This is a genomic window from Stappia sp. ABD4_338 (assembly GCF_056312175.1).
Genome location: NZ_CM149982.1, coordinates 3876069 through 4101348, shown reverse-complemented (window position 1 = coordinate 4101348; position 225280 = coordinate 3876069). Strand labels below are relative to the sequence as shown.

General features: G+C 67.0%; 203 protein-coding genes and 1 tRNA gene (2 of these 204 only partly in view). 86 read left to right on the top strand and 118 right to left on the bottom strand.

Annotated features, from left to right (window positions below):
• From ACYX4S_RS18350 to ACYX4S_RS18325, 6 genes are all read right to left on the bottom strand, one after another.
• Positions 1-1139, bottom strand: the 5' portion of a protein-coding gene (locus tag ACYX4S_RS18350; RefSeq protein ID WP_476361238.1) for a bifunctional DNA primase/polymerase. It extends 1276 nt beyond the left edge of the window; the window shows 1139 of its 2415 coding nt (coding positions 1-1139); it begins with the start codon at positions 1137-1139; the stop codon falls past the left edge of the window.
• Complete coding sequence (locus tag ACYX4S_RS18345; RefSeq protein ID WP_158585165.1) at positions 1132-1296, bottom strand: hypothetical protein; 165 nt, start codon at positions 1294-1296, stop codon at positions 1132-1134. Before ACYX4S_RS18345 ends, ACYX4S_RS18350 begins: the two co-directional genes overlap by 8 nt.
• Before the next feature lie 405 nt (positions 1297-1701).
• Positions 1702-2208, bottom strand: a complete 507-nt coding sequence (locus ACYX4S_RS18340) for a hypothetical protein (RefSeq protein WP_476361237.1) — start codon at positions 2206-2208, stop codon at positions 1702-1704.
• A complete protein-coding gene (locus tag ACYX4S_RS18335; RefSeq protein ID WP_476362889.1) occupies positions 2195-3361 on the bottom strand; it encodes a tyrosine-type recombinase/integrase in 1167 nt (388 codons plus the stop codon). The genes ACYX4S_RS18340 and ACYX4S_RS18335 overlap by 14 nt, the downstream gene beginning before the upstream one ends.
• Before the next feature lie 235 nt (positions 3362-3596).
• Positions 3597-3767 (bottom strand): YegP family protein, encoded by a 171-nt coding sequence (locus tag ACYX4S_RS18330; RefSeq protein ID WP_306026612.1) that lies wholly within the window; start codon positions 3765-3767, stop codon positions 3597-3599.
• 139 nt (positions 3768-3906) lie between these two features.
• Complete coding sequence (locus ACYX4S_RS18325) at positions 3907-4161, bottom strand: hypothetical protein (RefSeq protein WP_476362899.1); 255 nt, start codon at positions 4159-4161, stop codon at positions 3907-3909.
• 160 nt (positions 4162-4321) lie between these two features.
• On the opposite strand from ACYX4S_RS18325, the gene ACYX4S_RS18320 reads away from it, so the two are divergent.
• The 9 genes from ACYX4S_RS18320 to ACYX4S_RS18280 all read left to right on the top strand — a co-directional run bounded on the left by ACYX4S_RS18320 (position 4322) and on the right by ACYX4S_RS18280 (position 15482).
• The gene (locus ACYX4S_RS18320) at positions 4322-4954 is read left to right on the top strand and encodes a restriction endonuclease subunit S domain-containing protein (RefSeq protein WP_476361236.1); all 633 of its coding nucleotides are present in this window, start codon (positions 4322-4324) and stop codon (positions 4952-4954) included.
• A gap of 7 nt (positions 4955-4961) precedes the next feature.
• Positions 4962-6557, top strand: a complete 1596-nt coding sequence (locus ACYX4S_RS18315) for a type I restriction-modification system subunit M (RefSeq protein WP_476361235.1) — start codon at positions 4962-4964, stop codon at positions 6555-6557.
• Complete coding sequence (locus ACYX4S_RS18310) at positions 6547-7788, top strand: restriction endonuclease subunit S (RefSeq protein WP_476361234.1); 1242 nt, start codon at positions 6547-6549, stop codon at positions 7786-7788. Before ACYX4S_RS18315 ends, ACYX4S_RS18310 begins: the two co-directional genes overlap by 11 nt.
• A complete protein-coding gene (locus ACYX4S_RS18305; protein WP_476361233.1) occupies positions 7785-10754 on the top strand; it encodes a type I restriction endonuclease subunit R in 2970 nt (989 codons plus the stop codon). Before ACYX4S_RS18310 ends, ACYX4S_RS18305 begins: the two co-directional genes overlap by 4 nt.
• On the top strand, positions 10751-11491 hold the full coding sequence (locus ACYX4S_RS18300; protein WP_476361232.1) for a M48 family metallopeptidase: 741 nt from the start codon (positions 10751-10753) through the stop codon (positions 11489-11491). The genes ACYX4S_RS18305 and ACYX4S_RS18300 overlap by 4 nt, the downstream gene beginning before the upstream one ends.
• Positions 11492-11498: 7 nt before the next feature.
• Positions 11499-12428, top strand: coding sequence for a DUF5655 domain-containing protein (locus ACYX4S_RS18295; protein WP_476361231.1), 930 nt, complete (start codon positions 11499-11501; stop codon positions 12426-12428).
• Positions 12415-13104 (top strand): TauD/TfdA family dioxygenase, encoded by a 690-nt coding sequence (locus tag ACYX4S_RS18290; RefSeq protein WP_476361230.1) that lies wholly within the window; start codon positions 12415-12417, stop codon positions 13102-13104. The genes ACYX4S_RS18295 and ACYX4S_RS18290 overlap by 14 nt, the downstream gene beginning before the upstream one ends.
• The gene (locus ACYX4S_RS18285; protein ID WP_476361229.1) at positions 13101-14054 is read left to right on the top strand and encodes a hypothetical protein; all 954 of its coding nucleotides are present in this window, start codon (positions 13101-13103) and stop codon (positions 14052-14054) included. Before ACYX4S_RS18290 ends, ACYX4S_RS18285 begins: the two co-directional genes overlap by 4 nt.
• A gap of 495 nt (positions 14055-14549) precedes the next feature.
• Positions 14550-15482 carry a DUF5655 domain-containing protein gene (locus ACYX4S_RS18280; protein WP_476361228.1) on the top strand — a complete coding sequence of 311 codons (933 nt, stop codon included), beginning with the start codon at positions 14550-14552 and terminating at the stop codon, positions 15480-15482.
• Between the two features lie 129 nt (positions 15483-15611).
• Here the strand turns inward: ACYX4S_RS18280 and ACYX4S_RS18275 are convergent, their stop codons facing one another.
• The 12 genes from ACYX4S_RS18275 to ACYX4S_RS18220 all read right to left on the bottom strand — a co-directional run bounded on the left by ACYX4S_RS18275 (position 15612) and on the right by ACYX4S_RS18220 (position 28194).
• Positions 15612-16268: a transglycosylase domain-containing protein gene (locus ACYX4S_RS18275; protein WP_476361227.1), complete on the bottom strand. Its 657-nt coding sequence runs from the start codon at positions 16266-16268 to the stop codon at positions 15612-15614.
• Positions 16269-16370: 102 nt separating this feature from the next.
• Positions 16371-17777, bottom strand: a complete 1407-nt coding sequence (locus ACYX4S_RS18270; protein ID WP_476361226.1) for a pilus assembly protein TadG-related protein — start codon at positions 17775-17777, stop codon at positions 16371-16373.
• Positions 17778-17931: 154 nt separating this feature from the next.
• Positions 17932-18504 (bottom strand): HNH endonuclease, encoded by a 573-nt coding sequence (locus ACYX4S_RS18265; RefSeq protein ID WP_422070179.1) that lies wholly within the window; start codon positions 18502-18504, stop codon positions 17932-17934.
• A gap of 150 nt (positions 18505-18654) precedes the next feature.
• Positions 18655-20067, bottom strand: coding sequence for a 3-isopropylmalate dehydratase large subunit (leuC, locus tag ACYX4S_RS18260; protein WP_476361225.1), 1413 nt, complete (start codon positions 20065-20067; stop codon positions 18655-18657).
• A gap of 97 nt (positions 20068-20164) precedes the next feature.
• Positions 20165-20335, bottom strand: a complete 171-nt coding sequence (locus ACYX4S_RS18255; protein ID WP_476361224.1) for a hypothetical protein — start codon at positions 20333-20335, stop codon at positions 20165-20167.
• Positions 20336-20513: 178 nt separating this feature from the next.
• A complete protein-coding gene (locus ACYX4S_RS18250; protein ID WP_476361223.1) occupies positions 20514-21806 on the bottom strand; it encodes a TRAP transporter large permease in 1293 nt (430 codons plus the stop codon).
• A gap of 119 nt (positions 21807-21925) precedes the next feature.
• Positions 21926-22453 (bottom strand): TRAP transporter small permease, encoded by a 528-nt coding sequence (locus tag ACYX4S_RS18245; protein WP_293720633.1) that lies wholly within the window; start codon positions 22451-22453, stop codon positions 21926-21928.
• On the bottom strand, positions 22450-23463 hold the full coding sequence (locus tag ACYX4S_RS18240) for a TRAP transporter substrate-binding protein (RefSeq protein WP_476361222.1): 1014 nt from the start codon (positions 23461-23463) through the stop codon (positions 22450-22452). The genes ACYX4S_RS18245 and ACYX4S_RS18240 overlap by 4 nt, the downstream gene beginning before the upstream one ends.
• Before the next feature lie 36 nt (positions 23464-23499).
• Complete coding sequence (locus ACYX4S_RS18235; protein ID WP_476361221.1) at positions 23500-25053, bottom strand: class I adenylate-forming enzyme family protein; 1554 nt, start codon at positions 25051-25053, stop codon at positions 23500-23502.
• Positions 25050-26336: an acyl-CoA dehydrogenase family protein gene (locus ACYX4S_RS18230; protein ID WP_293720626.1), complete on the bottom strand. Its 1287-nt coding sequence runs from the start codon at positions 26334-26336 to the stop codon at positions 25050-25052. The genes ACYX4S_RS18235 and ACYX4S_RS18230 overlap by 4 nt, the downstream gene beginning before the upstream one ends.
• Positions 26336-27151, bottom strand: coding sequence for an alpha/beta fold hydrolase (locus ACYX4S_RS18225; protein ID WP_476361220.1), 816 nt, complete (start codon positions 27149-27151; stop codon positions 26336-26338). The genes ACYX4S_RS18230 and ACYX4S_RS18225 overlap by 1 nt, the downstream gene beginning before the upstream one ends.
• A complete protein-coding gene (locus ACYX4S_RS18220) occupies positions 27148-28194 on the bottom strand; it encodes a 2,5-dihydroxypyridine 5,6-dioxygenase NicX family protein (protein ID WP_476361219.1) in 1047 nt (348 codons plus the stop codon). Before ACYX4S_RS18220 ends, ACYX4S_RS18225 begins: the two co-directional genes overlap by 4 nt.
• 265 nt (positions 28195-28459) lie before the next feature.
• Between ACYX4S_RS18220 and ACYX4S_RS18215 the strand changes: the two genes are divergently transcribed.
• The 6 genes from ACYX4S_RS18215 (at position 28460) to ACYX4S_RS18190 (ending at position 34774) form a co-directional block, all read left to right on the top strand.
• Positions 28460-29002 (top strand): flavin reductase family protein, encoded by a 543-nt coding sequence (locus ACYX4S_RS18215; protein WP_476361218.1) that lies wholly within the window; start codon positions 28460-28462, stop codon positions 29000-29002.
• A gap of 1 nt (position 29003) precedes the next feature.
• On the top strand, positions 29004-29465 hold the full coding sequence (locus tag ACYX4S_RS18210) for a MarR family winged helix-turn-helix transcriptional regulator (RefSeq protein ID WP_476361217.1): 462 nt from the start codon (positions 29004-29006) through the stop codon (positions 29463-29465).
• A gap of 410 nt (positions 29466-29875) precedes the next feature.
• Positions 29876-30139, top strand: a complete 264-nt coding sequence (locus ACYX4S_RS18205) for a DUF4212 domain-containing protein (protein WP_293720614.1) — start codon at positions 29876-29878, stop codon at positions 30137-30139.
• 16 nt (positions 30140-30155) lie between these two features.
• Positions 30156-31931, top strand: coding sequence for a sodium:solute symporter family protein (locus ACYX4S_RS18200; protein ID WP_476361216.1), 1776 nt, complete (start codon positions 30156-30158; stop codon positions 31929-31931).
• 236 nt (positions 31932-32167) lie between these two features.
• A complete protein-coding gene (locus ACYX4S_RS18195; RefSeq protein ID WP_476361215.1) occupies positions 32168-34036 on the top strand; it encodes a DUF294 nucleotidyltransferase-like domain-containing protein in 1869 nt (622 codons plus the stop codon).
• 192 nt (positions 34037-34228) lie between these two features.
• The gene (locus ACYX4S_RS18190; protein ID WP_422070168.1) at positions 34229-34774 is read left to right on the top strand and encodes a hypothetical protein; all 546 of its coding nucleotides are present in this window, start codon (positions 34229-34231) and stop codon (positions 34772-34774) included.
• Between the two features lie 242 nt (positions 34775-35016).
• Here the strand turns inward: ACYX4S_RS18190 and acs are convergent, their stop codons facing one another.
• From acs to ACYX4S_RS18160, 6 genes are all read right to left on the bottom strand, one after another.
• Positions 35017-36951 carry an acetate--CoA ligase gene (acs, locus tag ACYX4S_RS18185; RefSeq protein WP_293720607.1) on the bottom strand — a complete coding sequence of 645 codons (1935 nt, stop codon included), beginning with the start codon at positions 36949-36951 and terminating at the stop codon, positions 35017-35019.
• Between the two features lie 211 nt (positions 36952-37162).
• The gene (locus ACYX4S_RS18180) at positions 37163-37561 is read right to left on the bottom strand and encodes a DUF1761 domain-containing protein (protein ID WP_422070167.1); all 399 of its coding nucleotides are present in this window, start codon (positions 37559-37561) and stop codon (positions 37163-37165) included.
• A 60-nt stretch (positions 37562-37621) separates the two neighbouring features.
• On the bottom strand, positions 37622-37972 hold the full coding sequence (locus ACYX4S_RS18175; RefSeq protein ID WP_293720602.1) for a hypothetical protein: 351 nt from the start codon (positions 37970-37972) through the stop codon (positions 37622-37624).
• 87 nt (positions 37973-38059) lie between these two features.
• On the bottom strand, positions 38060-38857 hold the full coding sequence (locus ACYX4S_RS18170) for a lysophospholipid acyltransferase family protein (protein ID WP_422070166.1): 798 nt from the start codon (positions 38855-38857) through the stop codon (positions 38060-38062).
• Positions 38858-38948: 91 nt separating this feature from the next.
• The gene (locus ACYX4S_RS18165) at positions 38949-39698 is read right to left on the bottom strand and encodes a YdcF family protein (protein ID WP_476361214.1); all 750 of its coding nucleotides are present in this window, start codon (positions 39696-39698) and stop codon (positions 38949-38951) included.
• Between the two features lie 191 nt (positions 39699-39889).
• Positions 39890-40756, bottom strand: coding sequence for a phosphatase PAP2 family protein (locus ACYX4S_RS18160; protein WP_476361213.1), 867 nt, complete (start codon positions 40754-40756; stop codon positions 39890-39892).
• Between the two features lie 221 nt (positions 40757-40977).
• On the opposite strand from ACYX4S_RS18160, the gene ACYX4S_RS18155 reads away from it, so the two are divergent.
• The 3 genes from ACYX4S_RS18155 to ACYX4S_RS18145 all read left to right on the top strand — a co-directional run bounded on the left by ACYX4S_RS18155 (position 40978) and on the right by ACYX4S_RS18145 (position 44058).
• Complete coding sequence (locus ACYX4S_RS18155) at positions 40978-41622, top strand: LysE family translocator (RefSeq protein ID WP_476361212.1); 645 nt, start codon at positions 40978-40980, stop codon at positions 41620-41622.
• A 91-nt stretch (positions 41623-41713) separates the two neighbouring features.
• Positions 41714-42541 (top strand): hypothetical protein, encoded by an 828-nt coding sequence (locus ACYX4S_RS18150; protein ID WP_476361211.1) that lies wholly within the window; start codon positions 41714-41716, stop codon positions 42539-42541.
• 41 nt (positions 42542-42582) lie between these two features.
• Positions 42583-44058, top strand: a complete 1476-nt coding sequence (locus tag ACYX4S_RS18145; RefSeq protein ID WP_293720591.1) for a M48 family metalloprotease — start codon at positions 42583-42585, stop codon at positions 44056-44058.
• Between the two features lie 27 nt (positions 44059-44085).
• Here the strand turns inward: ACYX4S_RS18145 and ACYX4S_RS18140 are convergent, their stop codons facing one another.
• Together ACYX4S_RS18140 and ACYX4S_RS18135 are read right to left on the bottom strand one after the other, a co-directional pair.
• Positions 44086-45036 carry a glycosyltransferase family 2 protein gene (locus ACYX4S_RS18140; RefSeq protein ID WP_476361210.1) on the bottom strand — a complete coding sequence of 317 codons (951 nt, stop codon included), beginning with the start codon at positions 45034-45036 and terminating at the stop codon, positions 44086-44088.
• A gap of 95 nt (positions 45037-45131) precedes the next feature.
• Positions 45132-46034: an alpha-1,2-fucosyltransferase gene (locus ACYX4S_RS18135; RefSeq protein ID WP_476361209.1), complete on the bottom strand. Its 903-nt coding sequence runs from the start codon at positions 46032-46034 to the stop codon at positions 45132-45134.
• Between the two features lie 250 nt (positions 46035-46284).
• On the opposite strand from ACYX4S_RS18135, the gene ACYX4S_RS18130 reads away from it, so the two are divergent.
• The gene (locus ACYX4S_RS18130) at positions 46285-47367 is read left to right on the top strand and encodes a YeeE/YedE family protein (RefSeq protein ID WP_476361208.1); all 1083 of its coding nucleotides are present in this window, start codon (positions 46285-46287) and stop codon (positions 47365-47367) included.
• A gap of 26 nt (positions 47368-47393) precedes the next feature.
• On the opposite strand, the gene ACYX4S_RS18125 is transcribed toward ACYX4S_RS18130, so the two are convergent.
• The 3 genes from ACYX4S_RS18125 to ACYX4S_RS18115 all read right to left on the bottom strand — a co-directional run bounded on the left by ACYX4S_RS18125 (position 47394) and on the right by ACYX4S_RS18115 (position 50852).
• Positions 47394-48089 carry an SDR family oxidoreductase gene (locus ACYX4S_RS18125; protein ID WP_476361207.1) on the bottom strand — a complete coding sequence of 232 codons (696 nt, stop codon included), beginning with the start codon at positions 48087-48089 and terminating at the stop codon, positions 47394-47396.
• A 124-nt stretch (positions 48090-48213) separates the two neighbouring features.
• Positions 48214-50397: a 3'-5' exonuclease gene (locus tag ACYX4S_RS18120; protein ID WP_476361206.1), complete on the bottom strand. Its 2184-nt coding sequence runs from the start codon at positions 50395-50397 to the stop codon at positions 48214-48216.
• Positions 50398-50441: 44 nt separating this feature from the next.
• Positions 50442-50852, bottom strand: a complete 411-nt coding sequence (locus ACYX4S_RS18115) for a response regulator transcription factor (RefSeq protein WP_476361205.1) — start codon at positions 50850-50852, stop codon at positions 50442-50444.
• 188 nt (positions 50853-51040) lie between these two features.
• On the opposite strand from ACYX4S_RS18115, the gene ACYX4S_RS18110 reads away from it, so the two are divergent.
• On the top strand, positions 51041-51460 hold the full coding sequence (locus ACYX4S_RS18110) for a hypothetical protein (RefSeq protein ID WP_293720578.1): 420 nt from the start codon (positions 51041-51043) through the stop codon (positions 51458-51460).
• A gap of 13 nt (positions 51461-51473) precedes the next feature.
• Here ACYX4S_RS18110 and ACYX4S_RS18105 read toward each other — a convergent pair whose 3' ends face one another.
• Complete coding sequence (locus ACYX4S_RS18105; protein ID WP_422070157.1) at positions 51474-51962, bottom strand: hypothetical protein; 489 nt, start codon at positions 51960-51962, stop codon at positions 51474-51476.
• 232 nt (positions 51963-52194) lie between these two features.
• Here ACYX4S_RS18105 and ACYX4S_RS18100 point away from each other — a divergent pair, with 232 nt between their 5' ends.
• Complete coding sequence (locus ACYX4S_RS18100) at positions 52195-52806, top strand: GNAT family N-acetyltransferase (protein WP_476361204.1); 612 nt, start codon at positions 52195-52197, stop codon at positions 52804-52806.
• Positions 52803-54020, top strand: coding sequence for an MFS transporter (locus ACYX4S_RS18095; RefSeq protein ID WP_476361203.1), 1218 nt, complete (start codon positions 52803-52805; stop codon positions 54018-54020). The genes ACYX4S_RS18100 and ACYX4S_RS18095 overlap by 4 nt, the downstream gene beginning before the upstream one ends.
• Here ACYX4S_RS18095 and ggt read toward each other — a convergent pair.
• From ggt to ACYX4S_RS18065, 6 genes are all read right to left on the bottom strand, one after another.
• A complete protein-coding gene (ggt, locus tag ACYX4S_RS18090; RefSeq protein WP_476361202.1) occupies positions 54014-55816 on the bottom strand; it encodes a gamma-glutamyltransferase in 1803 nt (600 codons plus the stop codon). The two genes, ACYX4S_RS18095 and ggt, sit on opposite strands and share 7 nt — an antisense overlap.
• 158 nt (positions 55817-55974) lie before the next feature.
• The gene (locus ACYX4S_RS18085; RefSeq protein ID WP_293720570.1) at positions 55975-57009 is read right to left on the bottom strand and encodes an aspartate-semialdehyde dehydrogenase; all 1035 of its coding nucleotides are present in this window, start codon (positions 57007-57009) and stop codon (positions 55975-55977) included.
• 443 nt (positions 57010-57452) lie between these two features.
• Complete coding sequence (locus tag ACYX4S_RS18080; protein ID WP_476361201.1) at positions 57453-58472, bottom strand: esterase-like activity of phytase family protein; 1020 nt, start codon at positions 58470-58472, stop codon at positions 57453-57455.
• Positions 58473-58509: 37 nt separating this feature from the next.
• A complete protein-coding gene (gene cobT / locus ACYX4S_RS18075) occupies positions 58510-60399 on the bottom strand; it encodes a cobaltochelatase subunit CobT (RefSeq protein ID WP_476361200.1) in 1890 nt (629 codons plus the stop codon).
• Positions 60400-60409: 10 nt separating this feature from the next.
• The gene (gene cobS, locus ACYX4S_RS18070; protein WP_293720564.1) at positions 60410-61396 is read right to left on the bottom strand and encodes a cobaltochelatase subunit CobS; all 987 of its coding nucleotides are present in this window, start codon (positions 61394-61396) and stop codon (positions 60410-60412) included.
• 330 nt (positions 61397-61726) lie between these two features.
• The gene (locus ACYX4S_RS18065; RefSeq protein ID WP_476361199.1) at positions 61727-62347 is read right to left on the bottom strand and encodes a J domain-containing protein; all 621 of its coding nucleotides are present in this window, start codon (positions 62345-62347) and stop codon (positions 61727-61729) included.
• A 203-nt stretch (positions 62348-62550) separates the two neighbouring features.
• On the opposite strand from ACYX4S_RS18065, the gene ACYX4S_RS18060 reads away from it, so the two are divergent.
• Positions 62551-62856 (top strand): BolA family protein, encoded by a 306-nt coding sequence (locus ACYX4S_RS18060; protein WP_293720560.1) that lies wholly within the window; start codon positions 62551-62553, stop codon positions 62854-62856.
• Positions 62857-62881: 25 nt separating this feature from the next.
• Here the strand turns inward: ACYX4S_RS18060 and ACYX4S_RS18055 are convergent, their stop codons facing one another.
• Genes ACYX4S_RS18055 through ACYX4S_RS18045 form a run of 3 tightly spaced genes read right to left on the bottom strand, consistent with a single transcriptional unit; the run spans position 62882 to position 66026 of the window.
• The gene (locus ACYX4S_RS18055; RefSeq protein ID WP_422070151.1) at positions 62882-64222 is read right to left on the bottom strand and encodes an HlyC/CorC family transporter; all 1341 of its coding nucleotides are present in this window, start codon (positions 64220-64222) and stop codon (positions 62882-62884) included.
• Between the two features lie 17 nt (positions 64223-64239).
• Positions 64240-65403 carry a 3-dehydroquinate synthase gene (gene aroB, locus ACYX4S_RS18050; RefSeq protein WP_476361198.1) on the bottom strand — a complete coding sequence of 388 codons (1164 nt, stop codon included), beginning with the start codon at positions 65401-65403 and terminating at the stop codon, positions 64240-64242.
• Positions 65400-66026, bottom strand: coding sequence for a shikimate kinase (locus ACYX4S_RS18045; protein WP_293720554.1), 627 nt, complete (start codon positions 66024-66026; stop codon positions 65400-65402). Before ACYX4S_RS18045 ends, aroB begins: the two co-directional genes overlap by 4 nt.
• A 138-nt stretch (positions 66027-66164) precedes the next feature.
• On the opposite strand from ACYX4S_RS18045, the gene ACYX4S_RS18040 reads away from it, so the two are divergent.
• Together ACYX4S_RS18040 and ACYX4S_RS18035 are read left to right on the top strand one after the other, a co-directional pair.
• A complete protein-coding gene (locus ACYX4S_RS18040) occupies positions 66165-66308 on the top strand; it encodes a hypothetical protein (RefSeq protein WP_422070149.1) in 144 nt (47 codons plus the stop codon).
• 37 nt (positions 66309-66345) lie between these two features.
• Positions 66346-67275: a site-specific tyrosine recombinase XerD gene (locus tag ACYX4S_RS18035; RefSeq protein ID WP_476361197.1), complete on the top strand. Its 930-nt coding sequence runs from the start codon at positions 66346-66348 to the stop codon at positions 67273-67275.
• 17 nt (positions 67276-67292) lie between these two features.
• On the opposite strand, the gene ACYX4S_RS18030 is transcribed toward ACYX4S_RS18035, so the two are convergent.
• Positions 67293-67970: a DNA-3-methyladenine glycosylase family protein gene (locus ACYX4S_RS18030; RefSeq protein ID WP_476361196.1), complete on the bottom strand. Its 678-nt coding sequence runs from the start codon at positions 67968-67970 to the stop codon at positions 67293-67295.
• A gap of 120 nt (positions 67971-68090) precedes the next feature.
• Between ACYX4S_RS18030 and gluQRS the strand changes: the two genes are divergently transcribed.
• Positions 68091-68978 carry a tRNA glutamyl-Q(34) synthetase GluQRS gene (gluQRS, locus tag ACYX4S_RS18025; RefSeq protein ID WP_476361195.1) on the top strand — a complete coding sequence of 296 codons (888 nt, stop codon included), beginning with the start codon at positions 68091-68093 and terminating at the stop codon, positions 68976-68978.
• Between the two features lie 8 nt (positions 68979-68986).
• Here gluQRS and ACYX4S_RS18020 read toward each other — a convergent pair whose 3' ends face one another.
• A complete protein-coding gene (locus tag ACYX4S_RS18020; RefSeq protein ID WP_476361194.1) occupies positions 68987-69940 on the bottom strand; it encodes an AEC family transporter in 954 nt (317 codons plus the stop codon).
• A gap of 204 nt (positions 69941-70144) precedes the next feature.
• Between ACYX4S_RS18020 and ACYX4S_RS18015 the strand changes: the two genes are divergently transcribed.
• Entirely contained in the window at positions 70145-71290 is a 1146-nt protein-coding gene (locus ACYX4S_RS18015) for a response regulator (protein ID WP_476361193.1), read from the top strand.
• 24 nt (positions 71291-71314) lie between these two features.
• On the opposite strand, the gene ACYX4S_RS18010 is transcribed toward ACYX4S_RS18015, so the two are convergent.
• From ACYX4S_RS18010 to ccmA, 7 genes are all read right to left on the bottom strand, one after another.
• A complete protein-coding gene (locus tag ACYX4S_RS18010; RefSeq protein WP_422070144.1) occupies positions 71315-72202 on the bottom strand; it encodes a cation diffusion facilitator family transporter in 888 nt (295 codons plus the stop codon).
• 143 nt (positions 72203-72345) lie between these two features.
• Complete coding sequence (locus tag ACYX4S_RS18005; RefSeq protein ID WP_476361192.1) at positions 72346-73065, bottom strand: DUF1223 domain-containing protein; 720 nt, start codon at positions 73063-73065, stop codon at positions 72346-72348.
• Positions 73066-73209: 144 nt separating this feature from the next.
• Positions 73210-73827, bottom strand: coding sequence for a DsbE family thiol:disulfide interchange protein (locus ACYX4S_RS18000; RefSeq protein WP_476361191.1), 618 nt, complete (start codon positions 73825-73827; stop codon positions 73210-73212).
• Positions 73824-74024, bottom strand: a complete 201-nt coding sequence (ccmD, locus tag ACYX4S_RS17995) for a heme exporter protein CcmD (protein WP_476361190.1) — start codon at positions 74022-74024, stop codon at positions 73824-73826. The genes ACYX4S_RS18000 and ccmD overlap by 4 nt, the downstream gene beginning before the upstream one ends.
• Positions 74021-74809: a heme ABC transporter permease gene (locus tag ACYX4S_RS17990; protein WP_293717385.1), complete on the bottom strand. Its 789-nt coding sequence runs from the start codon at positions 74807-74809 to the stop codon at positions 74021-74023. The genes ccmD and ACYX4S_RS17990 overlap by 4 nt, the downstream gene beginning before the upstream one ends.
• A 99-nt stretch (positions 74810-74908) precedes the next feature.
• Complete coding sequence (ccmB, locus tag ACYX4S_RS17985; protein ID WP_293717671.1) at positions 74909-75568, bottom strand: heme exporter protein CcmB; 660 nt, start codon at positions 75566-75568, stop codon at positions 74909-74911.
• A gap of 35 nt (positions 75569-75603) precedes the next feature.
• Entirely contained in the window at positions 75604-76227 is a 624-nt protein-coding gene (gene ccmA, locus ACYX4S_RS17980) for a heme ABC exporter ATP-binding protein CcmA (protein ID WP_293717386.1), read from the bottom strand.
• 383 nt (positions 76228-76610) lie between these two features.
• Here ccmA and acnA point away from each other — a divergent pair, with 383 nt between their 5' ends.
• On the top strand, positions 76611-79355 hold the full coding sequence (gene acnA, locus ACYX4S_RS17975; protein WP_476361189.1) for an aconitate hydratase AcnA: 2745 nt from the start codon (positions 76611-76613) through the stop codon (positions 79353-79355).
• A 126-nt stretch (positions 79356-79481) separates the two neighbouring features.
• Here the strand turns inward: acnA and ACYX4S_RS17970 are convergent, their stop codons facing one another.
• From ACYX4S_RS17970 to ACYX4S_RS17950, 5 genes are all read right to left on the bottom strand, one after another.
• Complete coding sequence (locus tag ACYX4S_RS17970; RefSeq protein ID WP_476361188.1) at positions 79482-80555, bottom strand: ATP-dependent carboxylate-amine ligase; 1074 nt, start codon at positions 80553-80555, stop codon at positions 79482-79484.
• Between the two features lie 16 nt (positions 80556-80571).
• Entirely contained in the window at positions 80572-81228 is a 657-nt protein-coding gene (locus ACYX4S_RS17965) for an outer membrane lipoprotein carrier protein LolA (protein WP_293717389.1), read from the bottom strand.
• Between the two features lie 137 nt (positions 81229-81365).
• Positions 81366-84152, bottom strand: a complete 2787-nt coding sequence (locus ACYX4S_RS17960) for an FtsK/SpoIIIE family DNA translocase (protein WP_476361187.1) — start codon at positions 84150-84152, stop codon at positions 81366-81368.
• A gap of 3 nt (positions 84153-84155) precedes the next feature.
• Complete coding sequence (locus ACYX4S_RS17955) at positions 84156-85388, bottom strand: aminotransferase class I/II-fold pyridoxal phosphate-dependent enzyme (protein ID WP_476361186.1); 1233 nt, start codon at positions 85386-85388, stop codon at positions 84156-84158.
• A 189-nt stretch (positions 85389-85577) separates the two neighbouring features.
• Positions 85578-85853 carry a DUF1674 domain-containing protein gene (locus tag ACYX4S_RS17950; RefSeq protein WP_476361185.1) on the bottom strand — a complete coding sequence of 92 codons (276 nt, stop codon included), beginning with the start codon at positions 85851-85853 and terminating at the stop codon, positions 85578-85580.
• 183 nt (positions 85854-86036) lie between these two features.
• Between ACYX4S_RS17950 and htpX the strand changes: the two genes are divergently transcribed.
• From htpX to ACYX4S_RS17925, 5 genes are all read left to right on the top strand, one after another.
• Positions 86037-87020 carry a zinc metalloprotease HtpX gene (htpX, locus tag ACYX4S_RS17945; RefSeq protein WP_476361184.1) on the top strand — a complete coding sequence of 328 codons (984 nt, stop codon included), beginning with the start codon at positions 86037-86039 and terminating at the stop codon, positions 87018-87020.
• 233 nt (positions 87021-87253) lie between these two features.
• Positions 87254-88759: an RsmB/NOP family class I SAM-dependent RNA methyltransferase gene (locus ACYX4S_RS17940; protein WP_476361183.1), complete on the top strand. Its 1506-nt coding sequence runs from the start codon at positions 87254-87256 to the stop codon at positions 88757-88759.
• A gap of 177 nt (positions 88760-88936) precedes the next feature.
• Positions 88937-90688: a heparinase II/III family protein gene (locus tag ACYX4S_RS17935; RefSeq protein ID WP_293717675.1), complete on the top strand. Its 1752-nt coding sequence runs from the start codon at positions 88937-88939 to the stop codon at positions 90686-90688.
• 89 nt (positions 90689-90777) lie between these two features.
• The gene (purH, locus tag ACYX4S_RS17930; protein WP_476361182.1) at positions 90778-92394 is read left to right on the top strand and encodes a bifunctional phosphoribosylaminoimidazolecarboxamide formyltransferase/IMP cyclohydrolase; all 1617 of its coding nucleotides are present in this window, start codon (positions 90778-90780) and stop codon (positions 92392-92394) included.
• Positions 92395-92605: 211 nt separating this feature from the next.
• Positions 92606-92986, top strand: a complete 381-nt coding sequence (locus ACYX4S_RS17925; protein ID WP_293717395.1) for a YkvA family protein — start codon at positions 92606-92608, stop codon at positions 92984-92986.
• Between the two features lie 59 nt (positions 92987-93045).
• Here ACYX4S_RS17925 and ACYX4S_RS17920 read toward each other — a convergent pair whose 3' ends face one another.
• The 3 genes from ACYX4S_RS17920 to ACYX4S_RS17910 all read right to left on the bottom strand — a co-directional run bounded on the left by ACYX4S_RS17920 (position 93046) and on the right by ACYX4S_RS17910 (position 95551).
• Positions 93046-93528 (bottom strand): translation initiation factor IF-3, encoded by a 483-nt coding sequence (locus ACYX4S_RS17920; RefSeq protein WP_476361181.1) that lies wholly within the window; start codon positions 93526-93528, stop codon positions 93046-93048.
• A gap of 18 nt (positions 93529-93546) precedes the next feature.
• On the bottom strand, positions 93547-94767 hold the full coding sequence (gene rlmN / locus ACYX4S_RS17915) for a dual-specificity RNA methyltransferase RlmN (RefSeq protein ID WP_476361180.1): 1221 nt from the start codon (positions 94765-94767) through the stop codon (positions 93547-93549).
• 274 nt (positions 94768-95041) lie between these two features.
• Positions 95042-95551, bottom strand: coding sequence for an invasion associated locus B family protein (locus tag ACYX4S_RS17910; protein WP_293717398.1), 510 nt, complete (start codon positions 95549-95551; stop codon positions 95042-95044).
• 343 nt (positions 95552-95894) lie between these two features.
• Here ACYX4S_RS17910 and ACYX4S_RS17905 point away from each other — a divergent pair, with 343 nt between their 5' ends.
• The gene (locus ACYX4S_RS17905) at positions 95895-96467 is read left to right on the top strand and encodes a sigma-70 family RNA polymerase sigma factor (RefSeq protein ID WP_476361179.1); all 573 of its coding nucleotides are present in this window, start codon (positions 95895-95897) and stop codon (positions 96465-96467) included.
• Between the two features lie 66 nt (positions 96468-96533).
• Here the strand turns inward: ACYX4S_RS17905 and ACYX4S_RS17900 are convergent, their stop codons facing one another.
• From ACYX4S_RS17900 to mnmE, 5 genes are all read right to left on the bottom strand, one after another.
• Positions 96534-97424 carry a ParB/RepB/Spo0J family partition protein gene (locus ACYX4S_RS17900; RefSeq protein WP_293717400.1) on the bottom strand — a complete coding sequence of 297 codons (891 nt, stop codon included), beginning with the start codon at positions 97422-97424 and terminating at the stop codon, positions 96534-96536.
• Positions 97425-97542: 118 nt separating this feature from the next.
• The gene (locus ACYX4S_RS17895; protein WP_293717401.1) at positions 97543-98370 is read right to left on the bottom strand and encodes a ParA family protein; all 828 of its coding nucleotides are present in this window, start codon (positions 98368-98370) and stop codon (positions 97543-97545) included.
• A 6-nt stretch (positions 98371-98376) separates the two neighbouring features.
• Complete coding sequence (locus ACYX4S_RS17890; protein ID WP_476361178.1) at positions 98377-99066, bottom strand: 16S rRNA (guanine(527)-N(7))-methyltransferase RsmG; 690 nt, start codon at positions 99064-99066, stop codon at positions 98377-98379.
• Complete coding sequence (gene mnmG, locus ACYX4S_RS17885) at positions 99063-101000, bottom strand: tRNA uridine-5-carboxymethylaminomethyl(34) synthesis enzyme MnmG (RefSeq protein ID WP_476361177.1); 1938 nt, start codon at positions 100998-101000, stop codon at positions 99063-99065. Before mnmG ends, ACYX4S_RS17890 begins: the two co-directional genes overlap by 4 nt.
• Before the next feature lie 246 nt (positions 101001-101246).
• Positions 101247-102581, bottom strand: a complete 1335-nt coding sequence (gene mnmE, locus ACYX4S_RS17880; RefSeq protein ID WP_476361176.1) for a tRNA uridine-5-carboxymethylaminomethyl(34) synthesis GTPase MnmE — start codon at positions 102579-102581, stop codon at positions 101247-101249.
• Between the two features lie 120 nt (positions 102582-102701).
• Here mnmE and ACYX4S_RS17875 point away from each other — a divergent pair, with 120 nt between their 5' ends.
• On the top strand, positions 102702-104759 hold the full coding sequence (locus ACYX4S_RS17875; protein WP_476361175.1) for a thioredoxin domain-containing protein: 2058 nt from the start codon (positions 102702-102704) through the stop codon (positions 104757-104759).
• Positions 104760-104764: 5 nt separating this feature from the next.
• Here ACYX4S_RS17875 and ACYX4S_RS17870 read toward each other — a convergent pair whose 3' ends face one another.
• The 4 genes from ACYX4S_RS17870 to hemE form a co-directional block, all read right to left on the bottom strand.
• Positions 104765-105310 carry a GNAT family N-acetyltransferase gene (locus tag ACYX4S_RS17870; protein WP_476361174.1) on the bottom strand — a complete coding sequence of 182 codons (546 nt, stop codon included), beginning with the start codon at positions 105308-105310 and terminating at the stop codon, positions 104765-104767.
• 218 nt (positions 105311-105528) lie between these two features.
• Positions 105529-106797 carry a transcription termination factor Rho gene (gene rho / locus ACYX4S_RS17865; RefSeq protein ID WP_293717407.1) on the bottom strand — a complete coding sequence of 423 codons (1269 nt, stop codon included), beginning with the start codon at positions 106795-106797 and terminating at the stop codon, positions 105529-105531.
• Positions 106798-107112: 315 nt separating this feature from the next.
• The gene (gene hemJ / locus ACYX4S_RS17860) at positions 107113-107538 is read right to left on the bottom strand and encodes a protoporphyrinogen oxidase HemJ (protein WP_476361173.1); all 426 of its coding nucleotides are present in this window, start codon (positions 107536-107538) and stop codon (positions 107113-107115) included.
• Between the two features lie 4 nt (positions 107539-107542).
• Positions 107543-108589, bottom strand: a complete 1047-nt coding sequence (gene hemE, locus ACYX4S_RS17855; protein WP_476361172.1) for a uroporphyrinogen decarboxylase — start codon at positions 108587-108589, stop codon at positions 107543-107545.
• 430 nt (positions 108590-109019) lie between these two features.
• Between hemE and ACYX4S_RS17850 the strand changes: the two genes are divergently transcribed.
• From ACYX4S_RS17850 to dnaQ, 5 genes are all read left to right on the top strand, one after another.
• Complete coding sequence (locus ACYX4S_RS17850; protein ID WP_476361171.1) at positions 109020-109871, top strand: pyruvate, water dikinase regulatory protein; 852 nt, start codon at positions 109020-109022, stop codon at positions 109869-109871.
• 80 nt (positions 109872-109951) lie between these two features.
• Positions 109952-110548 carry a Maf-like protein gene (locus ACYX4S_RS17845; RefSeq protein WP_476361170.1) on the top strand — a complete coding sequence of 199 codons (597 nt, stop codon included), beginning with the start codon at positions 109952-109954 and terminating at the stop codon, positions 110546-110548.
• Positions 110545-111384, top strand: coding sequence for a shikimate dehydrogenase (locus tag ACYX4S_RS17840; protein ID WP_476361169.1), 840 nt, complete (start codon positions 110545-110547; stop codon positions 111382-111384). Before ACYX4S_RS17845 ends, ACYX4S_RS17840 begins: the two co-directional genes overlap by 4 nt.
• Positions 111381-111968, top strand: a complete 588-nt coding sequence (gene coaE / locus ACYX4S_RS17835; RefSeq protein WP_476361168.1) for a dephospho-CoA kinase — start codon at positions 111381-111383, stop codon at positions 111966-111968. Before ACYX4S_RS17840 ends, coaE begins: the two co-directional genes overlap by 4 nt.
• A gap of 146 nt (positions 111969-112114) precedes the next feature.
• Positions 112115-112843: a DNA polymerase III subunit epsilon gene (gene dnaQ, locus ACYX4S_RS17830; RefSeq protein ID WP_476361167.1), complete on the top strand. Its 729-nt coding sequence runs from the start codon at positions 112115-112117 to the stop codon at positions 112841-112843.
• A 131-nt stretch (positions 112844-112974) separates the two neighbouring features.
• Here dnaQ and ACYX4S_RS17825 read toward each other — a convergent pair whose 3' ends face one another.
• Entirely contained in the window at positions 112975-113961 is a 987-nt protein-coding gene (locus tag ACYX4S_RS17825; protein ID WP_476361166.1) for a 2-hydroxyacid dehydrogenase, read from the bottom strand.
• Between the two features lie 375 nt (positions 113962-114336).
• Here ACYX4S_RS17825 and ACYX4S_RS17820 point away from each other — a divergent pair, with 375 nt between their 5' ends.
• Positions 114337-114909, top strand: coding sequence for an SH3 domain-containing protein (locus ACYX4S_RS17820; protein ID WP_293717415.1), 573 nt, complete (start codon positions 114337-114339; stop codon positions 114907-114909).
• Positions 114910-115019: 110 nt separating this feature from the next.
• Here the strand turns inward: ACYX4S_RS17820 and fabI are convergent, their stop codons facing one another.
• From fabI to fabA, 3 genes are all read right to left on the bottom strand, one after another.
• The gene (gene fabI / locus ACYX4S_RS17815; protein ID WP_293717416.1) at positions 115020-115847 is read right to left on the bottom strand and encodes an enoyl-ACP reductase FabI; all 828 of its coding nucleotides are present in this window, start codon (positions 115845-115847) and stop codon (positions 115020-115022) included.
• A 10-nt stretch (positions 115848-115857) separates the two neighbouring features.
• Positions 115858-117081 (bottom strand): beta-ketoacyl-ACP synthase I, encoded by a 1224-nt coding sequence (gene fabB, locus ACYX4S_RS17810; RefSeq protein WP_422070121.1) that lies wholly within the window; start codon positions 117079-117081, stop codon positions 115858-115860.
• Positions 117082-117266: 185 nt separating this feature from the next.
• Positions 117267-117785: a 3-hydroxyacyl-[acyl-carrier-protein] dehydratase FabA gene (gene fabA, locus ACYX4S_RS17805; RefSeq protein WP_293717418.1), complete on the bottom strand. Its 519-nt coding sequence runs from the start codon at positions 117783-117785 to the stop codon at positions 117267-117269.
• 492 nt (positions 117786-118277) lie between these two features.
• On the opposite strand from fabA, the gene irrA reads away from it, so the two are divergent.
• Complete coding sequence (irrA, locus tag ACYX4S_RS17800) at positions 118278-118697, top strand: iron response transcriptional regulator IrrA (RefSeq protein ID WP_366652666.1); 420 nt, start codon at positions 118278-118280, stop codon at positions 118695-118697.
• A gap of 111 nt (positions 118698-118808) precedes the next feature.
• Here the strand turns inward: irrA and nth are convergent, their stop codons facing one another.
• Complete coding sequence (gene nth, locus ACYX4S_RS17795) at positions 118809-119585, bottom strand: endonuclease III (protein WP_476361165.1); 777 nt, start codon at positions 119583-119585, stop codon at positions 118809-118811.
• Positions 119586-119607: 22 nt separating this feature from the next.
• On the opposite strand from nth, the gene ACYX4S_RS17790 reads away from it, so the two are divergent.
• Entirely contained in the window at positions 119608-120135 is a 528-nt protein-coding gene (locus tag ACYX4S_RS17790; protein ID WP_476361164.1) for a DUF2244 domain-containing protein, read from the top strand.
• A 16-nt stretch (positions 120136-120151) separates the two neighbouring features.
• On the opposite strand, the gene ACYX4S_RS17785 is transcribed toward ACYX4S_RS17790, so the two are convergent.
• The 3 genes from ACYX4S_RS17785 to mutS form a co-directional block, all read right to left on the bottom strand.
• Positions 120152-122116 carry a VHL beta domain-containing protein gene (locus ACYX4S_RS17785; protein ID WP_476361163.1) on the bottom strand — a complete coding sequence of 655 codons (1965 nt, stop codon included), beginning with the start codon at positions 122114-122116 and terminating at the stop codon, positions 120152-120154.
• A gap of 516 nt (positions 122117-122632) precedes the next feature.
• Entirely contained in the window at positions 122633-123556 is a 924-nt protein-coding gene (locus tag ACYX4S_RS17780) for a methylated-DNA--[protein]-cysteine S-methyltransferase (protein WP_476361162.1), read from the bottom strand.
• A 552-nt stretch (positions 123557-124108) separates the two neighbouring features.
• Entirely contained in the window at positions 124109-126901 is a 2793-nt protein-coding gene (gene mutS / locus ACYX4S_RS17775; RefSeq protein ID WP_476361161.1) for a DNA mismatch repair protein MutS, read from the bottom strand.
• A gap of 200 nt (positions 126902-127101) precedes the next feature.
• Here mutS and ACYX4S_RS17770 point away from each other — a divergent pair, with 200 nt between their 5' ends.
• The 4 genes from ACYX4S_RS17770 to ACYX4S_RS17755 all read left to right on the top strand — a co-directional run bounded on the left by ACYX4S_RS17770 (position 127102) and on the right by ACYX4S_RS17755 (position 131638).
• Positions 127102-129384 carry an NADP-dependent malic enzyme gene (locus ACYX4S_RS17770; protein WP_293717424.1) on the top strand — a complete coding sequence of 761 codons (2283 nt, stop codon included), beginning with the start codon at positions 127102-127104 and terminating at the stop codon, positions 129382-129384.
• 10 nt (positions 129385-129394) lie between these two features.
• The gene (locus ACYX4S_RS17765; protein ID WP_476361160.1) at positions 129395-130099 is read left to right on the top strand and encodes a phosphoribosylanthranilate isomerase; all 705 of its coding nucleotides are present in this window, start codon (positions 129395-129397) and stop codon (positions 130097-130099) included.
• The gene (trpB, locus tag ACYX4S_RS17760; protein ID WP_293717426.1) at positions 130096-131322 is read left to right on the top strand and encodes a tryptophan synthase subunit beta; all 1227 of its coding nucleotides are present in this window, start codon (positions 130096-130098) and stop codon (positions 131320-131322) included. The genes ACYX4S_RS17765 and trpB overlap by 4 nt, the downstream gene beginning before the upstream one ends.
• Positions 131323-131561: 239 nt before the next feature.
• Positions 131562-131638, top strand: a tRNA-Arg gene (locus tag ACYX4S_RS17755).
• Positions 131639-131789: 151 nt separating this feature from the next.
• Here ACYX4S_RS17755 and yghU read toward each other — a convergent pair.
• The 6 genes from yghU to ACYX4S_RS17725 all read right to left on the bottom strand — a co-directional run bounded on the left by yghU (position 131790) and on the right by ACYX4S_RS17725 (position 136115).
• Positions 131790-132668 carry a glutathione-dependent disulfide-bond oxidoreductase gene (yghU, locus tag ACYX4S_RS17750; protein ID WP_422070104.1) on the bottom strand — a complete coding sequence of 293 codons (879 nt, stop codon included), beginning with the start codon at positions 132666-132668 and terminating at the stop codon, positions 131790-131792.
• 114 nt (positions 132669-132782) lie between these two features.
• The gene (locus ACYX4S_RS17745) at positions 132783-133262 is read right to left on the bottom strand and encodes a MarR family winged helix-turn-helix transcriptional regulator (RefSeq protein WP_476361159.1); all 480 of its coding nucleotides are present in this window, start codon (positions 133260-133262) and stop codon (positions 132783-132785) included.
• 83 nt (positions 133263-133345) lie between these two features.
• The gene (gene arsH, locus ACYX4S_RS17740) at positions 133346-134059 is read right to left on the bottom strand and encodes an arsenical resistance protein ArsH (RefSeq protein ID WP_476361158.1); all 714 of its coding nucleotides are present in this window, start codon (positions 134057-134059) and stop codon (positions 133346-133348) included.
• A complete protein-coding gene (locus ACYX4S_RS17735) occupies positions 134049-134471 on the bottom strand; it encodes an arsenate reductase family protein (protein ID WP_293717430.1) in 423 nt (140 codons plus the stop codon). Before ACYX4S_RS17735 ends, arsH begins: the two co-directional genes overlap by 11 nt.
• 28 nt (positions 134472-134499) lie before the next feature.
• The gene (gene arsB, locus ACYX4S_RS17730; RefSeq protein WP_476362888.1) at positions 134500-135546 is read right to left on the bottom strand and encodes an ACR3 family arsenite efflux transporter; all 1047 of its coding nucleotides are present in this window, start codon (positions 135544-135546) and stop codon (positions 134500-134502) included.
• Between the two features lie 77 nt (positions 135547-135623).
• Positions 135624-136115: an arsenate reductase ArsC gene (locus ACYX4S_RS17725; protein WP_476361157.1), complete on the bottom strand. Its 492-nt coding sequence runs from the start codon at positions 136113-136115 to the stop codon at positions 135624-135626.
• 220 nt (positions 136116-136335) lie between these two features.
• Here ACYX4S_RS17725 and ACYX4S_RS17720 point away from each other — a divergent pair, with 220 nt between their 5' ends.
• The gene (locus tag ACYX4S_RS17720; protein ID WP_476361156.1) at positions 136336-137253 is read left to right on the top strand and encodes an EamA family transporter; all 918 of its coding nucleotides are present in this window, start codon (positions 136336-136338) and stop codon (positions 137251-137253) included.
• Positions 137254-137326: 73 nt separating this feature from the next.
• On the opposite strand, the gene ACYX4S_RS17715 is transcribed toward ACYX4S_RS17720, so the two are convergent.
• Genes ACYX4S_RS17715 through ACYX4S_RS17705 form a run of 3 tightly spaced genes read right to left on the bottom strand, consistent with a single transcriptional unit; the run spans position 137327 to position 141629 of the window.
• The gene (locus tag ACYX4S_RS17715; RefSeq protein ID WP_476361155.1) at positions 137327-139744 is read right to left on the bottom strand and encodes a glycoside hydrolase family 31 protein; all 2418 of its coding nucleotides are present in this window, start codon (positions 139742-139744) and stop codon (positions 137327-137329) included.
• Between the two features lie 33 nt (positions 139745-139777).
• On the bottom strand, positions 139778-141082 hold the full coding sequence (locus ACYX4S_RS17710; protein WP_293717434.1) for a TRAP transporter large permease: 1305 nt from the start codon (positions 141080-141082) through the stop codon (positions 139778-139780).
• 10 nt (positions 141083-141092) lie between these two features.
• On the bottom strand, positions 141093-141629 hold the full coding sequence (locus tag ACYX4S_RS17705) for a TRAP transporter small permease (protein ID WP_293717435.1): 537 nt from the start codon (positions 141627-141629) through the stop codon (positions 141093-141095).
• Between the two features lie 396 nt (positions 141630-142025).
• On the opposite strand from ACYX4S_RS17705, the gene ACYX4S_RS17700 reads away from it, so the two are divergent.
• The 5 genes from ACYX4S_RS17700 to ACYX4S_RS17680 all read left to right on the top strand — a co-directional run bounded on the left by ACYX4S_RS17700 (position 142026) and on the right by ACYX4S_RS17680 (position 147946).
• On the top strand, positions 142026-143009 hold the full coding sequence (locus tag ACYX4S_RS17700) for a TRAP transporter substrate-binding protein (protein WP_293717437.1): 984 nt from the start codon (positions 142026-142028) through the stop codon (positions 143007-143009).
• A 205-nt stretch (positions 143010-143214) separates the two neighbouring features.
• Positions 143215-145056: a glycoside hydrolase family 2 protein gene (locus tag ACYX4S_RS17695; RefSeq protein ID WP_476361154.1), complete on the top strand. Its 1842-nt coding sequence runs from the start codon at positions 143215-143217 to the stop codon at positions 145054-145056.
• Positions 145053-145802, top strand: a complete 750-nt coding sequence (locus tag ACYX4S_RS17690; RefSeq protein WP_293717441.1) for an FCD domain-containing protein — start codon at positions 145053-145055, stop codon at positions 145800-145802. The genes ACYX4S_RS17695 and ACYX4S_RS17690 overlap by 4 nt, the downstream gene beginning before the upstream one ends.
• 67 nt (positions 145803-145869) lie before the next feature.
• Positions 145870-147030, top strand: a complete 1161-nt coding sequence (gene uxuA, locus ACYX4S_RS17685; protein WP_476361153.1) for a mannonate dehydratase — start codon at positions 145870-145872, stop codon at positions 147028-147030.
• Between the two features lie 76 nt (positions 147031-147106).
• Positions 147107-147946 carry a 4'-phosphopantetheinyl transferase family protein gene (locus ACYX4S_RS17680; protein WP_476361152.1) on the top strand — a complete coding sequence of 280 codons (840 nt, stop codon included), beginning with the start codon at positions 147107-147109 and terminating at the stop codon, positions 147944-147946.
• A 26-nt stretch (positions 147947-147972) separates the two neighbouring features.
• On the opposite strand, the gene ACYX4S_RS17675 is transcribed toward ACYX4S_RS17680, so the two are convergent.
• The 6 genes from ACYX4S_RS17675 to hmgA form a co-directional block, all read right to left on the bottom strand.
• Complete coding sequence (locus tag ACYX4S_RS17675) at positions 147973-148527, bottom strand: VOC family protein (RefSeq protein ID WP_293717682.1); 555 nt, start codon at positions 148525-148527, stop codon at positions 147973-147975.
• A 127-nt stretch (positions 148528-148654) separates the two neighbouring features.
• Positions 148655-148873 carry a DUF2783 domain-containing protein gene (locus ACYX4S_RS17670; RefSeq protein WP_476361151.1) on the bottom strand — a complete coding sequence of 73 codons (219 nt, stop codon included), beginning with the start codon at positions 148871-148873 and terminating at the stop codon, positions 148655-148657.
• Between the two features lie 17 nt (positions 148874-148890).
• A complete protein-coding gene (locus ACYX4S_RS17665; protein ID WP_476361150.1) occupies positions 148891-150528 on the bottom strand; it encodes an FAD-dependent oxidoreductase in 1638 nt (545 codons plus the stop codon).
• Between the two features lie 96 nt (positions 150529-150624).
• Entirely contained in the window at positions 150625-151143 is a 519-nt protein-coding gene (locus ACYX4S_RS17660) for a hypothetical protein (RefSeq protein ID WP_476361149.1), read from the bottom strand.
• Positions 151144-151280: 137 nt separating this feature from the next.
• Positions 151281-152297: a fumarylacetoacetate hydrolase family protein gene (locus ACYX4S_RS17655; protein WP_476361148.1), complete on the bottom strand. Its 1017-nt coding sequence runs from the start codon at positions 152295-152297 to the stop codon at positions 151281-151283.
• A 10-nt stretch (positions 152298-152307) separates the two neighbouring features.
• A complete protein-coding gene (gene hmgA / locus ACYX4S_RS17650; protein ID WP_422070090.1) occupies positions 152308-153621 on the bottom strand; it encodes a homogentisate 1,2-dioxygenase in 1314 nt (437 codons plus the stop codon).
• Positions 153622-153744: 123 nt separating this feature from the next.
• Here hmgA and ACYX4S_RS17645 point away from each other — a divergent pair, with 123 nt between their 5' ends.
• Complete coding sequence (locus tag ACYX4S_RS17645) at positions 153745-154299, top strand: MarR family winged helix-turn-helix transcriptional regulator (RefSeq protein ID WP_422070089.1); 555 nt, start codon at positions 153745-153747, stop codon at positions 154297-154299.
• 21 nt (positions 154300-154320) lie between these two features.
• Here ACYX4S_RS17645 and polA read toward each other — a convergent pair whose 3' ends face one another.
• The 3 genes from polA to ACYX4S_RS17630 form a co-directional block, all read right to left on the bottom strand.
• Entirely contained in the window at positions 154321-157347 is a 3027-nt protein-coding gene (gene polA, locus ACYX4S_RS17640; protein WP_476361147.1) for a DNA polymerase I, read from the bottom strand.
• Between the two features lie 60 nt (positions 157348-157407).
• Entirely contained in the window at positions 157408-158454 is a 1047-nt protein-coding gene (locus tag ACYX4S_RS17635) for an acyltransferase family protein (RefSeq protein WP_476361146.1), read from the bottom strand.
• A 73-nt stretch (positions 158455-158527) separates the two neighbouring features.
• A complete protein-coding gene (locus tag ACYX4S_RS17630) occupies positions 158528-159079 on the bottom strand; it encodes an FxsA family protein (protein WP_293717463.1) in 552 nt (183 codons plus the stop codon).
• A 358-nt stretch (positions 159080-159437) separates the two neighbouring features.
• Between ACYX4S_RS17630 and ACYX4S_RS17625 the strand changes: the two genes are divergently transcribed.
• The 10 genes from ACYX4S_RS17625 (at position 159438) to ACYX4S_RS17580 (ending at position 172046) form a co-directional block, all read left to right on the top strand.
• On the top strand, positions 159438-160169 hold the full coding sequence (locus ACYX4S_RS17625; protein WP_476361145.1) for a Tim44/TimA family putative adaptor protein: 732 nt from the start codon (positions 159438-159440) through the stop codon (positions 160167-160169).
• A gap of 7 nt (positions 160170-160176) precedes the next feature.
• Complete coding sequence (gene mltA, locus ACYX4S_RS17620) at positions 160177-161427, top strand: murein transglycosylase A (protein ID WP_476361144.1); 1251 nt, start codon at positions 160177-160179, stop codon at positions 161425-161427.
• Positions 161424-162056 (top strand): Smr/MutS family protein, encoded by a 633-nt coding sequence (locus tag ACYX4S_RS17615; RefSeq protein WP_476361143.1) that lies wholly within the window; start codon positions 161424-161426, stop codon positions 162054-162056. The genes mltA and ACYX4S_RS17615 overlap by 4 nt, the downstream gene beginning before the upstream one ends.
• Complete coding sequence (locus ACYX4S_RS17610) at positions 162053-162424, top strand: helix-turn-helix domain-containing protein (protein WP_293717471.1); 372 nt, start codon at positions 162053-162055, stop codon at positions 162422-162424. The genes ACYX4S_RS17615 and ACYX4S_RS17610 overlap by 4 nt, the downstream gene beginning before the upstream one ends.
• 126 nt (positions 162425-162550) lie before the next feature.
• Positions 162551-165364, top strand: coding sequence for a [protein-PII] uridylyltransferase (locus tag ACYX4S_RS17605; protein ID WP_476361142.1), 2814 nt, complete (start codon positions 162551-162553; stop codon positions 165362-165364).
• 57 nt (positions 165365-165421) lie between these two features.
• The gene (murJ, locus tag ACYX4S_RS17600) at positions 165422-167032 is read left to right on the top strand and encodes a murein biosynthesis integral membrane protein MurJ (RefSeq protein WP_476361141.1); all 1611 of its coding nucleotides are present in this window, start codon (positions 165422-165424) and stop codon (positions 167030-167032) included.
• Between the two features lie 278 nt (positions 167033-167310).
• Complete coding sequence (locus tag ACYX4S_RS17595) at positions 167311-168315, top strand: BMP family protein (protein ID WP_476361140.1); 1005 nt, start codon at positions 167311-167313, stop codon at positions 168313-168315.
• Positions 168316-168478: 163 nt separating this feature from the next.
• On the top strand, positions 168479-170026 hold the full coding sequence (locus tag ACYX4S_RS17590) for an ABC transporter ATP-binding protein (RefSeq protein ID WP_476361139.1): 1548 nt from the start codon (positions 168479-168481) through the stop codon (positions 170024-170026).
• The gene (locus ACYX4S_RS17585; protein ID WP_476361138.1) at positions 170023-171105 is read left to right on the top strand and encodes an ABC transporter permease; all 1083 of its coding nucleotides are present in this window, start codon (positions 170023-170025) and stop codon (positions 171103-171105) included. The genes ACYX4S_RS17590 and ACYX4S_RS17585 overlap by 4 nt, the downstream gene beginning before the upstream one ends.
• The gene (locus tag ACYX4S_RS17580) at positions 171102-172046 is read left to right on the top strand and encodes an ABC transporter permease (protein WP_476361137.1); all 945 of its coding nucleotides are present in this window, start codon (positions 171102-171104) and stop codon (positions 172044-172046) included. The genes ACYX4S_RS17585 and ACYX4S_RS17580 overlap by 4 nt, the downstream gene beginning before the upstream one ends.
• Positions 172047-172057: 11 nt before the next feature.
• Here ACYX4S_RS17580 and ACYX4S_RS17575 read toward each other — a convergent pair whose 3' ends face one another.
• Positions 172058-172960 carry a MurR/RpiR family transcriptional regulator gene (locus ACYX4S_RS17575; RefSeq protein WP_476361136.1) on the bottom strand — a complete coding sequence of 301 codons (903 nt, stop codon included), beginning with the start codon at positions 172958-172960 and terminating at the stop codon, positions 172058-172060.
• Between the two features lie 192 nt (positions 172961-173152).
• On the opposite strand from ACYX4S_RS17575, the gene ACYX4S_RS17570 reads away from it, so the two are divergent.
• From ACYX4S_RS17570 to ACYX4S_RS17525, 10 genes are all read left to right on the top strand, one after another.
• Positions 173153-173947, top strand: a complete 795-nt coding sequence (locus ACYX4S_RS17570) for an N-formylglutamate amidohydrolase (protein ID WP_476361135.1) — start codon at positions 173153-173155, stop codon at positions 173945-173947.
• Positions 173944-174543 carry a TRAP transporter small permease subunit gene (locus ACYX4S_RS17565; protein ID WP_422070077.1) on the top strand — a complete coding sequence of 200 codons (600 nt, stop codon included), beginning with the start codon at positions 173944-173946 and terminating at the stop codon, positions 174541-174543. The genes ACYX4S_RS17570 and ACYX4S_RS17565 overlap by 4 nt, the downstream gene beginning before the upstream one ends.
• Positions 174543-175883, top strand: a complete 1341-nt coding sequence (locus ACYX4S_RS17560) for a TRAP transporter large permease (protein ID WP_476361134.1) — start codon at positions 174543-174545, stop codon at positions 175881-175883. Before ACYX4S_RS17565 ends, ACYX4S_RS17560 begins: the two co-directional genes overlap by 1 nt.
• 136 nt (positions 175884-176019) lie before the next feature.
• A complete protein-coding gene (locus ACYX4S_RS17555; protein WP_476361133.1) occupies positions 176020-177069 on the top strand; it encodes a TRAP transporter substrate-binding protein in 1050 nt (349 codons plus the stop codon).
• Positions 177070-177174: 105 nt separating this feature from the next.
• Positions 177175-178542, top strand: a complete 1368-nt coding sequence (locus ACYX4S_RS17550; RefSeq protein ID WP_293717492.1) for a glutamine synthetase family protein — start codon at positions 177175-177177, stop codon at positions 178540-178542.
• 142 nt (positions 178543-178684) lie between these two features.
• Positions 178685-180073, top strand: a complete 1389-nt coding sequence (locus ACYX4S_RS17545; RefSeq protein ID WP_476361132.1) for an aldehyde dehydrogenase family protein — start codon at positions 178685-178687, stop codon at positions 180071-180073.
• A gap of 90 nt (positions 180074-180163) precedes the next feature.
• Positions 180164-181327 carry an iron-containing alcohol dehydrogenase gene (locus ACYX4S_RS17540; protein WP_476361131.1) on the top strand — a complete coding sequence of 388 codons (1164 nt, stop codon included), beginning with the start codon at positions 180164-180166 and terminating at the stop codon, positions 181325-181327.
• Positions 181328-181524: 197 nt separating this feature from the next.
• Positions 181525-182373: a tryptophan synthase subunit alpha gene (gene trpA / locus ACYX4S_RS17535; RefSeq protein WP_476361130.1), complete on the top strand. Its 849-nt coding sequence runs from the start codon at positions 181525-181527 to the stop codon at positions 182371-182373.
• Positions 182374-182470: 97 nt separating this feature from the next.
• Positions 182471-183445, top strand: a complete 975-nt coding sequence (gene accD / locus ACYX4S_RS17530) for an acetyl-CoA carboxylase, carboxyltransferase subunit beta (protein ID WP_476361129.1) — start codon at positions 182471-182473, stop codon at positions 183443-183445.
• Between the two features lie 129 nt (positions 183446-183574).
• Positions 183575-184876 carry a bifunctional folylpolyglutamate synthase/dihydrofolate synthase gene (locus ACYX4S_RS17525; RefSeq protein WP_476361128.1) on the top strand — a complete coding sequence of 434 codons (1302 nt, stop codon included), beginning with the start codon at positions 183575-183577 and terminating at the stop codon, positions 184874-184876.
• A gap of 33 nt (positions 184877-184909) precedes the next feature.
• Here ACYX4S_RS17525 and coaA read toward each other — a convergent pair whose 3' ends face one another.
• From coaA to hisB, 7 genes are all read right to left on the bottom strand, one after another.
• A complete protein-coding gene (gene coaA / locus ACYX4S_RS17520; RefSeq protein ID WP_293717504.1) occupies positions 184910-185875 on the bottom strand; it encodes a type I pantothenate kinase in 966 nt (321 codons plus the stop codon).
• A gap of 128 nt (positions 185876-186003) precedes the next feature.
• A complete protein-coding gene (locus ACYX4S_RS17515) occupies positions 186004-186333 on the bottom strand; it encodes a phosphoribosyl-ATP diphosphatase (RefSeq protein WP_293717506.1) in 330 nt (109 codons plus the stop codon).
• A gap of 23 nt (positions 186334-186356) precedes the next feature.
• The gene (gene hisF / locus ACYX4S_RS17510) at positions 186357-187133 is read right to left on the bottom strand and encodes an imidazole glycerol phosphate synthase subunit HisF (protein ID WP_293717508.1); all 777 of its coding nucleotides are present in this window, start codon (positions 187131-187133) and stop codon (positions 186357-186359) included.
• Positions 187134-187360: 227 nt separating this feature from the next.
• Entirely contained in the window at positions 187361-188089 is a 729-nt protein-coding gene (gene hisA, locus ACYX4S_RS17505; protein WP_476361127.1) for a 1-(5-phosphoribosyl)-5-[(5-phosphoribosylamino)methylideneamino]imidazole-4-carboxamide isomerase, read from the bottom strand.
• A 29-nt stretch (positions 188090-188118) separates the two neighbouring features.
• Positions 188119-188772 (bottom strand): imidazole glycerol phosphate synthase subunit HisH, encoded by a 654-nt coding sequence (gene hisH / locus ACYX4S_RS17500; protein ID WP_476361126.1) that lies wholly within the window; start codon positions 188770-188772, stop codon positions 188119-188121.
• Positions 188773-188864: 92 nt separating this feature from the next.
• Positions 188865-189443 (bottom strand): DUF2628 domain-containing protein, encoded by a 579-nt coding sequence (locus ACYX4S_RS17495; protein WP_476361125.1) that lies wholly within the window; start codon positions 189441-189443, stop codon positions 188865-188867.
• 22 nt (positions 189444-189465) lie between these two features.
• Positions 189466-190059, bottom strand: coding sequence for an imidazoleglycerol-phosphate dehydratase HisB (hisB, locus tag ACYX4S_RS17490; RefSeq protein ID WP_422070066.1), 594 nt, complete (start codon positions 190057-190059; stop codon positions 189466-189468).
• 243 nt (positions 190060-190302) lie between these two features.
• On the opposite strand from hisB, the gene pyrF reads away from it, so the two are divergent.
• The gene (gene pyrF / locus ACYX4S_RS17485) at positions 190303-191070 is read left to right on the top strand and encodes an orotidine-5'-phosphate decarboxylase (protein ID WP_293717518.1); all 768 of its coding nucleotides are present in this window, start codon (positions 190303-190305) and stop codon (positions 191068-191070) included.
• A 31-nt stretch (positions 191071-191101) separates the two neighbouring features.
• Here pyrF and ACYX4S_RS17480 read toward each other — a convergent pair whose 3' ends face one another.
• The 3 genes from ACYX4S_RS17480 to ACYX4S_RS17470 all read right to left on the bottom strand — a co-directional run bounded on the left by ACYX4S_RS17480 (position 191102) and on the right by ACYX4S_RS17470 (position 194923).
• Positions 191102-192313 (bottom strand): pyridoxal-phosphate-dependent aminotransferase family protein, encoded by a 1212-nt coding sequence (locus ACYX4S_RS17480; RefSeq protein WP_476361124.1) that lies wholly within the window; start codon positions 192311-192313, stop codon positions 191102-191104.
• Between the two features lie 79 nt (positions 192314-192392).
• On the bottom strand, positions 192393-193598 hold the full coding sequence (locus ACYX4S_RS17475) for an NAD(P)/FAD-dependent oxidoreductase (protein WP_476361123.1): 1206 nt from the start codon (positions 193596-193598) through the stop codon (positions 192393-192395).
• Positions 193599-193711: 113 nt separating this feature from the next.
• Positions 193712-194923, bottom strand: coding sequence for an acyl-CoA dehydrogenase (locus ACYX4S_RS17470; RefSeq protein ID WP_422070063.1), 1212 nt, complete (start codon positions 194921-194923; stop codon positions 193712-193714).
• Positions 194924-195081: 158 nt separating this feature from the next.
• Between ACYX4S_RS17470 and ACYX4S_RS17465 the strand changes: the two genes are divergently transcribed.
• Positions 195082-195981: a LysR substrate-binding domain-containing protein gene (locus tag ACYX4S_RS17465; protein ID WP_293717525.1), complete on the top strand. Its 900-nt coding sequence runs from the start codon at positions 195082-195084 to the stop codon at positions 195979-195981.
• Positions 195982-196384: 403 nt separating this feature from the next.
• Here the strand turns inward: ACYX4S_RS17465 and ACYX4S_RS17460 are convergent, their stop codons facing one another.
• Positions 196385-196714, bottom strand: coding sequence for a septal ring lytic transglycosylase RlpA family protein (locus ACYX4S_RS17460; RefSeq protein ID WP_476361122.1), 330 nt, complete (start codon positions 196712-196714; stop codon positions 196385-196387).
• Between the two features lie 273 nt (positions 196715-196987).
• Between ACYX4S_RS17460 and ACYX4S_RS17455 the strand changes: the two genes are divergently transcribed.
• Entirely contained in the window at positions 196988-199069 is a 2082-nt protein-coding gene (locus ACYX4S_RS17455; RefSeq protein WP_476361121.1) for an EAL domain-containing protein, read from the top strand.
• 13 nt (positions 199070-199082) lie between these two features.
• Here the strand turns inward: ACYX4S_RS17455 and ACYX4S_RS17450 are convergent, their stop codons facing one another.
• From ACYX4S_RS17450 to ACYX4S_RS17425, 6 genes are all read right to left on the bottom strand, one after another.
• Positions 199083-200174, bottom strand: a complete 1092-nt coding sequence (locus ACYX4S_RS17450) for a hypothetical protein (protein ID WP_476361120.1) — start codon at positions 200172-200174, stop codon at positions 199083-199085.
• A gap of 13 nt (positions 200175-200187) precedes the next feature.
• Entirely contained in the window at positions 200188-201972 is a 1785-nt protein-coding gene (locus ACYX4S_RS17445; protein ID WP_476361119.1) for a SulP family inorganic anion transporter, read from the bottom strand.
• Between the two features lie 108 nt (positions 201973-202080).
• On the bottom strand, positions 202081-202509 hold the full coding sequence (locus tag ACYX4S_RS17440) for a protein tyrosine phosphatase family protein (protein WP_293717535.1): 429 nt from the start codon (positions 202507-202509) through the stop codon (positions 202081-202083).
• Positions 202510-202519: 10 nt separating this feature from the next.
• On the bottom strand, positions 202520-203413 hold the full coding sequence (locus tag ACYX4S_RS17435; protein ID WP_476361118.1) for an MBL fold metallo-hydrolase: 894 nt from the start codon (positions 203411-203413) through the stop codon (positions 202520-202522).
• Positions 203414-203456: 43 nt separating this feature from the next.
• Complete coding sequence (locus ACYX4S_RS17430) at positions 203457-203933, bottom strand: DUF6691 family protein (protein WP_293717539.1); 477 nt, start codon at positions 203931-203933, stop codon at positions 203457-203459.
• Between the two features lie 4 nt (positions 203934-203937).
• Entirely contained in the window at positions 203938-204381 is a 444-nt protein-coding gene (locus tag ACYX4S_RS17425) for a YeeE/YedE family protein (RefSeq protein WP_476361117.1), read from the bottom strand.
• A 172-nt stretch (positions 204382-204553) separates the two neighbouring features.
• On the opposite strand from ACYX4S_RS17425, the gene ACYX4S_RS17420 reads away from it, so the two are divergent.
• The gene (locus tag ACYX4S_RS17420; protein ID WP_476361116.1) at positions 204554-204886 is read left to right on the top strand and encodes an ArsR/SmtB family transcription factor; all 333 of its coding nucleotides are present in this window, start codon (positions 204554-204556) and stop codon (positions 204884-204886) included.
• Here the strand turns inward: ACYX4S_RS17420 and ACYX4S_RS17415 are convergent.
• Positions 204820-206952: a bifunctional DedA family/phosphatase PAP2 family protein gene (locus ACYX4S_RS17415; RefSeq protein WP_476361115.1), complete on the bottom strand. Its 2133-nt coding sequence runs from the start codon at positions 206950-206952 to the stop codon at positions 204820-204822. The two genes, ACYX4S_RS17420 and ACYX4S_RS17415, sit on opposite strands and share 67 nt — an antisense overlap.
• A gap of 295 nt (positions 206953-207247) precedes the next feature.
• Here ACYX4S_RS17415 and ACYX4S_RS17410 point away from each other — a divergent pair, with 295 nt between their 5' ends.
• The gene (locus ACYX4S_RS17410; protein ID WP_476361114.1) at positions 207248-208855 is read left to right on the top strand and encodes a polyphosphate:AMP phosphotransferase; all 1608 of its coding nucleotides are present in this window, start codon (positions 207248-207250) and stop codon (positions 208853-208855) included.
• Between the two features lie 6 nt (positions 208856-208861).
• On the opposite strand, the gene ACYX4S_RS17405 is transcribed toward ACYX4S_RS17410, so the two are convergent.
• The 3 genes from ACYX4S_RS17405 to ACYX4S_RS17395 all read right to left on the bottom strand — a co-directional run bounded on the left by ACYX4S_RS17405 (position 208862) and on the right by ACYX4S_RS17395 (position 211846).
• A complete protein-coding gene (locus ACYX4S_RS17405) occupies positions 208862-210076 on the bottom strand; it encodes an APC family permease (RefSeq protein WP_476361113.1) in 1215 nt (404 codons plus the stop codon).
• A 121-nt stretch (positions 210077-210197) separates the two neighbouring features.
• On the bottom strand, positions 210198-210857 hold the full coding sequence (locus tag ACYX4S_RS17400) for an FMN-dependent NADH-azoreductase (RefSeq protein WP_476361112.1): 660 nt from the start codon (positions 210855-210857) through the stop codon (positions 210198-210200).
• A gap of 314 nt (positions 210858-211171) precedes the next feature.
• Positions 211172-211846 (bottom strand): FMN-dependent NADH-azoreductase, encoded by a 675-nt coding sequence (locus tag ACYX4S_RS17395; protein ID WP_476361111.1) that lies wholly within the window; start codon positions 211844-211846, stop codon positions 211172-211174.
• Positions 211847-211943: 97 nt separating this feature from the next.
• Here ACYX4S_RS17395 and ACYX4S_RS17390 point away from each other — a divergent pair, with 97 nt between their 5' ends.
• The 3 genes from ACYX4S_RS17390 (at position 211944) to ACYX4S_RS17380 (ending at position 215865) form a co-directional block, all read left to right on the top strand.
• Positions 211944-212840 (top strand): LysR family transcriptional regulator, encoded by an 897-nt coding sequence (locus tag ACYX4S_RS17390; protein ID WP_476361110.1) that lies wholly within the window; start codon positions 211944-211946, stop codon positions 212838-212840.
• 142 nt (positions 212841-212982) lie between these two features.
• A complete protein-coding gene (locus tag ACYX4S_RS17385) occupies positions 212983-214275 on the top strand; it encodes an amidohydrolase family protein (protein ID WP_422070049.1) in 1293 nt (430 codons plus the stop codon).
• Between the two features lie 87 nt (positions 214276-214362).
• Positions 214363-215865: a cytochrome P450 gene (locus tag ACYX4S_RS17380; protein ID WP_476361109.1), complete on the top strand. Its 1503-nt coding sequence runs from the start codon at positions 214363-214365 to the stop codon at positions 215863-215865.
• 189 nt (positions 215866-216054) lie between these two features.
• On the opposite strand, the gene phaZ is transcribed toward ACYX4S_RS17380, so the two are convergent.
• The 4 genes from phaZ to rph form a co-directional block, all read right to left on the bottom strand.
• Positions 216055-217638 carry a polyhydroxyalkanoate depolymerase gene (gene phaZ / locus ACYX4S_RS17375; protein ID WP_476362887.1) on the bottom strand — a complete coding sequence of 528 codons (1584 nt, stop codon included), beginning with the start codon at positions 217636-217638 and terminating at the stop codon, positions 216055-216057.
• A 300-nt stretch (positions 217639-217938) separates the two neighbouring features.
• On the bottom strand, positions 217939-219171 hold the full coding sequence (gene hemW, locus ACYX4S_RS17370) for a radical SAM family heme chaperone HemW (RefSeq protein ID WP_293717562.1): 1233 nt from the start codon (positions 219169-219171) through the stop codon (positions 217939-217941).
• Positions 219168-219830: an RdgB/HAM1 family non-canonical purine NTP pyrophosphatase gene (rdgB, locus tag ACYX4S_RS17365; RefSeq protein WP_476361108.1), complete on the bottom strand. Its 663-nt coding sequence runs from the start codon at positions 219828-219830 to the stop codon at positions 219168-219170. Before rdgB ends, hemW begins: the two co-directional genes overlap by 4 nt.
• A 14-nt stretch (positions 219831-219844) precedes the next feature.
• Complete coding sequence (gene rph / locus ACYX4S_RS17360) at positions 219845-220558, bottom strand: ribonuclease PH (RefSeq protein ID WP_293717566.1); 714 nt, start codon at positions 220556-220558, stop codon at positions 219845-219847.
• Between the two features lie 294 nt (positions 220559-220852).
• Here rph and hrcA point away from each other — a divergent pair, with 294 nt between their 5' ends.
• The 4 genes from hrcA to ACYX4S_RS17340 are packed head-to-tail and all read left to right on the top strand — an operon-like array spanning position 220853 to position 224738.
• A complete protein-coding gene (gene hrcA, locus ACYX4S_RS17355; protein WP_476361107.1) occupies positions 220853-221920 on the top strand; it encodes a heat-inducible transcriptional repressor HrcA in 1068 nt (355 codons plus the stop codon).
• 24 nt (positions 221921-221944) lie between these two features.
• A complete protein-coding gene (gene moeB / locus ACYX4S_RS17350) occupies positions 221945-222748 on the top strand; it encodes a molybdopterin-synthase adenylyltransferase MoeB (RefSeq protein WP_476361106.1) in 804 nt (267 codons plus the stop codon).
• 16 nt (positions 222749-222764) lie between these two features.
• On the top strand, positions 222765-223511 hold the full coding sequence (locus ACYX4S_RS17345) for a M48 family metallopeptidase (RefSeq protein WP_476361105.1): 747 nt from the start codon (positions 222765-222767) through the stop codon (positions 223509-223511).
• A 39-nt stretch (positions 223512-223550) separates the two neighbouring features.
• On the top strand, positions 223551-224738 hold the full coding sequence (locus ACYX4S_RS17340) for a multidrug effflux MFS transporter (protein ID WP_293717574.1): 1188 nt from the start codon (positions 223551-223553) through the stop codon (positions 224736-224738).
• Positions 224739-224752: 14 nt separating this feature from the next.
• Here ACYX4S_RS17340 and ACYX4S_RS17335 read toward each other — a convergent pair whose 3' ends face one another.
• Positions 224753-225280, bottom strand: partial view of a transglycosylase domain-containing protein gene (locus tag ACYX4S_RS17335; protein ID WP_476361104.1) — the 3' portion only. The gene runs 1701 nt beyond the window's last position; the window shows 528 of its 2229 coding nt (coding positions 1702-2229); the start codon falls outside the window, past its right edge; it ends in the stop codon at positions 224753-224755.

Below are 225280 nucleotides of genomic sequence, written 5' to 3'. Positions count from 1 at the left end.
CGCCTGACCGTGTCGTCTTTCTCCTTGAGCCATTTCGACGTGAGCGCGAATTGTTCGCGGAGCCATGCCGCGACGACCGGTTGAAGAATCAGTGCGCCGCTGTCGCGACCCACGCCATCTTCCTGGGCGCTGACGGTCAGACGCACCGGACGAACAAGGCTGTCATAGCGCTGGTATATCGGCACGCCCGCAGCAAGCAGAGCCGCTTCCGCCGCATCGACCGCTTGCGGCAGGAATCCGGGACGGACGAGGATGGCCGCGCCGTCCTCGCCCGGTCCGTCGCCGGAGATGCCAAACCATCCCCGGAGGGTGTCGGCCATCGGCTCGATACCGAGATGCTCGCAGAGCGCCGGTATGCCCCAGACGTCTTCGCCCGCGTCGAGGCGTTCACGTGCCACAGCCGCCTTGCCGCCGCGTTTGGCCGCTTCCTCGTCGCCGGCGAGCGTTGCGACGTGCTCGACCCAGCGGTCAACGTCATCGTCACCCCAACCTGCACGCACGAGAACGCCAGTCAGGGCGAGACAGATATTGTCGCGATTGCCCCGTGTCGGCGGATATTTGGACAGCACCACGGCGAGGGCAGCCGTTACCCCCGCCCGCCGCGATATGTCCTCGGGGTCCGCGTTAGGAACACTGCGCGGGTCATCGTGCCAGCGCACAGTTTCGCCGTTCGGGTGCACCGATGGCGGGACCATGGTCTGCAGCCCATCGCCGCGAAGCTCCAGCACCACAGACCGTTCCGCCTCGAACAGGTGGGTAGCGCTGGGCGGGATTTTGTATTGTCGGTTCTTCGGCAGCTTGCACCGGGCGAGGCGATGGCTCTGGGGTGATGTCGCCCGACCGAAGCTTGGCAAATCCGGTATGACGGCTTCCGCGATCCGCGCCGCTTCGGGCCAGTCGAAGTCGAGATCGACCAGCCCGCCCGACCTGTCGCCCAGCGCGATGCCCACATTATTGGTCGCGCCGAACTTGCGTGACAGTTCTTCGTCGGACAGGCGGGGCAGATCGCCCCACCTGCCCTTCGGCGCTTTCTTGCGCTCGGGGAGCACGAGCGGCTCCCAGCCGAGCCGGTTATAAAAGACCGCCGCGCCGGAGGGCGAGGCGAACTGCTGTTCCGCGGTGAGGCTGAAATCAGTCATGGCTACCAGCCTCCGGATCACAGACATTCCGCTCGACGTAGAGCAAAATGTCCGACCAGCGGTAGCGGATTGCGCCGCCCTTTTCCGAGGTCCCGAAGCGGATGTATTTGGGTCCCCAGCCGTAAACCCGTCCCTTGCACAGCCACGACTCGCTCATGGTGGTGAGGGTCGCGACCTGACCGGTCGTCAGGAGCCGGTCGGGGTGGCGGGGTTGCGCTTGGATTGCGGGAGTAAACGCGCCATCAGTATGGGCGCGAGACAATGCTGCGGTTTGCATAGCTGAGACTTTCGAGGTGAAGCGTGCGAGCACGCATTGGTTGAAGCCAATGCCTGAAATCTCGGCGATCGTTCTCCACCTCGGTCGGGAGTCTCACCCGCAAACGGGGGCCATACTATAGGTCACCCACCGCAACCGGACATGTCCGGCAGATGCTTGTGAAGGCATCTGCGGTTATAATGGCAGACCAGTCTGGTGATTTCAATCTGAAGGGGCGTTCCGCGAAAGCCGGTCCAACGATTAGCTCTTAAGTGATTGATCTCTGTGCGCGATGTGCCGCCTCGATCAGTAGCGCGCAGAAACACCCCATTCCTCTAGTTCCGCCAATATGCGCCCGACGGCTTCTTCTTCCAGCGCTGCGGTGATGGGGTCAGGCTCCATCGGGCGCGTCTGGGCGGACAGGCGGTAGCGCTGAGAGAGAAACCGCGCAACGGCGCGAAGCTCTGCAGGTGTGGAGCAGCCCACGACCTTACGCGCCGCCGCTTCGGCCAGTTGCGCAATTGGTCGGGCTGAGGCCGTAGCAGCCGTTCGGCTGGATGGTATCGCCGCAAGTTCGGCCTCGCAGATGTCCCGCTGCCGCTCCCGAACCATGTAGCGGACCGCCTGTTCAATCTGCCGCTCGCGTTCCGTGACCGGCCCGACAAGCGCTCTCATGGCCGTGCCCAGCCGTTCCTGCTGACGGCCTTCGGTCTCGGGCGTCGTGTGCGCCTTGATGATCGCCAGAAGGACGCGTTCCAGCACGCTTGATCCATCGCCGAACGGCGCAAGATAGGTGGAGTCACTGCCTGACATCGGCCAACTCCAGTATCCGGGCCGCGACCTGTTCCACCGGCCCGCGCAAGCGCTCGGCGTTCACGACGATATAGCCGCCCGTCACGTCGCCATTGGCGCGGTGGTTCAGCAGGCGCTTGAGCGCGTAATAGGGAACGTCGAGGCTTTCGGCGATGGTGATGAAGGTGCGCCGCAGATCGTGAAGCGTGAAGGTCACGCCCGATCCGGCGCTGACGCGGAGCAGGAATTTCTTAGTCTCCTTCAAATGCCCGTCCCGCCCTGGACCGGGAAACACGTAGGGCGTCTCGCCTGCCTGCTTCTTTCGCTCGGTCAGCAGGTCCACAAGGAAGGACGACAAGGGCAGGTGCAGCGGGTCGCCGTTCTTCGTCCTGGGCAGGTGCAGCGTCCGCGCGGTCAGGTCCACATTCTCCCAGCGCAGCGCCATCAATTCGCCCCGGCGCATGCCGGTGAACAGCGCCATGAGCAGAAAGTCGCGGGCATAGCCCGGCTCGGCCATGACCGCCTTCCACCATTGGGGCAAATCTTGCGCCGTTACCAGCGTCTGCCGCCGCTGCTCGCGGTGCCATGCCCGCGCCTGCGTCAGGATGGTAACCGGGTTGGGCGGGAAGTCATCATGCGTCGCGGCGGTGAAATTATAGACCGACCGCAGATGCCGCATGACATTGTTCGCGGTGGTCTTGCCGATTTCCGCCGATAGCTCCTGATGACGCTTGAGCACCATTTGCCGGGTGATTTCACTGACCGGCTTCTTGCGCCACGCCTTGAGATAGATCCGGGATGAGCGCGAATAGTTCAGCACCGTATGCGGCGACAGATGCGGGCGCGCGGCGAAGAAAGCATCGAACGCATCGGCCAGCGTGACGCGGGACATGACCGACTGTTTCTTCTCGGCGTTGGGATTGCGCCCCTCGGCCATCTCGCTCAGCAGGGTGAGCGCCTTCTTGCGGGCAATGTCGGCAGCGAACAGATCGGCCCGGCCGATGGTCACCCGGCAAGAGCGCCGGTCCACCTGACCCTCGGCGAAATAGACCTTGGATTGCCGCCCGACCCGAAGGCCGAAGCCCGGCAAAAGCGTGTCGCGATAAAAGGCTTGTCCGCTCTGGGTGAAGGGCAGTGCGTCAACGGACTGACGCGTCAGACGTAGACTGGGCATGGTGAGACCTCCTTCCGGCCTCACCTCAAACTAACGTCAATAACGTGAAATTACTAGTGATATCAGAGACTTATGATGAAAAAAGACATCCTGTCCATGATCCGGAAGCTACATCCAACACGCGCGCACGCGCGAGGGAGCGAACATCGGAATCGGCAGTGTCAGTCGAGCCAAGGTTACAAAAATGAGCCTCGCAGCGCTGGCCGCGAGGCTCGTTCTTGGTAGCCCGTAGGCGTTAGGTCCGGTCGTGGACCTGTGCGAGAGGCGCGACCTTCTTTGCTGCGTCGACACCCGCCTGAGCGGACTGCTTGGAGGTGTAGACCTCGGAGTGGCACAGGGTTTCGCCGTTGGCGGCTTTCAGGCGCCAGAAGTACCCGCCTGCGTTCGCGCGAAGGATTTCAAACATGTTGATGGCCCTCCTTGGGCCAGAAAATGAGACCCGTCCGAAGCGCCGGGTCATTGATCTTTAAGGAGGGGCCAGCTAGGGTAATGGTCTTCAAGCATGCCTAGCGGGCTTCGGCCCCGGTATTCGGAAATCGGCTGGTTTACGAGGCCAGCCGGTTTTCCGTCCAGTTTGCCTTTGGGGTCAGATACGGCCCTTTAGGCGGCAGTTCGTCGGGGCTCGCCGGCGGAACATCTGGAAACCGCTTTCCATCCTTTACCTCAGCGATCCGGCCCTGATTGAGGCCGAAGAACGCTGCGATATCGTGATGGCGGTCGCCCCGCTCGATCATTCCCCGGATGAGCGCCGCATCGCGCTCGGTGATTGTGAGACCGCTCGGCCTCGCTCGTGATGCCATATATTTCTCCATGGTTTCGTCGCCGGATTCTGGCCCGGCACCTTCAATATGAGGGAGAGTCGGCGCATCGTCAAGACAAAATCTAATTTTAGCATTCTGTAGCGCGCTACGACTTTGATGTGTCTTGACATTGTAACGCGCTACGGACTATAAACCGCCCATGAGAGAGCAAGTCAGTTTTATCAACCCAGCCGCCACCCGAGCGCGCCTGATGGATGTCTCGGACGTCTTTTCCGGCGTTGGGGTATCGCGCGAGGAAACAGTGGTCCGTCCGGGCGAGCGGATGCCAGTTATTGGAGTGCGCGACCTTCAGGACGGCGCAGTCGCTCAACGGGATGCGTTGGACACGGTGGGGTTTTCATCCCCCTCCAAAGCTCTTTCCTATGCGGTCCAAACTGACGACGTGCTCGTCACAGGGCGCGGGACGCTGCTGAAATTCGGCCTTGTGGGGGATGAGACAGCAGGCGCCATCGCCAGCGCGAATATCATCGTTGTTCGCCCCGGCCCTGATGTGATGGGAGGCGCCCTGTTCGCGATCCTGTCCAGCGAGGTGTTTCGCCCGAAAATCGAAGTTTTGCGGCGCGGGGCGACCACGCTTTTGTCCCTGTCGCCAAAGGATCTCGCCAAGCTCGAAATCAATCTGCCGTCACGAGGCGAACAGGAGCGCATCGCCGCCCTCGTTAAAGAGACGCAGATCGCCTATCGCACCGCCCTGGAGGCCGCCGAAATCCGCCGCACGCTTGCGCGGCGTCTGATTGACGCGCGCCTGTTCGGCGGCAACCAGAAAAGTTGAGGGAAATATGGCCAAGCTCACACGCACCGAACTGGAAAACCATCTCTGGAAGTCTGCCGACATCCTGCGCGGTTCCATCGATAGTTCCGACTACAAGATCTACATTTTCGGCTTTCTGTTCCTGAAACGGTTGTCTGACCGGTTTGAGGAAGAGGCCAAGGAGGCGATCCGTCAGGGTCTGCCGGAAGAGGTCGCCTATAGCGATCCTGACGAACATGAGTTCTTTCTGGTTGAACGTGCGCGCTGGTCATCCATCAAGAAGCTGACAACCGGCATTGGCGATCACCTGAACAAGGCGTGCGCCGCGATTGAGGACGCCAATCCTTCCATTGAAGGCGTGCTGGCCAATATCGATTTCAACTCTGAATCGCGGCTGGGCGACGCCAAGAACCGCGAAGGCGTTCTGTCGCGCCTGATCGACCATTTCTCGCGCATCGACCTGTCCAATGCCTCGCTGTCCGAACCGGACATGCTGGGCCGCGCTTATGAATATCTGATCGACAAGTTCGCGGACGATGCAGGCAAAAAGGGGGGCGAGTTCTACACCCCTCACCACGTCGTGCGTCTGATTGTCGAACTGCTGAACCCTCAGCCCGGCATGCGTATCAGCGACCCCACCTGCGGTTCGGGCGGCATGCTGGTTCAGGTCGCCGAGCATGTGGCGAAGCTTGAAGGCAAGCGACTGGGCGAAGCGCTCAACATCACCCTGCATGGGCAGGAAAAGAACCTTGGCACATGGGCCATCGCCAAGATGAACCTGCTGCTGCACGGGCTTCGCGATGCGCGAATTGAAAAGGGCGATACGATCCGCAATCCGCGCCTGCTCGACCAGGACGGCAATCTGTTCCTTTATGATCGTGTGATCGCCAACCCGCCCTTCTCGCTCGACAGTTGGGGGGCGGATGATGTGTCAGGGGACACCGAGAAGAAGGGGCATAACCGCTTCATCTACGGCATTCCGCCGAAAAATATGGGCGATCTGGCTTTCGTTCAGCACATGGTGGCGACGCTCAACGCCAAGGGCGTGTGCGGGGTGGTGATGCCGCATGGCGTGCTGTTCCGAGGCTCGGGCGATGGGCGCATTCGCAAGGCGATGCTGGAGGCGGATCTGTTCGAGGCGATCATCGGCCTGCCCGAAAACCTCTTCGCCGGCACCGGCATCCCGGCGACTGTCTTGATCCTTAACAAGGCAAAGGCGCCCGAGCGCAAGGGCAAGGTCCTGTTCATCCACGGTGCGAAGGAATTCGAGGAGCGGCCCAAGAAGAACATCTTGGGCGAAGGCAATATCACGCGGATCGTTGATGCGTTTGCGGCATGGGGTGACCACGCGGCGTTTTACGAAAAAGCCGCGGACGCCGCTGAGCTTGTCCAGCGCAAAGAGCTTTGCGAGCCCAACGACCGCTTCATGCGCGTGGTGGATCTGACGGAAATCGCCGAGAATGATTTCAACCTGAACATCTCCCGTTACATCGACACGCTGGAGCCGGAAAAGCCAATCAATGTGCAGGCCGAACTCGCCAAACTGTGGGACGCTGAAAAGGCGCGCGACGAAGCGGCAGCCCGCATGAACGCCCTTCTCAAGGAGATGGGTTATGTCGGTTGAGGTGCCTAAAGGCTGGCGGGAGGTGCGTATTGGTCAAATCGCGCGCGAAGTTTCCATCAGAAACCACGGCGGTACAGATATTCCGGTCTTGAGCATGACAAAGCACCGAGGCTTTGTTCGCTCCAACGAATACTTCTCCAAGTCTGTACACAGTACAGACACCGGGCAATACAAGATCGTGAAACGTGGACAGTTCGCCTACGCGACAATTCATCTGGACGAAGGCTCCATTGACTATCTGAAGAGCGAGAACACGGGCTTGATAAGCCCAATGTACACCGTCTTTGAAATCAACCCGGAAGACATCGACCCTGACGTTGCGCTCCGGAAGTTCAAGAGATTTGCGCTAAGTGGCCGCTTCGGCCCCTATAGCAATGGCGGGGTTAATCGCAGAAAGTCGATCCTGTTCAGAGATTTATCAGCATTCAAATTTGCGCTCCCCCCACTCGCCGAACAGCGCGCAATTGCCGAGGTCCTGGGCACGGTGGAGGCGGCTGTCGCCAAGACGGAGGCGCTGATTGCGGCGCTGGCAGAAAGCCGCGTTGAACTGACCCGTGACTTTCAGGGAAGCGAGGAGCAATCGAAATGGCCCGTAAGACCAATCGGCTCTCTCATTCGCCAGTGTCAGTATGGACTTTCGATACCACTGGATGGCGAAGGCACGGTGCCAGTCCTGAGAATGCCGGATATCGGGGATGGGCGTGTCAATCTTGATGTGGGCACCCTTAAATCAACCGATGTATCACCCACTGAGCTTGCTTCATGCGCAATCAAAGAAGGTGACATCCTGTTCAACCGAACGAACAGCCAAGCTCTGGTTGGTAAAACTGGGATTGTCAGGAACACGCCCAGCGCACAGATCGTCTTCGCAAGTTACCTGATCCGCCTTGTTACAAAGAGCGGCGTCAATCCATTCTGGCTGAATGCAGTTCTGAATCTCCCTCGCACTCAAGAGCGATTGAAGACGCTGGCTACACCGGGCGTTTCGCAATGGAATATCAACTCGAAAACGCTCAAGCGCTTTGAAGTTGCTGTACCACCGAAGGCTGATCAGGATCAGTTTGCAGACCTCTACGAGACTATCGAAGCAACACTTGAAGCCGAGCGCACTAAACTGACTGCGATGAATGAGGCGCGCGACGCCCTCGCCCAGGAACTGCTCTCAGGCCGCCTCCGGCTGCCAGACAACCTCATTGCGCGTCATCGCGGCAAAACCGGGCAGGCCGCATGACCCAAGCGAATGACCAGTTCGAGCGCGACTGGGTCGAGGAACCGGCGGCGGAGCTGCTGCGGGTGCTGTTCGACTATAAGTCCTTGTCACCAGACGATGTGCGGCGCCTGCGCGAGGGGCTTTCGACCGAGCCGGTTCTGACAGTCCGTCTTGCCGAATGCCTCAAGCGCCTTAATCCATGGCTGGACGAGGACGGCGTGCGCCGCGCGGTCGCCGCCGTCACGCGCGTTTCCGCTGTCGATGTGATGGAGGCCAATGAGGCCGCCTATACGGCGCTCACCTATGGCGTGACCGCCGCCCATACCGAAGGCGGCAGGCGGCAGGACCGCACTGTCCGGTTCTTCGATTTCGACAATCCATCCGCCAATACGTTCGAGTTCGCCCGGCAGGTCGCGATCAAAGGTCCGCGACAGGAAATCATTCCCGATCTTATCGTTTATGTGAACGGCCTCCCGCTTGCGGTGATCGAGTGCAAGTCGCCATCACTGGCCGATCCGATGGGCGAGGCGATCCGCCAGTTTCGCCGCTATGAAAGCCGGGACGAGTTCTCAGGCCTTGGCGCGCCGCGCCTGTTCGAGACGGCGCAGATTTCCATTGCGCTCGCCCGTGACACAGCGAAATTCGGCACGACGCTGACCCCGGTGCGCCATTGGGCGGAATGGAAGGATCCGTATCCGCTGACGCTCGATGCGCTCTCCGCGCAACTGGGCCGGACGCCAACCGGGCAGGATATCCTGCTCGCCGGGCTTCTCTCTCCGGCCAATCTGCTCGATCTCGTCCGCAACTTCGTGATCTATGAGACCATCGACGGGCGGCGGATCAAGAAGATCGCGCGCTACCAGCAATTCGTTGCCGTCGGTAAGGCGATCGAGCGCATTCGTACCGCAAGCAATCCCCAGCGTCGGGGCGGCGTCATCCATCACACCCAGGGTTCGGGTAAATCGCTGACCATGGTGTTTCTGGCGACCAAGCTCAGACGGCTGCCCGAGGCCGAGAACCCGACCCTCGTCATCGTCACGGACCGCACCGATCTCGATGACCAGATCACTGGGCAATTCCAGCGCTCAGGCTTCGCCAATCCCATTCAGGCGGAAAGCGGGGCGGCGCTGCGCGAGGCTCTGTCGGGCGGGGCGGGGACGACCGTCCTGACGACCGTTCACAAGTTTCACAGCGCCGTGCCGAAAGGCTCATCTGTCATTTCCAAGGCGCGCAACGTCTTCGTCATGGTCGATGAAGCGCACCGGACCCAGTATGGCGCGCTGGCCGCCCGGATGCGCGCGGGCCTGCCCAATGCCTGCATGATCGCTTTCACTGGTACGCCCATCGACAAGAAGGACCGCAACACCCGCGAGGTCTTCGGCGATTACCTGCACCGCTACCTGATCGATCAGGCTGTGAAGGATGGCGCCACTGTCCCGATCTTCTACGAAATGCGCGACGCGCAATTGCGGATCGACGGGCGCGATCTTGAACGGGATATCCGGGCGGCCTTTCCTGAACTGTCTGACGACGAGATTGGGAAGCTGAAACGCGGCATGCGGCTTCAAGAGAAGCTGGCCGGAGCAAAGGTTCGCGTTGAGGCCATCGCCCAAGACATCCTCGCGCACTATCGAAGCACCATCGAACCGAACGGTTTCAAGGCACAGATCGTGACGGTGAGCCGTGACGTCGCCGTGACCTATGTCGAGGCCTTAAGGAAACTTGGCGCGCCCGAATGTGCGCTCATCATGTCCACGTCGAACAATGACAGCGCGCGGCTGCAAGCCCATCACCTGTCCAAGAGCGAGCGCGACACCTTGATCGGCCGCTTCAAGAAGCGTGACGATCCGCTAAAGATCCTCGTGGTGTGCGACATGTTGCTGACCGGTTTTGATGCGCCGGTTGAGCAGGTTCTGTACCTCGATGCGCCGCTACGCGAGCATACGCTGTTGCAGGCGATTGCCCGCGTAAACCGCACCGCTGAGGGTAAGACCTATGGGCTAGTCGTCGATTATTGGGGCGACAACAAGCGCATCGCGGATGCCCTGGATATGTTCTCCGAAGAGGATGGCATCGCGAGCGCGCTCCGCCCGCTGTCCGAGAAAATCCAGCTTCTTGAAAGTCGCCACAGAGCCGCGATCCGGCTTTTCGAAGGGCTTGACCGTCAAGACGATACGGCATGCGTCGACCTGCTGCGCCCCGATGACATCCGCGCCAAGTTCGAACTCGATTTCCTACGCTTCGCCGAAGCCATGGACATGGTCTTGCCGGACCCAAAGGCCTTGGAAGAACCTTATCCGTCCGACCTGAAATGGCTGTCGCGCATTCGCGTCCTAGCTCGCCGCGCCTATCACGAAGAGCCGTTTGATCCCAAGGACTATGGCGCGAAGGTGGGAGAGATAATCACCAGCCATCTGTCCGTGTCGGGTGTCGAACAGTTGTTGGTGAAGTTCGACATTCTCGACCCCGCCTTCCGCCCTCATCTGGACAGCCTGCAGTCAAGCGACGCCAAGGCGGCCGAGATCGAGCACGCCATCCGCCAGGAAATCCACGTCCACCGTGACGAAAACCCTACCGCCTACGCCTCGCTCTGGGAGCAGCTTGAGCGGATCGTCAACGACAGACGGGAATCGCGCGTCTCTGCCGCCAGCGCCTTGTCCCATCTTGAAGCCATGGTCGGGAAAGCTGCAGAGCTTCGTTCTGGCTCAGGAGGCAGAAGCGACGGTCTTACCGGAACGGCTGCTGCCATTCTGCCTTTCATTGATGCTGACATACCAGACGCTGAGCGCTCTCAGAGCGCAGCCGCTATCACCAAAGCGCTTGAAGACTATGCCGAGGTTGTCGACTGGCACCAAAAAGAGGACGTGCAACGTCAGATGCGTCGGTCCATCAAGGAGCAATTGCGCAGCTTGGGACTGGATGCGCACAAGGTCGAGGCTGCAACGGCAAAGATCATGGATGTCGCCCGTGCGAGGTATGCGGGATGACGGACGCGGCGCGGCACTCCATCGTCTTTGGCGGCGAAACCTTCGCATTCCAGATCGAGCGGACCGCGCGCCGGAAAACCGTTGCGATATCGGTTGGCTTCGATGGAGTGCGCGTGCTCGCACCGTCAGACCTCGACGATGATCGCGTCCTTGGCATCGTGCGCAAGAAAGGCGCGTGGCTGCTCCGTAAGCAGGCCGCGTACCGGGAACTAGGGGGGCAGCCGGTCGCCAAGGAATTTGTGAGCGGCGAGACCTTCCACTATCTCGGTCGCCAGTACCGGTTGAAGCTCATTGCCGACGAAACCGCCGTCACCACCCGGATTGCCGCGAGAGGCTCGACCCTTGTCGCTCCGGTCCTGCCGAATGGACATCCCTCGGTCCAACGCGCCACAGTCCGCAGTGGTCTCCGGCACTGGTATCGGGCCCATGCAATTCAGCATTTCCCCGTCCGCGCGCGCATGCTGGCAGAGATGCTTGGCATTCAGACACCGATTGTCAAAGTCGTTGACCAGTCCAAGCGCTGGGGAAGTTGCGACGCCCGAGGGCGCATCCGCCTGAATTGGCGCTTGGTTATGGCGCCAATGCCGCTGGTTGATTACGTTATCGCCCATGAGGTGTGTCACGTTCTTGAACACAATCATTCGCGGCGATTTTGGCGTTCACTGGAAACCATCATGCCGGACTACGAGGAACGCCTGAGAAGACTTGATCGGATGGGGCACCAGTTCATCTGGTGATTGTTATATGAGCGACATCAAACTTTTCCGTACGGATAGCGCATCGGTAACCGAACTTCGCGGCAGTGCGGTTGCACTGGAAAAGTCGCTCCAGACCCTCATTGAACGCAATATGGAAGCCTTTCTTGGCGTCCGGTTTCTTGCCTCTGAGTTCTCCACGAGCAATGGCGGGCGCATGGACTCGCTCGGCATCGACGAGAACGGTTCGCCGGTCATCATCGAGTACAAACGGGCCAGCAACGAGAACGTTATCAACCAAGGCCTGTTCTATCTCGACTGGCTCATGGATCACCGCCGCGATTTCGAGTGGCTCGTTCTGGAGCGCTTCGGCGCTGAAGAGGTCAAAGCAGTAGATTGGACGACCCCCCGGCTTATCTGCATTGCGGGTGATTTCACCAAGTACGACGCTCATGCGGTCAACCAGATGAACCGGAACATTGCGCTTGTTCGTTATCGCCGATTTGGCGACGAGCTATTGCTATTCGAACTGCTGACCTCGACATCAGAACGGCCCGCGCGCGAAATCACAGTCAGCAGCGATGCCCAAGGCGAGCCTGCTGCAACCCGACCACGATCTCGCCAGAAGACCGTCACGCAATATCTCGCAGACGCTGACCAAGAGCTTGTCGATCTGTACGAGGCGACAAAGGCGTACCTTCTAGCGCTGGGCGACGATGTCGAGCTGAAGACCCTCGACAACTATGTCGCCTTCCGCCGCCTGAAGAACTTCGCCTGTGTCGAGGTCAAACCGCAGATCAGGCACCTCAAGGTTTTCGTCAAGGTCGATCCGGACAGCATCAAACTTGAGCCGGGTTTTACCCGCGACGTGCGCAACATCGGCCACTTCGGAACGGGCGACCTTGAAATCATCATCACCGACGTCGCCACGTTGGACAAAGCCAAGCCACTGATGGACCGCAGCTATGACGGGGCATGAGCGTACCCCATCTGCGCTAGCTACAGTTCGTCACGCGGTCGAAGAACGTGGTTACGTCCTTCTCAGGGCCTACCGTGCCAATATCAGTGGTGAGGAAGTCGCGTCCGCACTGGGGAAAGTGCTCACGCTTGGGGAAGGGTCGCCGGTACACCAGTTGAGACCGACACCAAAAGACAAAACTACTCCGAACACGTACAGCGGGATTTATGGGTTTGATGTCTTCCCTTTCCATACGGACATGGCTCATTGGCGGCACCCGCCCCGATACATAATGTTGAGGTGTCTCGTCGGGTTCGAAGAGGTGCCGACGCTCCTTGCCGATGGGGCCGAGATTGTGCGCGAAGCCGATGACAATGTTTTTGCGCGTGCATTGGTTCAACCGCGTCGACCGGTGAAGGGCAGGCTGCCACTGCTGCGCATTTTTCAGCCGAGTGAAGGCTTCGGCCTCATACGTTGGGACGACAAATTCTTCCGACCCGCCTCTCGTGCAGGTGAGCATGGAGTTGAACGCTTTCGCGCTGCGCTTAGCACGGTTTCAAAGCACAGCATTGCCTTGGTCGAGCGAGGCGACACCGTTGTCATCGACAATTGGCGAATGCTGCATGCTCGATCTCCAGTGCCTCCCGCTTGCGAGGGTCGCATCCTAGAGCGTGCCTATTTGGAGCAACTGCATTGAAGAAGACAATCAATCCCGGAAAAACACCCGCTGCATGGGACCCGGAAGCCCTCTTTGCGAAAGCACAGCGTTGTGCAGAGCAGATGATGGAAATGGATGCAGACAGTTGGCAGCATGGCCTAATGACCAGCCTCTCCCTGGAGCTTCTGGCTCGTGCGGCCCTTGCCAACGTAAGCCCGGTCCTTCTCACCGACCCTAATCAAGCGTGGGTTCAGACTTATCACGCCCTAGGCTATCCGGCGCTAGAGGCGCGAGCGCCTTCGTCGATCGCGACGGGAGAAGTGCTGAAAAGACTGGCTGCGATCTTCCCCACGTTCACCAAGGAGGTATCGAGTGCCTGCACCCGTATCACCGGGAATCGGAACGCCGAATTGCATTCCGGCGAAACTCCTTTCGATGACGCGCTGACCAGCACATGGCAGCCTCATTTCTTTGAGGCATGTGCCGTTCTGCTCGCAACAATGGGCTATGAGCTCGACGAACTATTCGGCAAGGAGGAGGCCGAAATTGCGAGCAAGCTGATCGCTGCCGCTGCTGATAAAAGTGCAAAGGCGGTCGCCGGCGACATCGAGGCACACCGAAAGGTATGGGAGGCAAAAGATGACAATGAACGCAAAGCGGAAAGTGAGGCAGCCGCGCTTTGGGCTGTAAGACGAAGCGGCCATCGTGTCGATTGCCCCGCCTGCGGATCGACTGCACTTCTGTTCGGCGACCCAGTTTCCACACCCCAGCTAAAACTCAAGGATGACGAGATAACAGAGACCCAGGAACACCTACCGACGCATTTCGAATGCGTTGCCTGTGGTCTCAAGATTAACGGTCTATCTCGCCTGAATGCCGCAGAACTGGGCGGCAGGTTCAAACGAACCAGCGTGTACGATGCGGCGGAGTATTACGCACCTGAAGAAACGTATCCTGACTTTGAAGACGACAACAATGAGCGATTTTAGGTGAACCACATATCAAGAATCCGGCTGATCCGGGACATCCCGATGCCCACGGACTCCCGCCCCCGCCCGAACTGTGAGCGCCGTTGATGGGGGGAGGTCCGGGGCAGGGGTGCAGATCGCCGATTAGTAGGGCAGATCGGGATTAGTAGTTTTCCAGTAGGGTAGCGGGGTGAACCGGGTGGCAACCGGGTCACACCCTGTGCTACTCCTCAGCTTCCGAAAGCGAAGTCTACCCAACGGCTTGTCCAATAGGGTCCAACAGAATAGTAGTGCATCTAACTCTCTGAAATCATTACAAAATACAATTCGTAATGATGGGGTCGGCGGTTCGAGTCCGTTCACCGGCACCACTTTCTTCTTCTTCCATAACACGCTCCGAAAATCCGGCTGACGCAAAAGCCGTGACCTTCCGTGTCCGGGCGCTTGCCTTGCGCCCACCCACGGTTGCAGACTGGGCGCGCGCGTCGACAGTGACGCCGCACGCCCGGGGGGATCATGAGCGATATCAAGCTTTTCAGTACAGCAGGCGAGACTGTCACGGAGCTACAGGGGACAGCGGTTGCGCTTGAAAAGTCTCTCCAGACACTGATCGAACGCAATATGGAATCCTTCCTTGGCGTCCGGTTTCTGGCGTCCGAGTTCGCGACGACAAATCGTGGTCGAATGGATTCTCTCGGCATCGACGAGAACGGCTCGCCAGTCATTGTCGAATACAAGCGCTCGAGCAACGAGAACGTCATCAATCAGGGGCTGTTCTATCTAGACTGGTTGATGGATCACCGCCGGGATTTTGAATGGCTTGTCCTTGAGAAATACGGAAAAGATGAAGCAAGCAATGTCGACTGGAGCACACCACGCCTGATCTGCATCGCCGGCGACTTCACCCGCTATGACATTCACGCGGTAAATCAGATGGATCGCAACATCGAGTTGGTTCGCTACCGGCGCTTCGGCGACGACCTGCTCCTTCTCGAGTTGCTGACCTCCACTTTTGAACGCACTTCACGGGAAAAAGCGCCTGTGCCCGTTTCGGATGCGGGCAGCACACCAGCGCCTCGTCCACGTGCCAAAGGCAAGACATTCTCGGAATATCTTTCGGATGCCGACACCGATCTGACCGACCTCTATGAGGCGCTCAAGGCACACCTTCTCGCCCTCGGCGACGATGTGCAGACAAAAGTCCTCGACAACTACATTGCTTTTCGGCGGCTAAAGAATTTCGCCTGCGTCGAAATCAAGCCCCAGATCCGTCATCTTAAGGTGTATCTGAAGGTCGACCCTCAAAGCATTGCGCTTGAGCCGAGCTTTACACGGGATGTTCGCAACATCGGTCACTTCGGCACCGGCGACCTGGAAGTCGTCATCACCGACTTCGAGAGCTTCGAAAAAGCCAAACCGCTGATGGAGCGAAGCTATGACGGTGCTTGACGTTGAAAGGTCAAGCCCTGCCCTCAGCCCCCTCCGTCACGCCTCACCGCGACAGATAGGTCGTCTTGATCCGGTTGACGATCTTGGCGAATTCGGCGACCGGCCCCGTCTCGTCTATGGGGCCGCACCCTAGCTGCAGCCGTCCAGCCAGACGTCGGAATTGTCGAGCGGCGCGCATTCGCCGGAAACAAGCCGGCCAACTCTCTCCACCCGATCAGCCAGCGCTTCGTCCCGCGTGCCGAGCCGATAGCGGCCGGGAGCGATCAGCACCGCGAGAAGAGATCGATAGTGCTCGTCCTCGATCTCGCGAGGGGGGGCGCCGTAGACCGCCTCGCTCATGCGATGAAAGCCCGTCACCCAGCCATCCGGTCCACGGCCCATCTCCAGGGTGTCGAGCCAAAGCGCCATGATTTGCGCCTTGCTCAGCTCGCTCTCCAGACCGAGCGCATATCCGGTCTGCCTGATCTTTCCGATACCCGGCGTGAAGTTCTCGAACCCGACGCGTTTTGCCAGCGACTGCGAAATGGTGGTGAGCCCCGCACCCGGCGTCGTCATGTCCACGCCGCCATGTTGCTCGAACCGCGGGTCCTGTACCGCCAGCAGCTGCCGGTAGCGCTCTTCGCCCAAAGAGGCTCCACCAAGGTCGGCGGCAAGAAGGGCGTCGGCGCGCGCTCTCAAATCGTCCGCGTCGGAAAGCGCGTCAAGATAGCCATATGCGCCATAGCCAACACATGCGACAGCCACGAGCGCAACCACACCCGCCACGACCTTGAGGATTCTTTTCATCGACCTGCGACCCTGCTCGAAAACGTTCCGATGAAGGTCATCCGCCTGAATTACGGCCTCACAACGGCGCAGGGAGCGGCGTCCTCCTGCCCCTGATCCCCTTTACCGTGACAGGTAGGTCGTCTTGATCTGGTTGGCGATCTTGGCGAATTCGGCGACCAGGGCCTCGTTGCTGTCAGCGCGGTAGTAATTCTCCGAGCCCGAGGCGCAATGGGCCATCACCTGATCCGCCGCCGAGCCCCTGGAGATCTGGAAGCCGACCGAGATGACGGTGATCCCCTTGGCCTTGATCGCGTCGCAGAGCGCCCTTGCACGTGCGCCGCTTTCCCCTCCCTGACGGGCGATCCAGTCATAGTTTCTCCGGTCGACACGGGCGGAGGAAAACCAGGTGTTGAAATCGCCGTCGGTCATCACGACCAGGTATTTCAGCACCCGCTCGTCGCTCGCCGGGGCCGGTGCGCTCCTGGCGGGCCACAGCGACGACCATGTCGACGACAGCGCGTACCAGCCCCAGGCGATACCCGTCTGGCCCGCCGTGTTGCCGCTCGCCCCCAGCCGCGAAATCTCGTAGAGCAGCGTCCCCGCCTGTGCCGAGGAGCCCGGATCGAGCGTCAGCGGCACCATCTGCGCTGACGGGCAGACGTAGCCCGACGAAGACCCTATCTGGTCGCCAGAGTACCAGTCGGAGTAGAGGTAATAGGCCCGGTTCCAGCCGGCCTGCTGGGCGCCGGGGCCGATGGGCGCGACCGAATAGGAGGCATCCGTATAGGCCTCCGGCCCGTCGCGCTCCGTCACGCAGCCGGGGTAGGAGGTGCGGCTGGCGTTCGCGCCATCGGTCGCGAGAGCCGCCCTGGCCTGGCCGATGTTGACGCCCGCGCTGTAGGGCACCATCGCGATGCGCACCTTCTCGTTGGTGTCGGCGGATCCTGGTGGAATGAGCGTGTTGACGAAGCCGGCGGCGGCCTGCCGCAGGGCCGAGATCTTGGACCCGCCCATGGAGCCGGTCACGTCGACGACGAGCGCCGCCTCGACGCTCTTGGGATAGATCGCCTGTGCCGCGGCACTCACCGACAGCTCCGTGGGCCCCATTCCCGCCAGCCGGATGAAATAGGTGGGAACGTCCGAACGCGCCGAAACGGAGATCCTGCGCGCCTTGGTGTCGATCTGGGGATCCTCGACGACAATGGCGACGCCCGGGATCGCCGAACCTTCCGCGTTGGCGCCGAAATAGGCCTCGTAGTTGTCCTCGAGGAACTGCTTGATCTCGCCGTCGGTCATGTTGCGGGTGGAAAGCTCGCGCGCCACCGCCAGCATGGCCGCGTCGAGCCCGCGCGCGATCGCCTGGCGCTGGTTGACCGCCCGGGCGAAATCGATGCCCGCGCCCGCCACCACGATCAGGAAGACCAGCACCAGCGCCAGCATCGGCAGCACGGCGCCGCGCCGGTCCGCCGAAAACCGCCGGACAACATCGCGAAACCGCCCCTGCAAGGACTTGCGTAACCCGTTCATGCGCTCGCTCTCCCGCGCCGTGAAAGGCGCATCCACTCGCGCGCGACTATCGCATGACGGAGCGTGCGGGCGGGTTAATCCGCCCGCGCGTCGGACGCGGATTTCGGAGGAAGGGTTGATGCGGCGTTAACGCGACCGCCGAAAGGCCGAAGGCTCAGGGCTCCAGCTCGGTGTCCCAGTAGAGGAAGTCGAGCCAGCTTTCGTGCAGATAGTTCGGCGGGAACAGGCGGCCGTTGTTGTGCAGGTCCTGCACGTTGGGCGCGAAGGGCATGTGCATGGGCCACATGCCGATGTCGGAGCAGGACTTGTTGGCCTTGCGCAGGTTGCACGGCGAGCAGGCGGTGATGACGTTGTCCCAGGTGGTCTGGCCGCCCCGGGACCGCGGGATCAGGTGATCGAAGGTCAGCTCCTCGCGGGAGCCGCAATACTGGCACTGGAAACGGTCGCGCAGGAAAACGTTGAAACGGGTAAAGGCAGGGTGCCGGCTGGGCTTGATGTAGCTCTTGAGGGAAACGACGCTGGGAAGCCTGAACTCGCTGCTCGGACTTCGTACGGTAACGTCATACTCGGAGACAATATTGACCCGGTCGAGGAAAACCGCCTTGAGGGCGTCTTGCCACGACCACAGCGACAACGGGTAATAGGCCAGCGGACGGTAGTCCGCATTGAGCACCAGGGCCGGATGCGCCCCTGGAGAGATGGCGACGTTCACACCTTCGCTCCTCATGCCGACGCATCGGAATCACCGAAGGGCGATCCCGGATCGCAGGCATAGTGTAGAGCGAGAGTGACAGTCTTGTGAAGTCCGTATGCGACGCAGCGTCAGCATGGCCCGCGCGCGGAAAAATCCGGCCGCGCGCGGGGATGTCGTTCCGGATCAGCCCTTGGGCCACTCGCGGATGTCGACGAAGTGGCCGGCGATCGCCGCCGCCGCCGCCATGGTCGGCGACACCAGGTGGGTGCGGCCCTTGAAGCCCTGGCGTCCCTCGAAGTTGCGGTTCGAGGTGGAGGCACAGCGCTCGCCCGGCGCCAGCTTGTCGGCGTTCATGGCAAGGCACATGGAACAGCCCGGCTCGCGCCATTCGAAGCCCGCCTCGAGGAACACCTTGTCGAGGCCTTCCGCCTCGGCCTGCGCCTTCACGAGGCCCGAGCCCGGCACGACCATGGCGTTGACGCTCTCGCTCACCTTGCGCCCGCCGATCACGGCGGCCGCCGCGCGCAGGTCCTCGATGCGGCCGTTGGTGCACGAGCCGATGAACACGCGATCGACCGGAATGTCAGTGATCTTCGTACCCGCCGTCAGGCCCATGTATTCAAGCGCGCGGCGCTTGGAGGAGCGGCGGTTCTCGTCGGCGATCTCGTCCGGATCCGGCACCGTTCCGGTCACCGAGACCACGTCCTCCGGGCTGGAGCCCCAGGTGACGATCGGCGGCAGGTTGGCCGCGTCGAGACGGATCTCCTTGTCGAAATGCGCCCCCTCGTCGGTGAACAGCGTCTTCCAGTAGGCGACCGCCTGGTCCCACGCCGCGCCCGTCGGCGCCTTGGGACGGCCCTTGATGTACTCGAAGGTCTTCTCGTCCGGCGCGATGAGGCCGGCGCGCGCGCCCCCCTCGATCGACATGTTGCACACGGTCATGCGCCCTTCCATGGACAGCGCGCGGATCGCCTCGCCGGCGTATTCGATCACGTGGCCGGTGCCGCCGGCGGTGCCGATCTCGCCGATGATCGCCAGCACGATGTCCTTGGCCGTCACGCCCTCGGGCAGCGTGCCCTCGACGAGGACGCGCATGTTCTTCGCCTTGCTCTGGATCAGCGTCTGGGTGGCGAGCACATGCTCCACCTCCGATGTGCCGATGCCGTGGGCAAGCGCGCCGAAGGCGCCATGGGTGGAGGTGTGGCTGTCGCCGCACACGATGGTCATGCCGGGCAGGGTGAAGCCCTGCTCGGGGCCGACGATGTGCACGATGCCCTGCCGGTCGTCGGTCTCGCTGTAGTACTCGACGCCGAACTCGGCCGCGTTCTTCGCCAGCGTGTCCACCTGCAGCGCCGACTCCGGATCGTCGATGCCGTGGCTGCGGTCGGTGGTGGGCACGTTGTGGTCGACGACGGCGAGCGTGCGGCCGGGCTGGCGCACCTGGCGGCCGGTCATGCGCAGGCCCTCGAAGGCCTGCGGGCTGGTCACCTCGTGCACCAGGTGGCGGTCGATGTAGAGGAGCGACGTGCCGTCCTCCTGCGTGTCGACGACATGGTCGTCCCAGATCTTGTCGTAAAGGGTGCGTGACGCGGTCATGGCTGGCTCCTCGAAATGAAGGGCTGATGTCTTTGGCGCGCGCGCAAGGCGCGCCCGGATCGGAAAAAGACGGCGGCGGCCACGCGGATGCGCGGGCCTAGCCGTGGATCTGAAGTCGGGGAAGGGCGCCGGCGTCGAAGGTTGCGCTCAGGCGCGCGTGGAACCGGGCGGGAAGGCGGCGCGCGTCCTGCAGCACGACGCGCACCAGAACGCGCGCGGATCCGCACCGCGCGCGCGCCGTGGCGCCCCGCGCGACGGGTCTTTCCATGCTGCGGTCCGAAACCGTCCGCACTCTCACGCCATCCCTCGAACTCGCGCGCGAAACGTCATCCAGAAGGCCCCGGCCGCGCGACCGTCCGGGAACCCGTGTGCCCATCCCCCTTCAATGGCGCAAAATGGCGAGCCGGGTCAAGGCGCGCGTGGTCCGCGCGCCCGTTGCCCAGGCGTCAGTTCATCATGTCCGGCAGGAACAGGACCAGCGCCGGGATCGAGGCGATCAGTGCCAGGCGCACCACGTCGGCGAGCACGAACGGCACGATACCGCGAAAGATCGTGCCCATGGGCACGTCCGGCATCACCGTCTTCAGCACGAAGACGTTGAGCCCCACCGGCGGGGTGATGAGGCTGATCTCGGTGACCACCACCACCACGATGCCGAACCAGACCAGATCGAAGCCCAGCGCGGCCATGACGGGCGCGAAGATCGGCACGGTCAGAAGCACCATGGACAGGCTTTCCAGAACCATGCCAAGGAACAGGTACACCACCAGCACCAGCGCCAGGATCGCCTGCGGCGGCAGTTCGGAGGCCCGCGCCATGTCGGACAGCGCCGTCGGCAGGCCGGCGATGTTGACGAAGCTGGAGAACACCAGCGCCCCGATGAGCACCATGAACATCATGGTGGTGGTGGCGGCCGTGTCCGCCAGCGTTTCCAGCAGGGTCGACCAGGTCAGCCGCCGCCGCGCCAGCGCGATCAGAAACGCCCCGCTTGCGCCGATCCCGGCGGCTTCCGTCGCGGTGAAGATGCCGGCGTAGATGCCGCCGATCACAAGGGCAAAGAGCGCCAGGATGCCGGTGACGCCCTTCAGCGCGGCAAAGCGCTCGCGGTAGCTCATCCGCTCGGCCGGCGGGCCCGCCTTCGGGTTGAGCCAGCACACGATGCGCACCGCCGCCATGTATCCGAGAATGCCGAGCGCGCCCGGCACCACGCCGGCGATGAAGAGGCGGGCGATGTCCTGCTGCGCCGTGACGCCGTAGAGCACGAGAATGACGCTCGGCGGAATGAGGATGCCGAGCGTCCCGCCCGCGGCGATCACGCCGCTGGCCAGCCCGTCGTCATAGCGGTAGCGGCGCATCTGCGGCAGCGCCACCTTGCCCATGGTGGCGGCGGTGGCGAGCGAGGAGCCGCATACCGCGGAAAAGCCGCCGCAGGCGACCGCGGTCGCCATGGCGAGCCCGCCCCTGCGGTGGCCGAGCCAGGCATGACAGGCGGCATAGAGCTCGTCGGACAGCCCGGCCCGCGTCACCAGGTTGCCCATCAGCACGAAGAGCGGCACCACGGACAGCGAATAGGACAGGCCGGTGTCGAAGGTCGTCTGGCCGATGATCGCCATGGCCGGCATGAAGCCGAGGATCATGGTCAGGCCGAGACCGCCGACCAGCGCCATGGCGAAGGCGATGGGAACGCCGGCGAACATCACGACGACGAGAATGAGGAGACCGGGAAGCCAGGTGTCCATTGGGGGCGGGATCCTTGCTCGGCCGGAAGCCGCCCGTGCCGGGCGCTTCCGCGACAGTCAATCGGGTGAGGGCGGAACGGGCCGGAGGCCCGCGCCGGATCGTTTCGCCGGGGCGGGGTTCAGCCGTCGCGGCCGGGCCTCAGCGCCAGCCAGGCGGCCACGAGTGCCGCCAGCCCGCAGAACACCGCCATGAGTGCCGCGACCGGCCCGAGCGGAATGCCCAGATAGACCGTGGCATCGCCATAGTTGGTGTAGTCGCGCGCGCTCACGCCGAGCCGCCACGTGAAGAGGACCAGCATCACGGCCGTGACGAGGCTCGCCGCCCGGGCGAGCACCGCACGCACCCGGCGCGGCATGCGCGAGGTGAAGAGGTCGACCGTGACGTGCTCGCGCCGCGCCGTGACGATCGGCAGGCCGACGAAGATGACGAGGGCGAGCAGCACCTCGGTCAGTTCGAAGGCGCCGGGCAGGGGCGCGTTGAACAGGTAGCGGCCGATCACGTCGACGAAGGTGACCAGCATCATCACGATCAGCAGCAGGGCGGCGGCAAGCGAGAGCCCCCGCACCGCCCAGCGCGCGGGTGCCGACGCCCCGGCGCCGTGACGCGCCGGGGGTTCGGTGCCCGAGCCCTTGACCGAGGTGCTCATTTGGCGGCGGCGACCTCTGCCTTGAGCATGTCCATCGCGGCCTGGCCGTCGATGCCCGCGGCCTTGGCGGCCTCCATGAAGCCGGCGTTGACGCCTTCGAGCTTCTCGGTGATGGCGGCGGTCATGGAGTCGTCGGCCCTGGAAAGCGTCACGCCCTTGTCGAGCATGGTCTTGGTGCCGGCCGCGTCGGCCGCGTCCCAGGCCTTGCCCGCCATGCGCGCCATCGCCTCGCCGGAGACGGAGTCGATCGCCGCCTTGTCCTCGTCCGACAGCCGGTTCCAGGCATCGCGGTTCATCACCACGAAGAACGAGGTGTTGTAGAGGCCGCCGGGCACGGAGATCCCGTGGCGGACCACTTCGTCGATGCGGAAGAACGGCACGGACTCGGCCGGAAACAGGATGCCGTCGGCCACGCCGTTGGCCAGGATCTCATACACCTGCGGCGAGGGCGCCTGCACGCCGATCATGCCGAGACGCTGGGCGATCTCCGAGACGATGCCTCCGCCGATGCGCATCTTGAGGCCCGCGAGGTCCTCCAGCGACGCCACGTCCTTCTTGGTGGTGTAGATCATGCCCGGGCCGTGGGTGAAGACGGTCAGCAGCTTCACGCCGTCATGCTCGCCGGCCTTGTCGAGCATCGCATTCTGGACTTTCCAGTAGGCGACGGAGAGCGCCTCCGCGCTGTCGGACAGGAACGGTCCCTCGACGAGCGAGGTCAGCTTGAAACGGCCCGGCGTGTAGCCGTGCACGCTGTAGCCGACGTCCGCCACGCCGGAGCGGATCAGGTCGAACTGCGCCGGCGGCTTGCCGATCGGCGAGGCCATGATCTCGACCTTCACGCGTCCGTCCGTCGCCTCGGCCACCTGCTCGCCCCAGGGCGCCAGGATGTCCTTCACGATCGGATGCGACGGCGGCAGCCAGTTGGAGACGCGCAGCGTGGTCTCGGCGTCGGCCGGACCGGCAAGGCCCAGCGCCGCAACGCCGGCAAGCATGGCAAGAAATTTCCGCATTGTGTTCCCCTCTCTCACACAGGACCGCGCTGCGGGTCAGGCCTTCTTTGGGTCCTTGACCGGGTCGCGGCCGGTTGCGTCCCGCGCGCCGAGGGCATCCTCGGCGATTTTGCGGAGCATATCCAGTTTGATCTTGCCGAGCGCGTTGCGCGGCAATTCCTCCACCATAACAACGGATTTTGGGTGTTTGTATCGCGCCAGGCGGCCGTTGAAACCCGCCAGGACGCCCGTTTCGTCCACCGCTTCCCCGGCCTTCGGCACGACGACCGCGACCGGGCTCTCGCCCCAGCGCGGATCGGCGACCCCGACCACCGCCGCCTCGCCGACGATCTCGATCTCGCGCAGGACGCGCTCGAGTTCGGCCGGATAGATGTTCTCGCCGCCGGAGATGATGACGTTCTTGATCCGGTCCTTGAACCAGTAGACGCCGTCCGCGTCCCGCATGGCCAGGTCCCCGGTGCGGAACCAGCCGTCGGCGAAGCTCTCGGCGGTCGCGTCCTCGCGCCCCCAGTAGCCGCGCGTGATGTTGCCGCCCATGAGCTGGATCTCGCCGATCTCGCCCGTGCCGGCCTCCCGGCCGTCCGCCATCAGGCGCACCCGCGTGCGCGGCCCGGCCCGGCCGATGGAGCCGAACTCGGCAGCAGCGTCACCGACCCGCTGATAGATGGAGACCGGTCCCGTCTCGGTCGCGCCATAGACCTGCAGCACGGGAACGCCCCGCTCGATGAAGGGCTTCATCAGCGAATGGGGAACGTCCGAGGAGCCGGTGGCCACCAGCCGCAAGGAGGCGAGATCCGCCCGCGACCAGTCGGGATGCGCGATCACCGCGGCAAGCGTCGCGGGAACGAGAACGGTGAGCGTCGGGCGTTCCCCGCGAAGCGCTGCAAGCGTCGCGGCCGGATGGAACCTGTCGTGCAGGATCACCGTCGCGCCTTCGCGCAATGCCGGGGTCGTCTGGATGTTGAGCCCGCCCACATGGAACATGGGCAGCACCGTCAGCACCCGGTCGGCGGCCGTGATGTCCTGCATGTGGCAGGCATTGTCGGCATTGGCGGCAAGCGCGTCCTGCGTCAGCACCGCGCCCTTCGGCCGCCCGGTCGTGCCCGAGGTGTAGACGATGAGCAGCGGCGCCTCGCCGTGCCCCTCGCCGGAGCCCGGACCAAGCGCGTCGAGACCGGCGGTCTGCGCGATCAGCCCGCCCCGCGCCGGGTCGACGAGCCGCGCCCCGGCGTCCCCGGCGATCACCGCCGCCGTTTCCGCGTATTCCGGGTGATGCAGCAGGAGCCGCGCGCCGCAGTCCGCCACCGCATGGGCGAGTTCCGGCGGCGCCAGCCGCCAGTTGAGCGGCACCAGGATCGCGCCGAGCCGCGCGCAGGCGAACAGCAGCGCCAGCATGTCCGGGGCGTTGGTTCCCAGATACGCGACGCGTTCGCCCGGCCGCACGCCCTCGTTGTCGCGCAGGTGACGGGCGATGCGCCCGACCGCGCCGGCCAGATCGCCATAGGTCAGCGTCTCGCCGGCGAAAACGATGGCGGCCTTGTCGGGCGAGGCCTGCGCGTGGGCCTCGATCCAGGCGTCGATCGACGTCACTCGTCGGTTTCTCCCGGCAGGTACAGGCTTTCACGGCCGATGCGGTCGAGGCAGATCTCGGCCGTCCACGGCAGCATCAGCGAGCCGCAGCGGCTGTCGCGGTACATGCGCTCCAGCGGCAGCGTCTTGAGCATCGACTGGCCGCCGCAGGTGCGGACCGCGAGCTGGCAGATCTCGTTGGCGTTCTCCATCACCGTGTAATGGGCGGCCCAGGCGCGCAACATCTGCTCGCGGGTCGGATCGGGGCGCGCCTCGGAGATCGCCTGGAACCACAGCGCCTTGGTCTGTTCCAGCATGATCTGCATCTGGGCGACGCCGATCTGCTTGGTGGGGAACATGCGCCGCTTCACCGGCGGCAGGCCGGGCCACTCGCCGCGCAGGTATTTCACCGTGAAGTCGTAGGCCGCCTGGGCGATGCCCATGTAGGTCGGCGACAGCGTCATGAACATGTGCGGCCAGCGGTTCGCCGCCTGGTAGTAGACGCCGCGCGGCATGAGCTGGGCGTCGTCGGGCACGAACACGTCCTTGAACAGCAGCGTGCGCGAGACCGTGCCGCGCATGCCGAGCGGATCCCAGTCGCCCACCACGGAAACACCCTCCGCGTCCGCGGGAACCGCGATGTACATCGTGTCGCGACGCGAGGGCTTCTCGCCCTCCTTCATCTCGCCGCAGAGCACGCCGTAATAATCCGCGTGGCCCGAGAGCGAGGCGAAGATCTTCTTGCCGTTGATCAGGAAACCGCCGTCGACGCGCTTCGCCGACGTGGAGAAGGGAGCCGCGCCGGCGGCCGCCGCGCCGCCTTCGGAGAAGGGCTGCGAGTAGATCGCCCCGTCCTTCAGGATCCGGTCGTAGTGCACGGCCCGTCGGGTCCGGTGCAGCTCGCGGTCTTCCGCGCCCATGTCCAGATCGTCGGTCAGCGCTCCGGTCCACAGGCAGGAACACACGTGCATGTTCCACGTCAGCGCCGTTGCGCCGCAATAGCGCCCGATCTCGGCCGCCGTCATCATGTAGGCGCGGAAGGGCGCGCCGTGGCCGCCGTCCTCCTTCGGCACGCAGATGCCGAGCAGCCCGGCCTCGTGCATGTCGCGGTAGTTCTGCGTCGGGAAGGTCGCCTCGCGGTCATAGTCGCCGGCGCGTGGCGCGAATTTCGCCGCCGCGACGTTGCGGGCCAGCGTCGTGAGCTCGCGTTCCTGGTCGGTGAGGCGGAAGGCGTCCGGGTCGAAGATCGGCTTGTCGTCGCAAACCGGAACGGCCTCGCCGCCAATGGTCACGTTGATCGTCATCAGGAGGCTCCCTGCCCGTTGCTTGTCTGAAGGATCGTGTCGAAGAAGAAGCCCTGCAGCAGGTCGGTGTAGGCCTGCGGGCACTCCAGCGGCGCCAGATGGCCGATGCCCTCGAGCTCGGCATAGCGTGCCCCGGCGATCTTCTCCGCCATCTTGCGCATGGTCGGCGCCGGCCCGTTGCGGTCCTCCGACCCCGCCACCACCAGCGTCGGCACGGCGATGGCCGGCAACGCCTCGCGCCGGTCGAAGGTGGCGAGACAGCGGATCGCGGCGCGGTAGGTCGCCTCGGGCACGCGGGACATGGCCTCGGTCGCGAGCGGGATCGCCGAGGGCTCCCCCCTGCTGCCGACCAGATCCGGCACGAAGGCGCGCGCCAGTTCCGGGATCGTGCGTCCCTCGTCCAGCGGCGCCAGCCGTTCGGCGACGAAGCGCGTCTGGAAGGACCCGTCGCGGCTGCCGAAGGAGGCAACCGTCGCGGACAGCACCAGCGCCTTCACCCGCTCGGGATGCCGGGCGATGAAATCCTGCGCCACCATGCCGCCGATGGAATGGCCGACGAGCGTCGCACGGGCGATGCCGAGCCGGTCGAGCAGACCCGCGAGCGCCTCCGACAGGCCCTCGAAGGTCATGGGATCGATCAGCCCGGTGCCGCCGTAGCCCGGCAGGTTCCAGCCGATGGCGTCGAACCCGGCGCCCAGCCCCTCGAGCTGTGGCGCGAACATCTCGGCACCGGCCCCGATCCCGTGCAGGAAGACGACCGGTTCGCCTCCCCTGGTCACGCGGATGTGGTCGGCCTGTCCGGTCGTGGCGGTCATCTCAGGGCCTCGATCACGTCGCCCTCGATCACCACCGGCTCGCCGTCGAGCGTGATCGTGCAGCCGCGCACCGGGATGTCGAAATGCCCCTTGGTGTAGCGGCCGGCGAACTCGTTGGCCCCGGTGGAGAAGAGGAAGTTGCCGGAATAGGCACGCACTTCCGTGCCGTTGGTCTCGCGCTGGTCGTACATGGTCAGCGCCTCGTAGCGCGCCGCCTCGTTCATGCCGAAGCCCACATGCGCGACCGCATAGGCCTCGCGCTCGCCCCAGGCGACGAGATAGCGCCGCGTCAGCTCCGCGTCCGTTCCCTCGCCCTCGATGGCGGTCACATAGTCGTCCTCGATGGTGAGGCGGACCGGCTTTTCCAGATAGCGCTTGAAGGTGAGATTGATGTCGCCGGCGTCGAGCACCAGCGTGCCGTTGACGCTGTGCGCCGCCGGGAAGGACACGACGAGACCCGCCGGCCAGTGGGCGACCGAGCCCGGCCGGTCGCACCAGCCCCAGACGCCGACCGTCGAGGCCCCCTCCATCGCGACCGTCAGGTCGGTGCCGGCGGCGGAGGTGACGCGCATCTCCTTCGCCTCGCGGATGAGCTTCACCGCCCGGCGGACGCGGTCCTTGTCGCGCTCGGCCGGCAGCAGACGCTCCAGCGCCTCGGGATGCTCGTTGGAGATCATCAGCACGCGCGCGCCGTTCGCGATCACTCCGGGCAGTTCGGGCGCGTGCAGCAACCCCTCCACCGTGAGGTCGACGACAAGGCCGCTCGCCGCGAGCGCGGCGATCGCCGCGTCCTGCCCGGTCAGCGCCACCGAGGCACCGGTCGAGCGCACGGGAACGGGCGTGTCCTGGCGCGGCGTCGGCACCACCACGTGGAACACGCGCGCGCCGAGACGCTGCAGCGCGAGCTCCGCGATGTGAACGTTGAGGGCACGCGACTGGGTTTCGGAAAGGATCGCGACGGTCTCGTCGCGGGCGACCTTGCACATGGCGAACACGCGCTCGAACGCGTCGATCCATTTGCCCTCGATGCGGTCGGCAAGCATCGGCAACTCCCCCTCTGGCCGGCGAGGAACCCCGCCTGGCGTCCGGTCATTCGCCTGTCCGCCGGTTCCGGCTGGATGTTGCGCGCGGCCTCCCGATCCGCGCATCAAGCGAAAAGAACTTGGACGAGCCTAGCAACATCGTTATTATATGAAAAGGAATATTTTTAGGCATGAACTTTGTTCCGGCGCCGCTCCGGCGGGCACCCGGAACGGGAGGCACGACCGGCACCGGCCCGCGCCGGAGCCCAGGGAGGAGGGAAACGCCATGCACGAGGACACCGCCAGGGCGCCCGTTTCGGGGCAGCGCACGCTCGAAGCCGATCCGCGCCGGTTCCGCGCAGCGCTCGGACGCTTCGTCACCGGCGTCACCATCGTCACCACGCTGGACGCTTCCGGGCGCCCGGTGGGCCTGACGGCGAACTCCTTCAACTCGGTCTCCCTCGATCCGCCCATGGTGCTGTGGAGCCTGGCGCGGCGTTCGGCCAACCTGCCGCTGTTCGAGGGTGCCTCGCACTACGCGATCAACATTCTCGCCGCCGACCAGCACGCCCTGTCGGACCGCTTCGCCCGTCCCGTCGAGGACCGTTTCGCCGGTGTCGACTGGACGCCCGGCGTATGCGGGATGCCGGTTCTCGCAGGCGTCACGGCGGTCTTCGAATGCGTCAACGACACCCGTGTCGACGGCGGCGACCACGTCGTCTTCCTCGGCCGGGTCGAGGCGTTCGAGGAGCAGGACCGGGTTCCGCTCGTCTTCCATTCCGGCCGCTATGCCCGCCCCCACTACGCGCTTCCCGCGGACCGGGGCTGACATGAGCGACAGCGATTCCGCCCGGCCCGGGAACTTCGTCGACGGCTACCTGCTGTATCTGCTCGCGCGCGCCTCCAGCATCGCCAGCGCGGGCTTCCACGAGGAGCTTCGCGGCCTTGGCGTTCCGGTGCCGGTGTGGCGGGTGCTCGCCTCGCTGAAGGGAACGGACGGGCTGACCGTCGGTGAACTCGCGCGACGCTGCCTAGCCAACCAGCCGGCCATGTCCAAGACAGTGGAGAAGCTCGTCGCGCAAGGGCTCGTCGCCCGTCGCGCCGACACGCAGGACCGCCGCCGCACCTGGGTCCGCCTGACCCCCGCCGGCGAAACGCGCGTGGACGAACTGATCGCGCGCGCAGAAGCGCATCAGGCGCAGCTCGTCTCCACGCTCGGCAAGGACGGGGCGGACGCCCTGCGCACGGCGCTCACCCGGGTGATCGCGTCGGGCAAGGACGATCCCTGCTGACACGAGGAGCGAGGCGGGGCGGCCGTAGCCCCACCTGCGACAGCCCGCCGCAGGCAGGCTCCCTATTGAATTGATTCCGCTACGTCAGATTTGCAGCGTATTACCCGAATGTCTCGGTTCGCCCCCTTCCGGCTTGGCTGTATGGTCAGGGCTGAGACGGCGCGCGCGCACGACCCTGCGTGGCGCTTCGTTGGCCGGAGCCGCAGCTTGCGCGGTGGCCGGCAGCCGGGATGGAGGGGGAGTTGGCCCGAGGCGCAGGAGGAGCGCTGAAGGGCTTTGCGGCACCGGTTGGAGCGGGTGCCGCGCCCGGTCATGCGCCCGCGGATGCGGACATGTCCAGGCGGCCGGCGAGGCCGGACTTTCCCGAAAACGTCCCGTGCACGCGAGAAGTCTTGAGTGGAGGAAATCTCATGAGCACTGGAAATGACTCCGGCAAGGCCTATTGGAGCGCAAATCTCGCTCTGATCAGGATCTGCCTGATTATCTGGTTCGTCGTATCCTTCGGATGCGGCATCCTTCTTCGCCCCCTCCTGTCCGGCATCAAGGTCGGCGGAACCGATCTCGGCTTCTGGTTCGCCCAGCAGGGATCGATCCTCGTCTTCCTTGTCCTGATCTTCTTCTACGCCTGGCGGATGAACACGCTCGACCGCCAGTTCGGCGTCGACGAAGAGTAAGCGGGAGCCTGAACACATGGACCAGACAACCCTCAATTACATCGTCGTGGGGCTTTCCTTTGCGCTCTACTTCGGCATCGCCATCTGGGCCCGCGCCGGCTCCACGGGCGAGTTCTACGCCGCCGGTCGCGGCGTCCACCCGGTTCTGAACGGCATGGCCACGGGCGCCGACTGGATGTCGGCCGCCTCGTTCATCTCCATGGCCGGCCTGATCGCCTTCACCGGCTACGACAACTCGACCTTCCTGATGGGCTGGACCGGCGGCTACGTGCTGCTCGCCATGCTGCTTGCCCCGTATCTGCGCAAGTTCGGCAAGTACACGGTGCCGGAGTTCATCGGTGACCGCTTCTACTCGACCTCCGCGCGCGTGGTGGCCGTGATCTGCCTCATCGTCATCTCGGTGACCTACGTCATCGGCCAGATGACCGGCGTGGGCGTGACCTTCGCCCGCTTCCTCGAGGTGGACGTGACCACCGGCCTGCTCATCGGCTCGGCCGTGGTGTTCGTCTACGCGGTGCTTGGCGGCATGAAGGGCATCACCTACACCCAGGTGGCGCAGTACTGCGTGCTCATCACCGCCTACACGATCCCGGCGATCTTCATCTCCATCGCGCTGACCGGCAACGCCATTCCGCCGCTCGGCCTGTTCGGCGACCACACCGAGAGCGGCCTTCCGCTTCTCACCAAGCTCGACCAGGTGGTGACGGATCTGGGCTTTGCCAGCTACACCGGACACCACTCCAACACCTTCAACATGTTCCTGTTCACCATGTCGCTGATGATCGGCACCGCGGGTCTGCCGCACGTCATCATCCGCTTCTTCACGGTGCCGAAGGTGGCCGATGCGCGCTGGTCCGCGGGCTGGGCGCTGGTCTTCATCGCCCTGCTGTACCTCACCGCCCCGGCGGTCGGTGCCATGGCGCGCCTCAACATCATGGACACGATCCAGACCGGCGAGGTCGGCTCTCCGGAGGGCAACCTGCTCTACGCGGAGCGTCCGCAGTGGATCAAGAACTGGGAGGAGACCGGTCTCCTGTCGTTCGACGACAAGAACGGCGACGGCCGCATCCAGTTCTACAACGACAAGAACGCCGACTTCGCCTCCAAGGCCGAGGAGTTCGGCTGGGCCGGCAACGAGCTGTCGGTGAACCGCGACATCCTCGTGCTGGCCAATCCCGAGATCGCGCAGCTTCCGGGCTGGGTCATCGCGCTCGTCGCCGCCGGCGGTCTCGCCGCCGCTCTGTCGACCGCGGCCGGCCTGCTGCTCGCCATTTCCTCGGCGATCTCGCATGACCTGGTCAAGTCGGTGTTCAACCCGGAAATCTCCGAGAAGGGCGAACTGATGACCGCCCGTATCGCGATGACCGGCGCGATCCTGCTGGCGACCTACCTGGGTCTCAACCCTCCGGGCTTCGCGGCCCAGACCGTGGCCCTCGCCTTCGGTCTCGCCGCGGCGTCGATCTTCCCGGCGCTGATGATGGGCATCTTCTCGAAGCGCATCAACTCCAAGGGTGCCATCGCGGGCATGCTCGTCGGCCTCGTGCTGACGGTCGGCTACGTGTTCACCTACCTCGGCATGTTCTTCATCCCGGGCACCAACATCCTGCCGAACACGCCGGACAACTGGCTCTTCGGCATCTCGCCGGCCTCCTTCGGCACGGTGGGTGCGGTGTTCAACTTCCTCGCCGCCTATGTGGTGTCGATGCAGACCGAGGAGCCGCCGCAGGAGATCCAGGATCTGGTCGAGTCCGTCCGCGTTCCGCGCGGCGCGGGTGGCGCGACCGGGCACTGATCCCGAAAACCGGAGCGAGGGGCCGCAAGCGGCCCCTCGCGCATCCGCCCCTCGCGGGCCGACGAACCCCGCCACCGGCGGGGTTTCCTGCAAGAGGGGCCGGGCACGCCGCCCGCGCCTGATGAAACAGGCTGGCGTGACCTCGTCGGGCCTGTGAAACTGGTCCGGGATCCCGCCGCGCGACCGCCTCTTGCGTGGCGGCACGCCCAGGCGACACCGGGAGGACTTGCCGGACAATGACCGACGACGACCGCATCCCCGAGACCGATCCGGCGCTTGCGCTGGCCTTCTTCCAGCGCCATCACCCCTTCGACCTGCTGCCTCCCGGGGAACAGCACCGCCTCGCCCACGACGCCCGGCTCGAGGAGCACCCCGACGGCGACCGGCTGTTCGGCGTCGGCGACACGGTGCAGGCGCTCTATGTCGTCGAACGCGGCGCCATCGACCTTGCGTCGGAAGAGGGAATGCTGATCTCCAGATGCCTGCCGGGCGAGGTCTGCGGCGCACGCAGTCTCCTGCGCGGCGGCGTGGCCCAGCTCACCGCGACCGTAAGCGAACGGGCGCGCCTGCTGGTGCTTCCCGCCGCCGTGTTCCATGACCTGCGCGGGCGGTTTCCAGCCTTTCTTGCCTATTTCGACAGCCTCCGCGATGCCGGACGGCGCGCGGCCGCCATGCCCGCCGAGGGCTCGATCGGCGAGATCGCCACGGCTCTCAGGGACCTGATGACGCCCGATCCGGTGATCGTGACCGCCGAATTGCCGGTGCGCGAGGCGGCCCGCGTCATGTCGGAGCGCTCCATATCCTGTCTTCTGGTCGGAACACCTGAGCGTCTCGAGGGAATTCTGACGACCGGCGACCTCACGGCACGGGTGCTGGCCGAGGCCCGCGATCCCGCCTCGCCGGTCGGGAGCGTGATGACCCGCGATCCCCGAACCCTGCCGCCCGAGGCCTGTCTCTTCGACGCGCTTCTGGTCATGAGCGGGAGCGCCATCGGGCACCTGCCCATCGTCGAGGACGGCCGCCCCGTCGGCATCGTCACCCGAACAAATCTCGTGCGCCGCCAGTCGCTTACCGCCGCCGCCCTCGTCTCCGACATCGCGCGCCATGACCGCATCGAGGATCTGGCCGCCGTGGTCGCCCGGGTGCCCCGGCTTCTGGCCCAGCTCGTCGGCGTCGGCGTCGAGGCCTGGAAGATCGGTCATCTGGTGACCTCGGTGACCGACGCGCTGACCCGGCGGCTGATCGAGCTCGCGCTGGCGAAACTCGGCCCGGCGCCCGTCCCCTTCCTCTGGCTTGCCTGCGGCTCGCAGGGGCGCCGCGAGCAGACCGGCGTCTCGGACCAGGACAACTGCCTGATCCTGGACGACAGTTTCGATCCCGACCGCCACGACGCGTGGTTCGAGGCCTTCGCCCGCGAGGTTTCGGACGGGCTTGACGCCTGCGGCTACTATTATTGCCCCGGCGACATGATGGCGACCAACCCGCGCTGGCGGCAGAAGGCCTCGGTCTGGCGCGACTATTTCGCCGGCTGGATCGCACGTCCCGATCCCATGGCGCAGATGCTCGCCTCGGTCATGTTCGACCTGCGCCCGATCCACGGCGAAACGGACCTCTTTGCCGGAATGCAGGCGGAAACGCTGGAGGCGGCGCGCAAGAACTCCATCTTCCGCGCCCACATGACCGCCAACTCGCTCAAGCACACGCCGCCGCTCGGCCTGTTCCGCGGCTTCGCCCTGATCCGCAGCGGCGAACACAAGGACACGCTCGATCTCAAGCTGTCCGGCGTGGTTCCGATCGTCGATCTGGCAAGGCTCTACGCGCTCACCGGCGCCCTTTCCCCGGTCAATACCCGCGAGCGGCTGATGGCCGCGCGCGAGGCGAAGGTGCTGAGCGCCTCCGGCGCCGACGACCTTCTCGACGCCTACGACCTCATCTCCAACATCCGGCTCGAGCATCAGGCCCGCCAGGTGCGCGACGGCGGCAAGCCCGACAACTTCATGGCACCAAGCACCCTCTCGGCCCTGGAACGCAACCACCTGAAGGACGCCTTCGGCGTCATCAAGACCCTTCAGTCGGCGATCGGGCACGGCAACCAGATGGTCTAGCCATAGCCTGGATGAATGTCTCCGCACGTCGCGGCCACCACAAAAGGCGAAATCCGGGCCGCCGGGCCTGTTCGCACTTGCCCCGCGCGTCATCCTCTCGCACGCTGTTTCCAGGATGACCCGTCCGCCTCCGACTGCCCCGGCCCGGCACCCGCCCGTGCCGCGCCGGCCAGCCAGAAAGACCGACCGCCCATGTTCTTCCTGCTTTTGAGTACCATCGCTCTCGGTGCCGTCATCGCCGGCATCGTGATGATCGCCAACCGCGCCCTCGGCGGCCGTCTGCCGCGCTGGCTCGCTCCGGCCGCCGCCGGCCTGGGAATGCTCGTCTTCACGATCTGGATGGACTACGGCTGGTTCGACATGACCTCGCGCGGCCTTCCGGACGGCATGATGGTGGTCTCGAGCTACGAAACCTCGAACGCGCTTCAGCCCTGGACGCTGGTCAAGCCCAAGATCAACCGGTTCGCCGCCATCGACCTCGACACCGTGGAGGCGAACCGCATCGAGCCGCGCTACCGCCGCGTCCGGCTCAATCTCTTCACCCGCTATGAGCCGGTGCGCCAGATCACACAGCTCTACGACTGCGAGGGGCGCGGCCGCATCGACCTTCTCCCCGGCGAGACGCTCGACCCGACGAACGTGGCCGACATGGCCTGGGCGCCGGTCGGCGACGACAGCCGCGCCCTTTCCGCGTTCGAGGCGGTGTGCCGCAAGGAGATCGACCCCGCACGGGGATAAGAGCGCATTGGACTGCCGAAGAGGCGCGCGCGGCCGGACCACCGCCGGCGGTCGGGATCCGGCGTCCGCCGGTCAGGTCCGACCCGGCAATCCGAAAAGGAATTCGATCAATTTTGCCGCGATTTTGCGCTCTCCTTGCGCAAAACCGGCTCCTTGAAAAACAACGGGCGACGGTGCGATGGCACCGCCGCCCGTTTCAATTCGTGCCGATCGGGGCGTCTTGTCCCCCCGGCGGTTCTGGCTCAGCGGTTCTGGCGGTTCTCGATCAGGTCGTCGACCACCGCCGGATCGGCCAGCGTCGAGGTGTCGCCCAGGTTCTCGAAGCTGTCCTCGGCGATCTTGCGCAGGATGCGGCGCATGATCTTGCCCGAGCGTGTCTTCGGCAGACCCGGCGCGAACTGTATCAGGTCCGGCGAAGCGATCGGACCGATCTCCTTGCGCACCCAGTCGCGCAGCTCCTTGGCCAGCGCGTCGCTCGGCTCCTCGCCTTCCATCAGCGTCACATAGACGTAGATGCCCTGGCCCTTGAGATCGTGCGGGTAGCCGACCACGGCGGCCTCCGACACCTTCGGATGGGCGACCAGTGCCGATTCCACCTCGGCCGTTCCCATGCGGTGGCCGGACACGTTGATCACGTCATCGACACGGCCCGTGATCCAGTAATAGCCGTCCTCATCGCGACGACATCCATCACCGGTGAAGTACATCCCCTTGTAGGCGGAGAAATACGTCTGAACGAAACGGTCGTGATCTCCGTAGACCGTGCGCATCTGCCCTGGCCAACTGTCTGTGATCACGAGGTTTCCTTCGGTCGCGCCTTCCAGGATCGTGCCTTCCGCATCGACAAGCGCCGGCTGGACACCGAAGAAGGGACGCGTCGCCGATCCCGGCTTGAGCGCGGTGGCGCCGGGAAGCGGCGTGATGAGAATGCCGCCGGTCTCCGTCTGCCACCAGGTGTCGACGATCGGGCAGCGCTTGTCGCCGACGTGATCGTAATACCACTGCCAGGCTTCCGGATTGATCGGCTCGCCCACCGAACCGAGAATCCTGAGCGAGGACCGGTCGGTCTTTTCCACGTGCTCGACGCCGGCACCCATGAGCGAGCGGATAGCGGTCGGCGCCGTGTAGAAGATCGACACCTTGTGCTTGTCGACCACCTCCCAGAAGCGGGCGGGGGACGGGTAGGTCGGAATGCCCTCGAACATTAGCGTGGTCGCGCCGTTCGCGAGCGGACCGTAGACGATGTAGGAATGGCCCGTGACCCAGCCGACGTCGGCCGTGCACCAGTAGATGTCGTCGTCCTTGCAATCAAAGACATACTGATGGGTCATCGAGGCATAAACCAGATAGCCGCCGGACGTGTGCAGCACGCCCTTGGGCTGGCCGGTCGAGCCGGAGGTATAGAGAATGAACAGCGGGTCTTCCGCGTTCACCTCCACCGGCGTGCAGGTGTCCGACACCCGCGCGGCCTCCTCGTGGTACCACACGTCGCGGCCGTCGCTCATGGCCACATCGCCGCCGGTGCGGCGCACCACGACCACCTTGTCCACGTCGAGCTTCTCGACCGCCCTGTCGACATTGGCCTTCAGCGGCACCTTGCGTCCGCCGCGCAGGCCCTCGTCGGCGGTGATGATGACCTTGCTCTCGCAGCCCGAGATGCGCTGCGCCAGGCTGTCGGGCGAGAAGCCGCCGAAGACCACCGAATGCACCGCGCCGACGCGCGCGCAGGCCAGCATGGCGTAGGCCGCTTCCGGAATCATCGGCAGGTAGATGGTGACGCGGTCGCCCTTCTTCACGCCCATCGCGTGAAGCACGTTGGCGAAGCGGTTCACCTCGGCGGCGAGTTCCTTGTAGGTGATGATCTTGTGCTCGGAGGGATCGTCGCCCTCCCAGATGATGGCGGGCTTGTCGCCGCGCTCGGCCAGATGGCGGTCGACGCAGTTGGCGGCGACGTTGAGCGTTCCGTCCTCGAACCACTTGATCGAGACGTTGTGCGGATCGTAGCTGGTGTTCTTCACCTTGGTGAAAGGCTTGATCCAGTCGATCCGCTTGCCGTGCTCGCCCCAGAACGCGGCCGGATCGCTGATCGAGGCCTGGTACATTTCCATGTACTTGTCGTTGTCGACAAGGGCGTCGGCGGCGATCGCCGCCGGAACCGGATAGACGGTATCGGACATTTGGATCCTCCCAGAAACAGTCGCGGCGCTCTCTTGCGCGCAGGCGCCGGAGGCTGCGGGCAGCCCGGGTCAGCGCGCCGGTCGTCGGCCTGCATTATGGTGATGCGGACCGTGGCCGTCCACTTCGCGCGCTTCGTTCTTTCGTCGGTTGCGGAAGAACCCTTACGCGCGCTGCGTCAGCCTCTCCGCCCGGCGCGCGTCATGTCCCCGGTCACGACAGAATGCCGATCGCGAGCCCCTGAACGAGCAGCACCACGAGCCAGTGTCCGCCGTCGATCAGGGTCAGCATGACCGGCCGACGCTCGAACCTGTGATTGACCAGAAGCGTGGTCAGGACGAAGCCCGTCCAAACGAGCCCGGCCGACAGAAGCCCGTTCGCCGGCGTCACCGGGCCGGCATGATAGATCACGCCGGCGAAGACGAAGGCCATCAGGAGTTCCAGCAGGAAGGTCAGGCAGAGAACCACCGGCGACGGCTTTCGCGCCGCACCGGAAAGCCCGGCCGCACGGGCCCAGAGGCCACCCAGCATGCCATACCAGAACGACCCGGCGGCGAAGGAGGCGATGGCCGCGCCGAGCACGGCAAGAAGATTGATCCCGTCGAACATCATCGCGCTGGTTCCCCGTATCGCCCGGCATGGTCCGGATCTTCACGCCCGGACCGTCACATCCTATCCAAGGTCGTCGAGAACCACACGCCGGCCGGCGGCGTCCCCGGCCAGAAGATGTACCAGAACGATGAGGGACTTGCGCGCCCCGCGCGGCAGTGGCGGACCACGGCGCCGGCCGTCGCGGTCGATCTCCCCCAGCCAAACGATACGCTCGGCCTGGGCATCCGCGGCCTCGGGCCGCTCCAGCGCCACGACCGCCCCCGGACACTCCTCCAGACGGTCGAACGAAACGCGCGTGAACAGATAGCGGCGCCCTGAGGCGCCGACCAGGTAACGGTACCGGTCGCCAAGCCCGAGATCCTCGGCGGCACGCGGGGCCGGCCCATCGCCGGCCGGAGGCCGTGCCACCACGCCGCCTTTCGTCATGGCGGCAATATAGAACGTATCAGGAACAGGTGCTACAGCAAAAACACTCCGCGACCGCCCGCGCCCCCTGCGTCAGTCCTTCGACCCTGGCACCGGCAGCCCGCGTTCGGCGAAACGCTCGGCAACCCGGTCCGTGACGGGCGATGCCGGACCTGCCTCGATCGCCTCGCCGATCAGCCGGTCGGACGCGGCCTCGATGGCCCCGACCATCTCCTCGTAGAAGGGCTCGGTCTCCAGCCCCGGCTGGATCGGCGGCAGGAATTCCACCAGCACCGTCCCGGGGTACAGGCACCAGCCACGGCGCGGCCAGAACAGGCCGGAGTTCAGGGCCACCGGCAGCACCGGACAGCCGATCTTGCGATAGAGATGGGCAACACCGTACTTGTAGCGAGGCTCTTCGCCCGCGCCGCGCCTCGTTCCCTCCGGAAAGATCAGGATCTGGCGACCTTCCGCCACCGCTTCGCGCGCCCGCTCGGTCATGGCGGCCAGCGCCGCCGAGCGCTTGCCCCGGTCGACCGGGATCTGGCGGTACTTCATCGTGTACCAGCCGAAGATGGGGATGTACTGGAGCTCGCGCTTGAGAACATAGGTCGGCGAGACGAAATGCGGCAACAGCGCGAAGGTCTCCCAGGCCGACTGGTGTTTCGCCGCAACGATGCAGCCCCCCTCGGGAATGTTCTCCAGTCCGCGAAACTCGACCTTCACGCCCGTGATCACCCTGAGCAGGAAGAGGTTCATCCGCGCCCAGAAGGGCACCACGGGCCAGCCTGTCTTGCGCGGCAGCACGAAAACCGGCAGCGCCAGGATCATGAGGGCCAGGGTCGAGAGATAGAACAGGGCCTGAAAGACGAGCGAGCGAAGAAGGATCATGAACGGAACCGGCCGGCGGATGAGGTCGTGACGAAAGAGCAGGCCGGCCCCGGCGCATGACCCGGACGGCGGCCCGCCGCGCTGGCGCCGCTCATCCCGGCACCTTGCCGGTCGCGGCGGCGATGCGAAGCCAGGTCAGCATATACTTCATGTGCTCGCGCAGAAGAAGCAGCGAGACGGCCGGGTCGAGATACCAGCGGTCGAGTTCCATGCCGTTGGCCTGCACCGCGACCGGAAGCAGGTCGACGTCGCCCGCGACCGAGCGCAGTTCCAGCAGCGCGCGCGGCATATGATATGCGCTGGTGACGATCAGCACGCGGGCGTAGCCGTTGTCGTGCACCCATTTCGCCGTTTCCTCGGCGTTCTGCAACGTGTTGGAGGCGATCCGGTCGAGATCCACGCAGCACGAGAAAAGCGCCATGTCGCTTTCCGTCGTGCTGACAATCTGGCGCGGTGTCGTGTCGGGATGCACGCCGGAAATGAGCAGGCGCTCGGCACGCCCCTCCGCCAGCAGGTCCAGCGCGACCTTGACCCGCTCGCTGCCCCCCGTCAGCACCACGATGGCGTCGGCGCTGGGGGCGGCCGCCGGCGGATCGTCCCGGCTGAGGCTCGCCACCCTGTGCGCGAACTGGACGAAATTTCCAAGCGCAAGACCGATCGCGACGGCAAGGGCGACAAGCAGGAGACCCGGGCGCCAGCGCCGGTGCGGCAGCGCCGCGGGCGGGACCGGGGTCTTGGCATCCGGGCACGACGCGTCGCCGGCCGGCCTTTCGACCGGTCGGGCGGCATCTCGCTCCAGTGTGCCCATGCGGGCCTCGGCCCGTGGATCCGTCTCGCTCATGTCGTCGTCATGATCACGGCATTTGGCTCGAAAATCGAGCCAACCCTGCCGATATTGCCGTCTCGCGCAAGCCCCGCGCCGTTTTCCACAAGCCCGGCCGCCGCGCAAGATGCTCCTTGCCCGCGCGAATGCCACGTCAACACGGCGAAAAAAGGGGCATCACCCGGCATCGACACGAAAATCCGGCGTATTCAGGCGAACCGCGCGAAAAACCTGCGAAACGCGGCCCGGCAGGAGCCGGCAACCCGCGAAATGCCGCGCCGCAGTGCCGCCGCCGCCCGGTCGAAGCCGGCGCGCCAGCGGCGCGCGCGCGCCTCGGCACCGCGCACCTCCCAGAAGAAATGGCGCATGGCCAGGATGACCAGCAGCGTGAGCCCCCAGGCCATCAGCGTATCGGACAGGAAATGACCGCCGAAGGCGACCCGGTTCGCCGACAGGGCAAGGCACAGCGGCGCGATGAGGAGGGCGGAGGTTGCCCGCCAGCGCGCTGGCACCAGAAAGACCAGCGAAAACAGCCAGAAGCTCGCCGACCCTTCGCCCGACACGAAGGAACAGTTGGTTCCGCAATGGTCCGTGATCCGCCACACCGAGACATAGGGCGCATCGCCCCCGAAGGCCTCGACCATCACCGGGCGCGGGCGGCCCCAGTTGTTTTTCAGGATGGCGTTGACGAGAAGTCCCGGCCCCAGCGCCAGCGTCGTGATGAGAAACAGCGGCGGCCGCAACGCGATACGCCGGCCCGCCGCAGGCCAGAACGCGGCGACCAGCACAAGCGCCAGCGAGCAGATGGCGATGAAACGCACCAGGAACGGTCCCAGTTCGCGAAGACGCATCAGGGCCGGCGTGGTTGCGGCCCAGAACCCCTGTTGCGGATCGTGGAACAATCCTGTCGTGGCGAGATCGACCGCCGGGAGAAGCAGAAAGAACACCGAGACAAAGGCAATCCAGGCAAGTCCGGCCAGCATCAGCGCGCCTGTCTCGAACGCGGCGAGCCGCGCCAGGAAGCGACCGGATACGGAAACGGCCCTTTCGGACGCGGGGGACGGATCGGACGGCATCGGGCCTCCTCGGATGCCTCGCATCCCGCCCTTTGCGGGCAGGACGGCACAGGCGTTCGCTTGCCTGCCCGCCTTATAGCCGCGCGCGTTCGGCCCGTCCAACGGGCCCGTCAGCACTGGAGAGCGACCACCAGCCCGCTGGCACGGGATCGCCCGATCAACTAGTGTGTGGCCCCGTAAACGAGGCATGCCCGCGACACTTTCGCGCAGGAGAGGCGACGATGAGTTTCATTCCCGATGCGGCGACCCTTGCCGCGTTCACCGCGGCCGTGCTCGTGCTGGTCATGACCCCGGGACCGGACATGACGCTCTTCGTCAGCCGTGCGCTGACCCAGGGACGTGCATCCGGACTTGTGTCCGTGCTTGGCACCAGCACGGGGAGTGTCGTTCACACACTCCTTGTCGCCTTCGGCCTTTCGGCGCTCCTTGCCGCATCCGCCGAGGCGTTCCTCGTTCTCAAGGTGGTGGGAGCGCTGTATCTGCTCTGGCTCGCCTATCAGGGGCTGCGCCACGGGTCGGCCCTGAGCGTGGCGGCGAGGGCCGACACACCGCGCGTGCCGCTCGGGCGCATCTATCTGACAGGGTTGCTGGTCAATCTGCTCAACCCGAAGATCGTGCTGTTCTTCCTGACCTTCCTGCCCCAGTTCGTTGCCGCGAACGATCCGGACGCGGCGGGAAAGCTCGTCTTCCTGGGTCTTTATCTGGTGGTGCTGTCCGTCCCGTTCTGCGTTGCCATGGTCCTGATGGCGGAAGGGTTCTCAAAGGGCCTGCGCCGCTCGCCGCGACTGATGCGCGCCATCGACTGGCTGTTCGCGGGCGTGATCGGCGGCTTCGCGGTCAAGATCCTGATGACCAGCCGGGGCTGACGGCGAGCCGCGACGTCAAGCTCTTGCCGTCGTTGTGGCCATGCTGCTTCGCGACGTCATCAATACGGACACCCGGAAAACCTTGAAGGCAATGAACATGCATGGATCGGGACGGGACGCGGCGGGCTCGGCAACCGCCGCGCCGAGCGTGCCGTGCCTTGCCGCCGTGCTTTTCCTGCTTGCCGTCCCGGCCGGGGCGGAGGTTGCGAAAACGTCCCTTCCGGCCGCCTGCACCGCCAACCGGGTCGCTCCCTTCGAGGATCGCAGGCTCGCCGGTCCCGACATGCGCGGCGATTTCACAGATGCGCAGGGGCATCTTTTCACCCAGGCGGATCTCGTGCCGCTGGACACAACGGCGCAGCCGACCAAGCCTGCTCGCGACCTGCGGTTTCACGACATTGCCGGACGACCGGACCGCTGGAACCGGCGCACCGGCCTTCTGCTCGATGCAGGCGACGGATCCTGGCTCGCGCTGGACGAAGTGGCAAGCGGCCGCGCGGGCGTCCTGCCCGCAAGGCTTTCGCCCGCCTGCCTGGCCCCGCTTCTCGCGGCGGAGGAAACCGCCAGACGCGCGGGACGTGGCGCGTGGGCGGATCACCGCGTTCCAAAGGCCTCGGAACCGGACACGATCACCCGGCTGACCGGCCGTTTCTCGCTGGTCGAGGGGCGGGTTCTCGGCGTCGGCGAGACCCGCTCGACCCTCTACCTCAACTTCGGATACCGCTGGCGGGACGACTTCACCGTCACCATATCTGCGTCCAGCCGTGAAGAATTCGCGGCCGCCGGGCTTGACGTTGCAGCCCTCGAAGGGGCAGCTATTCGCGTTAGGGGCATCGTCCAGACACGCGACGGCCCCCTCATCAAGGTCTCCCACCCCGCGCAGATCGAGCGGCTCGACAAGGATGGAATGCGCCGGTGACCAGGCGTCTTCTTCGTGACATACGGCGGCCGGAGGGCCTGATGCGCACCGGCGTGCTTCGCGGAGGCCTCGGCACGGCCCTGCGCGCCACAGCCGCCCTGCTGCTTGCGGGCGTGCTCACGGGCTGCCAGTTCTCCGGCTCCTCGCCCATCGACATCGGCTCGGCGAAGCCCGGGACCCTTCGCCCCGGCCTGTCGGCCGATCTGGGCGCGCGCGAGCACCCCCGGGTCGTCGCGACCTATGGCGGCGTCTATGAGGATCGCGGCGCGGAACGTGCCGTCGCGCAGGTGGTCGGCCGACTGGTCGAAGCTTCCGACGATCCGTCGCAGGCCTATCGCATCACCATCCTCAATTCGCCCGCCGTCAATGCCTTCGCGCTGCCGGGCGGCTATCTCTATGTCACGCGCGGGCTGCTTGCGCTTGCCACCGACACCTCGGAGGTGGCTGCCGTTCTCGCCCACGAGATGGCCCATGTCACCGCCAGCCACGCCATCAAGCGCCAGCAGCGCGCCGAGGCGACGGAACTCGCCGGCCGCGTGCTCGGCAATGTCGTGCGCGATCCCGACCAGGCCAAGGCCGCGATCATCTCCTCGCAGCTGTCCTTCGCCCGCTTCTCCCAGATCCAGGAGCTGGAAGCCGATGCGGTCGGCGTGCGAACCCTCGCCCGCGCCAAGTACGACCCCTTCGCCGCCGCCCGTTTCCTCACGGCGATGGGCCGTTTCGCCGCGTTCCAGAGCGCGGCCGGAGCGGGCAAGGGCGCACCGGACTTTCTGTCCTCGCACCCCTCCACGCCGGAGCGGATCCAGACCGCTGTGCGCGCCGCCCGCCAGATCGGCGCCCCGGGCCTCGGCGAACGAGACCGTGACGCCTATCTGACCAAGATCGACGGAATGCTCTATGGCGACGATCCGCTCGAGGGCTTCATTCGCGGGCGGACGTTCCTGCACAAGGCGCTTGGCATCACCTTCACCGCGCCGCCGGGATATGTGCTCGAGAATTCGCCCGAAGCGGTGCTCGCCAGCAATCCCCAGGGAACGGCCCTGCGCTTCGACGGCACGGATCTGACCGACTTCGAGTCGCTGACCGCCTACATGACAAGCGGCTGGATCAACGGGCTGGTGCGCGACAGCGTGCGCGAGCACACGGTGAACGGGCTCGCCGCCGTGACCGCCTCGGCCGTGACCGACGGCTGGTCCTTCCGGATTGCGGTGGTGCGCATCGGGCGCACCGGCTATCGCTTCATCTTCGCCTCGCGCAACGGGGGCAGCACCTTCAACAGCGACTATGAACGCACGCTCGACACCTTCCGCCAACTCACGCCGACCGAGGTCGTGCGCCTGCGTCCGCTCAGGATCAAGGTGATCCGCGCCGATGCCGGCGACACCGCCGAGCGGCTTGCCGTGGGCATGAGTGGGGTCGAGCCCGAGCGCCGCCTCGAGTTGTTCACGATCCTGAACCAGGTGGAGCCGGGCCAGCCCATTCCCGCCGGAACGCCGCTGAAACTGGTGGTCGACTGATCGGCGGGCGAGCCGTGGCCGCAGGCGTCAGTTTCCGTCCACCTTGCGATAGGGCTGGGCCTGAAACCCCGTCAGATACGCCAGCGACCCCAGACCCGAGGCGATCTGTTTCGCCGCCTTGAACGCCTGCCGCTTGCCGCGTGCGGGCGTCACCATCATCACGATCGCGAGCGGTGTCTCGAACAGGAGCCCGCCGAAAAGGCGCCCCAGTCCCTTCACGAGGCTGCGTCGCATGGCAGCGGCGCGCCCCGAGCGCTTCTCGTGCAGGCGCGAGATGTTGCCCGCCACGCGAAAGGTCCGGTTGAGCTGCCAGCCGAGCCGGATCCGGTTTTCCGGCACGAGTTCCTCGACCACCGCCTCGCCGATCCAGATGATCCGTCCGCCCGCATCATGGACACGGGTGAAGAAATCGGTGTCACTGCCGCCGGTGAACCGCATGGAGCCGTCGAAATGCAGCCCCAGCCCGCCCTTGTCCGTGTCCCGGAACACGCGGGTCTCCACAAGCGTGTTATGGCCTTCCGCTTTCGTCAGGACCGTACCGGTCGCGCGCTTGTTGACCTGCTTCGGCAACATCCACGCGGGCGTCTGCGGCGGGAACGTGTAGAGCACGCGCCCGTAGTGCACCTCGGCCGGATGACTGCGCGTCGCCTCCGTCATGGTCTTCAGCCAACCCGCGTGGGCAACCTCGTCGTCATCGACGTAAAGCACCCGGTCGTAGCCGGCTGCTTCGGCGAAAACCCCGCAACGGTCGCGCGCGAAGGGAATGCCGAGCTCGGGCTCGAGAACGTAGTGGATCGTCCAGCCGCTCTCCCGCGACACCTCTTCGCAGACCCCGCGCGACGTCTCACGGTCGTGGTTCTCCACCACGACGACATCGGCACTCACCCACTCCGGAACCTCCTGGGAGACGACCGAGTTCAGACACTCGCGCAGCAGGCGCGGGCGTTCACGGGTACAGATCGCCACGCAGAGCTTCATGCGGCTTGTCCTTGTTGCATCTTCGGTTTCGTGCGGCCCGAAAGGGCATGCGCGTGTTGTTGCGCGGAACGTCGCCCCGTTTGCGGATCCACACCCTAGATCAGGATCCAGCCGCGCGGAAACAGCTCGTCCACATAGACCTTTCGCAACTCGTCCCGCGCGAACCACTGGCGCGGCGCGATCACCTGGCGCTCGGGATTGCGGCCGAGCCACGCTCCCCACCAGCTGAAGCTCGAGTTGGCCGTGACGTGGTGCGCACAGCGGCTCATCAGGAAAAGGTCCTGTTCTCGCGACTGGTCGCGCACCAGCACACGGTTGGGCCAGTGGGCGGTGAGATCGTCCGCCGCCTGCATGTCGTCGGAAAACACGACGAACGTCGCGCCCGGCACAAGCCGCTCCGCCAGCGCCATCGCCCGGTCATAGTGGTCACGCCCCAGAAGCCCGTGCACGCTGGTTGCATTCGGGTTGGTCATGTAGTCGCCGCGACGCACATGCACCGAAACACTCGCCGGATCGTTCGCGGCCGCCAGAAGTGCGGGCTCGATGGTCGGCGCGACGCGCGACAGGTCGAACAGCGCGCGGATCTCGCCCTCGCAATCGGAGAAGAAACGCTCTGACTGGAAATATCCGGCCAGATAGGTGCCGGGACCGATCTCGAAATAACCGTCGGCATGACAAAAGCTGTCCGGCATGAACACCGGACCCGGCCAGAGCCGGTGCCTCTTCTTCGGCTTCACCGAACCGGAGCGAAGCCGGCCAAGGAGGCCGCCCCCCTCGGGCCGCCAGATCTCGGGCTCGATCCCGAAAAGGTCGAGACCCAGGGCCGCATGATCGAGCGGCATCTCCAGCGGGTCGATCAGCAGTCGCGTTCCGAGACGCCGCGCGGCGGCATGACCGGCCGCATACTGGAACATCTGGTTTCCGAGGCCGCCCCAAACTCGCAGGCAGAGGGGAGCCGGTGCCTCGCCGTCCTTTCCCCGCGTCGCATCGCTCGTCATGTCCTGGTCCAAGCCGCAAGTCCCTGCATGATACCCGTGCCGCGTGCCGCGCGCGTGAACACGCCCGGCCGGCGGCCAACGTCTTAGTCGTCCGCGCGCGACGCGACAAGCACCCATGCCGCCGCTGCGTCCGCCAGCCGGGCCGGATTGACCAGGATCAAGGCCGGGGCGGGGGAATCATGCATTCAATCTTGCGAATATCTTGAACGGTGCGCACCCGGTCGCATGAGCGCGGCGGGAGGAGGCGGAAATGGACCTGACCGGCCTCATGGAGACCATCGGGGAGGCGGAAACCTCCGCGCTTGGCGGGCTTCTCATCGGCATCGCCTTCGGAGCCTTCGCCCAGAAGAGCCGCTTCTGCCTGCGCGCCGCCGCCGTCGAGTTCGCCCGTGGCGAGATCGGAAGCCGGGTGGCGATCTGGCTCATCACCTTTTCCAGTGCCGTGTTCCTGACCCAGCTCCTGATCTTCCAGGGTACCCTCGACGTGTCCGAGGCCCGCCAGTTCGCCGCCCGGGGCTCACTCTCCGGCGCGATTCTGGGGGGTGCCATGTTCGGCTGCGGCATGGTGCTCGCGCGCGGCTGCGCCAGCCGTCTGCTCGTGCTGTCGGCGACCGGCAACCTGCGCGCGCTGCTCTCCGGGCTGATCTTTGCCGTCACGGCGGAGGCCTCCATCCACGGCATCCTGTCACCGCTGCGCGACCGGATCGCCGGCATGTGGACCGTCGGCGGTCGCGAAGCGCTCGACCTCCTGGCCATGTTCCGCCTGCCGGAGGGCTCCGGGCTTGCGATCGGCGCGCTCTTCATTGTCGGCACGATCGGCTTTGCCCTGCGCGCCCGTCTGTCGCCGCGCGGCTGGCTGGGCGCGGCCGGCGTCGGTGCCACGGTCGCCGTCGGCTGGTGGTTCACCTACGAACTCGCCACGCAGGCCTTCACGCCCATGAGCGTCAAGAGCATGACCTTCACCGGCCCCTCCGCGGACACGCTGATGGTCGTCCTGACGCCCCCCGGATCCAACATCGACTTCGATGTCGGTCTGGTGCCCGGCGTCTTCATCGGATCGGCGCTGATGGCGCTCTTCTTCCGCGAATGGAAACTGGAGGGCTTCCGCGACGGCCATTCCATGCGCCGCTACATCGTCGGCGCGGTGCTGATGGGCTTCGGGGGAATGCTGGCCGGCGGCTGTGCCGTGGGAGCCGGCGTCACCGGCGGCTCGATCTTCGCGCTGACCGCATGGGCAACCCTGTTTGCCATGTGGGCGGCCGCCGGCCTGACGGATCTCCTGGTCGACCGGATCGCCGACCAGAGGGCGGCCGCCGATCCGCTCGCCCCCTGAGGACTGCCCGGCGGGAGATCCCGGCCTTACCAGTCGTGTTCGCTGCCGTTCCACTGCAGGAAGCGGCCCGTATCGGCGGCTTTCAGCCCGGTGACGACTGAGAAGATCCCGCCGGCGCTTTCCTCCACCGCGATATCGGCTCCCGAGCCGCCCATGTCCGTGCGCACCCAGCCAGGGTGCATGACGACAACGCAGATGTCATCATCGGAAAGATCGAGCGCCAGGCCCTGCATCGCCTTGTTCAAGGCCGCCTTGGTCGAGCGATAGGCATAGGCGCCGCCGCGCGGACGCGCCATGGACCCCATCTGGCTCGAGATCGTCACGATGCGCGGATCGGTACCCTTGCGCAGATTGTCGAGGAGACCCAGCGCCAGCCGCATCGGACCCATCGTGTTGACGCGAAACTCGTGGTCCCAGGCCTCGAAATCGAGATCGTGGAGACTCTGGTGTTTGCCGAGAACACCCGCATTGTTGAGCAGCAGGTCCACCGGCCGCTCACCGATGGCTGCGACGAACGAGGAAACGGAGGCCGGGTCCGCGACATCAAGCGCGTGAACGGCAAGCGCGTCGGGATTTTCCGAAGCAAGCGCGGCCAGTTCCGGCGCGCTGTCGGGATTGCGGCAGCCGGCGACGACCCGCCAGTTGCCAGACGTCACGAACAGGCGGGCAAGGGCGAGGCCGATGCCGCGATTGGCACCGGTGAGAACAACAGTCTGGCGCATGTCGGAGGACTCCGGTCGGGAGAGGAGGGGTGGGCGAACCCTGGCCCGCCGGCCGCGCATCGGTCAAGGGCGGTATCGCTTGTCGCTCTTCCCGCATGAAGGCGTCGACGCGGCAACGGTCGCGTCAATACCCCTTCTGGCGCCGACGCAGGCTCACCTGCCGGTTGGACACCTCGATCGCCTGATCCAGCGTGACGACGCCGCGCGCCTCCAGCAGACCGAAGAGCTTGAGCAGGACCTCGGCGGTCGCCAGCGCATCGCCCAGCGCCGTATGGCGCGCCTCCTGCGGGATGACGATGCCGAACCGCTCCGCAAGCGCGTCGAGCGTCAGGCTCTCGCCCGCGCCGAACAGATGGCCCGCAAGCAGCACCGTGTCGAGCACCGGCTGGTCGAAGGCAACGCCCGACGCCTTGCGGTTCCGGGTCAGGAAGGTCATGTCGAACGCGGCATTGTGAGCAACGAGCACGCTGTCGCCCACGAACCGGTGAAAGAGGGGAAGGACCTCGCCGGCGGCCTGCGCGCCAGCCACCATCTCCTGAGTGATGCCGTGAACGCGGGTCGAGGCGGCCGGAATCGGACGGCCCGGATCGATCAGTGTGTCGAAGGCCTCCGAGCGCAACACCCGTCCGTTGACGATGCGCACCCCGGCGATGGACACCAGTTCATCGCCGCGCGAAGGCTCGAGCCCGGTGGTTTCCGTATCGAACACGACGAAGGAAAGGGTCCGCAGCGGCGCCTCGCCCATGGAGGCGGGCGCGGGACGCGCGAAAAGGTCGAAATCGTAGAACTCCGGCCGTTCCGCCAGAGGCGAAAGCGGCGCCTGTCGCGGAGCCGGCTCCTCGCGTCCCGGTGCCAGCGCAAGCGGGAGGCGCACCCGCGCCGTGCCCGCCTCGTCCCGGTCCGGCCACATCTCGGTCTTGTGCCGGCTCAGCACGTCGTGACCGGTCATGGCTCCGAGACTGTCGTCCAGGGCCTCGTCGAGCCAGGTTTCCAGCAGCGCCACGGACATCGGCGCGCCTTCGTGCAGGATGTCGAGTGAGGCCCCGGACGCCCGGCGGTTCATCACGAGGCGGAAATGCCGCGTGCCGGTCTCCACCGCGATGCGATTGACGATGCGGTCCGCGAGTTCCACCACCGACGCGCTGTCGCAGGACAGCCAGAGCGTGTCGCCACCGCTCTCGAAGGTGAGGGTGCGCCCCTCGGACCGCCGCGCCGCGATACAGTCGAGCAGGGTGGTCGAAAACACCTCCGTCATCGGCCATGCACCGGACAGGAGGTCGCCCGCGACCTGGTCCAGCCGGTCGAGACGCTCGCCAAGGACCCGGGTTTCCTCCGCCACGGTCTCGCGCAGGCCGGCAAGGTCACCGCTTTCGGCCTCGCCTGTCGCCGCCGAACGGCGCAACAGCACCTCGGCCGCCATGGAAAGCGCGGCGACGCGCTGGCGCATGTCGCGTGTCACGTCCTGAAGCAGGCGGTCGCGCCAGATTCCGGCCGCGAGTTCGTCCGTCACCCGGTCGAAGGTGACCACATAGCCGATCGGCCGTGTCCCCTCGGAATCGAGCACCAGCGACATGCGGCCCCGCACGCTCTCGTGCCCGCTGACCGTGGCCGAGATGAAGGGCGCGGCCAGCCCGTCCCGGTGGGTCTCGTGGCGGCGGCTGGCGAACCGGCGGGTGAGCCGCTCGAGCGCATGACGCAGCGGCTGGGCAACGAACAGGTCGGTCAGCGGCCGGCCAAGACCGCAGGAGGCCCCGTTCGCGCTTTCAAGCAGGCTCCGGGCAAAACGGTTGTAGAGCAGGATACGGTGGTCGAGGGTCGAGATCACCACCCCCTGTTCGAGATCGCGCAGCACCGCCTCGAGCCGCCCCTTCTGGCGTTCGGCCTCCCGCGTGGCCGCGCTCACCCGTGCCTCCACGTCGCGGCGCGCCGTCGCAAGCTCCTGCGAGGCCTCCCGCAGGGCCGGCGCGATAAGGCCGAGATAACGGGCCCGGGCATCTTCCGCCGGAACCTCCGCGCCGGCGTGAACGGCCGCGCTCAGTTCCGCCCCCAACCGCTCAAGCGGGCGGGCGACGTGATCGTCGAACTTAAGCCAGACCCAGGTGACCAGGCCGGCGAGCACGAAACACGACACCAGACCGGCAAGCGCCAGACGATCCGCCAGGTCCTCGGCCCCGCCCCGCGCGACATAAAGCCCGGCGCCCAGGAGAACCGCCAGGATCCCCGCGACGATCAGCGCGAAAAACAGAAAAATGCGAAACCTGAGGCTCCAGCGCTCAACCCCTCCTTGCCGTCCCGAAGGGCGCGGCATGTCCCCGCCGGACGAGGAGGGAGCGTCCCGGGACACGGCCCGCGTCACGCGTCGAGCCTGGCCACGGCATCCCGGCCGGTCATGGTGTCCCTGCCGGTCAGGCGCGCCAGTGTCCGGGTCAGGTCCCCGGCCAGGAAAGGCTTGCCGAGAAAGGCGTCGGCCCCGAGCGCCAGCGCCTTCTCGATATCCACGGGCCTCGACACGGCGCTCATGAACACCAGCGGCAGGCGCGCGGTCTCGGAGCGCCCGCGCACGTCCTGGCACAGCGCGTAACCGTTTCCGTCGGGCAATGCCGCATCGACAAGCATCACATCAGGGCGCGCCTCGGCCAGCCGCCGATGCGCCTCCTCGAGCGAAGCGGCGAGATGCACGGCATAGCCGTCCGCCTCGATCACTTCCTTGAGAAAGCCGGCCAGCGCGGCCTCGTCGTCCACGATGAGCACGTTCGCGGTCATGATGAAGTCCTCCCGGGGCCATATAATGGTCCCGGTGACCGCCGGTTTCCAGAACACCCTTCGTCTATACGTGAAGCTGCTCAGGGAGCGGCGTCTGCCGGACAGCCCCACGGGGCATGACAGACCGCGTCCTCTCCGCTACAAGGGCGGCCATCCACCCACAGTCATCGCATGAGGCGAAACGGCACATGACCGGCGAGAGCATTGCCCCCTTTCTCGGCACCTGGGTCCTCGATCTCGACGAGAGCGAGTTCGACCAGAGCGACCTGCCCAAGGCCGCGACCTGCCGCATCGAGGAGGAGTTCGGCCTCGTCACCATCCGCCATCAGGTGGTGACCTCCGAGGGCGAGACCGTGGAGGGCGAGATCACCGGCGTTCCCGGCGGTCCCGGAGAGCGCCTCTCGGAAAGCGGCCTGGCCGACCGGCTGACGCTGACGTTCGAGAACGAGCGGACCCTGACCTCCCAGGCCACGCGCAACGGCCGGGTGCTCATGACCGCCAGGCGGATGCTCTCGGAGGACGGCGCGACGCTGGAGATCGAGCAAACCGTCGTGGTTCCCGGCGAGGGCGAGATCGTCAACACCGGCTTCTACCGCCGCGCTCAGTAAGGCACGCGCGCGCTCAAAGCAGTCCGGGCCACCGCATCACGACGAAGAGCATCGCCAGAAGCGCCAGCGACACGATGCCGGCGGTGCGGAACCGGGAAATGGTTCCGCGTGAGTCCACCTCCGCCAGAAACCTCCAGGCGGGCACGAAGCGCAGAAGCACCGCATTGAGCAGGAACAGGGCGAGAATGACCATCTTGGCCTGGAACGCCTGGTCGGAGGAATGGGCGAAGGGGCGCTGGGAAAAGAGCGCCAGACCGCTCGTCACGCAGATCGCCAGCATCCACCAGGACATGCCGCCGAGCACCCGGCGCAGGTCTTCCAGCGGCACGCGCTGCCACAGACCGATCAGCCTGAGATCGAGCATCACCTGCGCGCCGGCGAAGAGCACCGCCGACAGGAGATGCGTCACCCTCACCGCCTCGCGCAGGTCGGCGGATCCCGCGAGCCAGGCGGCCACGGAGGAGTCGGCGAAATAGTCGAGGAGGGGCGCGAGCTCCTGCATGAACAGAACTTTCGGCGGCGGGCGGGCCGGCGGACTTGTCCCGCACACCCGCAAGGTTGGCATTCCCGCGAACTTAACCGGATTCCCCCGGCGCGAAACCCCGCAACACCGTTTCGCGCCAGAGGGGAAGCCGCCCCACGAATCGCGCGGGGCTGGCATTGATCCCCGCGCTCGGGCAGGATGGCGCGCCGGCACGCCGGCCCGTCCTGAAACAGAAGTTCCCGCACACCCCATGACCGACCGACACGAGCTCCAGATCCTCCCCCGCGTACGCGCCGGCGACGAAGCGGCGGCGACCCGCATCTATTGCGAGGCGCTGGCCCAGAAGCTCGCCCCGTTCTTCGGCACGGCCGCCGGGGCGGCCGAGTTTCTCGCCCCCCACCTGAGGGCCGACCGTGCCGTGACCGCCATTCTCGACGGGCGGATCGCGGGGGTAAGCGGCTATCACCTCGATGGTGCCGGCCTGTTCGCGCCGCGCTTCACCCACTTCAGGGCCCGCTTCGGGCTCGGCGGCGCCACCTGGCGGGTGTTCGGCCTGTCGCTTCTCGAAAAGGAGGAGGCCCCCGACACGCTCGCCATGGACGGGATCGCGGTGGCGGGACACGCGCGCGGACAGGGCATCGGAACCGCCCTTCTGGCGAGCGTGGCGGGCATCGCGCGCGCCGCCGGCAAAAAGCTCGTGCGGCTCGACGTGATCGACACGAACCCGAGGGCCCGCGCGCTCTACGAACGTTTCGGCTTCAAGGCGAGCGGCACGCGGGACCTGGGGCCCTTCCGCCATATCTTCGGCTTTCGCACGGCGACCTCGATGACCCTCGACGTCGAGGGAGGCGGTCACGCGTGAGCCCGGACGACGCAAGCCCCGACGACGCCGTTGATACGGCGCCGCGCCACCTTGACCGGCCGGCGATGGCCGTGGTGCTGCTCATCGTCGCCGTTTTCGGCCTCGCGCAGGGCCTGACCTATCCGTTGCTGTCCTTCATTCTCGAACGCCAGGGCCTTCCGGCCTGGCTGATCGGCGCGAACGCGGCGATGATGGCCTGCGGACTCCTCGTATCCGCTCCGCTCATTCCCGGCCTTGCCGCACGGCACGGCGCGGCACGCCTCGCGCTGGTCGCCGCGCTGTCGCTCGTGGTGCTCTTCGCCGCCGTGGGCCTGTTCCAGTCCGTGTGGATCTGGTTTCCGCTGCGCTTCCTGATGGGGCTTGCGATCAACACGCTCTACATCGCCAGCGAGACCTGGGTGAACCAGCTCAGCCCCGACCGCATCCGCGGCCGGATGCTCGGGCTTTACGCGACCGCGCTCGCCGCCGGCTTCGCGGCCGGTCCCGCCATTCTCGGCATCACCGGAACCCAGTCGCTCGCCCCCTTCGCGCTCTGCGTGGCAATCACGCTGGTATGCGCAACGCTCATCGCGACGATCCGCAACCGCCTGCCGCGCTTCTCGGCGCATGACGGCGGATCGCTGGCCCGCGTTGTTCCGCAGATCATCTTTCTGATGGCGGTCACGGCGACGGCCGCCGCCTTCGATCAGGCGATCCTGACGATCCTGCCGGTCTATGGTCTCGCCCACGGACTGGACGAACGCGCCATCACAACCGCGCTCGCCATCATGGTCGTCGGCAACATCCTTTTCCAGGTCCCCATCGGCGCGGCCGCCGACCGGCACGGCCCCAGGCGGATGATGGTGCTTTTGTGCCTGCTGACGATCCTGGGCGCCGGCCTGCTTCCGGTGCTCATCACCAGCACGCTTGCCCTTTGGGCGATGCTCTTCGTCTGGGGATCCGCCGCCTACGGCATCTACACCATAGCGCTGATGGAACTCGGCCGGCGGTACTCGGGCGCCATGCTGATTTCCGGCAATGCGGCCTTCGCGCTGATGTGGGGCGCGGGCGGCTTTTCCGGACCGGCACTCGCGGGACTTGCCATCGATGCCGTGGGCACCATCGGCCTGCCCATCCTGCTGGCGCTCACCTATGGCGCGCTGCTGGTGGCGACACTCCTGCGCCGGGAACGGCCCCGCCCCGTGGCAGGCGAGGCCGGCGGCACGCCTCAGTAGCCGGTCGCAAGCGATCCCTGCCGGCGGGGATCCGCCGCACCGGCGAGCCCGCCCGGCACCACCATCACCGACTGGGTCGAGCCCATGGTCGCCTTCTCGGCGATCGTGTGGCCCATGCCCTCCAGAAGCTTCAGCGTGTCCGGCGAGAAGCCCTCCTCGATCCGGATCTCGTCGGGCAGCCACTGGTGATGCATGCGCGGCGCCGCACTCGCCTCGGCAATGTTCATGCCGTGGTCGACCACGTTGAGAATGACCTGCAGCGTCGTGGTGATGATCCGGCTGCCCCCGGGAGAGCCGGTCGCGATCACCGGCCGGCCGTCCCGGAAAACCAGCGTCGGGCTCATGGAGGACAGCGGCCGCTTGCGCGGGGCGACCGCATTGGCGTCGCCGCCGATCAGCCCGTAGGCATTGGGAACACCGGGCTTTGCCGAAAAGTCATCGAGCTCGTTGTTGAGCAGGATACCGGTTCCGGGTGCGACCATGCCGACGCCATAGGAGAAGTTCAGCGTGTAGGTGTTGGAGACCGCGTTGCCGTCCTTGTCGATCACCGAGAAGTGGGTCGTCTCGTTGCTCTCGTAGGGGGCGGGGTCCCCGGGGCGGATCTCGCTCGCCGCCGCCGCGCGTTCCGGATCGAAGTCCGCCATCCGCTGCGCCGCATAGTCTTTCGAGGTGAGCCCGCGCACAGGCACATCCACGAAATCCGGATCGCCGAGATATTCCGAGCGGTCCGCATAGGCGCGCTTCATCGCCTCCGCCATCAGGTGCATGGTCTTCGCCGAACCGAACCCGGACGCGGCGACATCATGCGGTTCGAGCATGTTGAGGATCTCGACGATGTGCACGCCGCCCGAGGAGGGCGGCGGCATGGAGGCGATCTCGTAACCCCGGTAGTTTCCGGTCACAGGCGCCCGCCATTTCGCCTCATAGGACGCAAGATCCCCGACCGACATCGACCCGCCGGCCGCCGCGACACGCGCCGCCACCGCCTCGGCCACGGGCCCCGCGTAGAAGCCGGAAACGCCCTCCCGCGCGATCCGTTCCAGCGAAGCGGCAAGCTGCGGCTGCCTAAGGATCTCGCCGGTGCGATAGAAGCCGCCATCCTCCTTGTAGAAGATCGCCGCCGCGTCGGCGTCCTTCGACAGGCGCTCATGCACCCGCTTCAACGACCCCGCGAGATCGTCCGAGACGGGGAAGCCCTCCCTGGCAAGCGCGATCGCCGGCGCGATCAGCTCACCCAGCGTGAAACGGCCGCTGCCGAAGCGCTCATGCGCCGCGGCGAGCCCCGCGACCGTTCCCGGCACGCCGATCGCGAGCCCAGTGTACCGCGACTTGTTGCTGTCGGCATTGCCTTCCTCATCCAGGAACATGTCCCGCGAGGCGCCGGCCGGCGCGAGTTCGCGATAGTCGAGCGCATGGGTTTCACCGGCCGCGCCATCCGCTCCGGCCATGTGGATCATCATGAAACCGCCACCGCCCAAGTTTCCGGCGCGCGGCAGCGTGACGGCAAGCGCGAAGCCGGTCGCCACAGCCGCATCCACCGCGTTGCCTCCGGCCGCCAGAATGTCGCGTCCGACCGTGCTGGCGATAGCCTCCTGCGAGGACACCATGCCGTTTCGCGCAAGCACGGGGTGAAACCGGTCGCTGCCGGACAGGATGGGAGCCGGCGGCGGACCGCCGGCCTCCTGCGCAAGGGCTCCGGCACCTGGAAGGCTCGCGGCAAGCGCGAGGGCGACACCCGCGACGAGTGATGCAAGTCGCGGCCCGGACGGGCGCGCCCGTCGATGAAGATGCGTCATCGGGAAATCCTCCTTGTCGCGCAATGCGCTGCATGGAGGCGAGTTTGAACCCGGCGGCCGTTCCGGGCCAGCCGCAAAAACTGCCAAGCCCGCAAACGAAAACGCGGCCGGATCACTCCGGCCGCGTCGAAAGTCCGTCCGATGAAGGCGCCGTTAGGTCAGGCAGCGGCCTTCTTCGGCGAGATCAGGCCACGGTTCACCAGAACCTCGGCGATCTGAACGGTGTTGAGCGCCGCGCCCTTGCGCAGGTTGTCGGAGACGACCCACAGGTTCAGGCCGTTCTCGACGGTCGCGTCCTCGCGGATGCGGCTGACATAGGTCGCGTCCTCCCCGGTCGCCTCGTAGGGCGTGACGTAGCCACCGTCTTCCTGCTTGTCGACGACGAGAATACCCGGCGCCTCGCGCAGGATGTCGCGGGCCTCGTCCGGCGTGATCGGACGCTCGAACTCGAGATTGACCGACTCCGCGTGACCGATGAAGACCGGCACGCGCACGGCGGTGCAGGTGAGCTTGATCTTGGGATCGAGCATCTTCTTGGTTTCGGCCAGCACCTTCCACTCTTCCTTGGTGTAGCCGTCCTCCATGAAGACGTCGATGTGCGGAATGACGTTGAAGGCGATGCGCTTGGTGAACTTTTCCGGCGTGATCGGGTCGTTCACGAAGACCGAGCGGGTCTGGTTGAACAGCTCGTCCATGGCGTCCTTGCCGCCACCGGAGACGGACTGGTAGGTCGAGACCACGCAACGCTTGATGCCGGCCGCGTCATGCAGCGGCTTCAGCGCCACCACGAGCTGCGCGGTGGAGCAGTTCGGGTTGGCGATGATGTTCTTCTTGGTGAAACCGGTGATCGCGTCGGCGTTCACCTCGGGAACGATCAGCGGCACGTCCGCGTCGTAGCGCCAGGCCGAGGAGTTGTCGATCACGACGCAGCCCTTGGCCGCGATCTTCGGCGCCCACTCCTTGGCGACCGAGCCGCCGGCGGACATCAGGCAGATGTCCACGTCGGAAAAGTCGTAGTTCTCGAGCGCCTGGCAGACGAGCGTCTTGTCGCCATAGGAGACCTCGACACCCTGGGAGCGGCGCGAGGCGACCGGAACGACTTCGCTCGCCGGAAAACCGCGCTCCTCGAGAATGTCGAGCATCTCCCGGCCGACATTGCCGGTGGCACCTACGACTGCAATCTTGTAAGCCATTGACTTGTTTCCCTTCCTGGCGCTCCCCGCTCACCCGCCCGCGACGGCGTCATGCCAGCGGTCCGGGATCCTTCCGGTCCCCCGTCGATCCGGGGGAGCTCGGAACGGGAGGGCCTTCAGAACGTCGTTTTGCGGGTCGTCGTCGTCGTCAGGCCGGCTTTTGCCGAGACAGTCGCGGCAGATGCGCGGGGGTTGCCACCATGCGCGCGCACGGCATCCATGACTGCGAAGGCAGCGCGGAAAACCGGGGCAGCAGGGGCACGACGAGCGGACATGGGATCCTTGATGATCAGGAAATCCGTGCGAATTGTCCGGCCGTTTGCCGCCCGCGGGAGCAGGTCGCGTCAACCGGAACGCCGCTTACATGGCCCCATCCCGGGCGATTGTCAACAGGAAGGCCGGCGCGCCCCCAAGGCCCTGACGCCGGGCCGGAGAGCCACGTCTCAGGGCAGGTCGAGGCGAAACCGCAGCAGCAGCGTGCGTTGAAGGATCGAGCGATTGTCGTCGGAAACCACCGTCAGAACGGTATGCCCCTGCGCATCGCGATGAACGGCGAGGCCTTCCATGTTGTCGATCTGATCGGTGAAGCCACCCTCGAGCAGGACGGTGCCAACCGCGCGCGCGCCGGGAAAGATCTCGGCGGCGGGAATGAGGCGAAGCCGCATGCCGATGCCGTGGCGCAGCGTGAAGCGGCGCTCCAGCAGCAGCGCGTCTCCATTCGGCAGCATGGCCAGGTCGGTCGCATCATAGGAGGCATCGCGTGCCACGGTGAAGGTGCCCGGGCGCGGCCCGCCGATCAGGAAGCCCGGCATGTCCGCCGCGTTGTCACGCCCCCGCTCGGCGATGACGAGCAACGTTCCGGCAAGCGGTCCCTCGCTCACCGAGGCGATCGCCTCCATCCCCTTGTTCGACCGCAGATGGCTGATGCCCTCGGGCAGCGCGATCCGGCGCCCGCGCGCCTCCGGCTCGAATGGCCAGGGGAAGGCGTAGATCTCGTGCACCCGCTCGACGGAAACGAGAAGTTCACCCGCCCGCCGGTCCAGCGTGACCGCTTCGGTGTCGCCCCGGTCCTGGTTGAGAAGGGGAATGCCGTTCGGCCCGATCATCGGTGCGATGCGGACATCGCGCAGGTTGGTGGGACGACCGTCCGCGTTGCTGTCGATGCGCCCGTCGACCCAGAGCGCATTGTCCGTGACGGCAAGCATCCGCGATCCGTCATCGGACACGATCAGGCCAGACAGCCCGCCGAGATTGCGGTTTCCCGAGAGAACCTCGAGACCGCCGAGAAAGGTCAGCGGCCCGTAGCCGTCGGTGTCGCGCCCGATCGAGAAATGCTCGATGCGCTTGACCCGCACCGTGACATCCTGCGCGGGAATGGTGGCCGCACGTGCACCGGCCTCGGGCCAGGAGACGGCAAGCGCGAGCCCGAGCACCACGAGAAGGACCGTGGCGACCCGTCCCAAGAAGTGCGGGAGCCCCGATGCCGCTGCCCGGCGGCACTCAGCGGCCACTGCGTCCCCGCCCGCGACGGCGCACCGGCTGGGTCGTCAGGTCGTCGAACAGATCCGCGAGCTGGTCGGTCATGGCGCCGGCCAGTTCCTCCGCGTCGACGATGGTCACCGCCCGCGAGTAGTAGCGCGTCACGTCATGGCCGATGCCGATGGCGATGAGTTCGACCGGAGAACGGTTCTCGATCTCGTCGATCACATAGCGCAGGTGGCGCTCCAGATAGTTGCCCGGATTGACCGAGAGCGTGCAGTCGTCGACCGGCGCGCCGTCCGAGATCATCATCAGGATCTTGCGCTGTTCGGGACGGCCGAGCAGACGCTTGTGCGCCCAGTCCAGCGCCTCGCCGTCGATGTTCTCCTTCAGCAGCCCCTCGCGCATCATCAGGCCGAGATTGCGTCGCGCACGCCGCCAGGGCGCATCCGCGGACTTGTAGATGATGTGGCGCAGGTCGTTGAGACGGCCCGGCTGGGCGGGCTTGCCGGCCGCAAGCCACGCCTCGCGCGACTGGCCGCCCTTCCACGCCCGGGTCGTGAAGCCAAGGATCTCGACCTTGACGCCGCAACGCTCCAGCGTGCGCGCCAGAATGTCCGCGCATGTGGCGGCCACCGTGATCGGCCGTCCGCGCATGGAGCCGGAATTGTCGAGGACAAGCGTCACCACCGTGTCGCGGAAATTGGTGTCGCTCTCCTGTTTGAAGGCCAGCGGCTGCATGGGATCGATGACCACGCGCATGAGACGCGCGGTGTCGAGCAGGCCCTCTTCAAGGTCGAACATCCAGGAGCGGTTCTGCTGCGCGAGCAGCTTGCGCTGCAGCCGGTTGGCGAGCCGCGCCACCGCGCCCTGCAGGTTGACGAGCTGCTTGTCGAGATGGCCGCGCAGCCGGTCCAGTTCGGCCGTGTCGCAGAGTTCCTCCGCCGTCACCGTCTCGTCGAAGCGGGTGGTGAAGACCTTGTAGTCCGGCCCCGGAGGCTGGTTGGAGAAGGGCATGTCCCGGCGCGGGCTCTCGCCGGGCTCCTCGGCCTGCTCGGCGTTCTCGTCGTCGGTCAGCTCTTCCAGATCGCCATCGAGACCGTCCGTCTCGCCAGCATCCATCTCCTCGCCGGAGGCTTCCGTCTCCTGCGGCGCGCCTTCCTCCTCGCCGGCGTCTTCCTCGCCCTCGGAGGAGGTCTCGCCGCGATCGGTGTTGCCCTCGCCGTCCTCGCCCTCGGCCTCGTCGTCCTCGCCGGCGTCGCCGAACTCGTCGTCCATGTCGAGGGAGGAGAGGACCGAACGCACCTGCCGGGCGAAGTCCTGCTGGCTTTCCATGCTCTCGGCGAGCGAGTCGAGCGCGTCGGCCGCCTTCTCCTCGATCCAGGAGCGCCATTGGCCGATCATCGGCTCGGCCGCCTTCGGTGCCGGACGGCCCGTCAGCCGCTCGCGCACCATATAGGCGACCGCCTCCTCGAGCGGGGCGTCCTCGCGGCTCGCCACGTCGGAATAGGCGGCCTTGCGGCACCGGTCCTCGAGCATCGCCGACAGGTTGTCGGAAACGCCCGGCATCCGGTTGGCGCCGACAGCCTCGCAGCGGGCCTGCTCGACCGCGTCGAAGATCGCCCGGCCCATGTCGCCCTGCGGCACCAGCTTGCGGTGCAGCGCAGGATCATGGCAGGCGAGCTTCAGCGCCATGGAGTCGGCCATGCCGCGGGTAATCGCGATCTCCGCCTCGCTCAGCCGGCGCGCCGGCTCCGGCAGGCGCGCGGTGTGCCCCGAAAGCGACGGCCGGTCGGAGGTGAACAGCACCTCCAGCTCCGGATCGCCGGCGATGGCACGCATCGTCTCCCCGATTGCCCGCTTGAGCGGCTCAGTGGTCGGCTTCGGCTTCTCGGAAGGCGGATTTCGCATTTTCAGTCGCTTAGCTCATCACCACGTTGGCGGCGGACTCCGGCAGTTCCTCGCCGAAGCAGCGCTGGTAGAACTCGGCCACCAGCGTGCGCTCCATCTCGTCGCACTTGTTGAGGAAGGTGACGCGGAACGCGAAGCCGATGTCGCCGAAGATCTCGGCGTTTTCCGACCAGGTGATGACCGTGCGCGGGCTCATCACCGTCGACAGGTCGCCGTTGATGAAGGCGTTGCGGGTCATGTCGGCGAGGCGGACCATGCGCGAGACGGTCTTGCGCCCTTCCTCGCTCTGGTAGTGCTTGGCCTTGGCCAGCACGATCTCGACCTCGTTGTCGTGCGGCAGATAGTTCAGCGTCGTCACGATCGACCAGCGGTCCATCTGGCCCTGGTTGATCTGCTGCGTGCCGTGATAGAGGCCCGAGGTGTCGCCGAGGCCGACCGTGTTGGCCGTGGCGAAGAGGCGGAAGGCCGGATGCGGGCGGATGACGCGGTTCTGGTCGAGCAGCGTCAGGCGGCCGGAGACCTCCAGAACGCGCTGGATCACGAACATCACGTCCGGACGGCCCGCGTCGTATTCGTCGAACACGAGGGCGATGTTGTTCTGCAGCGCCCAGGGCAGGATCCCGTCCCGGAACTCGGTGATCTGCTGTCCGTCCTTGAGGACGATGGCGTCCTTGCCGACAAGGTCGATACGGCTGATGTGGCTGTCCAGGTTGACGCGGATGCAGGGCCAGTTGAGGCGGGCGGCCACCTGCTCGATGTGCGTCGACTTGCCCGTGCCGTGATAGCCGGTGACCATCACGCGGCGGTTGCGCGCGAAGCCGGCCAGGATCGCAAGCGTCGTCTGGCGGTCGAACAGGTAGTCCGGGTCGAGATCCGGCACATGCTCGCCGGGCGTCGAGTAGGCGGGAACGGTCAGGTCGGTATCGATGCCGAACACCTCCCGCACCGAAACGGTGGTGTCGGGCAGGTTCTCGGCGGAAATCGTCGTGTCAGTCATGGATCCTCCGCTGGCCCGCGGGAGAACGGGGCCGGGACAGCTAATCTTGAGTCCGCGTCTGCGGACGGAAACCGGCAGGAACGTCCGTTTCCGGACCGGCGGGCCAGGCCCGTTGCACCCTCGCGCGCGGGGCGGCGGCCGGATCCGGGATCCACACGAATGCCACGCGGGAATCGTGCGTCTGCGAACGTCCTTCTCGAAGCCGACTTGGCGTCCGGGCAGTGCCCCCGGAGCGGACGAAGCACGGCTTGGGGACACTAGCCCCACAGTCCGGCGCGGCCAAGCGAAAATGGTTGCCCGCGCCAGCATCGCCGCAGGCACCGGCATGTGTCAGCAAAGACCCGCCTTCTTGAGCAGGGAATAGGCCTGGATGATCTCGCGAAGACGGTCCTCGAGCGAGCGGTCGCCACCGTTGGCATCCGGATGAAGGCGCTTCACGAGGTCCTTGTAGCGCGACTTGATCTCGGCATCCCGGGCCGTGTGGGGGAGCCCCAGCGTGTCGAGCGCCTTCGCTTCCAGCGGTTTCACCTTGGGTCGGCGCGGGCCGTCCCGGTCGCCACCGCCGCGCGACGAGCTGTCGCGCCTCCGCGCCTCGGCCCGCGCACGTGCCGCCTCCGTCGGATCCATGTCCGACCAGGCCTTGGCGCCCGCGCCCTTGGCGTTGACGCCCATCTTCCAGGTCGGCCGGTGACCGGTGAGCGCATCGCGCTGATAGGCGCGCGTCTCGTCGTCGTCCATGCCGGAGAAGTAGTTGTACGACTTGTTGTACTGACGCACGTGCTCGAGGCAGAAATGATAATAGTCGCCTTCCGCCCCGCGCCCTTTCGGCGCCCTGTGAGCGGCCGGCGCCGCGCATCCTTCCCAGTCGCAGACGCGCTCGTTCGCCCGTGCGCGGACCTCCTCGTCCGTGCGAGGCTTGATGCGTATCCGGTCGAAAATATCGGAAGTCACCGGTCCGTGTCCGTTGTCCGTGGTCTCGATCCGGCCGGCCACAGCAGCCGGGCGGGATCCCGCTGCCGCGCGGGGCTGCGGGAAAGGGAAGGTCCGGCGGGCATCGAGCGGTCCGGCCGGACGCGGAAGCTGCATAGATAGGCGCGGATCGCCCGCTTCGGCAAGATCTTGACTAAGGCAAAATTGGCTGCACATGAATGGGCATGAGCATTCGAGACCATATCGAGCAGAGCCTCGCCGACGCCTTCTCCCCGGAACACCTTGAGGTGATCGACGAATCCGAGCGCCATCGCGGTCATTCCGGCTGGCGCGAGGGCGGGGAAACCCACTTCCGGGTCCGCATCGTCGCGCCGGGTTTCGAGGGCATGACCCGCATCGCCAGGCACCGGGCGGTCAACACCTGCCTTGCCTCCGCCTTCGACCAGGGGATGCACGCCCTGGCGGTCGAGGCACGCGCGCCGGGCGAACCGGACCCGCGCGGCGGCGGCCGGGCCTCGGCACCAGACTGAGAAACGCCCCCGGCCGATCCAAACGTCAGTTGGCGGGAACCGTCGGTGGCGGCATGGCTCCCACGGCGCCCACCTGGCGCACGGACCCGGCGACGCTCTTCGACAGCGGCAGGATCCTGAGCCGGGTGATGCGGTTCTTCTCCCGCTTGAGCACCGTGAAGCGATAGCCGTGGAAGGTGAAGGCCTGCCGCTCCTCGGGGATCATCCGCGCCTCGTGAATCACGAGACCGGCGATGGTCGTCGCCTCGTCGTCGGGCAGGCGCCAGTCCACGGCGCGGTTGAGATCGCGGATCGGCACGCTGCCGTCGACGATGATCGACCCGTCCGGCTGCGGACGCACGCCCGCGAGCTCCACATCATGCTCGTCGGAAATCTCGCCGACGATCTCCTCCAGAATGTCCTCCAGCGTGACAAGGCCCATCACCTCGCCATACTCGTCGACGACGAGCGCGAAATGCGCCTTGCGCTTGAGGAACGCGTTGAGCTGGTCCTGAAGGCTGGTCGTCTCCGGAACAAACCAGGGCGGCGAGGCAAGCTGTTCCAGATCGATCCCGCTGCCGTCGCCTTCCGCCTTTGCAAGGGCGCGAAGCAGATCCTTGGCGTGCAGCACGCCGATGTAGTTGTCCGTCTGCCCGCGCCAGAGCGGCAGGCGCGTGTGCGGGCTTTCCAGGGCGTCGTTGATCAGCGTCAGCGGATCGTCGTCGGCATTCAGGGTGCGCATCTTGGTCCGGTGGACCATGACGTCGGACACCTCGAGATCCGCAAGGTCAAGAAGGCCGCCAATGCGGTCGCGCTCCGCCTTCACGAGGCTGCCCTCGAGATGCTGCAGATCCACCGTGCCGCGCAGTTCCTCATGAGCCGAAAGCGCGTTGGACCCGTCGCCGGCGTTGACGCCGAACAGGCGCAGCAGCGCCCGAACGATCACCTCGACGCCCATCACCACCGGACCAAACAGGATCACCACCGGTCGCACCAGCGGCGAAACGGCAAGCGCGAACCGGTCGGGGTTGGAGATCGCCCATGTCTTCGGCAGAACCTCCGAGAAGATCAGGACCAGCGCCGTCATGACGAGGGTGGCATACACCACGCCCGCATCGCCGAAGAGGTTCAACAGCACGTTGGTCGCCAGCGCGGAGGCGAGGATGTTGACCAGATTGTTGCCAAGGAGCAGCGCGCCAATCAGCCGTTCACGCACCTGGATCAGCGCCGAGACGACGCCGGCGCGTTTGTCGCCGCTCTTTTCATAGTGCAGCATCCTGGCCCGCGACGCGGCCGTCAGAGCGGTCTCGGAGCCCGAAAAGAAGCCCGAGAGCGCCAGAAGCACCACGATCGCGATCACCGACAGCCACAAGCTTGCGTCACTCATCCAAAGGGCTCCCTCGGTCAGCCGGTCTTGCCGCCCGCCAGTTCCTCGGCGAGGAACCCGTGCAGGGTCTCGCGGTCGATACCGCGCTCGACATAGGCCTCTCCAATGCCGCGCGCGAGGATCAGCGTCAAAGCTCCACGGCTGACCTTCTTGTCCTGCGCCATGATGTCGAGAAACGTGTCGGCCGGCGGCATCTGCCCGGGCACATCGGCGATATGGGTGGGAAGGCCGGTCGCCGCAAGATGACGCGCGACCCGTTCCGCGTCCTGCGGCGCGCACAGCCCGAGACGCGCGGACAGCGTGAAGGCGAGCCGCATGCCGATGGCCACGCCCTCGCCATGGACGAGACGCGTGCCGTCATAGGCGACGATGGCCTCCAGCGCGTGACCGAACGTATGGCCGAGATTGAGCAGCGCGCGGTTTCCCGCCTCGAACTCGTCTTCCGCCACCACGCGGGCCTTGGCGGCACACGAGCGCGCGATGGCTTCCTCGCGCGCCTCGCCGCCGGAAAACACCTCGCCGTGGTTCTCCTCCAGCCAGGCGAAAAACGCCGCATCGCCGAGAAGGCCGTATTTGGCCACCTCCGCATAGCCGGCGCGAAACTCCCGCCGGCTCAGCGTGTCGAGCAATCCGGTGTCGGCGAGCACCAGCGCCGGCTGGTGGAAGGCGCCGATCAGGTTCTTGCCATGTCGGGTGTTGATGCCCGTCTTGCCGCCGACCGAACTGTCCACCTGCGCGAGAAGCGTCGTCGGCATCTGAACGAAGGGCATGCCCCTGCGCACGCTCGCGGCAACGAAGCCGGCCAAGTCGCCGACGACGCCCCCGCCCAGCGCCAGGATGGCGTCGCCGCGCTCCAGCCGCGCCTCCAGGACACGATCGCAGACCGTCTCGAAAACCTCGAACCGCTTGCTCGCCTCGCCCGGGGGCAGGAGCACGGCCGTCTGGGCGATACCGGCCCGCGCCAGCGCCTCCTGCAGCGCCTCGAGATGGAGATCCGCCACGGTCTCGTCGCTGATGATCGCCACACGGGCGCCGGGAAGCGTTTCGGCCAGGCGCTCGCCGGCCTCCGCCAGCAGCCCGCGACCGATCAGGATGTCGTAGGACCGCGCGCCCAGGTCCACCGCCACGCGGCGGCGCTCGGAAGTCTCGCGGGGCGCTGCCGCGGAAGGGGAGAGGCTCATCGGGAACTCGCTTGCGGGATGTCGTCCGCCCCGGCCGTGACCGGAGCGAGACCGAGGTGGACTTCGAGCGCCTCGACGATCTCGAGAACGACCGCGTCATGGGGAACGTCGCGGGACCAGACCATGACGTCGGCCTCCGCGTAGACCGGCTCGCGCTCGGCCAGGAGGCGGGCGAGTTCGCCCCTGGGATCCGGATGCTCGAGCAGTGGGCGGGTCGGCCGGCGCCGCACCCGCTCGTAGATGACATCGAGCTCGGCCCGCAGCCAGACCGCGATGCCCGCCTCGGCGATCGCGGCGCGGGTCTCGCCGTTCATGTAGGCACCGCCACCGGTCGCAAGGACCTGGGCACCGTTGCGCAGGAGCCGCGCGATCACCCTTTGCTCTCCCGCCCGGAAATAGGGTTCGCCGTGCTGGGCGAAGATTTCCTTGATCGTGAGATTGGCGGCGAGCTCGATTTCGGTGTCCGCGTCGACGAAGGGCAGCTCCAAAGCACCGGCGAGACGACGTCCGACGCTCGACTTGCCGCATCCCATGATGCCGACAAGAACGATGGCGCGGCCATCGAGCGCGTCGACCAGACGACGCGCGCGCCCTTCCTCGAGGGCTCTCGATTGTGCGGACATGACGCTGGCGACCTCCCGTGTTCGTCCCTCGCTTTGCCCTTGCAGTGGCCGCCTCGTCAAGTCCGCTTGGCGTGACGCGTCTTGCAAAGACGGTCGGGATTGTCCAAAAAACCCGACGGAACTGCCTGCGGAGCACCGATGCCGACCCTGTCACGCCTGATCATTGTCCTCGTGCTTCTGGCGGGTGTCGCCACCGCCTCGGTCTATGCGCTCGGCACCTATGTCGAGCCGACCCCGCACGAGATCACCGTGCGCCTCAAGATGGACGGTTTCGGACGCTGACGGCAAGCCACACGCGCCCCGATGCCGGAGAGCGGGAATGACCAGCGACGCGGTTCTCATCGAAAGCTTCCTGGAAATGATGTCGGCCGAACGCGGCGCGGCCGACAACACGCTGGAAAGCTATCGGCGCGATCTCGACGCCTTTCGCGAACATCTGGGCCGGACCTCCCTGCTCAAGGCATCGGGAACCGATGTCACCGACCACCTCGCCGCGCTCACCGCGCAAGGGTTCGCCGCCTCGACGCAGGCGCGCCACCTCTCGGCGCTGCGCCAGTTCTACCGCCATCTCTACGCCGACGGCCTGCGCGGCGACGATCCCACCCGCACGATCGCGACACCGAAGAAGCGAGCCACCCTGCCGAAGGTCCTGAGCGAGGACGAGGTCGAGCGGCTGCTTGCAGCCGCCCGGGACGCCGCGCAGGCCGCCGTCGGCGACACGGATGCCCGCGCCCAGCGCGCGGCCCGGCTGCACGCGCTTCTCGAGGTCATCTACGCCACGGGCCTGCGCGTGTCGGAACTCGTGGCGCTTCCCGCCTCCGCCGCCCGGCGCGAGGAGCGTCTCATCGCCGTGACCGGGAAGGGCGGCAAGGAGCGTCTCGTGCCGCTCAGCGAAGCCGCCCGGACCGCCATGCGCGGATATCTCGCGCTCCGGCAAGCCGCCGGACGCCCCCCCTCGCGCTGGCTGTTTCCCTCCCATGGAGCAAGCGGCCACCTGACCCGGCAGGCGTTCGCGCGCGACCTGAAGGCCCTCGCGCTCCAGGTCGGGATCGACCCGGACGCGCTTTCGCCCCACGTGCTGCGTCATGCCTTCGCCTCGCACCTTCTGGCCAATGGCGCCGACCTGCGCGTGCTGCAGCAGCTTCTGGGACACGCGGACATCTCCACCACCCAGATCTATACCCATGTGCTCGACGAACGCCTGCGCGCGCTTGTCGAGACCCATCACCCTCTCTCGCGGCGAAGCTGAGCCCCGGCCGGGCCGCGTCAGGGAGAGACGCCCGCGCCGCGCCCCAGCGCCACCCGATAGTGCGCCCACATCAGGCGCGCGGCGGTTGCCCGATGCGGCGCCCAGCGTTCGGCATGACCGGCAAGCACACGGGGCGAGGGGCGTTCCGGCAATTCCAGAACATCCCGCACGGCTTCCTGCAGCGCGACATCTCCCGCCGGAAAGATGTCCGGATGACCGGCGCAGAACAGCAGGAAGATATCCGCCGTCCACGGACCGATGCCGCGCAGCGCGAGCAGGGCGGCCCGCGCCTCCTCAGCGGGCGCGCCGGCGAGATCCGCGAGATCGAGACCGCCTTCCACTGCCTCCGCGACCGCACGCAACGTGGCGATCTTGGCCCGCGACAGGCCAATGCCGTCGAGATCGTCATCACCTGCCCGGGCGAACCCGGCCGCATCCAGCGGATCGAAGCGCGCGAACAGCCGCGCATTGATCGCCGTCGCACTCGCAACAGAGACCTGTTGCCCCACGACAATCCGCGCCAGCCCTGCGAAATCCGCCGCATGTCGCCTGAGCGGCAACGGACCGGCCGCCTCGGCAATGCGGCGAAGCCCGGGCGCAAGCGTCAGCAGCGCGGCAAGTTCGCGCGCCAGATCCCGCTCGTCGTGGATGCCGTGCGGATGGCCGGAAATCCCGGGTCTTTCTCGCGCCGCCATGCTCTTCCCCCGTGTTTACATCCGGTTTTCCCGCGAAGGGCCAGCGCGTCAACCCGCTTTGCGAGGTCTTCTCCGTGCGCGGCAATTGACCATGCGGTTCTTTTCGCCGATTGAGGCTGCATGACGCGTCCGGTCTACCGCTTCGCGCCGTCCCCGAACGGCCTCCTTCATCTGGGTCACGCGCTGTCGGCGCTGCTCAACGATGCCGCCGCGCGCGCGGCACGGGGCAGGCTTCTGCTGCGGATGGAAGACATCGACACGACCCGCTGCACGCCGGCGTTCGAGGCCGCGATCCTCGCCGATCTCGCCTGGCTCGGCATCACGTTCGACGGTCCCGTTCGCCGCCAGTCGGAGCATTTCGACGAATATCACGAAGCCGTTGAACTCCTGCGGAACAGGGGCCTCGTCTACCGGGCCTGGCTGACACGCGGCGAGATCCGCAAGGCGGTCGCCGACCACGAAGCAAGCCGTGGCACGCCCTGGCCGCGCGATCCGGACGGCGCACCGCTGTATCCAGGCGATCTGGCGGTCCTTGGCCAGGCGGAAATCGATCGTCGCGAGGAGGAGGGGGCGCCCTTCGCGCTGCGTCTCGACATGGCGCGCGCCTGCGCCGCCGCCGGCATCTCGACACGGCAGCCGCTCACCTTCACCGAAACGGACGCCGACGGTCGCGAGACCCGGGTAACCTGCGATCCGGCGGCCTGGGGCGATGTCGTGATCGCGCGCAAGGACGTGCCGACGAGCTATCATCTCGCCGTCAGCCTGGACGACGCGCGTCAGGGCGTCACCCATGTGCTGCGCGGACGCGACCTCTTCGCCGCCACCGACGTGCACCGTCTGTTGCAGGTGCTTCTCGGGCTTCCCGAGCCGGTTTACCGCCACCACCGGCTGATCCCGGGCCCCGACGGGCGCAAGCTGTCGAAATCGAACGGGGACACGGCGCTTTCCGCCTTGCGCGAGGCCGGTGCGACACCGGCGGAGATCCGGACGATGGTCGGCCTCGACTAGGGGGGGCCTCACCCGGCGAGGAAGAGCATCCAGAGGCCCGTGGTGACGACGGCGAGCCCGGTCGTCAGCGTGATCGAGTTGGCGGACATGGCGTGGCCGGTGCCGTAGCGGTTCGCGAAAAGGAACGCGTTGATGCCCGTCGGGCAGGCCGCCGTGAGCGTGGCGACCGAGATCCACAGCGGCGGCATGTGCACCACGTAACGGGCCATGATGAAGACGATGGCCGGCATGACCCCGATCTTGAGCGTGCTGAGAACCAGCCCCGGCGCCAGGTTTCCGCGAATGCCGTAGGACACCATGCTCATGCCGAGGGAAAACAGCGCGACGGGAATGGTGGCGCTGGCGATGCGTGACAGCACCTCGGAGAAGACCCCCTCGATGGGAAGTCCGGTAAACCGCCAGGCCACGCCGCAGGCGATGCCGATGACGATCGGATTCGTCGCAAGATTCTTCAGGACACCCATCACGAGCTTCGGAAGCGGCTGGGGCTCCTGGGTGCCGTCGAGCACGGCGGCGCGCTCCATGAGCAGCGCACAGGCAACCGTCATCACCGGAAGATGGATGGAAATGAGGATGAACAGCGGCACGAGGCCCGCCTCGCCGTGAACGGCCGTGACAAGCGGCACGCCGACGAGCGCGGTGTTGGCGAAGGCCGCGTTGATCCCGCCAATGACACCGGCGCGCGCCTCGCGGCGGAACACATGCCCGATCAGAAGCGTTCCCAGCGTCCACGTAATGGCAACGCCGGTGAAATAGGCGAACCAGAACCCCCACGGCGATACGCCGCCCAGATCGCTTGTCGCAAGCGTGCGGAAGATCATCACCGGGATCGCCACCACATAGACGAAACGTCCGAGGCCATCGCCGATCGAGGCTTCGAGAACGCCGGTGCGCGCGGCGGCGTATCCGAGACCGATCAGGATGAACAGCGGCAGGACGATGGTGAGGATCTGCAGGACCATGATCGCTCTTTCGCATGGCGCGCGCGCAACGACAAGCGCAACCGCCTTTTCAGGCGCACCTTGCCCCGAGCGACGCATGTGTCCACTTGATTTGCCCCGCCACGCTGGCAAAGTGCGGCTCAAGGGGTCAGCCCCGTGCCCGGCGTGCGTGCGAACCTTGCCGGCCGGATCCGATCGACCGCTGATCCGAGGGGCCTTTGTCTGATGACGATCACGAACGAAAGCGAGCTGGCACCGGACGAGACGGCGGTGCTGCTGCACGACCTGCGCACGCCGCTCGCCGCGATGCGCACGGCGGCCGAAATCGTTGCCGGCGAGCCTCTTTCACAGCGTCAGGCGGATGCGCTTCACACGCTCGAACTTGCGATCGACTCCCTGCTTGCCATCACCCGCAACGCGCTCGACGGCGCACCGGCACCCGCCCGCGCCACCACCGAAACCTCCGCGCTGGAAACCATCAACGCCGTTGCGGATCTCTTCGACTCCGCGGCGCGGTCGCGCGGTCTCACGCTGACGCGTGACCTCGACGGGGATCTCGCCGCCTACGGCCTGTCGGACCCGCTCACCCTGCGCCGCATCCTCTCCGTCCTTCTGGACAATGCGCTGAAATACACCGGCGAGGGGGGAGTGCGTCTCGCCGCCACCGTGCGTCGCGGCGGCCCGCGCCCGGAACTCGACCTGACGCTGTCCGACACCGGCATCGGCATCGAGGACGACGAGCGCGCGACGCTGTTTCGGCCCATGAGCCGGGGACGACGGGCCAGGGGCCACGCGGCGGGCTCCGGCCTTGGCCTGTGGAGCGCATCGCGCCTCGCGCTGGCCTGCGGCGGCATGCTGGACCTCGTCGACACCTCGCCCGCCGGCAGCACCTTCGCGCTGCGCCTGCCGCTTGTCGCTCCCGCCCAGCGCGAGGCCGGCGACACGACCGCGTCGACACAGGCGGACGGCCATGAAACCGTCAGGCCGGCACCCTGCGTTCTGGTCGTCGACGACAGCGCCACCAACCGGCGCATGATCGAGGTGATGCTGGAGGCGGCGGGTTTTCGCGTGGTCCTGGCAGACGGCGGCGCCGAGGCGCTGGCGTGTCTCGCTCATGCGCCGGGGCCCGATTGCGTGCTTCTGGACCTGACCATGCCGGACATGTCGGGCCTGGAAACGATAGAAGCCATGCGCGCGCTGGAAGCGGGCGCCTGTGTTCCGGTGATCGGCATTACAGCCGCCGTGGTTCCCGACCGCGCCAGACTGTCGCGCGCCGGCTTCACCACCGTGCTGGACAAGCCGGTGGCTCCGGCCCGCCTCATCGACGCCATCGCCCGGGCCATCGACGGGTCGCGGGCCGAAGACGACTGATCGCCTGCCGGCCAAGCAGGATCCTCAGATCACGACGATGCCCGTATGCTTGGCCTTGTGTTCGGGCTCGACATGGATCGTCGTGCGCGAACCCGGAATGTCCCTGGAAATGGCTTCCTCGACCCGGTCGCAGATCTCATGCGCCCGATCGACGGTCATGTCGCCCGGCACCACGAGATGGAAGTCGACGAAGATGACGTGGCCGGCGGAACGGGTGCGCAGGTCATGCGCCTCGATGGCGCCCTCTCCAGCGGAGGAAATCACGTCGCGGATGCGCTCCTGGAGCGAAGGCGCGACAGCCTCGTCCATCAATCCGCCGAGCGACTCCTTCATGAGGCCCCAGCCCGACCAGAGAATGTTGAGCGCGACAAGCCCGGCGAGGATGGAATCGAGTTCGCGGATGCCCGTCAGCATGACGAGCACCACGCCGCCAAGCACGCCGATCGAGGAAACCACGTCCGTGAACAGGTGTTTGCCGTCGGCGACGAGCGCGAGGGACCGGTGGCCGCGCCCGATGCGCACGAGCACCAGTGCCCAGGCGCCATTCAGGACGGTTGCCAGCAGGTTGACCCCGAGCCCCTCGGGCGTGAAGTCGACCGGCCCGGGATCGAGATAGTTCTTCCAGGCCTCATGGGCGATGGACAGGGCCGCGAGCACGATCAGCACGCCGACGAGAACGGCGGCCATGTATTCCGCCTTGTGGTGGCCGTAGGGATGGTTGCTGTCGGCGGGTTTCGCCGCGAACCAGACCGCGAGACAGGCGGCAACGGCGGAGGCCACGTTGACGATGGATTCCAGCGCGTCGGAGTAGAGCGCCACGGATCCGGTCCAGCGATAGGCCAGATACTTCAGCGCCAGAACGGCGAGACCCACGAAGATGCTGGCAAGCGCGACGCGCAGTCGAAGGCTCATGGATGGCCGTCCCCGATCCGATTGCGTCCTCGCAGAACGGATTGTCCTGCGTCGCCGGGACAGGCCTAGCCAATTTTTCTCGCCGTGACAAACCTGTCAGACGCGGCAATCCCCGTGATCCCGTGTCCGCGCACGCAGGGCCTTCACAGTCGCCCGACCCCGAGCACCCGGCCCGGCCGGCCGCCGCGTTCCTCCTGCACGATTGCCGCACAGCCGGTGGCCCCGGTTCTTCGCATCTCGCGCAAGGGAAGACGGAACGTGGCGGACCCGCCCTCCCACATGCCCACGGCGTGCAGTTCGCGCACCACGTTCACGTAAGTAATGCTTCGGCCCCGGTTCTCACCCCGTCCGATCGCCACTTCGACGGGCGGCGCGACGGCGACGAGCGAAACGGAGGCCATGCGCGTCCCTTCGGGAAGCCGGCCCTCGACATGGATCTCGACCAGATCCCCGACCCGCTTCAGCCTGACTGCGGCTGGAAGCGGCGCGGCCCTTTCCAGCGCCGCGCGAAGGGCGGCGCGGTCGCTCCCCACCACATGGTCCTGCCCGTTGACGACGATCTGGGGCGTGTAGACCGCCCGGTCGCCACGGCTTTCCGCGTAGTCGCGCTGACGCTGGCTGTTGGCGCCGCTGGCCAGCGTGTCGCGCCAGCCGAGATAGTCCCAATAGTCGACCGGATAGGTGAGCGCGACGAGGTCCTCGCGCCGGGAGAGTTCCGCCATGAGCCGGTCGGCGGGCGGACACGACGAGCAGCCCTGGCTGGTGAAAAGCTCGACCACGGCACGCGGCGCGTCGCCGGCCACCGCGAGGGACGGTGCAAGCGCCAGGAAAAACACGACGGCGGTACGGGAAACGAAGCGCATTCGGACAGGACCCGGGCAAGGCATCAGGAGGTGCTCGACGGCCACCCGACCGCTTGCCGGACGACCCTGAGCGTCAGACGATAGGCCCGCCCGCGATCAATGGCCATTCACGAGCCCTTGAGACGCCGCCCGGAATACGGCCGGTCAGCCATTCGGCGCGTCGAGAACCTTCTGGAGCTGGGGAAGAAACACGTCCTGGTAGCTCTCGGGCGACAAAGGTCCGATGAACTTGTAACGGATCGTGCCGGCCGCATCGACGATGAAGGTTTCCGGCACGCCATAGACACCCCAGTCGATCGCGGCCCGTCCCTTGTCGTCGGCGCCGACCAGATCGTAGGGGTTACCGAGGGATCCCAGAAAGCGGCGGGCGTTTTCCGGCTTGTCCTTGTAGTTGATCCCGATCATCTGCGCCTTGCCGGAGAGTGCCAGTTCCTCCAGCAGGGGATGTTCCTGCCGGCAGGGGGCGCACCAGGATGCGAAAACGTTGACCACGCTCACCTTGCCCAGGAGGTCGGCCCGAGACACGCCGGGAACGGCCGCGCCATCGCGTGTCAGCTCGGGAACCGGGGGCAGGGTGAACTCCGGCGCGGGCTTGCCGATCAGCGCGGAGGGAACCTCCGAGGTGTCCTTGCCGCTGACAAGCTGGAACAGGAAAAGCACCGCCAGAAGCGAGAACACCACCAGCGGCAGCAGGGCCATGACAGGCAGCCGGCGCGCCGTCGTCTCTTCAACGCTCACGTCCTCGCCCGTATCGCCGCTCATCGCCGTGCCTCGCTGTTTCCGGCCGAGGATGACCGACGCGTGATGCCCTTCGCCTCCAGGGCCGCAATCTCGCGCGTCAGCCGAGCGCGGTCCGCGAACAACCAGACGAAGAGGGCGGCCACCACCAGGGCGGTCACGACATAACAGGCGAGAATGAAGCCCGCATGGGGGCCAAGCGTGTCGAGGAAAGCAGTCATTCGCCGGCCTCCGGTGCCGGATCCGTGGCAGGCTTGTCGCTTGCGCGCGCAACGGCGACTGGACGGCTCGCCGCGCGAAGCTGCATGGTGCGCAACCGCCTGGCCAGGATCCCGTTGCGGATTGCCATCAGGTGCATGACGAGAAACAGCAGCGTGAAGGCGACCGCCATGACGACGAGCGGCCAGAAGATCGACGGATGGATCGCCGGCCCGCCCATGCGCACCACGCTCGCCGGCTGGTGAAGCGTGTTCCACCAGTCGACCGAGAACTTGATCACCGGCAGGTTGATGGCACCCACGAGCGTCAGGACCGCCGCCGCCTTGCCGGCGCGGATCGGATCCTCGATCGTGCGCCACAGCGCGATGAGCCCGAGATACATGATGAAGAGCACCAGGAACGACGTCAGACGTGCGTCCCAGACCCAGTAGGTGCCCCACATCGGCTTTCCCCACAACGCTCCGGTGACCAGGGCGACGAAGGTGAAGGCGGCCCCGATCGGCGCCGCCGCACGCGCCGAGACGTCGGCAAGCGGGTGCTTCCAGATCAGCGTTCCGAGCGACGCCATGGCCATGACGGCATAGCACATCATCGCGAGCCAGGCGGCCGGCACATGCAGGAACATGATCTTGACCGTCGCGCCCTGCTGGTAGTCGTCGGGAGCGACGAAGAAGGTCAGATACAGACCCGCGACGAAGGCGATCGCGGCCAGGCCGGACAGCCAAGGCAGGACACGCCCGGCAAGGGCGAGGAAACGGGTCGGATTGGCGAGGTCGGTGAGGGCCATTGAACGGTTCTAATGTGGGTTGGGCACAGGATCAATCCGGGACGATACGGGCCGGGCGCGACACGGGGTCCCGCAACATGCGCCGCCGCGCCCCACGGCTCAGTCGCTCGAAAAGCGCAGGGCGGCGGCGGCGGCCACCGGTCCCACCACGGCCGAGACGAGGGTGAGGGCGCACAGGAGCAGGAACGGCGTGTGGAACGGGGTGAACCCGTCGGCCACCGCACCGGCCGCGCCCACGCCGAAGATCAGAACCGGCACGCTGAAGGGCACCACCAGAACCGCCAGCAACAGTCCGCCCCGGCGCAGGCTGACAGTCAGCGCGGCCCCCACGGCACCGATCAGGGTCAGGGCCGGCGTTCCCACCAGAAGCGTCAGTGTCGCGGCTCCCACGACGATCGGTTCCAGGTTGAGGAAGATAGACAGCACCGGCGTCGCCACCACCAGCGGCAGCCCGGTTCCCAGCCAATGGGCGAGACACTTGACCAGGACAAGCAGCTCCAGCGGCCTTCCCGACATCAGGAAGAGATCGAGCGAACCGTCCTCCCGGTCCGCCTGGAACAGCCGGTCGAGCCCCAGCAGCGTGGCAAGCAGCGCGCCGATCCACAGCATCGCCGGACCGACAAGGGCCAGAAGCTTGAGATCGGGACCGATACCGAAGGGCACGACCGTCAGCACGGCAAGAAAGAAAAGCACGCCGATGAGCGCCCCGCCGCCGACGCGCACCGACAGGCGCAATTCGCGCGCGAAAAGCGCACCGATCCAGTTGCCCGCGGAGGCGGATCCCTTGCAGGCGCTCATTCGGCGGCCTCCAGGGCAAGATGGCGAAGCGGCGCGAGCGCCAGCGGCTGGTGGGTGGCGGCCACGATCAGGCCGCCCGCCTCCAGGTGGGAGGCCATGATCGCGAGCAGGCCCGCCTCGGAGGCCGCATCGAGCGCGGAGGTCGGCTCGTCCAGCAACCACACGGGCCGCGACACGACCAGAAGCCTGGCCACCGAGAGACGCCGTTTCTGTCCGGCGGAGAGATAGGCCGCCGGAAGGTCCGCCGTATGGACGATCCCCAGCCGGTCGAGCGCCTCGTCGAGGTCCGAAAGCGGCGCGAGCCCGCCGGCGACCGGGGCCATGAAGGCACGCCAGAACGCAAGGTTCTCACGCACGCTCAACGCCGGTTTGAGCGCGTCCAGATGGCCGAAATAGTGGCAATGCTCGCAGACGGAAAGATCATCCTCTCCCCCCTCCAGCGACACCCGTCCCTCGCTGGAGGCGACAAGGCCGGCGATCACGCGAATGAGGGTGGACTTGCCCACGCCGTTCGGACCGGTCACGGCAAGCGCCTCGCCCGCCGCAACCTCAAGGCTCACGTCGCCCAGCACGCGGCGTCCGCCGCGTTCGCAGGCAAGGTTTTCGGCAATGAGACGCACGCGTATCCTCGAACGGGCGTGAGCGGGACTTCGACACCGGCGCCCGGCCGGATCGTCCGTCGAGGGATGGCACGGGCGGGCCTCGCCGATCAAGCCGCAATCGCCCGGATGCGGCGGATCCGCGCGCCCGTCGCCGGCACGGTCCGCGCAAGGCCCCCGGCTCGCCGATAGGATGAGACGGATGGGCCGCTATACGCTGGCCCCACGCGATGAAATTCGCTATACGGGCGCCAAACCGCACTGCGGAACCGCTTTGGTCCGCGCGCGGACGATGCGATGCCGCACCGGACGCCCTTCCCGCGTCCGCCCCGCGGCGGATGCGAAGGGGGCGCCAGGAGGCCAGATCGCCGACCGCGCCCGTCAGGCAGAAGGGACCGCCAGCCGTGACCAAATCACTCGACAGTTTCAAGGCAAGGAAGACCCTCAAGGTCGGCGACAAGACCTATACCTACTTCTCCATCCCCGAGGCGGAGAAGAACGGCCTCGAGGGCGTTTCCAAGCTGCCCTATTCGCTGAAGGTCGTCCTTGAGAACCTCCTGCGCTTCGAGGACGGTCGCACCGTCACCAAGGAAGACATCCTTGCCTGCGCCACCTGGCTGAAGGAGCGCAAGTCCACCCACGAGATCTCCTACCGTCCGGCCCGCGTCCTCATGCAGGACTTCACCGGCGTTCCGGCGGTGGTCGACCTGGCCGCCATGCGCGACGCGGCCGTGAAGCTCGGCGGCGATCCGAAGAAGGTGAACCCGCAGGTTCCCGTCGACCTCGTGATCGATCACTCCGTCATGATCGACTATTTCGGCACCAAGGACGCCTTCCGCCGCAACGTCGAGCTCGAGTATGAGCGCAACGGCGAGCGTTACGAGTTCCTGCGCTGGGGCCAGTCGGCCTTCGACAACTTCCGCGCCGTTCCCCCCGGCACCGGCATCTGTCACCAGGTCAACCTCGAGTATCTCGCCCAGACCGTCTGGACGAAGGACGAGGACGGCGAGACCGTCGCCTATCCGGACACGCTGGTGGGCACCGACAGCCACACGACCATGGTCAACGGCCTGGCCGTTCTCGGCTGGGGCGTGGGCGGCATCGAGGCCGAGGCGGCCATGCTCGGCCAGCCGATCTCCATGCTCATTCCCGAGGTCATCGGCTTCAAGCTGACGGGCAAGCTGAACGACGGCATCACCGCCACCGACCTCGTGCTGCGCGTCGTCGAGATGCTTCGCCAGAAGGGCGTCGTCGGCAAGTTCGTCGAGTTCTACGGCCCGGGTCTCGACAACCTGTCGCTCGAGGACGCGGCGACCATCGCCAACATGGCCCCGGAATACGGCGCGACCTGCGGCTTCTTCCCCGTCGACACGGATACGCTCAAGTATCTGGAGTCCACCGGCCGCGACAAGGATCGCGTCGCGCTCGTCGAGGAATACGCCAAGGCCCAGGGCATGTTCCGCACCGGCGCCGAAGAGCCGGTCTTCACCGACACGCTCGAGCTCGACATTTCGACCGTCGTTCCCTCGCTCGCCGGTCCGAAGCGTCCGCAGGACCGTGTCGCGCTCGACGAAGCCGCCGAGAAGTTCGCCGAGGCCCTGACCGAGATCAAGGGCGGCTCCAAGAACCAGGACGCCATTCCCGCCACCAACGGCGAGTCGCGTTTCGTCGACGAAGGCGCGACGGGCAACCAGGGCACGACCCGGCGCTACACCGTCGAGGGCAAGGACCATGGCCTGGCCGACGGTGACGTGGTCATCGCCGCCATCACCTCCTGCACCAACACCTCGAACCCGTCGGTTCTGATCGGTGCCGGTCTCGTCGCCCGCAAGGCGCTTGAGAAGGGCCTGAAGGTGAAGCCGTGGGTGAAGACCTCGCTGGCTCCGGGCTCCCAGGTCGTGACCGACTACCTCGAGAAGGCCGGTGTCCAGGCCGACCTCGACGCGCTCGGCTTCAACCTGACCGGCTACGGCTGTACCACCTGTATCGGCAACTCCGGCCCGCTGGCCGAGGAGATCTCGAAGACCATCAACGACAACGATCTCGTTGCCTGTTCGGTGCTCTCGGGCAACCGCAACTTCGAGGGCCGCGTCAATCCGGACGTGCGCGCCAACTATCTGGCGTCGCCCCCGCTGGTCGTCGCCTATGCGATCGCCGGCAGCATGAACGTCAATGTCGCCACCGACCCGCTCGGCGAGGACAAGGACGGCAACCCGGTCTACCTCAAGGACATCTGGCCGACCACGCAGGAGATCACCGATCTCATCCGCGCGTCGATCAACGAGGACATGTTCCGCACCCGCTACTCCGACGTCTTCAAGGGCGACGAGCACTGGCAGGCGATCAAGGTCGAGGGCGGCATGACCTACCAGTGGCCGGCCGGTTCGACCTACGTGCAGAACCCGCCCTACTTCGAGGGCATGACCATGGAGCCGAAGCCGCTCGAGGACATCGAGGGCGCGGCGGTGCTCGGCCTGTTCCTGGACAGCATCACGACCGACCACATTTCCCCGGCCGGTTCGATCAAGGCGGAGTCCCCGGCGGGCACCTACCTGCAGGAGCACCAGGTCGCGAAGAAGGACTTCAACTCCTACGGCTCGCGCCGCGGCAACCACGAGGTCATGATGCGTGGCACCTTCGCCAACATCCGCATCAAGAACCAGATGGTCCCGGGCGTCGAGGGCGGCGTCACCATGAAGGACGGGCAGGAGAAGTGGATCTACGACGCGGCGATGGAATACAAGGATGCCGGCTCTCCGCTGGTCATCTTCGCCGGCAAGGAGTACGGCACGGGCTCGTCGCGTGACTGGGCCGCCAAGGGCACCCGTCTTCTCGGCGTGCGCGCGGTCATCGCCCAGTCGTTCGAGCGCATTCACCGCTCCAACCTGGTCGGCATGGGCGTGCTGCCCTTCACCTTCAAGGACGGCGAGAGCTGGCAGTCGCACGGCATCACCGGCACCGAGAAGGTGACGATCAAGGGCGTCACCGACCTGAAGCCGCGCCAGATGGTCGACATCGAGGTCGAGTTCGCCGACGGCGCGAAGAAGACCATCGAGGTCCTGTGCCGCATCGACACCGAGGACGAGCTCGAATACGTCCGCGCCGGCGGCATCCTGCACTACGTGCTGCGCAACCTCGTCACCAACTGAGCGACGACTTGCGCGGCCTGAAACACGGTTGAAACAGGAAAGGGCCGGCGAAATCGCCGGCCCTTTTTTGTGTTGTGCCTGTTTCCGGGCGGGTCGTTCGCCCGTCCCGGTTCCATCAGCGCGTCTTCAGGAAAGAAGCGTGTCCACGAGCCCTTCGTAGATCCGCTCCACGGTCTCTGCCTCGCGCGCGCCAAGGCGGTGGAAGTAGGACAGCCCCGGACCCGCATTTACCTCAAGGACCACCGGCGCGGGATCGTCCGGGCCGGTCGCGATCAGGTCGACACCGGCAAACCGCAGGCCGAGCGAGCGCGCGGCCTGGGACGCCGCGCCGGCGAAGGCCGGGGCAACCGAGGTGGTGACATCGAAGGCCCGCCCGCCGGTCGAAAGGTTCGCGTTCGGGAGCAGCTCCACCTCCTCGCCATCGGCCGGAACGCTTTCCGGCGCCCGTCCGGAGGCGGCCAGATGGCCGAGGATCCGCGGGTCGTCCGCATTGATCCGCGTGCCCTTGCCACCGCCGCCAAGGCCGGCAACGGCGGACGCCACGAGCACCGAAAGCGGACTCTTTCCATCACCGGTCACGCGAAAGGGCTGGCGCCTGAAAACGGCAAGGACACGTCCGTCTAGAACGATGGCACGGAAATCCTCGCCCGCCTCCGCGCGCTGCACCAGAACCCGGTCATGCAACGTGAAGAGCTGGTCCAGCGCGGCATCGAGCGCGGCCGGATCGCCGGCGCGGCTCACGCCCTCTCCCTCGGACCCTTCGTTCGGCTTGACGAAGACCGGATAGCCGACCGCCCGTGCGAAGGTTTCGGCCGCACGGGTGTCGGCAAGGCGCGCGGCAACGCCCGGATTCTTGAGATGAAGCGCGGCACGGCGGCGCGGCGCATGGACCAGAAGGCCGTGCGGGACCCTCAGGCCCGCCGCCGCGAGAAAGCGCGCCGCATAGTCCTTGTCGCGCGCAAGGGCGGCCGCTCCCGCGCCGTTGATGTCGAAGACGGTGCCCTTGAAGAAATGACTGCGCCCGTCGGCCGCCACCAGCCGGCCGGCGTAGCCGTGTTCCGCCTCCACCTCCACGTGACCGCCGTGCGCGTGGGCGAGGCGGACCATGAGCCGCAGCCAGACCGGGAGATGCTCATCCTCCGCGTCATGAGCGACGCGCCGGAGCCCCTGGTCGGGGAAGGGGGGCAAGGGTGTCGCCATGGCCCGCCCCGTCGCCTCAGTTGCCGCGACGCTGCATCATGTTGGCATTGTAGTCGATGGTGAAGAGCTTCGGGTTGGTCGGCCCGTTGACCGTCGTGTTGTAGATCGCCACCGACGTGTCGTACCCCTGCGCGTCGGTCACCGTCCACTGCTTGAGCTCGGTCGACTTGGCATCGAAGATCAGCGTGAGCCGGCCGGACCCGAAGGTTGACGTGTCGGACAGGACCACGGTCACCAGATCGGGTTCGACGGAGACGGAGGCAACGTCGGCGTCCTTCTCCAGATTGATCTTCTCGGCCAGCAGGAACCTCAGCGGCGTTTCACTGAGCGGCCAGATGTCCTGCGTGGCGAGCTTGCGGTCCTTGACCGAGACCGACTTGCCGTCGGCGACGATGTCCACCTTGGACGGCGGATTGTAATAGAAGCGGATCCGCCCGGGCCGGGCGAGATAGAACTTGCCCTCGGCACGTTCCCCGTTCGGCCCGAACTGGATGAAGTCGCCGTGCATCGTCTTGACGCTGTTGAAATAGGCGTTGACCTCCGAAAGCGTCTGCTGCTGCTCGGAAGACAGCGCGGCAGCCTCGGCACGGGTCACGCCCGGGCCGGCAAGCGGCAGGGCCGTGGCGGCGGCGAGGAGCGCGAGCTTCAGGAAAGCGCGGCGGGCGATGGTCATTCGGTCGGGCTCCATCGGTCTTGTGGCACAGGTCCGGCGCCGGACCTCCTGTCCGGACGTTTCGGCCATGCGCGAAATAGCATCGGGCTGTGGCAAAGTTGCGACCTCGATCGCCGTCGCGCAAGTCCGGCCTTGCCTCAGAAATTGTCCTCGACGCCGTTGTCGACAAGGATCTCGCGCTTTCCGGCGTGATTTGCCGGCCCGACGAGCCCTTCGTTCTCCATCCGCTCGATGAGCGTCGCGGCACGGTTGTAGCCGATCGAAAGCCGCCGCTGGATATAGGACGTGGAGGCCTTCTTGTCGCGCAGCACGATCGCGACGGCCTTGTCGTAAAGGTCGTTGCTCTCGCTGTCGCCACCGCCGCCCCCGGAGCCGTCGTAGGGGCTGCCGCCGGCCTCGTCCTCTTCCGTGACCGCCTCGAGGTACTGCGGCGTGCCCTGGCGCTTCAGGTGGCTCACCACGTCCTCCACCTCCTCGTCGGCGACGAAGGGGCCGTGAACGCGCTGGATGCGCCCGCCACCGGCCATGTAGAGCATGTCGCCCTGGCCGAGAAGCTGCTCCGCGCCCTGCTCGCCAAGGATCGTCCGGCTGTCGATCTTGGACGTCACCTGGAACGAGATCCGGGTGGGGAAGTTTGCCTTGATCGTGCCGGTGATGACGTCGACCGACGGCCGCTGGGTGGCCATGATGAGGTGTATGCCGGCGGCACGCGCCATCTGCGCCAGGCGCTGGATGGCCCCTTCGATGTCCTTGCCCGCGACCATCATCAGGTCGGCCATCTCGTCGACGATGACGACGATATAGGGCATCGGCTCGAGGCTCAGTTCCTCTTCCTCGAAGATCGGCTCACCGGTATTGCGATCGAAGCCCGTCTGCACCGTCCGGGTGAAGCTCTCGCCCTTTTCCAGGGCCTGCGAGACGCGGGTGTTGAAGCCGTCGATGTTGCGAACGCCCATCTTCGACATCTTCTTGTAGCGCTCCTCCATCTCGCGGACGGTCCACTTGAGCGCGACGACGGCCTTCTTCGGGTCGGTGACCACGGGCGTCAGAAGATGCGGAATGCCGTCGTAGATCGACAGTTCGAGCATCTTGGGATCGATCATGATGAGCTTGCACTGTTCCGGCGACAGCCGGTACAGCAGCGACAGGATCATCGTGTTGATGGCGACGGACTTGCCCGACCCCGTGGTGCCGGCCACCAGAAGGTGAGGCATGCGGGCAAGATCGGCGATCACCGGCTCGCCGCCGATGGTCTTGCCGAGCGTGAGCGACAGTTTCGCCTTGCTTTTCTCGTAGTCGGACGAGGCCAGAAGCTCCCGCAGGAACACCATCTCGCGACGCTGGTTCGGCAGTTCGATACCGATGGCGTTCTTGCCGGGAATGACCGCCACGCGGGCCGAGATCGCGCTCATGGAGCGGGCGATATCGTCGGCGAGGCCGATCACGCGGCTCGACTTGATGCCCGGCGCGGGCTCCAGTTCGTAGAGCGTGACCACCGGGCCGGGACGCACCTCGATGATTTCGCCGCGCACGCCGAAATCTTCCAGAACGCCTTCCAGAATGCGGGCATTCTGTTCCAGCGCATCGGCGTTCACCGCCTGGCGCGCACCAGCCTTGGCCTCGGCCAGAAGATGAAGCGGCGGCAGCTCGAACGTCTCGGGATTGCGCAGGAAGGAAGGCTGCGCCTCCTCGCTGACGCGGCGGCCCGGCTTGGGACGCCCCGCCGGCGCCACGACACGCCCCGTCGCCTGGGGCTGCGCATCGGGCTGACCCGCGCCGCGCCGCGCCGGCCCCGCGATCGCGCGCGGCAACGGCGTCGAGAACTCGTCCAGCGGGCCGTCCTCGTCGAGATCGGGAAGGTCGTCGATCGTGCCGGTCCGGCTGTCCTCGACGGCCGGCTCGCGGTCGTCGTCAACCTCGCCGCCATCGGGATAGAACGCGTCGAGACCGTCGTCCTCGTCGGGCAGGAGGCGACGGGCGAGACGATTGCGCAGGAGCGAGAAGCCGCCACGCCGGCTCACCGGATCGTCGTCCTCGGACGCCAGATCCGCCTCGTGGGCCGCAAGATCGTCGTCCTCGTCATACTCCGCGTCGGCGTCGAAATAGTCGTCGTCATGAGCACGCCGCCCACGGCTCTTGCCACGCCCGGCGAGACGGCGGGCGGTGGCGCCCGCCAGCAGCGCGAAATGCGTCGCCGCCCCCATGACGGCCGCCATGCGGCCACCGCGCTCGTCCTCGTCGTCCTCGTCCTCCTCCTCGTCGTAGTCCGGCACCGCGCCGACGGAGCGGGCATGGCGCGAGGGATCGGGAAGGGGTTCGAGGAAGGGCTCCGGATCGCGCCCGAGCCAGCCGGCCGCATGGAGCATCAGGAAAACCGCCGGCACGCCGAGACCGAACATCCCGACGATGGTCGCAAGCCCCGTTCCAAGGTCCGCGGTCAGGGCGCCGGGCAGCATGTGAACGAAATCGCCGAGGAAACCGCCGAGCCCGGTGGGCAGCGGCCAGCTCGCCGGAACGGGCAGGGCAGCGAGAGCGCCGGCGGCCAGAAGCGTTCCCGCGCCCCAGAAACCGATACGCCGGGCGGCGATACGCGTCTGACGGGCGGCCAGGAGCCGCCAGCCCCACAGCACCACGGGCACCAGGAACACGGCCGAGGCGAGACCGATCGACTGGATGAAGAGATCCGCGATCACCGCGCCGGGCGTGCCCAGCGCATTGCGCACCGGGGCCGAGGTGGCATGGCTGAAGCTTGGATCGGCGGTGGACCAGGTCGCGAGCGCGGCCGCGAGCGCGGCACACAGCGCGATCAGCGACAGGCCGGCGGCGCCGATCATGTTGCGCTTCAGGAAGCGCTTGAGCGGTCCCTGCGTATCCTCGAGGCCAAGGGCGGCGGCCCGGCCGCTGCGAACGGTTGCGCGTCGCATGGCTTACCCTCCGAGCACGGCGACGACGCGGGCAAGCGCCGTCTCGATGGTGGTCACGTCGTCGACGAGCGCCAGGCGGATATAGGCGTCGCCCGGATTGCCGGTGGGCCCGTCAAGCGCAAGGTAGCTGCCCGGCAGCACCTTCACGCCGGCTTCCGCCCAAAGCCTTCGCGCGACCTCGATGCCGCCGCCGAAGCGTGACACGTCCAGCCACAGGAAGAACCCCGCATCCGGCACCACATCGGAAAACAGCGGCGCCAGAACGCGCTCGGCGGCGGCGAATTTTGCATTGTAGAGCCGCCGGTTGTCCTCCACGTGCCGTTCGTCGTCGAAGGCGGCAACGGCCACCGCCTGAAGCGGCATGGCCACCTGCGGCGCGGCAAGTCCCCGGAATTTCGCCCAGCGCACCATGAATTCCGGGTCGCCGGCGGCAAAGCCGCAGCGCAGGCCGGCGAGGTTCGAGCGCTTCGAAAGCGAATTGATCGAGATGATGTTGGCATAGCCTTCGCCCATCTCGCGGGCGGCCTCCAGAACACCCGGCGGCGGTGTGTCGCGGTAGATCTCCGAGTAACACTCGTCGGCGACGACGAAAAAGTCGTGCCTGCGCGCCAGTCCGATCAGCTTCCGCCACGTCGCCATGTCGGCGACCGCGCCTTCCGGATTGGAGGGAGAGGCATAGTAGATGGCAACCATGCGCTCGAGCACTTCCGGCGACAGGGCATCCAGATCGGGCAGAAAGCCGGTCTCGCGCGTCGCGTCGAGCGGCACGAAGTCGGCACCCGCGACATGGGCCGCCGCCGCATAGCTCTGATAGAACGGATTGGGGATCAGCACGGCGGGTCGCCCGGGACCGAAACGGCGGCCGGCCGCTTCCAGATGGTCGCGCACACCCAGCGCGGCGAAGGTCAGCCCCTCGCGCGAGCCGTTGAGCGGCAACACGCCGCGCGTCGCGTCAAGGGTGCCGCCCAGATTGTACCGCCGGTCGAGCCAGGCTCCGACCGAGGCGCGGAAGGCATCCGTCCCGCGAATATTGGGGTAACGCGAAAAGCCCGCGAGATTGTCCGCGAGCACGTCCCCGACAAAATCCGGGAACGGGTGACGCGGTTCGCCGATCGTCATGATGAGCGGATCGCGACCCGGCTCGATGCCCTCGATCAGCGCGGCAAGGCGCTCGAACGGGTTCGCCGAGGGCAGGGCGGCAGCGGCGGGCGGGGTCTGTTCGGCGAGGGCGGACATGCGCTTCGATGATCTCCAGCAGGCTTTCGAAAGGGGACGCGCCCATCTCCCGCTCGCCCAGGCGCAAACCCTTGCGCGGGCGACCGCTGGAGTCCGGCATGTGTTCCCGTTCCGGTCCGAAGCCTAGCCGCTGCTGGTAAATCGCTCATTAACCAAGCCGGCATGAGCGCATTCCGGCGAGACACGTGTTCAGAAGTCGGAGGTGATGCCCTTGACCTCCCAGTCCTCGTAGCGGGTCGGTTCCAGTCCGCCGCGACCGTCGATCTCCTTCTGGAGCTTCTCCGCCTTCGCATCGATTTCCCGGCGCCGGGTCTCCGCCTCGCGAAGCGCCCGCTGGGCAGCCGGCGGCAGGTCCTCGAACCGCCGGCGGACGGGCTCGTCCGGCGTTTCGATCACGGTTTCGGTGTAGAGCGCGGCCGGCGCCTGATTCGCCTCCTTGCCGGTCTTGCGATCCGGGTCCGTCATGGATACTGCCCCTGTTGCCTCGATGCGTGGTGGTCTTCGCTGGCCGCGTGCTTGCGCGCGTCCGCAAGCGCCGGCTCTTGCAAGCCGGCGGGATGCCCCAACATATAGGTCTGCCCGGGCGCGAGGAAACGGCAAAGTGCCTCATGCCTCGCCCGCGTTTCAACCGCGTCGAGACGGATCACGATGAACTACTTCCGCACTGCTCTTCTCCTGGCCGCGATGACGGCGCTCTTCATGGGGCTCGGCTTCATGATCGGCGGTCAGAGCGGCATGGTGATCGCGCTGGTGATCGCAGGCGCGATGAACGTCTTCAGCTACTGGAACTCGGACAAGATGGTGCTCAGGATGCACCATGCCGTCGAAGCCGACGAGCGCCAGGCGCCCGAGCTCTTCCACATCGTGCGCCAGCTTGCGGCAAACGCCGACCTGCCGATGCCGAAGGTCTACCTGATCGACAATCCCCAGCCCAATGCCTTCGCCACCGGACGCAATCCGCAGAACGCCGCCGTTGCCGCCACCACGGGCCTCTTGAACACGCTGACGCGCGAGGAAGTCGCGGCGGTCATGGCGCATGAGCTCGCCCACGTGAAGCATCACGACACGCTCATCATGACCATCACGGCAACCATCGCCGGTGCGATCTCCATGCTGGCGAATTTCGCCTTCTTCTTCGGCGGCAACCGCGACAACAACAATCCGCTCGGTTTCGTCGGCGTGCTGCTCGCCATGATCGTCGCCCCGCTGGCCGCCATGCTGGTGCAGATGGCGATCAGCCGCACGCGCGAATACGCCGCCGACCGGGAAGGCGCCGCGATCTGCGGAAATCCCGTGTGGCTTGCCTCCGCACTGCAGAAGATCGCCGGCGGCGCGGCGCGGATCCACAACCCGGATGCCGAGCGCAATCCGGCCACCGCGCACATGTTCATCATCAATCCGCTGTCGGGCGAGAAGATGGACAATCTCTTCTCCACCCACCCGAACACGGACAACCGCATCCGCGCGCTCATGGAGCTTGCCGGCCCCGGCGCGAACATGCACGGCACCTCGGGTGGCGGACGGTTCGACGACCGGACGGACAAACCGGCCCGGCGGCCGCGCACCGACCCTCCCGGTCCCTGGGGTCGCCGCACCTCCTCTCCGCAAAGGCCGCGCGGCCCCTGGGGATAAGGCGGCGGGGTCGGTGGTTCGCTGCCCCCAAACCGCGACCGGCGAGGCGATCGGGCGATTTTTCTTGTGAAAGACATGCGGCTGCGTGCATAAGCCGGGGTTCGTCGCACTGAACGCGCTGGATGACGCATCCGGCGGACCGCTGCGCCGGTCACGGCCTTCGACGCTCCGGGCGTTCGCCCCGCGGGCCTGAGCGATCAGGGCAGACATCCCGACATTTTCCCAGACGCCGAGTGAGCCAGACGTTGAGTCCGAACAAGGATCGCCCCACCGACACCCGCAAGTCCGCAAGGCCACACGGGAACCGCCGGCCCACGGCACGCCCGGATGGACGGAAAACGGACCATGGCGACGATGCGCGCGGCGAGGGACGGCGCGAACGCCCCCGCGCCGAGGGTATCGCCGGGCTGGAGGTCCGCCGTCTGGCGGTGGAAATCCTCGGCCGCGTCCTGTCGGGACGGCGGACCCTCGACGAGGAACTGGACGAGACCACGGGCAGCGACGACCTTCGTGCGCTCGATGCCCGCGACCGTGGCCTGCTGCGCGCCATCCTGGCCAGCGCCTTTCGCCATCGCGGACGCATCGAGGCCTGTCTGAAACGGCTGCTCGACAAACCCGTCCCGGAAAAATCCGGCCTTGTCAGCGCCATCCTGCACGTAGGCGCCACTCAGATCCTGCATCTCGAAGTTCCCGACCGGGCCGCCGTGTCACTGGCCGTGACGCTTGCGGAGGCGGACCAGCGTTCCTACCGCTACAAGGGCATGGTCAACGCGGTCCTGCGCCGCATGTCGAAGGAACGCGAGGAACTGCTTGCCGGCACGGCCGAGCCCTGGCGCGACGCGCCCGTGTGGCTTTTCGCCAACTGGCAGCGAGCCTTCGGCGAGGAAGCGGCCAACGCGATCGCCGCGATGCATCGCTTCGAGCCCAACCTGGACATCACCGTCAAGGCGGATGCGGATGGCTGGGCCGAACGCCTCGGCGCACGCCGGCTGGGCCCCTCCACCCTGCGCCTGCCCCATGGCGCGGGACGGGTCGACCAGCTTGCCGGCTATGACGAAGGCGCCTGGTGGATCCAGGACGCCGCCGCCTCCATCCCCGCGCGCCTGCTCGGCGACGTCTGCGGACTGACGGTGGCGGACCTTTGCGCGGCCCCCGGCGGCAAGACCGCCCAGCTCGCCGCCGCCAGCGCGAAGGTAACGGCGATGGACATCTCCGAACGCCGGCTGCGCCGCCTGTCGGAAAATCTCGCCCGCCTCGGCCTCGAAGCAGAGATCGTCACCGGCAACCTGCTGACCTCGTCGCCGGGCAAGCGCTTCGATGCGATCCTTCTCGACGCACCGTGTTCGGCGACCGGCACGATCCGCCGCCACCCGGAGGTCGCCTGGACCCGGACACAGGCGGATGTGGCCGACCTTGCCGCACGGCAAGGCGAACTCCTTGCCCGCGCGGCCGGATGGCTGAAGCCCGGCGGCACCGTCGTCTATTGCACCTGTTCGCTGGAGCCGCAGGAGGGCGAGGCCGTCGTTGCCGCCTTCCTGGCCGAAAACAGCGGTTTCACGCGCCAGCCCATCGAGGCGGGCGAGACGGGGCTCGACGGTCTGGAGGGCGCCATCACGCCGGACGGCGACCTGCGCACGCTTCCCTCGCTGCTTGGCCACGATCCGGCGGAGCAGGGCGGTCTCGACGGTTTCTTCGCCGCGCGCCTGCGCCGCGTCGCAGCCGAGCCCGTCGCATCCTGAACAGACACGCGACCTCATGACTCCACTGGCAGGCAGGAGACCGCTGCGTCGCGGGAGCGAAGCCGTTGAAAGATCGAATTTCGTCATTTTGCGTAACGGATCGCTAACCCTGATGACGGAAACTCTGCGGGCAGTGCTGGTACTGTCCACAACCACTCGGGAGGGGCCTTGACGCAGATGACGCTTTCGTCCTTCGCCGAGCGGGCACGGGTCTGGCGTCTTCTAACGCAAGTGACCTGGCAGTCCTTCCTCAAGTGGTTGCATGGCGGACCGCTGTTTCGCTGGCGTCCGTTCTCCGGTTCTCCGCAACGCCTGCTTATCGCGCCGCAGGATCTTCGCACCTCCGACGGTACGAATGCTGCCGACATCTATTCAGGACGGTTCCTGTTCGCCGGGCAACTCGCGGAAGCGCGCGGCCGCTCGCCGTTCGAGATCGACCCGCCCTCCGCCGACTGGGCGCGGGCACTGCACGGCTTCGGCTGGCTGCGCCATCTCAAGGCGGCCGAGACGGTGGTCGCCCGCCAGAACGCGCGCGCGCTCGTCGATGACTGGATCCGCCATTGCGGATACTGGCACGAGATCGGCTGGGACCAGACCGTGGTCACCCGGCGCGTGCTGGCCTGGCTGTCCCAGTCACCGCTGATCCTCGACGGATGCGACCGCGAGTTCTATCGCCGGTTCCTGCGCTCGCTTGCCCGCCAGGTCCGGTATCTGCGTCGCACCATCAACGAGACCCCGGACGGGGTGCCGCGCCTTGGCGCGGCCATCGCCGTTGCCGCCGCCACCGTGTCCATGTCCGGGCAGGGGCGCTACGTCCGACAGAGCCTGCGCCGTCTCGACCAGGAGCTCGCGCGCCAGATCCTGCCCGATGGAGGCCACGTCTCGCGCAATCCGGGCGCGCTTCTCGACATCCTCGTCGACCTGCTTCCGGTGCGCCAGGCCCTCACCGTACAGGGCCTTCCCTCGTCGCAGACGGTCATGCAGGCCATCGACCGGATGATGCCGATGGTGCGCTTCTTCCGGCACACGGACGGCGCCTTCGCCCATTTCAACGGCATGGGATCGACGCCGGCGGACCTGGTGGCGACCATTCTCGCCTATGACGACGCACGCGGCAGTCCTCCCGGCAACGCGCCCCATTCGGGCTATCAGCGCATTTCCGCCGGCGACAGCGTGGTTCTGTTCGAGACCGGGCGTCCGCCTCCCGTCGATCTCAGCCAGTCCGCCCATGCGGGCTGCCTGTCGTTCGAACTCTCGTCGCGACGCTCGCGCATCATCGTCAACTGCGGCGTGTCCAACACCGAACGCGGTGCATGGCGCACCGTTGCGCGCTCGACCCCGGCCCATTCGACGGCGACCCTCAACGACACGTCCTCGGCACGGTTCCTGGCCGCCACCAGCTACGGCGGCTGGCTGGGTTCGCCGATCCTGGCCGGTCCGACGCATGTGCCCGTCGAGCGCGAGGAAGGCGAGGGGGGACTGCGCGTCGTCGCCAGCCACAACGGCTACCAGGACACGCATCACGTGGTGCACCAGCGCGACCTGACGCTCTCCAGGGACGGGTCCGTGCTCGATGGCATCGACCGTTTCATGCCGACGGGCAAGACACCGCGCAAGGACGCCTTCGCCATTCGCTTTCACCTGCATCCGGCGATCAAGGCCAGCCCCGTGCGCTCCGGGACCGCCATCCTGCTCATGGCGCCCGACGGCGAGGCCTGGGAGTTCGTCGCGCCGGGCTGCGAGACGACCATCGAGGAATCCATCTACCTCTCCGACACTTACGGCCACCGGCGCACGGAGCAGATCGTCATTCACGGCCGCCTTGCGCACCGCCGCGAGGCCGCCTGGCAGCTTCGCCGCACCGCCACCGGAAAGACTGCCCGCCGCCGGGTGAGCGACGGGCCGGCAAGCGAGGATCTGGACCTTTAGCGGAAAGCTGATTGTCCGGCTTCCGGTTCGGCGCGCTTCGTGCTAGGGCGTGGCTCCAACTCCCCGCCGAAAGCCGAAGGATCCGACCCATGGCCGTCGCGTCAAAGCGCATTCCCGTTCCCGATCTCGTTCCCGTCAGGCGCGCTCTCCTGTCCGTATCGGACAAGACCGGCCTGGTCGACTTCGCCAAGGCGCTCGCGGCGCGTGGCGTGACACTCGTCTCCACGGGCGGCACGCGCAAGGCGCTCGCCGATGCGGGCCTTCAGGTCATGGACATCTCCGAGGTCACGGAGTTTCCCGAGATCATGGACGGACGCGTGAAGACGCTGCACCCGGCGGTCCATGGCGGGCTTCTGGCGATCCGTGACGACGAGGAACACCGCGCCGCCATGAGCGAGCACGGCATCGAAGGCATCGATCTCGTCTGCGTCAATCTCTACCCCTTCGAGGAAACCGTGGCCTCCGGCGCCGACTTCGCGCTCGCCATCGAGAATGTCGACATCGGCGGGCCGGCAATGACCCGTGCGGCGGCCAAGAACCACGCCTATGTCACCATGGTCAGCGATCCGGCCGACTACGCGTCCGTTCTCAAGGCTCTGGAAGCCAACGACGGCCAGGTGCCGCTGGAGCTGCGCAAGCGGCTTGCCCAGAAGGCCTTCGCCCGCACGGCCGCCTATGACGCGGCGGTGTCCAACTGGTTCGCCGGTGAGATCGGCGAGACCGCGCCCGCCCATGTCGCTTTCGGCGGCACCCTGGAAAGCGTCATGCGCTACGGCGAGAATCCGCACCAGCAGGCCGCCTTCTACACCACGCCGGAGAAGCGGTTCGGCGTCGCCACGGCCCGCCAGATCCAGGGCAAGGCGCTGTCCTACAACAACATCAACGACACCGACGCCGCCTTCGAGCTGGTCAGCGAGTTCGATCCCGCGACGACCTCCGCCGTGGCGATCATCAAGCACGCCAATCCCTGTGGCGTCGCGACGGGCACGAGCCTCAAGGACGCCTACGAGAAGGCCCTTGCCTGCGATCCCGTCTCCGCCTTCGGCGGCATCGTCGCCCTCAACAAGCCGCTCGACGCCGAAGCCGCGACGGAGATCGTCAAGATCTTCACCGAGGTGATCATCGCGCCGGATGCCAGCGACGAGGCCATCGCCATCGTCGCGGCCAAGAAGAACCTGCGCCTTCTGGTGACCGGCGGACTTGCCGACAGCCGGGCGCCGGGACGCATCGTGAAGTCGGTCGCCGGCGGCCTGCTCGTTCAGGACCGCGACACGGGCAACGTCGACGACCTCGATCTCAAGGTGGTGACGAAGCGCCAGCCGAGCGACCGGGAACTGGCGGACCTCAAGTTCGCCTTCCGCGTCGCCAAGCACGTGAAGTCCAACGCCATCGTCTATGTGAAGGACGGCGCCACCGTGGGCGTCGGCGCCGGACAGATGAGCCGTGTCGACAGCTCGCGCATCGCGGCCCGCAAGGCGCAGGACGCCGCCGAGACGGCAGGTGAGGCCGAGGCGAAGATCATCGGGTCCGTGGTCGCATCCGATGCCTTCTTCCCCTTCGCGGACGGTCTTCTCGCCGCGGCCGAGGCCGGTGCCACGGCCGTGATCCAGCCGGGAGGATCCATGCGCGACCAGGAAGTGATCGACGCCGCCGACGAGGCCGGCCTTGCCATGGTCTTCACCGGAATGCGCCACTTCAGGCACTGACGGGTCGCGGCGGCTTTCCGGTCGCCTGCCCCTTCAGGAAATGACCATATGCGACCGAGCGCCGCGGCCTGTCCGCGGCGTTCTGTCGTTCCGGCTTTGCAATTCCATGCCACACTTCCCACATTATGACGCTGGGGCAGGAGGGCCATCCGCGTCGTGGCGAGACGGCCGGCAACTTCGGTTGACCGGTTGCGCGAAGGGAGGACAGGACATGCAAACCGGTTTCGGCAAGAATTTCGACACCGATTTCCTCGGTCCCGAGGAGGAGCGCGAGGCGAAAGTCAGCGCGCGCATCTTCGACGCCGCACGCCGTGCCGCCGGCCAGATTCCCTTCATGGAAGACGTTATCGCCGGCTATTATTGCGCGCTCGATCCTGCCACCCCGCGCCGGGTTCGCGGGGGCATCCTGGCCGCACTTGCCTATTTCGTCATGCCCATGGACATGATCCCGGACATGCTGGTCGGCATCGGCTTCACCGATGACGCCACGGTGCTCATGGGCGTCATGACGCTCATCCGCACCCATGTGCGCGACGAGCATCTGGACGCGGCACGCCAGGCGCTCCGGGGGCGTTCGGCAAAGGCAGCCTGACACGGGTCAGGCAGGGCCTGTGACCTTCATGCTATTGATATGAAAATGAAATTTGCCGGTTAATGACCCGCGCTGGCATCGCGATCGGTCGCGTCCGATTGCCGCCCGACACGCCAGCATCCCGCCTGACGGCCCGCGAACAGCCAATACATGAACCCGGCGACGAAACCGGCGGCGGCGGCAACACTGGTGCCCGGCGTGAGTGCCGCAGCGCCGGTCTGCGTGGAACCGCCGTCACCGCCGGCGATCCAGACGGCCGCGCCGATCGCTCCGCCCACGGCCAGATGAAACACGATGCCGCGCAACGCGAAGAGCTCCGAAATCGCGACTCCCACCAGCGCCGGCACGAAAGCGATGCCGCCAATCACGCTAGAACTGACGAGCGCGAACCCGGCCGTCGCGCCAACACCCACCGGATCGTTTGCCGGATCGAGTGCCCGGAACAGACCGAACGCGAGAAACAGCCCCGCCGCCACGAAGGCGAACACAAGCGCGAAGACGATCCGTATCGCCTGGCCCAGAAGCCGCCCGCCGTCCACCATCGCGCGCCGGTCTCCTGCTCAGGCCCGGCCGGCGGCCGATGCCTCGAGCGCGGCGCGCTCGCGGGCGCGGAGGCGCTCGGTTTCGGACTTGAGCTGGCCGCAGGCGGCGAAGATATCACGGCCACGCGGCGTACGGATCGGCGATGCATAGCCGGCCCGGTTCACCACCTCGGCGAATGCCTCGATCTGCTCCCAGTCCGAGCACTCGTAAGGCGATCCGGGCCAGGGATTGAACGGGATCAGGTTGATCTTCGCCGGAATGCCCTTGAGCAGGCGCACCAGTTCACGCGCATCCGCAAGGCTGTCGTTCACGTCCTTCAGCATCACGTATTCGAAGGTGATGCGCCGTGCATTGTTGAGGCCCGGATAGTTGCGACAGGCCTCGAGAAGCTCGGCGAGGTTCCACTTCTTGTTGATCGGCACCAGCTCGTCGCGCAGTTCGTCACGCACCGCGTGAAGCGAGATGGCAAGCATGCAGCCGATCTCGGATCCGGTGCGCTCGATCATCGGCACGACGCCGGAGGTCGACAGCGTGATCCGGCGCTTGGACAGCGACAGGCCGTCGCCGTCGGAAGCGATGAGCAGCGCCGTCTTCACGGCGTCGAAATTGTAGAGCGGCTCGCCCATGCCCATCATGACGATGTTGGTGACGAGACGCCCCTCGCTGGGAACAGCCGCGCCGGCGGGTGTCTCGCCCTTGGGGAAGTCGCCCAGGCGATCGCGCGCCACAAGGATCTGCGACAGGATCTCTTCCGCCGTCAGGTTGCGCACAAGGCGCTGCGTGCCCGTGTGACAGAAGGAGCAGGTCAGCGTGCAGCCGACCTGGGAGGAGACGCAGAGCGTCCCGCGCCCTTCCTCGGGAATATAGACGGTTTCGATCTCCACCGGACGTCCGGCGCCACGCGGAGGGAACCGGAAGAGCCACTTGCGGGTCCCGTCCGTCGAGATCATCTCCGAGACCATCTCGGGCCGTGCGATGGTGAAGACCGCGTCGAGCTGGGCGCGCAGGTCCTTGGACACATTGGTCATCTCGGAGAAATCCGAGGCGCCGCGCACATAGAGCCAATGCCAGAGCTGGCCGACCCGCATCCGGATCTGGCGCTCGGGCACGCCGATGCCCGCCAGGGCCTCGCCAAGGGCCTGGCGGTCGAGCCCGATCAGGCTGGGCTTGTCGGGAACCGGAGTGGTCGCCGGCGCGGCGGCGGACGCAGGCGTTGCGTCGAGCAAGGTCACAGTCATGTCGCGATCCAGAAAGCTGCGGTCCCGGGCCCTCTGGCCCGGCCGGGCGTCGCTGATGCCCCGCGCCGTCACCGGCTGGAGACCGGAAACCCGGTCCCGGGTAAACACCAAAAGGCGGCGCGCATGCGCCGCCTGTCTCTCGGCATCAGCTTATAGCCGATCCGGAAGCGTTTGTGAGCCCCCCGCGCGGCGGGAAACGACAGCCCTCGTCAGTCGAAAGTCCATGCGCGCCCCGAACCGGGCCCCGAGGCCCGGCCAGACCACACGCTTGACCTTACTGACAGGCCTTGTCGGCCGCGGTGATGGCCGCTGTCACACCGGACAGCGAGAACGTGTAGGAGGTCTGCGTGCCGCGCGAGGACACGCCGTTCACCGTCATGGACCGCCCGGCCTTCATGGCCGAAACGAGCTGACGCTCCTCGGTCGGGTTCGCCATCCATGCACCGTCGTTCTTGGTGAACATGGTGAAGCCCTTGCCGTCGACGTCGACGGAAACCGAAGACTGTTCCTTGAAGGAATAGCCGACGATCACGCTGGGCTCATTGTTCACATTCTCGCCCGGCCGGTTGGAGACGAAGAAGAAGACGTCGCCATGGTTCCGGTCGGACGGCGCGAGCTTGGTCGGCTTCGACAGGGCGTAACACACCTTGCCCTTGGCGCCGCCGTACGAATACGTCTGCCAATCGTTGTTCTCGCCGATGAGAGTCGGCGTCTGAGCCTGCGCCGACGCGCCCGTGAGGACGACTGCCACAAAGGCCGGGATGAGCGTTCGTGCCTGCATCATTTCCTAAACCGCTACTGCTGACATTCGGATTTGGATCGAATTCGATGCGCTTTCGTCACCTTGCCTTAAGGTTACTGCATCGCAAGTTACGAAAGGGTTGATGAGCGGCAACGAGTCGAAATCGATGCGATGCCGTCAGGAACCCGGGAGGATGATCCATGTGTGCAGGCACGCTGCCGTCAGAAATCTGGCGAGAGTGTGACACCCCCGCCATCGGGCGGGCGGCGCGGTTTCAGGGGCTCGCGAAAGCCGCGTCAGCCTGCTAGACAAGGGGCATTGGTCATTGCTGGACGGGTTCGACAAACGGGATGCCAGACCCGTGTGGCGATCGTGGTGAGGTCACGTGGCGGGTGCTTCCTCGGAACATTTCTCGAACCTCGTCCGGAAGGTCGCGGAAACACGCGACCGTTCCGCTTTCGCCGAGCTTTTCGACCATTTCGCCCCCCGCCTGAAGGCCTATCTGGTACGTCTCGGCTCGGATCCCGCCCAGGCCGAGGAACTGGCCCAGGAGGTCATGATCACCCTGTGGCGCAAGGCGGCGCTCTTCGATGCAAGCCGCGCCTCCGTCGCAACCTGGCTCTTTCGGATCGCCCGCAATCGCCGCATCGATTCCCTGCGCCGCGACAAGTCCGGCGCCCTCGATCCGGAAGATCCCTCGCTTCGCCCCGCCGCAGCCGAGCATCCCGACGAGGGCATGGATGCGCGCACCCGCGAGGATCGGGTGCGCCTGGCCATCGAGAGCCTGCGCGAGGATCAGGCCGACCTGATCCGCCGCGCCTTCTTTTCAGGACTTTCCCACAGCCAGATCGCGGAGGAGACCGGCGTGCCGCTTGGCACCGTCAAGTCGCGCATCCGCCTCGCCTTTTCAAGGCTCAGACGCGCGCTTGAAGAAGACGCCGCTGTCGACCTCGACTGATCGACGGGAGCACACCGGCGCGACCGATTGCCGCGCCCCGCTCCCGTCCAGGCTTCGGGACAGGGTTTAGCCGGAAACGCCCAGCAGGCGGCAGATCTCGTCGAGCTGTTCCACCGAGGCGTATTTGATCTTGAGTTCGCCCGTGCCCTTCTCGGGCTTGTGGGCGATGGCGATCTTCAGCCCCAGACTGTCGGCAAGCCGCTTTTCCAGCGCCCGCGTGTCCGCATCCTTCTCCGGCTTGGGCGCCTTCTGCTTGGCGGAAAAGGCGTTCGGATCCTGCGCGAGCTTTTCGGCCTCGCGCACGTTGAGGCCCTTTTCCACGATCAGCTCGGCAAGCGCGGCGGGATCGTCGGCGGTGATGAGCGCGCGCGCGTGGCCCGCGGTCAGCAGCCCTTCGGCGAGATAATCCTTCACCGAGTTCGGCAGCTTCAGAAGCCGCAGGGTGTTGGCCACATGGCTGCGGCTCTTGCCGATCACCTTCGCCAGTTCGCTCTGGGAGTAGGAGAACTCCTGCACGAGCTGGTCGTAGCCAAGCCCTTCCTCGATGGGATTGAGATCCGCGCGCTGAACGTTCTCGATGATCGCCAGCTCGAGCGCTTCCTGGTCCGTGACCTCGCGCACGACCACCGGCACCATGTGCAGGCCCGCGCGCTGCGCCGCCCGCCAGCGCCGTTCGCCGGCAATGATCTCATAGGCATTGTCGCGGCTGGGCACGGGCCGCACGAGAAGCGGCTGCACGACCCCCTTCTCGCGGATCGAACTCGTCAGGTCGTCCAGATCGGTTTCCGAGAAGCTCTTGCGCGGGTTGCGGGGGTTCGCGGTCAGGAACTCGATCGGAACCTTGCGCGTGTCGCGCGGCGGGCGCGGGTCGGACGGCGGCTCCGTGCCGACTTCACCGATCAGCGCCGCAAGACCCCGACCGAGCCGCTTCTTCTTGCCACCCTCTTCATCTGCCATCTGACCGTCACTCGCTTCCCAAAGGCCGGACGCGGAGAGCTTCCTCCGCATGTCCGGCATGACTCGTTACTTTGGCCGTTGCGCAGCCGAATCGATCAGCCACGCCTTCCCTGCTGCCTCAGGCCGCGACGCCACGCAGGTTGCGTTCGCGCTGGATGATCTCCGAGGCAAGGCGCAGGTAGGCCTGGCTGCCGGAACACTTGAGATCGTAAAGCAACGCGGGCTTTCCGTAGGACGGCGCCTCCGAGACACGCACGTTGCGCGGAATGACCGTCTCGTAGACCGCATCGCCCATCGTCTCGCGCACATCGGCCACGACCTGCGCGGAGAGATTGTTTCGGCTGTCGAACATGGTCAGCACGATACCATGGATGGACAGCTCCGGATTGAGCGCCGCCTTCACCTGCTCGACCGTCGAAAGAAGCTGGCTCAGACCTTCCAGGGCGAAGAACTCGCACTGCAGGGGGACCAGGATCGAATGGGACGCCGACAGCGCGTTGATCGTGAGAAGGTTCAGCGAGGGCGGACAGTCGATCAGCACATAGGTGAAATCGGGCATTCCCTCGGAACGCCCCTGCTCCGCCAGATCCGAGATCGCCCTGCGCATGCGGTGCGCACGGTCGGAGCTCTGTGCGATCTCCAGCTCGACGCCGAGCAGATCCATGGTGGACGGCGCGACCCAGAGGCGCGGCACGTCGGTGTCCCGGATCGTTTCGGAAAGAGAACAGTCGCCGGTCAACACGTCATATGTCGACAGGTCGCGATCACGGCGGTCGATGCCAAGCCCCGTCGAGGCGTTACCCTGCGGATCGAGATCGATCACGAGGACGCGCTCGCCGATGGCGGCCAGCGCCGTGCCGAGATTGATGGCGGTCGTGGTCTTGCCGACCCCGCCCTTCTGATTGGCCAGCGCCAGAACGCGCGGGGACTGCGGGAGATTTCTCATCCGGATCTAGCCTTTCCCTGCCACGCGACGGGGCCGGATCCGCCCGAGAACGAGGATCCGGCTGTCGGGATCGATGAGACTTTCCTTTTCTACCAGATCGAAATCCCATTGGTGAGACGCTTGCGCGACCTCGTCGCGGAAATTTCTTCCCTTGTGGAAAATGCACAAGGCTCCGGTGGCGGAAAACGGCGCCGCATAGGCGCAAAGTTGCTTCAGATCGGCAAGGGCCCGTGCCGAGACCGCCGTCACGGGCCCGTCGTCTCCAGGCGTATCCAGAAGCCGGGCCGTCACCGTCTCGATGCGCTCGGCATGAACGGTGGCGGGACATCCGGTCTCGCGGATCACGGTGCGCAGAAAGGCCGCCTTGCGCTGGTTGCTCTCGACCAGGTGCACATGTCCCCCGCCCCGCTCCATGAGCCGGATTGCCGTCACGAGGCCGGGAAAGCCCGCGCCGCTGCCGAAATCGGCCCACACCCGCGCATCCGGCGCGCAGTCCGAAACCTGGAAGCTGTCGGCCACATGACGTCGCCAGACCTCGCCGAGAGTGGACGGCGCGACCAGGTTCTGGGCCGACTGCCAGCGCAAAAGCAAATTTACATAGATCGTCAAGCGATCGAGTGTTTCACGTGAAACGGACCACATAGCGTGAAGCACTTCGGGTCCGTCTGTGACGGGCAGGACGGCGGGACGGCTCATGCGGCGCTCTCCTTGTCGCGTGCATGTGCGGCGTCCCCGCTCTTACGCACATGCGAGAGCAGCAGGGTCAGGGCCGCCGGCGTCACGCCGTCGATGCGGCCGGCCTGCCCGAGCGTCTCCGGGCGAACGCGCTCGAGCTTCTGGCGCGCCTCGTTGGACAGTCCCCGGATCGCCGCATAGTCCAGATCGCGCGGGATCGCGAGGGCTTCATCCTTGCGCAAGGCCGAAATATCCGCGCTCTGCCGCTTGAGATAGACCGCATAAAGGGCGTCGATTGCAACCTGGCCCGCATGCGCGGGACCGAGCGCCCCGATCTCCAGGGGCCACAGGCGGGCAAGCGCCGCCAGATCGATATCGGGGTAGGACAGCAGGTCATAGGCGGACCGGCGAACACCGTCCTGATTGATCTGAAGCCCTGCCCGGCGCCCTTCCTCCGGCGTGGCGGTGAGACCCTTCAAAACGCCCTCAATGTGCGTCAGCGCCTCTGCCTTGTCCGCAAAGTGCTGCGCCCGCACACTGCCGACGCAGCCGGCTTCCAGCCCGCGCCGTGTCAGTCTCTGGTCCGCATTGTCCGCCCTCAGGGACAGCCGGTACTCGGCGCGCGAGGTAAACATGCGATAGGGCTCAGAAACCCCGCATGTCACCAGATCATCGATCATGACACCGAGATACGCCTCGTCACGGCCGAAGACCACCGGGGAGGACCCGCCCGCCTTTCGTGCCGCGTTGAGCCCCGCGACCAGTCCCTGCCCGGCGGCTTCCTCGTAACCGGTGGTGCCATTGATCTGTCCGGCGAGATAGAGACCCTCGACCCGGCGTGTCTCGAGCGTTCGGTTCAGCTCCCGGGGGTCGATGTGATCATATTCGATGGCATAGCCGATACGCTTCACCTCGACCTTTTCCAGGCCCGGGATGGTCCTCAGGAACGCAAGCTGAACATCCTCGGGCAGCGAGGTGGAAATCCCGTTCGGATAGACCGTGTCGTCGTCGAGACCTTCCGGCTCAAGGAAGATCTGGTGCCCGTCGCGGTCGCCGAAGCGCACCACCTTGTCCTCGATCGAAGGACAGTAGCGCGGCCCCTGACCGCTGATATGGCCCGCATACATGGCCGACCGATGCAGGTTCTCCCGAATGATCTCGTGGGTGCGATCGGTGGTGCGGGTGATCGCGCAGGCGATCTGCGGTGCCGTGATGGCTGAGGTCAGCGTCGAAAATGGTTCCGGATCCGAATCGCCCGGCTGCTGCTGAAGCGCGGCCCAGTCGATGGTGCGGCCATCGAGCCGCGCCGGCGTTCCGGTCTTGAGGCGTCCCAGGTCGAAACCATGGGCAAGCAGGGATTCCGCAAGCCGCACCGCCGGCGCCTCGTCGGCCCGGCCGGCCGGAATGCGTCGGTCACCGATATGGATGACACCGCGCAGGAAGGTCCCCGTGGTCAGGACAACGGCTCTCGCCGACAGCCGTTGCCCGTCGGCGAGCATCACGCCGCTCACAGCGCCCTTGTCCGCGAGAAGCTCGGCGGCCTCCCCTTCGATGACCTCAAGCCCCTCGGTCTCCCGGATCGCCTGTTGCATGGCGGCGCGATAGAGCTTGCGGTCGGCCTGCGCGCGCGGACCGCGCACCGCCGGCCCCTTGCGCCGGTTGAGAAGCCTGAACTGAATGCCGGCTGCATCCGCGACCCGACCCATCAGTCCGTCAAGCGCATCCACCTCGCGAACGAGGTGCCCCTTGCCAAGCCCGCCGATGGCCGGATTGCAGGACATGAGACCGATGGTGTCGAAACGATGCGTGACCAGAGCGGTACGTGCGCCCGTGCGCGCCGCCGCCGCTGCCGCCTCGCAGCCGGCGTGCCCGCCACCGATCACCACAACGTCAAAACCGACATCCTGCGACCGCGACCCGCGCGGCGCGGACGGCTCCGCTTCCGTCCCGACCATTTTCATCCTGTCTGGTTCATCCGGGCGGCCCGCCAAAACCGGGCGCTATCCGCCATCCGTTCCGGTTTCCATACACCAATTGACGCGCGAAGACGAAGCCTATCCTGACCGTAACGGATCCGAGTCGCACGCCGGAAGCCGTGCCAAAGCCCCGAAATCCGGCAATATCGACCATCATTTCGGAGGAGTCTTCATAACGGGAAGGAATCGATCCCGGATTCCTGCTGTTTCACGTGAAACGCTCGTTTACTTTCCGATACAAAACTCGCCGAAAATAACGTCGAGCAAATCCTCGACGTCCGTACGTCCCGCGATCCGTCCGAGCGAATCCGAGGCACGCCTCAGATCTTCCGCCCTGAGCTCCAGCGGACGCGCCTCGTGTCGTGCGTCATCGATGGCGGCCAGCGCCGCCGCCAGATGAACCCGGTGGCGTTCCCGGCTCGCGACAAGATCTCCAACACCCGATGCCGCATCGCGGGCGAACCGGGCAAGATCCGCGACAAGGGCATTCAGGCCCTCGCCGGTGGTCACCGAAACACGGTGCCGGGACGGACGCTCATTGTTCTCCGTCCCCTCGGATCCGAGATCGACCTTCGACAGGACGCGCCAGATCTCGCGGGCAGCCTCCGCTTCCGGGGGAGCCGATGCGGCATCCTGGTCATCGTCCGCCGCCGTCAGCCACAACGCGAGATCGGCGCGCGCCGCCCGTTCAAGGGCACGGCGGATGCCCTCCCGCTCGACCACGCCTTCGGTTTCGCGAAGACCCGCCGTGTCGACAAGGGTGAGCGGCACGCCTTCGAGATCCAGATGCACCTCGATCACGTCTCGCGTGGTGCCGGCTTCCTCGGCGACGATGGCCACATCCCGTCGGGCGAGCGCATTCAGAAGGCTGGACTTGCCTGCGTTGGGCTTGCCAAGCAGAACCACCTGCAGACCTTCCCGCAGCCGCTCCGCCCCACGGGAACGATCGAGATGCCGCTCGATCTCACCCGCAAGCCTCTCCACCTCGGCCCACATGCCCTCGGACACATCGTCCGGCACATCGTCTTCATCGGCGAAGTCGAATGCCGCCTCGATCATCGCACGCGCCCTCGTCAGACGCGCCCGCCAGTCATCGTAGAGATCCCCCAGCGCACCGCCCGCCTGCGACATGGCAAGCCTTCGCTGCGCTTCCGTCTCTGCCGCGATCAGGTCCGCGAGCCCTTCCACTTCGAGAAGGTCGAGACGATCGTTGTCGAACGCCCGCCTTGTGAACTCCCCCGCCTCCGCCGGCCGTACGCCATCGAATGTCGACAGCGTTTCCAGCACGGCGGCAACGACGGCGCGTCCACCATGGCAATGCAGTTCGGCAACATCTTCGCCGGTAAAGCTCGCCGGCGCGGGAAACCAGAGCACCAGGGCCACATCGAGCAGGTCTCCCCCGCCGGGAGCACGAAGCCTGCACAGGGCCGCCTTGCGCGGCGCCGGACAGCGACCCGCAATCGTTTCGAGAACGAATCCAGTCGCGGGCCCGGAAATCCGGATGACCGCGACACCCGCCGGCACCGGCCCGCTCGACAGGGCATAGATCGTATCGCTCATGTCCCGGTCCCCTGATCCTGAAGCATCGCCCCCCCGTTTCGCGAAAGCCCTGGCTTCGCGAACGCGCGAACCTATGTTTTCCTGAAAGACATTCCTCGCGCCCTCATAGCCGGATGCCCCATGACCGACAACCGTCTCGCCAACGCCACCAGTCCGTATCTGCTCCAGCACAAGGACAACCCGGTCGCCTGGCGGGCCTGGGGCACCGAGGCGCTGGAGGAAGCGCGCGCCAGCGACAAGCCGATCCTTCTCTCCGTCGGATATGCCGCCTGTCACTGGTGCCACGTCATGGCGCATGAAAGCTTCGAGGACGAGGGCGTCGCCGCCGTCATGAACGAGCTGTTCGTGAACATCAAGGTCGATCGGGAGGAACGTCCCGACATCGACCAGATCTACATGAGCGCCCTTCACGCGCTCGGCGAACAGGGCGGCTGGCCGCTGACGATGTTCCTCACGAGCGACGCGGAACCGTTCTGGGGCGGCACCTATTTTCCCAAGGAACCCCGCTGGGGCCGGCCGGGCTTCGTCGACGTGCTCAGGGCCGTTGCCGGGGCCTACAGGTCGGACCGGAGCCGAATCGAGGAAAACCGCCAGGGTCTCATGGCCCATCTGGCGCGTCTTCCCCGCTCCGCTCCACACGACACCCGCGTGTCCGGGGAGATCGTCGGCGCGGCCTCGACCCGTCTGGCAGGCCTTCTCGACCCGGTGCACGGTGGCCTTCGCGGCGCGCCCAAGTTCCCCCAGGCTCCGGTCACGGACCTCCTGTGGCGCGCCTCCCGACGGGGTTCCGTCTCCGCCCAGACCCTGGACCACCTTCTGCTCACCCTTGAAACCATGAGCCAGGGCGGGATCTACGATCACATCGGCGGTGGCCTTTCGCGCTATTCGGTGGACGAGCGCTGGCTCGTCCCCCACTTCGAGAAGATGCTCTACGACAACGCGCAGTATCTGCGTGCGCTGCGCCTTGCGATCCCTCTCGCCCCGGCGCGCGAGGCGGAATTGTTTCGCGAACGACTCGAAGAGACGATCGCCTTTCTTCAGCGCGAGATGGAGCTGGAAGGCGGCGGGTTCGCCGCAAGCCTGGATGCCGACAGCGAGGGCGAGGAAGGACGCTATTACGTCTGGACACCCGACGAGATCGTCTCGGTCATCGGCCCCGACGCAGCCATTCACTTCAATCAGGTCTATGACATCACCACGGGCGGCAACTTCGAGGGGCGCAACATTCCCAACAGGCTTTCGGCGGTGGACCACATCGAGGACGCGGTGGAGGAGGAAACCCTGCGCGAATGGCGCGACGACCTCCTCGAGGCACGATCCCAGCGCATCGCGCCCGGCCGCGACGACAAGATGCTTGCCGACTGGAACGGATACCTTGTCACGGCGCTCGCGGAAGCCGCGCTTCTTGTTTCACGTGAATCCTGGCGTGACATCGCCCGTCGCACGTGGGCGGCAATCGAACAGCGCATGGACGGTGAAGACGGTCTTGCCCACGCCTGGCGGGATGGCCGGGCAACACGCCCCGCGTTTGCCAGCGACCACGCCTCGCTGATGCGCGCCGCGCTCGCGCTCGGGGAAACCGCTCCCTCGGACGACGAAGCCGAACGCTGGCTCGGCGTGGCACGTGATCATGCCGACCGGCTGGAGCAGGATTTCGCCCATCCGGACGGCGGCTACCACCTGAGTTCACGACATGCACGCGACGTGATCGTGAGACCCTACACGCCCCTCGACGAAGCCGTGCCGAACCCCAACGGAGTCGCGGCCGAGGCGCTAATTCGCCTATGGCTTCTGACCGGCGATCCCGATTTCAGGGACCGAGCGGAACGGGTCTTCACCGCCTTTGCCGGCGAGATTGCCGCCAACGTCTTCGGCACCGCATCCCTGCTGTCCGCCATCGATACGCGTGACAATGCAGTCCTGGCTCTTGTGATCACGCGCAGCGGCGCCCGCGACCCTGCCTTCGACCAGGCGCTTTATGCGCAGGGCGACCCCGCGATCGTCACATGGACACTTGCCGCGGGGGCGAACCTGCCGGCCACCGATCCGCGTGCCGGCAAGGGCATGATCGGAGGACAGTCCACCCTCTATCTTTGTCGTGAAGGCATATGCAGTGCACCGCTCACCAATACCACCGACATTGCCACGGCGCTCGCGGCTCTTCGCGAAGCCGCCTGATCCCCTCAAGACCTGGCAAGGCGATACAGAACGTGCCGCGACAGGGGGTGGTCCGCATCGATCAGCGGATGATCGAAGTCGTCGGCGGGATTGCGCGTCATGCCCAGTCGCTCCATCACTCGCCGTGATCGATCATTGGCAACGGTGGTGAAAGAGACGATTTCCTGAAGCCCGAGTGTTTCGAAACCGAATCGACACCACGTCCGCGCCGCCTCGCTCGCATATCCCCGCCCCCATGCGGCTTGCGCAAGCCGCCAGCCGGTCTCCACGCAGCCAGGCGCACCGGGAACCTGCCAGGCAGGCCGGCTCAATCCGACAAACCCCAGAAAGCACCCATCCTCCAACCGTTCCACCGGCTGGAAGCAGACGCCGTCGTCTTCCGCACGCACGATTGCCCGGTCGATCAGATCGTTACTCTCTTTACGTGACAGCGGTGCCGGGAAATAGCGCATGACCTCCGGGTCGGCGCACATGATGGCAAAGGGCTCGCGATCGTCGTCGCGCCACGGTCGGACCAAAAGCCGGTCGGTTTCAAGCGTGATCTGCGGCATCTGTCTTTCTCCCTGTCTAGAGGCGCGTATCGGACGCGGATCCCCACGATTTTACGGACCGAACCCGAATCGAACCGGATTCACGTGAAACACGTCGGTGCGGCATACCGCTGCGTTAGTCACCCGAGACAAAAACACCCGCACCGGTCTCCGGTGCGGGTGTTTCACGTGAATCCCGATTGTCCCGCGCAGGCCATTGGCCTTCGCGAGAGTCCTGGTCAGGTGTTCATGCTGTCGAAGAAATCGTCGTTCGACTTGGTCTGGCGCAGCTTGTCGAGCAGGAACTCGATTGCGTCCACCGTCCCCATGGGGTTGAGGATACGCCGCAGCACGAAGGTCTTCTTGAGCTTGACCGGATCGACAAGCAGCTCTTCCTTGCGGGTGCCGGACCTCTGGATATCGATGGCCGGGAACACGCGCTTGTCGGAGATCTTGCGGTCGAGAATGATCTCGGAATTGCCGGTGCCCTTGAATTCCTCGAAGATCACCTCGTCCATGCGGCTGCCGGTATCGATGAGCGCGGTCGCGATGATCGTCAGCGAGCCGCCCTCCTCGATGTTTCGGGCCGCGCCGAAGAAGCGCTTCGGGCGCTGCAGGGCGTTGGCATCGACACCACCGGTCAGCACCTTGCCCGAGGACGGAACCACGGTGTTGTAGGCACGACCCAGGCGCGTGATGGAATCCAGCAGGATGACCACGTCACGGCCGTGCTCGACCAGACGCTTTGCCTTCTCGATCACCATTTCGGCGACCTGCACGTGCCGCACCGCCGGTTCGTCGAACGTCGAGGAAACGACCTCGCCGTTCACCGTGCGCTGCATGTCCGTGACTTCTTCCGGGCGCTCGTCAATCAGCAGGACGATGAGATAGCACTCGGGGTGGTTTTCGGTGATCGACTTCGCGATGTTCTGGAGAAACACCGTCTTACCGGTCCTCGGCGGCGCGGTGATGAGACCGCGCTGACCCTTGCCGAGCGGCGCCACGAGATCGATGACCCGGGCCGAGTAATCCTTGCCGCCTGTCGGCGTTTCGACTTCCATCTTCAGCCGCTCATCGGGATAGAGCGGCGTGAGGTTGTCGAAATGCACCTTGTGACGGGCGTTCTCCGGATCCTCGAAATTGATCTTGTTGACCTTCAGGAGCGCGAAATAACGCTCCCCTTCCTTGGGACTGCGGATCTCGCCTTCGACCGTGTCACCCGTGCGCAGCGAAAAGCGGCGGATCTGGGAGGGCGAGATGTAGATGTCATCCGGACCCGGCAGGTAATTCGCGTCCGGAGACCGCAGGAACCCGAAGCCGTCCTGGAGAACCTCCACGACGCCTTCGCCGATGATGTCGATGTCCTGGGCAGCGAGCTGCTTGAGGATCGCGAACATCAGCTCCTGCTTGCGCATCGTGCTCGCGTTTTCGACCTGGTGCTCTTCGGCAAAGGCAAGAAGCTCGGTCGGGGTCTTGATCTTGAGATCTGAGAGTTTCATTTCCCGCATGGGCAATGGAAGGTCTTCTGTTAGAGGGATGTTTGCGTTGACCGGCCCGGGTGGATCACCAGGCTACGGAATACGGAAGGAAGAAGGGATTGTCTGCGGGGCGGGAACCGGGCCTTTGGTCCGGTCTGGCATCAACTGGCTTCCCAATTTGAAGCCTGACACCATGCCCGCAGTTGCGAGGTTGAGCGAATTTACATTTTTAAGACGGCAAGAGCAAGCGCCAATTGACGCATCCGTCAAAGGTCGTACACGGTTTTCCACGTACAAGCTCTCGAAAACCCTGCGTCACCTGAGATGCGAGACCACGACCTCGCCTCAGAAGGGCTTGAGAACGACCAGAAGCACGATGCCGATCATCAGCACCGTGGGGATCTCATTGACGATCCGGTAGTGCCGATGCCCCTTCGTGTTCGCGTCCGTCGCGAAGGACCTGGTGCATTTCGCCAGGTACCCGTGCACACCGCTCATGACGAGAACGAGCATGAGCTTGGCATGGAACCATCCGTCGGAGAATGCCCCGATCTCGATGGCCAGCCACAGGCCGAACACCCAGCTCGCGATCATGGCCGGCGTCATGATCGCCTTGAGCAGGCGACGTTCCATGACCTTGAAGAGCTCGCTCTGCTCGCTGCCGACGGGCACTTGCGCGTGATAGACGAAAAGGCGCGGCAGATAGAACATGGCTGCCATCCAGGCGATGACGGACATGATGTGAAAGGCCTTCAGCCACAAGTAAAGCATTGCCTCAGCCTTTCGGATCCGGTGTCGCGCGAACCATCTCGATCATCCGCGCAACGTTTTCCGGATCCGCGTCCGGCGTGACGCCATGCCCGAGATTGAACACGAGCGGTCCGTCACCGAGCGTCGCCAGCACATTCGCCACGCCCTCCTTGAGCGCATCGCCGCCCGCAACGAGCCGCATGGGATCGAGATTGCCCTGAACCGGCACGATGTCCTGGATCTCGCGGGCAAGTGACGCGGGCACCGTCCAGTCGAGGCCGATGGCCGTGACGCCGGTGCGGGCGACATAGTCCTTGATCCGTGCCGCGGAGGCTTTCGGAAAGCCGATGATGCAGGCATCGGGTATTTCGGCGCGCACGCCGTCCACGATCGCTTTCGTCGGCGCGATCGACCAGCGCTCGAAGCCGGCATCGTCGAGAACACCTGCCCAGGTGTCGAAAATCTGCACGGCATCGGCACCGGCGCGAAGCTGACGCACCAGATAGCGGATCGAGGCCGTCACAAGCCTGTCGATGAAGGATTGCATCAGGGCCGGATCGCGATAGGCGCCCACCCGCGCGGCGGTCTGATCCTGCGTCGTGTGTCCCGCCACGGAGTAGCATGCGACCGTCCACGGAGCGCCGCAGAAGCCCAGAAGGGTCGTCTCGTGCGGCAGTTCCGCGCGCAGTCTGCGCACGGTTTCGATCACCGGGTCGAGGTGACGTTCCGCCATGTCATCGTCGAGGGCATCGACAAGAGATGCCTTGAGGGGCTCGAGAACCGGACCACGTCCTTCCTCGAAGCGCACGGGATACCCAAGCGCGTCGGGAACGACGAAAATGTCGGAGAACAGGATTGCCGCGTCAAAGCCGAAACGCCGGATCGGCTGCAGCGTGACCTCGACCGCCAGATCGGTGTCGTAGCAGAATTCCAGAAAATTAACCTTACTTAAACGTGTCTGGCGGTACTCAGGAAGGTACCGGCCCGCCTGACGCATCATCCAGACGGGAGGAGGCCAGAGACGCTCTCCAGCGAGTACCCGCATCACGCGACGCTCACTCGTGTCGGTCACGAACAGCCCTCCCAAAAATTAAAAAGAGAATCCTTGAAAAGGATTCTGTTGTTTTTGATTGCCACTGAGTAGCCGGGATTACCGGTTGTCGAAGTTGGTCCACATGACTCATTCGTTTGCGCATTGTCGAGGGCTTTCCCTCAGACGTATTGCCGCACAGCCTTGGACGGTTCTAAATTCGCGTTCCAGGACAGTGCGTTGTGAAAATGTTAACCCTTTGTTAACTTTTAAGGCGGCTTTGCGCTTTCTGGGGACGAGCCAGGAACAACCCGGTTATCCACCTTCATCCGGATGCTTTCGGATCCGTCTCGCGGCACGTTGTGCGGTGTTGATAGATTTTCCGCTTCGGGCATTGTTTTGGGGCGGGTTGCCCGCCGGCCCGGATTTATGAGTCTTTTGAACATCTTCCGTGTGACGAGGGGATAACAGCTTGGGAAAGACCCGTAACTTCTTCCACCTGCATCTGGTTTCGGACTCCACCGGCGAGACGCTGATGACGGTGGCCCGGGCGGCGTCGGCGCAATACGACGACGTGCAATCCATCGAGCATGTCTATCCGCTGGTGCGCAGTTCCCGTCAGCTCGACGACGTGATCGCCGAGATCGAACATGCGCCGGGGATCGTGCTCTATACGCTGGTGGACACGGAGCTAGTAGAACGTCTGGAGCAGGCGGCCCGTCAGCAGGGGGTGCCCTGCGTGAACATTCTCTCGCCGGTGTTCTCCGTCTTTCAGTCCTATCTCAATGTGCGGGTCACCGGCCGTGCCGGCGGCCAGCACCAGCTCGACGCGGAGTATTTCGATCGCATCGAGGCGCTCAATTTCACCATGCTTCATGATGACGGCCAGATCCCGAACGATCTCGACGAGGCCGAGGTCGTGCTCCTGGGCGTGAGCCGTACGTCGAAGACGCCGACCTGCATCTATCTTGCCAATCGCGGCATCAAGGCCGCCAACATCCCCATCGTTCCCGACCTGCCGCTTCCCCCGCAGCTCTTCCGGGTCCGCAAGGCCATGGTCGTGGCGGTGATCGCCTCGGTGGAGCGCATCCAGCAGGTGCGTCAGAACCGCATCCTGTCGCTGAACGCGGGCGGTTTCGGCAACGAGACCTATGTCGACAGGCGCATGATCGCCCGCGAGATTGCGACCACGCGGAAGCTCTGCGCCGAGAACGGCTGGCCGGTGATCGACGTCACCCGCCGTTCCATCGAGGAAACGGCGGCGGAAATCCTCTCGTTCTACCGGGCGCACAAGGCGGCTCTGGTCAAGAGCATTGCGGACTGATACTCCCGCCTGAGGCGGGCGCGTTCCGTCTCCGCCCACATTTCGCCCACGCCTTGTCCACATGTGCCGGGAACCGTTTCATGTCCGAACTCGTCCTTGCCAGCGGAAGCCGCATCCGCGCCGAGCTTCTTGGAAATGCAGGTCTCGCCTTCACCAGGGATCCGTCTTCCATCGACGAGCGTGCGGTCGAGGAACCGCTGCTCAAGGCGGGCGTGTCGCCGGAAGACATCGCCAGGGTGCTTGCGGAGGCAAAGGCATCCGATGTCAGCGCGCGCCGTCCGGGAGATCTGGTGATCGGGGCCGATCAGGTGCTCGAGTTCGAGGGTGAACGGCTGACCAAGCCCGCCGACATGGAAGCGGCGCGCCGCCAGCTTCTCGTCATGTCCGGCAAGCGACACGAGCTGCATTCCGCCGTGACGCTGGCACGTGGTGGCGAGACGCTGTGGACCCATGTGGGCACCGTGCGCCTGACCATGCGCGACTTCGGTCCGGAGTTTGTCGGTCACTACCTGGCGAAGGCCGGCGAGGAGATCCTTTCCAGCGTCGGCGCCTATCAGCTCGAGGGACCGGGCATTCAGCTCTTCGAGCGGATCGAGGGGGACTATTTCACGGTGCTCGGCCTGCCGCTTCTCCCGCTTCTGGCCAAGCTGCGCGAGACGGGAGAGATCGAGGCATGACCAGGCGCGTCGCCATCACCGGCTGTCCCGTTGCCCATTCCCGTTCGCCGGTCATTCACCGGCACTGGCTGGCGCTTCATGGCATCGATGGCACCTATGACCGCGTCGAGGTGAAGCCGGAGGATGCACCCGCCTTTTACCGCGATATCGCGGCCCACGGGCTTTCCGGCTGCAACGTGACCGTGCCCAACAAGGAAGCGGCGGCGGCGGCCTGCGACGAGCTCGACGATGCGGCGCGGGTCATGGGCGCGGTGAACACCATCTCGCTCGATGCGGACGGGCGCGTTCTCGGCTCCAACACGGACGGTCTCGGGTTCCTCGGAAATCTCGATCAGGAGGTGCCGGGCTGGGACGGCGAGGTGCGTCACGCCGTTGTGCTGGGCGCGGGCGGCGCGGCGCGGGCGGTCATCTGGGCGCTCCTGTCCCGGGGTGTGAAGAAGGTAAGTGTCGTCAATCGCACGAAATCCAAGGCCGAAGATCTCTGCGCCCGTTTCGGAGCCGACTCGGTTGCCCGCGACTGGGACGATCTTGGGGAGATCCTGGGGGAAACGGATCTTCTGGTGAACACCACCTCGCTTGGTATGGCTGGACAGCCTGCGCTCGATCTTTCCCTGTCCCGCCTGCCGGAAACCGCCATCGTCAACGACATCGTCTATGTGCCGCTGGAAACGCCGCTTCTGGCGGATGCCAGGGCCAGGGGGCTTCGTGCGGTCGACGGGCTGGGCATGCTGCTGCACCAGGCCGTGCCCGGTTTCGAGCGCTGGTTCGGCGTGCGTCCCAGGGTGACGGACGAGCTTCGTGCCGCCCTGCTCGCGGATCTTGGAGCGGGCTCGTGATCCTTGTCGGTCTCACCGGTTCCATCGGCATGGGAAAGTCGACCACGGCGAAGATGTTCGCCGCGGCGGGTTGTGCCGTCTATGACGCGGACGCCTCCGTTCATGCCCTTTATCGCGCCGAGGCGGTTCCCCTGATCGAGGAGGCCTTTCCCGGAACCACCGCCGAAGGTGCCGTGGACCGCAAGAAGCTTGGCGCGGCCGTGCTTGGCGATGGTGAGGCCATGAAGCGTCTCGAGGCGATCGTGCACCCGCTGGTCAGGGCGCGCGAACAGGCCTTCATCGATCGGGCCCGTGACAGTGACGCGCGCATCGCCGTTCTCGATATTCCGCTGTTGTTCGAAACCGGCGCGCAGGGGCGTGTCGATGCCTGCGTCGTCGTCACCGCGTCTTCTCGGGTCCAGCGCGAGCGCGTCCTGGCGCGGCCGGGCATGGACGAGGCGACCTTCGAGAAGATCCGTGATCGCCAGATGGCGGATGAGGAAAAGCGCAGGCTGGCGCACTTCCTCATCGATACGGGTCATGGACTGGAACATGCCCGCCGGTCCGTGGCGAGCATTCTTCGCGCCCTCGCCGGCCTCGCCTGAGCGGGTAAAGCGGGGAAAACCGGCACCTGAGGGTCACGGCATCCGGGCACTAGCCCGCGCGTGCTTGCCATGCCCTCCCGTGACCCCGACACTGCGCCGCCCGAGGCATTTGAACCCGCCACCACCAGACCCCATGGAGCCTTCCGATGGCCCGCGAGATCGCCTTCGACACCGAGACCACAGGCCTTGATCCGCGAAATGGCGACCGTCTTGTCGAGATCGGCGGCGTCGAACTGATCAACCACGTGCCGACGGGGCGGACTTATCACGTCTACCTGAACCCCGAGCGCGACGTGCCCATCGAGGCGTTCAACGTGCACGGCCTGTCGGAGGAATTCCTGTCCGACAAGCCGAAGTTCGCCGAGGTGGCGCAGGAGTTTCTGGAGTTTGTCGATGACGCGGTGCTGGTGATCCACAACGCCAGCTTCGACATGGGCTTCATCAACATGGAGCTTTCGCGCGTCGGCCTCGGGCCGATCCCGAACGAGCAGGTTCTCGACACGCTTGCCATCGCCCGCAAGAAACACCCGGGCTCACCTGCCTCGCTGGATGCGCTGTGCTCGCGCTACGGCATCGACAACTCGCGGCGCACCAAGCACGGCGCCCTCCTCGACAGCGAGATCCTCGCCGAGGTCTATCTCGAGCTGATCGGCGGAAAGCAGGTCGGCCTCGCCTTCGCGGTCGAGGAGGAAGACGATCCCCTTGAGGCGATGCAGGGCGTGCGTCGCAAGGCCTTGCCGCCACGGCCGGCCCCGCTGCCGCCGCGCATCGACGAGGTGGTTCTGGAGCGTCACCGGGCCTTTGTCGCCGGCATGGGTGAGGCGGCTCTTTGGCAGTCCTACGAGGTCAGCGTCACTGCCGAGGGCGACGACTGAGGCAGGATCGTTCCGCAGCCGAATCCGAGTTCCGATACCTGGGACGAAAACGCCCCGGTCCTTTCCAGGCCGGGGCGTTCATGCATTCGATGATCGGTTTCGCTGCCGAATCGAGGGAAACCGACAGGGTTTCAGAGCATTGACGGCAGGACGCGATCCGGCGGTCGGTGACCGTCCATGAAGGTCTTGATGTTGATGATGACCTTCTCGCCCATGTCCACGCGCCCCTCGACGGTGGCGGATCCCATGTGCGGCAGCAGCACCACCTTGTCGGAGGCGACAAGCTTGGGGTTCACGGCCGGCTCGTGCTCGAAGACGTCCAGTCCGGCGCCGGCCATGTGTCCCTCGTCGAGCTGGCGGATGAGCGCGGCCTCGTCGATGACCTCGCCACGCGCGGTGTTCACCAGATAGGCGTTCGCCTTCATCAGCTTGAGCCGGCGGGCGGAAAGCAGGTGATAGGTCGCCGGCGTGTGCGGGCAGTGGATGGACACGACGTCCATGCGCGCCAGCATCTGGTCGAGGCTGTCCCAGTAGGTGGCCTCGAGCGACTCTTCCACCGTTTCCGGCACCCTGCGCCGGTTGTGATAGTGGATCGACATGCCGAATGCCTTGGCGCGGCGGGCGACCGCCTGGCCGATACGGCCCATGCCGACGATCCCGAGGCGCTTGCCCCAGATCCGGTGGCCGAGCATCCAGGTTGGCGACCAGCCGCCCCAGTCGCCGTTTTCGATGACCTTGATGCCCTCGGCGATGCGGCGGGGCACGCCAAGGATCAGCGCCATGGTCATGTCGGCGGTGTCTTCGGTGAGAACGCCCGGCGTGTTGGTGACCGTGATGCCGCGATTGTTGGCGGTGACGACGTCGATGTTGTCGACGCCATTGCCGAAGTTGGCGATCAGTTTCAGGTTCGGGCCGGCCTGGGAGAGAACGGCGGAGTCGATGCGGTCCGTGACCGTGGGCACCACCACGTCGGCGGTCTTCATCGCCTCGACCAGCTCGGCCTGGCTGAGCGGGCGGTCATTCTCGTTCAGACGGGTCTCGAACAGCTCGCGCATGCGCGTCTCGACCACATCCGGCAGTTTGCGTGTCACGACGACCAGCGGCTTCTTTTTCGACATGCTCCTCGCCTTCCGCACTTCGGCTTGCTTGTGTCAGCCCTTGATGTCTCGCCTGTGGGTATCGGTGCCTTTTGCGAACATCCCCCCCGTCCGCGTTGAGGACCCGTTAACCCTGCCTGATCCAAACTGCGCCGTCTCCAGTCCCGACAACGCTGCGGACCCGTCCTCATTACCAGATGGCCGGGTCAAAACAAGGGATGGGCTGCGATTGTTTCCAACCCTGGCGCCGTCTGCGGCGAATTGCCGAAGCGATTGGCGGGACCACATGAGGGTCCGCCATCAAATCGTGCGATTGTCGCTGTTTGGGTGAACCTGTCGCGGTCGCCTTGCGCCGCCACTGTCTCGAGACCGCTCCAGAAGGAAGGAAGACCAGGAATGTCGCGTCGCCCCGGAGCCAAGGCCACCCGTTTTGCCCGCCGGGTGGCGGTCCTGTCCGCCGCGCTTGCCCTTCTCCTCGCGCTGGCGCCTCTTGCCGGGCCGGGCACGGCGCCGGCTCATGCCCAGGCGACGGTCACCGGCCCCAGCGGTTTTCCCGTTCCCCGTTTCGTGAGCCTGAAGTCCAACCGCATCAATGTGCGTGTCGGACCGAGCCAGGATCACCGTATCGGCTGGACCTTCGTGCGGGCGGGGCTTCCCGTCGAGATCGTACAGGAATATGGCAACTGGCGTCGCATCCGCGACTGGGAAGGCTCGGAGGGCTGGGTGTTGCATTCGCTTCTCACCGGCCAGCGCACGGCGCTGGTGACCCCTTGGGAGAAGGAAGGGACGACGCCCCTGCGCGTCGAGGCGCGCTCGGACGCGCGGGTGACCGCCGAACTGGGACCCAACGTCCTGGCCCGCGTCGAGGAATGCTCCGAGGGCTGGTGCCACGTGTCCGGCAAGGGCTTCGAGGGCTATATCGACCAGACCCGCCTGTTCGGCGTCTACCCGGATGAAACCTTCGACTGATCATGCAGCGCGTGGCGCCGGACCGGTTGCGGCCATGAAAAACCCCCGTCCGGGATCCGGCGGGGGTTTTTTGCGTCATGTCCCCGTGAGGGGAAATGCGGCTGGTCCGCTCAGGCTTCGTCGCCGACGGCGCGGGCCTGTGCTTCCTGGGCCTTCAGGGCCTGCAGGCGCGGCATGGAGACGGTGTTGTAGCCGCTGTCGACGAAGTGGATCTCGCCGGTGACGCCGCTGGACAGCTCCGAAAGCAGATAGAGCGCCGATCCGCCAACCTCGTCGATGGTGACCGTACGGCCCAGCGGCGAGTGCTGCTTCTGGTAGTTGAACATCATCCGGGCATCGGACACGCCGGAACCCGCGAGCGTGCGCACCGGGCCGGCCGAAATCGCGTTCACCCGCACGTTCTGAAGTCCGAAATCCATGGCGAGATAGCGCACGGAGGACTCCAGCGCCGCCTTGGCCACGCCCATCACGTTGTAGTTCGGCATGACGCGGGCGCCGCCGTAGGTGAGTGTCACCATCGAGCCGCCCTCGTTCATGAGGTCCGCGGCGCGCTTGGCGATCTCCGTGAAGGAGAAGCAGGAAATCACCATGGTGCGTATGAAGTTCTCGCGCGTCGTGTCGGCGTAGCGGCCGCGCAGCTCGGACTTGTCCGAGAAGGCGACGGCGTGAACGAGAAAGTCGATCGAGCCCCACTTTTCCTTCAGCGTCGCGAAGACCTGGTCGACCGTGGAGATGTCCTCCACGTCGCAGGGCAGCAGAAGCTCGGCTCCGACACTGTCGGCAAGCGGCTTCACGCGGCGTCCGAAGGCCTCGCCCTGATAGGTGAAGGCAAGCTCGGCACCATGTTCGGCCAGCGTGCGCGCGATCCCCCAGGCGATGGAGTGATCATTCGCGACGCCCATGACGAGGCCGCGTTTGCCTTTCATCAATCCCGACATTCTGGCCCCCTCAGCCGTGATAGCGCGACAGCGCGAGGGAGGCGTTGGTGCCTCCGAAACCGAAACTGTTGGAAAGCACCGTATCGAGCCCGGCATTGTCGATCCGTTGCATCGCGATCTCGTCCGGGCTGAGCGCCGGGTCGAGTTCGGTGATGTTGGCGGATGCCGTGATGAAGTCGTTCTGCAGCATCAGCAGGCAGTAGATCGCCTCATGCACGCCGGTCGCCCCGAGGCTGTGGCCGGTGAGCGACTTCGTCGAGGAGGCAATCGGCTGGTCGTCGCCGAACACGCGACGGATCGCCTCGATTTCGCCGACGTCGCCGACCGGGGTCGAGGTGCCGTGGGTGTTGACGTAGTTGACCTTGCGGTCGCCGAGTGTCTCGATCGCCAGACGCATGCAGCGCTCGCCGCCCTCGCCCGACGGCGCGACCATGTCGTAGCCGTCGGAGTTGGCCGCATAGCCCGTCACTTCGGCGTAGATCTTGGCGCCGCGCGCCTTGGCGTGCTCGAGCTCCTCAAGCACCACCACGCCGCCGCCGCCCGCGATCACGAAGCCGTCGCGGGTCGCGTCATAGGCACGCGAGGCCGTGGTCGGCGTGTCGTTGTACTTGGAGGACATGGCGCCCATCGCGTCGAACAGGCAGGAGAGCGTCCAGTCGAGCTCCTCGCCGCCGCCCGCGAAGACGATGTCCTGCTTGCCCCACTGGATCTGCTCGGTTCCCGACCCGATGCAGTGGGCCGACGTCGAGCAGGCGGAGGTGATGGAATAGTTGATGCCCTTGATCTTGAAGGGCGTTGCCAGGCAGGCCGAGTTCGTCGAACTCATGCCGCGCGTGACCATGAACGGGCCCATCCGCTTCGGGGAGCCCTTTTCGATCACCGTCTTGTGCGCCTGGAAGAGGTTCTTGGTCGACGGTCCGCCGGAGCCCATGACGATGCCCGTGCGCGGGTTGGAGACGTCGCCGTCCTCAAGCCCGCTGTCGGCGATCGCCTGCTGCATGGCGAGATAGTTGTAGGCCGCGCCGTCGCCCATGAAGCGAAGCTGGCGCTTGTCGATTTCGGCCGCCAGGTCGATTTTGGGCATGCCGTGCACCTGACTGCGGAAGCCGTGTTCCACATAGTCGGGGGCCGCGGAAATGCCGGACTTTCCTTCGCGCAGGCTCTCAAGGACTTCCTGCGCCGAATTTCCGATCGACGAAATGATGCCCAGTCCGGTGATTACCACCCGCCTCATCGCGGTCTCCCGTATAGGTTCGCTCGACGCTCTCGGCGCCGTTCGGTGTCAAGATCCCGCGCGGGCGGTGGCCCGCGCCGTCCTGCAAGCTGCGGGACTGTGTCCCATCCACATAGGCACCAACGTTCAGGCGATCAATCGCGATGATCGCGCGCCGGTGCCTTCGGCATTGCCGTCAACCCGTGTCAGGCCTGGAACAGGCCGACCCTCAGGTCCTTCGCCTGGTAGATCTTTTCGCCATCGGCCTTGAGCCAGCCGTCGGCGATGCCAAGCACCAGCCGGCCGCGGCGCAGCTTCTTGATGTCGACGCCGTACTCGACGAGCTTCACGTCCGGCGTCACCATCTTGGAGAACTTGATCTCGCCGGTGGAGATGGCGCGGCCCTTGCCCGGCTCGCCGAGCCAGCCGAGGAAGAAACCGGTCATCTGCCAGAGGGCGTCGAGGCCGAGGCAGCCCGGCATCACCGGGTCGCCGTGGAAGTGGCAGGGGAAGAACCACAGGTCCTTCTTGATGTCGAGCTCGGCCCGCACGCAGCCGAGGCCGTGCTCGCCGCCGTCTTCCGAAATCTCGGTGATCCGGTCGAACATGAGCATGGGCGGAAGCGGAAGCTGGGCATTGCCCGATCCGAAAAGCTCGCCGCGCCCGCAGGCCAGAAGGTCTTCGTAGGAGTAGCTCGATTGACGCACGTGGTTCGTTTCCCGCAAGGTGTGACTGCCCCGGTTCACGTCGGGCCGGAAGGGTCCGCCCGGTGCCGAAGTCTGTTTCCGATGCGCTTACTAACATAGGCACTTTCTCTTCGAAAGCCCGCCTGCTTTTTGGGGGACGGGCTATTTCGTCGCCATGCTGCCGTCGGGTCCGCCTCGACGCGGGGGCGAAAAGTCCTGTTTCGGCAACGCGAAAGATCCCGGGGCGGGCCTCCCGCAGACGATGCGTGGCGGTTGCCGCCGCCGCGAGAGGCGGAGTTTCGGGAGGACGAGACGGTGTTCCGCCGTCTTCGCGAGGGCGGTGGGCGCGGCATAAGGAACTGCCCGGGCTTGCGTGACAGGCCCTGCTTATGGCAGAAATCAGCCGATGTGCAGTTGCGCGCAAACGCCACCGGTGCGTCCCTGCCCCGGTCGGGCGGGAAAGGCGCGCGGTGGCGGTCGGTAGTGGAATGACGAAATCTGGCAACGACCAAACCCGGTAAAGGAGCTGGCGTGACGGAACGGCAGGAACAGCGCAAGGTTCAGGACATGTTGCGGATTGCGGGTCTGCGCCCGACGCGGCAACGCGTCGCGCTGGCCGAGATCCTGTATTCGCGCGGCAACCGGCATGTGTCCGCCGAGCTCCTGCACGAGGAGGCGGAAGCCGCCGACGTCGCCGTGTCGCTGGCCACCGTCTACAACACGCTGCACCAGTTCACCGAGGCCGGCCTCCTGCGTGAGGTCGCGGTCGAGGGCACCAAGACCTATTTCGACACCAACACCGACGACCATCATCACTTCTTCATCGAGGAAGAGAACAAGGTGGTCGATATCCCCGGTTCGGGCGTCTCCATGGCACGCCTGCCCGAGGCCCCCGAGGGCATGGAGATCGTGCGGGTCGATGTGGTGGTGCGCCTGCGCCGCAAGGACTGACGCGCCGCGTGCAGCCTGCCTCGTTCCGGCAGTTTTCAGCGAAAATAGACGTAAAAATGAGTCGATTTCTTGCGAAATTGACGTGACGCGCCCCGCTTGCGGAGCAGCCCGCTAGCCGGTGGAAGCGCGCACGCTCACCCGTGTCCGGTTCTCCGGACTCTTGCAAAGATCGCTGATGAGGCACTTCTCGCATTCCGGCTTGCGGGCCTTGCAGATGTAGCGGCCATGCAGGATCAGCCAGTGGTGGGCATGGCGCAGGAATTCGTCCGGCACGATCCGCTCGAGCGCCAGCTCCACTTCCAGCGGGGTCTTTCCCGGCGCGAGCCCGATCCGGTTGCCGAGGCGGAAAAGATGGGTGTCGACCGCGATGGTCGGCTGGCCGAAGGCGATGTTGAGCACGACGTTGGCGGTCTTGCGTCCGACGCCCGGCAGCGTCTCCAGCGCTTCGCGATCCTGCGGAACCTCGCCGTTGAAACGGTCGATCAGGATCTGCGACAGGGCGATCACGTTCTTCGCCTTGTTGCGGTAGAGGCCGATGGTCTTGATCGCCTCGCGCAGCCGGTCCTCGCCAAGCTCGACCATCTTCTGCGGCGTGTCGACCTCGGCGAACAGCGGCCGGGTCGCCTTGTTGACGCCGACATCGGTCGCCTGCGCGGACAGGGCGACGGCCACGAGCAGCGTATAGGCGTTGACGTGAAAAAGTTCGCCCTTCGGCTCGGGATCGGCGGCGCGGAACCGGGCGAAGATCGCGTGGATTTCGTCACGCGTGTAGCGCGAGCGTCTGCGTGCGGGAGCCGCCTTGCGCGCCCGCTTCGACGCGGTCGCCGACCGCCGTGCCGGCGCGGGTCGTGTGCGTGTTTTTCCCGATTCCGTCTGGTCGTCGCTCATGGGCTCTCTATACTGTGTCCCGATGACGAGCGACAATCCGAAAACCGATCCGGACGCGCCGTTCTTTCAGGCGCTCCTGACTCCCTACCGGTCCCTCGGCCCCGGCGGTTTCCGGGTGCTGATGCTGATCGTCGCGGGGACATGCCTGGTCAACGGTCTCATGTTCCTGTCCATGGGGGCATGGCCGGTCTTCGCGTTTCTCGGCATCGACGTTCTGGTCGTCTGGCTTGCCTTCCGCTGGAACTACATGGCCGCGCGCGCCTTCGAGGAGGTGATCGTCTCGCGCACCCAGGTGCTTGTGCGCCAGGTGAGCGCGCAGGGGCGCGAGCGCCACTACAGCTTCAATCCGTTCTGGGCCCGCCTGCATCTTGCCGAGGAAGAGGACGAGGGCGTGGTGCGCATCACGCTGAGCGCGCGGGGACAGTCGGTGGTCGTCGGCGCCTTTCTCAACCCGGCCGACCGCACGAGCTTCGCCGGTGCCTTCGGAAAGGCGCTCGCGACGGCGCGCGCCGGTGGCCCGCCCTTCGGCGAGCTCAGCCCGACCGGCTGAACCGGCCGCTCCGCCCTCAGAACAGCCGGCAGTAGGTGGCGCGCGCGCCGGGGCGTTCCCAGGTCACGTTGCGCCCGTCGCCGTACAGTCCGTATCCCCGTCCGACATACGAGAAATCCGCGCCGCGCGAGACGTCCGGCAGCGTTACCGGCGCGCGCCCGCTCTCGCTCACGATCGCGACCCGGCGGTCGTTGTCGATGGTCACGTCGAGGGCGCGGCCATTGTCGCAGTCATAGGAGAAATTCACGAAGTCTCCCCCGGCGGGCGGTCCCGGCGGCGGGGCCCAGCCGGGCTCGGGTGCGGGAGCCGCGAGCGCAGGAGGACGTCCGGGCGCCACGCGCACGTTCCGGTCTCCGGCGCGCGCCGTGTAGATCGCCAGGCAGCGCCCGTTCGGCGCGGCGACGAGCCAGGGGTGACCCGCGAGCGTGCGCTGGACCATGCGTCCGCCGGGCGGAACACGGGCCTGGAACTGGCGCAATCCGTCAAAGTCGATCCAGTAGACCATGACCGGACGGTTGCGGTCGTTCTCGAGGATGATCCGGCCGGGCCGGTCGCTGGGCATGGAGGAGATGAACCCCTCGTCACCGCAGGCGGGATCGCCGCGGCCGGGCGCGCGCGACGTCGCACCGGCAACGGGCGCGCGTGCCACCTGCTGCGGCGGGGCGGAGGAGCAGGCATCGCGGAAGCGGCGCACCGGCGCGGCACTTCCCGACAGCGACAGGCGTGCCCGCCATGTTCCCTCGACGGCGATGGAAAGGTCCTGGCCGCGCGCGAGCGCCTCCCAGACGGGGTCGGCCGCGGAGAGTTCGATCACGGGATCGGACTGTCCGGTCTCGCCGCCGGGAGCGGATCCGCGTGCCGTGAAATTCTTGCGCACGTCACGCGCGGCAAGCGTCACCGGGATTGCCTGCCCTTCCGCAAGACCGGCGGCGATGCCGGGAAGCCGCAGGGTGATCGTGTCCGCGCCGGTGCGACAGGCGGCGACGAATGCCTCGTCGTCCGTCTCCGGCACGCCATAGACGAGGCGCCAGCCTTCCGCCCCGTCGGGGGCGGAGGTCCAGCTCTTGTCGTCGATGAGGGCGATGCCGGCGTCCGGCGCAGTCGCGGATTCGGCGGCATTGCCCGCCGCAGCCTGTTCGTTTGCCGGCTCACCGTCGCGCGAGGCGGATCTTTCCGCATCCTCGCGGCTGCCGCGCAGGCCATCGGAGCTTGTGTCGTTTCCCGTCACGTCGGCGGGGCGCACGCCGCCGGAGCGCTGGGGTGCCCTCGGTCCCGATCCGCTCGGGACGGCCTGGCGCACGTTTCGGTTTGCGCCCGCCGCGCGCCGCGCGGTGGCGCTGGCGTCCATGGTCACTTTCCAGTCGCCGCAGATGTCGACCTCGTCCTCCAGGATGCGGCCGTCGGCGAGCACGAGCCGCATGTCGCGGCGGCAATCGATCTGGCCGTCGTTGTCGGCATTGCCCGACACCTCGATGAAGACGCGGGCCTGCGCCCGGCGGCGCACCTGCACCGGCGATCCGTCGATCTCCACGTCCCGGATCGCCGTGTCGTCGCTGGTCTGGATCATGACGAGCTTGCGTTCGATGCGCCCGGAGGAGGACGTTTCGGCGCTTGCCGTCCGCGCGGGCTTCTCCGGTTCCGGCGCACGCGCGGCCTGCGTTTCGACCGTGACCGTGTAGCCGAGCGCGCAAAGGTCGTAGTCGCGTGTCAGCCGGCGCTTGTCGGACAGTGTGATGGTGAGTGTCTGGTCGCAGGCGAAGGGCGCGTCCGCCGTGCCCGCCTCGACGAAGAGGCTGGTGTCGGACTTGCCCACGGCCTTCAGTGCCGCGCCACCCGCGCTGACCGAGGTGATGCCGAGGGTGTCCTTGTCGCTTTTCACCGAGACGATGCGGGTCTCGGCGCGGGCCATGCCGGTGCCCATAAACGCCAGAAGTGCCGCAATGGCGATGCCTGCCCTCCGGTTGCCGCGCCGTCGGATCATGCTCCCTCGTGCTGCCGGTCCTGCATTGGGTGCGTTGATCCCCGCACCCTCGATGTCCCGTGCGACTGCCGCAGCTCTCACCCCAGATCCCCTTGATGGTTCCGCAATGGGAAGGAGAGTGGCGCGGCTTTTTGACCGAAGCAAGACGCGTCTATCGTCCTTGCCGGCGTTGCGGTCCTGTCCCGCCGAGAGGTGGATTGGACCCCGGATCTCCGCTGCGCTGCGTCCGGGGTGACGGTGGTGGGAGGGCGGGCATTGGGTGAGACGTTCAGCGCGTGGGGCGTGCATTCTCCTCCGTCGTCACCCCGGGCAAGGGCCAGGGGCCCGCGACCCGGGGCCTATTGGCAACTTGGACCTGACTTGTTTGGCATCCGGGTGTGCGGCGAGGACCTGCCCGGCGTTGCGGTCCTGTCCCGCCGAGAGGTGGATTGGACCCCGGATCTCCGCTGCGCTACGTCCGGGGTGACGGTGGTGAGAGGGCGGCGACCGGGCAGACCGGCCTCTGCCGCGATTTTCCTATCCCCGCTTCACCGCGGAGAGCACCGGCTCCGAAAGCCCCGCCTCCCAGCCGAGGATCGCGCGCTTGCGCGTCAGTCCCCAATGGTAGCCGCACAGCTTGCCGTTCGACCCCAGCACCCGGTGACAGGGTACGACGAAGGAGATCGGATTGCGCCCCACGGCGCGGCCCACCGCGCGCGCGGCTTTCGGCTTGCCGAGACGGTCGGCAATCGTCGCATAGGTGGTTGCCGCGCCGAGCGGAATGCGCAGGAGCGTTTCCCAGACCCGGATCTCGAAGTCCGTTCCGATCAGCACCACGCGCAGCGGTGTCTCCTCCGACCAGCGCGCGGGATCGAAGATGCGTCCGGCAATCGGGGCGGTTGCCTCCCGGTCCTCCACATAGGAGGCGCGGGGCCAGCGGCCCATCATGTCGTCGAGCGCGGCGCGTTCCTCGCCCGGATCGGCAAAGGCCAGTCCCGCCAGGCCGTGGGGTGTCGCCATGACGAGCGCCTTGCCGAAGGGCGAGGGGTGGAAACCCCATGAGATCGTCACGCCCTCGCCGCCCGCGCGGTAGACGCCCGGTGTCATCGCCTCATGGGTGACGAAGAGATCATGCAGGCGCGCCGGGCCGGACAGGCCGAGCTCGTAGGTGGTGTCGAGCACGGTTGCCGAACGCCGCAAGAGGTCGCGGGCATGATCCAGGGTGATCGCCTGGAGAAACTGCTTGGGCGTGATGCCGGCCCAGCGCGAGAACACGCGCTGAAGCTGGATCGGCTGCACACCCGCCTCGCGCGCCAGATCCTCGAGCGCCGGCTGGTCGCGCCAGCGCTCCGTGATGGCGCGCAGGGTGCGGCGCACGGTCTCGTAGTCGCGCGTGCCCTGCTCGGGATCGCCGGATCCCGTGTCGGGCGCAAGGTCGGGGAGGGTCGTGTCTTCCAGCATGGCTCAAAGGTCCTTGATCGTGACCCGAGCCTACCGCACGCGCGGCGCGCTTCACCACCCGATTTGCGAGAACGGGACACCTCCCGATGCTCGCCCGGTTTCCGGATGGCGAAAGAATATCGATTGGCCATGAAGTTGGGCTCTACCGGCGTGCCCCACCCCCATCGGGGGGTACTGGGTCCCTGCTTTCGCAGGGATGACAGGAGTGTGCGGCGCGCGGCATTCGTCCTCTCCACCGCTCGTGGACCAGGCCACCTATCCCGCCGTCGCACCCGGCCATCGCCTTCCCACAGCCGTCACCCCGGACGCAGCGCAGCGGAGAACCGGGGCCCAATCCACCTCGCCGCACGCCCGGATGTCAAACAAGTCAGGTCCGGGGTGCCAATAGGCCCCGGGTCGCGGGCCCCTGGCCCTTGCCCGGGGTGACGACGGAGAAGAATGCACGCCCCACGCGCTGGACATCTCTCCCAATGCCCGCCCGGTTTTCGCAGGCCACCGCCCTCCCGCCACCGCCCCCGGAGGGACCTAAGCGGTGGTCCGTTTGGAGCGGTCTCAGTCCGCCTCGCGGGAGGCTTGTTTCAGCCGGTAAAGCGCCTCGAGCGCGTCGCGCGGGGTCATGTCGTCCGGATCGATGCCCGCAAGTGCCTCGACAAGCGGGTGCGGACCGGCGGCGGCCGGAGCGTGTCGCGGGGCGGTGGCGGGCTGCAGCGCCGCGAAAAGCGGCAGGTCGTCGATGAGCTGCTCGGCCGGCTTGCGCCGGTCCTGTTCCTCGAGCTGGTCGAGAACTGCCCGGGCCCGCTCGATCACCGCCGGGGGCAGCCCGGCGAGTTTCGCCACCTGGATACCGTAGGAACGGTCGGCCGCGCCCGCCACGATCTCGTGCAGGAAGACGACGTCGCCCTGCCATTCGGTGACGCGCACGGTCGCGTTGGCAAGGCGCGCCAAGCGCGCGGAAAGTGCCGTGAGTTCGTGATAGTGGGTGGCGAAGAGCGCCCGCGAGCGATTGACCTCGTGCAGGTGCTCGATCGCCGCCCAGGCGATGGACAACCCGTCGAAGGTGGAGGTGCCGCGCCCGATCTCGTCCAGGATCACCAGCGAGCGCGGGCCGGCCTGATTGAGGATCGCCGCCGTTTCGACCATCTCCACCATGAAGGTGGAGCGGCCGCGCGCCAGGTCGTCGGCGGCTCCCACGCGGGAAAACAGCCGGTCCACCACGCCGATATGCGCATGTTCGGCCGGCACGAAGGCGCCGGTCTGGGCCAGGATCGCGATGAGTGCGTTCTGGCGCAGGAAGGTCGACTTGCCGGCCATGTTGGGACCGGTGATGAGCCAGATGCGGCCCGCGTCGCCCCCCTCGCCGGACGCCTGCGGTCCGAGGTCGGCGTCATTGGCGACGAAGCCGTCGCCGCCCTCGCGCTTCAGCGCCGCCTCGACGACCGGATGACGCCCGCCCCGGATCTCGAAGGCGAGACTGTCGTCGACCACCGGCCGGGCGTGATTGTCCGCATCTGCCAGATGGGCGAGGCTCGCGGCAACGTCGAGCACGGCAAGCCCGTCGGCGACCGCCTTGATGGCGCCGGACGCCGCTTCCACCTCGCGCGATAGCTCGGCGAAGAGTTCCAGTTCCAGCGCCAGAGCCCGTCCGGCTGCATTGGCGATGCGGCTTTCCAGATCGGCGAGATCCGGCGTGGTGAACCGCATCGCGCCCGCCATGGTCTGGCGGTGGATGAAGCGCCCCGGATCCGCTGACAGCTTGTCCGCATGGGCCGCCGGCACCTCGATGAACCAGCCGAGCACGTTGTTGTGCTTGATCTTCAGCGCGCGCACGCCGAATTCCTCGATGAGCGCGCCCTGCATCCGCGCGATCACCTTGCGGCTGTCGTCGCGCAGGCGGCGCGCCTCGTCGAGATCCGGCAGATAGCCTTCCGCCACGAAGCCGCCGTCGCGCGCGAGAAGCGGCAGGTCCTCGTCAAGCGCCGAGGCGAGCCTGTCGTGCAGGGCCGCCGGCGACGCCGCGATCGCCCGGAGCGCACGGGCAAGCTCGGGCCCCTCCCCGTCCGGGGTCTCGAACAGGCCGGCGATGTCGCGTGCCGCCGAAAGCCCCTCGGCGAGGGCGGCCAGATCGCGCGGACCACCGCGCGCCATGACGAGACGCGACAGCGCGCGGGCCATGTCGGGCAGCGCCTTCAGACGGTCCCGCAGCCGCTCGCGCAGATAGGTGTCGCCATGAAGCCGCTCGACCGCATCGGCGCGCTCCCGGATTTCGTCCACGTCGGTGAGCGGACTGGCCAGCCGGCTCGCGAGAAGACGCGACCCCGCGCCCGACACGGTGCGGTCGATGACGGAGAGAAGCGACCCGGAGCGTTCGCCCGACAGGGTGCGCATGAGCTCCAGGTTGGCCCGGGTCGCCGGATCGATGAGCATCCGCGCGCCCTCGCCCTCGGGGCGCGGCGGGTCGAGCGGCGGGCGGTCGCCATACTGGGTGCGTTCCACATAGGCGAGCGCGCCGGCCGCGGCCGTCAGTTCCGCGCGCGAGAAACTGCCGAAGGCGTCCGCCGTCTGCACGCCGAAATAGCGCGCCAGCCGGTCCGCCGCCGTGGCACCGTCGAAAAGGCTGCGCGGCACGGGCGACAGCGACGCGCCGGTGTCCTCCAGCACCGCGCGAAGGGCCGGTTCCTCGAGCAGCCGGTCCGAGACGACGATCTCGCGCGGGTCGATGCGGGCGATGTCGGCGGCCAGGCGCGCGCTTTCGCTGGACGAGACGCGAAAGGCGCCGGTGGAAATGTCCACGAAGGCGAGCGCGAAGGTCTCCTCGCCCTCCAGCGATCCGCCGCGTGCCCTGTGAAGCGCCAGCAGGTAGTTGTTGCGCGCCGCCTCCAGCAGCCGCTCCTCCGTGAGCGTGCCGGGCGTGACGAGACGCACGACCTCGCGGCGCACGACCGACTTGGAGCCGCGCTTCTTCGCCTCAGCCGGATCTTCCGTCTGCTCGCACACGGCGACCCGGAACCCCAGCGCGATGAGCTTCTGCAGGTAGTCGTCGGCGGCATGGACCGGCACGCCGCACATGGGGATGTCCTCGCCCAGGTGCTTGCCGCGCTTGGTCAGCGTGATGCCCAGCGCCCGCGAGGCGTCTTCCGCGTCCTGGAAGAACAGCTCGTAGAAATCGCCCATGCGGTAGAACAGCAGGCAATCGGGATTGGCCGTCTTGATCTCGATGTATTGCGCCATCATCGGCGTCATGCCGGAGGTGTCCGGCACGGAAGGCACCGCGCCGGAGGGCGTGCGTTCCGCGTTGGCGGGTGCGGCTGCGGGCGCCGTCTCCGGGGTTTCGAGTGTCTCGGCCATGGGGGCTGACCCTAGATCAAATTGGCGTTGCGCGAAATCGGGGGAGGCGGCGGGAGCCGCCCGCTGCGGCCCTTCTATCAAACTTGTGCCCGTCTTTCCGGTGCCCGAGGTCCGGAACCCGGCTTGAGGCCTGAATTTTCCGGGGATAAGGTCTCCCTCCGCCGGCGGTCGGCGGCAAGACCACACGGGAAGGGAGCGACATGCCGGTGACGGACAAATCGGGCAAGAGCAGCGTCAGTTTCACGGAGCAGGAGGCGCTGCAGTTCCATCAGCAGGGACGGCCCGGCAAGCTGGAGATCTCCCCCACCAAGCCCATGGCGACCCAACGTGACCTGTCGCTGGCGTATTCGCCGGGCGTTGCCGTTCCCGTGCGTGCCATCGCCGAGGACCCGACCCTTGCCTTCGATTACACCACGCGCGGCAATCTGGTCGGCGTGATCTCCAACGGCACCGCGATCCTGGGGCTCGGCAATCTCGGCGCGCTCGCCTCCAAGCCGGTGATGGAAGGCAAGGCCGTCCTGTTCAAGCGCTTCGCCGACGTGGATTCCATCGACCTCGAGGTCGACACCGAGGACGTCGACGCCTTCGTCAACTCCGTGCGCTACCTCGGCCCGTCGTTCGGCGGCATCAACCTCGAGGACATCAAGGCGCCGGACTGCTTCATCATCGAGCAGCGCCTGCGCGAGCTGATGGACATCCCCGTCTTCCACGACGACCAGCACGGCACGGCGATTATCGCGGTGGCGGGCTTGATCAACGCGCTGCACCTGACCGGGCGCGACATCAAGGACACCCGCATCGTGTGCAACGGCGCCGGCGCCGCCGGCATCGCCTGCATCGAGCTCGCCAAGGCGCTGGGCGTTCCCCACGACAACGTCATCCTGTGCGACACCAAGGGCGTGATCTACAAGGGCCGCGCCGAGGGCATGAACCAGTGGAAGTCCGCCCACGCGGTGGAGACGGACGCCCGCAGCCTCTATGACGCGCTCAAGGGAGCCGACGTCTTCCTCGGCGTGTCGGTCAAGGGCGCGCTTACCGAGGACATGCTGAAGGTGATGGCGCCGAACCCGGTCATCTTCGCCATGGCCAACCCGGATCCGGAGATCACACCGGAGGAGGCCCACGGCATCCGCGACGACGCCATCGTCGCCACGGGCCGCTCCGACTATCCCAACCAGGTCAACAACGTCCTCGGCTTTCCCTACATCTTCCGTGGCGCGCTCGACGTGCAGGCGACCGAGATCAACGACGCGATGAAGATCGCCTGCGCCCGCGCGCTGGCCGAGCTTGCCCGCGAGGAAGTGCCGGACGAGGTCGCCGCCGCCTATCGCGGATCGCGTCCGAAGTTCGGTCCCGAGTACATCATCCCGGTGCCCTTCGATCCGCGCCTGATCTCCACCATTCCGCCGGCGGTGGCCCAGGCGGCGATGGAAACCGGCGTCGCCCGCCGGCCCATTGTCGACATGGACCGCTACCGCGAGCAGCTGTCCGCCCGCCGCGATCCGGTGGCCGGCACGTTGCAGCGCATCTTCTCCAAGGTGCGCCAGCAGCCCAAGCGCGTGGTCTTCGCGGAAGGCGAGGAGGAGCCGGTGATCCGCGCGGCGGCGAGCTTCGTCAACCAGGGGCTGGGCGAGGCGATCCTGATCGGCCGCGAGGATGAGGTGCGCGAGGTCGCCCATGCCGCCGGCATCGACCTGGAGCGTGGCGGGATCCGCATTCTCAACGCGCGCCTTTCCACCCGCAACGCGGATTATGCCGACTTCCTGTACTCCCGCCTGCAGCGGCGCGGCTATCTCTTCCGCGACTGCCAGCGGCTGGTGAACAACGACCGCAACTACTGGGGCGCGATCATGGTGGCGCGCGGCGATGCCGACGCCATGGTGACCGGCCTGACGCGCAATTATTCCGTCGCCCTCGACACGGTGCGCAACGTGGTCGACACCAAGCCCGGCCACCGGGTCATCGGCGTGTCGCTGGCGCTTTGCCGTGGACGCACCGTGCTTGTCGCCGACACGGCGGTGATCGACATGCCTACCTCGGAGGAGCTTGCCGACATCGCCGAGGAGGCGGCCCATGTGGCGCGGCGGCTTGGCTACGAGCCGCGCGTCGCCATGCTCGCCTATTCCACCTTCGGCCATCCCAGGAGCGAGCGTTCGGAGAAGGTCATCGAGGCGGTGAAGATCCTCGACCGGCGCCGCGTCGACTTCGAGTACGACGGCGAGATGGGCGCGGACGTGGCGCTGAACATGGACAAGATGGCGGCCTATCCGTTCTGCCGCCTGACGGGACCGGCCAATGTGCTGGTCATGCCGGCGTTCCACTCGGCCTCCATCTCCACCAAGATGCTGCAGGAACTGGGCGGCTCGACCGTGATCGGTCCCCTGCTCGTCGGCCTCGACAAGGCGGTGCAGATCCTGCCCATCGGCGCCAAGGACAGCGACATCGTCAACATGGCGGCGATCGCCGCCTACAACGTGACGTGAGGCGGGGCGGATGAACGGTCTGGTCAAGATCTGCGGTCTGTCGGAACCGGAAACGCTGGTGGCCGCGCTCGACGCCGGCGCCGACATGATCGGGCTCGTCTTCTTCGAAAAGAGCCCGCGTCATGTGGATCTGGAGCGGGCCGCCGATCTTGCCGCGCGCATCCGCGCCTTTGGCCCCCCGCGCCCGGAGATCGTCGCGCTGACCGTCAACGCGGACGACGCGACGGTTTCCGCCATCATGGAGCGGGTGCGGCCCGACTGGCTCCAGCTTCACGGGAGCGAGAGCCTGGAGCGTTGCGCCGGGCTGAAGGCGCGCTTCGGAGTGAAGGTGATGAAGGCGCTGGGCATCTCGGAGCCGGAGGACATTGCCCGCGCGACGCCCTATGCGGCCGTGGTCGACCGGCTTCTCTTCGACGCCAGGCCGCCGAAAGGGTCCGACATTCCCGGCGGCAACGGGGTAAGCTTTGACTGGCGGCTGCTCGCGGGCCTTGACCTCGGGGTTCCGCTCATGCTTTCGGGTGGTCTCGACGCGGCGTCCGTCGGGCTTGCGCTGAAAACGAGCGGCCTGCGCGATGTCGACGTCTCCTCCGGAGTCGAGCGTGCGCGGGGCGTCAAGGACGCGGGCCGGATCCGGGAGTTCGTGGCGGCCGCGCGGGCCGCGCAGGACATGGAACATCAGGCGGCAGGGACCGCCCAGAAGGGACGGACAGGATGACGATCGGCAGCACGGCGAAGGCGAACAGCTACCGCACCGGCCCGGACGAGCGCGGTCATTTCGGCATTTTCGGCGGCCGCTACGTTGCCGAGACGCTGATGCCGCTGATCCTGGACCTGGAAAAGGCCTATGAGGACGCCAAGGCGGACCCGGCCTTCCAGGGCGAGATCGACCAGCTCAACGCCCATTACACCGGCCGGCCCTCGCCGCTCTATTTTGCCGAAAGGCTGACCCAGGAGCTCGGCGGCGCCAAGGTCTACTTCAAGCGTGACGAGCTGAACCACACGGGCAGCCACAAGATCAACAACTGCCTCGGCCAGATCCTCCTGGCCATGCGCATGGGCAAGACGCGGATCATTGCCGAGACCGGCGCCGGCCAGCACGGAGTCGCCACGGCGACCGTCTGCGCGCGGTTCGGCCTGCCCTGCGTGGTCTACATGGGCGCGACCGACGTGGAGCGCCAGGCGCCCAATGTCTTCCGCATGAAGCTGCTGGGCGCGGAGGTCGTGCCGGTGACGGCGGGGGCCGGTACGCTCAAGGACGCCATGAACGAGGCGCTGCGCGACTGGGTGACCAATGTCGCCGACACCTATTACCTCATCGGCACGGCGGCGGGCCCGCATCCCTATCCGGAGATGGTGCGCGACTTCCAGTCGGTGATCGGAACGGAGACGCGCGAGCAGATCATGGCGGCCGAGGGACGGCTTCCCGACGCCATCGTCGCCGCGGTGGGCGGCGGGTCCAACGCCATCGGCCTGTTCCATCCCTTCCTGGACGACACGGGGGTGGAGATCTGGGGCGTCGAGGCGGGCGGCCACGGCCTGGAGGGGAATGAGCACTGCGCCTCGCTCAACGCCGGCAAGCCGGGCGTCCTGCATGGCAACCGCACCTATCTGCTGCAGGACGACGATGGCCAGATCCTCGAGGGACACTCGATTTCCGCCGGCCTCGACTATCCCGGCATCGGTCCCGAGCATTCCTGGCTGAAGGAGACGGGACGCGTCAATTACGTGCCGATCACCGACAACGAGGCGCTGGAGGCGTTCAAGCTGCTGACCCGTCTGGAGGGCATCATTCCCGCGCTGGAGCCGGCGCACGCGCTGGCCCAGGTGGTGAAGCTGGCCCCGAAGATGGACAAGGAGCAGATCATCGTCATGAACCTGTGCGGGCGTGGCGACAAGGACGTCTTCACGGTGGGCAAGCTGCTCGGCTTCGAGCTCTGAGCGGCCCCGTCCTCTGCTGAAACCGCAAGGGACGACGAGGATATCGCACCGCTCCTTGCGCCTCCGTCTGGAGGTGGACGTCCGCAGGCGCCGGGCCGAAGCGCTTTCCCCCGGCCGTGCGGAGCGCGGTGTCGTTCGGCCCGCGCGGACGAAAAACCGTTGCCTCGCATGGGCGGATCGGCTATCCGTTCGCCAGATGCCGCGCCATGGCGCGCCGCTCAGGGCCTTATGGCCCCGAAGCACCCGTAGCTCAGCTGGATAGAGCGCTGCCCTCCGAAGGCAGAGGTCACAGGTTCGAATCCTGTCGGGTGCGCCACTGCTTTTCCCGCCGTATCTCCGTTGTCCCGAAGCCACGGTCCCTGGTCGTGAGCTTTGGGCTGCGCATACAAACCGGCGGCAGGGTTGCCCCCGCCGCCGGTCGTGTTGCGTGTCGTTGCGATTGCGTGTGAGGCGCGTGTGGGGCTGCTTCAGGCCTTTGCCGCCTCGATCTTGTCCTGTGTCTTCGTGTCGAAGTCCGACGCGTCGTGGCGCTCGTGAAGCTGCGTCGCGGGATCGCCGCTCGTGCGGTTCACCATGCGACCGCGCTGTACCGCCGGACGGGCCAGGATCTCGTCGGCCCATCGCAGCACGTTGGTGTAGTCCGACACCTGCAGGAACTCCGCCGCCTCGTAGAGCCAGCCCTTCACGAGGCCGCCGTACCACGGCCAGATCGCCATGTCGGCGATGGTGTAGTCGTCGCCGGCGACAAAGCGCGTCTCGGCCAGTCGCTTGTCGAGCACGTCAAGCTGGCGCTTGGTCTCCATGGCGTAGCGGTTGATGGGATACTCGAGCTTCACCGGCGCATAGGCGTAGAAATGGCCGAAGCCGCCGCCCACGAAGGGGGCCGAGCCCATCTGCCAGAACAGCCAGGACAGCATTTCCGCCCGCTTCGCCGGGTCCTGGGGAATGAAGGCGCCGAACTTTTCCGCCAGGTGCATGAGGATCGCGCCGGATTCGAACACGCGCACCGGCTCCGCGCCGCTGCGGTCGACGAGCGCCGGGATCTTGGAGTTGGGATTGGCCTCCACGAAGCCGGAGCCGAACTGGTCGCCGTCGCCGATGCGGATCAGCCAGGCGTCATATTCGGCGCCCGTGTGACCGGCCGCCAGGAGCTCCTCGAGAAGGATGGTCACCTTCTGGCCGTTCGGCGTCCCCAGCGAATACAGCTGCATGGGGTGCTTGCCGACGGGCAGCTCCTTGTCGTGGGTCGCGCCGGACACCGGCCGGTTGATGCTGGCGAAGGCGCCGCCGCTCGGTGCTTCCCACGTCCAGATGCGGGGCGGCACATAGGTATTGTCGTTGCTCATGAAGTTGTCTCCGGAAATTCGGAACAAGGATATGTGGGGCGAATGTGGAGCAACGGGCGAAGGTTGCAACCACACGGCAGGGCACGAAACGGTGAACGCGCCGCGCGTTGCCGTTCACGTCGTCCCGGCGGCCTTTCTCAGCAGGGCCTCGAGAGCCGCGCGGTCGGCGGCGTCGAGCGGGGCGACGAGGCGCGCCTGTGTCGCCACGTGGTCCGTGACGCAGGCGTCGATGCGCGAGAACCCCTCGGGCGTCAGCGACACGAGAAAGCCCCGTCCGTCCTGAGGGTTGGGCCTGCGTTCGACGAGGCCCGCCGCCACGAGGCGGTCGATGCGGTTGGTGATCGTGCCCGAGGTGACCATCGTCGCCTCGATCAGCGCGCCGGGGGACAGTGCGTGTGGAGGTCCGGCCCGCCGCAGCGTGGCCAGCAGGTCGAAGCTTGCGGCATTGAGGCCGTGGCGGGCGAAGGTCGCCTCCATCTCCCGGCTCCAGGCGCGCGCAAGGCGGCCGAGACGGCCGATGAGCGCCATGGGCGCCACATCCAGGTCGGGACGCTCCCGGTTCCACTGCTCGACGATGCGCTCGACATGATCCATGTCCCCATATCGCCGCCGCTGCGTCTTGACGTCAAGACACAATGCCGGCGCCGCCAGCCCGCCCGGGACGTGTCAGCGAGCGGTCAGATCCGGCGCTGGTTGACGCGTGCCGACAGCTCCGCGTGGCTTTCCTTGCGTTCCGAATAACGGTCCACGAGCGCCTCGCGGATGTCGCGGGTCAGCCATGTGAAGCGGACGAGCTCTTCCATCACGTCGACCATGCGGTCGAAGAAGGGCGAGGCGATCATGCGGCCTGCCTCGTCGAACTCGTTGAACGCCTTGGGCACGGACGACTGGTTGGGGATGGTGAGCAGGCGCATCCAGCGCCCCAGGATGCGCAACTGGTTGACGGTGTTGAAACTCTGGCTGCCGCCGCAGACCTGCATCACCGCGAGCGTCTTGCCCTGGGTCGGGCGCACGCCGCCAAGCGACAGGGGGATCCAGTCGATCTGGGCCTTCATCACCGCCGACATGGCGCCGTGGCGCTCCGGCGAGCACCAGACCATACCCTCGCACCAGGTGACGAGCTCGCGCAGTTCCGCCACCTTCGGGTGGGAGGCGTCGTCGCCGTCGGGAAGCGGCAGGCCGGCCGGATCGAAGAACCGCGTCTCGGCGCCGAAACGGGCGAGCACGCGTGCCGCCTCCTGTGCCAGAAGACGCGAATAGCTGCGTTCGCGCAGCGATCCGGTCAGGAGCAGCAGGCGCGGGGGATGGGTGCTTCGGCTGGCGGGAAACAGGCGCGTCGCGTCGAGGGGCGCGAAGGCCGTCTCGTCGAGCTGGGGCAGGTCATCCGACACGGTTGCCCTCCGCGTCCAGGACCAGCGTTCCGTCCTCCTTGGAAAGCGGACCGGGGGGCATCCTGTCGAGCAGGTCGAGCACGGTTTCCGAGGGGCGGCACAGGCGCACGCCGCGCGGGCTGCACACGATGGGCCGGTTGACGAGAACCGGATGCGCCAGCATGGCGTCGAGGATTGTGTCCTCCGCCACCCCCTCCCCGAGCAGGCCGAGATCGGCGGCCGGCGACTTGGTCTCGCGCAGAGCGGTGCGCGGCGTCAGGCCGGCCGCGGCGAAGAGCGCCAGAAGCTGGGGACGCGTCCAGCCGGTGTCCAGATAGGGAATGACGACGGGCTCCTCGCCGGCCGCGCGGATGATCTCCAGCACGTTGCGCGAGGTGCCGCAGTCGGGATTGTGGTGGATCACGATGGTCATGGGGGCCTCGATGGAAAAACGGCCGGGCTCAGCCGGCGTTGCGGGCGGAAACGGCGGGATTGCGCTCGTACCAGCCGCGCGAACGGTTCACCACGGCGACGAGGGCGAGCATCACCGGGACCTCGATGAGCACGCCGACGACGGTGGCGAGCGCCGCGCCCGAGTTGATGCCGAACAGACTGATGGCGGTCGCCACGGCGAGTTCGAAGAAATTGCTGGCGCCGATGAGGGCGGAGGGGCCCGCGATGCAGTGCTCCTCGCCGATCGTCCGGTTGAGGACATAGGCGAAGGCGAAGATGAAGACCGTCTGCAGGAAGATCGGCACCGCGATCAGGCCGATCACCGAGGGCTGCGCGAGGATCTGTCCGCCCTGGAAGGCGAAGAGCAGCACGACGGTGAGCAGCAGGGCGGCGATGGAGAACGGCTGCACAGCGTGGGTGAAATCGGCAAGGCGCGACCCGTCGCCACCGCCCAGCGCCGAGCGCAGCACCTGCGCCACGATCACCGGAACGACGATGAACAGCGCCACGGAGATCAGCAGCGTTTCCCAGGGCACGACGATGGAGGAAACGCCGAGAAGCAGCGCCACGATGGGCGCGAAGGCGATGACCATGATCGCGTCGTTGAGGGCCACCTGGCTGAGCGTGAAGGCGGGGTCGCCGCGCGTCAGGTTGCTCCAGACGAAGACCATGGCCGTGCAGGGTGCGGCGCCGAGCAGGATCAGGCCGGCGATGTAGCTCTCGATCTGGGCCTCGGGCAGCAGCGGGCGAAACAGCCAGCCGAGCGTCAGCCAGCCGAAGATGACCATGGAGAACGGCTTGATCGCCCAGTTGGCGAGCAGGGTGACACCGATGCCGCGCCAGTGGCGGCCCACCTGGAGCATCGCGGTGAAGTCGATCTTCATGAGCATGGGAACGATCATGAGCCAGATCAGGACGGCCACGGGGATGTTGACGCTGGCGACCTCCATGCCGGAGAGCGCGGCGAAGGCACCGGGAAAGGCCTTGCCGAGCAGGATGCCGACGATGATGCAGCCGGTGACCCAGGCGGTCAGCCACTTCTCGAAGAAGCTTATTCCGGGCGCGGGGGATGTGGTCGTATCGCTCATGACTGTCGCGGGCTCTTGTTCGGGAGGAGATGGGGAGGACGGCCTCACGCCTTGCCGATCTCGTCGAGCCGACGCGAAAGCGACAGGCTGTCGAGGGAGGCGATGGGCAGGTTCACGAAGATGGAAATGCGGGTGGACAGCATCCGGTAGGCGTCGGCGAAGGCGAAACGGCGCTCGGCGTCATTGCCGGTGGCGGCGGCCGGATCCGGAACGCCCCAGTGGGCGGTCATGGGCTGGCCGGGCCACACGGGGCACGATTCCGAGGCGGCCTGGTCGCAGACCGTGAAGACGAAGTCCATCCGGGGGGCGTCGGCTGTCGCGAATTCCTCCCAGCTCTTGGAGCGGGCGAAGGCCGTGTCATGTCCCTCGCGGGCAAGGAGGTCGAGGGCGAAGGGGTGCACCTCGCCCTTCGGCTGCGAGCCGGCGGAAAACGCGCGGAACCGTCCTCCTCCCTCCCGCGTCAGGATGGCCTCGGCCATGATCGAGCGGGCGGAGTTGCCCGTGCACAGGAAGAGAACGTTGTGGACCTGGGACATTTCGGCCTCCGATCGCGGCGGGCGGATCGCCGGTGGCGCTGCATTTAATCGATATATCGAGAATATTGGATATATAGCGGTGGCGCAAGAGCCGATTGGGACAATGGCGCCGGCGAGCGAAGTCCATATGTCTTGACGTCAAGATTTATCTCATTATCTTGAGATCAAGATAAAATGCGCGGGCCTCTCCTTAGGGCACCGCGCCAGTGGAGACGTGCCGATGAACCGGACCAAAGACATTGCCCTGACGGCGCTCGCGCCGGCGATCTGGGGCAGTTCCTACTATGTGGCGACGACCTTCCTGCCGGGCTGGCACCCGTTGCTCGTCGCCTTCCTGCGCGCGCTGCCCGCAGGCCTGCTGCTGCTGCTTCTCGTTCGCCAGATGCCTCGGGGGATCTGGTGGTCCAGGGTGTTCCTGCTGGGCGCGCTCAACTTCTCGGTCTTCTGGGCGTTTCTGTTCGTCGCCGCCTACCGGCTGCCCGGTGGCGTGGCGGCAACGGTCGGTGCCGTTCAGCCGCTTCTCGTGCTGATGCTCTCGCGGCCTCTTCTGGGCACGCGCGTCGCGCCGCTCGCCTTCCTGGCCGCACTTGCGGGCATTGGCGGCGTCGCGATGCTCATCCTGACGCCCGGCGCGTCGCTCGACCCGCTCGGCCTTGCCGCGGGTCTTGGCGGTGCGGCCTCCATGGCGCTGGGCACCGTGCTCTCGCGCCGCTGGCAGCCGCCGGCGGGGCCGCTGACCTTCACCGCCTGGCAGCTTGTTGCCGGCGGCGTGCTGCTTCTGCCCGCCGCGTTGGCGTTCGCCCCGCTTCCCGAGGCGGTGACCGCCGCGAACCTTGCGGGCCTTGCCTATCTCGGACTTATCGGGGCGGCCTTCACCTATCTGGTGTGGTTTCGCGGCCTGGCCCGGCTTGAACCGGCCATCGTTTCGCCGCTCGGCTTTCTCAGTCCCGTGACGGCGGTCGCGCTCGGGCTGCTGCTGGCGGGCGAGACCCTGACGGGCCTGCAGGTGGCGGGTATCGCGGTGATCTTCGCGAGCATCATTGCCGGGCAGCGCGCGCAGGCCCGTCGCGCGGGTGTTCCCGTGGCTGCGCCCTCGTCCTCGCCCTCTTCCGCGTCTGCATCCGTTCGCGCGGGGTGAGGCGCGTTTGACACGAAAACGCCCGCCCGTTCGAAAAGGGGCGGGCGTCCTGTCGTTCTCCGGAAGGGACCCCTCAGGCCTCGTGCGGAATGTGAACCGGGGCGTCGGTGTCAACGGTTTCGCCATTGACCACGAGCGAGCGGGTCTCGCCGGCGGGCAGGACGACGCGGGCCGTGTCGAACGCCGGCCGGTAACCGCCCTTGCGCGTGAGCGCCAGTCGCACGACATCCGCGTCGCCGGAAAGCACTGCCCGCGTCAGAGCATGGTTGCCCGCAAGCGCGTCGGCGGCGAAACCGTCATCCGCATATTCGAGACTTTCGTGGGCATCGCCCTGGTCCAGCGCCGCCGGAACCGGGAAGACGAGCCACGTACGCGTCCCGTCCCGTGCGGCATCGGCGCGCGAAAGACCCTCGGCGAGCGGGATCGCCGCGCCGGCCCGCACGAAGAGCGGCATGGAGGCGAGATCCACGTCCAGGGTGAGCTCGCTCCCGCCGGGATGGTGGATGCCGGTATGAAAGTCCCACCAGCCCGTGCCGTTGTCGGGCAGGTGGAGTGAGCGGGTGCGGGCGCCCTCGTCCACGACGCTCGCGACCAGAAGATCGCGGCCGATGAGGAACTCGTCGCACTCAACATGGGTCGCCGGGTCGTGGTCATGGTCGAGAAAGGTCGGCCGGAGCATGGGCTCGGCCTCGACCACCGCCTTGTAGAGCACGGTGTAGAGATAGGGCAGCAGCCGGTAGCGCAGGCGGATGGCCTCGCGCACCAGCGGCGTGACCTCCGGATACATCCAGGGCTCGTTGACCGTACGGTCGTCGTTCCACGAGTGGATTGTGAAGCGCGGGTGGAAGATGCCGTTCTGCACCCAGCGCACGAACAGCTCCGGACCGGGCTTGGGCCCGGCGAACCCACCGACATCGTGGCCGATGTTGTAGAGACCGGACAGCGACATGCCGAGGCCCATGCGGATGTTGTAGCGCAAGCTGTCCCAACTGGTGCGGTTGTCGCCCGACCAGGTCTGCGCGTAGCGCTGCAGGCCCGGCGCGCCGGAGCGCGAAATCAGATAGGGACGCCGGTCCGGGGCATGGGCAAGCTGCGCGTCGCGGCTCGCGCGCGTCATCAGCACCGGCATGAGCGGGCGGATGAGCCCGATCTCGATGTCCCGGCCGAACCCGTTGCAGCGCGCCGAGGCGTCCCAGACCTCGTACTCGTTGTTGTCGTTCCAGGTCGAGCCGATGCCGTTCTCGAGCAGCTTGGAGGTGACGTTCCCCTTCCACCAGTCGACGGTCGCCGGGTTGGTGAAATCGAGGTGCGAGCCTTCGTCGTCCCAGAAGGAGGAGCGTTCGGGTGTGTCGCTCTCGCTGTCGCGAACGAAGAGACCGGCCGCCTGCGCTTCGCCGTAGCGGGGATGATCCTGCAGCAGGCACGGCTTGATGTTGGCCGCCAGATGCAGGCCGGCCTCGGCGAAGACCGCCGACATGGCCTTGGGGTCCGGCACCTTGTCGTGGTTCCAGTTGAACACGTAGCGCTTGGGGCCGATGGACGTGTAGCCGGACGAGAGCTGGAAGCTGTCGCAGGGAATGTCGTGCTCGGCGACGAGGAGCACGAATCCCTCGAGCCGGGCCTGTGCGTCCGGCGCGTCGGTGTAATGCATGGTGGAGCCGGAGTAGCCCAGGCTCCACAGCGGCGGAAACGCCGTGCCGCCGGTCAGCCGCGTGTGCCCCTTTACCAGCCCCAGAAGGTCCGGCGACCAGCTCATGTAGTAGTCGAGGTCGCCGTCCGTCGCGCGGTAGGCGCGATAGGGCTTGTGGTAGTTGTCGAGCTCGTTGCCGAGATCGAACCAGCAGCTCGCCAGATTGTCGTAGAACAGGCCGTAGGCACCGGCATCCGGGGTCACCGTGAAGGTGACGGGCACATGTTTGTAGAGCGGGTCCGTGGAGCGGGCGTCATAGCCCATGGCGTCGAGATTGCGCATCTCGTAACGCCGGCCCGAGCGCTCCAGGTCGCCCGATTTCTCGCCGAGCCCGTAGACCCGCTCGCCCGGATGGCGCAGCAGGAAATGGCCGTGGGCGTTGTCGTTCACGCCCAGCATGACCGCGCCGGTGGGGCGCTCGCTGGCGAAGGTGGCGAAGCTGCCGTCCGCCTGGCGCGCCGACCATGTGAAGGTGAGCGGCTGCGCGATCGTCAGGCGCAGCGTGGCGGTTTCCAGCGTCAGGCTGCCGTCCTCGCCCTCGACGAGGGTGAAGGCGGGGCAGGAAAAGCCGGAGAGGTCCGTGCGCGGGCGCCCCTCGAAGGGAACGTCGTCCCCGCCCCGGTCGAGAGCGGGCGCGACCGACCAGGTGCGGTCCAGCCGCAGCTCGCCGTTTCGCGCCAGCAGAACCCGCCACAGCGCGTCTTCCAGCACCAGCACCTGCATCCGGTGCCGACCGTCCACGAGAAGCTCGATGCCGGCGTCGAGCCGGGCCGTGAGCGTGAAGGATTTGAGCGTTTTCATAGAACCTGTCCGGATTGCGGTGTGCGGCCCGGCTCAGTAGCCGAGCAGGAGACGCGGCAGCGTGAGCGAGATTTCCGGCACATAGGTGACCAGAAGCAGCAGCGCCGCGAGCACCGCATAGAAGGGCATGAGAGGCTTGAGCACCTGGCCGATGGAGACCTTCGCCACCGAACAGCCGACGAAGAGCGCCGAGCCCACCGGCGGCGTGCAGATGCCGATGCACAGGTTGAAGGTCATCACGACGCCGAAATGCACCGGATCCATGCCGAGATCCTTCACCACGGGAAGGAAGATCGGCGTGAAGATCAGCAATGCGGGGGTCATGTCCATGAAGGTGCCGACGACAAGCAGCGCGATGTTGATGACCAGCAGCAGGACGAGCGGATTCTCGGAGATGGCCAGCAGCGCGTCGGAGACGGTGTAGGGGATGTCGGCGAAGGCCATCACCTTGGACATGGCGATGGAACAGCCGATCATCAGCAGCACGATCGAGGTGGTGACGGCGGATTCAAGGATGATGCCGGGAAGGTCGCGCACGCCGATCTCGCGATAGACGACGAGTGCCAGGAACAGCGTGTAGACCACGGCGGCGGCGGACGCCTCGGTCGCGGTGAAGATGCCGCCGATGATGCCGCCCATGACGATGACGATCAGCCCGAGCGGCAGGATGGCATCCGCCGTGCGCTGGGCCACCTCGCGCATGGAGGGGCGCGGGGCGACGGGGTAGCCGCGTTTCTTGGCGATGATGCCGGCCACCGTCATCAGCCCGAGACCCATCAGGATGCCGGGCACGTAACCGGCCACGAACAGGGCGGCGATCGAGGTGCCGTTGGTGATGAGCGAATAGACGATGAAGGTGGTCGACGGCGGAATGAGAAGGCCGGTGGGGCAGGAGGCGATGTTGACGGCGGCCGAATAGGCCGGGTCGTAGCCTTCCTTCTTCTGCAGCGGCGACATGACGCCGCCCACGGCCGCCGCCGAGGCGACGGCCGATCCGGAAATCGAGCCGAACATCATGTTCGCCAGCACGTTGCAGTGGGCGAGCGCGCCGGGCAGGCGGCCGCCGAGCACCTTGGCGAACTCGATGAGCCGCAGCGCGATGCCGCCGCGGTTCATGATGTTGCCGGCAAGGATGAAGAAGGGGATGGCCAGCAGCGTGAAGCTGTCGAGGCCGGAGGCCATCTGCTGTGCGGTGATGTAGACCGACTGGTCGAACGTCATGAACAGCAGGAAGGTGCAAACGGTCGCGATGCCGATGGCGAAGGCGATCGGCACGCCGATCACCATGAGGAAGGCGAAGACGCCGAAAAGGGTCAGGGCGCTCTGCAATTCATCCATGTCGGGGTCCTCAGTCGCGCGAAGCGTCGGTCGCTATTCCGCCGGCGGGCTCCTCGTCGGGGCCCTGGTGGAACGTTTCGCCGCGCGCCAGCGCGACCAGGAAATACAGGCAGTAGAAGACGATCATGGCGCCGGCAAAGGGGATCGCGCCGTAGACCCAGCCCATGGGCAGCCGCAGCGCCGGAGACAACTGGCCGGTGGAGAGCGTGCGCGTCATCAGGTCGGCGCCGCCGTAGATCATGACGACCAGTGCGAAGCCCATGATGAGCAGCATGACGAGCATGTCGAGGTAGCGCGCGCGCTCGGGACCGAGCATCAGCGGCAGGGCGTCGATGGCCAGGTGCCGGCGCTGCCCGAGCGTGTAGGCGGCGCCCACGAGGCCGGTCCACATGAACAGGAACCGGGCCAGTTCGTCGGTCACGGTGCTGGGCGTGCCAAGCACGTAGCGCGACACCACCTGCCAGACCACACAGGCCACGAGCACCGCGAAGACGAGCGAGATAAGCCAGCCGAGCGTCCTGTCGACGCGGGCCTTCAGTCCCACCATGGCGGGGCCTCCATCTGCTGCGGGTCCGCCGGCGGGATCGGCCGGGGCCACGCATTTCCTCCCCATCCGGCAGGTCTCACGACCGCCGGGTTCTCATGTCTTGTTGGCTTCACATTGCCCATTCGACAAAATTGGTCAACCAATTTCCAAAACTGGTTGACATGTCGTCCGGCGTGGCCATCCTTTGCTACGGGTCCGGCGGGTCGATCTCCGTCCGGGCGCGTTTTCACTCCGCGCCGCGCGTCGTTCCTGGCCGTGGCGGGATCAAGAAACCGGTCATCTCGGCACGCTGTCCCGGTCCTCCGGCCGCGGGCGGGGCCGCCGGGAGGCAGGACCCGGCGTGGGGAGGCCCCTCCGGGAACCAACTGGCCGGACCAATTTCGGGAGGTATTCCACATGCGCATGTCCCGTGGCATCGCTGCGCTTGCCGGCGCGGCTCTCATTGCTGCCCTCGCCTCGACCGCCGAGGCCCGCACGCTCAAGCTGAACCACAACAACCCCGAGGACCATCCGCTTCACAAGTCGCTGGAGTTCATGGCCGATCGCGTCAACGAACTGACCGACGGCGACCTCAAGGTCCGCGTCTACGCCAACGCCCAGCTCGGCAACCAGCGCGAGTCCATGGAGCTGATGCAGAACGGCTCGCTCGACATGGCCCGCTCCAACGCCAGCGAGCTCGAGGCGTTCGAGGAGTCCTACGCGGCGCTCAACCTGCCTTTCATCTTCGCCAACGAGGACCACTACTACAAGGTCCTGTCCGGTGAGATCGGCGACGACATCCTCGCCTCCTCGCGCGACAAGGGCTTCATCGGCGTGGCCTTCTACGTCGAGGGCGCGCGCTCCTTCTATGCCAACAAGGAGATCAACTCGCCGGCCGATCTCGAGGGCATGAAGATCCGCGTCCAGCCGAGCCCGTCGGCGATCCGCATGGTCGAACTGCTCGGCGGCAGCCCGACGCCGATCGCCTGGGGCGAGCTTTACAGCGCGCTTCAGCAGGGCGTGGTCGACGGCGCGGAAAACAACCCGCTCGCCCTCACCTCCGCCCGTCACGGTGAAGTTGCCAAGGTCTATTCCAACGACGAACACACGATGATCCCGTCGGTGGTGATGATCTCCACCCAGACCTGGGATTCGCTGTCCGAGGAAGAACGGAAGGCCCTCAAGGAGGCCGCCCGCGAGTCCATGGACTTCCACCGCGACAACTGGAACAAGCAGGTTGCCGAGGGCATCGAGCAGGCCAAGAACGAGCTCGGCGTGAAGTTCATCGAGGTCGACAAGGCGCCGTTCGTCGAGAAGGTCCTGCCGATGCACGAGGAAGCCGCCAAGGCCTCGCCGCGCGTCGCCGACCTGATCGAGCGCATCAAGGCGGCGGCCGAGTAAGGCCGCGCCGAACCCGATCCCCGAAAGGGACAGGGTCCTCCCGGGACCGGACGGCCCGAGGCGCTTGCGCCCGCCGTCCACCCGCATCCGGCCGCGGCGTCACGCCGCGGCCGGTTTCCCGGACACCGCGCCGAGACGCTGAAGGGTCGGCGTCGTCGCGTCGCATCGTGCCGTTTTCCTCGATACAAACACCGGAGACCTTGCCGTGCTCGAACGCTCTCCCCTTGCCGAGAACGCGCTGCAGTGCCTGCATGACGAGGACTACGGGCGGCCCTACGACACCCGCACGCTGAACAGCTCCACCATGATCTTCACCGGTGGCCGAAGCGGGATCAGCCTCGACGGCGACTGGAACTTCTGCGTCGACCTGCTCGACACCGGACTGCGCCAGAAGTGGTTCGCCATGGAACCCATGGCCGCGGAAGAACGCGCCGAGCCCTGGGACTACGATCCTTACGAGGGAGAGACCGTCCCGGTGCCCTCCTGCTGGCAGATGCTGAAGGAGAAGTGGTACTTCTTCGAGGGCTCCGCCTGGTACACCCGCCCGCTCGACGTCGGCACGCCGCAGGACGGCAAGCGCCGCTTCCTGCGCGTCGGTGCCGCCCAGTACGATTGCAAGGTCTTCCTGAACGGTGTGTTCCTGGGCAATCACGTCGGCGGGTCCACGCCCTTCTTCTGCGAATTGACCGACCACCTGCGCGAGGGCCGCAACTGGCTCATGCTGATGGTCAACAACGCGCGCACGCTCGATCGCGTGCCCATGCGCAACACCGACTGGTTCAACTACGGCGGCGTCTACCGCGAGGTGGCGCTCTACGAGACGCCGAAGACGGTGATCCGCGACCTCTTCGTTCATCTGGTGCCCGACGGCAGCGACAGCCGCATCCGCGCCGAGGTCGAGGTGGAGGGCGCGACGAGCGCGCGTCTTGAGATCGCCGGCCTCGGCATCGCCTGCGATATTCCCCTCGACGTCGGGGGGCGGGGCGAGGTCACGCTGGAGGCAGCCCCCGAACTGTGGTCGCCGGAAAATCCGAAGCTCTACGACGTGCGGCTTTCCGCGGGCGGGGACAGTGTCAGCGATCGCGTCGGCTTCCGCCGCATCGAGCGGGTCGGCGACGAGATCAGGCTCAACGGCAAGGCGCTGTTCCTGCGCGGCATTTCCGTGCACGAGGATGACGCGGTCCACGGCAAGGTCACCAGCGAGGAGGACCTGCGCCGGCGCTTCGCCCACGCCCGCGAGCTCAATTGCAACTACCTGCGGCTTGCGCATTATCCCCACCATGAGCGCGCCGCCGAGATCGCCGACGAGATGGGCTTCCTGCTGTGGGAGGAGATCCCGGTCTACTGGGCGATCGCCTTCGACGATCCCGCCACCTACGAGGACGCACGCAACCAGCTTTGCGAGCTGGTGAAGCGCGACCGCAACCGCGCCAGCGTCATTATCTGGTCGGTGGGCAACGAAAACCCGGACACGGATGCGCGGCTGGCCTTCATGAAGGGGCTCGCGGACACCGCGAAGGCGCTCGACCCGACCCGCCTCACCTCCGCCGCCTGCCTGGTCAATCACGCGCGCAACCGCATCGAGGACCGGCTGGCCGAGCACATCGACGTCATCGGCATCAACGAGTATTACGGCTGGTACGAGGAGAACTTCGAGGACCTCGTCGCCATCGGCGCCAATTCCAACCCCGGCAAGCCGGTGGTGATCTCCGAGACCGGCGCGGACGGCGCCATCGGCGAGGGCGCGCCCAGGCGGGGCCTGTTCAGCGAAGCCTATATGACCGAGGTCTACGAGAAGCAGATCGCCACGCTGCGCCCGCTCGACTACGTCAAGGGCATGTCGCCCTGGATCCTGTATGACTTTCGTGTCGAACGCCGGCAAAATATATTCCAGCGTGGATACAACAAGAAGGGCCTGATCGCGGCCGACAAGGCGACGCGGAAGAAGCCTTTCGACGTGCTTGCCGCCTATTACGCCGAGCGTCGCGAGGACGATGCGGTGCGTGACGCGCAGGCCGCGGATGTAGCGCGGGAGGAAACCGCATGAGCGATACACCGGCCAGGCGCCGCTACGAGGAGGTGGCGGACGCCCTGAGGGACGATCTGGCCTCCGGCGCCTATGGCGTTGGCGACCGGCTGAAGACGGAGCGCCAGATCTCCGAGGAGATGGGCGTCAGCCGCTCGCTGGTGCGCGAGGCGGTCATCATGCTGGAGATCGAGGGGCTCGTGGACGTGCGCAAGGGCTCGGGCATCTATGTCGCCCGTCTGCCCTCCGGCGAGGCCCAGGCCGCGCGCGCGGACATCGGTCCTTTCGAACTGCTGCAGGCGCGGCAGGTGCTGGAAAGCTCGATCGCCGCCTTCGCCGCCACCATGGTGACCAAGGCCGACATCCTGCGCATGCGCGAGGCGCTGGAAATGGAGCGCCGCGCCATCGAGGAGAACACGGGCGATTATTCCGGCGACGAACTGTTCCATCACCTCATCGCCGAGGCGACGCAGAACGGCGTGCTCGTCGATATGATCGACGAACTGTGGCGCAAGCGCGAGCAGAGCCCCATGTGGGCCAGGCTTCACGCGCGCATCTTCGACGGCGGTTACCGCAAGAAGTGGCTCGAGGATCACGGCCGTATCCTCGCCGCCCTGCAGACCCGCGATCCCGCCGGCGCGCGGCAGGCCATGTGGCAGCACCTTGAAAACGTGCGCCGCACCCTGCTCGACCTGTCCGACGTGGATGACCCGCATTTCGACGGCTACCTGTTCGACAGCGGTCCGGTCGTGGCGGCCGGGTCCTGAGCGGCACCTTTCCCGGCCGGTCCCGCTGAGCGGACGGCCTTTTCGACAAGACATGGAACACTGAACGATGTTGCACACTTGGCGCTGGTTCGGACCCGCCGACCCGGTTTCCCTGAGCGACGTGCGCCAGGCAGGCGCGAGCGGCGTGGTCTCCGCCCTGCACGATCTTGCGAACGGCGTCGTGTGGACGCCCGAGCGCATCGCGCTTCGCAAGGCCGAGATCGAGGCCGCCGGCCTCACCTGGTCCGTGGTCGAGAGCATTCCCGTGCACGAGGACATCAAGACCGGTGCTCCGGGTTGGGAGGCCCAAGCGGACGCCTGGGCCGAAAGCCTCGCAAATCTCGCCCGCGCCGGCATCACCACCATCTGCTACAACTTCATGCCGGTGCTGGACTGGACGCGCACGGATCTTGCGCACGAGCTTGAAGACGGAGCGCGCTGCCTGCGTTTCGACCAGACGGCACTGGCCGCCTTCGACCTGTTCATCCTGGAGCGCGAGGGGGCGGACGCGGACTATACGGCGGAGCGCCGGGAAGCCGCGAAGCGCTATCATGACGCCCTGTCGGCAGATGCGCGCCAGCGCCTTTGCGACAATGTCATCGCCGGCCTGCCGGGCTCCGAGGAAAGCTATTCGATCGAGGCGTTCCGCGCCCGCCTCGCCGCCTATGACGGGCTGGGCGCCGAAGGGCTGCGCCGCAATCTCGAGGCGTTCCTGAAGCGGGTCGTGCCGGTTGCCGAACGCGAGGGCGCAAGGCTCGCGATCCATCCCGATGATCCGCCCCGCCCGCTCTTCGGCCTGCCCCGCATCGTCTCCACCGCCGCCGACATGGACGCGATCGCGGCCATGGTCGACAGCCCGGCGAACGGCTTCACCTTCTGCACCGGTTCCTACGGCGTGCGCGCCGACAACGATCTCGTTGCCATGTTCCAGGCCCATGCGGAACGGGTCCATTTCGTGCATCTGCGCGCGACGAAGCGCGAGGAGGATCCGGAGAGCTTCCACGAGGCGGCCCATCTCGACGGCGACGTGGACATGGTGGCCATGGTTCGCGCCATCGTCGCGGAGGAGCGCCGCCGCGCGGTCTCGCTGCCCATGCGGCCCGACCACGGTCATCAGATCCTCGACGATCTCCGCAAGGTTTCCACGCCCGGCTATCCGGCGGTCGGACGGCTGCGCGGGCTTGCCGAGTTGCGCGGGATAGAGCGTGCCGTCACCGCGCTGACCTGATCTTCCGTTTCCCCGCAGCCGTTCCCCCGCTACTCTCCGGGTCGGGTGGACACGCGGCGAGGCGACGACGGGTGCGATGACGCAGGATATGATCCTCTGGGTCTGCGAGGACGCCCGGCTCGTGGGAGCCGAGGCGCTCGATCCCCTGCTCGATGCGGGCGAACGCGCGCGCCGGTCCCGGTTCCGCTTCGAGCATCTTGCGCGTCAGTACACGGTCGCGCACGGCCTGTTGCGGCTCGCGCTGACGCGAAAGTGCCCGCACATCGAGCCGGCCGACTGGCGGTTCTCGGCCGGGCCGTACGGCAAGCCGGGCGTTGCTCCCGGGCTTCCCCCGCTGGCCTTTTCTCTCGCCCACACCCGCGGTCTTGTCGCGATCGCCGTCGGCGCGGCGGAAGACGGGCCGCTGGGACTCGATGCGGAGGATGCGGGGCGCAGCGTCGATCTCGCCGTGGCGAACCGCTTCTTCGCCCCCGTCGAGGTGGAGGATCTGTTCCACCTGCCCGATGGCGAGCGCCTGCGCCGGTTCTTCACGCTCTGGTCGCTCAAGGAGAGCTTCCTGAAGGCGACCGGGCTCGGCCTGTCGCTGCCGCTCGACGCCTTCTCCTTCACGTTTCCCGGCGCGGGGCTACTGGCGTTCGCCCGTCACGCCGATCGGGTACCGGAAAGCTGCCGGACAGCACCCGGGGTGGCTGGCCCCGTGGGGCCGGGGCCGCGTGACTACGGTTTCGCGCAGATGCTTCTGGAGGGCACGGAGGCACGTCACGCACTGGCGCTCTGTCTGCCGGTGGATGCGGCCATGCCGGCCTTTCGGCTGGAGGCCGTGGAGGCTGTCCGCCCGCCGCGCGCCGAAAGCGGGAAGTCGCCGGACGTTGCCGCCCGGCGCCTCGAACCCGTCTGGGACTGGCGCACTTCCTGAGACGCGCGCTTGCCCGGTGCCGGCGATCAGGCGTCCGCCGTGTCCTTCTTCAGTTCCTTGGCGTGCAGCCAGGCGGCGTGCTGGGGCGCCCGCTTGGTCTTCGACCATTCCTCGAGCATGTCCCACTTCACCGAGTCGAGCCTGGCGAGCATGTCCTCTTCCTCGGGATCCGGGCAGGCAAGCTCGACCCGGTGGCCGTTGGGATCGAAGAAGTAGATCGAATGGAAGATCGAATGGTCGGTGACACCGAGCACCTCGATGCCGTTGGCCTCGAGCTTTTCCTTGTAGCCGACCAGCGTCTCGCGGTCCTTCACCTTGAAGGCGATGTGCTGGACCCATTCCGGCGTGTTGGGGTCCTTGCCCATCTCCGGCTTGGTGGGAAGCTCGAAGAAGGCGAGAACGTTGCCCTGTCCCGCATCGAGGAAGACGTGCATGTAGGGATCGGGCTCATGGGTCGAGGGCACGCGGTCCTCGGCGATGGCGAGCACGAAGCCCATGTTCAGGTTGTCGACGTACCAGTTCACCGTTTCCTTCGCGTCCTTGCAGCGATAGGCGACGTGGTGGATCCGGTCGATCTTCAGGTTCTGTGCAGCACTCATGTCGGGCTCTCCCGTTTCGTGTCGAAAATGGGAACGCCCCGTCCGCGTTCTGTGCTGGCCGCGCGCGTGGGGCCCCTCAGCCCGTCGCGCGCCGCCGGTCTTGCAGGGGTCAGCCCGTGGGCGTGACCTCTTTCGCCGCGGCAAGGGCCGCGCGGAGGATCTCCCGGTCGCCGACGTGATTGGCCAGCACGAGCACGAGGCGCGCGTTGAGCGCCTCGCTCTCCTCGCGCGAAAGCCCCTCGTGCAGGCCGATGAGCTCGGCGTAGAAACCGTCGGGATCGGGAATGTTGGGCGACAGCGTCAGGCTGTCCGGCGTCTTGTGGCTCATCGTGGGTTCCCTCCTGCTCATTCCGCCCGGTCCGCGCGACCGACCGCGCGCCGGAGCGCACGCTCCACGCAGGCGGTGTCGAACGTGGTCCAGCGGGCCGCGACGTGCTGGTCCGGGCGGATCAGATAGACGCCGGCCCTCGCCTCACCCAGATAACGCCCGGCCAGGGCTCCGGACGGGTCGTCGTCCGCGGCAAGGCTGATGCCCTTCAGCGGAATGCCGTCGATTTCGAGCGTATCCGGCACCTCGATGCCGATGCTGAGCAGGGTGAAGCCGTTGCCGAGCCGGTCGATGAGGAAGCCCCGGGACAGCGGGGCGTCGCTCGCCGGGGCGCCGGGTCTGGTGCGCTCCGGCAGGTCCCGCGTGTCGTCGCCGTTTTCCGGCGTGCCGTTGAGCGGTGAACCGTCGTGGGTCGCCGGCAGCGACAGGCGGCCCGAGTTGACCAGCGGGCGTGCGAAGGCATGTCGCTCGGCGAGTTCCAGCACGGCATCGCGGAAAACCCGGCTGGCGTGGCTTTTGGGCGTGATGAAGTCGGTGGAGCGGGTCGAGTTGAGAATGTTCTCGTCGGCCGCCTGCACGCGCTCGAGGTCGTAGGTGTCGAGCAGGCTCTCGGGGGCCTTGCCGTCGATGACCAGCGCGAGCTTCCAGGCCAGGTTGTCCGTGTCCTGGAACCCGGAGTTGGCCCCGCGCGCGCCGAAGGGCGAGACCTGGTGCGCGGCGTCGCCGGCGAAGATCACGCGCCCGTGGCGGAAGCGTTCCATCCGCCGGCACTGGAAGGTGTAGATCGAGACCCATTCGAGCTCGAACTCGACGTCATCGCCGAGCATGGCCCTGAGTTTCGCGCGCACCCGCTCCGGGTCCTTCTCCGCCTCGCGATCGATGTCCCAGCCGAGCTGGAGATCGATGCGCCACACGTCGTCGGGCTGCTTGTGAAGCAGGGCCGACTGGTCGCGGTTGAACGGCGGATCGAACCAGAACCAGCGCTCGGTGGGAAAGTCCGCCTTCATCACGACGTCGGCAATGAGGAAATTGTCCTCGAACACCCGGCCGCGAAAATCGAGCCCCATCAGGGAGCGCGTCGGCGATCCGGCACCGTCGCAGGCGACCAGCCAGTCCGCTTCGAGCGCATAGGCGCCCTCGGGCGTCTCCACGTCGAGGCGCACGCCCTCCGCAAGCGGCGTCACATTGTTGACCCTGTTGCCGCCGCGCAGCTCGACCAGGCCGGTCTCGTCGGCGAGTTCGAGCAGCCGTTCGACCAGATGCAGTTCCAGGTAATATTGCTGCAGGTTGATGAAGGCGGGGCGCTTGTGCCCCTCCTCCGGCAGAAGGTTGAAGTCGTAGACCTTGCGGTCGCCGAAGAAGACCTTGCCGAGGTTCCACACCACGCCCTTGTCGACCATCTTCTGCCCGCAGCCGAGCCGGTCGAGGATCTCCAGCGGACGCTTGGCGAAGCAGATGGCGCGCGACCCCCAGCTTACCTTGTCGTTTTCATCGAGAACGACGACGGAAACGCCCTGCTGGACGAGGTCGATGGCGGCGGCGAGCCCGACCGGCCCCGCCCCCAGCACGACCACCTTGTGGCGCACGGGCGAGTCCGCGTCCTGGTCGGCCGACCGGCGATAGGGATAAAGCGGTGTCTCGAAGATCTTGGTCATGTGTCCTCCCGAAGGCCGGTCGTCATCGCCGTCCGGCAGCGGGCGCCTCCATCGCCCGCGTCGTCATGTCCTCCGGCAGGTGCCGGAGGCGAATTCTCACTGCTGGCCGGCGATCTCCCGCATCTGCGCGCTCAGCGACAGGCGTTCGCCGTCCATGGTCTGGACGATGTCGTCGATCACGGCCCGGCCGTCCTCCTCCACGACGACGAAGGTCGCCTCGCTGTAGGCCTGATACTCGGGATCGGTGCCGAAACAGGTCATGTTCTGGAACCGGGCGCTGACGAGTGTCGCATCGCCCTCCCGGCCGGATGGGGTCACGCTCAGGTTCTGCAGCGGGCAGCCGTCCTGTGCGTTGACGATCACGTCCCAGTCGAAGGGAGTTCCCGCCTCCCTGGCGAACGGCGTGTCGGAGGCCGCACGATAGAGCGCGACGAAGCCCGCGCTGTAGAGCGTGGCGAGCCTGTCTTGCGAGAAATAGTCCTGGTACTCGCCCGGCTGGTCGGACCAGTTCGCCTCGGCGGCGGCCATGACGGCGCGCACCGGGTCGCCCGCGTCGAGCGCAAGGGCTGGAACGGGCAGCAGAAGCACACCTGCAACAAGCCAAAACGTCTTCATCCGGATCCCCCTCGCAATGAGACCGCTGTCGTCGCGGTCCGGGGCCACGTTTCGTCCGCTCCGCAAGCCTGCACGCGGGGCGCGCGCGTGCGCTCCGGGGCGTGGCGGCGGTGCACCGCGCCCCCGGATGCGGGCCGTCAGCCCTTTTCGTACTTCTCGACGGTCTGCTCGATGGCGCCGAAGATCGAATGACCCTCGCGGTCGAGCATCTCGACGCGAACCGTGTCGCCGAAGCGCATGAAGGGCGTCTTGGGAGCGCCGCTCTCGATGGTCTCGATCATGCGGATCTCGGCGATGCAGGAGTAGCCGACACCGCCCTCGGCGACCGGCTTGCCGGGACCGCCGTCGAGCTTGTTCGACACCGTGCCCGAGCCGACGATGGTGCCCGCCGACAGCGGACGCGTCTTCGCGGCATGGGCGACAAGCGTCGGGAAGTCGAAGGTCATGTCGACGCCGGCTTCCGCGCGGCCGAAGGGCTTGCCGTTCAGGTCGACGTGGAGCGGCAGGGAGACCTTGCCGCCGTCCCACGCGTCGCCCAGTTCCTCCGGCGTCACCGTCACCGGCGAGAAGGCGGAGGACGGCTTGGACTGGAAGAACCCGAAGCCCTTGCCCAGCTCGGCCGGGATCAGGCCGCGCAAGCTGACGTCGTTGACCAGCATGACGAGGCGGATCGCGGCAGCGGCCTCCTCGCGGGTCGCGCCCATCGGCACGTCGCCGGTGATGACGGCGACCTCGCCCTCCATGTCGATGCCATAGGCCTCGTCGGCCATCACGATCGGATCGCGCGGGGCGAGGAAGCTGTCGGAACCGCCCTGGTACATGAGCGGGTCGGTCCAGAAGCTTGCCGGCATCTCCGCGTTGCGGGCCTTGCGCACCAGCTCCACGTGATTGACGTAGGCCGATCCGTCCGCCCACTGGTAGGCACGCGGCAGCGGCGACAGGGCGTCATGCTCATGGAAGCGGAACGAGGGCACCGCGTCGTGCTCGAGGCTTTCGGCGAGCGTGGCGAGCTTCGGCGCCACCTTGTCCCAGGCATCAAGCGCCGCCTGCAGGGTCGGCGCGATGTGTGCCGCGTCGGTGCAGCGGGTCAGCGACCGGTTGACGAGGACGAGCTTGCCGTCCCGGCTGCCGTCGCGAAGGGTTGCGAGTTTCATGTGTGCGCTCTCAGTCCCAGTTGCCTTCGATGGTGCCGTCGAACCGCTTCTTCAGCGGCTCCCAGCAGTCGATGTAGTTGTCCTGCAGGGTTTCGAGCTCCGCCGCGAACCGGGTCAGGTGCTGCGGGAAACGGGTCTCGAACATGAACGCCATCGTGTCGGTCAGCTTCACCGGCTTGAGATCGGCGCGGCTGGCCTTCTCGAAACCGGCCGCGTCCGGACCGTGCGGCAGCATCATGTTGTGCAGGCTCATGCCGCCCGGCACGAAGCCCTCTTCCTTGGCGTCGTACTGGCCGCAGATCAGGCCCATGAATTCGGACATGATGTTGCGATGGTACCACGGCGGACGGAAGGAATGCTCGGCCACCATCCAGCGTTCGGGGAAGATCACGAAGTCGATGTTCGCCGTGCCTTCCTCGCCCGACGGCGCGGTGAGCACGGTGAAGATCGACGGATCTGGATGGTCGAACAGGATCGCCCCAACCGGCGAATAGGTGGTCAGGTCGTACTTGTAGGGTGCGTAGTTGCCGTGCCAGGCCACCACGTCGAGAGGCGAGGCCTGGAGCGTCGTCTCGTGGAACTCGCCGCACCACTTCACGATGAGCCGGCACTCGCCGTCCTTGTCCTCGTACCAGGCCACCGGCGTCTTGAAGTCGCGCGGATTGGCGAGGCAGTTGGCGCCGATCGGACCACGGTCCGGCAGGGTGAACTTGGCGCCGTAGTTCTCGCAGACGTAGCCGCGCGCCTTTCCGTCCGGAAGGCGTACCCGGAAGATCATGCCACGCGGGATCACGCAGATCTCCTTGGGCGACACCTCCATGATGCCGAGCTCGGTGGCGACCTCGAGGCGGCCTTCCTGCGGCACGATCAGAAGCTCGGCGTCGGCGTTGAAGAAGAACTCGTCGACCATGTCGGCGGTCGCCACATAGACGTGGCTGGCCATGCCCACCTGGGTATGCACGTCACCGGCGGTGGTGACGGTGCGCATCCCGGCCAGGAACGTGGTGGGGATCGAGGGATAGGGAACCGGATCCCAGCGCAGCTGGCCGAGCGCGAGCGTGTGCTCCTCCACATGCGGCGCGCTCTTCCACGCGGGAAGCGCGACGCGCTTGTAGCGGCCAGAGTGCTTCACGGACGGGCGGATGCGGTAGAGCCACGAGCGCTCGTTGGTCCCGCGCGGCGCGGTGAAGGGGGAGCCGGAAAGCTGCTCGGCATAGAGGCCGTAAGGCGCGCGCTGGGGCGAATTCTGGCCCTGGGGCAGGGCGCCGGGCAGCGATTCCGTCTCGAAATCGTTGCCGAAGCCCGGCATGTAGGAAAGCGTCATGTCTGATCCCTCCTGATGCAGACGGTTGATAGTTGCATATGTAACTGTTTAGCTTGTAACTATCAACAGGGATTGGCGCGCCCGCCTGCCGACAGGGTGCGGACCGGGCGCGGGAGCATGGCGATGCACCAGAAAGACGAGACGGATCAGGGGGGCTGCGCGGACGACGGGATCGTGGACGGGGCCGAGCGCCTGGTTCTCGAGGCCTTCCTGCCGTACCGGCTGGTGCGCGCGTCGGAACTGGTCAGCCGCCGCTTCGCCGAGGCCTATCGCGCCGCGCATGGCATCACCCGGCAGGAATGGCGCTGCTTTGCCATCCTGGGCGAGGCGGGACAGACCACGGCGACGGAGATCGCGCGCCGCTCGACCATGCACAAGACGAAGGTGAGCCGCGCCGTTGCGGCGCTTCAGGCGCGTGGCTGGCTGTCGCGCAGGGCGGACGAGGCCGACCGGCGCATCGAGCACCTGGAACTCACCGCATCGGGAGAGGCGGTCTACCGCGAGCTTGCCGGGCTTGCCCGCTCCTACCAGAAATCCCTGTGCCGTGAACTCGGACCGGAGGCGCTCCGGGCGCTGGAGGCGGGGCTTTCGGCGGTCGAGGCACGCCTGCTGGACGAGGCCGGCGTCACCGACCTCAGGCGCATCGCGCCCGGCGAGCGCGCGGACGACCTCGACTGAGGTCCCGCGCGGGGCGACGGGTCAGTGCGCCTCGTCCCAGTTGTCGGCCGCGCGGGCGTCCACCTGCAGCGGCACGGAGAGCGTGACGGCCGGTTCGGCGGCGGTCTCCATCACCTCCCGGATGAGCGGGATGGTTTTTTCCACTTCCGCTTCAGGCACCTCGAAGATCAGCTCGTCATGCACCTGCAGCAGCATCTTCGCCGAGAGCGTCGAGGCCGACAGGCGCTCCTCCATGCGCAGCATGGCGCGGCGCAGGATGTCGGCGGCCGAACCCTGGATGGGCGCATTGATCGCCGCGCGCTCGTAGAAGGCGCGCATGTTCGGGTTCTTGGTGTTGACGTCGGGATAGTGGGCATGGCGACCGAAGATGGTCGTCACGTAGCCATGGGCGTGAACGAAGGCCTTGGTCTCGTCCATGTAATCGCGAATGCCCGGGAAGCGCTTGAAGTAGGTGGAGATATACTCCGCCGCCTCGCCGCGCGGAATGCCGAGCTGGGCGGCGAGGCCGAAGGCCGAGATGCCGTAGATGATGCCGAAGTTGATCGCCTTGGCCCGCCGGCGGACCATGGGATCCATGCCCTCGATCGGCACGCCGAACATCTCCGAGGCGGTGAGCGCGTGAATGTCGAGCCCGTCGGCGAAGGCCTGCTTGAGCTGGCCGATGTCGGCCATGTGGGCCAGCACGCGCAGCTCGATCTGGCTGTAGTCGGCCGAGACCAGCTTCATGCCCTCTTCCGCGATGAAGGCCTTGCGGATCTTGCGCCCGGCTTCCGTGCGCACCGGAATGTTCTGCAGGTTCGGCTCGGAAGACGACAGGCGGCCCGTGGTGGTCGCCGCGAGCGCATAGGATGTGTGCACGCGCCCCGTCTCCGGGTTCACGAAGCCCGGCAGCGCGTCGGAATAGGTCGACTTGAGCTTTGAGAGCTGGCGCCAGTCGACGATGCGCGAGGGCAGTTCGTGTCCTTCGGCGGCCAGATCCTCGAGAACGGACGCCGAGGTCGACCAGGCGCCGGTCTTGGTCTTCTTGCCGCCGGGAAGGCCCATCTTGCCGAACAGGATGTCGCCGAGCTGCTTCGGGCTGCCGATGTTGAAGGTCTCGCCCGCCATCTCGTGGATCTCGGACTCCAGAGCGGCCATGCCTTGCGCGAAATCGCCCGAAAGCCTGGAGAGCATCTGCCGGTCGATGGAGATGCCGCGCGCCTCCATGCGCGCCAGGACCGGCACCATCGGCCGTTCCAGCCGCTCGTAGACGGTGGTCATGCCCTCCGCCGCCAGCCGTGGCTTGAGGATCTGCCACAGGCGCAGTGTCACGTCCGCGTCCTCGGCCGCATAGGCGGTCGCGGTGTCGATGGCCACCTTGTCGAAGGTGATCATCGACTTGCCCGAGCCCGCCACGTCCTTGAAGGGGATCGGGGTGTGGCCGAGCCAGCGTTCGGCGAGCGCGTCCATGCCGTTGCCGCCCTTGCCCGCGTCGAGCGTATAGGACAGCAGCATGGTGTCGTCGAATGGGGCGACCTCGATGCCGTGCCGCTTGAGCACGAGCCAGTCGTATTTGAGGTTCTGCGCGATCTTGAGGACGCCGGGATGCTCGAGAAGTTCCTTCAGCGCGTCGAGCGCCTCCCTGATCGGGATCTGTCCCTCGACGAGCCCGCCACCACCCAGCAGGTCGCCTTCCCCGTCCACATGGGCGAGCGGGATGTAGCAGGCCTTGCCCGGCGCGGTGGCCAGCGACACGCCGACGAGGTCGGCCTGCATCGCGTCGAGCGAGGTGGTTTCCGTGTCCACCGCCACGAGGCCGAGCTCGATCGCCTCGGTGATCCAGGCCCTGAGCCGCTTCATGTCGCGAACGCACTCGTAGGCCGAGGTGTCGACGGGCGTGTCCATCGCGGCGGCAGCGGCGGCGTCCGCGCGCGCCTGTGCGCTCCACGGGCCGGTGGTGGAGCCTTGCGAGGTGTCCGGCGTGCCGGCTCCCGTGCCGGAGACGCCGCCTCCGGGCGCCGTGGTGCCTGCGCCGGCGTCCTCGCCGCGTGCCGCCGGTCCCGCCGGGGACAGGCGGCCCTTGCCGTCCGGCTCGTCCCAGCCGCGGATGGCGAAGCTGGCGGGTGTCACCTCGCCGGCCTCGAGACCGGCGGATTCCGCCACGCGGCGTGTGAGCGTGGTGAACTCCATCGCCTTGAGGAAGGCGATCGCCCGCGTGGCGTCAAAGTCGGTGACCTTCAGGCTGCCGACCGGATCCTCCACCGGAACGTCGTCCTTGAGCGTGACGAGTTGTTTTGAGATCCGGGCCTGCTCCGCGAACTCGATCAGGTTCTCGCGCCGCTTCTTCTGCTTGATGGTGTCGGCCTTGCCGAGCAGCGTTTCCAGGTCGCCGAACTCGTTGACGAGAAGGGCCGCCGTCTTCAGGCCGATGCCGGGAACGCCGGGCACGTTGTCGACGCTGTCGCCGGCCAGCGACTGCACCTCGATCACCTTGTCCGGGCCGACGCCGAATTTCTCGAACACGTCCGCCTCGGCGAAGGTCTTGTTCTTCATCGTGTCGATCATGGAGACGCGCGGCCCGATGAGCTGCATCAGGTCCTTGTCGCCGGACACGATCGTGACCCTGGCCCCGGCCGCCGCCGCCTGCCGGGCGTAGGTGGCGATCAGGTCGTCGGCCTCGAAGCCCTCCTGCTCGATGCAGTGGACGCAGAACGCCCGCGTGGCCTCGCGGATGAGACCGAACTGCGGGATCAGGTCCTCCGGCGGCTCCGGGCGCTGGGCCTTGTACTCGGGATAGATCTCGCTGCGGAACGTCTTGGCCGAATGATCGAAGATCACCGCCATGTGCGTGGGCTCGTCGCCCGGCTCCGGCGAAAGCCCCTCCTGCAGCAGCTTCCACAGCATGTTGCAGAAGCCCGAGACCGCGCCCACCGGCAGGCCGTCCGACTTGCGGGTCAGCGGCGGCAGCGCGTGGTAGGCGCGGAAGATGAAGGTGGAGCCATCGACCAGGATCAGATGGTCGTCGGCGGTGAGGGCGGAGGCGGCTTCGTTCGACATGGCGCGGATCATGCCCGCCCGCGCCAGGAAGGGAAAGACCGTATGTCGGTCCCTGCGCTGTTTATGTACGGCCTATTCGGCTGCCTGCGGAGCCCGGGGCCGGGGCGTTTCCGGCTCGAGCCGCGCCCAGGCCGGCCGGCGGAACAGGAACCACCCCTGGCCCGTGCGCCGCACGATCTCGAACAGGATCAGCGGCCCGAGCACGCCGGCCGTGGTCACCAGAAGCGAGATGGTGCCGATGTCCGTGATGATCCCGGTCTTGAGGAGCACGATGCGCGTGACCGCCATGGGCAGGAAGAACGCGAGATAGATGACGATCGAACTCTCGCCGCAGTGCACCAGCGGCCGTGCCAGTCCGCTCTCGGTGAGCAGGGCCGCGGTGACGATGACGGCAAGCGCGCCGGCGGTGCCGAGCGCAAGGCTGACGAGCGGCTGATCCGCGAAGCCGAGGGCGACGAGCGTGCCGTTCACCAGCGCCCATGCGCCGAGGCCGGCGAGGCCGAGCGGCAGATGGGCGCGGGCCCAGGCGGCGAGGGCGAAGGCCCGCGCGGCAAAGACGTAGCCGGAGAAGAAGAACACATAGCGCGAACTGAACTCGTCGATCAGCACGGAGCCGGTGTGGATCGGGGCGAGGTGCAGGACCGCCGCCGCCGCGAGCGTCGCCTGCCACGGCACGCGGGCCTCGCGCAGCGCGCGGGTGATCACGAACATCACCGGCAGCATGTAGATGAACCACAGCGTGCCGAACGGCTGCACATAGGCCAGAAGATATTCGGAAAGCGGCGCGTGCCAGCTTCCCGCCTCGGCGGCCATTCCCGGCGCCTTGAACGCGAACTGGATGGTGAGCCACAGGATGTAGAAATAGAAGAAGTGCACGACCTTGCGGTCGAGATAGCGCCGCCATGGGCGGTCGATGACCTGGGCCAGGAACAATCCGGAGATCATGAAGAAGTCCGGCATACGGAAGGGGCGCGCGAACTCGACCACATGCCCCATCCAGCCGGTCGCGTTGGCGGCCTTCTCGGTCCCCAGGGTCGAGTGCATCATCACCACAAAGATTATGCAGATGCCTTTCGCCGCATCGACCCAGTCGACGCGCTGCGATCCTCCTTCGGCCATCACCGATCCCTTGTTCTGCGTCCGGCCCCCCGCACACGGACCGATATGCTAGGGGCAATGCGTACAGGAAGGGTTAATCCGGCTCGCGGTTCCCGCCCGGGTTGCGGCCGTCCGGGTTGCGACCGTCAGAAATCCAGGGCGACGATCCGCCGGACGAGGGCCCGCGCCGTCCCGCGCCGCCGTCCTTGGTCTCCCAGTCGTCCGCGTCCAGGTCGACGACGCCCGCGCCCCCGCCCCGGCGCTGCGCCTCGGCGCGCACCACGGTGACGCGGGCGTTGCGGATGACCTGACCGGCGATGATCCTGCGCACCGGCGGCACGAAGAGCAGCAGGCCGAACGCGTCGGTCACGAAGCCTGGAATGAGCAGCAGGATGCTGGCGACGACCATCAGCGCGCCTTCCACGAGATCGGCGCCGGGCACCTCGCCGCGATCCATCTCGCCGCGCATTCTCGTCAGGAGAGTCAGCCCCTGGATGCGCAGCATGAGCGATCCCGCGATCGCGGTGGCGACCGTGAGCAGGATGGTCCAGAGCGCGCCGATCTCGGAGCCGACCTGGATGAAGACCGTGATCTCGACGAGCGGAAGGCCGATGAGCAGCAGAAGGATGATAAGACCGATGGGCATGGTTGGCGCGCAGATGTCCCGGTTGCAGGTTGTCGCGGACTCCTACCGGTGACGGTGAGGCCGTTCGGCGGGTCCGTTCCCCACAGGTAGGCGATCATCGCGGGGATTGCGAGCCCGTCGCGCGCGCAAGGCCGCGATGATTGCGCGAACGAGACGGTTCCGGCCATCATCGAGGCTGGATGTTGCCGTGACCGTCCTTATATTGGACTCAGATGACAGGATGTGTCACAGAGCGATCCGCAGCTTGCCCGGTCGAACCGGGTGGTGTTGCCGGACACATGCGCGGATCCGTTGCGGGGGCGGCGCTGCGGGACGGGATCCCGGCAGCGTGTCCCGGGGCGATCCGGCCGAATGCGAAATGGGTCAAATGTTCGACGTCACCACACTGATCTTTCTGGTTCTGGCGGTCGTGATCTTCCTCAGGCTGCGCAATGTGCTCGGCCGGCGGACCGGAACCGAGCGCCCGCCCTTCGATCCGTTCGGCACGCCGGATCGCGAGCGCGACCGTTCCGTCTCGCGCCAGTCCCCGCAGGACGCCGAGGACAATGTGATCTCGCTGCCTGGCCAGGGCGAGCCGCCGGCACCGCAGACGGGCGCGAGCACCGCGACCCTCGACACGGTGGCGCCGCGCGGCAGCGCGCTCAACGACGCGCTGCGCCAGATCCTCTCCGCCGACCGGTCGTTCGATCCCCAGCAGTTCCTGCAGGGTGCGCGCGGCGCCTACGAGATGATCGTCACGGCATTCGCTGCCGGTGACCGCAAGATGCTCAAGGGCCTGCTGTCCAGGGAGGTCTATGACGGGTTCGTCGCCGCCATTTCCGACCGCGAGAGCCGGGGCGAGACCATCGAGTCCACCTTCGTCGGCATCGACCGCGCCGACATCGTCGAAGCGGCGATGAAGGGCAGCACGGCGCAGATCACCGTCAAGTTCCGCAGCGAGCTGATTTCCGCCACCCGTGACAAGGACGGCGCCATCGTGGACGGCGATCCCAACGCGGTGAGCGATGTCACCGACATCTGGACCTTCGCCCGCGACACCAATTCGCGAGACCCGAACTGGCGTCTGGTGGCGACCGAGTCCGTCGAGTAGGCGCGTCATGCGCCGGACCGCGCGGTCACGGGAGGCCGGCGCGCCGGCGCGTTCGACCGCAACCGCCTCGCCGGCCGGACCGTTCGCCACAGCCACGCGTGCCCTCGCCATCGTCATGACGGGGGCTTTCGCGTGTCTGGGAGGCGCGGAAAAAGCCATTGCCGAAACCGGATCAACGCCCGCGCCGCCCGCTGCCATGAGTGTCCGCACCACCGCCTTCTCCGATCTGCCCGGCTGGGATGCCGACGACCACGGCGCGGCGCTGGACGCCTTCCTGCGCCACTGCAGCCCGCGTCCCGATGTCGAGCCGCGCTATTCGCCGGTGCTTTGCGAGGCCGCGCGTGCCGCCGCCGCGAGTCCGCGGAGCGAGCGAGACGAGACGGCGCGCCGGTTCTTCGAGGACTGGTTCCGCCCGGTCCGTATTCGCGAGGCGGGCTTTCTCACCGGATATTTCGAGCCGGAGTTCGACGGCTCGCTGACCCGTGACGCGCGCCACCGGGTGCCCCTGCTCATGCGCCCGCCCGAATTGGTCGCCGTCGACGACGCCTCGCGGCCCGACGACTTTCCGCAAGGCTTTCCCTTTGCCATGCGCGCCGGGGACGGCACGCTGAGCCTTCCTCCCGACCGGGGCGCGATCATGGACGGTGCGCTTGCCGGGCGGGGACTGGAACTCGTCTGGCTCGCCGATCCGGTCGACGCCTTCTATGTTCACGTGCAGGGTTCGGCCCGCATCCGCCTGGCCGGTGGCGGTGTCCTGCGGGTCGGCTACGCCGGCAAGACGGGCCACCCCTATTCGCCCATCGGACGGGTGATGATCGAGCGCGGGCTTGCGGAGCCGGGAACGGTGACCATGCAGGTGCTGCGCGGCTGGCTTGCCGACAACCCGCAGGAGATCGACGCGGTCCTGCGCCGCAACCGCTCCTACATCTTCTTCCGCCGGATCGAGGCGGACGAGAGCGAGGGGCCGATCGGGGCGGCCGGCCTGCCGCTTGTCGCCGGACGCAGCCTTGCCATCGACGCCAGCCGCCATGCCTTCGGCACGCCGGTCTATGTCGCCGCCTCCCTGCCGCTCGGCGAGGCGGGAACCCTGGAGCCCTTCCGCCGGCTCATGATCGCCGACGACACGGGGTCCGCCATCGTCGGGGACGGGCGCGGCGACCTCTTTCTGGGATCGGGCCGCGAAGCCGGCGAGGCGGCCGGGCGCATCCAGCATCGCGGCACGCTCTACGTGCTGGAGCCGCGGGAGAGGGAGCGGTGAGCAGCCGGCGGAAGGGGCGCCATCCCTCGCCCGAGGAGCGCCGGCTGTGGGAGACCGTCACGGCGGACGTGACGCCGATCGAGCCGCCTTCGCGCCTGCGGGCCCGCAAGAAGAAGGCCGCGCCCGCGGAGGATGGCCCGGCGACGCCTCCCGAGGCGCCGGCAACGGATGTCGGTCAGCCGGCGCGGGCAAGGAACGTCGTCAGCCAGGAGGCGTTGCGCGCGGCGCTCGGCCGCAAGACGACGCCGAAGCCCCCGGCGCCTCCGCCGCTTGCCCCGCTTGAGCCGCGCCAGCGCCGGCGGCTGGTGCGCGGCACCCGGGCCATCGACGCGCGCATCGATCTGCACGGCCTCACCCAGGCAGAGGCGCATCAGCGCCTGCGCGGGTTTCTCTCCCGCGCCCAGGCGGAAGGCGCCTCCGTCGTTCTGGTGATCACCGGCAAGGGGGGCGCGGACGGATCGCTCGCCGCCGACGGGCGCGGCATCCTGCGCCGCGTGGTGCCCCAGTGGCTGTCCTTCGCGGAGTTCCGGGGGCTCGTCGTCGGTTTCGAGGAGGCCCATGGCGCCCATGGCGGCGGCGGCGCGCTGTATGTTCGCGTGCGGCGCGCGGGACGGGGAGGTTCACGATGACGCCCTTCGGCGCGAAGATCCGCGAAATCCGCCGCAAGCGCGGGCTGACCCTTTCGGAGATGGCGGCGGCGCTCAATGTCTCGCCCGCCTATCTGTCCGCGCTCGAACACGGCAAGCGTGGCCGGCCGACCTGGTTCATGGTCCAGCGCATCATCACCTATTTCAATGTCATCTGGGACGAGGCGGAGGAACTGCAGCGACTGGCCGAGCTGTCCGATCCGAAGATCTCCATCGACACAGCCGGCCTCGAGCCGGAGGCGACCGAGCTTGCAAATGTGCTCGCCGACAAGATCCCGGGCCTGTCGCGCGAGAGCCTTGCCCATCTCCTGCACCAGCTCAGGGCCGCCGCCGCACGCGACGGTGTCTAGGGGGGCTGCGTCCACCAAATGGCAACCCGTGCCGGTGCATGGTCCGCTTGCCCCTCGACCGGCGCGGCCCGCACGCGTACCCTGCCGCCGCCGAGCGCCCCGACCCTTGAGTCCGAAAGAGCGACCATGACCAAATCGCAGGATCCCTTCGACGGCCTGATCGACGCCGACGCGCTGCGCCATCGCCTCACCGCGCTGACGGCGGAAAGCGACGGCGACGGGTCGGGCACGGCGATCCGCGGCCAGGTGCTCGCCGAACTCAAGACGGTCATGCGCGACGCGCGTGCGCTGGTGGAGGAGCGTCTCTTCGAGGATGGAGGCGGCACCCTTTGTGCCCAGCGGCTGAGTCACGTCCAGGACGAGGTGCTGCGCGTCATCTACGACTTCGCGATCCACCACGTTTACCGGGTGAAAAATCCGTCCGCCGCCGAGCGCATGTCCATCGTCGCGGTGGGCGGCTACGGGCGCGGCACGCTGGCGCCCGGGTCCGACGTCGACCTGCTGTTCCTGCTCCCCTACAAGCAGACGCCCTGGGGCGAGCAGGTGGTGGAATACATCCTCTACATGCTGTGGGACATGGGGCTGAAGGTCGGTCACGCCACGCGCAACATCGAGGAATGCGTGCGCCTGTCCCGCGCCGACATGACCATCCGTACGGCGATCCTCGAGGCCCGCCATGTCTGGGGCGAGCGGACGCTGACCGACGAACTGCTCGAGCGCTTCGACAAGGAGGTCGTGGCCGGATCCGGCCCCGAATTCATCGCCGCCAAGCTGGCCGAGCGCGACCAGCGCCACACCCGCCAGGGCGCCTCGCGCTATCTGGTCGAGCCCAACGTCAAGGAAGGCAAGGGCGGTCTGCGCGACCTCAACACGCTGTTCTGGATCTCGAAGTACTTCTACCGCGTGCGCACCGGCTCCGGGCTGGTCAAGGCCGGGGTCTTCACCCGCGCCGACATCAAGCGGTTCCGCAAGGGCGAGGATTTTCTCTGGGCGGTGCGCTGTCACCTGCATTTCCTCACGGGCCGCGCCGAGGAGCGCCTGTCCTTCGACCTGCAGCGCGACATCGCGGTGCGTCTCGGCTACACCCAGCATCCGGGCATGAAGGATGTCGAGCGCTTCATGAAGCACTATTTCCTCGTGGCAAAGGACGTGGGCGACCTGACCCGCATCTTCTGCGCGGCGCTCGAGGAACAGCACGCCAAGGCACCCCAGCCGCTCTCGCAGCTTATCGGCAGGATCACCCGCCGCTCGGCCCGTCGGCCGGTGTCCGGCGCACCGGATTTCGTCATAGACAACGGTCGTCTCAACGTCGCGAGCCCGGGCGTTTTCGAGAAGGATCCGGTCAACCTGATCCGGCTGTTCGCGGTGTCCGACCGGCTTTCGGCGCTGCTGCACCCGGAAATGCTCAAGCTGGTGCGCCGCTCGCTCAAGCTTGTCACCCCGGCGGTGCGCGAGGATCCCGAGGCGAACCGGCTGTTCCTGCAGGTGCTGACCTCGCGCAACGACCCGGAGACGGTTCTGCGGCGCATGAACGAGACCGGCGTGCTCGGCCGCTTCGTGCCGGACTTTGGCAAGGTCGTCGCCATGATGCAGTTCAACATGTATCACCACTACACGGTGGACGAGCACCTGATCCGCTCCATCGGCGTTCTTGGCGAGATCGAGCGTGGCGAGGCGGGGGAGGATCATCCGCTGTCGACCGATCTCATCAAGACGGTGCAGAGCCGCCGGGTGCTCTTCGTCGCCATGTTCCTGCATGATATCGCCAAGGGGCGGCCGGAGGACCATTCGATCGCCGGCGCCCGCATCGCACGGCGCCTGTGCCCGCGCTTCGGCCTCAGCCCGACGGAAACCGACACGGTGGCCTGGCTGATCGAACACCATCTCGACATGAGCACCACCGCGCAATCGCGCGACCTTGCCGACCGCAAGACGATCGAGGACTTTGCCCGTACCGTGCAGAACCTCGAGCGGCTGAAGCTGCTTCTGGTGCTGACCGTCGCCGACATTCGCGCCGTCGGCCCCAATGTCTTCAACGGCTGGAAGGGCCAGCTCCTGCGCACGCTCTACTATGAGACCGAACCGGTGCTCACCGGCGGTCATTCCGTGTTGCCGCACGAGCAGCGCGTCACGCGGGCGGTGGAAGAGCTGGAGGCGGAACTCGGAGACTGGAGCGCGGAGGAGCTTGCCGCCTATCGCGAACGTCACTATCCGGCTTATTGGCTCCGGGTGCCGGTCGAGCGCAAGGTCGCCGACGCGCGAATGATCCGCGAGGCGGACCTTTCCGGCCGGGGCTTCGCCTCGCGCGTTGCCCCGCACGCCTTCGAGGAGGTGACCGAGATCACCGTTCTCGCGGCCGATCACCCGCGGCTGCTGTCGGTCATCGCGGGCGCCTGTTTCGTCGCCGGGGCCAACATCGTCGACGCGCAGATCGACACGACCACCGACGGCTTCGCGCTCGACACGATCTTCATTTCCCGCGAACTGCCGGGAGACGCAGACGAACTGCGCCGGGGCGAGCGTATCTGCAAGCTCATCGAGAAGGCGTTGCGCGGCGAGGAAAGGCTGCCCGAGAGCGTCGCCAGCAAGGTGGCGAGCCGCACGCGCATGAAGGCGTTCCGCGTCGAGTCCGAAGTTCTGGTCAACAACGCCCTGTCCAACCGCCACACGGTGCTGGAGATCACGGGTCTCGACCGCCCCGGTCTTCTCTACGACCTGACGCGGGCCATTTCGGATCTCAATCTCAACATCAACTCCGCGCATATCGCCACCTTCGGCGAGCGGGTGGTCGATGTTTTCTACGTCACGGATCTCACGGGCCAGAAAATCGCCAACATCGGGCGTCAGGAAGCGATCCGCGACCGCCTGCGCGCGGCGGTCGACGGCGAGGCGGGCGAGGACCAGCCCAGGCGCAGGGCCCGACGGGCGGGAGCCGCCTGAGGTGAGCCGACCGCCGCTGACCGCGCCGTCTTCCCTCCCGCGCCCGGAACCCGCCGTATGAGCCTGCTGCGCAATTTCGCCACCGTCGGCGGCGCCACGATGATGAGCCGCGTGCTTGGTTTCGTGCGCGACGTGATGATCGCCGCCTTCGCCGGAGCCGGCCCGGTGGCCGACGCCTTCTTCGTGGCCTTCCGCCTGCCCAACCTGTTTCGGCGCCTGTTCGCCGAAGGGGCGTTCAATTCCGCCTTCGTGCCGCTCTTCGCCCGCGCCCTGGAGGAAGAGGGCGAAGCCGGCGCGCGGCGCTTCGCCGCCGAGATCCTTGCCGCCCTGTTCTGGACGCTCATGGCGCTTTCCGCGCTCGCCTTCGTCGGCATGAGCGGCCTCGTGCTGGTCCTGGCGCCGGGCTTCGTGGAGGATCCGGGCAAGTTCGATCTCGCGGTGCTTCTGTCGCGGATCACCTTTCCCTACCTGCTGTGCATGTCGCTGGTCGCCTTCCTGTCCGGCATTCTCAACACCTACCAGCGCTTCGCCGCCGCGGCCTTCGCGCCGGTGGTGCTGAACCTGGTGATGATCTCGGTGCTGACCGGCATCTGGATCAGCGGCCTGGAGACGGGGATGACGCTCGGCGTGGTGCTGGCCTGCGGCGTGCTGGTCGCAGGGCTCGCGCAGCTCGCGCTGCTGCTTGGCGCGGTGCGCCGGCTCGGCTTTTCCGTTCCGCTCGGTCGCCCGCGCCTCACGCCGGCCGTGCGCCGGCTGTGGCGCCTCGGCGTTCCCGGCGTAATCGCCGGCGGCATCACCCAGATCAACATCGTGGTCGGAACCATCATCGCCTCCGCCCAGGCCGGCGCGGTGTCCTATCTCTACTATGCCGACCGGATCTATCAGCTTCCGCTCGGCGTCGTGGGCATCGCCATCGGCGTCGTGCTGCTGCCCGATCTCTCCCGCGCACTGCGCTCGGGCGCGGAGACCGCGTCACGCGATGCCAACGACCGGCTCAACCGCGCGCTGGAATTCGCTCTCGCCCTCACGCTGCCGGCGGCGGTCGCGCTGGTGGTGGTGCCGGCGCCGATCGTGTCGGTGCTCTTCGAGCGCGGTGCGTTCGGAGCCGAGGCGGCTGCCGCGACCACGGGCGCGCTGATGGCGTTTGCCATCGGTCTGCCCGCCTTCGTGCTCAACAAGGTGTTCTCTCCCGCCTTCTTCGCCCGGGAGGACACGGTCACGCCCATGTGGTTCGCGGGCGTCGGCATGGTGGTGAACGTGGTCGGCGCGCTCGCGCTTGCGCCCTTTCTCGCGCATGTCGGCATCGCACTGGCGACGAGCATCGCCGGCTGGGTCAACACCGGCCTGCTCATGATCGTGCTGTGGCGGCGCGGACATTTCCGCTTCGATTCCCGGGCCCGCAAGCGCCTGCCGCTGCTGGCGCTTGCCAGCGTGCTCATGGGCGCTGGCCTTTTCGGCGGTGCGGCGGTGCTGGGCCCCTGGCTGAGCGGTGACGGCACGCTGCTGCGCTTCGTCGCGCTGGCCCTGCTCGTCGCTTGCGGTCTGGTGCTGTTCGCGATCTTCGTCCAGGTCACCGGCGCGGTGGATCTCGCCGGCTATCTTCGCCGGCTGCGGAACCGGGGCGGCCGTGCACCCGTGCCCCCCGCACCGGATGACGCCGCGAAATGAGCATCCGTCCGGTCAAAATTTGACCATCTGATCAAATCCTGTCCATTCGAACAGGAAACAGCGTTGGCCGCGCGCGCGTCGCATTGTCGCTTTTGCGGGAATGTGGTCCAATTCGCCAGTCCGCCGGACGGCCCGCGCGATGCGCGCGGACGACGGCACGGCGCGTGCTCCGCCCGCAGGGCGGGCGCCGTCCGGTCCGCGTTCCCGGGGTGCCTGTGGCGACCCCGCACATGGCCGGTGGATCCGCGAGACAGCAACCTGCCAGGGGGTAGCCAACAATGACAATCCGACAAACGACGCTTGCATGGACGCGCCGTGCCTTTCTCGGCCTCGCGCTTGCCGCCACCGCCCTTGCCGGCGCGCCGGCGGAAGCGAAGGACAAGCCGCTGAAGGTGGCCGCGATCTACACCGTTCCCGTCGAGCAGCAGTGGGTGGGCCGCATTCACGAGGCGCTGAAGGCCGCCGAGGAGCGCGGTGACGTCACCTATGTCTACTCCGAGAACGTGGCCAACACCGACTACGAGCGCGTCATGCGCGAATATGCCGAGGGCGGCATGGATCTCGTCATCGGCGAGGCTTTCGCGGTCGAGCGCGCGGCGCGCAACGTGGCCTCGGAATATCCCGGGACAGCCTTCCTGATGGGCTCCTCCTTCGGTCCTGCCAAGCCGAACTTCGCCGTGTTCGACAACTGGATCCACGAGCCGAGCTACCTGACCGGCATGATCGCCGGAAAGGCCACCAAGTCGAACGTCATCGGCATGGTCGGCGGCTATGCGATTCCGGAGGTCAACCGGCTCATGAACGCCTTCATGGAAGGCGCCACGGCGGTGAACCCGGACGTCAAGTTCCTCGTGACCTTCATCAACTCCTGGTACGATCCGCCCAAGGCGAAGGAAGCCGCCTTCGCGATGATCGACAAGGGGGCCGACATCCTCTACGCCGAGCGCTTCGGCGTGTCCGACGCGGCGAAGGAGCGTGGCATCCTCGCCATCGGCAACGTGATCGACACCTCCGCCGACTATCCCGGAACGATTCTCTCCAGCGCCCTGTGGAACATGCAGCCGACCATCGACAAGGTGATCGAGGCGGTCGCCACCGACAGTTTCGAACCCGCCGACTATGGCCAGTATTCCTTCATGAGCTACGGCGGCGGCAGCTTCGTCGTCGACGAGTCGCTCGCCGACGCGGACTCCGTCAAGGCCGCGCGCGAGAAGGAGAAGGAGATCCTGGACGGACTGTTCCGCGTCAACGTCAACGACGCCGAGCCCAAGTCGACCATGTGATCCCCCGGCGGGGGGCGCACGGGTTGCGTTTGCCTCCGCCTTCGGCCATTCGTCTCGCGGCCCGGTCCGGTTCCATCCGGTCCGGGCCGTGTGCCGTCGGCATTTGGCCCCGGAAGACGACACATCCGGAAAGCTGCCAGACGAGATCCATCGAAGAGGTGACATGACCGCCGCCGATCCCCCCGTCGTCCTCCGCCTGCAGGGCATCACCAAGCGCTTCGGCGCCCTGGTCGCCAACGAGGACGTGTCGCTGAGCCTGCGGGCCGGCGAGATCGTCGCGCTGCTGGGCGAGAACGGCGCCGGCAAGACGACGCTGATGAACATTCTCTTCGGCCATTATGTCGCCGACGAGGGCGAGGTGCACATCGCCGCGGCAGACGGCAGCGGCCTGGTTCCGCTCGAGCCGGGCTCCCCCCATGCAGCGCTTGCCGCCGGCATCGGCATGGTGCACCAGCATTTCGCGCTCGCCGAGAACCTCACCGCGCTTGAAAACATCCTGCTCGGCACCGGCTCGCTGTTCTCGCCGCGCAGGGCTCCCGCCGGTGCCCGGGCGGAACTCGAGGCGCTGATGCGGCGCTCCGGACTCGTCGTCGATCTCGACACCCGCGTGTCGCGGCTTTCGGTCGGAGAGAAGCAGCGGGTCGAAATCCTCAAGGCGCTCTATCGCAAGGCGCGTGTCCTGGTGCTCGACGAGCCGACGGCGGTCCTGACGCCGCAGGAATCCGAACAGCTGTTCGCGACCCTCAAGGCGCTTGCCGCGCAGGGGCTCGCCATCATCTTCATTTCCCACAAGCTGGCCGAGGTGCTGTCCGCCTCGGACCGGGTCGCGGTGCTGCGGCACGGGCGCAGCGTCGCCGACCTGCCCACCGGCGCCTGCGACCGCCAGAAGCTCGCGGAGCTCATGGTCGGTCACGCCGTCACCCAGAGCCTGCGCGAGCCGGGAAAGCCGGGTGCGATCCTCCTGTCGCTGGCACGTGTCTCGGCGGGATCGGGGCGTGACGCGATCCGCGAAGTCGATCTGGACCTGCGCGTCGGCGAAATCCTCGGCATCGCCGGGGTGTCGGGCAACGGCCAGGGAACACTGGCGCGTCTGCTGTCCGGGCTGGTCGAGCCGGAGGCCGGGCACCTCGCCCTCGATGGGGCCGCGCTGGAGGCGGGCGACCCGGGAGCGATGATCTTCTCCGGCATTGCCCGCATTCCCGAGGACCGCCACCGGGACGGCATCGTCGGCGCCATGAGCGTGGCCGAGAACCTTGTGATCGAGGAAATCCGCTCGTCGCGCTACCAGCGCTTCGGCTTTCTGGATTTTTCCGCCATCGCGGACCGGGCCAGGGAGGCGATCGCGGCCCACGACATCCGCTGCCCCGGCGGCGACGCGGTGTCGCGGCTGCTGTCGGGCGGCAACATCCAGAAGATCGTGCTGGCCCGCACGCTTGATGCGCATCCCCGTGTGGTGCTCGCCGCCCAGCCCTCGCGCGGGCTCGACATCGGGGCCACCGGCGAGGTGCATCGCCGCCTGCTCGACGCGCGCGGCCGGGGCGCCGGCGTGATCCTGATTTCCGAGGACCTCGACGAGCTGTTCGCCCTGGCGGACCGGATCAGCGTGATCCATCGCGGACGGCTGAGCCAGCCGCTTCCCGCCGAGGTGCTCGACCGTGCCCGCGTCGGACTGATGATGGCCGGTCACGACCACGAGGAGACGGCGGCATGATCCGCTTCGAACCGCGCGAAACCGTCACGCCCCTGCGCCGTGTCGCCGCCCCCGCCATTGCCGCGCTCGCCGCACTTCTGCTGGCATCCATCCCCATCGCCGCCGCCGGTGCGCCGGTGTTTTCCGCCTATGCGCTGATGGCGAAGGGTGCGTTCGGCTCGCTTTTCGCGGTCTCCGAGCTTCTGGCGCGCGCGACGCCCCTGATCCTGACCGGCCTTGCCGCCGCCGTCGCCTTCCGCGCGAAACTGTGGAACATCGGCGGCGAGGGCCAGTTGTATGCCGGGGCGCTCGCGGCTGTCGCCGTCGGCTCCGGAGCGCTGGCGTTGCCGCCCGTCGTCATGGTTCCCTCGGTCATTGTGGCGGGTGCGCTTGCCGGTGGCCTGCTGATGCTGGTGCCGGCGCTTCTCAAGGTGCGCCTGGGCGCGGACGAGGTGGTCACCACGCTGCTGCTCAACTTCGTCGTGCTGCTGTTCGTGCAGATGATGCTCGAGGGGCCGATGAAGGACCCCATGGGGATGGGCTGGCCGCAGTCCGAGCCCATGCTGGAGGCGGCGACACTTCCCAAGCTCATGGCGCGGATGCGCGTTCACGCCGGTCTCTTCGTGGCGCTGGGCTGCGCGCTTCTGGTTCATGTCGTGATGAAGCGCACGGTGTGGGGCTACGAGACCCGCGCCGTGGGCGAAAATCCGGAAGCCGCGCGCCACGCCGGCATTCCCGTTACGGCAACCATGCTGCGTGTCGCGCTGCTGAGCGGTGGGCTCGCCGGTCTCGCGGGCGTGGGCGAGGTCGCGGGCCTGAAGGGCTATCTCACCGCCGACCTTTCGCCCGGCTTCGGCTATGCGGGCATCGTGGTCGCCATGCTTGCCGGCCTGTCGCCGCTCGGTGTGGTGGTTGCCGCCCTCTTCATCGCCGGCGTCTTCGTCGGCGCGGACAGCATGAGCCGCGCCATCGGCGTGTCCAACTATCTGGCCGATCTGGTCGTCGCCACGTCGCTGATCGCCGTTCTCGTCTCGGGCCTCTTCGTGCGCTTCCGCGTGCGTTTCGTGCGCCCCCACGGCCAGGGAGGGCACGGCGCGTGAGCGACATCCTCGACATTCTCGTTTCCGCCAGCTTCTGGGCGGCGGCGCTCAGGATCGCGACGCCGCTGATCTTCGGCGTTCTCGGCGCGCTCCTGTGCGAGCGTGCGGGCGTTCTCAACCTCGGCATCGAGGGCATCTTCACGGCCGGCGCCATGGCCGGCTGGATGGCGGCCTGGCTCGGCGCCGGCCTTTGGGGCGGGGTGCTGGTCGCGGCCATGGCCGGGGCGGCCTTCGGGCTGATCCATGCGATCCTGACCGTGCCGCTCGGCCTGTCGCAGCATGTCTCGGGCATCGGCGTGACGCTGTTCGCGACAAGTCTGAGTTACTACACCTACCGCACCGCCCTGCCGGACGTGTCCTCGCCGCCGCGCATCACCGCGTTCCAGCCGCTCGACATTCCCGTCCTGTCGGACCTGCCCTTCATCGGGCCGGTGCTGTTCCAGCAGACGGCGCTCACCATGCTCGCCCTCGCGCTCGTCGTGGCGGTGTGGGTCGTGCTCAACCGGACGCCCCTTGGCCTTGCCATCCGGGCCGTGGGTGACAATCCGGCCGCGGTCGAGGCGCAGGGACTGTCCGTCGTGGCGCTTCGCATGGGAACGGTGGTCGCGGGCTCGGCGCTCATGGCGCTGGGCGGCGCGTTCCTCACCATGTCGGCGTTTGACGCCTTCTTCTTCGGGATGGTCAACGGGCGCGGCTGGATCTGCATCGCGCTCACGGTCTTCGCATCGTGGCGGCCCGGAAAGGCGCTCGTCGGGGCATTGCTGTTCGGTGCCTTCGACGCCTTCCAGGTGCGTCTCCAGACGGAAGTCGGGGCCTTCGTGCCGGGGCAGCTCTTCCTGATGATGCCCTATCTTCTGTCGATTGCGGCGCTTGTGGTCGCCGCCCGCCGGGCCGACTATCCGCGCGCGCTGCTGAAGCCCTATTTCAAGGGGCAGCGCTAGGGGGTCACTCCCTAGGAGATTGAGGAATCCGCCGGTGGATCGCCGGCATCCCGATAGCCCTCGATCTGTGCCATGCGCCGCTCGCTGCGTCCGGGATCCTGGCGGGTCACTCCCGCGACGAGGGCCTCGGCGATCACCAGAAGGGCGGCGCCCGAGTCCCAGGGGCTGGGCACCGTCACCCGGGCCGGCAACACGTGTGCCGACACGGCGGCGATGGGCGAGAGCCAGCTGTCGGTGACGAGAACCACCGAGACACCGAGCCCGGCGGCCGCGCGGGCCATGCGCGCGAGGTCGTCCTGGTAGCGGCGGATGTCGAACACCACGAGCACGTCGCGCCGCCCCATGTCGAGCAGCGTGTCGCGCCAGTTGCCTTCCTGGCCGGTCAGGTGGGTGACGCCGGGCCGCACGATGCGCAGATGCGCGGCCATGTAGCGCGCCAGCGCGTCGGTGAAGCGTCCGCCGAGAAGGAAGATGCGCCGTCGCTCGTCGGCAAGCAGTCCGACGACGGCTGCAAGCTCCGCCTCGGGCAGGTGACGGAAGGTCTCGTCGATGTTGCGCCCCGCCGCCGCCGCGATGGCCGAGGGCCCCCTGGCGTGCCCGTCCGCGGCATCGCCCTCACCCGCCTTGGCCTTGGCGAGCGGTGAGCGGAGCTGGTCCTCCAGCTCCGTCCTGAGCCGGGTCTGCAACGCGGCGTAGGTGGAAAAGCCCATGCGGGCGGCAAAGCGCAGGATCGTCGGCGAACTGACGCCGGCGGCGGATGCGAACTGGGCCACGGTGCCCAGCCCGAGCATGGGATAATTGGCAAGCAGCGCCAGCGCCGCGCGCCGTTCGGTCGCGGTGCATTCTCCGAGCCTGTGGCGGATTTCCTCCGCCAGCGCCCGGTTCGCCGCGTGCCCGTCTTCCTCCCCCGTCATGATCCGGTCTCGTCTTTTCTGCCGGTTACGGCTTGTCGTGCAATGGCGATTGACAATCCGCCGATCGCTGTATCAAATCATACAGGAAGGCCGGGCTAACGCAATTCTGTAACAAATATAACAGCGCGACCCTGGCCGGTAACGAGTGGACGGGACGGCGCTCGCCTGCGCCGTCGCCCGGGGGAGAGGCGAATGTTGCCGGAAAAGGCACCCGATGGAGCCGTGGCGCCGGACGCCAGCACTGTGATCCGCATCGAGAACGCGGGGGCGCAAGGACCCTTCGTCCTGCTGTGCGACCATGCCTCCAACCGCATCCCTCCGGAGTTCGGCGATCTCGGTCTCGACGAGGAGGCCCGGCGCGCCCATATCGCCTGGGATCCGGGGGCGCTTGGCGTCTCGCGGCATCTTTCCGCCCTTCTCGATGCGCCGCTCGTCTGGCCTGACGTCTCCCGCCTCGTGATCGATTGCAACCGCGATCCCGGTGCCCGCGACCTTGTGCCGGAGGTGAGCGAAACCACCGAGGTTCCCGGCAACAAGGGGCTCGACGAACCGGCGCGCGCCGCGCGCATCGCGTTGTCCCATGCCCCTTTCCATGCGGCGATCGAGGATCTGATGGCCGGCCGTGAGCGGGTCGGGCTGGCGAGCATCGTCGTGTCGATCCACACGTTCACGCCGGTCTACAAGGGTGTGTCCCGGCCGTGGCCCGTCGGAATCCTGTCGAATGTCGACCGCCGCGTCGCCGAGGCGATGCTGGCGGATCTCGCCGGGCAGGGCATTTCCGACCTGGGCGACAACGAGCCCTATGCGCCGCTCGATGGCGTCTACTACACGCTCGACCGGCACGCCGAGAGCCGGGGCCTCCCCTGCGCCATGGTGGAGATCCGCAACGACGAGCTTCGTGACGAGGCCGGGGAGCGGCTGTGGGCCGAACGCCTCGCCCGCGCGATGGAGGCGGCGCGGCGCGCGTTGCTGGGAGGCGGGGCATGATGCGCTCCGTCGCCCGCGGCTACGTACGCACCGTCGACCGGTTCAACGCCGGCCTCGGGCGCGTGGTCATGTTCGGCCTGTTCGCGATGATGGGCGTCCTCCTGTGGTCGTCCGCCTCCAAGACCTTCTTCAATCCCTCGCTGTGGACGCTCGAGGTCGCCCAGTTCCTGATGGTCGGCTACTACATCCTCGGCGGCCCCTGGTCGATCCAGCTCGGTTCCAACGTGCGCATGGACCTGTTCTATTCGGCCTGGTCGCCGCGCAGGAAGGCGTGGTTCGACGCCTTCACGGTGTTCGTGCTGATGTTCTACCTCTGCGTCCTGATCTGGGGCGCGCTCAGCTCGACGGCCTATTCGCTCGGTCATTTCGGCACCGAGCCCTTCGTTTTCTTCAAGGACCTGATCGTGGCCTTCGTCACCGGCGGCCCGGATGCCGCCGGCGAGGTCATCGGCTACGTGGAGCGCAGCCCCACGGCCTGGCGTCCCTACCTGTGGCCGGTCAAGTTCGTCATGCTGCTCGGCTTCTTCCTGATGCTGCTCCAGGCGATCTCGGAGCTTGTGAAGGACATCGCCCGCATCAACGGGGAGGAGCTTTGATGTCCTACGAGATGATCGCCCTGCTCATGTTCGCCTCGATGATGCTGATGCTCCTCACGGGGCAACGCGTCTTCGGCGCGATCGGCGGCGTCGCGGCGGTGGCCGCGCTGGCGCTTTGGGGCACCGGCGGTGCGGAAGTGCCGTTTGCCGCCGCCATGAAGCTCATGAAGTGGTATCCGCTTCTCACCCTGCCGATGTTCATCTTCATGGGCTACGTGCTGTCGGAATCCAAGATCGCCGACGATCTCTACCGCATGTTCCATGTCTGGATGGGGCCGGTGCCCGGGGGGCTCGCCATCGGCACCATCGGCCTGATGGTCCTGATCTCCGCCATGAACGGGCTTTCGGTCGCCGGCATGGCCATCGGCGCCACCATCGCCCTGCCGGAGCTGCTCAAGCGCGGCTACAACAAGAAGATGGTGACCGGCGTCATCCAGGCCGGCTCGTCACTCGGCATTCTCGTGCCGCCATCGGTGGTGCTGGTGCTCTATGCCATGATCGCCCGCGCGCCCGTCGGCCAGCTCTGGCTCGCCGGCGTGGTCCCCGGTCTCATGATGGCGACGATGTTCATCGTCTACATCGCGGTGCGCTGCCGGCTGAACCCGGAGCTCGGTCCGGCGCTGCCGGCCGAGGAACGCAACGTGCCGCGGGCGGAGAAGGTTCGCCTTCTCGGCGCCGGCATCCTGCCGATCGCCATCTTCGCGGCCATGATGGTGCCCTTCGTCAACGGCTGGACCAGCCTGGTGGAAAGCTCCGCGATCGGCGCTCTCGCCGCGCTTCTGGCGGCGGTGCTGCGCGGGCGCATGACCTGGAAGGTGTTCGAGACTTCCACGCGCCAGACGCTGGCCATCTCCTGCATGTTCATGTGGATCATCCTCGCGGCGCTGGGCTTCGGCGCGGTGTTCGACGGCCTCGGCGCGGTCAACGCGATCTCCGACCTCTTCACCGAGAAGCTCGGCCTGTCACCCTGGATGATCCTGATCCTGATGCAGCTCTCGTTCCTGGTGATGGGCACCTTCCTGGACGACACGGCGATGCTCGTCATCGTGGCGCCGCTCTACGTGCCGCTCGTGGCGACGCTCGACCTCGGCCTGCCGCGCGACGAGGTGCTGATCTGGTACGGCGTGCTCTACACGGTGACGACGCAGATCGCCTACATGACCCCGCCGTTCGGCTACAACCTGTTCCTGATGCGCGCCATGGCTCCGCCTGAAATCAGCCTGCGCGACATCTACGGCTCCATCCTGCCCTTCGTGACGGTGATGGTTCTGGCGCTGGCGATCCTGATGCTGTTCCCTGAGATCGCCCTGTGGCTGCCGGATCTGGTCTACGGCCGCTGAGCGGCCGGGCATGGCGCGGGACACCGCGCGCGAGTTGCCCGGGAAACCGGGAAAGACGGGCGCAAAGCCCGCGAGACATCCGGGCGGTCGGCGGACCGTCCGGGCAAGCAAATGCGACAGAAGGGGAAAGACAACCATGACCAACAGACGCGATTTTCTGAAGAACGCGGGCCTTGGCACCGTTGCCGCTGCCGGAGCCTCCACGCTCGCCGCCCCGGCGGTTCTGGGCCAAGCGCCGATCAAGTGGCGCCTGCAGACCTACGCCGGTCCGGCGCTGGCGGAACATGTGATCAAGCCGCACATCGATGCCTTCAACAAGGCCGCGAACGGTCAGATGGAGGTCGAGCTCTACTTCGCCGACCAGCTCGTGCCGACCTCGGAGCTGTTCCGTGCGATGCAGCGCGGCACCATCGACGCGGTGCAGTCGGACGACGACTCCATGGCCTCGCCGACGGAAGTCACCGTCTTTGGCGGCTACTTCCCCTTCGCCAGCCGCTATTCGCTGGACGTGCCGGTGCTGTTCAACCAGTACGGCCTGAAGGAGATCTGGGAGGAGGAATACGCCAAGGTCGGCGTGAAGCACATCTCGGCCGGTGCCTGGGATCCGTGCCACTTCGCCACCAAGGATCCGATCCGCAGCCTTGCCGACCTCAAGGGCAAGCGCGTCTTTACCTTCCCGACGGCGGGCCGGTTCCTCGCGCAGTTCGGTGTCGTTCCGGTGACGCTGCCCTGGGAGGACATCGAGGTGGCGCTGCAGACCGGCGAGCTTGACGGCGTGGCGTGGTCGGGCATCACCGAGGACTACACGGTCGGCTGGGCCGATGTGACCAACTACTTCCTGACCAACAACATCTCCGGTGCCTGGGCCGGGTCCTTCTTCGCCAACATGGAGAAGTGGAACGAGCTGCCGGATCACCTGAAGACGATGCTGCAGCTCGCGATGGATGCGTCCCACTACTACCGTCAGTGGTGGTACTGGGGCGGCGAGGCGAGCCTTCGCGTCAACGGCACCAAGATGGAGCTGACCTCGATCCCGGACGCCGAGTGGGCGACCGTGGAGGATGCGGCGGAAGTCTTCTGGGACGAGATCGCGGAACAGTCCGCGGTCAAGGCCAAGGTCGTGGAGATCTTCAAGAAGTACAACGCCGACATGCGCAAGGCCGGCCGGCCCTACCGCTACACCTGATGACGACGGTGCCGGGGGGCGGCATGTCCGCCCTCCGGTCCCTCCCCGCGCCGGCCCGTCCGGCGTTTGACACCGCACGAAAGCCTAACCGGGAACGAACGCCCCATGTCCGGCACCATGACCTTTGAAGCCCTCAAGAGCGCCGCCGCTGACGGCACCATCGACACCGTGCTCGTCTGCCTGGTCGACATGCAGGGCCGGCTGATGGGCAAGCGCTTCCATGTCTCCAATTTCATCGAGCATTCCCACGCCGAGACCCATTGCTGCAATTACCTGCTGGCGACCGACCTGGAGATGTACACCGTCGAGGGCTACCGCTCGACGAGCTGGGCGGCGGGCTACGGCGACTACGTGATGAAGCCCGACCTCTCCACGCTGCGGCCCGTGCCGTGGCTCGAGGGAACGGCGATGGTGCTGTGCGACGTGCTCGACCATCACACGCATGAGCCGGTGCCCCATTCGCCGCGCACCATGCTCAAGACCCAGATCGCGCGGCTGGAGGCCATGGGCCTCACGGCCATGATGGCGACCGAGCTGGAGTTCTTCCTGTTCGAGAAGGGCTTTGACGAGATCCGCAAGTCCGGCTTCCGCGACCTTGCGCCGATCTCGGGCTACAACGAGGACTATTCCATCCTCCAGACCACCCGCGAGGAGGCCGTCATGCGGCCGCTGCGCAATCATCTGGTGGCCGCCGGCATTCCGGTCGAGAACTCCAAGGGCGAGGCGGAAACCGGCCAGGAGGAGCTCAACATCCGCTATGCGGAGGCGCTCGCCACCGCCGATTTCCACACCATCGCCAAGCACGCGACCAAGGAGGTCGCCTGGCAGCAGGGTCACGCGGTGACCTTCATGCCCAAGTGGCACCGCGACAAGGTCGGTTCCGCCACCCATGTGCACCAGTCGCTGTGGACGAAGGACGGCAAGCCCGTCTTCCATGATCCCGACGCCGAGCACGGCATGTCGCGGACCATGCGCCACTACATGGCCGGACTGATCCGCTACGCCTCCGATTACACCGCCTTCCTCGCGCCCTATGTGAACAGCTACAAGCGCTTCCAGGAGGGCACCTTCGCCCCGACGAAGACGGCCTGGTCCATCGACAACCGCACGGCCGGCTTCCGCCTGTGCGGCGAGGGCACGAAGGCGGTGCGCGTCGAGTGCCGCATCGGCGGTTCGGACCTCAATCCCTATCTGGCGCTTGCCGTGCAGCTTGCCGCCGGCATTCGCGGGATGGAGGAGAAGCTGGAGCTGGACGCGCCGGTCACCGGCGATCTCTACCGGTCGCGCCGGCTGAAGGACGTGCCGCGCACGCTCAGGGCCGCAAGCGAGACCCTTCGCAAGTCGAAGATGCTGCGCGAGACCTTCGGCGACGACGTGATCGACCACTACGTCCGCGCGGCGGAGTGGGAGCAGGAAGAGTTCGACCGCGTGGTCACCGACTACGAACTCGCCCGCGGTTTCGAGCGGGCGTGACCTTCCCGCTTCCGGGCAAGGTCAGCGAGACGGAACGCCGCCGCGTCCCCGCCGGGGGTGGCATTGGCGTTCACCGGCCGTGCGGAGCGCACGGCGTCAAGAAACCGGCCCACGACGAGGCCGGAGGATGATTGGGTGTGAAATGAGCGACACGATCAAGCTGATTACCCCCGTCGACGGCTCGGTCTATGCCGAACGCCCGGTGGCGAGCGCCGCCGAGATCGACAAGGCGGTGGCCGAGGCGCGCAGCGCGCAGGCGGCCTGGGCCGCGACGCCGCTCTCCGAGCGCTGCGACGCGGTGCTCGCCGCCGTTGCCGCGCTCGAGGCCATGAACGACGAGATCGTTCCCGAACTCGCCTGGCAGATGGGCCGCCCCGTGCGCTATGGCGGCGAGAAGGGCGGCACCCGCGAGCGCGCCGACTACATGGTGAAGATCGCGGAAGAGGCGCTGGCGCCGCGCCATCACACGGACCGTCCCGGCTTCACCCGCTACGTGAAGCCGGAGCCGCTTGGCGTCGTGCTGATCATCGCGCCGTGGAACTACCCGTTCATGACGGCGATCAACACCATCGTGCCCGCGCTCATCGCCGGCAACACGGTGATCCTCAAGCACGCCGCCCAGACCCTGCTCGTCGGCGAGCGGCTGGCGAAGGCCTTCGAGATCGCCGGCGTGCCGAAGGGCGTGTTCCGCAACATCGTGCTCAACCACGGCCAGACCGAGCAACTGCTCGCGTCCGGGCGGATCGACCACATCAACTTCACCGGTTCCGTCGGTGGCGGACGCGCCATCGAGAAGGCGGCGGCGGGCACTTTCGCCTCGCTCGGTCTCGAGCTGGGCGGCAAGGATCCCTCTTACGTGCGCGAGGACGCGGACGTGGCCTTCGCCATCGAGGGCATGGGCGACGGCGCCTTCTTCAACGCCGGCCAGTGCTGCTGCGGCGTTGAGCGCGTCTATGTGCACGAGAAGCACTACGACCAGGTGGTCGAGGGGCTCGTTGCCTTCGCCTCCAACTACAAGCTCGGCAATCCGCTCGAGGAGGCGACCACCCTCGGCCCGATGGCCCAGGCCCGCTTCGCCGCCCATGTGCGCGAGCAGACCGCCGAGGCGCTGCGCAAGGGCGCGAAGGCGCTGGTCGACCCGAAGCTCGTCCCCGAGGACCGCGAGGGCACGGCCTACCTGATGCCGCAGGTTCTGGTGGACGTGGATCACCAGATGTCGGTCATGCGCGAGGAAAGCTTCGGTCCCGTCGTCGGCGTCATGAAGGTGCGCTCCGACGAGGAGGCGATCGCCCTCATGAACGACAGCCCCTACGGTCTCACGGCCTCGATCTGGACCTCCGACGAGGAGGCGGCGATCTCCATCGGCGACCGGGTCGAGACCGGCACCGTGTTCATGAACCGCTGCGACTACCTCGATCCGGCCCTGGTGTGGACGGGCGTGAAGGAGACCGGCAAGGGCGCGGCCCTGTCCGAGCTCGGCTACCTGTCGCTTACCCGGCCCAAGTCCTACCACCTTCGTACGAAGACCTGACCCGCACACGGGGTCCGGTTTCCACGTTTCCCGGATCCGGCGCACGGTGCGCCGGACCGGTTCCTTCCAATCCCTCAAGGTCGACTGCTCATGAGCACCACGCCCTCCGTCAACTGGTCCTACCCCACCGCCCTGCGTTTTGGCGCCGGTCGCATCAGGGAACTGGCCGCCGCCGCCGAGAGCCTCGGCATGAAGCGCCCGCTGATCGTCACCGATCCCGGGCTTGCCCGCCTGCCGATGATCGGCCAGGCCCTCGATCTGCTGAAGGCCGGCGGCCTCGAGCCGGGCCTTTTCAGCGAGATCAAGCCGAACCCGACCGCCGGGAACGTGGAAGCCGGCGTGGCCGCCTTCCGGTCCGGCGACCATGACGGCGTCATCGCCTATGGCGGCGGCTCCGGCCTCGACGCGGGCAAGGTCATTGCCTTCATGGCCGGCCAGACCCGGCCGATGTGGGACTTCGAGGACATCGGCGACTGGTGGACCCGTGCCGATCCGGACGGCATCGCGCCGATCCTCGCCGTTCCGACCACGGCCGGCACCGGGTCCGAGGTGGGGCGCGCCGGCGTCATCACCAACGAGGAAACCCACACCAAGAAGGTCATCTTCCATCCGAAGATGCTGCCGGGCATCGTCATCTGCGATCCCGAGCTGACGGTGGGGATGCCGCGCTACTTCACGGTCGGCACCGGCATGGATGCGCTGGCGCACTGCCTGGAGGCCTATTCCTCGACCTTCTATCACCCCATGGGCGACGGTATCGCCGTGGAGGGCCTTCGGCTGGTGTTCGAGAACCTGCGCCGGGTCGCCGAGACGCCGGACGATCTCGTCGCGCGCGGCCACATGATGTCGGCCGCCGCCATGGGCGCGGTCGCCTTCCAGAAGGGTCTTGGCGCGATCCATGCGCTCTCGCATCCGGTCGGTGCGCTCTACGACACGCACCACGGCATGACCAATGCGGTCTTCATGCCCTATGTGCTGGCGTTCAACCGGTCCGCCATCGAGGGCAAGATCGAGCGCCTGTCGGGGTATCTCGGCATGTCCGGCGGGTTCGACGGCTTCATGGACGAGATCCTGAAGCTGCGCGCCGACCTGGATGTGCCGGCCACGCTCGAGGGTCTCAAGGTCGACGGATCGAAGGCCGAGACCATCGCCGAGATGGCCGTGGTCGATCCGACCGCCGGCGGCAATCCGATCGAACTGACCAAGGAGGGCGCGCGCGCGATCTTCGACGCGGCCCTGTCCGGCAGGCTGTGACCACGGGGCGCGGACGGACGGTCGCGTCCCTCCGCGCCGCCACGGCATGCCGCCCTTGCGCGCGGTCCGATTGACAGCGGCGCCCTTCCGCTCCTACATGCCCCATTCAGCCGGGGCCGCGCGGGTCGGGTGGCTCCCTTGGAACGGAAACACCTTCAGGCGCGCCTCGCGACACGAGACGGCACAGGACGGGCGAAATGACTGACACGCGGATCGATCGCCGCTTCGCGGCATGTCGGGCGGAAAACCGGCCGGCGCTGGTGACCTTCATCACCGCGGGCGATCCCGACCTCGCCACCTCCCAGGCCATTCTCGATGCGTTGCCGGCCGCCGGCGCCGACGTGATCGAACTGGGAATGCCCTTCTCCGATCCCATGGCCGAGGGCGTGCCGATCCAGCTCGCCACCCAGCGCGCGCTGGCAGGCGGGCAGACCATGAACCGCACCCTCGACATGGTGCGCGCCTTCCGCAAGCACGACCAGGACACGCCGATCGTGCTGATGGGCTATTACAATCCCATCTACGTGCGCGATCCGGTCCGCTTCGTCGCCGAGGCGAAGGACGCCGGCGTCGACGGCTTCATCGTGGTGGACATTCCGCCCGAGGCCGACGACGAACTCTGCCTGCCAGCGCTCGAGGCCGGTCTCAACTTCATTCGCCTGACGACGCCGACCACGGACGATCGCCGCCTTCCCACGGTTCTCGCCAACACGTCGGGTTTCGTCTATTACGTTTCGGTGACCGGCATCACCGGTGCGACGATCTCCAACCGCACGAGTGTCGCGGAGGCGGTTCGGCGCATCAAGGGTCACACGGATCTTCCGGTTGCCGTCGGCTTCGGCGTCAAGACGGCCGAGGATGCCGAGGTGATCGGTCGCGATGCCGATGGCGTCGTCGTCGGGTCGGTGCTGGTCGATGCGGTGCGCAAGAGCCTGGACGCCCAGGGCCGGGCGACGCAGGGCACGCGCGATGCGGTGACCCGGATCGTGCGCGATCTGGCGGCCGGCGCGGCACGTGCGCGCGCCACGGCCGAACAGGCCGGCTGACGCGTCGGCGGGACATGCGTGGCGGCTCTGCCAGGTGGCCGCGAAACGAAGGGCAGGCCCCGCGACGGGACGCCCGAGCAGATACGGACGGTAAGCCTTGAACTGGATCAACAACGTCGTTCGCCCGAAGATCCGCGGTCTCCTGCAGAAGCGGGACGTGCCGGAGAATCTCTGGATCAAGTGTCCCGAGACCGGTGAGATGGTCTTCCACCGGGATCTGGAAGCGAACCAGTTCGTGGTGCCCAATTCCAACCACCACATGCGCGTCTCCGCCAGGAAGCGCCTGGAGCTGTTCTTCGACGGCGGCACCTTCGAGAAGGTGAAGACGCCGGAGGTCGCCGTCGATCCCCTCAAGTTCCGGGACGAGAAGCGCTATACCGACCGACTGCGCGACGCACGCGCCAAGACCGGTCTCGATGACGCGGTTCTGGTTGCAACCGGCAAGCTGAGCGGCATGGACGTCACCGCGGCCGTGCAGGATTTCGCCTTCATGGGCGGTTCGCTCGGCATGGCCGCCGGCGAGGCCGTCCTCACGGGCCTGGAGACTGCGGTCGCGCGCAAGACGCCCTTCGTGCTCTTCGCCGCTTCGGGTGGCGCGCGCATGCAGGAGGGCATCCTGTCGCTGATGCAGATGCCGCGCACCACCATCGGCGTGCAGATGATGCGCGAGGCCGGGCTTCCGTTCATCGTCGTGTTCACCAATCCCACGACCGGTGGCGTCACCGCCTCCTACGCCATGCTTGGCGACGTGCATCTTGCCGAACCTGGCGCGCTGATCGGTTTCGCGGGGCCGCGCGTCATCGAACAGACGATCCGCGAGAAGCTGCCCGAGGGCTTCCAGCGCTCCGAGTATCTGCTCGACCACGGCATGGTCGACATGGTCGTGCACCGTCACCAGATGCCGGAGACCGTCGCCCGCATCTGCCGCATCCTGACCAAGGCCGAAGTGCCGCTTCCCGAGGCCGCCGAGCTCGAGACGCCCGAGCCGGAGACCGAGGGGGAAACGGTCCAGGCGAGCGAGACCGCCGAGCCGGCAACGACCGCCGAGGCGACGGAGAAGGGAGCGGCCTGAGGTCGCGTTCCCCGGCCGCGGCGGCACGGTTCCGCCGGGGCCTCCCGACACGGGGCATCCGGCAGACGCGTGCGGGCGGACTGCGAACGGACCCTCACCAACTGCACCTGACCGCAGCGGGGCGGCGACATGGATCAGGTCACGGCCATTCTCGACAGGCTCCTCGCGCTGCATCCGCGCGAGATCGATCTGTCGCTCGGACGCATGGAGCGCCTGCTGGAGGCGCTCGGGCGGCCGCAGGACAGGCTCCCGCCGGTGGTGCACATCGCCGGAACCAACGGCAAGGGATCGACCACCGCCTTCATGCGGGCGATCCTGGAGGCCGCTGGTCTGCGCGTGCACGTCTACACCTCTCCCCATCTCGTGCGCTTCAACGAGCGCATCCGCCTTGCCGGGCGGCTGGTGGACGACGCCGAGCTTCTCGATGCGCTGGACCGGTGCGAGCAGGTCAATGAAGGCCGCGAGATCACCTTCTTCGAGGTGACGACCGCCGCCGCCTTCCACCTTTTCTCTCAGGTTCCGGCCGATGTGCTCTTGCTCGAGGTGGGGCTGGGCGGACGTCTCGACGCCACGAACGTGGTGGACGCGCCGCTGGCGGCCACGCTGACGCCGGTGTCCATGGACCATGAGCGCTACCTGGGCGAGACCCTTGAGGGCATTGCCTTCGAAAAGGCCGGGATCCTCAAGCACGGCCGTCCGGCTGTCGTCGCGCCGCAGGACGAGGCGGCGCTTGACGTCATTCGCGCCCGCGCCCGCGAGCTTGCCGCGCCCCTCACCGTCTTCGGCGAGGATTTCACCGCCTGGGAAGAGGGGGGGCGTCTCGTCTTCCAGGACGGGGACGGGCTTCTCGACCTGCCCCGTCCGAGGCTGTCCGGCGCGCACCAGATCGTCAATGCCGCCATGGCCGTCGCGACGCTCAAGGCCGCGGGGCTGCTTCCCGCCGCCGAGGCGGTCGAGGGCGGCCTGCAGCGGGTCGACTGGCCGGGGCGGATGCAGCCGATCGGGGCGGGACCGCTTCTCGATCTCTGTCCGCCGGGCACCGAGCTCTGGCTCGACGGGGGGCACAACCCCGGCGCCGGCACGGTCATCGCCGCCGCCATGGCCGACCGGGAGGAGCGCGCGCCGCGTCCGCTGCATCTCGTCGCGGGAATGCTCAAGACCAAGGATCCCGTCGGCTTCTTCGCGCCGTTCGAGGGACTGGCCGCGCATGTGGATTGCGTGGCCTTGCGCACGACGGAGAACGGTCGCGATGCGGAAGACCTTGTCGAGGCCGCGCGCGCGGCCGGGCTTGTCGCGGACGTGGCGCCGTCCGTCGAGGCCGCGCTGCGCCGTCTGCCGCGCGAGGGCGATGTGCCGCCGCGCGTTCTGGTGTGCGGTTCGCTTTACCTGGCGGGCGAGGTTCTTGCCGCCAACGGCATGTCGCCGGACTGAGCGAAGGCCTCCGGCGGGACTGCCGCTGCCGCCTCACAGCTTGCGCAGGCGGACCTCGTCGATGGCGTGATCGCGGTTCTTGTGCAGGATCAGGTCGGCGCGCGGGCGGGTCGGCAGGATGTTTTCCTGCAGGTTGACCAGGTTGATCTCGCGCCACAGGTCCTCGGCGATCTCCAGCGCCTCGTTCTCGCCCACCATCGAATACTTGTTGAAGTAGGAACCGGGGTCGCGGAACGCGGTCTCGCGCAGGCGCATGAAGCGCTTCACGTACCATTCGTGCAGCACGTCCTCGTCGGCATCGATGTAGATCGAGAAGTCGAAGAAGTCGGAGACGAAGGGCACCTCCTTGCCGTCTCGCGGCAGGTTGGAGGTCTGCAGAACGTTCAGCCCCTCGAGGATGAGGATGTCCGGCCGGTCGACGGTGACATACTGGTCCGGCATCACGTCGTAGTAGAAGTGGGAGTAGACCGGCGCGCGCACGTGCCTCCGCCCGGCCTTGAGGTCGGAGAGGAAGGTGAGCAGCGTCGTGCGGTCGTAGCTTTCGGGGAAGCCCTTGCGCCGCATCAGGCCTTCCCGCTCCAGCACCGCGTTGGGATGCAGGAAGCCGTCGGTGGTGACGAGATCGACCTTGGGGCTTGCCGGCCAGCGCGCCAGAAGCGCCTGAAGCAGGCGGGCGGTGGTGGACTTGCCCACCGCGACGGATCCGGCAAGGCCGATGACGAAGGGGTTCTTCACCTCGTTGGAGCCCAGGAAGCGGTTCGTCGCCCGGTGAAGCTGCTGGGTCGCTTCCACGTAGTAGGCCAGGAGCCTGGAGAGCGGCAGCAGGATCGATTCCACCTGGGCGATGGAGACCGGATCGTTGAGGCTTTGCAGGCGCGCGACTTCCGAGGCCGTCAGGGTCATGGGCGTGTCGGCGCGCAGCCGGGCCCACTGGTCCTCGGAGAAGACCCGGTAGGGCGACAGGTCGTCGTCCCGGTATCTGCTGACGGTCTGTTCCATGGCGACGCTCGTCCCGTTCCGGCTGCGGTTGCCCGCGGCGTGCCCATTCCTCCCTGCCCCGAGCCGCGTCGCGACCGGAACGCCCCCCTCACGCCGTCAGGCGTGGGGCCCTTTTGTCGCGCCCCTCTTCACGTATCGGGGCGGGATGCCTTTTCCTCAAGCCCGGTCTGGCCCGTGCGCCGGGCAAGCTCCCGCATCACCTCGTCGAGCGGCACGTCGCCGGCGTGGAGCAGAACCAGGAGGTGGTAGAGCAGGTCCGCCGCCTCGCCGGTAAGTCCTTCCCGGTCGCGCTCCACGGCGGCGATGGCGGCCTCCACGGCCTCTTCGCCCACCTTCTGCGCGATCTTGGAAACGCCCTTGTCCATCAGCTTGCGGGTGTAGGAGCCCGGATCGCCGCTTGCCGCGCGCGTGCGCACGATGGCGTCGAGATCCGAAAGGGTGAAGCGTGTGTCGGTCATCTTCGGGCTCCGGCGGTGCCGTGTCAGGTGTCGAGCCGCATGGCGATGCCGCTTGACGCCATGTGCGTCTTGGCCTCGCGGATCGTGTGCGTGCCGAAATGGAAGATGGAGGCGGCGAGCACCGCCGTCGCATGGCCATCGCGCACGCCCTCGACCAGATGATCGAGCGTGCCCACGCCGCCCGAGGCGATCACCGGAACGCTGACCGCGTCGGCGATGGCGCGGGTCAGCGCCAGGTTGAAGCCCTGCCGCGTGCCGTCCCGGTCCATGGAGGTGACGAGAAGCTCGCCCGCGCCAAGCTCCACGGCCTTCTTCGCGAAGGCGACCGCGTCGATGCCGGTCGGCGTGCGTCCGCCGTGGGTGAAGATCTCGAAGCGCTCCGCCTCGCCCTCGCCGTTCACCTGCTTGGCATCGATGGAGACGACGATGCACTGGGCGCCGAACTTCTCCGAGGCCTCGCGGATGAACTCGGGGTTCTTCACTGCTGCGGTGTTGATGGACACCTTGTCGGCGCCGGAGACGAGCAGCTTGCGGATGTCCTCGACGGTGCGCACTCCGCCGCCGACGGTCAGCGGCATGAAACAGGCTTCCGCCGTGCGGCGCACCACGTCGAAGATCGTGTCGCGACCCTCGTGGCTGGCGGTGATGTCGAGGAAGCAAAGCTCGTCCGCCCCGGCCGCGTCATAGGCCTTCGCGGCCTCGACCGGGTCTCCCGCGTCGACCAGATTGACGAAATTGACGCCCTTGACGACACGGCCGTCTTTTACGTCAAGGCAGGGAATGACTCGTGCTTTCAACATCTTAGGCGGTTATCCAGCGTATTTCGCGGTCGCAGCATACAGCCCCCGCCCCGCTCTGGAAAGGCGCTAGCGGGCGGAATGACCTTTTCGCTTGCGTGCAAGACCGCGCGCGACCTTCTTCAGGGCGGTCCACCATGTGGCATCGCCCGTGAACGGCCGCGTTGCGCGCGAAAAAACGCCGGCGTCAGTCGGATGCCGGCGTCGGGATTCCGGGAGACGGCGGGCACTCAGGCGTCGAGGACCTTCAGCGCCTCGGCCGGATCGAGGCGTCCGTCATAAAGCGCACGGCCCGAAATGGCGCCATCCAGCCGGGCGGCCTCCGGCGAGGCGAGGCGCTTCACGTCCTCGATGGAGGCAAGGCCACCCGAGGCGATGACGGGAATGGAAGTGGCGGCGGCGAGGTCCAGCGTGGAGTCCCAGTTGATGCCGGCCAGGACCCCGTCGCGGTCGATGTCGGTGTAGATGATCGCGGAAACGCCCGCGTCCTCGAACCGTCCGGCAAGCTCGATCGCCGAAAGCTCCGAGGTTTCCGCCCAGCCTTCCACCGCGACCCGGCCGCCGCGCGCGTCGATGCCCACGGCCACATGGCCGGGAAACAGGCGGCAGGCCTCGCGCACCAGCCCCGGATCGCGCACCGCGACGGTGCCCAGGATGACGCGGGAGATGCCCTTGGCGAGCCAGGCCTCCACATGGTCGAGGGTGCGGATGCCCCCGCCAAGCTGCACCGGGTTCTTGGTCGCCTTGAGGATGGCGTCCACCGCGTCGCCGTTGCGGCTTTCGCCGGCGAAGGCGCCGTCGAGGTCGACCACATGCAGCCGCTTGAAGCCCTGGTCCTGGAAGGCGCGCGCCTGCGCGCCCGGATCGTCGCTGAAGACGGTGGCCTGGTCCATGTCGCCGAGCTTCAGGCGCACGCACTGTCCGGCCTTGAGGTCGATGGCGGGGTAGAGATGGGGCATAGTCGGTCCGTGGCTTGGCCGGGCGCGCTTTAAGGCGCCCAGTCGAGGAAGTTCGCGATGAGGGCGAGGCCGAGGCGCTGGCTCTTTTCCGGGTGGAACTGGGTGCCGAACCTGGTGTCCCGGCACACGGCGGCCGTGATCGGGCCGCCATAGTCGGCGGTGGCCAGGACGTCCTCGCCCCGCTCCGCCTTGAGGTGGAACGAGTGCACGAAGTAGGCGTGCAGGCCCTTGTCCCCTGTCTCGATGCCGGCGAACAGCGGGTGGTCCTGGGCGGTCAGCGAGATCGTGTTCCAGCCCATGTGGGGGATCTTGAGCGTGGGATCGTCCGGCGTGATCGCAGTCACGTCGCCCGGCACCCAGCCGAAGCCCTCCACCGTCTCGAACTCGAGGCCGCGCGTGGCCATGAGCTGCATCCCCACGCAGATGCCGAAGAAGGGGCGCCCCTTCGTTTCCACGGCTTCCACGAGCGCTTCCGTCATGCCGTCGACGGCGGCGAGCCCCCGCCGGCAGTCGGCGAAGGCGCCCACGCCCGGCAGGACGATGCGGTCGGCGCTGGCGACCACGTCCGGGTCCGCGGTGACACGGACCTCGGGCGACCTGCCGTGCCCGTGCGCGGCCCGCTCGAAGGCCTTTTCGGCCGAACGCAGGTTGCCGGAACCGTAGTCGATGATGGCGATCAGCATGGGTCTGTCCGTTGGAGCGTGTGGTCGCGGGTCATGAAGGGCGGAACGACGCTTCGGCGTCGCGCGCGGGGTGTCCTAGCCGTTGATCGGGGTCAGTGTCGATGGGTGCCAAGCGTCAGGCCGACAACCTGTTCCCGGCTGGTGCGTGGCGCGGGCGTGCGTCTTGCCGGCCCGCGTGTCGGGTTCGCGGTCTCCGCCGTGCTCTCGCCGGTGCCGTCGCTTGTGTCCGAAGCGCCTGATGCGTCGGCCGCCACCCTTGCGTCCGCATGTGCGGGGACATCCGCCGCATCCTGCGCCAGGCCGGTGAAGAAGCGCCATTCGGCATCGGCGCGTCCCTGTGCCTCGACCACCGCGACGAAGCGCCAGCCGCGCCGTTCCAGGGTCCAGCGGCGCAGGCCGTTGGCTTCCAGCGCGAACAGGAAGGTGACGAGCAGGCTGACGGTGCCCACCCCCGGTCCGTTGCTGTAGCGCGCGCCGAGCTCGAGCGCGATCGTGGCGACGAGGAAGACGCCGAGCACGAGCCAGAGCCGCTGCCACAAGAGCCAGGGGATGGAGAGGAAGAATGCGGGAAAGGAAAAGCCGTCCTTGATGAAAACGCTCCGCTCGAGATCCCGCTCGCGCAGGGCCGTGTGCGTTTTTCCGGGGGGCACGAGCACCATGAAGATCGCCATTGCCGGATCTCCCCTTCGCCGTTCAGCCGCCGAGCTGGCCCTTGGTGGAGGGCACGCGTCCGGCCTGGCGCGGGTCGGGCTCGATCGCCACCCGCAGGCACCGCGCCACGGCCTTGAAGCAGGTCTCGGCGATATGGTGGCAGTTGGTCCCGGTCAGGTTGGCGATGTTGAGGGTGATCCCGGCGTTCATCGCGAAGGCGCGGAAGAACTCCTCGAACAGCTCCGTGTCGAAGTCGCCCACCTTGTCGCGCGGGAAGGTCACGTCCCACACGAGGAACGGCCGGCCCGACACGTCGAGCGCGCAGCGCGTCAGCGCCTCGTCCATGGCCAGGTGGCAGTCGGCATAGCGGGTGATGCCGGTCATGTCGGCCAGCGCCTCGCGCAGGGCCTGTCCGAGCGCGATGCCCACGTCCTCCGCCGTGTGGTGGAAGTCGATGTGCGTGTCGCCCTTGGCGCGCACGGTGATATCGATCAGTGAGTGGCGCGAGAGCTGCTCGAGCATGTGGTCGAGGAAGCCGACCCCGGTCGAGATGTCGAAGGTTCCCGTGCCGTCGAGCGCGACGCTGACGGCGATATCGGTTTCCTTGGTGGCGCGCGTGATCGATGCGGTGCGCATGGGCGATGTCGATCCTCTGTCGAGAGGCTGCCCGCGTCTTGCGCGACGGCGGCCCGAAAAGCAGTCGAAAGGCTTGTATCAGGTGGCAGGGCGCTTTGAAATACCCGGCGCGCGCCGCGCGCTTTCAGCCTTTCGCACATGCGAAGCTGGCAAACCGCGTCCGGCTTGGCTAAGAGGGAAAGAACGCCGTTTTCCGCGCCTCGGCGCGGATCCTGGACCATTCGTCATCGGAGACCCGAAAAGATGCCTGCCGAAAGTGCCGAAACGACCGCCGAGACCGCCGACCCCGAGCCGTCGAGGCGTTACGCGCCCGCCTCAGCCCGCGACCGGCTGATCCTCGGCCTCGACGTTCCCACCGTCGAGGAGGCCCGTGCCATCGTGCGCGAGACGGCAGGCGCGGTGGGCACCTACAAGATCGGAATGCAGCTTCAGTTCGCCGGCGGCCTCGGCCTCGCGCAAGAGCTGGCCCGCGACGGGCATTCCGTCTTTCTCGACGTCAAGCTTCTCGACATCGACAACACGGTCATGAAGGCGGTCGAGAACATCGCCCGCATGGGCGTGCGTTTCGTCACCATCCATGCCTATCCCAAGGCCATGCGGGCCGCCGTCGCGGGGCTCGCGGCGGGCGGCGGAGATCTCTGCCTGCTCGGCGTGACCGTTCTCACCTCCATGGACGAGGACGACCTGCACGATGCCGGCTATGCGGGATCCGTGGGCGATCTGGTCGTCGCCCGCGCGGCCAACGCACGTGCCGCGGGCATGGGCGGCATCGTCTGCTCGCCGCAGGAAGTCGGGTCTCTGCGCCCGGTGCTCGGCCCGCATCCCGTCACCGTCACCCCAGGCATCCGCCCGGCGGGAAGTGCCGCCGGCGACCAGAAGCGCATCATGACGCCCGCCGACGCAATCCGCGAGGGCGCCGACTACCTGGTCGTCGCGCGGCCGATCCTGGAAGCGACCGACCGCCGCGCGGCGGCGGACAGCATCGTGGCGGAGATCGACGCGGCTCTTTGAGGCCGCGCCGACCGGTTCAGGCGTATACGGCTCAGGCGCGGGCGGTTTCCGCCGCCCGCTCACGTGCCACAGCCTCGGCGAGGAAGCCGGTTGCCGCCGTGAGGCCGCCGGATGCGCCCGTCGCTCCCAGAACGGCCAGGCCCGTCTCGATGGCCCCGAGCGCGCCGAACACCGTCGGTGCGTTCACGTGGCCCATGTGTCCGATGCGGATGCCCGTTCCGGCGATCTCGCCGATGGTGCCGCCGAGCGTCACGCCGCAGGTGTCCTCGCAGAAGGCGATGAGGTCCATCGGCGGCAGGCCGGGGGTGAGCACTGTGGTGACGGAGGGCGAGCGCTGGTCCGGATCGGTGACGTTGAACGCCACCGCCCCGCCCTTCGCCCAGTGGGCGACGGCGGCGTGCACCGCGCCCGACAGCAGCGCGTGGCGGCGGAAGGCCGCATCGAGCCCTTCCTCCAGCAGCATGTCGAGCGCCTTGCGGAAGCCGAAGAGCATGTGCTCTGGCGGCGTGCCGCAGTATTTCATGTAGTGCTCTCGGCCCATGCGCGCCGTCCAGTCCCAGTAGCGGGTGCGCAGGTCGGCGTTTTCATGGGCCTTGAACGCGCGCGGGCCGGCGGCGATCACGCCGAGGCCCGGAGGGGTCATGAGCCCCTTCTGCGAGCCGGTCAGCGCCAGGTCGATGCCCCAGGCGTCCATCTCGAAGGGCGTCGTGCCGAGCGAGGCGATCGCGTCGACGAGGAAAAGGGCCGGATGTCCCGCCGCGTCGATGGCCTTTCGCATGGCGGGAATGTCGTTGATGACCGACGAGGCCGTGTCGACCTGCACGGTGAGCACGGCCTTGATCTCATGGCCCGTGTCCTCGGCCAGCCGTGCCTGGAGCGCGTCCGGATCGGCGGCGCGGCGCCAGTCGCCGGGCAGGATCTCCACGTCGAGGCCGAGGCCGGAGGCCATCTCGCCCCATCCGCGCGCGAAGCGGCCGCAGTCGAGCACCAGCACCTTCTCACCGCGCGACATGAGGTTGGACAGCGCGGCCTCCCAGGTGCCGTGGCCGTTCGCGGCGTAGATGAAGGTTTTCGCCTCGCGGGTGCCGAACACGGTCTTCAGATCCGTGAGCAGCGTGTCGGTCAGGTCGACGAGGGGGCCGCGGCGGATGTCGATGGCGGGGCGGTGCATGGCCGAAAGCACCGCGTCGGGCACGGTGGTCGGACCGGGAATCATGAGAACCTCGCGGCCTTTGGCGAGCATGGCGAACCTCTGGAAAAAGCGGGCGGCGGTCGGCGCCGGTGGGAAAGCGGGCGGGGGTGCATCCTCCGTCCGGGACGGATCACACCACGTTCTTTTCCGACACAGGCCGGTCTTGTGCAAGCCTGTCGAAGCCGAGCGCGGAGAGGTCGAGGCTGCGGTAGGCCCCGTGGACGAGAAGCTCGGCGATGCCGCGCCCCACGGCGGGAGCCTGCTGAAGCCCGTGGCCGGAAAAGCCGGTGGCGAGGTAGAAGCCCGGAACGTCGCCGACCTCGCCCAGAAGCGCGTTGTGGTCGTAGAGGTTCATGTCGTAGTGGCCGGCCCAGGCCGCGCCCGGCCGGATCGCCTCGAACGCCGGGATGCGCGCGGCGAGTGTCGGCCACAGGTGGTCCTCGAAGAAGCCGTGCTCGACCTCGAAGTCGTGGCTCTCGAGGTCCGTTGCCGGAGCCGAGCCGCACAGGAAACCGGTCCCTTCAGGGCGCACATAGGTACCGTTCGGGTCGATCAGCAGCGGGCAGCCCTTCACTTCCTCGCGGCAGTCGAAGGTGAAGATCATGCGCTTGCGGCTTTCGAGCGGCAGCGTCACGCTGAGATCGGCGGCGATCTTTCGCGCCCCGCTCGCGCCCGCCGCATCGACCAGCCGGCCGCAGGAGACCGTTTCGCCGTTCGAGAGCGTCAGGCGGAAGCCTTCGCCCTCGCGCGCGGTCTCCAGAACCTCGGCGGCGAGATAGGGCACGCCCAGCGCCCGCGCCTTCTTGCGGAAGGCCTGCATCAGCCCGTAGCCGTCGAACCAGCCCTCGCCCGTGCGGCCGAAGCAGCCGGCGGAAATGTCCTCGACGTTCAGCCAGGGAAAGCGGGCGGCGAGCGCGTCCGGCTCGAGAAAGGCGATGTCGGCGCCGAGCCGGGCCTGAAGGGCGTGGTTCTCCTCCAGGATCGACCGCTTGTCGGGCGTTGCCAGAAACAGGTAACCGCCCTCGTGGAGGTCGATGGCCGGGCGCTCGCCGCCCGCCTCCAGACGGTTGCCGATCTCGCGCAGGAACGCGATGCCGTAGAGCGAGATCTCGATGTTGACGGCGGTGGAGAACTGCTGGCGGATCGAGGCGGCGGACAGCGCCGAGGCGCAGCGCGCGTAGGAGGGATCCTTCTCGACGACCAGCACACTGCCGCGCCAGTCCGGGTCCATGGCCAGGTGGCAGGCGATGGAGGATCCGGTCACCGCGCCGCCGACGATGGCCACGTCCACGGTGTGATCCGCCTGGGCGGGTGCGTTGCTGCCGCGCGCGTTCATCCCCGTATCGCCTCCTCCGCGTGCCTGACAATGCCCGGACCCGTTCGCACGACCGCGAAAGGCCGGCCCGCGTCAACGGGTCCGGCCCTTGCTGTCATGTCAGGGAGCCGGCGTCAAAAGAACGCCTGAAGCCCCGTCTGGGCGCGGCCGAGGATCAGCGCATGGACGTCATGCGTGCCCTCGTAGGTGTTCACCGTCTCCAGGTTCTGGGCGTGGCGCATCACGTGGTATTCTTCCTGGATGCCGTTTCCGCCGTGCATGTCGCGGGCCTGGCGGGCGATGTCCAGCGCCTTGCCGCAATTGTTGCGCTTGACGATGGAGATCATCTCCGGCGCCACCTTGCCCTCGTCGAACAGGCGGCCGACGCGCAGGGAGCCCTGCAGGCCGAGCGAGATCTCGGTCTGCATGTCGGCGAGCTTCTTCTGGAAGAGCTGCGTCTGGGCGAGCGGCTTGTTGAACTGCTTGCGGTCGAGGCCGTACTGGCGCGCGCGGTGCCAGCAATCCTCGGCGGCTCCCAGCGCACCCCAGGAGATGCCGTAGCGGGCGCGGTTGAGACAGCCGAAGGGGCCCTTCAGGCCGGACACGTTGGGAAGCAGCGCGTCCTCGCCCACTTCCACGTTGTCCATGACGATCTCGCCGGTGATCGAGGCGCGCAAGCTGAGCTTGCCGCCGATCTTCGGCGCGGACAGGCCCTTCATGCCCTTCTCGAGCACGAAGCCGCGGATCGCGCCGTCATGGGCGTCGGACTTGGCCCAGACGACGAAGACGTCGGCGATGGGCGAGTTGGAGATCCACATCTTGGATCCCTTGAGGCGGTAGCCGCCGTCGATCTTCTCGGCGCGGGTGCGCATGCCGGCCGGATCGGAGCCGGCGTCCGGCTCGGTCAGGCCGAAGCAGCCGACCCATTCGCCGCTGGCGAGCCTGGGCAGATACTTCTTGCGCTGTTCCTCGGTGCCATAGGCATAGATGGGATACATCACGAGGGAGGACTGCACCGAGTTCATCGAGCGGTAGCCGGAATCGATGCGCTCGATCTCGCGGGCGACGAGGCCGTAGGCCACGTAGGAGGCGCCGGCGCAGCCGTACTCCTCGGGAAGCGTCACGCCGATCAGGCCGAGTTCGCCCATCTCGTTGAAGATCTCGCGGTCGGTCTTCTCGTGTGCATAGGCTTCCAGGACGCGCGGCAGGAGCTTGTCCTGTGCATAGGCGCGCGCCGTCTCCATGATCAGGATCTCGTCCTCGGTGAGCTGGTCGCGCAGCAGGAACGCGTCGTCCCAGGCGAAGCGGCCGCCGCCGGTGGGATCGGACTTGGTCGAATGGCTCATGAATGGTCCTCCGGCTTTTTCGAAAGGCACCCGTCGCGCGCGGGTCTCGCGTCGCCAGGCCTTCTGTCATGTCTTGCAGGCGGGCGGGAGTGTCCGGTCTGTGCAGCCTGCGGCAAAGTGATATGTTGTCGCGGGTTCATGAGGAAATGGAATAGGTTTTGAAACGCGGTTTCGTCCCCCACGCCGACAGCCTGATCGCCTTCGAGTGCGCGGCACGCCACGGCAGTTTCACCCGCGCGGCGGAGGAGCTGCACCTGACGCAGGGTGCGGTGTCCAAGCAGGTGCGCCATCTGGAGACGCGTCTTGGCGTCGAGCTTTTCAAGCGTGTGCGCCAGCGCATCGTGCTGACCGATGCCGGCCGGCTCTATCTGCAGGACGTGCGCGGCGCGATCGAGCATCTCGTCGCCGCCACGCGTCAGGTCATGTCCTTCGCCGGAAACGAGGACGTGCTCAATCTCGCGACATTGCCCTCGTTCGGCACGCGCTGGCTCGCCCCGCGTCTTGCCCGCTTCATCGAGGCCGTGCCGACCGCGAGCTTCAACATCGCGGTGCGCCTGCGCCCCTTCGACTTCGCCAAGGAGCCGTTCGACCTCGCGATCCACTACGGCGATCCGGTCTGGGCCGGGGCGGTCGCCGAGCCGCTGTTTCGCGAGGATGTCATCGCGGTGGCCTCGCCCGGGTTTCTCGAGCGCCACCCGGTCGCGACGCCGGCCGATCTCGCCCCCGTCCTGCGCCTGCACCAGTCCACCCGCCCGCTTGCCTGGCGCCAGTGGTTCGAATGCGCGGGCGTGGAAACCGATCTCGCGTTCCAGGGGCCGCGCTTCGAGCAGTTCGTGCTGATGGCCGAGGCCTCCGCGAACGGACTGGGCGTTGCGCTCGTGCCGCGCTTTTTCGTCGATCGCGACCTCGCCGAAGGGCGATTGGTGAAGCTCTTTGAGACCGAGCTGCGCCTGCCGTCCGCCTATCATCTCGTCTATCCGGAAAACCGCACGCTGCGTCCGGTCGCGGCACGTTTTCGCGACTGGCTGAAGGGGGAAGCGGCAGCCAACGCCCCGTAGGCGCGGTCCCACGGACGGGAGGGGACCGGCTTGTTCGCCGGGCTTGCGCGCAACCTTGCATTTCCCTGTCGTTTGCACGCCGCACATGCCGCGTTTGCGGGGAGACGACCCGGGTGAAACGTAAAAAGGCATTGAAGACGTTACGGCAGATTTCGTACAGGCTTTTATCGATTGCGTTTCCACGTATCGGTTTTTTGTTTGCAGTCTGCGCGAATCCTGTTGGTATCGATCCTGTCTTCAGTCATGGAGATGCGGCGGTCCTGACCGTGAGGCTCCCCCCCTCCCTCCTCGCGGTCAGGACCATTTTTCCTTCTGGTTGAAATCGGGAAGCTCCGGCTTCCACGCCTTCGGGTCTTCCGACAGGGCCTTCCGCAGCGAAGGCCCTTTTTGTTGTCCGCCGATGCTATTTGCAGGTCGGCGCCTTCTTTCCCTCCACATGCACCCTCACCCGTGTGACACCCCTGCGCAGGAACGCAAGATCGCGCGCCGCGCGGCGCGAAACGTCGATCACCCGGCCGCGCACGAAGGGGCCGCGATCGACGATGGTGAGCTTCACCTTGCGGCCATTGGCCAGGTTCTCGACCGTGACGCGCGTTCCGAAGGGAAGCGTGCGGTGGGCGGCCGTCAGGGCTTCCGGGTCGGCGATCACGCCGCTGGCGGTGCGTCCGCGAAGTTCGTACCAGGAGGCCTTTCCGCATTGGGCGAGCGCGGGAGGCACGGCGAAAGCCGCCATGGCGAGGAAAAAACCTGCCCGAAGGGCATGCGGTCGAGCCTTGCGAATCATTTGGCACAATCCATAATTCGAATTTGGATACTGGGGCTTTCGCAGGCCCTTCCGCAGCGTTTGGTCGGTTGCGTGCGTACATGGAGGGGTGCGTCGAGCCGGATGAAGAGTGACCCTGTCAATATTTCATGATTTTCTTGTGGCAGACGGTTTACCCTTCGTCATCCTGGTCTTCGGTGGCCGGGTGGTGGCCCGGGCGGGGCGTCTGGATCGGAAGCGTATATGGTCAAGGTCGAGGGCGGGGGACGTCCGATCAATCGTCAAACGGAAAGCCTGCATGCCTCCATTCTCGAGGCTTGCGGCGATCCTGTCTATTTCTGTACACCCGACCGTATCATTCGCGAGGCGAACGACGCCTACGCCCGACTGAACGGTTTCACCCGCGACCAGGTGCTCGGGCGAACCGTGCGTGAGATCGCGGGCGAGGGCGTCTACGGGCACCGGGCCGAACGGCTGGCGCGTGCCTTTGCCGGAGAGAGCGTCGACTTTCAGGACTGGGTCGAGGTGCCCGGAATCGGACGGCGCTTCTACGACGTGCGGTATCAGCCCGTGCGGGATGCGCGGGGTGAACTGATCGGGGTCGCCGCCTTCGGCCGCGACATCACCGGGATGAAGGAGACGGACGAGGCGCTGCGCCTCTACGGATCGATCGTGTTGCAGATGTCGGACCGCATCTCCGTGTTCGACCGCGAGTTCCGCTTCCTTTTCGTCAACGAGAGCAATGCCCGCTGGTACGGACTTCCGCGTGAAGAGATGGTCGGGCATTACCTGTACGACCTTGTCGGGGTCGAGCGGTTCGAACGCGAGTTGCGTCCGAGCCTCGAACGCTGCTTTTCCGGTGAAACCGTCGACATGGACCTGCTGACGCGCAAGCCGGATGGGCGCGAGGTCATCTGGTCGATCCGCCTGGAGCCGTTCCGGAATGACGCGGGCGCCGTGGATGCGGCCATGGTGATGTCGCGCGATGTCACCGAGACCCGCCGGCTCGCGCATCGCCTCGAACGCCTGACGCTCGAGGACGACCTCACAGGGATCGCCAACCGGCGCGCCTTCGAACAGTGGCTCGGCAACCGGCTTGCCGCGCTTGATCCGCGCACCGTGCTGGACGGGGGCCAGGGCTTTGGTGTCGTGTTCCTTGATCTCGACGGCTTCAAGCTGGTCAACGACACGGCCGGTCACGGGGCGGGAGACCGGTTTCTCGCCGGCGTTGCCGATTGTATTTCCGCCTTTTCCGGCTCTGCGGTGCATGTGGCGCGCATCGGCGGCGACGAGTTCGGCATGATCGTCGATTCCGACGACTCCGTCGCCGTCAAGGTCTTGTGCGAGCGGGTGCTCGCCGACCTGAATGATTTTCACTTCGCCGTCGACGGCATGACCTTCCGAGGCGGGGCCAGTGTCGGTTTTACCATGGTGAGACCCGAGGAGGTGTTTCCCGCCGGCGGGCGCGACATCAGCCGGGTGCTGCAGCTTGCCGACCAGGCCTGCCTTGCCGCCAAGGCCGCCGGCGGGCGGCGCGTCGTGCAGCTGTCGGCCAACGCCGAGATCGCCCAACGCCAGCGCGACGAGTTGCGCCACCTCACGGTCATCGAGAAGGCCCTTTCGGATGGCGCCTTTCATCTCGAGCAGATGCCGGTCGTCGCACTCGATGGGGGCGGCACAGCCTTTCACGAGGTGCTGATGCGCCTGGCGCTGCCCGACGGCACGCTTGCCGGACCGAACATGATTTCCGCCGTTGCCGAACGTCACGGGCGCACCAGCGAACTCGACACCTGGCTCGTGACGGCGGTTCTCGAGCGGCTTTGCGCCAACGGCGATGCGCGGGACTGTGTCTCGATGAACCTTTCGGGAAGCGCCATCTGCGATGAGCGCTTCGGGGCCTTTCTCGGTGACAGGCTCGGCGACAACCGGGATCTTGCCAGCCGGCTGATCATCGAGCTTGGCGAGGCGGATCTCGTGCAGCTCGACAATGCCGCCTGGATCCTGCTGCGGCACCTGCGGCGTCTCGGGGTGCGGGTTGCGCTCGACGGCTTCGGGCGCGGTTTCGGCGTCATGACGCAGGTGCGCGACGGCATCTTCGATTTCATCAAGATCGATCGCCTGCTGGTGGCCGACCTTGCCGATGAGCCGGTCAATCGCGCGGCGGTCACGGGCGTGGTCGCGCTTGCGCGGACGCTGGGCCTGCCGACGGTGGCCGAGCATGTGTCGGACGCGGCCGCCCTTCCCGTCCTGCGTGAACTGGGCGTCCACTATGCGCAGGGCAAGGCTGTCCGCCCCGCCCGGGCATGGCCGCTCGCCGGCGGCTGATCCGCCAATCGGGTCACGCATCGCGACCGGCGACCCGATCCGCCAGCGCGGCGATGTCCGCGTCGTCCGGAAACCGCGCCAGCGCCTCGCGTGCCGTCTCGCCGGCGCCGGACGCGTCTCCCGCCCGGGCAAGGGCCTGGATCAGCTCCCGCCAGAACTGCTTGCGCCAGCGTTTCGGCTGGGTGGCGAGCCCCTTCGCGCTTTCCGTCAGTGTGATCGCCTCCCGCAGGACCCCTGCGGCTTCCGTCGCGCGACCGGCGGCAAGCAGGCATTCGGCAAGCAGAAGTCCGTGGCCCGGGTTGAGCGCGGGAAGGAGGTCGCGGGCGAGGGCGTCCGGATCCGGCGGATCGCCGGTCGCAAGCCGGTGTCCCGCCGTGGCGAAGGCGTCCGCGGTGTCCGCCCCCTCCGGCGAGATCAGCCCCCGCTCGTCGCAAAGCCCTGCGAGATCGCGGTCGAAGCGGGCGATCAGCTTGCGGACGATGTTGAGCGTGTAGAGGTGGTCGTGGCTTGCATGTGGTGACCGCAGTGCCAGAAGCCTCACGGCCGGCGGCAGCGGGACCCGCGCCAGCCGCGCGAAGCCGGACGCGTCGACGGGATCGTGCAGTCCGAAGACCAGCGTCAGCGGATGCGGCGTCCGCGTTTCGGCAAGCGCGCGGACAAGGTCCGGCTCTCCCGGCAGTCCGGGAGCCCTGTAGAGGCCGCTCTGGGTGCCCGGCAGTCCCAGCTCGAACTCCGGCCCGAAGGCATAGGCCGAGCCGTCACGCCGGCGAAGCGCGGTCGACAGCGCGCCGTAGGCGCCCTTGGAGGCGCCGTAGTGGATGATGCGCGAAGGTGCGGCGACGGCGAGGGCCGCGTCGATGGCGGCATCGGTCGCCGCCTCGCATCCCAGGTACCAGGCGCTGTCCGGACAATCTAGAAACAGGCAGGCATGGCGCGTGGTCGCGAAAAGCCGTTCGAGCCCGAAGCGGGGCGGCACGACCCGCGCCTGCGACTGCACCACGACAAGCGTGTCGCTTCCGCCCGAGGGAGCCGCGCGGAAGCGTCGTCGCAGCCCGCTTTGCGGATCAAGTCCGTCCAGCGGATCGTGGGTGCCCGTCGTGACCATGGCCCACCCCTTATCAGATCTGCGGGCCGATCCAGAAGCTTGCCGGTGTCGCGCGCCGGGGGGAGCGCGCCTCGGCGATATGGGCCGTCTCCGGGTCGAGGCTCGCGAAGGCCTCGTACTGGGTGAGGAACACCTGGCCGGTGAGGTGCTGCAGGAAGTCGGTGCGTTCCAGCCGGTCCATCACCGGTCCCTTGACCTCGGACAGGTGGAAGGCGACGCCTGAATCGCCGAGTCGGCGGTTGATTTCCTCCAGGCTTTCCAGCGCCGAGGCGTCGATCTCGTTCACGGCCGTCGCCTGCAGCACCACATGCGCGATGGCCGGACGTTCCGCGACGAGTTCCAGCAGCCGGTCCTCCAGATAGCGTGAATTGGCGAAGAACAGGCTTTCGTCGACGCGCACGCTCAACACGCGCTCGCCGGTGATGACCTTGTGGCGGTTGATGTTGCGGAAGTGCTCGGTGCCGGGAACGATCCCGACGACGGCCATGTGCGGGCGGGCGTTTCGGTGCAGGTAGAGCGCCAGCGAAACGGCGACGCCGGTCACCACACCGGGCTCGACGCCGAAGCCGAGCGTGACGAGGATCGTGCCGGCCATGGCCGCGAAGTCGCTCGTCGAATAGGCCCACACCCGGGCGAGCGCCTTGAGGTCCACGAGCGAGAGCACGGCGACGATGATGGTCGCGGCGAGCGTCGCCTGGGGCAGGTCGGCGATCAGTGGCGTCAGGAACATGGTGGCGAGCGCGATGCCCACGGCGGTGAAGGCGCCGGCGGCCGGCGTGCGCGCGCCGGCATCGAAGTTCACCACCGAGCGGGCGAAGCCGCCGGTCACCGGATAGCCGCCCGACACCGCCGAGGCGATGTTGGCGGTGCCGAGCCCGATCAGCTCCTGGTCGGGCTGGATGCGCTGGCGCCGCTTGGCGGCGAGCGTCTGGGCGACGGAGACCGATTCCACGAAGCCGATCACGGAGATCAGCAGCGCCGGCACGGCAAGGGCCGCCCACAGGTCCGGGTCGAGGATCGGCATGTGCGGGCTCGGCAGGCCGGAGGGAATATGGCCGACGAGGTGCACGCCCTTCGCGCCCAGGTCTAACCAGGAGGCGGCGAGCGTGGTGAGGGCAACGGCGGCCACCGGCCCGGCCTTTATCAGGATGTCGGCCATGCGCGGACCCAGTCCGGCGGCGACGAGCAGGGGCTTGACCCGGCTGCGCACCAGAAACAGGAACAGGGTCGCCGGCACGCCAACGGCGAGTGTCGCCATGTTGGTGTCGCCGATGCCCGCCGCCAGCCCGCCGACGATGTCGACGAGCGTCGCGCCGGAAACCGGAATGCCCAGGATGTGCTTGAGCTGGCTCGCCGCGATCAGGAGCCCGCTTGCCGTGATGAAGCCCGAAATCACCGGGTGGCTCAGGAAATTGGCAAGAAACCCGAGCCGGAACAGGCCCATGGCGATCAGCATGAGGCCCGAGAGGAAGGCCAGCACCACGGCGGCGGTCAGATAGTCGGCCGTGCCCTGGGCGGCGATCTCGCCGACGGCGGAGGCCGTCATCAGCGAGACGACCGCGACCGGCCCGACGGCAAGCGCCCGGCTGGTGCCGAACACCGCATAGGCGACCAGCGGCAGGATGGAGGCGTAGAGACCGATCTCCGGCGGCAGGCCGGCGAGAAGCGCATAGGCGAGCGACTGGGGGATCAGCATGATCGTGACGATCACGGCGGCGATCAGGTCGTCGGTGGCCATGGCGCGGGTGTAGCCGCGTCCCCAGTCGAGGATCGGCAGATAGGCGGCAAGCGGTTTCATGGTCGGGCGGATTCCGGGCGGTCGCTTCGCAAGGGCTTTGGCGTGTGCCGCGCGGCCGGCCGGCCGCGCGGGTCATTGTGTCGGTGCGGACCGCTTGGCCGGCCCGCCTCAGCCGGCCTCGGCCAGCCGGTCCAGGGTGGGCTTCAGCCCCGACAGGTCGTAGCCGGCGTCGGCGGCAAGACGAACCATCTCGCCCGCGTCGCGGCTTCCGGCCTGGGAGAGTGCCCACAGGTTGATGGAGCGCGTGCCGGTGCGGCAGAAGGCGAACACCGGTCCGCCGGCGGCCTCCATGGCCTCGCGGAAACCGGTGAGCGTGTCGGGGCCGATGCCGTCCCGTCCGACCGGCAGGGCGTGATAGGCAAGTCCGGCCGCCTCGGCCGCCTTGCGGATCTCGTCGCCCGCCGGCTGGTCGGGCGCCTCGCCGTCCGGCCGGTTGTTGATGACCGCCTTGAAGCCGGCGGCGCGGATCGCGTCCACGTCGGCAGGGTCGATCTGGTGGGCGACGGTGATCGTGTCGTCGACCTTGGCAGAGTTCATGGATCTGTCCTTACAGGGAATTGATTGGCACTTTCAGGAAGGTCTTGCCGCTCTCGTCGGCGGGCGGCAGCTTTCCGGCGCGCATGTTGACCTGTATGGAGGGAATGATCAATTTCGGCATCCCGAGCGTGGCGTCGCGCGCGGTGCGCATGGCCACGAACTCCTCTTCCGTCACGCCGTCGCGGGCATGGATGTTGTTCGCCCGCTCCTCCGCCACCGTGGTTTCCCAGCGGATGTCGCGGCCGTTGGGCCCGTAGTCGTGGCACATGAACAGGCGGAACGCGTCGGGCAGCGTCAGCACCTTGCGGATCGAGCGGAACAGCTCGCCCGCGTCGCCGCCGGGAAAGTCCGCCCGCGCCGTGCCGCCATCGGGCATGAACAGCGTGTCGCCGACGAAGGCGGCATTGCCCATCACGTGGGTCATGCAGGCCGGCGTATGGCCGGGCGTGTGCATGGCGAAACAGGTCATGCCGCCGACCGTATAGGTGTCCCCATCGGCGAAGAGCCGGTCGAACTGGGAGCCGTCGCGCTGGAACTCGGTGCCCTCGTTGAAGATCTTTCCGAAGGTGTCCTGCACGACGCGGATGTTCTCGCCGATGCCGAGCTTTCCGCCGAGGGCGTTCTGGATGTAGGGCGCCCCCGACAGGTGGTCGGCATGGACATGGGTCTCGATCAGCCATTCGCAGGTGAGGCCCTTGTCGCGGACGAAGGCGATGATCCTGTCGGCGGAATCATGGGTGATGCGCCCCGCCGCGTAGTCGATGTCCATGACGCTGTCGACGATGGCGCAGGCGTTCGAACCCGGGTCCTTGACCACATAGGAGATGGTGTTGGTGGGTTCGTCGAAGAAGGCGGTGACCTCGGGCTTCACGGAGCCGTCGATCGGATAGGCCGGATTGGTCATGGGCGCATGTCCTTGATCCATGGGGTGTTCGGGCGGCTTGCGGTCAGGCCGCCGGTCGTGCGGTCGCGCGGGCGAGCATCGCCCTTGCATGAACGAAGCGCCGCGTGGCGATCATGCCCGCCGCGACGGCGAGACAGAAGAGGAAAGGCTCGATCCGTCCAAGGCCGAGTGCCGGCACCACGCCGCCGGGGCAGAAGCCGGTGATGCCCCAGCCGATGCCGAAGATCGCCGCGCCGCCGACCAGCCGCGCGTCGATGCCATGGCGCGAGGGCAGCGTGAAACCGCCCGAAAGCAGCGGGCGCGGGCGGGACAGCACCAGTCGGTAGCCGATCGCGGTGACGGTCAGTGCCGCGGCCATGACCACGGCCAGGCTCGGATCCCATCCGCCGCCGGGGATGGCGGCAAGGTCGAAGAAATTCAGCACCTTGGCCGGATTCGCCATGCCGGCGAGCAGGATGCCGGTGCCGAAGACGAGGCCGATGGCGAAGGCGGCCGCAAGACGTACTGCCGGGTGGGTCATGGGGTCAGCCTCCGATCAGGTGACGGGTGACGAACACGGTCGCGGCCGTCGTCGCCATGAAGGTGAGCGTGGCGGTGATCGAGCGCATCGACAGCCGCGCCATGCCGCAGACGCCGTGGCCCGACGTGCAGCCGGAGCCGAGGGTGACGCCGATGCCGACCAGCACGCCGCCGCCAAGCAGTGCCAGGCTCGAGGCCGGCACCGCGATCTGCGGCATCTCGCCCGTGAGGGCGAGCAGCCCCATCGGCGCGGCGATCATGCCGGCGAGAAAGGCGATGCGCCAGCCACGTTCGCCGTCGCCGGACTGCAATGCGGCGCCGGGAAGCAGCGAGGCGGCTATGCCGCTGATGCCGGCGATCCGGCCGAACAGCGCCATGAGCACGACGGCGGAGACGCCGATCAGCGTTCCGCCGAGCGCGGCCACATAGGGGGTGAATTCGGTTGTCATGGGAAAGGGCAACTCCTCAAGCGTCGGTGTCGGCCACGGGCCGGCGGTCCTGGCGCCGCCGCGTTGTCGGGGGGCTCTCCGGCGGGAACGGCTCCCGTCCGGCGGATACGCGGTTTATCCGATTGCGAATATATTATTGTTTGCTAAATTAGCAAGCATGAATATTCAGAATATGGAACATAGCGCCGACAGGGCCGCGACGCTTCTTGCCTCCATGGCCAACACGCGCCGGCTCATGGTGCTGTGCCATCTCATGGAGGGCGAGCGGAAGGTCGGCGAGCTTGCCGCCTGTGTCGGGCTCAGCCAGTCGGCGCTGTCACAGCATCTGGGGCGCATGCGCGCCCAGGGACTGGTCGAGGCCCGCCGTGCCGGCCAGGCGGTCTACTACCGGCTCGCGGGCCATGAGGTCGCGCGGGTGCTGGAGGCCCTTCACGGGCTTTACTGCGTCGCCCCCGAGGGCGAGGCGTCGGCCGGAGGGGCCGTGCCGGCGTCGGCTCCCGCCTGAGCGAGCGGGGCTTCCGGAACCTCTACGTCGCTTGCGATGGCAAGCGTCACCTGCGATCCGTCCGCGCGCATCCGGATCGCCACTCCCTTCATTCTCGGCAGCGGGTTTTCCTCCGCCAGCGGCAGGTCCCGGTCCGCGCGTGGCGCCGAGAGTTCGTTGAGCGGACGCAGGATGCGTTCGTGGATCAGCGAGCCGACGTGGATGGGCAGGTCCTCGCCCGAAACGGTGCTCACGCGAAACCGGGTCGGCCACAGGCGCAGCACCCAGCGCCCGCCGTCGCGCGCCTCGTCTTCATCCCGGTTCGCGGAGACAGGATCGCTCTCCTCGTCGCGGCGCACGAGAACGAGCTCCGCGCCGCGCCCGTTCTGGATGCGTGGCAGGGCGGGAAGCTGTTCCGGCGGCGTGCGGCCGGTCAGGAAGCCGGCGAAGGTCGCCACCGACCATTGCGGGGCCTCCACATAGCCGGCCGGGGCGAGCGCCTCGGCAAGGCGTGCCGGATCGCCCGCCCACTGCAGGATCAGCGGCTCGCCCTCCTCGCCGTTGAGTTCGATGCGCTCCGCCGGCAGGTCCTTCCACCCCTGCGCGCGCCAGACGGGCTCCGCGAGCGTCACCGTCGGCGAGACCGGCTGGTACATGGCCAGCGCGCCGTCGAAATTGCGCATGGCGTGAAAGCCGCCGGCAAGCGCCAGGGTCAGCGTGACCATCCCGGCGAGCGCCCAGCGTCCCACCTTCTCGTTGTGAACCGAGCCGAACACGAAGGCGAAGGCGGACACCATGGCGGTTCCGAAGGCGATGCCGCCCAGCACGTCGCTGGCCCAGTGCGCGCCGAGGTAGACGCGCGAGAAGGCGACCGCCCCGATCAGCGACACGGCGACGGAGAAGACGCCGGCCTTGGTCAGTGGCGACCGGTCGTGGGCGACGAGCACGGCGATCAGGCCGTAGAGAACGGTGGTGACCGTCGCGTGGCCGGAGGGGAAGGAGAAGGCGTCGGCGCCGGTGTAGATGTCGATGGGCCGTTCCCGGTTCATGAGCAGCTTGAACAGGGGCACGAAAATCGCCGTTCCGGCCATGGCGATGAGGAAGCCGGTCGCGCGCCGCCACGCCTTGCGGGCGAAGAGATAGGCAACGGTCACGCCGGCGACGATTGAAGCGATGAGTCCGTCGCCGAGCATGGTGATCGCGACCATGATCTCGTCGCCCGTGGGCGTGCGCAGGTCCTGGAACAGGTTGCGGATGGCCGTGTCGGCGCGCTGCAGGCCGGCGTCGGGCGAAATGGCGCTGGCGAGCAGGACGAAGACGGGCACCGTCACGAGCAGCAGCAGCGCGGAGATCAGCATTCCGGCGGACCGCGGATGCGCGGGGTCGAACATCCGTGCCAGCCAGCGCGCCGCGCGGTTGTCGTGGGAGGCGAGCCAGGCGACGAAGCGCAGCCGTGAGCCGGCATAGAACGGCAGCACGATCAGGATCAGCCAGCGCGCCAGCATCACCGCGATGAAGATCAGCACCAGGAACACGCCGAGCATGGTGGCGAGGCGTCCGCTGATCTCGCCGAGCGCGCCGAAGGCGGTGCCGGCAATGAAGCCGGGGCCCAGGTGGATCACGCTCCAGGCGATGGCCGAGGTCACGTTGATGAAGGTGAAGCGGGCCGCGCCCATGCCGACCATGCCGGCGATGCCCGGCACGATGGCCTTCACGCCGGGCACGAAACGCCCGATGAAGACGCTCTTGCCGCCGTGGTTGCGGAAGTAGGCCTCGCCGCGTTCCACCAGCGAGCGATAGCGCGAGAACGGCCAGACCGACTTGATCCGGTCCTTGTAGTAGTAGCCCACCCAGTAGGAAATCGCGTCGCCGGCGATGGCGCCCAGCGTCGTCCAGATGAAGATCGGCCAGGGATCGAGCTTGCCGAGACCCACCAGCGTTCCCGCCCCCACCAGCACCACCGTCGAGGGGACGACCATGCCGATCAGGAACAGCGCCTCGCCCATGGCGATGAAGAACACGACGGCGTTTGCCAGGGTGGGATGCTCGCCGATGAAGGTCACGAGCTGATTGAGGATGTCGGTCACGGCGTCCTGCTCGGGTTTTCTGGCCTTGCGGAGGCGGACGCATCACGCGCCTGCCTCTTCGGCCCGATACATGTACGCGCTCGCCTCCGTTCCGCCAATCCTTCCCGCATCCTTTTGATGTCGCGGGTGAAGATCGCCGGCGTCCCGGCACCGGCGGTGGGGATAACGGGTGCCGGGCGCCGGGGCATGCCGTGCGGGGTTGCAAGGCGCCGCGCATGTTGAAACTCTCGTGTCCGGTCTCCCCGGCGGACCCGGGGGCCTTTGATGCCGCAACGCCAGAAGCAGGACGCGTCCCTTGTTCCAGTCCGCGAGACTTTCCGCCCCCCTGTCCGGCTCGGACTACGACCGGCTCGAACCGGCGGTGCGCACCGCGCTGCTCTCCGCCCAGCGTCAGGTCATCGGGACCGGTGCCATGTCGGTGGTCGTGGTGGTCGCCGGTGTCGACGGCGCCGGAAAGAACGACGCCATCGCCCGCCTGCACGAGTGGATGGACGTGCGCTATCTCGCCTGCAACGCCTACGAGGAGGAGGAGACGGACGTGGAGCGCGCCCGGCCGGCCATGTGGCGCTACTGGCGCGATTTGCCGGCGCGTGGCGAGACCTCCGTCGTGGTCGGCTCCTGGTACAACGAGCCGCTGCGCCGCTTCGTGCTGGGCGAACTGGACGAGGCGGGCTTCGAGCGCGCCCTCGCCCGCGTCAACCGCTTCGAGGAAATGCTGGCGCGCGAGAACGTGCTTTTGCTCAAGGTCTGGTTCTCGCTGCGGCCGAAGGAGCAAAAAGACCGCCTCAAGGCGCTGAAGAAGAAGGCCCGCGCGCGGCGCATCCTGGCCGAGTGGACCGATCTGGAGCATTCCGGCGAGGCGCAGAAGGCATTCGAGCGGGCAGCGCTTGCCACGTCCACCGCCGCCGCGCCCTGGATCGTGATCCCCTCCGAGGATCCCCGCTCCCGCGACATCGCCTTCGGGCGCTGCCTGGAAATGGCGATCAGCCGCCGCCTCGCCCTGCTCCTGCCCGCCCATCCCGAGGCCGCCAGCGTGCCGGGCACGGTGCCGCTCGCCCACGCCATGTCCGAGGCGGTGCCGCCGGAGGCACCGGCGGATGCCGTACCCGGTGACGCCGCACCTGCCGAGGGCGGAACGCCCGTCTTCGACGCAGCGGCGCCGGTCGTGCCCACGGTCGCGCATGTGAAGCCCGTCTCGGCGATCGACGCCATCGATCTTTCCGCCCGCCTGCCCAAGGCGCGCTACAAGGGCGAGCTGGAGCACTGGCAGGCGGAGCTTGCGCATCTTGTCGACAAGCGCGCCTTTCGCGATCTCGGTCTCGTGATCGCCTTCGAGGGCAACGACGCGGCCGGAAAGGGCGGCGCGATCCGCCGGCTCATCCGCCCGCTCGACCCGCGCAGCTACCGGGTGCATCGCATCTCCGCTCCGGGCCGGGAGGAAAAGGCTCGTCCCTATCTCTGGCGTTTCTGGACCCGGGTGCCGCGTCACGGCCACATCGCCGTCTTCGACCGTTCCTGGTACGGCCGGGTGCTGGTCGAGCGGGTCGAGGGCTTCTGCTCGCGTGAGGACTGGATGCGCGCCTATGGCGAGATCAACGCCTTCGAGAGCGAACTGGCAAACGACAATGTCCTGGTGGTGAAGCTGTGGCTGGCGATCAGCAAGGAAGAGCAGCTCGCCCGTTTCAAGGCGCGCGAGGAAACGCCCTACAAGCGCTTCAAGATCACCGACGAGGACTGGCGCAACCGGCTCAAGTGGGACGCCTACGCGCGCGCCGCCGGCGACATGATCGACCGCACGTCGACGGAGGAGGCTCCCTGGGCGCTGATCTCCTCGGAAGACAAGCGGCACGCGCGCGTCGCCGTGCTCAAGCATGTCGTGAGCCGGCTGAAGAGCGTGTTGTGACGCCGGCTATCCTTCCGCCGGCGTTCCGAGCACCGTGACCGCGAGCGCCAGCGCGGCCACCAGCGCGAAGCCCGCCGCCAGGTGCATCCGCCCTTCCCGCCGCGCGCCGAGGGCGGCGATCGCGGCCTGCAGGGCGTAGTAGAGCGCGAAGGCGCGCGAGGCATAGGCGATGATCTCGAAGACGCCGGAGGTCCAGGTGAGCGCCAGGCCGACCGCCACCAGCACGCCATAGGCCTGTCGTTCGCCGAGCCGGCCGCCGCTTTCCTCCTCGACCAGCCCGCCGCAACCCACCGTGTCGGCGACGGCGGCGCTGAACTGGGCGCTGAGAGCCGCAACGACCAGCAGCAGCGGCAGCACGGGCGCGACCTCGCGCATCATGCCGATCACCGCCGTTTCGTGCACGGCCCCCTCCGGGCTCGCCACCGCGTAGCTCACCAGCGCGATGTAGACGAGATAGATGAGCGTGGCGATGATCTGCGCCAGGCGCATGGAGCGGATCCGTGTCGGCGCGTCATAGGTGGCGCCGAGATAGCGCGACGTCTCGAAACCCTGCACGGTGACGATGAGGCCGAAGCCGAGGGTCAGCGCCTGCCATCCGGTCTCGCGCGGCGCGTCCGCGTGCAGGGTTCCAGCCGCGCCCGCCTCGCCGAAATGCACGGCGAGCCCCGCCGCGAGCGCCGCGATCACGGCAAGCTTCACGGTGACGGAAACCTGCTCGAGCCCCTCCAGCGCCTTGAACCCCTTGGTCCAGCCCACGCCCAGGATGACCAGCAGGACCGCGCTGGTCAGGAGACGGCCGTGCAGCGTCTCGTGCAGCGGCGTCAGGCTGACGCCGAAGGAGCCGAACAGGTTGAGATAATAGGTGACGGAAATGACATAGGCGCCCGACAGGGCCCAGGAGGCCATCCTTTCGAGCCGCCGTTCGGCGGAACTGCGGTCGTGACCTTGCGCATCCAGCCGGGCGATGTTGAACCGCACCGCCGCTCCCATGACCCAGGCGGCGGCGCACAGGAGCGCCATCGCGAGCGGCGCGTAGCCGCCATAGGCGTTGTCGAGCAGCGGTCCGAGCACCAGGAAGCCGCTGCCGATGATGGAGGCGAGCGGGGTCACCGTCGCCTGCCACAGCCTGTTGCGTGACACCGCCGGCCGCGCGAGCCACCAGGCGGTTACGAGAAGAACGGCGACAAGCAGGACGTCGAGGGCGGAGAAGCTGGTCGGCATGGCCGTTCTTGTCCGCCGCGCGGCCGCGACGGTCAAGGGGGATGCGCACCGGGAGCGCATCCGGACGGCGGCGCTCGTCCTCGCCGGCCGGATGCGTGTCGTTTGAAGGAGACCGGCCGATCTACTGGAGTTCCGGAACCCGCATGGCCAGCCGCTCGGCCAGCTCCCGTGCGTCGGCCCGCCCCGCCTTGAGGGAGGCACGGTAGCGGCGGTCGCCGAATTCCTGGTACTCGATGCGCACCACATGCATGGTCGCGGCCCCGAGGAACTCGCGCAAGGTCTCCAGGTGGGGCAGCAGGTGGTCCATGCCGTCGCGCGAGCCGCCGGGCTCGAAACCGAACTCGCCGCAGGCGGTCAGCACCACCAGTTCCTTGCCCGCGAGCAGCGGGTCGAGCGGCCAGTCCCCGCGGTCGAGATCGAAGGAAAAGGTCCTGTCCTTGCGCACCACGTTGTCGATCCATGCCTTCAGGGTCGAGGGCAGGCCGTAGTTGTACATGGGCGTCGTCAGTACGATCACGTCGGCCGCCGCCAGCTCCTCGATCATTCTTTCTGACGGGGCAAGAAGCTGCTCCTGTTCCGGGGAGCGGTCCTCGTCGGGGGTGAAGGCGGCGACGATCCAGTCGTCGCATATGTGGGCAGGCGGCTCCTGCGCCAGGTCGCGCCGCTCCCAGGTGTCCTCTGGGCGCAGGCTCTGCCAGCGTTCCTCGAAGCTGTTTCCGAGCGTGCGTGTCAGCGATCGCCTCTGCCGGGCGCTGGCGTCGATGCGGAGTATCCTTTTCATGCTCTGTCCCTCCCGATAGCATAAATTGAATGACCGAAGTCAAACGAGATATATATTGCAAAGTCGAAGCGATCCTCCCGGGTCAAAAGAAATAAAATCTCATGATCCGCTCGTCCGGAGGTTTGAACGACTTCATGATATATATGATATTGTTTTCGGTATTTACATGAGAATGACGAAATTAATATATCTAGAGTTGTTTTGAGTTGTAATAATACATTTTTGGTATTTGGGGTGAGGCCTTGTGCGTCGCCATGTTTGTCCGGTTCCCGGGCGGCGCGTGCCGCCCGGCGGGTGTTTCCCGTTTGCCCGGGTTATCGGGCTTCGCCCTGAAGGGAGGGGCGTGTCCGCGCCGCCAGCCGCTCGGCCAGCGCCCCGGCCTCGTCTCGGGCCGCCTTGAGGGAGGTGCGGTGACGGTCGTCACCGAACTCCTGGTACTCGATGCGCACCACATGCATGGTTTCGGCTCCCAGGTAGTGACGCACCGTGTCCAGGTGGGGCAGCAGATGGTCCATGCCGTCGCGCGAGCCGCCAGGCCCGAAGCCGAACTCGCCGCAGGCGGTCAGCACCACCAGTTCCTTGCCGGAAAGGACCGGCTCCAGCGGCCAGTCGCCCCGCGTCAGGTCGAAGGAGAAGGTCCTGTCCTTGCGCACCACGTTGTCGATCCACGCCTTCAGGGTCGAGGGCGGGCCATAATTGTACATGGGCACGGTGATCACGATCAGGTCGGCCGCCGCCAGTTCCGCAATCATCCGGTCCGATGCGGAAAGCAGGTCCTGCTGGTCCTTCGACCGCCGGTCTTCCGGCGTGAACGCGGCGGCGATCCAGGCGCTGCCCACATGCACCGGCGGGTCGAGAGCCAGGTCGCGCCGCTGCCAGGTGTCCTCGGGGCGCAGGTTCTGCCAGCGATCCTCGAAAATGTCGCCGAGCGCGCGTGTCAGCGAGCGCTCCTGTTGCGCGCTTGTGTCGATGCGAAGTATGTTTCTCATGAGTATGCCTCCATGCGGAATTCCTTTTAAGATATTGGAATAAAATGACTCTTCAAAAGAACATGCGACCTCTTCGGATGAAGAAAGATCATCCGTAATGGCGCGTCCCTCCCTTGCCGCGATGCGTGTCTTCGAGGCGGCCGCCCGGCTTGGCAGCTTCAAGGAGGCGGCCGGGGAACTGGCCATGACGCCGACGGCGGTCTCCCACAGGATCCGCAATCTCGAGGAGGAACTCGGCCAGCCGCTGTTTCGCCGCAGCCACCGCAAGGTGGAGCTGACCCCGGCGGGGGTGGAGCTTTTCGAGGCGGCGCGCGGCGCGGTTGCGCTGCTGGATGCGGCCTTCGAGCGCCTGGACGCGGGAGCCCGGATCGTCTGCGTGTCCGCGACGCCGGCCTTCGCCGCCCTGTGGCTCGCTCCCCGCCTGTCCGCACTCGCGGCCGCTCTGCCCGGTGTCACGCTTCGTCTCGAGGCGTCACACGCGCCGGCCGATCTGGAGCGCGTGCGCGACATCGACCTGGCGGTACGTTACGGCTCACGGTCTCCGACCGGCACGGGTCGTGTTCTGGCCGGCGAGCGCTTTCGCGCCTATGCCGCGCCGCATGTGGCGCAGGGGCCGCCGGAGGCGCTCGACCGGCTGTCGCTTCTCACCTGCCGCTGGCAGGCGCGGGACCTCGCGCCGGTTTCGCTCGAGGTGTTCGAGGCGCATCGCGGGGTCGGCGCGCCGCCGGCGCTTTCCTTCGACGACGAGCATCACGCCGCGCTCGCTGCCGTCTCGGGAAAGGGCATCGTGATCCTCAGCGAGATCCTCGCCGGCCATATGGTCGAGGCGGGCCTTCTGGCCGAACCCTGGCCGGAGGCCTGCGTTGCGGGTCATGCCTACCGGTTGCTTGCGGCGCCGGCGTCAGCCGTCCGGCGTGACGTGCGACGGGTGGCCGCGTGGCTGGAAGCGGAATTTGCCGGAGGCGCTGCCATGAGAGAGCGGGCGCCGCCATGAGTGCGGGGGATGCGTCCTGTCCGCCAACCCGGGCAAAGACCTCTTGAGCCGGAGCCCGTACTCGCCGAAACTCCGCGCCGGTGCCAGGTGATTTGCGCCGCCGCCTCCCCGCGCCCCGCCCGGAATGCCCGAAAGGACAAGGATGACCCTCGATCTTCTCGTCAGGAACGCGATGCTGCCCGACGGTCGCGGCCCGCTCGACATCGCCTGTCGCGACGGGCACATCGTGGCGCTGGAACCCGCGATCGGGGCCGACGCGGAGCAGGTGATCGACGCGGCGGGCCGTCTTGTCTCACCGCCCTTCGTCGACAGTCATTTCCACATGGATGCGACGCTGTCGCTCGGCCTGCCGCGCATGAACGAAAGCGGTACCCTGCTTGAGGGCATCGCGCTGTGGGGAGAGCTGAAGCCGTTGCTCACGGTCGAGGCGGTGGTCGAGCGCGCGCTTCGCTATTGCGATCTGGCCGTCAGCCAGGGCCTGCTCGCCATCCGCACCCATGTGGATGTCTGCGACGACCGGCTGACGGGCGTCGAGGCGCTTCTGCATGTGAAGAAGGTGGTCGCGCCCTGGCTCGACCTGCAGCTTGTCGCCTTTCCCCAGGACGGGCTCTATCGCTCGGCGAACGCGGAGAAGAACCTGCTGCGCGCGCTCGACATGGGCGTCGACGTGGTCGGCGGCATTCCCCATTTCGAGCGCACCATGGACGACGGTGCGCGCTCCGTGCGCCGGTTGTGCGAGATCGCCGCCGAACGGGGACTGATGGTCGACCTCCATTGCGACGAGAGCGACGATCCCCTGTCGCGGCACATCGAGACTCTGGCCGCGGAGACGCAGCGCCTCGGCCTGTCGGGCCGCGTCGCCGGCTCCCATCTCACGTCCATGCACTCCATGGACAACTACTATGTGTCCAAGCTGCTGCCGCTGATTGCGGAGGCCGGCGTCGCGGCCATCGCCAATCCGCTGATCAACATCACCTTGCAGGGGCGTCACGACAGCTACCCCAAGCGGCGGGGCCAGACCCGGGTGCCGGAGATGCGCGAGCACGGCATCACCGTCGCCTTCGGCCATGATTGCGTGATGGACCCCTGGTATTCCATGGGCTCCGGCGACATGCTGGAGGTCGCCTCCATGGGGCTGCACGTGGCGCAGATGATGAGCCGCGATGCCATGCGCTACGCCTTCGAGTGCGTCACGACCCATCCCGCAAGGGTGCTCGGACTCGACGGGTATGGCCTGCAAAAGGGCTGCAAGGCGGACTTCGTGCTGCTGCAGGCGGCCGACCCCATCGAGGCGATCCGGTTGCGCGCGCGCCGGCTTGCCGTGGTGCGCTCGGGCCGGGTGATCGCCGAAAGCGATCCCGACATTCGCCGTCTGGCGCTGGGCGGGCGTCCGGAAACCGTCGATCCCGCCACCTATGCCCCGCCTTCGGCGTAAGGGCTGGCGGGAAGATCCGGTCATGCGGACTTGGAGGGAGACGACTGGCCTGACATAACGGGCGAGAGCGCTTCCAGGAACCAAGGTATGGCATCCATCATGGACGACCCCCAGTCCGGTCCCCCTGACGTCGGCCCCCCTGACGTCGGCCCGAATGCGGGCCCGGCAGCCGCCGCGTCGCGGCCCGCGTCCTTCGTGCCGCCCTGTCCGGTGCGCCACGACAAGCTGCCGCCGGTGTGGAAGCTGATCGGCCTTGCCCGGCGCAGTTTTCTCTCGGTCTGGACCAAGGACTCCTTCTGGAAGCCCTGGCTCCGGGTGCGGCTCCTGCGCAAGCAGATCTTCGTCTGCAACTCGCCCGAGACGGTGCAGGAGGCGTTCCAGCGCAAGAACGCCAGCTTCGAGCGCAAGAGCGCGCAGATGCGCCATGCGCTGGAGCCGCTGCTTGGCGACGGGCTGTTCATTTCCGATGGCGAGACCTGGCGTGCGCGCCGCGACATCGTCGCCCCGATCATCCATGCCTCCCGGCTGCGCGACTTCTTTCCCGTCATGACCTCGACGGTCGCCGAACGCGGCGATGCCTGGGCGCGTGCGGGAGAGGGCGCGCGGCTCGACGCGCTGGGGGAGATGGCCCATCTGACGGCGGAGATCATCTGCCGCACCATCTTCGGAAGTTCGCTCGGTCGTGACTATGCCGCCGAGGTGGTGGAGAGCTTTACCGACTACCAGCGTCACATCGACCAGATCGACCTGGTTTCCCTGCTCGGCCTGCCGGACTGGCTGCCGCGCCGTCGCGGCCGGGCGATCCGCCGCGCGGTCGCGCGCATAGACGCGGTGCTCGACGAGATCATTTCCCGCTACGCGGACCGCCGGGAGGCGGGTGAGACCTCGGTCATCGCCGGTCTGCTCGACGCCCGCGACGAGCAGGGCCGGCCTCTCTCCCGCGGGGCGATCCGCAACGAGGCTGCGGTGATCTTCATGGCCGGTCACGAGACCACCGCCAACACGCTGGCCTGGGCCTGGTATCTGCTGTCGCAGGACGAACACGCACGCGCCCGCCTGGAGGCGGAACTGGACGCCGTGCTCGGCACGGGGGACGAGGCCCGTGTGCCGACCTTCGCCGATATGCCCCGCCTGTCCTACACCAGGGCCGTGATCGAGGAGGCGCTGCGTCTCTACCCGCCGGTGCCGATCCTCGCCCGGGAGGCCCTGGTGGACGACACCGTCGGTGGCATCGCGACCCCGAAGGGCTCGATCGTGATGGTCGTGCCCTGGCTGCTTCACCGCAATCCGGAGCTCTGGGAGCGGGCCGATCATTTCGAGCCGGAGCGGTTCCTGGGCGGGCGCCGGGGCGGGCAGTCCAAATTCGCTTATGTGCCCTTCGCCATCGGACCGCGCATCTGCGCGGGCCTTGCCTTCGGCATGACCGAGTCCGTCCTGTCGCTGGCCATGCTGGCAAGCCGCTTCCGGCTCGACCTGGAGGAGGGGGAGGTCGTGGAGCCTGTCTGCCGGCTCACGCTGCGTCCGGGTGAGCGGCTGTCCATGCGGCTGACCCGGCGTGTGCGCACCGATCCGGTGCCGCCGTCCTGCTGAGCGGCACCGCGCGCAATCCGAAAAAAGATTCGCTCAATTCTTGCAAGAAATTCGCCCGGAATTGCGCGAGCCTGCAATATGATTTCAAGGAATTGATATTGCTAATGAAAATAGAGAAAGGCCCGCGTCTCCGGTTGGAGGCGCGGGCCTTTTCATGTGAGGTGCGGGCAGCGCCGTGAGGGCTTGTCCTCAGTGCTCGGCCGGCTCGCCTGCAAGCTTTTGCGCCTGCTCGATCCAGCCGTCTCGGGCAATGCGGCCACGGAAGTCGAGCTTGCCGTCCAGCGCCTCGATCTGGGCCTCGTTGAGCCCGGCGATCTGCCAGTAGTGGAAGATACCCGCGCCGTTGAGGGCGGTCTGCAGCTTCGGCCCGATGCCGGTGATGGCGGTCAGGTCGTCGGCAACGCCCTGGGGCTCGGCAAGCAGGATTGCCGCGAGCGGGTCGGACATCGTCGTGGCGGCGACACCGGCGTCCGGACCGGCGGCCTTGGCGGGAGCCTTCGCGGTCGGCGCCGTATCCTCGCCGCGCGTGGCCTCGGCAACCTCGCTCGTGCCCCTGGGGAGCGGCGGAGCCTTTTCGGGCCGCGTCATGTGCGAGCGGATGAAGTCGAGGATGCGCGGCGCGATCTCGGAGCGGAAGCGAGAGCCATTGAAAACGCCGTAATGTCCGACGCTTGGCTGCATGTAATGGGCCTGCATCTCCGGCGCGAGGCTGGTGCACAGGTCATGCGCGGCCTTGGTCTGGCCGCGACCGGTGATGTCGTCCTTCTCGCCCTCGACGGTCAGAAGGGCCGTGCGGCGGATGGCACCGCAATCCACCAGTTCGCCGCGATGGGTGTAGGTGCCCTTGGGCAGCGCGTGCTGGATGAACACCGTGTCGACGGTCTGCAGGTAGAACTCGGCCGTCAGGTCCATGACCGCGAGATATTCGTCGTAGAAATCGCGGTGCTTCTCGGCACTGTCGCCGTCGCCGGCGACGAGGTGCTGGAAATAGTCCCGGTGCGCGCTGACGTGCCGGTCGAGGTTCATGCTCATGAAGCCCGAGAGCTGCAGGAAGCCCGGGTAGACGTCGCGCATGAAACCGGGCTGCGGGAACGGCACCTTCATGATGACGTTGTTCTCGAACCACTCGATCGGCTTGTTCTCGGCCAGCTCGTTGACCGCCGTCGGATTGATCCGCGTGTCGATCGGCCCGCCCATCAGCGTGAGGGTCGCCGGCGACATCGGATCCCCGTGCTTTTCCATCACCGCGGCGGCGGCAAGCGCCGGAACCGAGGGCTGACAGACCGCGAGAACATGTGTGTTCGGACCGAGATAGTGAAGCATTTCAATGATGTAATCGACGTAGTCGTCGAGGTCGAAATGCCCCTGGGCGAGCGGCACCATGCGTGCGTCGATCCAGTCGGTGATGTAGATGTCCGCCTTCGGCAGCAGCGTCTCCACCGTGCCGCGCAGCAGCGTCGCGTAGTGCCCCGACATCGGCGCGATGACGAGAATCTTCGGATCGGGGTGCTTCTGCGGCCCCGTCTTGCGATCGAAATGAAGCAGGTTGCAGAAGGGTTTGCTCCAGACGATCTCTTCGCGAACCTGCACCTTGACGCCGCTCACGGTGGTCTCGGGAAGCCCGAACTCGGGCTTTCCGTAGCGCCGGGTGAGCCGCTCGACCATCTCGCATCCGGCCGCGACCTGTCGCCCGACCGGCGTATGTGTCAAGGGATTCAATGGGTTCTGGAAATAGAGCCGTGTCATGTCGGCCATCGCCCGAACCGGGCTCATGGCGGCATGGTTGAACTCGTAGAGCTGATAGAACACGTGACCGACCTCGCAGTCTGGCGGCAATTCCGCAGGTGCGGCGCCGAAGGCGCGCACCCCGCAATTTTTGCAGTGCAAAATTAATATGTCGAAAACGGCGCGTCGTTCAACTGCCGTGCACCGTGTGCGCACCGGCAGGTGGAGCGGAAAGGGGCCGGAGGGACCCGGATATGCACCGGTCCGGTTCCGTAAAAGGAAGGTCTTTCAAGCAGCTTCGCGGCAGGTGTTGCCAAATGTCACCAGTCGCGCGCCTTGCTCGAAAAATCAGGCGGCGAGGTCCGCGACGACCGCGTCGAGCACCAGGAAGCCGGCCGGCGTCGCCCGAACGCGGGCGTCGTCGAGGCGTTCGACCATGCCGTGTTCGACGAGATCCGCGATGCGGCGCGGGTCGATGCGGCGCCCCGAGATCGCCTCGTAGCGGGCAAGGTCGACGCCCTCCACCAGCCGCAGTCCCATGAGCAGGAACTCGTCGCCCTGCTCCTCGGCATTGAGCGACAGGTCCTCGACCAGTCCGTCGCCACGCGTCTCGACCAGCGAAAGCCAGGTCTCGGGGTGGCGTTCCGTGGCGGTGGCGAACTTGCCGTTGCCGCCCGAAAGCCGGCCGTGCGCGCCCGGCCCGACGCCGACATAATCCCCGTAGCGCCAATAGACCAGATTGTGCCGGCACTCGGCGCCCGGACGGGCATGATTGGACACCTCGTAGGCGGGCATGCCGTTGGCCGCGCAGACCTTTTGCGTCAGTTCGTAGAGATCGGCCCCGACATCGGCGTCGGGCACCACGAGCGCGCCCTTGCGCCACAGTTCGAAGAAGGCCGTCCCCGGCTCGATGGTGAGCTGGTAGAGCGACAGGTGGTCGGCCGCGAGGCCGATAGCGCGGGTGAGTTCCGCTTCCCAGGCCTCCGCCGTCTGCTCCGGCCGCGCGTAGATCAGGTCGAAGGAGATCCGGTCGAAGGTTGCCCGTGCCGTTTCGATCGCGGCAAGGGCCTGGGCCGTGTCGTGCAGGCGGCCGAGGCGCCTGAGGTCCGCGTCGTTGAGGGCCTGGACGCCGAGGGACAGCCGGTTGACGCCGGCGCTGCGATATCCCCGGAAGCGCTCAGCCTCCACCGAGGAGGGGTTGGCCTCCATCGAGACCTCGATGCCTGGCGCCAGCGACCAGTGCTTCGCGACGGCGTCGAGCACCCTGGCAACCGTGCCCGGCTCCATCAGCGACGGCGTTCCACCGCCAAGGAAAACGGAATCCACCACGCGCCCGCGGGTTCGCCCGGCCATTGTGGCCAGCTCGGTCTCGAAAGCGGCGGCGAAGCGGGCCTGATCGACCTGCGCGTGCCGGACGTGACTGTTGAAGTCGCAATAGGGGCACTTGGATTCGCAAAACGGCCAATGCACGTAGATGCCGAAGCCGCCCTCGGGGCGCACGGGCGCGACGGGGCGCTCCTCGCGCGCGGCGATCGCGGCGAAGCTCTCCCTGTTCTGCTGCTGGCCGTCCGTTTCGCTCATCGTGCCTCCAGACACTCCCGCGCGAGCGCCTCGATGGCGCGCGCCCTGTGCGAAAGCGGCGGATTTCCGTCGTTCCCGCCGTGTTTTTCCTCCGACGACATTTCGCCGAAGGTGGTCTCGTACCCGTCCGGGCGGAACATCGGATCGTAGCCGAAGCCGCCCTGGCCGCGTGGCGGCCAGACGGCCGTGCCCTCGACCTCGCCCCGGATCAGCTCGACGTGGCCGTCGGGCCACGCGAGGCAGAGCACGGCCACGAAGGACGCGCGCCGGTCCGCCGGATCGGTTGCCCCGGCGGCCTGCAGCTTTTCCTCGATAGTCCGCATGGCCATGGCGAAGTCCTTTTCCGGACCGGCCCAGCGGGCGGAGTAGACGCCCGGCGCTCCGTCGAGGGCGGCAACGCAAAAACCGCTGTCGTCGGACAGGGCGGGAAGCCCCGTTGCCTCGACCGCGGCCCGTGCCTTGAGTTCCGCATTGGCCTCGAAGGTCGTTCCCGTCTCCTCCGGCTCGGCGAGGTTCAACTCGCCCGCCGACACCACCTCGAGCCCGAAGGGAGCCAGAAGCTCGGAAAACTCGCGCAGTTTGCCCTTGTTGTGGCTGGCGAGGACTAGCCGTCCGGGCTCGAGCCGGCGACGGTCCGTCCTGGGTGCGCTTGCGCTCATGCTGTTGCCCCGGCTCAGCTGATGGCCATCTTCTGGAAGTCGACGAGCCGGGCAATCCCCGTCTTCGCCAGCCCCATCAGGGCGGCGAACTCGTCCTCGGAGAAGGGCGTGCCTTCCGCCGTTCCCTGGATCTCGACGATACCGCCGGCGCCGGTCATGACAAAATTGGCGTCCGTGTCGGCTTCCGAATCCTCGGCGTAGTCGAGGTCGAGCACCGGGGTGCCGCCGTAGATGCCGCAGGAAATGGCGGCCACATGGTCCTTGAGGACCGGCTTCGTCACCATGTCGCGGGCACGCATCCACTCGATGCAGTCGTTCAGGGCCACCCAGGCACCGGTGATCGCGGCGGTGCGCGTGCCGCCGTCGGCCTGGATCACGTCGCAATCGACGGAGATCTGACGCTCGCCGAGCGCCGGCAGGTCGACGATGGCGCGCAGGCTGCGGCCGATGAGGCGCTGGATTTCCTGCGTGCGGCCGGACTGCTTGCCGGCGGAGGCCTCGCGGCGCATCCGGTCGCCGGTGGCGCGCGGCAGCATGCCGTATTCGGCGGTCACCCAGCCGCGTCCCTGACCGCGCAGCCAGGGCGGAATGCGCTCCTCGAGGCTGGCCGTGCACAGGACATGCGTATCGCCGAACTTGACCAGGCAAGAGCCCTCGGCGTGCTTGGAAACGCCACGCTCGAGCGTGACGGCGCGCAATTCGTCGGCAGCGCGTTTGGATGGCCGCATGGGAGTTTCCTCTCGTCCGTGTTTCTGCCCCGTGGCGCATGCGCCTGCCGCGTGCGCCGGCCACCTCGCCCCCTGCCGGGGCGTGTCGCGTGGCCGCTTCGCGACCGTCTTAATGCAAGTCGGCGCGCGAGGAAATCGGCAGCCAGGCGAAAATCCGTCCGACGCCGTGACGCGGGGGCTGTGACAGGACCCCGTGGCGGTCCTATATAGGGGATGAAACTCATCACGGCCCCGGCCCTCGCGGCGGCTCCGGGCCCGTGCATCGTGACCGCAAGTATGTATCGAGGAACGAAAGTGACCCTGGGAGTCCCTTCCGTCAGCCTGAGCGATCTCGACCAGCGATCGCGCGAGATCTTCCGGTCGATCGTCGAAACCTACCTGGACACGGGCGAGCCGGTGGGCTCGCGCAACCTGTCGCGCCTGCCCTCCATCCAGTTGTCCCCGGCCTCGGTGCGCAACATCATGGCCGACCTGGAGCACGCGGGCCTTCTCTATGCCCCGCATACCTCGGCCGGCCGCCTGCCGACCGAGGGCGGCCTGCGCTTCTTCGTCGACGCGCTGCTGGAGGTCGGCGACCTGACTCGCGAGGAGCGGGCCCAGATCGAGGTTCAGGTCAAGGCGGCGCGCAGCGAGCGCACGTCCGAGCAGCTTCTGACCGAGGCGAGCCAGATGCTGTCCGGCCTGTCGCGCGGTGCCGGTGTCGTCTTCACGCACAAGATGGACGCGCGCCTGCGCCACGTGGAATTCGTGCGCATCGAGCCGCGTAAGGCGCTGGTGGTTCTGGTCGCCGACGACGGATCGGTGGAGAACCGGGTGGTGGACCTTCCCGCCGGCCTGCCGCAGTCGGCGCTCATCGAGGCGTCGAACTATCTCACCAGTCTCATTCGCGGGCGTACGCTTGCCGAGGCGCGCGCCGAGCTGGAAATCCAGCGCGACCGGCACCAGAAGGAGCTGGACGAGCTCACCGCCAAGCTGGTGGAGGCGGGCATCGCGACACGTGCCGGCGACACCTCCGATGCGGGGTCGCTGATCGTGCGCGGCCGCTCCAACCTGCTTTCGCATCTGGAGGCCGAACGCGACCTGGAGCGTATCCGGCTGCTCTTCGACGACCTGGAAAGCAAGCGCGACCTGATCCAGCTCCTGGCCGCCGCCGAGGGAGGCGAGGGCGTGCGGATCTTCATCGGCTCGGAGAACAAGCTGTTCTCGCTCTCCGGCTCCTCCATCGTGGTCTCGCCCTTCCGCGACGAGGACGAACGCATAATCGGCGTTCTGGGCGTCATCGGTCCGACGCGGCTGAACTATGCCCGCATCATCCCCATGGTCGACTACACCGCCCGCCTGGTCGGGCGGCTGCTGCGCTGACACTTTTCCCCGGCAAGGATCCCGATGACACTTTCTCCGGCAGAACTCGAACGCTATGCCCGCCACATCGTGTTGCAGGACGTGGGCGGCCCCGGTCAGCAGAAGCTGAAGGCGGCGCGCGTGCTCGTAATCGGCGCGGGCGGTCTCGGTGCGCCGGTGCTGCAGTATCTGGCGGCCGCGGGCGTCGGCACGCTGGGGGTCGTCGACGACGACACCGTGTCGCTGTCCAACCTTCAGCGCCAGGTGATCCATGACACCGACCAACTCGGCGAGCCCAAGGTGGCGAGCGCCGCGGAGGCCATCGCCCGGCTCAACCCGCATGTGAAGGTGGAACCGCACCCGCGCCGGATCGAGCCCATGAACGCCATGGCGCTCGTGTCCGCCTACGATCTGGTCATCGACGGATCCGACAATTTCGACACCCGGTATCTTGTCTCCGATGCCTGTTTCTTCGCGAAAAGGCCGCTTGTGACCGGCGCCGTGGGGCGTTTCGACGGCTCCCTGACGCTGCTGAAGCCTTACGAGAGCGCCCAGGACGGAACGCCGAACCCGACCTATCGCTGCCTGTTCCCCGAGAAGCCGGCGCCCGGCGCCCTGCCCACCTGCGCGGAGGCGGGCGTGCTCGGCGCGCTGACCGGCATCGTGGGAACGCTGCAGGCCATGGAGGCGATCAAGGAGATCGTCGGTTTCGGCGAGGGACTTCTTGGCCGGCTTCTTCTCGTCGACACGCGCGGAATGCGCTTCGAGACGATCCGCTACCGCTGGTCCGCGAGGAACCCGCTGAACGGCGAGACGCCGAAGCGCTATGAGGAGGTCTTGGGGCAATGAGGCGGAGCGTCGGCGAATGCCGGTAGGCACGTTCCTGCGACGCTGCGCGGTCGAGCCGCTGCCCGAGGCGCTGAGCGTCACGGTCGCCGGCGCCCCGTGCCGGATCGTCCTGCGGCGCAACCCGCGCGCCGGCCGCTATATCCTGCGCCTTCCGCCCGGTGGCGACCCGGTGCTCACGGTTCCCGCGAAGGGCACGCTGGCCACCGCCGAACGGTTCGCCCGCGACCAGGCGGGATGGCTCGCGGCGCAGCTTGCCCGCCGGTCGGATCCGGTTGCCTTCGAAGAGGGCGGTGTGATCCCGTTTCGCGGTGTGGAGCATGTGATCGCGACGACGGGCCGCTTGCGCGGGCTCGTGCAGGCGGGCGATGGCGACGACGGGCCGGAACTGCGCGTGCCGGGCGCGCCCGAACACCTTGCAAGACGCCTCACCGATTTCCTGCGTGGAGAGGCCCGCCGTGACCTCGAGGACGCCGTTGCCCGCCATGCGGAGGCACTGGGCAGGATGCCGTCGGGCATCACCCTGCGCGACACGCGCAGCCGTTGGGGCTCGTGTTCCTCGACCGGCCGGCTGAACTTCTCCTGGCGGCTTGTGCTTGCGCCGCCTGCAATCCTCGATTACGTCGCAGCACACGAGGTTGCCCATCTCGCGGAAATGAACCACGGTCCCCGCTTCTGGGCCGTGTGCCGCCGGCTCGCCCCCCATACGGAAGAGGCCCGGGCCTGGCTGCGCCGCGAGGGTGGGCGCCTGCATCTCTACGGGTGAGGCGCTTCGGCCCGCCCGCCGTTCCGGAAGGCTGTTTCCATGCTGAAGCCCGACACCTGGGCGCTGACCATCCTGCTCGCCTCGCTGACGGCGCTGGGCCCCATTTCGACCGACATGTATCTGCCGGCGCTGCCCGGCATCCTTCGCGATCTCGACACCGGTCACGCCGCCGTCCAGCTCACGCTGTCCATGTTTCTGGTCGGCTTCGCGGTGGGACAGATCTTCTACGGCCCCCTCGCGGACCGGCTCGGCCGCAAGCCGGTGCTCGCCGCCGGGCTGGGCATCTATGCGGTCGCGAGCCTCGCCTGCACGCTGGCGCCCAGCGTGGAACTGCTGATCGTGGCCCGCTTCGCGCAGGCCTTCGGCGCCGCCGGGCCGATCGTCCTCGCCCGCGCCGTGGTGCGCGATCTCTATGACGGGCCGCGTGCGGGGCAGGAGCTTGCCCGCATGGGGTCGATCATGGGGCTGGCACCCGCCGTCGCGCCCTTCTTCGGCGGTCTGATCTCGGCTTCGGGCGGCTGGCGGCTGGTGTTCCTCGTTTCCTGTGCGGCGGCCGCGGCCATTCTCGTCTCGGTCTGGCGCGGCCTGCCGGAGACGCTGAAGGCCCGCGAGGTCGCGCCTTTTTCGGCGCGCGCGCTTTTCGGCGATTTCGCCCGCCTTCTGGCCCACCCCGTGTTTCGCGCCTATCTGACGGTGGTCGCGGCGACCTATTGCGGCCTGTTCGCCTTCATTTCGGGCTCGTCCTTCGTGCTCCAGGACATCTACGGCCTGACGCCGTCCGTCTATGGCATCGCCTTCGGCGTCTGCGCCGGGGCCTATGTTCTGGGCACGCTCATCGGCCAGCGCGTGGCGCCGCGTTTCGGTGCGGAAGTGACGATCACGCTCGGCACCGGAATGCTCGCCGCCGGTGGCTGCGTCATGGTTCTGGCACTTCTTGGCGCACCGTCCGCGTGGTCGGTGATCGGTCCGATGATGCTCTACATGATCGGCGTCGGCCTGACCCTGCCCCAGGCCCAGGCGGCGGCCATGATGCCGTTTCCCGAGCGTGCCGGCACGGCGTCGTCGCTGATGGGAATCGGGCAGATGGGGTCGGCCGCGGCCGTGGGTATCGGCGTCAGCGCGACGCTTGGCGGCACCGGCGTGTCGCTGGCGCTCATCATCGCCGTGCTTGGCCTTGTCGCCGCGATTTCCTTCCGGGCAAGCCGGGAGGCGCGTCGCGACGACTGAGGCGGCCGCCTGTCTCAGCCTCCGAAGATGCGGTTCAGGAGGTCGAGCGGACTGCCGCCGTCGCCACGCCCCGGCGGGGGCTGGTGGCGGTCCGGATCGCCCTCGGCCGGGATGGTGCGCATGGGCATGTCGAGCGGGTTCTCGTGCGGCTCGGCAACCCTGACCGGGCGATCGGAGACGCCGGGAAGCCCGGCCACGGGCAGGCCCTGATGGTCTGCCGCCATGACCTCCTTCCAGATGCGGGCCGGCAGCGAGCCACCGGTCGCGCGTTTCGTCGGCGAATTGTCGTCATTGCCGAGCCAGACCGCCGTGGTCAGCGTCCCCGTGTAGCCGATGAACCAGCCGTCGCGGAAATCCTGGCTGGTGCCAGTCTTTCCGCCCGCGGGACGGTCGGGCAGGTTTGCCTTGCGCCCGGTGCCGGTGGTCAGCGTCTCGGCCATCATGAAGTTCATGTCGGCAAGGGTCGCGTGGTCGATGACGCGGCCCGGTCCGCCTCCCTGGCGTGCATAGAGCACCGTGCCGTCGGCCTTGCGGATCTGGCG

What these genes read in the sequence shown, in the direction of transcription:
- ACYX4S_RS18345 (WP_158585165.1), bottom strand. Translation starts at nt 1,296, where the DNA reads ATGAGCGAGTCGTGGCTGTGCAAGGGACGGGTTTACGGCTGGGGACCC.
- ACYX4S_RS18340 (WP_476361237.1), bottom strand. Translation starts at nt 2,208, where the DNA reads ATGTCAGGCAGTGACTCCACCTATCTTGCGCCGTTCGGCGATGGATCA.
- ACYX4S_RS18335 (WP_476362889.1), bottom strand. Translation starts at nt 3,361, where the DNA reads ATGCCCAGTCTACGTCTGACGCGTCAGTCCGTTGACGCACTGCCCTTC.
- ACYX4S_RS18330 (WP_306026612.1), bottom strand. Translation starts at nt 3,767, where the DNA reads ATGTTTGAAATCCTTCGCGCGAACGCAGGCGGGTACTTCTGGCGCCTG.
- ACYX4S_RS18325 (WP_476362899.1), bottom strand. Translation starts at nt 4,161, where the DNA reads ATGGCATCACGAGCGAGGCCGAGCGGTCTCACAATCACCGAGCGCGAT.
- ACYX4S_RS18320 (WP_476361236.1), top strand. Translation starts at nt 4,322, where the DNA reads ATGAGAGAGCAAGTCAGTTTTATCAACCCAGCCGCCACCCGAGCGCGC.
- ACYX4S_RS18315 (WP_476361235.1), top strand. Translation starts at nt 4,962, where the DNA reads ATGGCCAAGCTCACACGCACCGAACTGGAAAACCATCTCTGGAAGTCT.
- ACYX4S_RS18310 (WP_476361234.1), top strand. Translation starts at nt 6,547, where the DNA reads ATGTCGGTTGAGGTGCCTAAAGGCTGGCGGGAGGTGCGTATTGGTCAA.
- ACYX4S_RS18305 (WP_476361233.1), top strand. Translation starts at nt 7,785, where the DNA reads ATGACCCAAGCGAATGACCAGTTCGAGCGCGACTGGGTCGAGGAACCG.
- ACYX4S_RS18300 (WP_476361232.1), top strand. Translation starts at nt 10,751, where the DNA reads ATGACGGACGCGGCGCGGCACTCCATCGTCTTTGGCGGCGAAACCTTC.
- ACYX4S_RS18295 (WP_476361231.1), top strand. Translation starts at nt 11,499, where the DNA reads ATGAGCGACATCAAACTTTTCCGTACGGATAGCGCATCGGTAACCGAA.
- ACYX4S_RS18290 (WP_476361230.1), top strand. Translation starts at nt 12,415, where the DNA reads ATGACGGGGCATGAGCGTACCCCATCTGCGCTAGCTACAGTTCGTCAC.
- ACYX4S_RS18280 (WP_476361228.1), top strand. Translation starts at nt 14,550, where the DNA reads ATGAGCGATATCAAGCTTTTCAGTACAGCAGGCGAGACTGTCACGGAG.
- ACYX4S_RS18275 (WP_476361227.1), bottom strand. Translation starts at nt 16,268, where the DNA reads ATGAAAAGAATCCTCAAGGTCGTGGCGGGTGTGGTTGCGCTCGTGGCT.
- ACYX4S_RS18270 (WP_476361226.1), bottom strand. Translation starts at nt 17,777, where the DNA reads ATGAACGGGTTACGCAAGTCCTTGCAGGGGCGGTTTCGCGATGTTGTC.
- ACYX4S_RS18265 (WP_422070179.1), bottom strand. Translation starts at nt 18,504, where the DNA reads ATGAGGAGCGAAGGTGTGAACGTCGCCATCTCTCCAGGGGCGCATCCG.
- leuC (WP_476361225.1), bottom strand. Translation starts at nt 20,067, where the DNA reads ATGACCGCGTCACGCACCCTTTACGACAAGATCTGGGACGACCATGTC.
- ACYX4S_RS18255 (WP_476361224.1), bottom strand. Translation starts at nt 20,335, where the DNA reads ATGGAAAGACCCGTCGCGCGGGGCGCCACGGCGCGCGCGCGGTGCGGA.
- ACYX4S_RS18250 (WP_476361223.1), bottom strand. Translation starts at nt 21,806, where the DNA reads ATGGACACCTGGCTTCCCGGTCTCCTCATTCTCGTCGTCGTGATGTTC.
- ACYX4S_RS18245 (WP_293720633.1), bottom strand. Translation starts at nt 22,453, where the DNA reads ATGAGCACCTCGGTCAAGGGCTCGGGCACCGAACCCCCGGCGCGTCAC.
- ACYX4S_RS18240 (WP_476361222.1), bottom strand. Translation starts at nt 23,463, where the DNA reads ATGCGGAAATTTCTTGCCATGCTTGCCGGCGTTGCGGCGCTGGGCCTT.
- ACYX4S_RS18230 (WP_293720626.1), bottom strand. Translation starts at nt 26,336, where the DNA reads ATGACGATCAACGTGACCATTGGCGGCGAGGCCGTTCCGGTTTGCGAC.
- ACYX4S_RS18225 (WP_476361220.1), bottom strand. Translation starts at nt 27,151, where the DNA reads ATGACCGCCACGACCGGACAGGCCGACCACATCCGCGTGACCAGGGGA.
- ACYX4S_RS18220 (WP_476361219.1), bottom strand. Translation starts at nt 28,194, where the DNA reads ATGCTTGCCGACCGCATCGAGGGCAAATGGATCGACGCGTTCGAGCGC.
- ACYX4S_RS18215 (WP_476361218.1), top strand. Translation starts at nt 28,460, where the DNA reads ATGCACGAGGACACCGCCAGGGCGCCCGTTTCGGGGCAGCGCACGCTC.
- ACYX4S_RS18210 (WP_476361217.1), top strand. Translation starts at nt 29,004, where the DNA reads ATGAGCGACAGCGATTCCGCCCGGCCCGGGAACTTCGTCGACGGCTAC.
- ACYX4S_RS18205 (WP_293720614.1), top strand. Translation starts at nt 29,876, where the DNA reads ATGAGCACTGGAAATGACTCCGGCAAGGCCTATTGGAGCGCAAATCTC.
- ACYX4S_RS18200 (WP_476361216.1), top strand. Translation starts at nt 30,156, where the DNA reads ATGGACCAGACAACCCTCAATTACATCGTCGTGGGGCTTTCCTTTGCG.
- ACYX4S_RS18195 (WP_476361215.1), top strand. Translation starts at nt 32,168, where the DNA reads ATGACCGACGACGACCGCATCCCCGAGACCGATCCGGCGCTTGCGCTG.
- ACYX4S_RS18190 (WP_422070168.1), top strand. Translation starts at nt 34,229, where the DNA reads ATGTTCTTCCTGCTTTTGAGTACCATCGCTCTCGGTGCCGTCATCGCC.
- acs (WP_293720607.1), bottom strand. Translation starts at nt 36,951, where the DNA reads ATGTCCGATACCGTCTATCCGGTTCCGGCGGCGATCGCCGCCGACGCC.
- ACYX4S_RS18180 (WP_422070167.1), bottom strand. Translation starts at nt 37,561, where the DNA reads ATGATGTTCGACGGGATCAATCTTCTTGCCGTGCTCGGCGCGGCCATC.
- ACYX4S_RS18170 (WP_422070166.1), bottom strand. Translation starts at nt 38,857, where the DNA reads ATGATCCTTCTTCGCTCGCTCGTCTTTCAGGCCCTGTTCTATCTCTCG.
- ACYX4S_RS18165 (WP_476361214.1), bottom strand. Translation starts at nt 39,698, where the DNA reads ATGAGCGAGACGGATCCACGGGCCGAGGCCCGCATGGGCACACTGGAG.
- ACYX4S_RS18160 (WP_476361213.1), bottom strand. Translation starts at nt 40,756, where the DNA reads ATGCCGTCCGATCCGTCCCCCGCGTCCGAAAGGGCCGTTTCCGTATCC.
- ACYX4S_RS18155 (WP_476361212.1), top strand. Translation starts at nt 40,978, where the DNA reads ATGAGTTTCATTCCCGATGCGGCGACCCTTGCCGCGTTCACCGCGGCC.
- ACYX4S_RS18150 (WP_476361211.1), top strand. Translation starts at nt 41,714, where the DNA reads ATGAACATGCATGGATCGGGACGGGACGCGGCGGGCTCGGCAACCGCC.
- ACYX4S_RS18145 (WP_293720591.1), top strand. Translation starts at nt 42,583, where the DNA reads ATGCGCACCGGCGTGCTTCGCGGAGGCCTCGGCACGGCCCTGCGCGCC.
- ACYX4S_RS18140 (WP_476361210.1), bottom strand. Translation starts at nt 45,036, where the DNA reads ATGAAGCTCTGCGTGGCGATCTGTACCCGTGAACGCCCGCGCCTGCTG.
- ACYX4S_RS18135 (WP_476361209.1), bottom strand. Translation starts at nt 46,034, where the DNA reads ATGACGAGCGATGCGACGCGGGGAAAGGACGGCGAGGCACCGGCTCCC.
- ACYX4S_RS18130 (WP_476361208.1), top strand. Translation starts at nt 46,285, where the DNA reads ATGGACCTGACCGGCCTCATGGAGACCATCGGGGAGGCGGAAACCTCC.
- ACYX4S_RS18125 (WP_476361207.1), bottom strand. Translation starts at nt 48,089, where the DNA reads ATGCGCCAGACTGTTGTTCTCACCGGTGCCAATCGCGGCATCGGCCTC.
- ACYX4S_RS18120 (WP_476361206.1), bottom strand. Translation starts at nt 50,397, where the DNA reads ATGCCGCGCCCTTCGGGACGGCAAGGAGGGGTTGAGCGCTGGAGCCTC.
- ACYX4S_RS18115 (WP_476361205.1), bottom strand. Translation starts at nt 50,852, where the DNA reads ATGACCGCGAACGTGCTCATCGTGGACGACGAGGCCGCGCTGGCCGGC.
- ACYX4S_RS18110 (WP_293720578.1), top strand. Translation starts at nt 51,041, where the DNA reads ATGACCGGCGAGAGCATTGCCCCCTTTCTCGGCACCTGGGTCCTCGAT.
- ACYX4S_RS18105 (WP_422070157.1), bottom strand. Translation starts at nt 51,962, where the DNA reads ATGCAGGAGCTCGCGCCCCTCCTCGACTATTTCGCCGACTCCTCCGTG.
- ACYX4S_RS18100 (WP_476361204.1), top strand. Translation starts at nt 52,195, where the DNA reads ATGACCGACCGACACGAGCTCCAGATCCTCCCCCGCGTACGCGCCGGC.
- ggt (WP_476361202.1), bottom strand. Translation starts at nt 55,816, where the DNA reads ATGACGCATCTTCATCGACGGGCGCGCCCGTCCGGGCCGCGACTTGCA.
- ACYX4S_RS18085 (WP_293720570.1), bottom strand. Translation starts at nt 57,009, where the DNA reads ATGGCTTACAAGATTGCAGTCGTAGGTGCCACCGGCAATGTCGGCCGG.
- cobT (WP_476361200.1), bottom strand. Translation starts at nt 60,399, where the DNA reads ATGCGAAATCCGCCTTCCGAGAAGCCGAAGCCGACCACTGAGCCGCTC.
- cobS (WP_293720564.1), bottom strand. Translation starts at nt 61,396, where the DNA reads ATGACTGACACGACGATTTCCGCCGAGAACCTGCCCGACACCACCGTT.
- ACYX4S_RS18060 (WP_293720560.1), top strand. Translation starts at nt 62,551, where the DNA reads ATGAGCATTCGAGACCATATCGAGCAGAGCCTCGCCGACGCCTTCTCC.
- ACYX4S_RS18055 (WP_422070151.1), bottom strand. Translation starts at nt 64,222, where the DNA reads ATGAGTGACGCAAGCTTGTGGCTGTCGGTGATCGCGATCGTGGTGCTT.
- aroB (WP_476361198.1), bottom strand. Translation starts at nt 65,403, where the DNA reads ATGAGCCTCTCCCCTTCCGCGGCAGCGCCCCGCGAGACTTCCGAGCGC.
- ACYX4S_RS18045 (WP_293720554.1), bottom strand. Translation starts at nt 66,026, where the DNA reads ATGTCCGCACAATCGAGAGCCCTCGAGGAAGGGCGCGCGCGTCGTCTG.
- ACYX4S_RS18040 (WP_422070149.1), top strand. Translation starts at nt 66,165, where the DNA reads ATGCCGACCCTGTCACGCCTGATCATTGTCCTCGTGCTTCTGGCGGGT.
- ACYX4S_RS18035 (WP_476361197.1), top strand. Translation starts at nt 66,346, where the DNA reads ATGACCAGCGACGCGGTTCTCATCGAAAGCTTCCTGGAAATGATGTCG.
- ACYX4S_RS18030 (WP_476361196.1), bottom strand. Translation starts at nt 67,970, where the DNA reads ATGGCGGCGCGAGAAAGACCCGGGATTTCCGGCCATCCGCACGGCATC.
- gluQRS (WP_476361195.1), top strand. Translation starts at nt 68,091, where the DNA reads ATGACGCGTCCGGTCTACCGCTTCGCGCCGTCCCCGAACGGCCTCCTT.
- ACYX4S_RS18020 (WP_476361194.1), bottom strand. Translation starts at nt 69,940, where the DNA reads ATGGTCCTGCAGATCCTCACCATCGTCCTGCCGCTGTTCATCCTGATC.
- ACYX4S_RS18015 (WP_476361193.1), top strand. Translation starts at nt 70,145, where the DNA reads ATGACGATCACGAACGAAAGCGAGCTGGCACCGGACGAGACGGCGGTG.
- ACYX4S_RS18010 (WP_422070144.1), bottom strand. Translation starts at nt 72,202, where the DNA reads ATGAGCCTTCGACTGCGCGTCGCGCTTGCCAGCATCTTCGTGGGTCTC.
- ACYX4S_RS18005 (WP_476361192.1), bottom strand. Translation starts at nt 73,065, where the DNA reads ATGCGCTTCGTTTCCCGTACCGCCGTCGTGTTTTTCCTGGCGCTTGCA.
- ACYX4S_RS18000 (WP_476361191.1), bottom strand. Translation starts at nt 73,827, where the DNA reads ATGAGCGGCGATACGGGCGAGGACGTGAGCGTTGAAGAGACGACGGCG.
- ccmD (WP_476361190.1), bottom strand. Translation starts at nt 74,024, where the DNA reads ATGACTGCTTTCCTCGACACGCTTGGCCCCCATGCGGGCTTCATTCTC.
- ACYX4S_RS17990 (WP_293717385.1), bottom strand. Translation starts at nt 74,809, where the DNA reads ATGGCCCTCACCGACCTCGCCAATCCGACCCGTTTCCTCGCCCTTGCC.
- ACYX4S_RS17970 (WP_476361188.1), bottom strand. Translation starts at nt 80,555, where the DNA reads ATGGCGACACCCTTGCCCCCCTTCCCCGACCAGGGGCTCCGGCGCGTC.
- ACYX4S_RS17965 (WP_293717389.1), bottom strand. Translation starts at nt 81,228, where the DNA reads ATGACCATCGCCCGCCGCGCTTTCCTGAAGCTCGCGCTCCTCGCCGCC.
- ACYX4S_RS17960 (WP_476361187.1), bottom strand. Translation starts at nt 84,152, where the DNA reads ATGCGACGCGCAACCGTTCGCAGCGGCCGGGCCGCCGCCCTTGGCCTC.
- ACYX4S_RS17955 (WP_476361186.1), bottom strand. Translation starts at nt 85,388, where the DNA reads ATGTCCGCCCTCGCCGAACAGACCCCGCCCGCCGCTGCCGCCCTGCCC.
- ACYX4S_RS17950 (WP_476361185.1), bottom strand. Translation starts at nt 85,853, where the DNA reads ATGACGGACCCGGATCGCAAGACCGGCAAGGAGGCGAATCAGGCGCCG.
- htpX (WP_476361184.1), top strand. Translation starts at nt 86,037, where the DNA reads ATGAACTACTTCCGCACTGCTCTTCTCCTGGCCGCGATGACGGCGCTC.
- ACYX4S_RS17935 (WP_293717675.1), top strand. Translation starts at nt 88,937, where the DNA reads ATGACGCTTTCGTCCTTCGCCGAGCGGGCACGGGTCTGGCGTCTTCTA.
- purH (WP_476361182.1), top strand. Translation starts at nt 90,778, where the DNA reads ATGGCCGTCGCGTCAAAGCGCATTCCCGTTCCCGATCTCGTTCCCGTC.
- ACYX4S_RS17925 (WP_293717395.1), top strand. Translation starts at nt 92,606, where the DNA reads ATGCAAACCGGTTTCGGCAAGAATTTCGACACCGATTTCCTCGGTCCC.
- ACYX4S_RS17920 (WP_476361181.1), bottom strand. Translation starts at nt 93,528, where the DNA reads ATGGTGGACGGCGGGCGGCTTCTGGGCCAGGCGATACGGATCGTCTTC.
- rlmN (WP_476361180.1), bottom strand. Translation starts at nt 94,767, where the DNA reads ATGACTGTGACCTTGCTCGACGCAACGCCTGCGTCCGCCGCCGCGCCG.
- ACYX4S_RS17910 (WP_293717398.1), bottom strand. Translation starts at nt 95,551, where the DNA reads ATGATGCAGGCACGAACGCTCATCCCGGCCTTTGTGGCAGTCGTCCTC.
- ACYX4S_RS17900 (WP_293717400.1), bottom strand. Translation starts at nt 97,424, where the DNA reads ATGGCAGATGAAGAGGGTGGCAAGAAGAAGCGGCTCGGTCGGGGTCTT.
- ACYX4S_RS17895 (WP_293717401.1), bottom strand. Translation starts at nt 98,370, where the DNA reads ATGAGAAATCTCCCGCAGTCCCCGCGCGTTCTGGCGCTGGCCAATCAG.
- ACYX4S_RS17890 (WP_476361178.1), bottom strand. Translation starts at nt 99,066, where the DNA reads ATGAGCCGTCCCGCCGTCCTGCCCGTCACAGACGGACCCGAAGTGCTT.
- mnmG (WP_476361177.1), bottom strand. Translation starts at nt 101,000, where the DNA reads ATGGTCGGGACGGAAGCGGAGCCGTCCGCGCCGCGCGGGTCGCGGTCG.
- mnmE (WP_476361176.1), bottom strand. Translation starts at nt 102,581, where the DNA reads ATGAGCGATACGATCTATGCCCTGTCGAGCGGGCCGGTGCCGGCGGGT.
- ACYX4S_RS17875 (WP_476361175.1), top strand. Translation starts at nt 102,702, where the DNA reads ATGACCGACAACCGTCTCGCCAACGCCACCAGTCCGTATCTGCTCCAG.
- ACYX4S_RS17870 (WP_476361174.1), bottom strand. Translation starts at nt 105,310, where the DNA reads ATGCCGCAGATCACGCTTGAAACCGACCGGCTTTTGGTCCGACCGTGG.
- rho (WP_293717407.1), bottom strand. Translation starts at nt 106,797, where the DNA reads ATGCGGGAAATGAAACTCTCAGATCTCAAGATCAAGACCCCGACCGAG.
- hemJ (WP_476361173.1), bottom strand. Translation starts at nt 107,538, where the DNA reads ATGCTTTACTTGTGGCTGAAGGCCTTTCACATCATGTCCGTCATCGCC.
- ACYX4S_RS17845 (WP_476361170.1), top strand. Translation starts at nt 109,952, where the DNA reads ATGTCCGAACTCGTCCTTGCCAGCGGAAGCCGCATCCGCGCCGAGCTT.
- ACYX4S_RS17840 (WP_476361169.1), top strand. Translation starts at nt 110,545, where the DNA reads ATGACCAGGCGCGTCGCCATCACCGGCTGTCCCGTTGCCCATTCCCGT.
- dnaQ (WP_476361167.1), top strand. Translation starts at nt 112,115, where the DNA reads ATGGCCCGCGAGATCGCCTTCGACACCGAGACCACAGGCCTTGATCCG.
- ACYX4S_RS17825 (WP_476361166.1), bottom strand. Translation starts at nt 113,961, where the DNA reads ATGTCGAAAAAGAAGCCGCTGGTCGTCGTGACACGCAAACTGCCGGAT.
- ACYX4S_RS17820 (WP_293717415.1), top strand. Translation starts at nt 114,337, where the DNA reads ATGTCGCGTCGCCCCGGAGCCAAGGCCACCCGTTTTGCCCGCCGGGTG.
- fabI (WP_293717416.1), bottom strand. Translation starts at nt 115,847, where the DNA reads ATGTCGGGATTGATGAAAGGCAAACGCGGCCTCGTCATGGGCGTCGCG.
- fabB (WP_422070121.1), bottom strand. Translation starts at nt 117,081, where the DNA reads ATGAGGCGGGTGGTAATCACCGGACTGGGCATCATTTCGTCGATCGGA.
- nth (WP_476361165.1), bottom strand. Translation starts at nt 119,585, where the DNA reads ATGAGCGACGACCAGACGGAATCGGGAAAAACACGCACACGACCCGCG.
- ACYX4S_RS17790 (WP_476361164.1), top strand. Translation starts at nt 119,608, where the DNA reads ATGACGAGCGACAATCCGAAAACCGATCCGGACGCGCCGTTCTTTCAG.
- ACYX4S_RS17785 (WP_476361163.1), bottom strand. Translation starts at nt 122,116, where the DNA reads ATGATCCGACGGCGCGGCAACCGGAGGGCAGGCATCGCCATTGCGGCA.
- ACYX4S_RS17780 (WP_476361162.1), bottom strand. Translation starts at nt 123,556, where the DNA reads ATGCTGGAAGACACGACCCTCCCCGACCTTGCGCCCGACACGGGATCC.
- mutS (WP_476361161.1), bottom strand. Translation starts at nt 126,901, where the DNA reads ATGGCCGAGACACTCGAAACCCCGGAGACGGCGCCCGCAGCCGCACCC.
- ACYX4S_RS17770 (WP_293717424.1), top strand. Translation starts at nt 127,102, where the DNA reads ATGCCGGTGACGGACAAATCGGGCAAGAGCAGCGTCAGTTTCACGGAG.
- ACYX4S_RS17765 (WP_476361160.1), top strand. Translation starts at nt 129,395, where the DNA reads ATGAACGGTCTGGTCAAGATCTGCGGTCTGTCGGAACCGGAAACGCTG.
- trpB (WP_293717426.1), top strand. Translation starts at nt 130,096, where the DNA reads ATGACGATCGGCAGCACGGCGAAGGCGAACAGCTACCGCACCGGCCCG.
- yghU (WP_422070104.1), bottom strand. Translation starts at nt 132,668, where the DNA reads ATGAGCAACGACAATACCTATGTGCCGCCCCGCATCTGGACGTGGGAA.
- ACYX4S_RS17745 (WP_476361159.1), bottom strand. Translation starts at nt 133,262, where the DNA reads ATGGATCATGTCGAGCGCATCGTCGAGCAGTGGAACCGGGAGCGTCCC.
- ACYX4S_RS17735 (WP_293717430.1), bottom strand. Translation starts at nt 134,471, where the DNA reads ATGACCATCGTGATCCACCACAATCCCGACTGCGGCACCTCGCGCAAC.
- ACYX4S_RS17725 (WP_476361157.1), bottom strand. Translation starts at nt 136,115, where the DNA reads ATGTCCCAGGTCCACAACGTTCTCTTCCTGTGCACGGGCAACTCCGCC.
- ACYX4S_RS17720 (WP_476361156.1), top strand. Translation starts at nt 136,336, where the DNA reads ATGAACCGGACCAAAGACATTGCCCTGACGGCGCTCGCGCCGGCGATC.
- ACYX4S_RS17715 (WP_476361155.1), bottom strand. Translation starts at nt 139,744, where the DNA reads ATGAAAACGCTCAAATCCTTCACGCTCACGGCCCGGCTCGACGCCGGC.
- ACYX4S_RS17710 (WP_293717434.1), bottom strand. Translation starts at nt 141,082, where the DNA reads ATGGATGAATTGCAGAGCGCCCTGACCCTTTTCGGCGTCTTCGCCTTC.
- ACYX4S_RS17705 (WP_293717435.1), bottom strand. Translation starts at nt 141,629, where the DNA reads ATGGTGGGACTGAAGGCCCGCGTCGACAGGACGCTCGGCTGGCTTATC.
- ACYX4S_RS17700 (WP_293717437.1), top strand. Translation starts at nt 142,026, where the DNA reads ATGCGCATGTCCCGTGGCATCGCTGCGCTTGCCGGCGCGGCTCTCATT.
- ACYX4S_RS17690 (WP_293717441.1), top strand. Translation starts at nt 145,053, where the DNA reads ATGAGCGATACACCGGCCAGGCGCCGCTACGAGGAGGTGGCGGACGCC.
- uxuA (WP_476361153.1), top strand. Translation starts at nt 145,870, where the DNA reads ATGTTGCACACTTGGCGCTGGTTCGGACCCGCCGACCCGGTTTCCCTG.
- ACYX4S_RS17680 (WP_476361152.1), top strand. Translation starts at nt 147,107, where the DNA reads ATGACGCAGGATATGATCCTCTGGGTCTGCGAGGACGCCCGGCTCGTG.
- ACYX4S_RS17670 (WP_476361151.1), bottom strand. Translation starts at nt 148,873, where the DNA reads ATGAGCCACAAGACGCCGGACAGCCTGACGCTGTCGCCCAACATTCCC.
- ACYX4S_RS17665 (WP_476361150.1), bottom strand. Translation starts at nt 150,528, where the DNA reads ATGACCAAGATCTTCGAGACACCGCTTTATCCCTATCGCCGGTCGGCC.
- ACYX4S_RS17660 (WP_476361149.1), bottom strand. Translation starts at nt 151,143, where the DNA reads ATGAAGACGTTTTGGCTTGTTGCAGGTGTGCTTCTGCTGCCCGTTCCA.
- ACYX4S_RS17655 (WP_476361148.1), bottom strand. Translation starts at nt 152,297, where the DNA reads ATGAAACTCGCAACCCTTCGCGACGGCAGCCGGGACGGCAAGCTCGTC.
- hmgA (WP_422070090.1), bottom strand. Translation starts at nt 153,621, where the DNA reads ATGACGCTTTCCTACATGCCGGGCTTCGGCAACGATTTCGAGACGGAA.
- ACYX4S_RS17645 (WP_422070089.1), top strand. Translation starts at nt 153,745, where the DNA reads ATGCACCAGAAAGACGAGACGGATCAGGGGGGCTGCGCGGACGACGGG.
- polA (WP_476361147.1), bottom strand. Translation starts at nt 157,347, where the DNA reads ATGATCCGCGCCATGTCGAACGAAGCCGCCTCCGCCCTCACCGCCGAC.
- ACYX4S_RS17635 (WP_476361146.1), bottom strand. Translation starts at nt 158,454, where the DNA reads ATGGCCGAAGGAGGATCGCAGCGCGTCGACTGGGTCGATGCGGCGAAA.
- ACYX4S_RS17630 (WP_293717463.1), bottom strand. Translation starts at nt 159,079, where the DNA reads ATGCCCATCGGTCTTATCATCCTTCTGCTGCTCATCGGCCTTCCGCTC.
- ACYX4S_RS17625 (WP_476361145.1), top strand. Translation starts at nt 159,438, where the DNA reads ATGGGTCAAATGTTCGACGTCACCACACTGATCTTTCTGGTTCTGGCG.
- mltA (WP_476361144.1), top strand. Translation starts at nt 160,177, where the DNA reads ATGCGCCGGACCGCGCGGTCACGGGAGGCCGGCGCGCCGGCGCGTTCG.
- ACYX4S_RS17610 (WP_293717471.1), top strand. Translation starts at nt 162,053, where the DNA reads ATGACGCCCTTCGGCGCGAAGATCCGCGAAATCCGCCGCAAGCGCGGG.
- ACYX4S_RS17605 (WP_476361142.1), top strand. Translation starts at nt 162,551, where the DNA reads ATGACCAAATCGCAGGATCCCTTCGACGGCCTGATCGACGCCGACGCG.
- murJ (WP_476361141.1), top strand. Translation starts at nt 165,422, where the DNA reads ATGAGCCTGCTGCGCAATTTCGCCACCGTCGGCGGCGCCACGATGATG.
- ACYX4S_RS17595 (WP_476361140.1), top strand. Translation starts at nt 167,311, where the DNA reads ATGACAATCCGACAAACGACGCTTGCATGGACGCGCCGTGCCTTTCTC.
- ACYX4S_RS17590 (WP_476361139.1), top strand. Translation starts at nt 168,479, where the DNA reads ATGACCGCCGCCGATCCCCCCGTCGTCCTCCGCCTGCAGGGCATCACC.
- ACYX4S_RS17585 (WP_476361138.1), top strand. Translation starts at nt 170,023, where the DNA reads ATGATCCGCTTCGAACCGCGCGAAACCGTCACGCCCCTGCGCCGTGTC.
- ACYX4S_RS17575 (WP_476361136.1), bottom strand. Translation starts at nt 172,960, where the DNA reads ATGACGGGGGAGGAAGACGGGCACGCGGCGAACCGGGCGCTGGCGGAG.
- ACYX4S_RS17570 (WP_476361135.1), top strand. Translation starts at nt 173,153, where the DNA reads ATGTTGCCGGAAAAGGCACCCGATGGAGCCGTGGCGCCGGACGCCAGC.
- ACYX4S_RS17565 (WP_422070077.1), top strand. Translation starts at nt 173,944, where the DNA reads ATGATGCGCTCCGTCGCCCGCGGCTACGTACGCACCGTCGACCGGTTC.
- ACYX4S_RS17560 (WP_476361134.1), top strand. Translation starts at nt 174,543, where the DNA reads ATGTCCTACGAGATGATCGCCCTGCTCATGTTCGCCTCGATGATGCTG.
- ACYX4S_RS17555 (WP_476361133.1), top strand. Translation starts at nt 176,020, where the DNA reads ATGACCAACAGACGCGATTTTCTGAAGAACGCGGGCCTTGGCACCGTT.
- ACYX4S_RS17550 (WP_293717492.1), top strand. Translation starts at nt 177,175, where the DNA reads ATGTCCGGCACCATGACCTTTGAAGCCCTCAAGAGCGCCGCCGCTGAC.
- ACYX4S_RS17545 (WP_476361132.1), top strand. Translation starts at nt 178,685, where the DNA reads ATGAGCGACACGATCAAGCTGATTACCCCCGTCGACGGCTCGGTCTAT.
- ACYX4S_RS17540 (WP_476361131.1), top strand. Translation starts at nt 180,164, where the DNA reads ATGAGCACCACGCCCTCCGTCAACTGGTCCTACCCCACCGCCCTGCGT.
- trpA (WP_476361130.1), top strand. Translation starts at nt 181,525, where the DNA reads ATGACTGACACGCGGATCGATCGCCGCTTCGCGGCATGTCGGGCGGAA.
- ACYX4S_RS17525 (WP_476361128.1), top strand. Translation starts at nt 183,575, where the DNA reads ATGGATCAGGTCACGGCCATTCTCGACAGGCTCCTCGCGCTGCATCCG.
- coaA (WP_293717504.1), bottom strand. Translation starts at nt 185,875, where the DNA reads ATGGAACAGACCGTCAGCAGATACCGGGACGACGACCTGTCGCCCTAC.
- ACYX4S_RS17515 (WP_293717506.1), bottom strand. Translation starts at nt 186,333, where the DNA reads ATGACCGACACACGCTTCACCCTTTCGGATCTCGACGCCATCGTGCGC.
- hisF (WP_293717508.1), bottom strand. Translation starts at nt 187,133, where the DNA reads ATGTTGAAAGCACGAGTCATTCCCTGCCTTGACGTAAAAGACGGCCGT.
- hisA (WP_476361127.1), bottom strand. Translation starts at nt 188,089, where the DNA reads ATGCCCCATCTCTACCCCGCCATCGACCTCAAGGCCGGACAGTGCGTG.
- hisH (WP_476361126.1), bottom strand. Translation starts at nt 188,772, where the DNA reads ATGCTGATCGCCATCATCGACTACGGTTCCGGCAACCTGCGTTCGGCC.
- ACYX4S_RS17495 (WP_476361125.1), bottom strand. Translation starts at nt 189,443, where the DNA reads ATGGCGATCTTCATGGTGCTCGTGCCCCCCGGAAAAACGCACACGGCC.
- hisB (WP_422070066.1), bottom strand. Translation starts at nt 190,059, where the DNA reads ATGCGCACCGCATCGATCACGCGCGCCACCAAGGAAACCGATATCGCC.
- pyrF (WP_293717518.1), top strand. Translation starts at nt 190,303, where the DNA reads ATGCCTGCCGAAAGTGCCGAAACGACCGCCGAGACCGCCGACCCCGAG.
- ACYX4S_RS17480 (WP_476361124.1), bottom strand. Translation starts at nt 192,313, where the DNA reads ATGCTCGCCAAAGGCCGCGAGGTTCTCATGATTCCCGGTCCGACCACC.
- ACYX4S_RS17475 (WP_476361123.1), bottom strand. Translation starts at nt 193,598, where the DNA reads ATGAACGCGCGCGGCAGCAACGCACCCGCCCAGGCGGATCACACCGTG.
- ACYX4S_RS17470 (WP_422070063.1), bottom strand. Translation starts at nt 194,923, where the DNA reads ATGAGCCATTCGACCAAGTCCGATCCCACCGGCGGCGGCCGCTTCGCC.
- ACYX4S_RS17460 (WP_476361122.1), bottom strand. Translation starts at nt 196,714, where the DNA reads ATGGCGGCTTTCGCCGTGCCTCCCGCGCTCGCCCAATGCGGAAAGGCC.
- ACYX4S_RS17455 (WP_476361121.1), top strand. Translation starts at nt 196,988, where the DNA reads ATGGTCAAGGTCGAGGGCGGGGGACGTCCGATCAATCGTCAAACGGAA.
- ACYX4S_RS17450 (WP_476361120.1), bottom strand. Translation starts at nt 200,174, where the DNA reads ATGGTCACGACGGGCACCCACGATCCGCTGGACGGACTTGATCCGCAA.
- ACYX4S_RS17445 (WP_476361119.1), bottom strand. Translation starts at nt 201,972, where the DNA reads ATGAAACCGCTTGCCGCCTATCTGCCGATCCTCGACTGGGGACGCGGC.
- ACYX4S_RS17440 (WP_293717535.1), bottom strand. Translation starts at nt 202,509, where the DNA reads ATGAACTCTGCCAAGGTCGACGACACGATCACCGTCGCCCACCAGATC.
- ACYX4S_RS17435 (WP_476361118.1), bottom strand. Translation starts at nt 203,413, where the DNA reads ATGACCAATCCGGCCTATCCGATCGACGGCTCCGTGAAGCCCGAGGTC.
- ACYX4S_RS17430 (WP_293717539.1), bottom strand. Translation starts at nt 203,933, where the DNA reads ATGACCCACCCGGCAGTACGTCTTGCGGCCGCCTTCGCCATCGGCCTC.
- ACYX4S_RS17425 (WP_476361117.1), bottom strand. Translation starts at nt 204,381, where the DNA reads ATGACAACCGAATTCACCCCCTATGTGGCCGCGCTCGGCGGAACGCTG.
- ACYX4S_RS17420 (WP_476361116.1), top strand. Translation starts at nt 204,554, where the DNA reads ATGGAACATAGCGCCGACAGGGCCGCGACGCTTCTTGCCTCCATGGCC.
- ACYX4S_RS17405 (WP_476361113.1), bottom strand. Translation starts at nt 210,076, where the DNA reads ATGCCGACCAGCTTCTCCGCCCTCGACGTCCTGCTTGTCGCCGTTCTT.
- ACYX4S_RS17400 (WP_476361112.1), bottom strand. Translation starts at nt 210,857, where the DNA reads ATGAAAAGGATACTCCGCATCGACGCCAGCGCCCGGCAGAGGCGATCG.
- ACYX4S_RS17395 (WP_476361111.1), bottom strand. Translation starts at nt 211,846, where the DNA reads ATGAGAAACATACTTCGCATCGACACAAGCGCGCAACAGGAGCGCTCG.
- ACYX4S_RS17390 (WP_476361110.1), top strand. Translation starts at nt 211,944, where the DNA reads ATGGCGCGTCCCTCCCTTGCCGCGATGCGTGTCTTCGAGGCGGCCGCC.
- ACYX4S_RS17385 (WP_422070049.1), top strand. Translation starts at nt 212,983, where the DNA reads ATGACCCTCGATCTTCTCGTCAGGAACGCGATGCTGCCCGACGGTCGC.
- ACYX4S_RS17380 (WP_476361109.1), top strand. Translation starts at nt 214,363, where the DNA reads ATGGCATCCATCATGGACGACCCCCAGTCCGGTCCCCCTGACGTCGGC.
- phaZ (WP_476362887.1), bottom strand. Translation starts at nt 217,638, where the DNA reads ATGAGCCCGGTTCGGGCGATGGCCGACATGACACGGCTCTATTTCCAG.
- hemW (WP_293717562.1), bottom strand. Translation starts at nt 219,171, where the DNA reads ATGAGCGAAACGGACGGCCAGCAGCAGAACAGGGAGAGCTTCGCCGCG.
- rdgB (WP_476361108.1), bottom strand. Translation starts at nt 219,830, where the DNA reads ATGAGCGCAAGCGCACCCAGGACGGACCGTCGCCGGCTCGAGCCCGGA.
- rph (WP_293717566.1), bottom strand. Translation starts at nt 220,558, where the DNA reads ATGCGGCCATCCAAACGCGCTGCCGACGAATTGCGCGCCGTCACGCTC.
- moeB (WP_476361106.1), top strand. Translation starts at nt 221,945, where the DNA reads ATGACACTTTCTCCGGCAGAACTCGAACGCTATGCCCGCCACATCGTG.
- ACYX4S_RS17345 (WP_476361105.1), top strand. Translation starts at nt 222,765, where the DNA reads ATGCCGGTAGGCACGTTCCTGCGACGCTGCGCGGTCGAGCCGCTGCCC.
- ACYX4S_RS17340 (WP_293717574.1), top strand. Translation starts at nt 223,551, where the DNA reads ATGCTGAAGCCCGACACCTGGGCGCTGACCATCCTGCTCGCCTCGCTG.